Source organism: Mesorhizobium sp. M0317 (genome assembly GCF_040321555.1).
Taxonomy (GTDB): domain Bacteria; phylum Pseudomonadota; class Alphaproteobacteria; order Rhizobiales; family Rhizobiaceae; genus Mesorhizobium.
Window position 1 is genome coordinate 55,739 of the sequence record NZ_JAMYRV010000001.1, and the last position, 223,426, is coordinate 279,164.

A 223,426-nucleotide genomic window follows, 5' to 3' on the forward strand; every position below is an offset into this window, starting at 1 on the left:
GTGCTCGCCTGGTGGCTGCTTTCGATCACCGCCGCGGTCGGCTTCCTGATCGGCGCCGTGCTTTCGGGCGCCGCCGGTTTCATCGGCATGCACGTCTCGGTGCGCGCCAATGTGCGCACCGCGCAGGCGGCGTCCAACAGCCTCGCCGCCGGTCTCGACATCGCCTTCAAGTCGGGCGCCATCACCGGTATGCTGGTGGCCGGCCTCGCGCTGCTCGGCGTGTCGATTTACTACTATATCCTGACCGGCCCGATGGGCCTGCAGCCCAATGACCGCACCGTTATCGATGCGCTGGTTTCGCTCGGGTTCGGCGCATCGCTGATCTCGATCTTCGCCCGTCTGGGCGGCGGCATCTTCACCAAGGGCGCCGACGTCGGCGGCGATCTCGTAGGCAAGGTCGAAGCCGGTATTCCCGAAGACGATCCGCGCAACCCGGCCACCATCGCCGACAATGTCGGCGACAATGTCGGTGACTGCGCCGGCATGGCCGCCGACCTCTTCGAGACCTATGCGGTGACCGTCGTTGCCACCATGGTGCTGGCCGCCATCTTCTTCGGCGGAACCGCCGCTCTGGGTGCGGCGATGCTCTATCCGCTCGCTATCTGCGGTGCCTGCATCCTGACCTCGATCGTCGGCACCTTCTTCGTCAAGCTCGGTTCCAACGGCTCGATCATGGGCGCCCTCTACAAAGGCCTGATCGTCACCGGCCTGCTGTCGATCGTCGGTCTCGGCGTCGCTACCTCGGCAACCGTCGGCTGGGGCGAGATCGGCACCGTCGCCGGCATGACCATCATCGGCAAGAACCTGTTCATCTGCGGCCTGATCGGTCTCGTTGTGACCGGTCTCATCGTGGTGATCACCGAATACTATACCGGCACCAACAAGCGCCCGGTGAACTCCATCGCCCAGGCCTCGGTGACCGGTCACGGCACCAACGTCATCCAGGGACTTGCGGTGTCGCTCGAATCGACCGCACTGCCGGCAATCGTCATCGTCGGCGGCATCATTTCGACCTACCAGCTCGCCGGCCTGTTCGGCACGGCGATCGCGGTCACCACCATGCTCGGCCTTGCCGGCATGATCGTCGCCCTCGACGCCTTCGGCCCGGTCACCGACAATGCCGGCGGCATTGCCGAAATGGCCGGCCTGCCCAAGGAAGTGCGCCACTCCACCGACGCGCTCGACGCGGTCGGCAACACCACCAAGGCGGTGACCAAGGGCTATGCCATCGGTTCGGCCGGTCTTGGCGCGCTGGTGCTGTTTGCGGCCTATTCGAACGATTTGAAGTTCTTTGCCGCCAATGGCGACAAATATCCATACTTCCAGGGCATGGGCGATGTCTCCTTCGACCTCTCCAATCCCTATGTTGTCGCCGGCCTGATCTTTGGCGGCCTGATCCCGTACCTGTTCGGCGGCATCGCCATGACGGCGGTCGGCCGCGCGGCGGGCGCCATCGTCGAGGAGGTGCGCAAGCAGTTCCGCGAGGACCCGGGCATCATGGCCGGCACCTCCAAGCCGAACTATGCCCGCGCCGTCGACCTTCTGACCAAGGCGGCGATCCGGGAAATGATCATCCCCTCGCTGCTGCCGGTGCTGGCGCCGCTCGTCGTCTATTTCGGCGTGCAGCTGATCTCGGGCTCCAAGGCGTCCGCCTTTGCGGCGCTCGGCGCCTCGTTGCTCGGCGTCATCGTCAACGGCCTGTTCGTCGCCATCTCGATGACTTCGGGCGGCGGCGCCTGGGACAATGCCAAGAAGTCGTTCGAGGACGGTTTTGTCGACAAGGACGGCGTCAAGCACCTCAAGGGGTCCGAAGCGCACAAGGCTTCGGTCACCGGCGACACGGTTGGCGATCCCTACAAGGACACCGCCGGCCCGGCGGTCAACCCGGCAATCAAGATCACCAACATCGTGGCGCTTCTGCTGCTGGCCGTGCTCGCGCACGGCTAAGGCAACGCCACTGCTTCAGGAACAAACCCGCGGGAGCGATCCCGCGGGTTTTTGTTTGAGATTTACGCTGGTGGCAGTCAACCCTCATCCGGCTCGGTCCCGGCATGGCCGCGCTTGCTGTAGCGATCCAGCAATTCGCTCACGCCAGGTTCGCGCTCAGGCATCGGCGCCAGGCCACGCAGGCGCCGCAGCTTGGCAAGGAAGGCGCCTCGCTTATACTTGCGGCGGAAGGCGCGGGCGCGGGGATGGATGCCAAGAGCCGCCATCAGCCTGCGCCTGAGATAACTCGATGCCGCCAGGCGAATGGGTTCGCCCGCGCAGCCAAGGATTTTCACGCGCAAGGCGTCCGGCGTCTGCATGGCATCCAGAAGATCCTTCTGTTCCTGCGCATTGTCGCCGAGATAGGAACCCTTGCGTATGCCGGAATGAAGCTTGATCACCGTGAGGTGCGGCATCGTCGCGATCACCGCGCCCTTTCGCCATGCCCGAAACAGCCAGTCCTGCGAGCTTTCGCAAAAGCACTGGCTGGCGGGTCGCCAAGGTCCGAGCAGGCTGAACGAAGCGCGGCGAAACATGTGTGCCGAGCCAAATCCTTCCGTCGTGACGGGGTCGTAAAAACCATCCTTGCCGATCCCGAAGATCGAATTGACAGGATTGCCGGCCGCCGACGGCGGCTGGATGACGGCGCCGCGCGCCAGCACCACGTCGGCGCCTGTGGCGTCGATCCAGCCGGTCATCGCCGCCAAATGGTCGGGAAACCACAGATCGTCGTGGTTGAGCAAGGCGACGAAGCGGCCACGGGCCCTGGCAAAGCCGATGTTATTGGGACCGGACTGTTCGCCGAAATTGACGGGAAGATCGATGTAGACGATGCGGGTATCGTGAAATTCGGCGACAACGGCCGCCGTATCCGGCCTGCAATCGTCGCCGATGACCAAGGCTTCCCAGCCTTGCAACGTCTGGCGCATGACGCTGGTCAATGCCTGCCGCAGTGCTGCCGGCCGGTTGTGCGTCGCGATCACGATCGAAACCAGCGGTTCGCCGCCGGCCCGATCGCGCTGCGCCGATGCTTCCACGCTACACCAGTCTGTAGGGAATGTGGTCGGTGTCTGGCGGCAGGCGCCAATGGTCGGGCTGATCGTAGGCATAGGCCTTGTCGACGAGGTTGAGCAGCACCGCCGTCTCCGCTCCGAGCGAAACAACACCGTGCCATATTCCGGGTGGAATGATGACGACCGCCGGGCGCAACGGGCCGATAATCTTGTGCCAGACGGCGCCGAAGGTCGGCGAGGCCTTGCGTCCGTCAAACAGCGAAATGCGAACGCTGCCGACGCAGCAGAACAGCCGGTCGGTCGTCACCGCATGGGCATGCCAGCCCGTCACCGCGCCGGGATACAAGGTGCGTTGGAAGACCTGGCCGACCGGCTCCGAATCGAGCTCCCACTCCTCGCGAAAGATCTCGGTCAGATAGCCGGTGGAGGTTGCGACCGGCCTGATCTCCTTGACCCTCACGCCATCGATCGTCACCGGCTCGATGGGCATCCAGTCAGGCGTGACCACTTGGCTGTCAGCCGTTCCGGTCGCCATCCAGCCTGTCGGTTTTGTCCGGGTTTTTTCCGGCACGGATGCTCCTCCCAATTCAGCGTGATGCGCCATTGGCCAGCACGGTCTGATACGAATTTGACCTGTCGCTGGCAAGTACGCGTCAAGGTTTGCTGATAGGTTTCGACCTCACGGCACTTGATGTTTCCGACGGAATCGGAGGGCCGCATTGCCCAAAACATCGTTCCATCCTACCCAAGCCCGGACCGTCCGCCTGCTTTAATACCCCGGCCATTGGCCAGGACATTGCAATAAGCGCGGTGTCGGGCTCGCCTCTGCGGCGATTTTGGCCAGGGAAACGACATTCGGGCAGGGAAAAGACATGGACATTTTCTTGATGGCGGCTTCGCTTGCGCTGGCTGGAATTATTGCCGGCATCTACGTCTCGGGCGTAATCCACGATTTTCGCATCGATGATCTTACCGCCGGCCAGTACATGGCCATGCATCAGATGCGCGACCGGACGTTTACTCGGGTGATGCCGTTCGTCAGGCTGACGACGCTGGTGCTGATCGCGGCGATGGCGATGTTTGCGGTCGATGCCGGCCTGCCGCGCATCCTGACCATCGTCGCCGCGGCGCTGGTGGTGATCGACATTGGCTTCACCGTCAGCCGTCAGGTGCCGCTCAACAAACAGGTGCAGAGCTGGACGCCGGTGACCATCCCCGATGATTGGGCGCAGACGCGCGACAGCTGGGCGGCCAACCACAATTTGCGCCTTGTGCTTGGACTGGCCGAATACGCCTGCCTGTTTGCCGCGGTCATCCTGACGCTCAGCCGGTGATTCAGTTTTTACGGAACGCCGCGGCATGGGTCGGCACTTCTGCCGGCCGCCGCCGTTGAAAACAGGAGTATTGCCATGCTGCATCACGCTTCATTCAACGCCCGCGATCCGCAGGCCGTCGCCAGCGTCCTTGCCGAAATGCTTGTCGCCACCGCGGTTCGTGCGCCGTCGCCGCCATTTCCTGAGGGCGCATGGTTTGTCTGCCTCGGCGACCATTTCGGCTCGCTGATCGAAATCCTGCCGTGCGGCACGGTTCTGGACCAGCAAGCGCCGCTCGGCATCGGCTTCGACCCGAACATGCGCCTGCGCTCCGGCTCGCATGTGCTGCTCAGCACGCCCAATTCGACCGAAACCATCCAGGGCATTGCCGCCCGCATGGGCTGGCATAGCGAGCTGATCGATGCCCGCCTGTTCAAGGTGCTCAAGGTCTGGGTCGAGGACGAAACCCTGGTCGAATTCCTGACGCCCGTGGTCGCACCGCTGTACCGCGCGACATTCGCCTGGGGCGGCATGGCGACACTCGACGCCAAGCTGCGCGAGCTGGAGAGCCAGATGGCGGCAGCGCTTGCCGCCAAGGCGGCGAACCAGTCGGGCCGCAAGGATGAGCAACTGGCCGATACGATGAGTCCGTGAGCCCCGACGCCTTCCGATGAGAGCTCCTGGACGGCCGCCGAGGTCAACCGTCGCCGGTGTTGTCGCCGGCTTCCGCCTTCAGCCAGTTGATGAACGATCTGGCAGGCTCCCAGGCGGAGATGGACGGGTGGACGACGACGTAGTGGTTCCAGTTCGTCGGTATGTCCGTCGTCAGGAGGCGGACGAGCCTGCCGGTGCGCAAATCGCTCTCGACCAGCGACTTCCTCGCGATGGCGACGCCCAGTCCGCTGGCCGCCGCTTCGACCGCCAGCAAGGTGCCGTTCAGATTCATGCCGTCGCCAACCGTATCCAGCGGCAGATTGTTTCTCTCGAACCAGTGGCGCCAATTGGCGCCGCTCTCGTCATTTTCGGCCGTCGTGTCGAGGATGCGAAACAGTCGCAGCACATCGTGCTGGTCTCTGACCGGGCCGTTGGCGGCGAGATAGTCGGGACTGACGACAGGAAAGATCGCATCTGCCATCAGCCATTCGGTCTCGACGGCCGGATAGTGTCCGCCGCCGAACCGCAATGCGATGTCGACTGTTCGCTGCGAAAGGTCGACGACTGCAAGATCCGCATTGATGTCGATCTCTGTTTCGGGATGCTTTTTGCGAAACCTGTGCAGACGCGGGGCCAGCCAGCGCACGGCATGCGAAGGAATGGCGGTGACCCTCAGCCTCGTGCGCTCGTTGCGCGCGACACTCGCGATCGTGCTCTGGATTTCCAGCAGTGCGCGTCGCACGCCCGCGGACAATCGTTCGCCTTCAAGCGTTAGTTCGACGCGGCGGACATGGCGGGTGAACAGAAGCACGCCGAGATCGGCTTCGAGATCGGCGATGCGGTGGCTGAGCGCGCTTGGCGTAACATTCAGCTCATCGCCGGCGCGCTTGAAGCTGCCCAGCCGGGCAATGACCTCGAAAGCACGAATGGATTCCAGTTGTGGAAGCCGTCTTGTCATTTGCCGTTACCCGATCCTGCCCATGGGTTCCTTAGCATGAATGAACAAAGCTCATCCATAGCTTCGTAAATAGTCTTTTGTCCAAGTGCGCAAATCATTGTAGCCATCCAGTGCCCCCCGATTGCCGCCGTCGGATGAGAGGCCGTTCATGGAACGAGCCTCGACTACGAACGACAGTGAAATGAAGACAATCGCTTGGGAGTACCCCATGACTATTCGACCCCCCGAGTTTGCGCATGCGCGCTTTTCGACCGCAATGTGGCCGCGAGCGGAATGGCGAAACGTCTATTGCGACCTGTTGCGCCGGATGGTGACCGACATGGATTTTAACGTCACGGAGGAAAAGCTCTCCATCGACGCGACCATCCTGCGGCTGCCGGGCGTCGGCATTGCCGATTCGAGGACCACCGCCTTCCGCACCATCCGTTCCCGCGCCATGGCCAAGGGGACCGATGACTACATTTTCTTCATGTGTCTGGAGGGCGCTGCCGCCTTCTCGCATCTCGGTCGCGAGGCCAGCATCGAGGCCGGCCAGGCAATCCTTCTGTCCTCCTCTGATCCGCATGTGATCGAGCGGGCGATGTCGCATCATCTCTTCATCACCATCCCCAAGGCAGCGCTCGGGCCCATGGCTGCGAATGCGGATGCCGCCCTGATGACGCCGATGTCATGCGTGGGCGAAAAGTTCTTGCTGCTGACCAGCTATGTCCGTCTGCTGATGCAGGAGCCGAACCTGGCCGCGTCCGAATTGCGCTGGCTTGCCGCCAAGCACATACAGGACCTTGTCGCGGTCGTGGTCGGGGCAACGCAGGACGCCACTGAGGTCGCCGCAGGCCGCGGCATACGCGCCGCGCGGCTGCGCGCCATCAAAGCCGATATCGAAAGCAATCTGGCTTCCGGCGATGTCGGGTCCGACGCGCTGGCCGGGCGCCACCACGTCAGCGCGCGCTATATCAGAAAGCTGTTCGAGGGTGAGGGTACCTCGCTGTCGCAGTTCGTGCTTGGCCGGCGGCTGGCGCTGGTTTGCAGCAAGCTATCCGACCTGCGCCTGGCACACCGCACCATCGGCGCCATCGCCTTCGACGCCGGCTTCGGCGATCTCTCGACCTTCAACCACGCCTTCCGCCGGCATTTCGGCATGACGCCTTCGGAAGCGCGGCAGAGTGCGGCTGTGCACCGCGCCTCGCTGGAGCCCGGCGGCCGAACAGGCCACGCGCGGCAAAGCGCGACGGGTGTTGCGGCCGCATGACCTCAAAACAAAAGCCCGCAGGATCGCTCCCGCGGGCTTTTGGTCGCCTGAGATGGTGTCGCTTCGGGGGAAGCAAAAATCTGAGGAAGGTGGTCGCTTCTTAGGCGCCGCCGCCAGGAATGGGGGGCGCCAGCTTGCTGGCGCCTTTGATGATCTGGCTGAGGAAGTTCTGGTCCTTGCCGCCGGTCGGCGTGGTGCGCGAGATGAAGTCGAAAATCTTGCCGTCCTTCAGACCGTAATTGGCAATCTGGGTGACGCGCCCGTCCTCGCCAAAATAGACCGCGAGCACTTTCTGGTCGACCAGGCGCGGCTTGTCGAAAGCGACATAGCGCTTGCGCGTCTGCGAAATGTAATAGAACGCCTCATTGTCGAAGGTCGCTTTCGTCGATGGCGTACCGAGCGCCAGAAGCACCTGTTCGCGGCTGGAGCCCACCGGCACCGAATCGACCGCCTGCTGGTCGATAACATAGCCCTGCGTCAGCGTCTCGCTAGGGTTAAGGTCGCCGAACATCTTGGACGAATTGCAGCCCGACAGCGCGGAAGCCACCAGCACCAGCGAAACCGCGGCGGTGGCCCCAGGCAGAAAAGTCGACTTGAATTTCAGCGCGCGCAACAACAACTCCATTAGCTGGCCGCAACTTGCGCTGGGCGGCAAAACCGGTAAACCAGCTTGCTTGCCGATGCAACAAGGCCCATTCAAACAATCGGTCCCCAGGAGACCACCCTCAATGTTCCAGCGCCTTTTTGGCCGCGAACGCAACGCCAACCGCGCTATCACCGAGGCGCTTTACGCACAAATCGTGGCGGCGGCGCGGCAGACCGTGTTTTATTCCCACTGGAATGTGCCGGATACGCCGCTCGGCCGTTTCGAGATGCTGTCGCTGCATATGTTCCTGTTTCAGCACCGGCTCCGCGGCGAAGAGGGCGTCGCGCATGAGGTCGCGCAGGTGCTGATCGACGAGTTCTTTCTCGATGTCGAGCATTCGCTGCGGGAACTGGGCGTTGGCGATGTCGGCGTGCCCAAGCGCATGAAGAGGCTGGCCAAAATGTTCTACGGCCGTACCGCCGCCTATGACGACGCGCTGGAACGCAGCGACCGCGACGCGCTTGCTGCCGCCCTGGCGCGCAATGTCAGACCCGATGCCGGCGCCTGGCCGCAAGCCCTGCCGCTGGCTTCCTATGTAATCGATGCCGCAAGGCAGCTTGAAGCACAGCCGTCCGAATCGATCGTTTCCGGTGCCGTGGCGTTTCCGGTCGCGAAAGCGGAGTGAGGAGGGGAGACCAAGATGAAACATGTGGACACGCCTAGCCCGGTCTCATTCGCGGCCAATGTCGGCCGCCTGCCGCACAAAGGTTTGCAGGTGGTGATCGACGCCGACGCCGCGCAGCGCGCAATGCTTGCGCGCGAGCACGAGCTGCTTTCGGTCGAAAACTACCGTGCTGAGCTTTTGGTGGCGCCGTGGAAGCGCAATGGCGTCAAGGTCAGCGGCCGCGTCGAGGCTGATATCACCCAGGCCTGCATCGTCACCCTTGAGCCGGTCGCGGCCCATATCGACGAAGAGGTCGAGGCGCTGTTCCTGCCCGAACAATCCAAACTCGGACGGCAAGGTTTCGAAGGCGGTGGCGAAATCCTGCTCGACGCCGAAGGGCCGGACAGCCCGGAAACTTTCTCCGGCGACACGATCGACGTCGGCGCGCTCGCCGAACAGTTCTTCGGGCTGGCGATCGATCCCTATCCGCGCAAGGCAGGCGCCTCGCTCGATGCCGCCGGCCCGAACGAGCCCGTCGAGAATGAATTCCAGCAAAAGCTGCGATCCTTGCTTGGAAAATCCTAAAACACGAAGCGATCGGAGAAAAGCCGGTTGTGCGGCAGCCCAAAACCGCTATTTTCGCCGAACCTTCGCGAGCCCGCGAATTTCGCGAGTTTCGTATTTCTTTCGCGGGCCATGTGCCCTGGCCCAAGCTAGTGAGATAAAGACCGCGTGATCAGGATTTCCATCGATGCCATGGGTGGCGATCACGGGCCAAACGTGGTCATCCCGGCACTCATGACGGTCGCCGTCAGGCGTCCCGACATCCGCTTCGTCATCTATGGGCGCGAGGAATTGGTGCGCCCCGAACTCGCCAAATTCCCCAAACTGGCCGAGGTCAGCGAGTTCCACCATTGCGAAGTCGCGGTCAGGATGGATGACAAGCCGAGCCAGGCGCTGCGCCACGGCCGCTGGAAGTCGTCGATGTGGAAGGCTGTCGAAGCAGTCAAGAGTGGCAGCGCGCAGGCCTGCATTTCGGCCGGCAATACCGGCGCGCTGATGGCGATGTCGAAATTCTGCCTGCGCACGATGGCGACCATCGACCGTCCGGCGATCGCGGCGATCTGGCCGACGATGCGCGGCGAGAGCGTGGTGCTGGATGTCGGCGCCACCATCGGCGCCGATGCGCACCAGCTGATCGACTTTGCCATTCTCGGCACCGGCATGGCGCGCTCGGTGTTCGGCATCGACCGGCCGAAAGTCGGCCTGCTCAATGTCGGCGTCGAGGAGATCAAGGGACAGGAAGAGGTCAAGGAAGCCGGGCGCATGCTGCGCGAGGCCAACATGGCCTCGATGAATTATCATGGCTTCGTCGAGGGTGACGACATCGGCAAGGGCACGGTCGACGTGGTCGTCACCGAGGGCTTTGCCGGCAACATCGCGCTCAAGACGGCAGAAGGCACTGTGCGCCAGATCTCAGGCTATCTGCGCGCCGCGATGAACCGCACGCTGATGGCCAGGATCGGCTATGTCTTCGCCAAGGGCGCTTTTGACCGCCTGCGCGAAAAGCTCGATCCAGGCCGCTCCAATGGCGGTGTTTTCCTGGGTCTGAACGGCATCGTGGTAAAGAGCCATGGCGGCGCCGATTCGGACGGTTTCGCGGCGGCCATCGAGCTTGGCTACGACATGGTGCGCAACAATCTGATCGACCGCATCGAGGCCGATCTCGACCTGTTCCATGCGCGCAACCCGCATGCCCAGGCAAGCAGGAAATCCGACGCCACCGTCGACGAAAAGGAATAGGAAAGAGCTTTGATCAGATCAGTCGTGCGCGGCACCGGTGCTGCGCTGCCCCGCCGCATCATGAAGAATGCCGATTTCGAAGGCATGGTCGAGACCTCGGACGAGTGGATCGCCCAGCGAACCGGCATCCGCCAGCGCCATATCGCCGCCGATGACGAGACGACGGCATCCCTGGGCGAGGCGGCGGCGCGCGCAGCGCTCGACAATGCTGGTCTTTCGCCTGCCGACATCGACCTGATCGTGCTGGCGACCTCGACGCCCAACAACACCTTTCCGGCGACCGCCGTCGAGATCCAGAACCGGCTCGGCATGCATCACGGCTTTGCCTTCGACCTGCAGGCGGTGTGCTCGGGCTTCGTCTATGCGGTGACCACCGCCGACCTCTACATCAGAGGCGGCCTCGCCAAGCGCGTGCTGGTGATCGGCGCGGAGACCTTTTCGCGCATCCTCGACTGGAGCGACCGCTCGACCTGCGTCTTGTTCGGCGACGGCGCCGGCGCGCTGGTGCTGGAAGCGGATGAGGGCACCGGCGGCATTGCCGACCGTGGCGTGCTGGCGATGAGCCTGCGCTCCGACGGCGCCCACAAGGACAAGCTTTTCGTCGATGGCGGTCCCTCGACCACCGGCACGGTCGGCCATCTCAGGATGGAAGGCCGCGAAGTGTTCAAGCACGCCGTCGGCATGATCACCGATGTCATCGAGGCGACGTTTTCGCAGGCCGGCATAACCGCCGACGACCTCGACTGGTTCGTGCCGCATCAGGCCAATAAACGCATTATTGACGCTTCGGCCAAGAAGCTCGGGATTGCTGAGCAAAAGGTGGTGGTCACCGTCGATTTGCACGGTAACACCTCGGCTGCTTCCGTGCCGCTGGCGCTTTCGGTGGCCCTCGCCGACGGTCGCATCAAGAAGGGTGATCTCGTGCTCCTGGAAGCGATGGGCGGAGGCTTCACCTGGGGCGCGGTTCTCGTTCGCTGGTAAGTGCCGAACGGTCCGGTTTCGGTCCTTGACCTTGCCGGATCAATTACTTAGGCTCTGCCTTTACCTGTATCGATTTATGTTTTTTGAACTGATGGGACGGTCGCATGGGGGGAAAGACACTTACGCGCGCCGACCTTGCCGAAGCTGTTTACCGTAAGGTCGGCTTGTCACGCACTGAATCGGCAGAACTCGTCGAAGCGGTGCTGGACGAAATCTGTGAAGCCATCGTACGCGGCGAGACGGTGAAGCTGTCGTCCTTCGCCACCTTCCACGTCCGTTCCAAGAACGAACGCATCGGCCGCAATCCCAAGACCGGCGAGGAAGTGCCGATCCTGCCGCGCCGGGTGATGACCTTCAAGTCGTCGAACGTGCTGAAAAGCCGTATCCTGCGCTCGCACCAGAACAGCAAGGCCAAGGGCGGCAAATAGGTTCTGCCGCAGGCTTCGGTTGAAAACGCCGGGCCGTTTTGACGCCGGGCTTGAATATTGTTTCATAAACCGCTGAAATGATACCCGATTCGGCAGACTGGGCCGGATCGCCGTCCAGCGTGAGGATTTCGCCCATGGACAAGAGCCCCGACGCTTTCCGCACCATCAGCGAGGTCGCGGAGGATCTCGATCTGCCGCAGCACGTGCTGCGCTTCTGGGAAACCCGTTTCAACCAGATCAAGCCGATGAAGCGCGGCGGCGGCCGCCGCTACTACCGGCCACAGGATGTCGAACTGATCAAGGGCATCCGCCACATGCTCTACGACCAGGGTTACACGATCAAGGGCGTGCAGAAACTGCTGCGCGAGAACGGCAACCATTTCCTGGTCGCCATCGGCAATGGCGACATGGCTGCCGTCGAAGCGATCTCGCAGCGCAGGCAGGCCGATCAGGTGCCGCTGACGCCAGCCGCCCAGCCGCGCGGCATGGATGACGAGATGCTGGTCGGTCAGCCCAAGGTAAAACCCAGCCGCCGCTTTTTCGGCCTGGGCAAGACCGAGGAGGAAGGTCCGGTCCAGCCCGGCGCATCGAAACTGTCGCGCGACAACCGGGCCTTGCTGCAGGAGGCGCTGTTTGACCTCCTGGAGTGCAAGCGCCTGCTCGACCAGGTGCGCTAACCTTTCCGCTGCCCTCGGGCAAGCAGACCGGAACCGGTTCTGCGGCCATGCGTTTGGCCTTCTCTCAAAAGAAGGAAAAACAATCATGGTATCGCTTTCGACCCTCTCCGATCTCGATCTCGAAAAGCAGGTCGCGACCCTTTCCAAAGAGCTCGCCGCGTTGCGCAAAGTCGTGGCCAAACGCGGCGGTGCTTACTACGAGGACGGGCGCGATGCCGCTTCGGACTATTATGGGCAGCTTGCCGACCTTGTCAGCGATGCGCTGCCGGCGATCAGGAAGCAGGGCAGGGCGATCGAAAAGACGGCGCGCGATCGTCCGGCAACAGCCGCTGCTGTTGGGTTGGTCGTGGTAGGCCTTCTCGCCAGCTTGTTGCTCAGCCGGCGCTAAAACAATTCACGAAAACAAAAAGAAAATGGCGGCCGTCCCGCGGACGACCGCCATTTCCCTGATCTGCGGCCGATTACTTGGCGAGCTTGATCTTGGCCTGCGGCGAAACCTGCGCGGTCTGGCTGCACTTGCCATAGACAGTGCCATTCTTGTCCGTGGCGTCGGTATAGGTGCCTTTGCACTCGATCGAGAGCACCAGGCAATGACCGGAGCCCTTGCAAACCGCGCCGCCGGCGCCCGTGGGATGCGTGCCGTTGGCGAAAGCCGAGGTCGGAACGGAAGCCGAACCGAAGGCCGAGACGATGAGGGCCGCGGCGAGCGTGATGCGCTTGAAGTTGGTCATTTGAGCATTTCCTTCTCTGGATCGAGGATCGCCACCATGGCGTCCTTCTGTGTTGGGATCGCCTTCTCGGCGTCCATGCCGGTTAGTGCGGCCTCCAAAGCAAAGGTTCATGCGTGGTTCGAATTTTCTTCGCGTTGTTTCGCGACGTCGATTTTTAGCCTTCGCCAACGGACGGCGCCTGGCGGGGCCGGCATCGATCATGCATTTTCGCGTGAAGGCCGCTGACGTAGCGGCGCGGCATCCCATGCGAAGGTCACACCGTGGCGTGCCCAAATGGCCGGCCAAGACCGAGTCCGCGCCCGGCTCTTGTCAGGTGGCGGCAGCAGTCATTGCCGCCACTTGGCACCGCGCTTTCTGCCACTCCCGGCTGCGACTATAACGCCAGTCCAAAGGTACCGGCGGAGGAGACGGGCGTGGTCGCAAATTACATCGACGAGTTCATCATGTTCTGCGCTGGGCTGTGGATGACAGGCGTTGGTTTTGGGCTGCTCCAAAGTCCTTTTCAGGCCCAGAAAGGTCAGCAGCAATGGTGGCTGCAGGTCGCGAAGCATTTCAAATGGATGGGACCGCTTTTGATTTTGATCGCAATAGTGCTCGCGTTCGCGGCGCCGTCCTAGCGGGTTCCGACAGCATTGAGAGACCCGTGGTGTCCTGCAACTGGCAACCGCTGTGTTGTCGGCCTTGCGCCTGATACGTTCGTTGGGGTGCGCTGTGGTTGCTCGCGTTCTGGAGCATCGGCGCCATCGAATCCTGCCTTCAGCTTTTCCACGTGTCGCCTGGCAAAAACCAACGGGAAGGCGGCCTTGGCGAGGACTCCAGGGCCAGCCTTCCCGTTGGGCAAGTCGGCCGTGTCAGGCCTTCTTGGCCTCCACCTTGTTGTGGTGGTGGTGGTGGTGGTGATGGTGATGGCGGTGATGCTTGTTGTGATGATGATGATGGTGGTGATGCTTCTTGTGCAGCGGTGCTGCGTCGGCGCTGCTGGCGCCGATGAGCGGCAGAGAGACAGCCAGGGCAAAAGCCAGCCCGAGAGCCGACAGGAGGGACTTCTTCATGACTTAGTTTCCTTTTCTGCGCGGGCTGAATTTGGCCGTCACCGAGCAAGATCGGTGCCGGTGAACCCCGCAGTCATGACTATCGCCTCCGAACTTTTCGACAGTTTTTCCGGACTGTAGAATTTTGTTTCTGGATTGTGTCTGGCGGCTTCGTCGGCAACTTACATCGGCGGAATGACGCCGTTGGTGCCGACAACGACCCGGCCCGCGGTCAGCTTGCCGTCGCTGCCGCGCTCGGCGTTGACGAACACCACAGCGCCAGGCTTGAGGTCGGCGGGCGTCGCCGGCGCGAAGGTCACCACCGGCGTCGTCTGCGGGATCGCGATCTGCTTTTTCTGGCCATTGTCGTAGGTCAGCATCACCGTGCGATCTGCAATCTCGGTGACATCGGCGACCGTGCCGTTGGTCATCCGGCTGTTGGGCTCGAGATCCCACGGGCGGTCGCCTTCGCCGGCGCCCTTCAGCGCGGCCGGGAAGATCACCACCTCAAGCGCGCCGCTGCCGCCATCGGCCTTCGAAACAGAGGCAATGCCGAGGAAATCGCCTTGCTTGATATCCCCGGCATCCGCCTTGGCGACGCCGGAAATCTTCCACCCTTCAGCCAGCGCGATGGCGTCGGTAGCGCCTTCGCGGGTCTTCACCGTCAGCGTCGCTCCGGCAAAGGCGGTCACCGTGCCGCGAATGCGCACGGCCTCGGCGGCTTGCGCCGCGACCATGCTCGCGCCAGCGAGGCCTGAAATCGTGGCGAGCACGATGGCTGATGTCTTGAATGTCATGGATCTGATCCTCTTGGGAAAAGCTGGCCCGATGCGGCTGCCAGCAACATCAGGTTAACGCGCGAGCGGCGCAAAACCGCTGAACACTTCGGCGTGCGGCCCTTCAAAAGAACTTGATTGGGAGATCGGGGCGGAGATCCTATATGTGCCCTGGCGCCTGCGGTTTTGACGCTGGTTCACGATGCTGTGACGGTCGGTTTGGGCCTTGGCAAATCGCCGTCAAGCGGGCATTGTCCCGGCTCTCAGGCAACACCCTATCATTTGATCCAAAACTCTTTAGCCCCATGGAGTTGCCAATGCCCCAAACTGCAAAACACGAACCCTTCTCCAGGCTGGCGGCCGATGTTGCGGCCGACGTTGCGCTCGAGCACCCCGGCCTCAAAGCCATCCGGGAGACAAAGGGATACAGTATTGAAGAGCTTTCCCTGACCTGCGGTCTGTCGACCAGCGAGATTGCCGACATAGAGAGCGGCAAGGACACCGATCCGACGAAACTTCGCCGGATCGCCGCAGCATTGCAATTGCCGGAAACGGCCCTGATCGATGCCCCGGCGCCCACGGCGCCTGTGGAAAACCGGTCCGTTTCATAAACAACGGCCAAGCGTCGTTCAACAAGCCCGCCATGGTTTGCCCTGGCGGGCTTGTTGCATTCGCCCAACGGCGAATGTCACTTCTTGCTCGGATCGTCCGCCGGGTTGACGTAGGTGATCGCGAACGGCCCCTCGCCATGAACCTGGACGATCGTAGCGCTTGTCGTCCAGGCGTAATGGTTCATTCCCTGTGGGGCTACGCCGAAGCCGCCGGCGGTCAGTTCGATGCCCTTGGTCTCGTCGAGCTTGTCGCCCATGCCGATATGAAAATTGCCGGAAATCACCGTCACATATTCCGAGGTGGGATGGTTGTGCGCGGCAATCCTGTAGCCGGCCGGCAGCTTCAACCGCAGCACGTAGATGCCATCCTTCGAGGGGTCCCCGGCGATGACAGCCATGTCCGCGCCGGCGGGCAGCACAGCAGGAGCAGGGCCCCATTTGATGGCGTCCGCGTTCATCGGCATGTCGTCGGCAAGCAGCGGCGCCGTCCCGATAAGCAGCAGCGCCAGAGCCGAGGCGAGCTTGAGCATGATGATCTCTCCGGTTGGTCGTGGGAGCACAGCATCAGCGCCGGCCCTGATCCATTGCGACCTACCAATGCAGCAGCCCGAACACATCTCCCGCACGGGGGATGCGCCTTGTGTTGCCGACATGCGGCGCGACCCGCCTGGCCTAGTATCGCTGCAGCCGTCGAGGGGCGGGGAGGTTGCAGCCGACCGAGCGTGAAGCTATCCAGTGTGAACGCTAACCGTTTTCGAATGGGACGATGCCGAGATGAGCCTTGAGACCGTGCGCGCCTTCCTGGCTGCCCATGCGCCCGATGTCGAAGTGCTCGTCACCGAAGCGAGTTCCGCGACGGTGGCGCTGGCGGCTGAGGCGCATGGCGTGGAGCCGGCGCAGATCGCCAAGACCATCTGCCTGCGCGTCGGCGGTGAGACCATGCTGATCGTGGCCGGCGGCATGTCGAGGCTCGACAACCGCAAATTCAAGGACCGCTTCGGCGGCAAGCCGCGCATGCTTGACGCCGACGAGGTTGTCGCGATTACCAGCCATCCCGTCGGCGGCGTCTGCCCATTCGGCCTGCCGGCGCCGCTGCCGGTCTATTGCGACGTCTCGCTGCGCGCCTTCGATGAAGTCGTGCCCGCGGCCGGCGCCACCAACGCCGCGGTGCGGCTGAGCCCTGAGCGCATGGCACAGATTGTCGATGCCGAATGGGTCGATGTGTGCCAGTAGTAATCGTCGGCTGATTTCAGCAGGAGATTTCTGGGAGCAAAACGACTGCGAGCGCAGCTAGTAGAAGATTGAACGACCCATTATACGTGGCGGAATGAACGACGTTTTTGGTTACATCGCCTATGGTGAGAACGAGCTTTACCATCGCGGCGCGCTACTCAGCGCCCTCAAGCTTTTGCACCATTGCCCGACCGCCAGAATAGTCGTCGCAACGGACAGGACTGACCTATTTCGCGCTTATCCTGTTGAGACAATGCTCATAACGGCCGAACAGAAAGACCAGTGGTCTTTCGGCGGAAGCTACCATTTCGGTATCAAGGCCGGGGCTATGCGTGAGCTTTTGCAGCGAGCAGATCGGCTCCTTTTCATGGACACCGACATGTACCCGGTGGGTGACCCGTCGAAGGGCTTCCGCTCGATCTCTGCGACCCATTCCACTATGCGCCTGTGCGAAGGGCCGCATCGCATCTATCAGAACGCGCTGCCGGGCAAGAACATCAGCGTCGGCGGCCAGGTCCTGACCGGCCAGGAACCGATGTGGAACAGCGGCATCGTCGGGATCCACCGGGACAACCTCACAGCCATGGTGGACGCCTTCGCCGCTATCAAGGCCGTTCATAAGGTGACCGACACTTGGGCGCCCGAGCAGTTCTGCCTCGGGGTAGCCCTTTCTCAAAACGGCCGAACCATAAGCCCTCATAGCCTGCCGATCCGACACTACAATACCCGAGGCAAAAAGCAGTTCGCTGAGCCGCGTGTTCATGCGTTCTTTAACGCGTACGGCATGGCGCCAGTCGGCCAGCAGGTTGCAAAGGCCAGTCGATATCGTCTATGGCGGACTCCCGCGGATCTCTTGCTCCAGAAGCTTAAGAGGTCACTGTGACGGGCTGGCTGCGCATGAGGAATCTGTTTCGATCCAAGCTGCCCCCAAGCGTGACCGTTGGACGTCACACCTATGGGGTGAGCCGGAAGAAGGTGCTTGGAGCGTCTGCCGCCACTCCGTTGGCCCTTGGGGCGTTCTGTTCGGTCGCCGGCAACGTGAGCTTTGAATGTTCCGGGGGAAGCCACGTGCCTTGGGCTGCAACCACTTTTCCGATCCACAGCCGCATGATGAACGCGACCGATCTCAATTCGCACGGCGGCAAACCCGTCGGCATTACCATCGCCAATGATGTCTGGATCGGCCGCCAAGCGCTGATCATGCCAGGCGTCCACATCGCGGATGGCGCTATTGTTGCGGCCGGCGCCATTGTCACCAGGGATGTGCCGCCATACGCGATCGTCGGCGGGGTCCCGGCCAAGCTTATCCGGTATCGCTTTTCACAGGATGTTATTGCGAAATTGCTGGCGATCCGGTGGTGGGAATGGAGCGACGAGAAGATCAAGCAGGAGGCTGCTTTTCTCACAGGTCCCATCGAACTCTTTATCGAGCGGCACGCCAGCATGACGGCTTAAGAATGCATCTTGTTTGCGGGAAGTCGAAAAGACGGTAGCCACCTTGGGGGAAGCGGCCAACTATTTGTTTGGTCGGAGTGGCCGGATTCGAACCGACGACCCCTTGACCCCCAGTCAAGTGCGCTACCGGGCTGCGCTACACTCCGGACCGCGCAAAGCCATATATTTTCAAGGGTTATGGTGCAAGCGCTAAAACGGCGCGTTGGACCGGAAAAATCGCGAGGCATCCGGCCTTGTCGGCGCAACGCCAAGACGGTATGGCTCGCCCAATACCGATAAGAAGGATTGCGCGTGGCAAATTCCTGTTTTTTTCTAGCGGCCGACGCCAACTATTTCCCATATGCATGCTTGGCGGCGCGCAGAATTCTGGACGTTTCGGGAGACGCAACGCCAGGCTTCATCCTGCATTTCGGCGCACGCGATGCCGATATGCGTGTTGCTGAACGCCTGCTGAAGAATTGCCTTCGCATAATGGACGTATCGGCGTTGTTTGCGCAGGCCGGTCATACTTTCCGGCCAAGCAATGTCGGCACTTTTGTTCGGCTTTTCGCCGACCAACTGCCTCAGTTCGCGGACTATGACCGCATCGCCCATGTTGATTGTGATGTCCTCTTCAATCGGGATATAGGTGACCTGGTGGGCCAGACACTTCATGCCCCATTGTTGGCCGCCCATGACGATTATATGTACTTCCGCCCAGGCTACCGGCACAAATTGTCGATGCAGCCGGGAGCGCCTTACTTCAATGCCGGTATCATCGTCTTCAACATGCCGCTGGTGCGTGAACAGGGACTTTTGCACCGCGCCAGAGATGTCGCCGTTGCCGGGCAGATGAACGATCAGAACGCGCTGAACATCGTCTTCGAGGGCAAGTGGCAGACGATGCATCCGAACTGGAATTTGATGTCCAACGATACGAAGGAATTTCGGTTCGCCCAAGCCTATGCCCGGCATTTCGCCGGCGGCAAGCCGTGGGGGAGCCAGGTCGACGTGGAACTTGAGGCGCTTGCCGTCTGGCGCGGTCTGGCAAGGGATACGCCTTGGCTCCAGCCCTTCCGGCAGCGCATTCCCTTCGAGCGAGGCGTCATGAGGCGATTCGCTCGCAGATTCGACGGCATCATGGGGATGTTGCCTGCCAAGGATCGGTATCGGCGGCGGGCAAGGTATGATGGAAGCAAGGTGCATAGGATTTATGCCGAGCATGCCCTTGCCGGTGCGATGGCCGTGCAGTTTCCTGAAATACTCGGCGGTTTCGCTTGAGATATTCGCGACTTTGATCCGTAAGGCGCAGGGCAGGAGAATTAGACTGTGTCGCAAAAGCCATGCTTCTTTTTCGCCGCCGATCAAAGGTATTTTCCGTACACCTGCTTGGCGGCGCGCCGTGTGTTGGATTTGTCCGGCGCCGTCGACGGCTTTATTTTGCACACCGGCGTCATTCCCAGTGACGACCGGTCTGCCGGTGAGCGTTTGCTCGAGGGGAGGATCGGCATCATCGACGTAACGAAGTTCATGGAGGCGACGAACTTCAATCGTGGAACGCATCCCACGCTTGCGACCTACATCAGGCTGTTCGCCGATCAATTGCCTCAATTCGAGCCATACGACCGCATCGCCTATTCAGACGCCGATGTGCTTTTCAACCGATCGATAGCAGATCTCTGCAACACCCCGCTCAACGCTCCGCTGCTGGCCGCACACGACGAGCAGACCTATTTCGACGTAAAGTATCGACAGCATTTGCCGATGCAGCCAGGGGCGCCGAAGTTCAATGCCGGCGTGCTGGTGTTCAACATGCCGCTGGTCAGGCAGGAGGGGCTTCTGGAGCGTACCCGGCAGTTGGCCTCCGAGCAGGTTTACGGGATGGATCAAGGTGCGTTGAACGTGGCTTTCGAGGGCAGGTGGCAGACGATGCACCCGTTCTGGAACGTGATGACCAACTACAGCAGCCAGATCCCGTTCAGCAGGTCCTATGCGCGGCACTTCGCCTGGGGCAAACCTTGGGAGCCTCGCCCGGTCGGTGTCGAGGTCGACGCTATGGCCATCTATCGCGATCTGGCGAAAGGCACGCCCTGGGCCGGCCGTTTCAGCAGCAGCTGGCCGATCAAGAGAGGCATACTGAAAAACCTCGGCCGCAAGTTCGACGCCATCAGCGGGATTTTGCTCAACGACGAGAAGCGCAAGCGACGGGCGCGGTTCGACGCCGAAAAGGTTAGCGCCATCTTTGCCGATCACGCCGACAAATCGATGCTGGCAGTGCGGTATCCCGAGCGGGTGACCGGTATCGCGAGATAGACGAAATCGTCGGTCGCAATTCGTTCTGAAGGCGAAGTCATCCGAACTCGGCGGCTTTCCCATCGGTTTAGCTTGCCGCCACCGCCCGCAACCCGCGCTGATGCCTGTTTTCCAGCGCGATCGCGCCCCAGATCAGGCCGAGCAGCAGGTAGACATGGCGCCAGTGGTCGATGTCGATGAAGGTGCCGAGCCCGATATTGCCGATGAAAGCGACGTAGGCGCAGAGCAGATAGGGCTGCCACGGCCGGTCGCGCAAAAGGATGCGGAAGCCGGCCGCGATCGTCCACAGCGTCAGCGACAGAAATGAGACGAAGCCGAGCCAGCCATAATCCATCAGCGTCTTCAGCCAGATGTCGTGCGTGTCTTCGCCGAAAATGGTGCCGAACACCAGCGGGCCGATGCCGAGCGGATGTTCGAGCGCCATCTCGAAGCCGATCGTGTAGCGGGCAAAGCGGCCAAGGCGCGCCGTGTCGTAGCTCTGTTCGAACTGGGCGCGGCTGGAAAACATCTCGCCGACGCCGGGCAGCTGCAGGATGACGATCATGGCGACCACCAGCAGGGTGACGGCGGCTATGCTCATGATGATGACGCGCAGCCGGAACTTGCCGCTGTTGCTTTGCAGGAACAGGGCGCCGGTGAGCAGGATGGCCGAGACGGCGAACATGCCCCAGGCGCCGCGCGAGAAGGAGAAGAAAATGCCGGCGGTGATGATCAGCAGCGGCACCGCCAGAAGCGGCATGCGCGCGATCGAGCCGGTCAACAGGAGATAGAGCAGATAGATGCCGGGCAGCACCAGGAATGGTCCGAACACGTTCGGATCCTGGAAGGCGCCCTGGGCGCGGTCGTATCTGGTGAAGATTTCAGCGCCCGGGAAAGCGTGGAAATAGCCGGCAATGCCGAGCAGCGAGGTCACCACCGCGGAGACGACATAGGCGATGAAGATCAGCCGGTAGAGGCCGGGCTGCACCGCCGTCACAGACGAGAAGAACACCGCGGTGAACGCGAGAAAAAGCGAGACGGCGAGATAGAGCGGTGTGTTGGCGAGATCGGCCATCTGCGTCATGGCAATCATGCCGCCGATGTTCATCGTGATCAGCAGCACGAGCAGCGGCACGGCCGCGCGCGATATGCGCAGGCCAAACAGCCCCCACACCCCGATCAGCCCGAGCATGAAAAGATCGTAGGGCGCCGGTTCGTCGATGACGAAGCCCGACAGGAAGACGCCGAAAAACACCGCGCCCGAGGATATCAGCGCGATCAGCTTGGCATTGACCGCAGCCTGCGGCACATCATGGGAAATCGCGCTCAATAGGCGTTTTCCGTGTTGAGCAGCCGCAGCGGCGTCATGAGCAGGATGCGCAGATCGAACAGCATCGACCAGTTCTCGATGTAATAGAGGTCGTATTCCGTGCGCATGCGGATCTTCTCATTGGTGTCCATCTCGCCGCGCCAGCCATTGATCTGCGCCCAGCCGGTGACGCCGGGCTTGACCTTGTGGCGGGCGAAATAGCCGTCGACCACCTCGTTGTAGAGAAGGTTGTGCGACTGCGCGGCAATCGCATGCGGGCGCGGACCGACCAGCGACAGAGTGCCGAACAGCGAGTTGAAGAACTGCGGCAGCTCGTCGATCGAGCTCTTGCGAATGAAGCGGCCGACGCGGGTGACGCGCGGATCGTTCTTGGTCACCGTCTGCTTGGCGGTCGGGTCCGAGCGATCGGTATACATGGAGCGGAATTTGTAGACTTCGACGATCTCGTTGTTGAAGCCGTGCCGCTTCTGCTTGAACAGCACCGGACCCTTGCTGTCGAGCTTGATGGCGATGGCAGTCGCCAGCATCACCGGTGAAAACAGGATGATGCCGATCAGCGAGAAGACGATGTCGAAGGCGCGCTTGGCGACCGAATCCCAGTCGTTGATCGGCCTGTCGAAGATGTCGAGCATCGGCACCGAGCCGATGTAGGAATAGGCGCGCGGGCGAAACTGCAAAGCGTTCGAATGCGCCGAGAGCCGGATGTCGACCGGCAGCACCCAGAGCTTCTTCAGCAGTTGCAGCACGCGCGTTTCGGCAGTCAGCGGCAGCGACACGATCAGCATGTCGATGCGCGCGATGCGGGCGAATTCCATCAGCTCCGAAATGGTGCCGAGCTTGGGATAGCCGGCCACGATCGGCGGCGAGCGCTTGTCGCCGCGGTCATCGAAGATGCCGCAGATGCGGATGTCGTTGTCTGGCTGCTTCTCGACCGAGCGGATCAGCATCTCGGCCGCCTTGCCGCCGCCGACGATGACGGCGCGGCGTTCCATGCGGCCGTTGCGCGCCCAGCGCCGGATCAGCTTCGACATCACCAGCCTGAGGCCGAACAGCAGAAGCAGGCCGACGACAAACCAGGTGCCGAACAGCAGACGCGAATAATCCTCCGACATTTTCATGATGAAGGCCGTCAGCGCCATCAGCGCGAAGGTGCCGGCCCAGACCATCAGCACGCGACCGAGATTGGAGATCGGTCGCATCAAGGCGGAGATCTGGTAGCAATCGCTGACGTCGAGCAGCACCACAGCCACGAATGACGCCGCGGCAATGGTCAGCGGATATTGCCAGGCGAGATAGTTGAAGAAGCCGACAAAATGGAAGTAGAGCGCGAGCCCCGACAGGAACAGCAAGCCGAATTCGACGATGCGCAGTACGCCGCTGACCATGACCGGCGACATCGTATCGCGCCGGTATTGCGAGGCGACCTGGCGGGCAACACTGTTCATGCCGCCGGGCGTGGGGCTCTCGGCAGGACTGCCGAATTTGCGCACCGCATCGGCCGAAAAGCGGCGCGTGGGGTCGGTCTCGTTCATCGGGTTTCCCACAAGGTTCCGCCATGACGATAGCAGAAAGAGAGCTAAAAAAACCTTGAGAACAACTTGTGGTTTTGGACGGTCGTCTATCTGTTGAGCGCGGCGAAATAGGCCCTTTCGATTTCGGCGGCCATCACATCGGCGCCGAATCGCGCCCTGAGCCTGGCGGTGTCGGGCATGACGCGCCGGTATGCGTCGAGATCGCGCAGCGCTTCACCCACCTTGTCGCCGAGTTGGCGCGGATCGGGACGGATCAGGGCAGGGGATCCCTCACCGAAGATTTCGGGAATGCCGCCGACGGCCGTGGCGATCATCGGCCTGCCTGCGGCCAGCGTCTCCAGCACGATATAGGGCATGGCTTCCGCGCGCGACGGCACAACCACGAGGTCGGCCAGTGCAAAGGCCTCCCTGGCTGGCATAGGCGGCAAGAAGCGGACCTGTTTTTCGAGGCCCAGCCGTTTCACCTGCGCATGGTAGCGCGGCAGGTCGTCGCCATCGCCGACCATGACCGCGGTCAAGCGGCGCTCAAGCTGGGACCCGGCCAGCACCAGCGCGTCGATGAAAATGTCAGGTCCTTTGAGGTCGCGCATCATGCCGATGTAGAGCAGGTCGGCTGCGTCGGGCTGTGCGACCACCGGTTCGAACTCGGCGGCGCGCAGGCCGTTATAGACCAGCGTGTTCGGGATAGGCGGTTCGCCGACCTTCTTGCGATAGGTGCGCCGCTCATAGTCGGAGACGAACAGCAGGCAGTCGGTGAAGCGCGCCATGAAGCGCTCGAGCGCGAAGAACAGCTTTCCGGTGGTCGTCGTTTCGTCGTAGTGGAGGGAGCCGCCATGCGGCGAATAAAGGCGGGCTACGCGAGACCTTGATACCCGCAACAATGAGCCGAACAGACGGGCATAGGCGCCACCTTTGGCGCCGTGCCCGTGCAACACGTCCGGCCGCAATTCCTTGATGATTCGATAGGTAAGCCAAGCGGAGGCGAGGTCGCCCGGTCCGACATGGCGCTGCATCGGCGTGCGATGGATACCGAGCGCCAGGCTGTCCTTCATCTGGTCGAACAGGCGTTCCTCGTATTGGCCGCCGGTGGTCGAATCGCAGACGATGCCGACAGCATGTCCGGCGGCGAGCTGGGCCTCCGTCAGGTCGCGCACATGCCGGAAGATCCCGCCGACGGGTGAGCGAAAGCAGTGGACGATCCTGAGCTGGTCCGCCACGTTGATGTCAGAACAGGCGTTCGCGAACGTAGACCGTGTCGCCCGGCAGCAGCGGATCGGAGGTAACCACCCGGCCTGTCATCACCTTGCCGTTGATGTCGCGGGTGATGTCGACGCTTTCCTGGTTGGCGCGCGGCGAGAAACCGCCAGCAATCGCGATGGCCTTCTGCACGGTGAGGCCCGGCACGTAGGAATACTGGCCGGCGGCACCCACTTCGCCCATGACGAAGATCGGCCGGTAGCGATCGATCTCGACCGACACGTCGGGGTCGCGCAGATAGCCTTGGCGCAGTTTGTCGGCGAGCGCTTTTTCCAGCTGCTGGGCCGTGTGGCCGCGCGCCGGCACCGCGCCGACCAGCGGGAAGGACATGTAGCCGGACTGGTCGACACTGTAGGTGTTGGTCAGACCGTCCTGTTCGAACACCGTGACGCGGACACGGTCGCCGGCGCCGAGCCGATACGGCTGGTCGAGTACCTCGTGGAAGGCCGCCGGCGTCGGCCGGTAGCTGGAGCAACCGGCGAGCATCGACACGGCCAGCAGAGCGCGAAACAGACCAGCAGCGCTTTTCATGATCGGACACACACCTTCGTCGCTATGGCCGCCAGGACACGGCGGCAAACCTTAAGGATCTGGTTTCGTTATCATCCTGTTAGGGTTAATGGCCGGTAAAGGGACGCGGCCGATTTGGCGGCAATCGACAAAAAGCCGTATAGTTTTGCTGGCTTTGTTTACCGGATGTCAGCAAACCCTAACAGCTGCTTGCCGCGATCTTAACGGCTGAGTTACCATAGTTGTTTACGCTACCATCTAGCCTCATGTTCCGGAGCAGGAATGCATGTCCGACCAGTCCGCGGCCGCAGATGTCGATGTCGACCTGAGACAGCTCTTCGCCAGCCTGGCGCGGAACTGGCTGCGCATTCTTGTGATCACGATTCTCGTCACTGGTCTCGCCTTCGCGTTCGCGTGGCTTGCCACGCCGCATTACAAGGCGACGACGCAGCTGAAAATCCAGTTGAGCGAATCGGCCTATACGCGGCCTGCCGGTACCAATGAAGACGACAAACCTGTGCTCGATGCGGAAGGTGTAGCAACTGAGGTTCAGGTCATTTCCTCGTCCGACATTCTCAATAAGGTGGCTGGCAATCTGCACCTGGGCGACAAGCCCGAGTTCAACGATGCGCTCGGCATGTCGCCGGTAGCCCGACTTCTTGTCATTGCCGGACTGAAAAGTGATCCGGCAGAGATTCCGCTCGAAGAGCGCGTGCTGACTAAAATGCGCGACAAGCTAAACGTCTATGGCGTGGAGAAGACGCGTGCCATCGCCGTCGAATTTTCCTCGGAAGACCGCCAGCTTGCCGCCGATATTCCGAATGCCATCGCCAAGGCCTACATGGCCTATCAGGCGGATGCCAAGACCACGTCGAACGCGGCCGCGACCGCCTTCCTCGGGCCGGAGATCGAGGAGCTGCAGAAGCAGGTCAGGGATGCAGAGGCCAAGGTCGCGGCCTTCCGCTCCGCTCAGTCGGACCTGTTGATGGCTGGCAACAATTCGGTGCTGGCGACACAGCAATTGTCCGAACTATCGAGCGAGCTGTCGCGTGTGCGCGCCAGCCGCGCCTCGGCTGAGGCAACGGCCGAAAGGGTGCGCCAGGCCCTGCAGAATGGCGGTTCGCTGGACGCTGTACCCGAAGTGCTGTCTTCCGATCTGATCCAGCGGCTGCGCGAGCGTCAGATCGAGCTCAGAACCAACATCGCCGATCTTTCCACCACTTTGCTCGACAACCATCCGCGCCTGCGGGCGATGAGGTCGCAGCTAGCCGATCTCGACGGTCAGATCCGCAACGAGGCGCAAAAGATCATGCGCGGGTTGCTGACGCAGGCGCAGACCGCCCAGGCGCGCGAAAACCAGCTGGTATCGGACGTCAACAAGCTGAAAGCGGCGTCGTCGCGCGCCGGCGAGGAGCAAGTCCAGCTGGATGCGCTGCAGCGTGAGGCGAACGTCCGGCGCCAGCAGCTTGAATCCTATATGGCGAGCTTCCGCGAAGTGTCCTCGCGCAAGAATTACCTGCCGGTCGATGCCAGCGTGTTTTCCGAGGCGCGCGTGCCGTCGGAACCCTATTTCCCCAAGCTCGTGCCGATCGTCGGCGCCGCCTTCGTCGGCTCGCTGGTTCTGATGTCGGTCATCACGCTGCTGCAGGAGCTGTTTTCGGGCCGCGCCATGCGTCCGGCCCCAGGGGCGCGCTTCGAGCGTATCGAGCAGGTTGCGATGCCGGCAATGTCGGCGCCGGTAGGCGACCCGGAACCGGCTCCTGAGGTCGTGGAAGTGGACGATCAGCCGACGACCATGGAGTCTGAACTGGCGCCAAAGCCCGAGCCGGCTCCTGCAGTGCAGGAGGACGCAGCGATCGCCGGTTCCGAACCGCAAGCCGAACCTGAACCTGTCCGCTCCAGCCTTGGCGAGATCGATGTCGAGAAGGCGGCGGAGAAGCTGATCGCCAGCGGTGCTGCGCGCGCCATCTTCGTCTCGCCCGAAGGCGATGAGGCCGCGGCCTCGGCAGTGCTGGTAGCGCGCGAAGTCTCCGACGCTGGCCTGCGCGTGCTGCTGCTCGATCTCACGGCGTCAGGTGCCGCCTCGCGGCCGATGCTGGACAGCGGACTTTTCCCCGGCATCACCAATCTGCTGGCTTCGGAAGCGCAGTTCAGCGACGTCATCCACGCCGACCTCTATTCGGACTGCCACGTCGTTCCCGTCGGCACCGCCGATCCGGTGCGCGCCATGCGCGCCGCCGACCGGCTGCCGATCATCATGCAGTCGCTGACCACCGCCTATGATCTGGTCATCGTCGAATGCGGACCGGCCGATGCGCAAGGCATCAGCCGACTGGTCGGCGACAGCACCGAGGTCTTCATGTCCATGCTGCAGGCGGACGATGAGGTGGCGCAGGCCGCCGTCGAGCTGATCGAAAGCGGCTATCCCGACCTCACTCTGGTGACGCCGATCGGCCACGAGACGCCGGGTAACCCCGTGCCGGGACGACGTAGCGCCGCCTGAGACATCAGACAATTCGACTTAGGCCGCGCTACTACGGATCGGCTCGTCCATCGCCCGCCGGCTCCCGAAAAACCAAGCTTGTCAGTCGGCGCCGGGATCTACCCCAACTCCAGGGTTGTCACGCCAAATATTCGGCGCGAGTCGACCTTCGGAGGCGGGCCCTTGTACATGCGCGTGGTGGTGAAGGTCGGCCTGAAACCAATTGCTGAAAGCGCCGTGGTGAAATCGAAATTTTCGGCAGGAACGTCGATATGCAGGTCGCCACCTTCGCATGCGGCAGCCAGACTGCCCATGAGCTGCATGGCCGTCTCGGTGTCGTCGGCAAACAGCGGGCCGATCTTGTAACCCGAACGGCAGGGACGAGCCACGGCGTAGCCTATGGTGCCGAGTGAACTGATCGCGGCGAACCCGCAATGCGGCGGCTGCGCCCAGCGGTGCAGGAAGGCTCGTCGAGGCGCGGGGAAACAGCGGGCGTCATAGGCGATGATGTCGGGCACGAGTTGCGTGGTTATCATGCGCACCCCTTCGCTTTGGACGGGCGGGGTCGCGATACGGCCGCTGAAGCGGATGGTTTCGTACGCCGAGCTGAATCCCGTGCGGCGATAATTCGCCAGCTGCGCGGCGACCCCGTCGAGGCCGACCGTTCGGCCGGCCAGCCTGGCCATGCCCGCATTCCAGACTGCTTTGCCATGGCCTTTGCCGCGCATGTCTGGTCGGCAGATGTAGAGACCGATGAAACCGAAGTTGCCGCCATAGGCGACAGCCGAGATGGCGGCGGTCATCTCGTTGTCGACAAAAGCGCCGATGAACCCTTCAGGATCGGTTGGCCGGAACGCGGCGGCATCGTCAAGGCCAGGGTTCCAGCCTTCAGCCGCCGCCCAGTCGATGAGAACGGTCAGTTCCGGCGGAGACAATGCGCGGACGGTAGGCTTCATAGCGTTCACTCCGCCGCGATCACCCCCGGCGAGAAGGATTTCAGCACGCCGCGATAGGGCTTGGCCAGCGGACTGGCATAGGCGCCGCGCTTCGAGGTCGACAGGCCCAATGCGATCAGCGCCTCGGCCTGTTTGAGGGCGGCGCCGACGCCGTCGATGACGGGCAGGTCGAACTCTTGCTGCAACCGGTGTGCCAGGTCGGCCATGCCGGCGCAGCCGAGCACGATGGCCTCGGCGCGGTCTTCCGCTATGGCGCGGGCGATCTCGGCGCGCAGTTTCTCGACCGCGCCGGAAGCAGCGTCTTCGAGCGAGAGTACGGGAATGTCGGCGGCGCGCACGCGCGCGCGCCCGGCCATGCCGTAGCGCTGCACCAGCCCCTCGACAGGGACAAGCGAGCGTTCGGTGGTCGTCACCACTGTGAAGCGCTGGGCAATGTAGGAGGCGACACCGAGTGCGGCCTCGCAGATGCCGATGACCGGAATGGAGGCCATGGCGCGTGCCGCATCCAGGCCGGTATCGTCGAAGCAGGCGATGATGGCGGCCTGAGCCCCGGCACGTTCGCCGGCGGCGATCTCCATCAAGAGGCCGGGCACGGCCAATGCCTCGTCATAATAGCCCTCGATCGAGGCCGGGCCCATCGAGGAGGTGACCGCGATCACCTCGGTCCCGGCGCCGGCAACGCCGCGCGCCGCCGCCGCGACCGTCTCGGTCATGCTCGCCGTTGTGTTGGGGTTCACCACCAGTATCTGCACAATCAAACCCTGGCCCGCCTGCGGCCAACATAGAGGATGGCGCCCAGTGTGGCCAGGATCACCAGGAAGGAGAACACGGTGGTCACCGTGCCCAGCGCGTAGAGCACCGGCGTCGTGACATTGGTGGTCATGCCGTAGATCTCGAGCGGCAGCGTGTTGAAGGTGCCCGACGTCATCAGCGTGCGGGCGAACTCGTCATAGGACAGCGTGAAGCCGAACAGGCCGACGCCGATCAGGCTCGGCGCGATCATCGGCAGCACGACATGGGCGAAGGTCTGCCAGGAGTTGGCGCCCAGGTCACGCGCGGCTTCCTCATAGGCGGGCGAGAAGCGGTTGAAGACGGCGAACATGATGAGCACGCCGAAGGGCAAGGTCCAGGTCAGGTGCGCGCCGAAGGCCGATGTGTACCAGGCTGGGCGGAAGCCGACCTGCTGGAAGACGACGCCGATGCCGAGCGAAATGATGATCGAGGGTACTACGAGGCTGGCGACCGCCAGGTAGAACAAAGCGGTGGCGCCGCGAAATTTTTGCCGGAAAGCGAGCCCTGCCAGCAGCGACACGACGACGGTGACGATCATCACCATGAGGCCGAGCACGAGCGAGCGCTTGAAGCTGCCGCCGAAATCGCCGACCGCCTGGCGCTCGAACAGATTGGCGAACCAGTGCAGCGACACGCCATTGAGCGGGAAGGTGAGGCCGCCGGTCTCGCCTTGGAAAGAAAGGATCAGGATCGCCGACAGCGGGCCGTAGAGGAACAGCACGAACAGAGTGAAGAAGACCGCAAGCACATAGAATTCGAGGGTGCGTTTTTCGTGGCTCACCTCAAAGCTCCTTGCGGATGTCGACGATGCGCAGGATGCCCGCGACCATCAACAGTACCAACACCAGCAACACTACGGCATTGGCGGCGGCTGCGGGATACTGCAGCAGCGACATCTGGTTCTTCATCATCAGTGCGACCGACGCGCTCTGGCCGCCCGACATCACCTGCACAGTGGAGAAATCGGCCATCACCAGCGTGACGACGAAGATGGTGCCGATCGCCATGCCGGGCTTGGCCAGCGGGATGACGACGTTCCACAAGACCTGCCAGCCGGACGCGCCGGCATCGCGCGCGGCCTCGACCAGCGAGCGGTCGATGCGCATCAACGTGTTGAAGATCGGCGTTACCATGAACAGCGTGTAGAGATGCACCATGGCCAGCACCACGGCGAATTCCGAATAGAGCAGCCATTCGATGGGTTTTGGCACCAGCCCCAATTGCACCAGCGTCGAGTTGATCAACCCGTTACGGCCAAGCACCGGGATCCACGAGATCATGCGGATGATGTTGGAGGTCAGGAACGGCACCGTGCAGACAAGGAACAGCACCATCTGCATGGCGATGGTACGGATATGGAAGGCGAGGAAATAGGCGACCCAGAAGCCGATGAACAAGGTCAGCGCCCAGACGATGGCAGCGAATTTGATGGTGTTGAGATAGGTCTTCCAGGTGACCCATGATCCCAGCACGTCGGAATAGTTCGTCGTCAGGAAATCCGGATACATGGCGGCGAAGTCATAATCCCAGAAGGAGACGACGACGATCATGATGATTGGCAAGAGCAGGAACGCACCGAGGATGAGCGCCAGCGGCGCCGATTGGAGGTAGGGCGTGACGGCACTGATGGAGAAGCGCCGGCGTCTGGCGGGCTTGGCTGCTGCGATGGCGGGGCGTTCGAGAACCACGGTCATGCGGAACACCTTCGCACCGGGATGAGAAGATTTCCTTGGCTGTGATCGTTCGCGCCCCCCTCTGTCCTACCGGACATCTCCCCCTCAAGGGGGGAGATCGGCACCTTCTGCCTCGACGCCTCTTTCCATGAAGTTGAAGATTGGCGAAAACCAAAGCGATATCCAATCTCCCCCCTTGAGGGGGAGATGTCCGGCAGGACAGAGGGGGGCGCGAAGGAATGAGGCATGTCCCGTTGACCCGCTAGCTTACGCCGCGATGAACTCGTTCCAGCGCTTCACCATGTAGCGGTCCTCGTCCATGACCGAGTTCCAGCAGGCGACCTTGCCCATGCGCTCTTCGAACGAGCCGCCGTCGCGCACGGCGCCGGCCTTTTCCATGACGGTGCCGTCCGGCGCCTTGATCTCGCCCTTGGCCGGCTTGCCTTCGATCCAGTAGCCCCATTCGTCGTCGGACATGAACTTCTTGGCCGAGACCATATTGGCGGAATAGTAGCCCTGGCGGTTGAGATAGCCGCCGACCCAGCCCGACGTATACCAGTTGATGTATTCGTAGGCCGCGTCGAGTTCGGCGCCCTTGAGATGGGCGGCAAGGCCAAGGCCGCCGCCCCATGAGCGGTAGCCCTCCTTGAGCGGCTGGAAGCGGCAGGCGATGCCTTTGGAGCGCACGGCGGCGACGGCCGGCGACCACATCGACTGGATGACCACTTCGCCCGATGCCATCAGGTTGACGCTCTCGTCGAACGACTTCCAGAAGGCGCGGAACTGGCCGGCCTGCTTGGCCTTGATGAGGAAGTCGATCGTCTTGTCGATCTCTTCCTTGGTCATGTTGCCCTTGTCGGCATATTTGATGCTGCCTGTGGCCTCCATGATCATGGCCGCATCCATGATACCGATGGACGGGATGTTGAGGATCGCGGTCTTGCCCTTGAAGGCCGGGTCCATGATGTCGGCCCAGGTGGTGATGTCGCGGCCGACGAGGTCGGGCCGGATGCCTAGCGTATCGGCGTTGTAGATCGTCGGCACCATGGTGAACCACTTGGTCGGCGCCTTGGCGAAGGTCTTTGAGTCCTGCGCTTCGACATAGCCGACCGTGTGCGGCGCGGTGCCCTGGGCAATGATGCTGTCGGGCGTCAGCTTGCCGGTTTTGAACAACGGCACCAGCTCGTCGTAATATTTCAGCTTGCTGACATCCATCGGCTGCAGCACGCCGCTCGGGAACACCTTCTTGCAGATCCAGTATTCGATGTCGGCGATGTCATAGCTGTCGGGCTGGGTCACGGCGCGCTGGGCGGCCGCGTCGGAATCGGTCGCCGTCATTTCCAGCGTGATGCCGAGGTCTGCCTTGCACTTGTCGGCGATGGCGTTCAGGTTCGACACGCCGGTGCCGAACTGGCGCAGCGTGATGTTGGACTGCGCCCAGATGGTTGGGAAGCCGGTGATGACGCCCGAGCCGGCGGCGAGGCCGACGGCGGCGGCACCCGTCTTGAGCAACGAACGGCGCGATATGCCAGTCTTTGTTTTTATAGTGTTTGTCATGCCTATTCCCCTGTTTTGTTTTGCTTCGTTGAACTCATGAATGAAGGCGGCCGAGGACGATGGCGTCCTCGGAATCCCAGGCGAGCGGTACGGCGTCGCCAAGGGCGACGGGTTTGGCGAAGAAGTCGGAATCGTCGATGATAACGGTGAAATCGTCGATGCCGCCGCCGGTGACCGACAGCTTCACCGTGGCGCCGCGATATTCGATGTTGGAGACGATGCCGGTGAAGCCGAGGCCGGGAGAGGGTGCTTCGCCGATGCGCACATGGTCGGTGCGGATGGCGATGTCGATCGGCGTGCCCACCTCCTGGCCCGCCTCCAGGCCTTGCCCGCGGGCGGCGAGCGAGGCGCCACCATTGACGTCGAAGACGACCATGCCGTCGCGCGCGCCGGTGACCCGGCCGGAGATGACATTGTGGTCGCCCATGAAGCGCGCGACGAAGGCGGTGGCCGGCCTTTCGAACACATCTCGTGGCGGCGCAGCCTGTTCGATGCGGCCGTCATTCATCACCACGATCAGGTCCGCCAATGCCATGGCCTCCTCCTGACTGTGGGTGACGTGGACGAAAGTGATGCCAAGCGAGGTCTGCAATTTCTTCAGCTCGGCGCGCATGCGTATCTTCAGGAACGGGTCGAGTGCCGACAGCGGCTCGTCGAGCAGCAGCGCCTCGGGATCGGTGATCAGAGCGCGGGCGAGTGCAACACGCTGCTGCTGGCCGCCGGAAAGCTGCGCCGGCCGGCGCGTCGCATAGGCCTCCATCTGCATCAGCTTGAGCATGTCGAGCGCCTTGGCACGGCGCTGCTCCTTGTCGACGCCCTTCATCTTCAGGCTGAAGGCGACATTGTCGACAAGGTCGAGATGCGGAAACAGCGCATAGGACTGGAACATCATCGCCGTGCCACGCTTTGCCGGCGGCAGGTCGGTGACGACAATGTTGCCGAGGCGGACATCGCCCGACGAAATGCTTTCGTGGCCGGCGATCATGCGCAGCGTCGAGGTCTTGCCGCAGCCGGAGGGGCCAAGCAGGCAGCAATAGGTGCCTGCCGGTATCTTCAGGCTGATGGCCTCGACGGCAGTCGTCGTCCCGTACACTTTCGAAACGGACACGATGTCGATCTCGGCGGCTTTGGACATTCAGGCTTCCCCGTTTGGTCGCATTAACCAATGCATTATGCGTGCCAATCGGCGGCAATCGGCCCAAGCGTTTGAATTGTCAGTGAAATCGGGGTTCTTGCCCACTGCCTAGCCGGTAGGCTATCTTGTGCATTGCACAAATTATGGGCGATTGTGCGCGATCTGCACAAGAATAGTATGCAATCTTTTTTGGCTTCGTGTCCACTTTGCCTCTCGTGCGCAGGCGACGAGTTGCGCTAGAAGAGGCTGGGAACCATCATCGCCATGAACATTGCCGATCAGATCCATTCCGCCGACAGCGCCAACCAGGATCGCGCCCAGGCGATTCGCGACAATCTGCGGGACGCCATCGTCGACCGTCGGCTGACGCCCGGCACCAAGCTGTCGGAAGGCGAGGTCGGCACGCTGTTCGACGTCTCGCGCACCGTCGCGCGCGCGGCGCTGCAGATGCTGTCCTTCGAGGGGCTGGTGCGTACCGAGCGCAACCGTGGCGCCTTCGTCGCCAACCCTTCGCCCGAGGAAGCGCGCCAGGTGTTCGCATCGCGCCGGCTGATCGAGCCGGGCATAGCCATTGCCGCCTGTGGGCGGGTCACAGCCACCGATATCGCTGCGTTCCGCGCGCAGCTCGACGAGGAAGGCCGCTTCATCGCCGAGCGCGGCCCAACCGCCCGGCGCTCCGAAATCAAGGCGTCGGGCGATTTCCATCTGCTGCTCGCCTCCGTCGCCGGCAATGCCATCCTGCAGCGCTTCATGGAGGAGCTGGTGGCGCGTTCGTCTCTGGTGATCGCCCTTTACGGACGATCCGGCGTGTCGGCCTGCGGGCACAGTGAGCACACGGAAATGGTCGGCGCGCTGGAGAGCGGCGATTGCGGGTTGGTGAGCCGGCTGATGCTGCACCATATCGACCACATCGAGGCGGATCTCGACCTGCGGGTCAGGGCCGGCCCGGCGCTCCGCGAAGCGCTGAATTTCTGAACGCTAGTTTTCGTCGTCCGTGGGAGCGGGCGCTGCCTGTCCGGCGGCCTTGCGGCGCAGCATCTTGGTCAGCTTCCAGACCGTCGGGTTGTTCTTGATGAAGGCTTTCGCCCGTGCGCCCTGCCGCAGCGCCGACGACAGGGCGCGTCCCTTCAGCGTCAGGGGCGCCAGCACCTCGAAATGCTGGGTCTCGATATCGCACCAGAGCCGCTTGTAGGGCTCGTCGCCGACCGAGAAATCATAGACATCGAAGCCTGTTTGGCAGGCTTCCTCGATGATGTCGAAGAAAAGGAAATCGCCGGGGCTGGTGTGGCCGAGATCGTCCTCGGCGATGGCGCCGAATTCGCAGATCAGGCGTTTGCCCGAGCGGCTCGAGCCGGTGATTGCGCGCAGCTTGCCGGCCACTTCGAGCCCATGCAGCACAAAGGCCGGTTTCTCCTCGGCCAGCGCGCCGGCGAAGAGGGCACGGAAGAAAGCCCGCACCTCCGGCTCGCCGAAGACATTGGCGATGCCCATCTTGGCGAAGCGGAACTCCTTCATCTCGAAGAAAGCGTCGAGCAGCCGGTTCACGTCTTCGGGTGTCTGCGCCTCGATGCGGCGATGAACGCCGACCGCCTCGAACTTGCGTGTCTGCGAACGGTGCTTCTTGCGCTTGCGCTTGCCGCCCACACGCGACAGCAGCGCATCGAAACCACCGTCGAGATTGACGGCGAGCGACAGGTTTGGGCTCGGAAAGTTGGAGAACGCCGCCAGCGGATTGGCAAAGCCATCGAGGTCGGGCAGAAGCCTTTCCAAGGCAACGAGATCGATGTCGGGACGCGCCTTGCCGATCGCCGTCACCAGCCTGCGGATCCCCCCGGCATCGGCCTTTGCCAGCCATGCCGGATCGGCAGCGGCGAAATTGCCGTTGGCATGGCGCCCGCCCATGAAGCGGGCGACGCGGAATGGACCAGTTCGCGTGATTTCCAGTGCCAGTGCAAAGACCGGCCTGTCCTCGATTGTCAGCGTGGCAATGACGGCATCGGGATTGGCCTGCGCCGTCCAGGCACGAACCCAGGCCGCGCTTTGCGCCGGCGCAAACAGCGCCGAACGGCAGAATTCGCCGTAAGAGGCGAGCGCGGCAGCATCTGCGATCGACACCGACAGACTGGTCTGGTCGGCAGCCGGCGTGCGCGCAGACGCCTTGCTTGCGGCGAGCCGATTGCCGTCAAATGACGCGGTGGCGTCAACCATACCTCAATCCTTAAGGCGTATTCGTCGCGATCAGGAGTTCGCGTCGGCGCGTTCCGTGCTTGGATCGAGCCTAGGCGCAAAAGGTGAATGAATGATCGACGGTGGTGAGGCAGTTCGGAAACTGGCGCTTAATATCGCCCGCTTTACCGGCCTTGCACCGCTGGCCAAGCCGTTTGTCGGCGGCATTGGCGCCATCCTCATGTTGCATCGGGTCACCGCCACGCCGGAGAAGCCGGACGGCGTTAACCGCCACCTCAACATCGCCCCGCGATTCCTCGACGCTCTCGTCGCCGACATGAAGGCGAGGGGCTATGCCTTCGTCACCCTCGACGAGGCGATCGAGCGCATCAAGGCCGGCGGCAAGGACGGCCAGTTCGCCACCATCACCGCCGACGACGCCTATCGCGACAACATGACCGAAGCGCTGCCAGTGCTGGAAAAGCACGACGCGCCGATCACCATCTATGTCGCGCCGGGTCTGATCGACGGCAGCGCCGATTTATGGTGGGACGTGGTCGAGGATATCGTCAACGCGCGGGAGCGTTTGACGCTGGCGACGCCGAAGGGGCCGGTGACCATCGACTGCTCGACCCACGGCAAGAAACTCCACGCCAATGCGCGTCTACATGCCTATCTGACGCTCGAGGTGCGCGAGGAGGATCAGCGCGCTGTGCTGCGCGATCTGGCGCGCTCGAACGGCATCGACCTCGATGGCTTGCGCCCAAGCACGCTGATGACCTGGGACGATATCCGCGCCGTGGCCGGGCACAGGCTGGTGACGATCGGCGCGCATACGGTCAACCACCGCAATCTGAAGCGGCTCGACGAAGCCGATGCGCGCCATGAAATCGTCGACGTCAGGCGCCAGCTGCAGGCGCAGCTCGGCGAAGACCCCCGTCATCTCGCTTACCCCTATGGTTACGCCAGCGCTGTCGGCTGCCGCGAAGTGGGCCTTGCCCGCGACGCCGGCTACGCCTCGGCGGTGACCACGCGCCACGGCGTGCTGCACGCCGAGCACGCCGGCTTCCTGCACGCGCTGCCGCGCATTTCGGTCAACGGCCGCTACCAGAGCGTCGCCCATATCCGCACCATGTTGTCGGGCGTGACGACGCCGCTGGCCAATGCCGGCAAAATGGTCGTCACCATCTGACCTGGGTTGGGCTTCAGCCTTTCGGCGGCGGCTCCAGGATCAGCCATTTGATGATGCCCATCGCAGGCAGCACCCAGAACAGGCCACTGAACAGGAAGAACAGGAAATGCACCAGCGGGCTGGATTGCGACAGCTGCGCGACCGCTATGATCGACGCGACCAGGGCATAGATGATGACCAGCGCCACCAGCAGGACAGTTCCGATCAGCTTTTTCAGGCGGATGGGCATGAGCGTTCTCGTTGATCGCCTCCGCTTAGGCCCAACCGGGGGCGCGTGCAACCCGTGACTTGCGGCGCGACGGCGTGCCGCGGCGTCCGGTCTTGTCAGCCGGGTTGCGATGGTTCACCAATCCGCCACGTCAACCTGCCGGGACCAACCCATGGCCGCCATATCAGCCGCCGCGCCTTACATTGACCGCGATCGCGATCTGCAAAACCGGGCTCTGCTGCGCGGCTGGCTTTATGTCGTGCTTCTGGTGCTGTTTGCGCTGGTGCTGGTCGGCGGCGCCACCAGGCTCACCAATTCCGGCCTGTCGATCACGCAGTGGAAGCCGATCCACGGCGTGATACCGCCGCTCAACGACGCCGAGTGGCAGGAGGAGTTCCAGCTCTACCAGAAGATTCCGCAATATGCCGAGCTCAACAAGGGCATGAGCCTGGACGCCTTCAAATCGATCTTCTGGTGGGAATGGGCGCACCGCATCCTGGCGCGCAGTGTCGGCCTGGTCTTCGGCCTGCCGTTGCTGGTCTTGTGGGCGACGCGCCGCATCGAGCGCGGCCTTGGGCCAAAGCTGGTCGGTATTCTGCTGCTTGGTGGCCTGCAAGGCGCCATCGGCTGGTGGATGGTGGCCTCCGGCCTGGTCGACCGCGTCTCCGTCAGCCAGTACCGGCTGGCGACGCATTTGACGCTTGCCGCCCTGATCTTCACTGCCACCATGGTGGTCGCGCGCGGGCTGGCGCCGCATTCGGAGCCTGCCGCCGGCCGGTCGACGCAAAGACTGGCCGGTTTCATCGTGCTGCTGGCGCTGGTCCAGATCTATCTCGGCGGGCTGGTCGCAGGGCTCGACGCCGGCCTGAGCTACAACACCTGGCCGCTGATGGACGGCAAGATCATCCCCGGCGAGCTGCTGCTGCTCGAACCGGCCTGGCGCAATTTCTTCGAGAACCCGAAGACGGTGCAGTTCGTCCACCGGCTCGGCGCCTATACGGTCTTTGCCATCGCGCTCTGGCATATGATAGCGACGCGCCGGCGGCTGCCGGGCACGACACACGCACGCCGCGCAACGCTGCTGTTTCTGCTGGTGCTGGTGCAGGCCTCGATCGGCATCGGCACGCTGCTGATGCAGGTGCCGCTGCACATGGCGCTGACCCATCAGGCCTTCGCGCTTGTCCTGCTGGGATTTGCCGCCGCCCACTGGCGCGGCAACAAGGGCGCCTATCCACTGCCAACGCGGCCGCCCATGAACGCAGGTACATCGTCTACGGTGTCTTGGCCGTCGCAATAATCTGTTTCGCGAACGAACTGCCTCGCTACGTCTAACGCGCGAGGCTGCGCCGGTCAGAAGCTGAGCCGCACCTTTCGGATCACTCCCGCAACCGACAGCTCGCGGTTCTCGTCGACCGCATTCTCGTCCTCATGATGCCATGCGGCCGACAGGCAGCCATAGGCGATGGCATGGTCGAGAATGGCAGCCGGCGTCTGGCCGAGTGTCCCGGCGAAGATCTCGGCCATATGCGCGATGCGCTCGGGATCGAGGCAGAGGTCGTCGCGCCCCAGTGGGTTGTAGAACAGATTGGCGGCGTCGAAGCCGGGATCGCCGAGCACGCCCTTCGGGTCGATCGCCAGCCAGCCGCGCGCACCGTGCAAAATGTTGTCGTGATGCAGGTCGCCATGCAGCGGCTTGACCGCATGCGGGGCATCGAGCAGCCGGTCCGCGATTTCGGCGGCCTCGATATAGAGGCTGTGCTCTCCGGCGTCGCGATCGGCTCCGGCCTTTTTGAACAGGCTGGCAAACCGTGTCCGCAGCGGCTGCAGGTCCGGCGGGGCAGGGTGTCTTGAGGGCGAGAACAGTCTCCCCATCAACTCGGCCGCGATTGCGGTCGCGGCGTTGTCGCCTTCCTTGGCCAGAACTTCGGAAAGCAGGGTGTCACCGGCATATTCCAGCAGCATGCGGTGGCCGTCCCGGCCAAGCAGCCGCACCGCGCCTTCGCCGCGCCGCCATGCGAGATAGTGCTCGCCGCGCAACTCGTCCTCGACATCGTCGAATGGTTTGAGCGCCTTGACGATGGCCGGCGAGCCGTCCTCACGCCGCACCTTCCAGATGCGGCTCGAAAACGTCTCGGCAATGAGCTCGGGCGCGCTGATCTTCCAACGCTTTGGAAATGCAGGCGCGTCCATTCAGAGCGTGATGCCGAAAAGTGTTAAGCGGTTTTCGGGCGACAGAATGCTCTCTCCAACTGAATTAAAGGCCGAGCATCAGATCCATGTTCTGAACGGCAGCACCCGAGGCGCCCTTTCCGAGATTGTCATAGACCGCAATCAGCAGCGCCTGCGCCCGGTCGTCATTGGCAAAGACATAGACCTTCATGCGGTTGGTGCCGTTATAGACCTCGGGATTGATCTCGGGCAGGCGCTCCACGTGCTCGTAAGGAGCTACCTCGACCACGCCGCCCTTGATGGCGGCAAAATGGTCGGCGATTGCCGCGTGCAGTTCGGCGCCGGCCGGCACATGGTCGAGCCCGCCGAGCTGCAGCGGCACCACTGTGATCATGCCTTGGGCGAAATTGCCGACCGCCGGCTGCATGATCGGATCGTGCGACAGCTTCGCATAGGTGCGCAGCTCCGGCACATGCTTGTGCTGCAGGGTCAGCCCATAGACCTGGAATTCAGAGGCATCCTCGCCCTTGGCGACATAGTCCTCGATCATCGGCCGGCCGCCGCCCGAATAGCCCGAAATGCCATTGACCGTGATCGGGAAATCCGCCGGCAGCAGACCGGCAGCGACCAGCGGCCGCAGCGTCGCGATCGGCCCTTGCGGCCAGCAGCCGGGATTGGCGACGCGTTTCGCATTGGCGATGATCCTGGCCTGATCCTTGTCCAGCTCGGCAAAACCGTATTCCCAGCCCTCGGCGACGCGATGCGCCGTGGAGGCGTCGATCACCTTGGTGGTGTCGTTGGCAATCAGCGACACGCTTTCCTTGGCAGCCGCATCCGGCAGGCACAAGATGGCGACATCGGCGGCATTGAGGAACTCGGCGCGCGCCGCCGTTTCCTTGCGGCGCTCGGCCGGGATCGAGATGATCTCGAGGTCGCCGCGCTCGGCCAGCAGCGCCCGGATCTGCAGGCCGGTGGTGCCGTGTTCGCCATCGATGAAGATTTTCGGTTTCATGTGCCCGTCAATTCCCTGCTAATTCAGGCCTATATGCCCTGGCCATGGTTTGCCGCGCCATGGTTCCCGCTGTTCAGCTCTTCCGCCCGCGCTTTTCGCTCGGCCACCAGGCCGAGATAGTGCATGGCCACCATCGAGCCGGCGATCGCCGTTATATCGGCGTGATCATAGGCCGGCGCAACCTCGACGACGTCGGCGCCGACAATATCGACCTGGCCGAGCTGGCGCAGCGTCGACAGGATTTTCGCCGAGGACGGTCCGCCGGCAACCGGCGTGCCGGTGCCGGGCGCAAAGGCCGGGTCGAGGCAGTCGATGTCGAAGGTGAGATAGGTCTTCCTGCCGCCGGTGCGGTCGACGATCGCATAGGCGATGTCGGAAGCCCGCATCTCCTCGATCTCGTGACCGTAAAGGATCTTGATGCCGAACGTATCGGGGGCATGCGTGCGGATGCCGATCTGGATCGAGCGGTCGGGGTCGATGATGCCTTCATTGACGGCGCGGCCGACGAACGAACCATGGTCGATGCGCTTGCCATCGTCAGGCCAGGTGTCCTGGTGCGCATCGAACTGCACAAGCGCCAGCGGCCCGTGGATGGCGGCATGTGCCTTGAGCAGCGGCCAGGTGACGAAATGATCGCCGCCGAGCGACAACAGGAAGGCACCCGATTTCAGGATCTTCGCCGCCTCGCGCTCGATCGTGCCTGGTGTCTTCTGGTGATTGCCCGAATCGAGCAGGCAATCGCCATAGTCGATGACGGCGAGATGCTCGAACAGGTCGCGCGAGAACGGATATTGCGGGTCGTTGTCGAGGATCGCCGAGGCGCGGCGGATCGCCTGCGGCCCGAAGCGCGCGCCCGGCCGGTTGGTGACGGCGGCATCGAACGGAATGCCCCACACGACGGCGTCCGCGCCCTTTGCATCCTTTGTGTATTTGCGCCGCATGAACGACAGCGCGCCGGCATAGGTCGGCTCGAAGGAAGGCCCCGTCTTGGAGCGGGCGGTGAACGCGTTGTCGATGGTCTGGTTCGCCATTACGGGTCCTTCTTTGTTCATCGGGCTGCCACAACTATAGAACCGGCACGCAAGATGCCAGTCACAGCTTGGCGAAGGACTTGTATAGCCAAGGCGCAAGGCCCGGCGGCTTCCTCTCCGGCGGCTGCGGCGATGAACTGGCGGTGCAGGCCGGCATGCCGGCCGAGACCACGGTTTCTGGGCCGAACGCGGCGCCACCATCATCCAGACCGACGAACCGAAGGCTGCGATTGGCTGGCTGGGGGCCAATGGGTTTCGGGTGCCTTATGTGGATGAAGCGAAGCCGGCCGAGCCGCGAATACGGCGAGTATCAATTAGAAATCGTACGTCGGCGCCATCACCTCACCCGGCGCTGCGCGCCGACCTCCCCATCGAGGGGAGGTAGGGCGTTGGCGCTTTAGATTCCGACAGTCGTAGCGATTGCGAGGCATGCAAGGCTGCCGCGACCTCCTACCTCCCCTCGATGGGGAGGTCGCGCCGAAGGCGCGGGTGGGGTGACAGCGCCGCCCGCAAAATCTTCACGCCGCTTTCGCTACGCCATCCAACTCCCTTAGCACATCGGCCGACAGCTCCAGTTCCGCCGCCGCCAGGTTCTCTCTCAAATGCCCGACCGACGACGTCCCCGGGATCAGCAGGATGTTCGGCGAGCGGCGCAGCAGCCAGGCGAGCGCGACCTGCAAGGGTGTGGCGCCGAGCCGCGCGGCCACATCCGACAAGGTCGACGACTGCAGCGGGCTGAAGCCGCCGAGCGGGAAGAACGGCGTGTAGGCGATGCCGGCGCGCGCCAGTTCATCGATCAACGCGTCGTCGTCGCGATGCGCCAGATTGTACTGGTTCTGCACGCAGACGATCTCGGCGATCCCACGGCCTTCCTCGACCTGCGCTGGGGTGACGTTGCTCAGGCCGATATGGCGCACCAGGCCCTTGCGCTGCAATTCGGCAAGCGCGGTCAATTGCGCCCCGATCAAGCCCTCGGCCGGACCCATCACCCCGAACATGATGCGCAGATTGACGACATCCAGCACCTCAAGGCCGAGATTCCTGAGATTGTCGTGCACGGCCTGCTCAAGTTCCTTGGCGGAATAGGCAGGCAGCCATGAGCCGTCGCTGCCGCGCCGCGCCCCGATCTTGGTGACGATGACGAGGTCTTGCGGATAGGGCGCCAGCGCTTCGCGGATCAGCTGGTTGGTTACATGCGGGCCATAGTAGTCGCTGGTGTCGATGTGGTTGACCCCGGAGGCCACCGCTTCGCGCAGCACTGCAATGGCCGCGTCATGATCCTTCGGCGGACCGAAAACGTGCGGGCCGGCAAGTTGCATGGCGCCGTAGCCGAGCCGTTTCACGGTGTGGCTGCCGAGGGTGAATGTGCCGGATTTTTGGATGGTGGACATGGTCGGTCTCCTTTGAGGAGGCGAAGATAGACGCTGCTCAACCTCGGGATAATAAGGTACAATCCGTACAGCTTGTGCGGAATGGCGAACAATGATGGACCTTGGCGATCTGAACGCTTTCGTGACGGTGGCGCGTGCCGGCGGTTTTCGCGAAGGGGCTCGCGCCGGCGGCGGCAGCGCGTCGGGCCTGAGCGAAGCGGTGCGCCGCCTGGAGACGCAGCTCGGCGTCAGGCTGTTCAACCGCACCACACGCAGCGTTGTTCCAACCGACGCAGGCCTCAGCCTCTTGGGAAGGCTTGGCCCAGCGCTGTCGGAGGTGGAGGCGGCCCTCGACGTGGTTAATGGCTTTCGCGACAGGCCGGCCGGTTCGCTGCGCCTCAACGTCCCGGTCAGCGCCGCGCGGCTGATATTGCCCGACATCGTTCCGGGCTTCCTCGCCGCCTATCCCGGCATTCGGCTGGAGGTCATCGCCGATGAGAACTTCGTCGACGTGCTGGCGGCCGGCTGCGACGCCGGCATCCGCTATGACGAGCGACTGGAGCAGGACATGATCGCGGTGCCGATCGGACCGCGCGTCCAGCGCTTCGCCACTGGCGCCAGCCCCGCCTATCTCGATCGCCATGGGCGGCCGCAGCACCCGAGCGATCTGCTTGGCCATGCTTGTCTGCGCGGCCGTTTTGCCAGTGGTTTGATGCTGCCGTGGGAATTCGAGCGCGACGGCGAGGTGGTGCGGGTCGACACGACGGGGCCGTTGATCGTGCGCATCGGCGGGGCGAGCGATCTTGCCGTCCATGCGGCGATTGCCGGCAGCGGCATCGTCGCTCTCTTTGAAGGGTGGCTTCGCCCTCACTTCGAAAGCGGTGACCTGGAGCCCGTGCTCGAACCGTGGTGGCAGAGCTTTCCCGGGCCATTTCTGTACTATCCCGGACGGCGTCTGGTTCCGGCGCCGCTACGGGCGTTTGTCGATTATATCAAGGCCGGCAAGTTCTGAGACTTGAACCGAGGCCGGCGCCATCACCCCACCCGGCGCTTCGCGCCGACCTCCCCATCGAGGAGAGGTAGGGCGTCGCGCTCTTATGGTCGGGTTTTGGTGTCAGCCGAACCCCCGTGGATTGTTCAGGGCGGCAAAACTGCCGTGACCCCTACCTCCCCTCGATGGGGAGGTCGCGCCGAAGACGCGGGCGGGGTGACTGCCGTGACCCAAACAAAAAAGCCGCCCGGAGGCGGCCTTTCGATGTCTGGAACGTCGCAGCGCTTAGCGCTTCGAGAACTGGAAGGAACGACGGGCCTTCGCCTTGCCGTACTTCTTGCGCTCGACGACGCGGCTGTCGCGGGTCAGGAAGCCGCCCTTCTTGAGCACGGCGCGCAGTGCCGGCTCGTAGTAGGTCAGCGCCTTGGAAATGCCGTGACGAACGGCACCGGCCTGGCCGGAGAGGCCGCCGCCGATGACGGTGGCGACGATGTCGTACTGGCCGGCGCGGTTGGAAGCGATGATCGGCTGGTTGAGGATCATCTGCAGGACCGGACGCGCGAAATAGGTCGCGAATTCCTTGTCGTTGACGACGATCTTGCCCGAACCCGGCTTCACCCAGACGCGGGCGATGGCGTTCTTGCGCTTGCCGGTGGCATAGGCGCGGCCCGACTTGTCGAGCTTCTGGACATGGACGGGTGCTGCCGGCTGGGTGTTGGTGTTGCCGGTGGCGGCGCCCAATTCTGCGAGCGAGGAAAGCTCAGCCATCTTATGCAACCTTCTTGTTCTTGGCGTTCAGCGCGCCGACGTCGAGGGTGACGGGCTGCTGGGCGACATGCGGATGTTCCGTGCCTGCATAGACGCGGAGGTTCTTCATCTGGCGACGGCCGAGCGGCCCGCGCGGGATCATGCGTTCGACGGCCTTCTCGACGACACGCTCGGGGAAACGGCCCTCGAGCAGCTGGCGCGCGGTGCGCTCCTTGATGCCGCCGGGGTGACCGGTGTGCCAGTAATAGACCTTGTCGGTGAACTTCTTGCCGGTGAACACCACCTTGTCGGCATTGATGACGATGACGTTATCGCCGTCGTCGACATGCGGGGTGAAGGTGGGCTTGTGCTTGCCGCGAAGATGATTGGCGATGACAGTGGCGAGACGGCCGACGACGAGACCCTCGGCGTCGATCAGCACCCACTTCTTCACCACATCCGCAGGCTTCTGCGAAAAGGTTGCCATGGATTTCTGCTTTCGATTTTGACCTTCCGAAGAAGGCGTTTCTTGTTGCTTGGATTGGCGACAAAGCACTTGCCCGCCGCCAATAACAAAACGGCGGCCTTGGCGGGCCGCTGCTTCGTGACGGCTTATAGGCGAGGGGAGTGGGCACGTCAAGGCGCAGGAAACGCACGTCTGCTCGCAAAAACAAAGGTTTGACCAAAAGGTATTATTTTACCACATCGGCGGCGCGCTTCGGCGGGATCGAATAGGTGCCGGTCGCATGCGCTACCGTGTGTCCCCTCGGTCCGCCGACGATGTCGATATCGAACACCATCAGGCTCTTGCCCAGCTTCAGGATGCGGCAATGGCCGTCGATCGGCCCGGCTTCGGCCTTGCGGACGAAATTGATGTTGAGGTTGACGGTAACCGAAAGCGCATCCGGCCCGGCATGGCTGAGCACGCAGACATAGCCGCCAATGTCGGCCAGCGTGAACAGCGAGGGCCCGGACACCGTGCCGCCGGGCCGCAAATGCCGCTCGTCGGCATTGAGCCGCACCGTGCAGCCGCCCGGAAACACATCGAGCGCCTCATACGACGTGAACTCGTCGTTGAGCTGCGGGTAGACGCTGGCCATCAGCGCATTGACTTCAGCCGCCGTCAGCACCGGCTTGAGATTATCCTGGGCGGGCATGTCGGTCTCTCGTTCTATGCCGGGCCTGTATGAACGCAATGATGCGCTTCTGGCAACACCTCTGGCGCAAGCGATGGGTGTTGATGAAACTCGATCCGATATTAGATAGTCTGGCGGCGCCCGGCGGAATCGCGGAGACCCTTGTCATGGCCGAAATCCTTTCGATCAAACCTGTTGCCATAGACGGGCCGGTCATCGCCGGGCTGGACAAGGGCGTGCTGCGCCTGACGCTCGCCAATCCGCCCGCCAATGCCTTGTCGCTTTCCGTCATGGCGGCATTGAGCGCCGAGCTCGACCGTGCCAAGGCCAACAAATCGGTCCGCGTCATCGTCTTGGCGGCCGCCGGGAAAGTCTTCTGCGCCGGTCACGATCTCAAGGAAATGACCGCGCGCCGCGCCGACGCCGACAAGGGCAAGGGGTTTTTCGAGCAGACATTTTCGGCTTGCGCGGCGTTGATGCAGCAGATCGTGCGCCATCCGCTCCCGATCATCGCCGAAGTCGATGGCCTAGCCACCGCTGCGGGGCTGCAACTGGTTTGCAGTTGCGACCTCGCCATTGCCTCGCATGAAGCGACCTTCTGCACGCCGGGCGTCAATATCGGCCTGTTTTGTTCGACGCCGATGGTGGCGCTGTCACGCAACGTGTCTCACAAGCACGCCATGGAAATGCTGCTCACCGGCGAGACCATCGATGCCGCAACCGCCAAGGAATTCGGCCTGGTCAACCGCGTCGTGCCGCGCGAATACCTGAATCAGATCGTCACCAAATACGCGCAAACCATTGCCTCCAAATCATCTCTGGTGGTCAAGACCGGCAAGGAAGCCTTTTACGCGCAGGCCGAGATGGGGTTGGCGGACGCGTATGCCTATACCGGCCGCGTCATGGTCGAGAACATGCTGGCCCGCGACGCCGAGGAAGGCATCGGCGCCTTTATAGGCAAGCGTAAACCGGAATGGACGGACGAATAGGCTTTTCGATCCATGGAACCGCGCATCTCCATCATCACCATCGCCACCGACGATCTCGAGCGCGCCGTGCGCTTTTACGAGGGCATGGGCATGAAGCGCCACGCCGGCATCACCGATGGCGTCGCCTTCTTCCAGATGGGCGGCGCCATTCTCGGCCTGTTCCCGCGGCCAAGCGCCGAGGAGGATTCAGGCATTGCCTTCGCCGCAGCACCGTCGGCGGTCTACCTCGCCTACAACACCCGCTCCGATGCCGAGGTTGACGAGGTCTTGGCCGCAGCCGAGAACGCCGGCGGCACAATCGTCAAGCCGGCCGGCCGTGCCTTCTGGGGCGGCTGGTACGGCTATTTCGCCGATGCCGACGGCCATGTCTGGGAAGTGGCGCACAATCCGGCCTTCCCGATCGCGGATGACGGCACCATCTCGCTGCCGGATTGAGCGTCCGCATGGGCTATCGCAAGCAACTGACCCGGCTTAAGGCGCCTTATCTCAAACGCATCCTGATTGACCCCGAGCGCGTGGAAGATTGGGAAAAATATCCCTGGAACCTGCCGCTGTTCCGCGGCCGCGAATTCGAGCTCGAATTCACCACGCCGATCACCATCATTGTCGGCGAAAACGGCACCGGCAAATCGACGCTGCTGGAAGCGATCGGCGCGGTGGCCGGTTACGACGAAGCCGGCGGCGGCAAGGGCTACATGCCCGTCGACCACTCCGGCGCCATCGACGAGAGTGGTGCAGCGCTTGCCGACACGTTGCGCGGCCACTGGCTGCCGAAGGTCACAGCGGGTTGGTTCTTCCGCGCCGAATCTTTTTACACGGTTGCCCGCTATCTCGATCAGGCGGCGCTGGAATCTGGCGGGGCGCCGCCGGATTTCCTGTCCTGGTCGCATGGTGAAGGGTTCATCCGCTTCTTCGAGGAGCGCTGCCGCCGGCAAGGTATCTACATCCTCGACGAGCCCGAAAGCGCGCTGTCGCCATCGCGGCAGATCGAGCTGCTGAAGATGCTGCGGCGCATGGACCGGTCCGGCACGGCTCAAGTGATCATGGCGACGCACTCGCCGCTGCTGATGGCCTGTCCGGGCGCGCGGCTGTTCCGCATCAGCCGCTTCGGCCTCGACCCCACAGATTTCACCGATACCGATCATTTTCGCATGATGCGCGACTTCTGCACGGACCCGCAGTCCTTTATGGAGGAAGCACTGAGGGAGACCGACGAGTGAATCACGATAGCTACGACAATGCCTATATCGGCGGCATCCTCAATTCTGTGAAGACCATCGCCATGGTCGGCGCGTCGGCCAACGATGTCAGGCCGAGCTTTTTCGTGCTGAAATATCTGCTGGCCAAGGGCTTTTCGGTGTTTCCGATCAATCCGGGGCAGGCCGGCAAGGAAATCCTCGGCCGCATGACCTATGCCAGCCTTGCCGATCTGCCGGAGCCGGTCGACATGGTCGACATCTTTCGCGCCTCTGCATCGGTGCCCGGCATTGTAGATGAGGTGCTGAAGCTCGACCCCTTGCCGAAGGTGATCTGGATGCAGCTTGGCGTGCGCGACGACGAGGCGGCCGCGCGTGCCGAGGCGGCCGGTATCAAGGTGGTGATGAACCGCTGCCCGAAGATCGAATATGGCAAGCTGTCGGGCGAGATCGGCTGGACCGGCGTCAACTCCGGTGTGCTGTCGTCGAAGAAGCCGCTGATGCGGTCGGGATTCCAGAGTTTCGGTGTGCGCCAGAAGTAAGGCAGTGAATGGTGAATGGTGAATAGAAGGATTTTCCTGGAAGCCGGGTAAAGCCGCATATGAGCGGCTTGCAATCAAGGTGGGACTGGCCGACTTTGCGACCACCATTTATCGCTCACCATTCATCATTTCACCATTCACACGTTTACCGCTCAGGGAGGTTTTCGATGACCCGCACGCCCGGTTTCAACACGCTCGCCGTCCATGCCGGCGCCAAGCCCGACCCGGCAACGGGCGCACGCGCCACGCCGATCTACCAGACGACCTCCTTTGTGTTCGACGATGCCGACCATGCCGCCTCGCTGTTCGGGCTGAAGGCCTTCGGCAACATCTACACCCGCATCATGAACCCGACCCAGGCGGTGCTGGAAGAGCGGATCGCGGCGCTCGAAGGCGGCACGGCTGCACTTGCCGTTGCTTCCGGCCATGCCGCACAGGTGATCGTGTTCCACAATCTCATGCGGCCTGGCGATAATTTCGTCGCCGCCACAAGGCTTTACGGTGGTTCGATCAATCAGTTCGGCCATGCCTTCAAGAATTTCGGCTGGGAGGTGCGTTGGGCCGACACCAACGACATCTCCACTTTCGAAAGCCAGATCGATGGCAAGACCAAGGCGATCTTCATCGAGAGCCTGGCCAATCCCGGCGGCACCTTCGTCGACATCGAGAAGATCGGCGACATCGCCCGCAAGCACGGCTTGCCGCTCATCGTCGACAACACGCTGGCCTCGCCCTATCTGGTGCGGCCGATCGAGCATGGCGCCGACATCGTCGTCCATTCGCTGACCAAGTTCATCGGCGGCCACGGCAATTCGATCGGCGGCGCCATCGTCGATGGCGGCACGTTCGACTGGTCGAAATCCGGCAAATATCCGATGCTGTCGGAGCCGCGCCCCGAATATGGCGGCCTTGTCCTGCACGAAACCTTCGGCAATTTCGCTTTCGCCATCGCCGCGCGCGTGCTTGGCCTGCGTGACATCGGCCCGGCGATTTCGCCGTTCAATGCCTTCCTGATCCTGACCGGGCTGGAGACCTTGCCGCTCAGAATGCAGCGCCATTGCGACAATGCGGTCACCGTCGCCGGCTGGCTGTCCAACCACCCCAAGGTCGCCTGGGTCAACTATCCCGGCCTGCCCAGCGACAAGAACAACGCGCTGCAGAAGAAATACTCGCCGCAAGGCGCCGGTGCTGTCTTCACCTTCGGCCTCAAGGGCGGCTACGAGGCCGGCATCAAGTTCGTCGAGGCGCTCGAACTGTTCTCGCACCTCGCCAATGTCGGCGACACCAAGTCGCTGGTCATCCATCCGGCATCGACCACGCATCGCCAGCTTTCCGACGAGCAGAAGGTCAAGGCGGGTGCGGGACCGGACACGGTCCGGCTTTCCGTCGGCATCGAGGATGTCAACGACATCGTCGCCGACCTGGAACAGGCTTTGGCCAAGGTTTGATTTTTTGAGTGAGTAGTGAGTAGTGAGTAGTAGTCGGTATTCACTAGTTAGCAGTGATTAGTGATTAGCCACCCGCTCGAGGGAGCGCTTTCCACTCACTACTCACTACTCACTACTCACTAACCTGTTGGAGGCAAACCCTGTCCGCGCATTACCTGACAATATCGACCGACAGCGTCGACGCCGAACATGGCGCCCCGGCGCCGGATCGTCTGATTGCGGGCGATCCGAAGTTCCGCACCTGGAATGTCGAGGAGCGCGATGGCCGCCTCTATGCCGGCATCTGGGAAGCGACGCCGGGCAAATGGCGCATCGAATATGACGAATGGGAGTTCTGCCACATCCTTTCCGGCGTCTCGGTGGTTGCCGAGGACGGCGGCGAGGCCCGCACGGTGCGCGCCGGCGACAGTTTCGTGCTCAGGCCAGGCTTCAGGGGCAGCTGGGAAGTGGTTGAAACGACCCGCAAGGAGTATGTGATCAAGCTCTGATCACGCGGCGCGCTTGGACTTCACAAAAGCCGATCGATGTCAGTGTCGGAAAAGCCGTATCCGCTCATCATCTCCCTGTGCCAGGGACTGCCAAGCAAATCACTGAGACATAAGTCGACGCGCTGGAGCAGGGTGGCACTGCCTTTGGCGAGAGCGAAAGCGCCGGGCGCTGGCTGTTTTTCGACTGCCGGGACGTCGATGACGTCGAGAGGCGCGTCGGGTCGCCGGCTCAGATAGCCGCGATGCGCGAGCGCTACACTCGCATAGGCATGCACCACGCCGGCCGCGACGGCGTTTGCTGCTTCGGCCTGAGTGGCAAATATCCTTAGCCGTTCGGGCTGAATAGCGTTTTGCAGGGCCGTCCGGTGCTGGATCTGGCCCGATATGACGCCGATCAGCGCCGTCCGATCATTGGCTACGGACCGATAGCCATCGAAGGCCCGGGGATTGTCTTTCGCGACCAGCAATCCATCCGCCAGCATCCAGATCGGCCTTGTGAAGTCGACCAGCTTCCGGCGGTCGTCGGAAATGAACAGGCCGGTGGTTATGTCCCACCGATGTTCGGCAAGCCCAGGCAGCAGTTCGGCAAACTCGGTCTCGATGGGCAAAAGTTCCAGCCCGAGCGTCAGGCAGACCCTCGTGGCCAGTTGGGCATCGCTGCCGCCCAGACGTCCCGATCCGTCGATAAAGCAGAAGGGTGGTTCCTGTAGAAAGGCGAATCTCATTTTCTCGGGCATGCGTCGGCTCCGCCGTCCTCACAAGCTCACAATGAGCTTTTCCAGCCCATGGAAATGATAGGTGTCGCGGAAGCGCGGCTCCTCCGCAAGATGGAGTTGCGGCTGCCGCTCGAACAGGGTTTTCAGCGACACCTGCAACTCCAGCCGCGCCAGCGGCGCACCGATGCAGAAATGGATACCGGCGCCGAACGAGACATTCTTCTGGTCTAGTCGGCCGGGCCGGAAGGCGCCAGGTTCGGCAAGGGCAAGCGGATCATGATTGGCCATGCCGAGCAGCAGGCCGATCGTCTCGCCCGGCTGTACGACAACCCCGGATGTCACCTTGACCTCCTGATAGGCGTAGCGGGTGAACATGTGCAGCGGCGCGTCGAAGCGCAGGCACTCCTCGACCGTCGCAGCGGTTGCTTCCGGCGAGGTGAAGAAACGGCCGGGGTCGCCGCCTTGCGCCAGCAACGTGCGCACGGCGTTGCCGGTTTGATGGACGGTCGCCTCGTGGCCGGCATTGAGCAACAGGATGGCGGACGAGACCAACTCGTCTTCCGACAGCTTCTGGCCATCCTCCTGCGCCGCGATCAGCAGCGACAGCAGGTCGTCGCCAGGCTTCTTGCGCCGCTCGGTGACATAGCCGCGCAAAAAGTCGGAAAAATCGCGCGCGGCGCGATTGGCCGCTTCCTCGGTCTCGCGCGTCCGGCCATGCATGTACATGGCCACCATCCGGTGCGACCAGTCGAGCAGTTGCGGCCCCATTTCGACCGGCACACCGAGCATTTCGGCAATGATGGTGATCGGCAAAGGTGCGGCGAAGCTGGGCAATAGATCGACCTGGCGCGGTTCGAAACGGTCGATCAGCTCATTGGCCAGCGCCTCCACGCGCGGCCGCAGCCGCTCGACCTGGCGCGAGACGAAGGCGCGGTTGACCAGGGTTCTGAGCCTGGTGTGCACCGGCGGCTCCAGCTCCAGCATCGAATTGCTCTCGATGCCGTCGAAAGCGGCCAAATGCGAGCGATCCTCGCCGATGCCGCGGCTGTCGGGAATGCCGGCCGGGTTCTGGCGACCGAAGCGGCGGTCGCGCAACAGCCGGTTGACGTCGTCGAAGCCGCCAAAGCACCAAAAGCCGAATTCCTCCCAGAAGAAGGCATTCGATGCGCCATGCAGGACGGCATAGGCGTCGTAGGGGTTCTGGAAAAACGCCGGTTCGTGCGGATCGAGCCGCAGGCGGCGCGTGGCTGGATCAAAGGCGAGGTAGGGCGGCATGGATGTGGTCATGCCAGACCATTACCGCGGCTTGCCGGCTTGGTGCCAGACCGGATGTTGGCACCCGACGGCCCTATGGATTGAGCCAACCGAGGCGGACCTCGGCGAAGTACCGAAGTCTAATCCTCGCAATGCCTGGCAATATGCACGCGGCGCCAGCTGGTCGAGCCTTCCTGCACCACCACCCGGCGCGCCATCCTCTGGTATGACGGCGCTATCTGGGTGACGTGCCGCCGCTCGGGCCGCACCAGCACTTCATGGGCGACGCTCTCATATTCGGCCGGCAGCACAACCCGGCGGGTGCGCTCCGGTTCAACCACCACTGTTTCGGCCACACGCGCGTAGCGGGCCTTGCGCCACACCTTGCACAGCACCTTGCGGCCGTGGATGACGCGCCATTCCCAGGCATAGCCGCCATCGTCGACCTGGACCGTGCGGTAAACGGTGCGGGTTCTCGCCGGTACGATGTCATAGGTGACTCGGGGCGGCGCGATCTGCTCGACGCGCTCCATGGTGCCATAGATCGGCGGATCATAGTCGACCAACTGCCCGCCGGGACTGACCATGACGTCTTCATAGACGGTGTCATAGAGCGCCGGCCTGTGCACCGGCTCATAGCATTCGGCGGCCCGGCCGCCGGCAACCGCATCGGACACCATGCCGAGACCGGCAAGGCCGGAGATGGCGAGGCAAGCAGTTTTCCTGATCATGGCACTCCCCTGTTTGAACCCGAAACGTGAGGTTCAATGTTGAATTGTAGGGGAAGGTTCTCCGGGGGAAAGCGGTTTCGCCGCATTTCGTTAAGCGACGCGGTTAAGGAATTGCTACACCGCAAAAACGCCGCTGGCCGCGTTCGGACTTTCCCTTGCGCGGAAACCTTGATTCGACTTAACCAGATGGCTAGGAGAGGCGGCCTTGCGCTAGGGTGAGCCGGCATCCTATTTACATTCTAACCATCAAGAACCGATTCTGCCCGATTTCCCGGCGCCGGAATCCCCATCTCCAAAAAGGGTAGTCCATGAAGAACCCCGTCGAAACCTACATGAACCTCGTTCCGATGGTGGTCGAGCAGACCAATCGCGGCGAGCGGGCCTACGACATTTTCTCGCGCCTGCTGAAAGAGCGCATCATTTTCATCACCGGCCCGGTCGAAGACGGTATGGCGACGCTGGTTTGTGCACAGCTTTTGTTCCTCGAGGCCGAGAACCCGAAGAAAGAGATCAATCTCTACATCAACTCGCCGGGCGGCGTGGTGACCTCGGGCATGGCGATCTACGACACCATGCAGTTCATCAAGCCGGCAGTGTCGACGCTGTGCATCGGCCAGGCGGCGTCGATGGGCTCGCTGCTTCTGACCGCCGGCCACAAGGACATGCGTTTTGCCACGCCGAACGCCCGTATCATGGTTCACCAGCCTTCCGGCGGTTTCCAGGGCCAGGCCTCCGACATCGAGCGGCACGCGCAGGACATCATCAAGCTGAAGCGCCGCCTCAACGAGGTCTACGTCAAACACACCGGCAAGAGCTACGAAGACATTGAAAAGACGCTTGACCGCGACCATTTCATGACCGCCGACGAAGCCAAGGATTTCGGCCTCATCGACAAGGTCATTTCGTCGCGCGAGCCGGTCGAAGGCGCTGTGGCATAAGCGCTGCATGGCAGTTGGATGGCGGGATAACGCGCTTTTGCTGGGATTTGCGGCATTTCGGCCACAATTGGCTGTTCCCTCGGTGGATGGGATTGCCTACGTTAAGGCTATGTTGATTTTCGACGGCTTAGCTTTGTGCAGGGTTGGCGCGAATCATTGCGACGTTTTCTGATTTGTGTTTCGTACGGAATGCGTTGCGGGAGCCGGGACACTGGCGGCGGCGAATTCCCGCGATAGATAGAATATGCGCCCTTTCAGCCAGACCATCGGCGGGCGGCCATGAAAGGACAGGAAAATGAGCAAAGTCGGCAACAACAGCGGTGATTCGAAGAACACGCTTTATTGCTCGTTTTGCGGCAAAAGCCAGCATGAGGTGCGCAAGCTGATCGCCGGCCCAACGGTGTTCATCTGCGACGAGTGCGTCGAGCTGTGCATGGACATCATCCGCGAGGAGAACAAGACCTCGATGGTGAAGTCGCGCGAGGGCGTGCCGACCCCGCAGGAGATCCTGAAGGTTCTCGACGACTATGTCATCGGCCAGCCCTACGCCAAGCGCGTGCTGTCGGTGGCTGTCCACAACCACTACAAGCGCCTGGCGCATGCCGGCAAGAACAACGACGTCGAATTGGCGAAGTCCAACATCCTGCTGATCGGCCCGACCGGCTGCGGCAAGACGCTGCTTGCCCAGACGCTGGCCCGCATCATCGACGTGCCCTTCACCATGGCCGACGCGACGACGCTGACCGAAGCCGGTTACGTCGGCGAGGACGTCGAAAACATCATCCTGAAGCTGCTGCAGTCGGCCGACTACAATGTCGAGCGCGCCCAGCGCGGCATCGTCTACATCGATGAAATCGACAAGATCTCGCGCAAGTCCGACAACCCATCGATCACCCGCGACGTGTCGGGCGAGGGTGTGCAGCAGGCGCTTCTGAAGATCATGGAAGGCACCGTTGCCTCCGTTCCGCCGCAGGGCGGCCGCAAGCATCCGCAGCAGGAGTTCCTGCAGGTCGACACCGCCAACATCCTGTTCATCTGCGGCGGCGCCTTCGCCGGGCTGGACAAGATCATCTCGGATCGCGGCAGGAAGACTTCCATCGGCTTCGGCGCCATCGTGGCTTCGCCCGAGGATCGTCGCACCGGCGACGTGTTCCGCCTGGTCGAGCCCGAGGATCTCTTGAAGTTCGGCCTCATCCCCGAGTTTGTCGGCCGTCTGCCGGTCCTGGCGACGCTGGAAGACCTCGACGAGCCGGCGCTGATCCAGATCCTGACCGAGCCGAAAAACGCGCTGGTCAAGCAGTATCAGCGGCTGTTCGAGATGGAGAGTGTCGACCTGACCTTCCATGAGAATGCGCTGTCGGCGATCGCCAAGCGCGCCATCGAGCGCAAGACCGGCGCCCGTGGCCTCCGCTCGATCATGGAAGCGATCCTGCTCGACACCATGTTCGAACTGCCCGCCCTGGAAGGCGTGCGCGAAGTGGTGATTTCGGAAGAAGTGGTGACCGGCAGCGCCCGGCCGCTCTACATCTATTCCGAGCAGAAGGAAAAGAAGGGCAACGTCAGCGCCTGATCTGGCATCTGGCCTAACCTTTTTATGGAACGGCGCCCGCGGGGCGCCGTTTTGCTGTGGTGAGGTACCGATCCTTGTGACGGAGTGGATGAACGAACGTGTCGACCCTTGATCTTTGCCCCTCGTGCATCCAACTAACATCGGAAGGCCGTGGTGCCGAATTCTGTGCTGTAAAACTCCCGTCACAAACGGTGGTAGGCGGAACGATCCCCGGTCGTTAATATGAGATTCGCGGTTGGCTCGATTAGCGGCCGCGACATGAAAGGTTGGACAATGGCCAAAATATCCAAGGCTCCCAGCGACGGCGTCTTCGCAGTCCTCCCACTGCGCGACATCGTGGTGTTCCCGCACATGATCGTTCCGCTCTTTGTCGGGCGTGAAAAGTCGATCAAGGCGCTGGAAGAGGTTATGGGTCAGGAAAAGCAGATCCTGCTTGCCACCCAGATGAATGCCGCCGATGACGATCCCGAGCCCGATGCGATCTTCGACATCGGCACGCTCGCCAATGTGCTGCAATTGCTGAAGCTGCCCGACGGCACCGTCAAGGTGCTGGTCGAAGGCGCTTCGCGTGCCAAGATCGTCTCGTTCACCGACCGTCCGGACTTCCACGAAGCTACCGCCACGGCGCTGGTCGAGCCGGAGGAGGAAGAGGTCGAGGTCGAGGCGCTCGCCCGTTCGGTCGTCACCGACTTCGAAAACTACGTCAAGCTGAACAAGAAGATCTCGCCTGAAGTGGTGGGCGCCGCCAGCCAGATCGACGACTATTCCAAGCTCGCCGATACGGTTGCCTCGCACCTCGCCATCAAGATCCCCGAGAAGCAGGAGATGCTGGCCACGCTGTCCGTCAAGGAACGGCTGGAAAAGGCGATGGGCTTCATGGAAGCCGAAATCTCCGTCCTGCAGGTGGAGAAGCGCATCCGCTCGCGCGTCAAGCGCCAGATGGAGAAGACGCAGCGCGAATATTACCTCAACGAGCAGATGAAGGCGATCCAGAAGGAGCTCGGCGAAGGCGAGGACGGCCGCGACGAGGCCGCCGAGATCGAGGCGCGCATCAAGAAGACCAAGCTCTCCAAGGAGGCCCGCGAAAAGGCGGAAGCCGAGTTGAAGAAGCTGCGGACGATGTCGCCGATGTCGGCGGAATCGACCGTGGTGCGCAATTATCTCGACTGGATCCTGTCGATCCCGTGGGGCAAGAACTCCAAGGTCAAGCAGGACCTGGCGTTTGCGCAGAACGTGCTCGACACCGATCATTTCGGCCTCGACAAGGTCAAGGACCGCATCGTCGAGTATCTCGCCGTGCAAAGCCGCCAGAAGAAGCTGAAGGGGCCAATCCTGTGCCTCGTCGGCCCTCCCGGCGTCGGCAAGACCTCGCTCGGCAAATCGATCGCCAAGGCGACCGGCCGCGAATTCATCCGCATGGCGCTTGGCGGCGTGCGTGACGAGGCCGAGATCCGTGGTCACCGCCGCACCTATATCGGTTCGATGCCCGGCAAGGTCATCCAGTCGATGAAGAAGGCCAAGAAGTCCAACCCGCTCTTCCTGCTCGACGAGATCGACAAGATGGGCCAGGACTTCCGCGGCGATCCGTCATCGGCCTTGCTCGAGGTGCTCGATCCCGAGCAGAACTCGACGTTCATGGACCATTACCTCGAGGTCGAATACGATCTGTCGAGCGTGATGTTCGTGACGACGGCGAACACGCTGAACATCCCTGCGCCCCTGATGGACCGCATGGAGATCATCCGTATCGCCGGCTACACCGAGGACGAGAAGATCGAGATCGCCAAGCGTCACCTGATGCCCAAGGTGATCCGCGACCATGCCCTGCAGCCGAAGGAATTCTCCGTCGGCGAGGACGCGATCCGCGGCATCATCCAGACCTACACCCGTGAAGCGGGCGTCAGAAGCCTGGAGCGCGAGCTGATGAAACTCGGGCGCAAGGCGGTGACCGAGATCCTGAAGACGAAGAAGAAGACGGTGAGCATCACGGCGGCGAACCTCGCCGATTACCTCGGTGTTCCGCGCTTCCGCTTCGGCCAGGTCGAGGCTGACGATCAGGTCGGTGTCGTCACCGGTCTTGCCTGGACGGAAGTCGGCGGCGAGCTGCTGACGGTCGAAGGCGTCATGATGCCCGGCAAGGGCCGCATGACGGTGACCGGCAATCTGCGCGACGTGATGAAGGAATCGATCTCGGCGGCGGCCTCTTATGTCCGCTCGCGGGCCATCGATTTCGGCATCGAGCCGCCGCTGTTCGACAAGCGTGACATCCACGTCCACTTGCCCGAAGGCGCCACGCCGAAGGACGGTCCGTCTGCAGGTGCTGCCATGGCGACAGCCATCGTGTCTGTCATGACTGGTATTCCGGTCCGGGCCGATGTGGCGATGACTGGCGAGATAACGCTTCGCGGCCGCATCTTGCCGATCGGCGGCCTCAAGGAGAAGCTGCTCGCCGCATTGCGCGGCGGCATCAAGAAGGTGCTGATCCCGGAAGACAACGCCAAGGATCTGGCGGAGATACCGGACAATGTGAAGAACGGTATGGAGATCATTCCGGTCTCACGTGTCGGCGAGGTTCTGAGGCACGCGCTGGTGCGCATGCCGGAGCCGATCGAGTGGGTCGAGCCGGTCAATCCGCCGGCTTCCACCGATACCGTTGACGATGCTGGAAAGTCGCTTGCACATTAGAAACTACTAAAGTTGCAGTGCACAAAGAGAGAGCCGGGCCTTGAGCCCGGCTTTTTCATGTGAAAAACCCACCTTTTCCGGGCTTTTTTCAACTTATTTCCGGCTTTTTGACTTGGGTTTGCGAGCGCTTCTTTCTAAAGTCCCTCTCCTGCCGGATGAGTCGAAAGTTCCGGTTTTCTCATGGAAGGGAATTTTTATGAACAAGAACGAACTGGTTTCCGCTGTCGCTGAATCCGCGAGCATTTCGAAGGGTGACGCACAGTCGGCGGTTGAGGCGGTGTTCTCCGTCATCACTGGCGAACTGAAGAAGGGCGGCGATGTACGGCTCGTCGGCTTCGGAAATTTCACCGTCTCCAAGCGTGCGGCATCGACTGGCCGCAACCCGCAGACTGGCGCGGAAGTGAAGATTCCGGCGCGTACCGTGCCGAAGTTCTCGGCCGGCAAAGGCCTCAAGGACGCGGTCAACTAAAAATTTTTTCAGAGAATGTTGGAAAGCCGGGTTCGCCCGGCTTTTCTTTTGCCTCGATCGCGGCAAGCCGTCAGCCCGCTGAGGCGAGCCTTCAGCCCACCGGCGCATCCGCGCGCATCAGGCCTTCCTGCTTGAGGTCCGCCCACAGCGCCGCGGGCAGCTTGGCATCGAGCAGGGCGCGGTTGCTTTCGACTTCGCTCGGCCGCTGGCCGCCGGGGATGACCGACACCACGGAGGGGTGCAGCAGCGGAAACTGCAGCGCCGCCTCGATCAGCCTGACGCCATGGCGCTGGCAGACGGCCTCGATGCGCCCGACGCGATCCATGATGTCCCTTGGCGCCTCGGAGTAATTGTAATAGGCGCCTGGCTTCGGCCCGGTCGCCAGGATGCCGGAATTGTAAGGACCGCCGAGAACGATGCCGATGCCGCGTTGCTCGCAGAGCGGCAGGAAGGTGGCAAGCGCTTCCTGTTCCAGCAGCGTGTAGCGCCCGGCCAGCAGGAACAGGTCGAAGTCGCCACGCTCCGCCAGCGTCTGGCAAACCTCCCATTCGTTGATGCCGCCGCCGAAGGCCTTGATCACGCCCTGGTCGCGCAGCGCAACCAGTCCGTTGTAGCCCGAGGCCATGAATTCCTCGATGCGCTGGTCTGACGCCTCCTTGCTGCCATGGGTGAAGATGTCGAGGTCATGGACGAAAAGGATGTCGATGCGGTCGACGCCAAGCCGTTCCAGCGACGCCTCGAACGAGCGCATGACGCCGTCATAGCTGTAGTCGTAGACCTCCTTGCGCGTCGGTGTGTCGAAGAACTTGCCGATGCCGGTTCGTTCCTCCGGCGGGCAGGCGCGCAACAGGCGACCGACCTTGCTCGACAGCACATAATCGTCGCGCTTCCTGCCGCGCAGGAAGGCATTGAGCCGTGTTTCGGCAAGGCCCAGGCCATAGAGCGGCGCGGTGTCGTAGTAACGGCAGCCGGTCGCCCACGCCGCCTCCAGCGTCGCGTTGGCATCCGCGTCGGGGACGGCGCGGTAAAGGTTGCCGAGCGGCGCGCTGCCGAAGCCAAGCTCGGTGAAGTCGAGGCCGCCATTGCCGATGCGGTCGAAATGCCGTGTCTTCATGTCGTGCTGATTTCCTGGATTGATTGTCTGACCTGACACTATCACGCCGCTGGCTCAGCAAAAGCCGCCATGGCCGTTGGACAGGCATTTTCCCGATGATAGCATGAACAAAAACAAGCCTTTTCCGAAAGCGCGCAACCGGAAATCACCGGCCACAAACCCGGCCCGACAGATGGGACTCTCATGGCGAATGCCGGCTCGGATATGTTTTCGACCGCCCTGCAAGAGCTGGGCGCCGTACTGGCGCGCGTCGACGAAGCCGGCATCGACATCGCCTGCGAAACCCTGGCCCGCGCGCAAAAGATCGGCGTCTATGGCTGCGGCCGCGAAGCGTTGCAGCTCAAGGGTTTCGCCATGCGCCTCTATCACCTTGGGCTTGAGGTGTCGGTGGTCGGCGACATGAACACGCCACCGCTTGGCGCAGCCGATGTCTTCCTGGTCAGTTCCGGCCCGGGCGAGACGACGACGGTGCTCACCTTGATGCAAGTCGCCCGCCAGGCCGGCGCCACCGTGCTTTTGCTCACCGCCGAGGCAGGCAGCAGTGCGGTCGCGCTTGCCGACTTCACCTTGCTGATCCCGGCGCAGACCATGGCGCGTGACCAAGGGCCGCAAAAGACATCGCTGCTGCCGATGGGCTCGGTCTTCGAAGGGGCGCTGTTCCTGCTGTTCGAGGTCATGGTGCTGAAGCTCAAGGCGCTGACCGGCCAGTCGTCCGAGGCCATGCGCGCCCGCCACACCAACATGGAATAGATCATGCGCTACGAACTGATGCTGCCGCACCAGATCCGCAAGACGATCGCCGAGAACTGGCCGGTCGCTCTCCCGCTCGGCGTGCTCGAATATCACGGCGAGCACATGGCCGTCGGCATGGACACGCTGGCCGTCGTCAAGACGCTGGAGCTCTACGAGAAGGAGGCCGACGTCGTCATCCTGCCGGCTTTCTACTACGGTGCGGCGAGCTATGTGGTGGCAGCACCCGAAGGCAACGGCTCGGTGCAGGTCGGCGGCAACCAGCTGGCGCCGTTCGCCGAAGAATTGTTCTACAGCCTGCTGCGCATCGGCTTTCGTAACATCAACGCCATCATCCACCACCAGACCGAGAACTTTGCCGCCGGCATGCCGACCGATCTCGCCTTCAAGGCCGCCGGCCGCCAGGCGATCTTCCGCTTCCTCGAGAAGCAGCGCGGCGAGGGCTGGTGGGGCTCAGACGAGATGGCCGATTATTATTCCGGGCACGCCGCCGGCGAGAATTTCTTCAACTGGGTGCAGGTGCACCCGCTAATGTCGGCTGCCATGAACGGGAAGTATCCGTTCGATCACGCCGGTGTTGGCGAGACATCATTGATGCTGGCACTGTGTCCGGAAGCGGTCGATGCCGGGCGTTTTGGCGAGAATACCGCGTGGTATACGGCCAGTGCGCCGGAGGCCTCGGCGGAGCTGGGGCGAAAGGGTGTGGCGATGATCATGGATCACCTGAGGGCGATATTGGGGCGCTAGCAGACAAAGTCGCTCTGTAGCGATCCTTCACACCCCCCTCTGTCCTGCCGGACATCTCCCCCGCAAGGGGGGAGATCAGATGTCATTTCCGCTTTCGCCAATCACCTACGTCGCAAGAAAAGCGATGCAGCCAAAGCTGCCGATCTCCCTCCTTGCGGGGGAGATGGCCGGCAGGCCAGAGGGGGGTGCTGTCCCGCCGAGGTCAACAGTAGAGGGGCACGCCGCCTCTCGCCTACTTCACCGCCCCCGCCGTCATGCCCATGATCAGATAGCGTTCAAGCGCAATCCCGATGACCGCCAGCGGTGCGATCGCGGCGGTGGCAAGCGCCGCCATCGACCACCAGTTGATGCCTTGCGAGCCGGTCTGGCTCGCCACCATCACCGGAATGGTCTTGGCGTCGGTCGACGTCAGGAGTGCCGCAAAAAAGTACTCGTTCCAGCACAGCACCATCGCCAGGATGAAGGCGGCGACCATGCCCGGCAGCGCAATCGGCATGACGATGCGGAAAAAGGCGCCCCAGATCGACAGGCCGTCGACCAGCGCTGCCTCCTCCAGTTCGACAGGGATCGAATTGAACTGGTCGCGCATGATCCAGATGACGATCGGCAGCACCATGAGCGTGTAGAGCAGGATCAGGCCGATGCGTGTGTCGAGCAGGCCGACCTCGCGGTAGAGCACCAGGAAGGGCAGGGCGAGCACCACCGGCGGCAGGATCAGCTGCGACAGGAAGAAGAAGGAGATGTCCTCGTTCTTGAACCAGGCGAACTGATAGCGGTACCGGGTCAGCCCATAGGCGGCGAGGCTGCCGATGACGATGGCGAGGCTCGATGCGCCGACCGAGGTGATGACCGAATTCATGAAGCGCTTGAAAAACTCCTCCCGCACCGTCGAGGTCTGGAAGATCGAATCCGGCGACAGGCCGAGCGAGCGCCAGCCCTTCCAGTCCGGTTGGAAGTCGACGAACGGGATGAGGTGTCCTTGCGTGACGTCGACCGCAGTCTTGAACGAGGTGGTGATCGTCCAGTAGATCGGGAACAGGCAGATGAAGGCCCAGAACGCCAGCGCGCCATAGATGAAGATGCGATTGGCCAGAAAACCTAGCGGTGAGCGGATTTCCGAGGCAGTATAGTCGGTGGTCTGGACGCTCATTGTGCCTCGTCAGTTCACGTTGCGCACGAAGCGATTGGCCAATTTCAACAGCCAGGTCACGAACACGACGATGATGACGAGATAGGCCATCGCCAGCATGGTGCCGTAGCCGACATTCGAGCGGTCGCGGTATTCGCGGTAGATGAAGCTCGACACCGAATCCGTGGCGCCGCCAGGCCCGCCGGAGGTCACGGTGATGATGATGTCGGCAAGCTTCAGCTTGAAGATGATGCGCAGGATCACCGCCGTCACCGACACCGGCAGCATCAGCGGGAAGGTGACCTGCCAAAAAGTCTGCCATGGCGTGGCGCCGTCGACGCGCGCTGCCTCCAGCACGTCGCGCGACATCGCCTGCAGGCCGGCAAGCAGCATGATCATCATGAACGGGATGAAGGTCCAGGCGTCGAGCACCATGATCGAGATGCGGGCGGTGATCGGGTTGGAGAAGAAGGCGGGGTTCTCCCAGCCGAGATGGCGCGCCAGCGTCGCCGCCGGCCCGAAACGGTATTCCATCAGCGATTTGCCGATCATCCAGGATACCGCGACCGGCGACAGCATCAGCGGCATCAGGAAGACGACTCGGAAGAATTTGCGCGCCCGGATCTGCGCGTTGAGCAGCAGCGCCAGGCCGAAAGCGATGACATATTCGACCAGCACGGCGAGCACATAAAGCACCATGTTGAACAGCGCGTTGCGGTAGTAGGGATCGGCCAGCATCTGCCAGAAATTGTCGAGCCCGTTGAACTTGCGGCCGGAAAAGGACGACAGGTTCCAGTCGGTCAGCGCGATATAGAAGCCGAACAGCGTCGGGAAGATCACCATGGCGATGGTGAACAGCAGCGCCGGCAGCAGGAACAGCGCGCGCTGGCCGTCCTCGCCGCGCGTCAGCACCTGGCCGATGCCGAGCGCCACGCCCCACAGAACATAGGCGTAGACGATCGGACGCCAGGTCTCGAAGCCGAGCGTGGTGATCTCGTTCTTGTAGAGGATCTCAAACGCGATCACCGCCAGCAGGCCAAGCGTGGCGGCCGCCATCAGGGCAAAACCCGCCCGCTTGCGGGCCGGCGAGATCAGATCGGCTGGGCCGGCGTTGGCCGGCCATGCATTGGTGGTCTGGTCTGCCACGCGTCCCCGTCCGTTTAAAAAATCAAGCCTGCGACCGGCCCGAGCCGGTCAGGTCCGGCGGCTTGCACCGCCGGACCTGTTGTCACGATAGGATCAGCCTACACGCCGAGCGAGGCCTTGTAGAGCTTGATCTGGTTTTCGCGGCCGATCTGGTCGGTCAGCTTCTCCCAGGCCGCGGCAATGGCGTCGGCGCCTTCCTGCGCCTTCATCTTGCCGGCGAATGTGTTGGCCAGAATGTCCTCGGCAGCCGAATAATACTGGAAGATGCCGGGGATGCGCGGCTCGATCGCCGCGTTCGGATGGTTGTAGCTGTCGGCTTCCGACTTCAGATACGAGGTGATGAACGCCTCGTCGTAGCCTGCCGCCACCCATTCGGGAATGTCGAAATGCGAGTTGCGGTAGGGCTGGAAGCCGGACGGATACATCGCCGTCCAGATCGACAGGTCCTTGCCGCCGAGATGAGCGGCGGCCGACCATGCCGCTTTTTTCTTCTTTTCGTCCGTATCGACGCGGGCCATGACGTAGACGCCCCAGCCGAGATAGGCGCAGTTCGGCGCATAGTTCGGGCCGCTGGCGAGTTTGTCCCAAGCGCCGGTCTTGGCATTGTAGACGTCGTCGGACCCCGGCAGGATCGAGAAGCCGGTGACGTCGCCGATGACCGAGCTATCGTTGGTCTTGACGTTGGAGCCGACGTCGCCCCACCAGGTGACCATCGAACCGGTGCCGGCCAGGAACTGCTGGAAGGCTGTCGTGTTCGGGTCGGCGTTGATCTGGTCGGCGGGCTCCGACGGCAGCGCGTCGATGACGTCCTGGATGGCGCGCACCCAGGCCGGATTGTTGATGCGCGGCTTCATCGTGTCGGCATCGAACAGCCAGGCCTTGTCGTCGGGATGCTTGGCATAGGCGGTGGCGCGGCTGCCGAGGAAGTAGAAGCCGAAACCGCCCCAGGCCTTGGGCGCATCGAGATAGCCGAAGACGTCCTGGTCCTTGAACTTCTTGCCCTTGAGGAATTTTGTGACGGCCTGGACTTCCTGCCAGGTCTTCGGCACACCCCATTCGGTGGTCGCGCCGCCGTCCTTCCACGCCTTGGCGAGGTCGGCATCGGCAAAAACGTCGGTGCGGTAATTGAAGTTGTGCGCATCGCCATCGACGGTGATCCGGTACTGCTTGCCGTCCCAGGTGCCGACCGGCGGCTGCAGATAGGCCACGACATCCTTCATGTCGATCTGCTCTTTGACCCAGTCGGGCATCTCGGACGTCAGGCCCTTGCCGCAGACATCGCCTTCGAAGGGCGCGCCCATCTCGATGATGTCGAAGTCGACGGTGCCGGTTGCGATCGACTGCTGCAGGCGGGCATTGTAGTCGGCCTGCGCCAGGTCGATCCAGCTGATCTTGGCGCCGGTATAGGCCTCCCACGGCTTCAGGAAGCCGCGGAACAGCACATTGTGCAGGTTCTGGTTGTTGAGGCCCATGAAGGTGAGCTCGACGCCGGCGAATTCGCCTTCCTTGACGTTGGCCTTGGTGGCTTCCAGGCAGAGTTCGCCGACCTTCTGGAAATCGGCATCCGTCGGCTGACCCTTGCCGACGCCGGGGATCTGAAGAATTTTGGAGCGTAGCTCGCTGGCGGCTTCAGCCGGGCGGGTGAAAGCGCCGAGCCCAGCGCCCGATGCGGCGGCGATCGCGGCCATCGAGGCCGCGCCCTTGAGTATGTCACGCCGGGTGGCACCCGCGCGGACGAGTTTTTCGTACAGACCGACTCTCATCTATTCCTCCCAGAACAACAGTCGTGAATTAAATGCCAATCCCTCCGACGCCGAAACGTCGGCGGTTCTCCTTTATCATACGGGGACGTGGGACCCCACCCTGCGTCGCCTGGAGCTCCGATTTTCGGATAAAAATCCGACTGCCGGATTGGCAACAGCTAATATTTGCGTAATCGATTACCTTGTCAACACGAATGGCTTTTTATCGATAACATACCGACTTGCCCTTGCCGTTGGCAATGGCTAGCTTCACCGCGAGAAAAGGGGGGACGATGGCTCAAGTCGCGATCAGCAATGTGGCCAAGGCGTTCGGAACCGTCAAGGTCCTGCACGAGGTCAGCGTCGATATCGCCGATGGCCAGTTCGTGGTGTTGGTAGGCCCGTCGGGCTGCGGCAAGTCCACGCTGCTCAGGATGGTGGCCGGGCTGGAGACCGTCTCCGGCGGCACGATCGCCATTGGCGAGCGCATCGTCAACAATCTGCCGCCGGCCAAGCGCGACATCGCCATGGTGTTCCAGAACTACGCGCTCTATCCGCACAAGACGGTGGAGCAGAACATGGCGTTTGCGCTGAAGCTGCGCAAGACCGATCCGGCCGTGGTCGCCGAGCGGGTCAAGCGCGCCGCCGACATTCTCGACCTCAATCCGTACCTGAAACGTTATCCGCGCCAGCTCTCCGGTGGCCAGCGCCAGCGCGTCGCCATGGGCCGCGCCATCGTGCGCAATCCGCAGGTCTTCCTGTTCGACGAGCCGCTCTCCAATCTCGACGCCAAGCTGCGCGTGCAGATGCGCACCGAGATCAAGGAACTGCACCAGCGGCTGAAGACCACCACCATCTACGTCACCCACGACCAGATCGAGGCCATGACCATGGCCGACAAGATCGTCGTCATGCGCGATGGCCGTATCGAGCAGGTCGGCGCGCCATTGGAATTGTTCGACCGGCCGGCCAATCTGTTTGTCGCCGGCTTCATCGGCTCGCCGTCGATGAACCTGCTCAAAGGCGTGGTGCGCAAGGGCGACAAGGTCGAGATAGCAGGCACGCTGTTCCCGATTGCTGCCGGCAGCGCCGCCAAGGAGGGCCAGGCCGTGGTCTATGGCGTGCGGCCCGAGCATCTCGAAATCCATCCCGACGGCGTGCCGGCAAAGATCTCGGTGGTCGAACCCACGGGTTCCGAAACGCTGGTCTTCGTGCGCTTCGGCGACAGCGGCGAGATGGTGGCGCTGTTTCGCGAGCGCCACGACTTCAAGCCCGGCGACACGCTCAATCTCAAGCCGCGCCTCGACCAGGTCCATCTCTTCGACGCCGAGACCGGCAACCGGCTCTGATTTCCAATCGACTTTGACCAAACCTGTTTGACGAGGACTGCCATGCTCAAAGGGATCAACCCATTGCTCAATGCCGATGTGCTCCAGGCGCTCAGGGCAATGGGACACGGCGACGATCTGATCATCGCCGACACCAATTTCCCCGCCGATTCGGTGGCAAAGCAGACCGTGCTCGGCAAGCTGCTGCACATCGACGCCTCGGCGGCCGATGTGGTCAAGGCGGTGCTGTCGCTCTATCCGCTGGACACTTTCGTCGACGATGCGGCCGCGCGCATGGAGATCGTCGGCAAGCCGGACGAGATCCCGCCGGTGCAAAAAGAGGTGCAAAAGGAGATCGACAAGGCCGAGGGCAAGGCCTGGCCGATGATCTCGGTCGAGCGCTACGCCTTCTACGAGCGCGCCAAGAAAGCCTATTGCGTCATCCAGACCGGCGAGCGCCGCTTCTATGGCTGCTTCGCCTTTCGCAAGGGCGTCGTGCCGCCGGACGCCGAGTAGGGCCATGGCGTCGGGCAAACCTGTCGTCATTCTGGGCGTTTTCGTCGCCGACACCGCTTACCGGGCCAATCGACAGCCGCGCATGGGTGAAACCATTCTTGGTAATTCCTTCAAGCTGGGACCTGGCGGCAAGGGCTCGAACCAGGCGGTGGCGGCAGGCAAGCTCGGCGCCGACATCACTTTCCTGACCCGGCTTGGCGTCGATGCTTTCGCCGACATGGCCAAGGCGACCTGGGCAGAGGCGGGCGTGAAATCCGCCGTCATCGACACGCCGCAAAGCTATACCGGCGCGGCCTATATCTTCATCGAGGAGACGACCGGCAACAACGCCATCATCGTCAGCCCGGGTGCGGCGATGCTGATCTCGTCTGAAGACATCGAGGCCAATGCCGGCCTGATCCGTGGAGCCGGCGTCTTCGTCACCCAGCTCGAACAGCCGATCGACGCGGCACTGCGCGCACTCGAGATCGCGCGCGGGGCAGGGGTGACCACCATTCTCAATCCGGCGCCGGCGGCCAAGCTGCCGGACCGCATCTACACGCTGTGCGACTATGTGACCCCCAACGAAACCGAGGCCGAGGAACTGACCGGCATCAAGGTTTCTTCGATCGACGACGCTCGCCGCGCCGCCGACAGCCTGCTCAAAAAAGGCGTCGGCTCGGTCATCATCACGCTCGGCGAAAAAGGCGCGCTGCTGCACACGGCCGCTCGGTCCGAACATGTCCCGGTGGTCAATGCCGGCGCAGTGGTCGAAACTACCGGTGCGGGCGATGCCTTCAATGGCGGCCTGGCCGCCGCACTCGCCAAAGGCGTGGAGCCGCTGCAAGCCGTCCGCTTCGCCTGCGCCGTCGCCGGCATTTCGGTGACAAGGCCGGGTACGGCGCCATCCATGCCGACGCTGCATGAGGTCGAGGCGCTGCTGGCCGAGGGGTGAGGTCGTTGCGGGAGAGATCGAGTTCAGATCCGACCGGATCTGAATTGCCTCATGCAAGACCATGATTCTAGACGATTATGTCACATTTCTCCTGAGGAGAAATGGCGCGAGTGACGGGGCTCGAACCCGCGACCTCCGGCGTGACAGGCCGGCGAAAACGCCTGATTAATCAACGACTGATTCAATTCCTTACGCTCTCGAATTTGCGGGAAAAAGCGCGAAATTGAAACATGCTTATCAGAACTCCTCGTCGTAATCCGCGAGTCATTAACTTCCGATCCTCAGCTTATCGACGACGCGTCCGGGGGGTGCACGATCCTTCTGACGACGACGGGCACTGCGCGCGCGTATTTGTAGCAAGCCGCCACGCTGAAGCTACACAACCGCCGGGCATGTTACTGCCTCGGATCATTAATTTTTCGCTAGCGTTTGATTAAGCCCCTTAGGGCCGGACGTCTTGGCGTTTTGTAATGCACGGCAATAGCCGGGCGGGCGCCGGTCGCCTCCGTCATGTCGCCGCTGCGCCGCGTCAGGCTTCTTTCTCACCAAGCCCGAAAAGTGTTTTCGAGAACTCCCATATCGTCTCCGCGCAAGGTTTCGCACCAATGCAGCGAGAGCTTGGGGCGAGGAGCCCGGCATTGATCGCCAGGGCTCCTGAGAGAACGGTGGACTCGGCGTCAGAGTCTCGTCGGTGGCCTTTTTCCAAGTGCCAGATTGAGGAGCGACACAGCTTTCTCTCGGCCAAGTTTGGAAGCCCATGTGTTCATCGTGCAAAAGCGCGAAATCTCGTAATGCTCGAGGGCTTGGGCAACAGCTAGAAGGCCGGCATCTAGTGCAGGCGCGCCCTTGTATTCTTCCATGATCTCGGCGCCTTCATCCGTGATGCCGACGATAGCCGCGCAGGTCTTTGCCTGTGGCTTCTTGCCGATCTCTTCGAGAACCTCTGGGGCCTATTAGCTGCCGTTCAGCATTCGATACGCCCCGAAATCGCGGTCACGCGTCTGGTGCCACCGTCGCCCATTGCTCGCCCAAATTGCAGATCCTTAGCGGGAGAGCGCTTCTGCTCTCACCACTCGCAGGCACGAGATATTTCGGTGTTGGGCGTGATGCACCTTTTTTCTCCGCCGATCAAAAATGGTGGGGCGGGAGATTCGCTCCCTTTTCGCGCCCCCTAAAAGCAGACGCTTGATTCGTTGACCGACCCTTGGGCGAAATTGTCTGTCCGCAAGCCAAGTATGTTCCGGAAACCAACAAGACCATCAGCGTCGAGTCGAGAATATCATGGCCGACAAGGATGCCTGTCATCCCTCCAGCAACGTATATAATGACGGTGACCACCATTATGGTGGCGCCAAAACGTTCCAGCGGATCAGCACTGATGCGCAGGACTCTTGTCGCATTCCGGATCGTCACGACGAATATTGCAGCCAATGTCAGCGCACCTGCGAGTCCGGCCTGCACCAAAGCCGTAAGGAAGCCGTTGTGAAAGTGGTTGAAGCCTTCGGTGGCGCCAAAGCGCTGTTTGAACCCCTGCCTTGAAAGCATCCGGCCGGCGGCCATTCCGTGACCAAAAACGGGCGCTTGGCGAAAGGCATCGAGCCCGACGTCCCACAACCCGACCCGCAACCCGAGCGGCGTGGTATAATCGCCGTTGACGGCGAGGGCATTCCAGTCCTCGAACAGGACATGTGTGCGATCGGCGACAATCGGAGACGTAATTGCCGTGATGATCAATGTCGATGCGCCGGCAATCACCAGCAACTGCTTCATGTCTGATCGGAAGACCCTTTCGCGATGGGTCACAAGCACCGCTACCAGCGCGATGAGCAAGGCCACCCAGACCATGCGCGAGCCCGAGTAGAGTGTCGCCACCACACCGGCAAGCGCGGCGGCCGTGAGCGGCTTCCACGCTTTCTCGACCCCAGACAGAGCACCTGTAAGACACATCATCACGGCCAGGCAGGTGACCGTGGCAAACACGATGGGGTTTCCGGCCCCACCTTCGGGTCTCAGCATCCCAATCCAGTGGTATTGGACGATGGCCAGCACCAGTGCCCCGACACATGCTGCGGCGCTGGCACGAACGGCAGTGCGTGCGAGGCTCTCCTTGTCCATGATGCTCCACGTCGAATAGGAAATCGGGAACAACAGCAAGGTCATCAGGGGCAAGAAATGAGTGGCATCGGCCCGCAGCGTCCCGTTTACGATCGACGCCAGGATCTGGGCGGCGCAATAGGCATAGATGGCAGTGGTCATGGCAAGCATAGGCCGATCAATGTTAAGGCGCCGCCGGCCGGCCGCCAGCAGCGCCAATGACCAGAGCGCGCCGCCATGGAAGACGAAGCTCACCACCGAACCGAATACCGGCGGCGAAAAGAAGCAGGCGATCGAGAAATACTGGTTGACCTGGTCAGTCGTGAAATGGCGACGGAGCGATTTAAACAGGGTTCAATGCCTTTGCTTCGTTGGCTTCCAGGTCGCCTGAGGGTCGGTTCGAACGACCCTGGCGCACGTCGGTTCGCCCTCTCCCTCCCGTATAGCTGCTCGCTTTCGCGTCTGATAGTGCCGAACGTCTCGTCCCTTCCGACGGCATGAGCGGGCACCGCAAAGACTAAACCGCCCGGGCTCACCACCCATCACGCTGCGATCGCGTTTGAAAATCCCTTGGTCGCTCCCCGCCAGGACTGGAACATCAACACGTCCCAGAGTAGATATTGGTTGTTTTGGTGCCCGGAGAGGTGTTCGAACCAGGCACGCCGGATCGCTTCAGGCCGGAAGAATCCGTCTTCGCGCAGCCGGCGCTCGTCGAGCAACTCCTCGGCCCATTCGCGCAAAGCGCCGCGCAACCAGGAATCAATGGGCACGCCGAAGCCCATCTTGGGGCGTTCGACAAGCTCTTTTGGAAGATGCCTGTAAAGCAGCTGTCGCAGAGGCCACTTGGTCTGGCCGCCGGCGCGCAGAATTGAGAGCGGTAGCGACAGCACGAAGCTTATGAGTCGATGGTCGAGAAACGGTACACGTGTTTCAAGACTGACGGCCATGGCGGCGCGATCGACCTTCACCAGTATGTCGTCGGGTAGATAGCTCATAAGATCGATGTACATCATCCGCTCGACGCTACCGGGCAAATCCGGCAACGGTTCCAGGCCGGTCAGCATTGTTGGCGGCTCGACCGCATCCGAGATGATCTCGGTCGGGTCCCAGTGCGAGCACAGGCGACGGTAGACCTCGTCCATGGTCCGCAGCGAAAGCACAGACGCGGCTTTGTGGATCATGTCGCCGACGCGTTCGCGGCGCAGGCGTTGCGGGAGGAGCGGCATGATCCCGCCCGCGAGGTTGTTGTAGAGGCCGGCCGACGGCAATGTCGCCAGGCTAGCAGACGCGCGGCGCAGACCGACCGGAATTCGGGACAACTTGTTCCAGAACGCATCGGCGAGCGCGTAGCGGTTGTAGCCTGAGAACAACTCGTCGCCGCCGTCACCCGACAACGCCACGGCAACGCTGCCACGTGCCAGTTTCGAGACGAGGAAAGTCGGGATTTGCGAGGAGTCGGAGAAAGGCTCGCTATAGATGCCCGACAGTTGCGGCACCACGTCGAGCGCGTCGCGCTGGTTGAGATAGAGCTCTGTATGATCGGTGCCGAGATGGCGCGCCACTTGCTTGGCATGGTGCGCCTCGTTGTAGCCGACGTCCTCGAAGCCGATTGTGAAGGTGCGCACCGGCCGCGCACTGATCGACTGCATGACTGCCACGACCGCGGAAGAATCGATGCCGCCAGATAGGAAGGCGCCAAGCGGCACGTCGGCGATCATCTGCCCTTCAAGTGAGCGGCGCAGATGACGCTCGACCTCGTCGACCACCTCTTCAGAGCTGCCCAGGAAAGGCTCGCGCCGGCCTTGCGCTGCGACGTCGCTGGCGCGCCAGTAATTTTCGACGCGCGGCTCATTCATAGGATCGGAGAGGACGAGTAAGTGGCCGGGTCTCAGTTTCCGTATGCTCTGATAGATGCTGTAGGGCGCGGGGATGTAGTTGTGGCGCATCATCAGCGCCAACGCATTGCGGTCTATCTCCGGGCGCCAGTCCGGCAGAGGTTGAAAGGCGCTGAGTTCCGAGGCAAACGCGAAGGCCTTGCCGACACGGCCGTAGTAGAGCGGCTTTTCACCCACGCGATCGCGACCGAGAACCAGAGTTCTTTCACGCCGGTCCCAGACGCCAAAAGCAAACATACCGGCGGCCAGTTCGAGTGCTTTTTTGGTCCCTAGCTCTTCGATGGCGACCAGGAGGACCTCGGTATCGGAATGTCCACGCCACGCGTGTACACCAAATTGCTGGTCAAGGTGCGCCCGCATCTCGCCGTGATTGTAGATCTCGCCATTGAAGACAATGACATAGCGGCCTGTGTGAGAGATCATTGGCTGGGCGCCAGCCGAGGACAGGTCGATGATGGCAAGGCGGCGCTGGCTGAGCGCGACGCCCGCCTCGGCGTCGCTCCAGACCCCGTCGCCGTCGGGTCCACGATGTCGGATGTGGTCGGCCATCCGACGCACAGTATGGCCGCCGCCGCTCGTCGCAGCCGCTCCACCCACAATGCCGACGATACCGCACATCCGCCGTTACAGCTCCATCATCGGCTTGCCCAAGTTATCCGCGCGTCACCAGACTGGGAAGAAGTCCGTGGCTATAAATCTATCCGCTCGAAACACCATTCACCACAGCCGGTGCCGAAAAGGCCAACTCCCGGCAGCACATTGAAACGCCGATCCGTGCGAAACCCAAGATTTTCCACAGTCCGCTCCAACTCGCTGGCTAACGCGGATTGATAGGGATAGCCGCCAAGCCAGTCGTCGACATCCGCCAGAAATTCCATGCCTCGGCGCGCGCGGTAGTTCCTTACAAACGATATCGGGTCCCGGTGGCGCAGGGTCCTTGCGACCATATAAGCCGAGACAAAGACCGCCTTGATCGGCGGCCGTACCCATCGATGCGAGGCGTAGAACCTCTTTTCGACCGTCCATAGTCCACACAGCGGCGTCTTAAGATAGATCGCAATACCCAGTCGCCCAGAGCGGCCGACCAAGCCAGCCGCATTGGCGATCGCTGTCCACATATCTCCGGTATGGTGGAGGACCCCCCATGAATAGACGACATCGAACGTGCCGGTGGGCAGCGAGGATCTGTCAAGGATATCGGCCCGCTCAACGGTCCAATCGGCATCGTGTGCAAACCGGGACAGGACGGCCCTGGTCGTCTCCACGCAATCCGCGTCATAATCGAGTGCTGTGACTTTCGCCGCGCCGAGCCGGAGTGCGGCCGCTGAATGCAGCCCCGAGCCGCAGCCGATGTCCAGAAAAGTCATGCCGTTGAGGTCACCCGCCAGTCGACCAAGATCCTCACACGCCCGGTCCAGATGTTCGGCCTCGAAACGCGCGGCAAGCTCGGACCAGTTGCGGCCGAAATCATAGCGCGCGTTCATTTGTCGCCCACCTGTCGTCCTTTTTGCGTGGCACCGCCTCTGCGGATCATACCCGATAGTACTCCCGATACCATTCGCAAAGCGGAGAACTCCGACCTCTATTGGAATCCGGCCTGGATCCCGTCGCCTCCTCGAGCGAACTGACATCGACGAAAGTTGCCGGCACGTCACCCGGCTGCAGCGGCATGGGATTGCGGTTCGCCTTTAGTCGGAGCGCGTTCTCCAGCACCGCGATCAGCCGTTCAGCTGAACTGGCGAACTGCCGTCGATATTGTGGATTCTGAACGGCGCGTTGCTGATCGCCGGATCCGGCGACGCTTTCCCACTGCGGGTTGGGTGTCGCGGGCTGACGCATGGCGCGGACGATGCCTTCGACAATATCGCCGACATAAGTGAAATCGCGCTGCATGTTGCCATGGTTGAAGAAGTCGATCGGCTCGCCATCGACGATGGCCTCAGCGAAGATGAGCAGGGCCATGTCTGGCCGTCCCCACGGACCATAGACGGTGGAGAAGCGTAATCCTGTCGTGGGCAGTGCAAACAGATGGCTGTATGTATGGGCCATCAGCTCGTTTGCCTTCTTGATGGCGGCGTAGAGGCTGAGCGAATGGTCAGCCGAATCGGGCACGCAAACGGCATGCGCGTGCTGCGGCCGTAGATCGAGCTCGATGACGCATAGACAAGATGGTTCACCGAGGCGTGCCATCCCAGGCCGATAACAGCAATGCGTTCGGACATAGGCAGGTTTCCTCAGGTAGTGAGTCGACGTCCTTGTATGGTAGGCGTTACGTCAATTCAACGACACGCTGTTGCCAAGGGGCAAGTCTCCGCTCGAAAGCAACTCTGAGGCACTTTTGGCGAAGCATCTGCTCGATGTTGTGGATAACATGCGCCATGATTGGGTTTTGCGTGTCAAAAATCTACAAGGGTCGAATGGGTCGCGAGCAATCACCCCAAGAAATGACTGCATGAAACGAATCGTCGTCATCGTCAGCGAACCAACGTCCCTCGCAAGCACCAGGGGACACTTGCTTCTTGCGCTGCGCGATTCCGGGTACGAAGTTCATGCCATGGCGCCGGTCGACGCCATGACCATTCGTTGGCTGGCCGAGAACGGCGTCCACTTTCATCCATTGCCAATGGAACGAGCCGGGATTGCTCCGTTCGGCGATACGGTGTTGGCTTTTCGTCTCCACAACCGGCTAAGAAAACTCAAGCCTCAGGTGGTGTTGACCTGTGCAATCAAGCCGATCGTCTACGGCATGCCGGCTGCGTTGCTTGCCGGGATCCAGCGACGGCACGCACTTGTCACCGGCCTCGGCTACGCCTTCACGGACCGGCACAAGTCACCACGCTGGAGGATGGTAAACGCAGTGGCTCGGCTCCTCTATGCCGCAAGCCTTCGGGTTGCCACCACGGTCACCTTCCAGAACGACGATGACCGCAACGACTTCCGTCGCCTTGGGCTGCTCGGGCGGACCCAAGCTAATGTCGTCAACGGTTCGGGAGTCGATCTAGACCGATTCAAAGTCGCGCCACTACCCGATCAGCCGCGATTTCTGATGATTGCACGCCTGCTGCGTGACAAAGGCCTCGCCGAATATCTGGGTGCGGCGACGCTGGTTAGGGCTGTCAGACCTGACGCCCGTTTCCACCTCGTCGGAGATATGGATCCAAACCCCTCGGGGTTTCCATTATCGGAGGTTGAGGAGGCAGTCGCCGGCGGAGCCGTCCGTTATCACGGACCGGTCGAGGACGTCCGTCACATCATCGCGGATACGCGTATCTTCGTGCTTCCGTCGTATCGCGAGGGGACGTCGCGATCGGTTCTGGAGGCCATGGCGATGGGGCGCCCGGTGATCACAACGGATGCGCCGGGTTGCCGGGCGCCAATCGTGCCCGGGGTCAACGGGCTGCTGGTTCCGGTTGGTGCCACCACATCGTTGGCTGAAGCCATGATCCGCTTGATAGACAACCCCGACGAAGCCGTATCCATGGGCAAGAACAGCCGATCGATTGCCGAACAGCGCTATGATATTCAGAAAGTTACAGCTGACATGATGGGCATCATCGAAGGGGGAGACCGAGCCGCAGGATGACATTCACAGGCAACCCATCGTCGAATCGGTACGAGTTCGGAGCCAATTGGGCGTCGTTCGTCGACAAACACTACTCGACTGAACGTCGGCAGGTGGCGGCCGACAAGCTTCTGTCCTTCCTCGGCAAGCAGAGCCTGGAAGGAATGGATTTTCTCGATATCGGCAGCGGCAGCGGGCTACACTCGCTTGCCGCCTTCGACGCAAAGGCGGATCGGATACATTCCTTCGACTTTGATCCGCTTTCGGTAAGTACCACCGGCAGGCTTCGCAAATTGGCCGGGGACCCGCCGAACTGGGCCGTCGAACGAGGTGACGTTCTCGATGCCGACTATCTTGAGGCGCTGGGCACTTGGAGCTTGGTCTATTCATGGGGCGTGCTCCATCACACTGGCGCCATGTGGCAAGCAATTGAGAATGCTGCACGAAGGGTAGGGCCTGGCGGCCTTTTCTTCATCGCTCTCTATTCGTCGAATGTCGTAACGCCTTCCGCGCAATTCTGGCTCAATGTGAAACGTCGGTACAATGCCGCCAACCCTCGTCAAAGGCGATGGATCGAATGCTGGTACATCTGGCGTTTCGGCCTTGGCAGAAATCCACTTCGGCTGCCAATGCTCCTGAAGCAGATTCGCGAGAAGAAAAAAGGTCGCGGCATGAGTTACATGACCGACGTCCGCGACTGGCTGGGAGGGTGGCCGATGGAGTTCGCCGACGACCAGGCCGTGATCGACTTCTTGAAGCAACGGTTCGATTTCGAAATCGTCAGGATATCCACCGGTGAAGCCTGCACGGAATTTCTCTTCCAGAACCCTGGCAAGGTGCAATCCAAACCGAACTGACGTGGCGGCCTTGCTGCACCGGCGGCGCCAGCCCGATCAGGCACGTTGCCGAACCCGTCCACGCGATGCATTCAAGCGATCTGTCCGCCGGTTGTCGTCGAGATATGCGGCTGGCGGTGTTCAAGGGTTACGATCTCGTCGCAACTTTCAACTGTCGTGAGACGGTGTGCGATGATCAATATTGTCAGATCGGTGGGCAGTTCTCGGATCGCCTCCATGACTGCCGCCTCGGTCTCCATGTCGAGAGCGCTCGTCGCCTCGTCGAAGACGAGCACAGATGCCTGTTTGTACAAAGCCCTCGCGATGCCTATTCGCTGGCGTTGACCTCCCGACAGGCGGACGCCGCGCTCGCCAACACGCGTCTCGTAGCCCTGCGGCAAGCTTTCTATGAAGTCCGCCAACGCGGCCTGCTGCGCCGCGCTGCGGACGCGCTCGTGGTCGGTCCTGGCAGGGTCGATGCCGAAGGCGATATTGTCTGCGATGGACGCATCCGCCAGGAATATGCTTTGTGGCACATGTGCGATCTGTCTTTGCCAGGCACGTCGCGAAGCGCCGTCCAACGTCTGCCCGTCGATCTCGATCGCTCCGCTGGTCGGTTCCAGCAAACCCATGATCAGATCGACCGTCGTGCTCTTGCCGCTGCCGGTCTTGCCTACGAAGCCGACCTTGGTCCCCTTCGGGATTTTGAGATTGAAGCCTTCGAGTATCGGCGGCTGGTCGGAGGCGTAACGAAACGACACGTCCTTGAGTATGATCGCTTGTTCGAATGGCAGGCGCCTGGCTGGAGGCTCGTTCCATTCGGGGCCAAGTGGTGCTTCCAGCGCCTGGAGCACAACTTCGGCGCCGGCAAGATTGCTGAGAATCAACGCCCAATTGCCGTATACAAGCTGCATCGATGGCAGCAGACGCTGGGCTCCCAGCACGAATGTTCCAAGTATTGGCAGTACCTCGCCGGCATTGTTGGATCGGATGATGAGGAAATAGGCGAGGGCCGCGATGATCACCATACCCGCGGCTTCAATCGCGAAACGCGGAGCGCTGGCTGCAAGCGCGTTCGTTGCGTTGGCGCGTTGCAGGCGCAGGTCGAGTTCGCTGTAGCGGGAAAGAAAATATGGCTGTGTGTCGTTGATAATGACATCGCGGATACCGCCCAGCCCCTCCTGTACAGAACGAATGCCTTCGGCCTGCGCGCTAGCGATGATCCGCGCATTCTGCTTGAGGTGTTTTCGGATCACAAGCGACATGGCGAGATACACCGCACCAAAGCCCGCGAAGATAACGAAGGTGATGATCGAACTTAGTATGAAAAGCGCTGCGACGACGAAGACACCGATGATTATGCCGCTGATTGATTGCAACAGTGGCAGCATCACGCCAGCGGTGATTGCTTGTACCTGTCGTAGCGCCGCCAACACCGAACTGGAGTTGCGCGAAACGTGGTAGTTGTAGGGCTGGCGCAGCACTCGGTCATAGACGGTCACGCCCACCTCATGTCCCAGCGAGAAGACGTATGAATTCGTGGCCCAGGTGAGGAGTATACGCACGGCACCGGCCACGATGGCCACTACGGAAAACAAAACCGTGAGCCCGAGCAGGCTGTCAGAAGAGCCGGTCAGCCGAAAGCCTGCAAGCTGACGCGCCAGAAACGACTGTCCGCCAACCGTCTCAGGATTGGCGATGCGCGCAAGAAACGGCAGCAAGGCACCAAGCGTGGCCGCTTCCGCCAGAGCACCGAACACCATCAGGACAAGGAGGCCGAAAAACTGCCTTTGCCGCCGCTGCGATACCTGCCGCCACAAGCGCCGCATTGTGTCGAAAGTGCTGCCCGAGTCTCGGTTTCCGCTCAACGCCAAATCGATGTCCGTATTCAGAGGGCCCAATGCACACGTCCAGCGGGCCACGACAAGCCACAACCGACGTCGATTGGCAATTTATCACAGAAGCGCCGAAGGTGGTCCGTCCACAAATTTCCTCGCAGTGGACTAGAAGCCACGGCCGCGACGAGGTGATAGTCTTCGCCCATGAATGATGCCTTTGAGATTCGGTATCAAAAGTTGCGGCCAAGCTTAACTGCTGCATTGCTGTGCTCATTCGGCTTCTTCTCGGCAGGGGTTGGGGCGGCTTTCCTGCTGTTTGTCTCGGCCTATCCGCTCGGATTGATCAGCGCTTACCCGGCACCACCTGCCGAGGCAACCGAAGGGCCGCTGGGATTCCAGCAGAAGGTGGTGGATGTCGATGACCTCTACCGCGCTACGGACGAACCCATGCAGGCCTATCTCGAGCGCCTGACAAAGGCTGTCGCGGGTGGAATGGTGCATTATTGGACGGAAGGCGACAGCTGGGCGGCGACCGACACGTCCTACACGCGCATCAGCGTTTTTGACAACTACCTGCTCTGGATGCTCAGCTTCCGGCCGCAATATCGCGAAACGCTGCAAAATTATGAGTTTGTAACGCCCCGCAAAGGGCTTGCCCGGGGGTATGGGTTCTGTTCCCAGGTGTCCAAAATCGTCTATTCCATCCTTGCCGATCAAGGCATCGAGGCGACGATCTACAGTGTCCCCCAACACACCGTGGTAGTGTCGAACGGCAATATTCTGGATTCCGACTACGGCGTCTTTGTTCCTCGCTCGCTTGAGGACGTGCAGAGGGAGCCGTCAATCATCGACACCTACTACGCGCAATTCGCGCCGATGTTGCCCCTGCTGAAGACGGCTTATGGTGGGGCTTGGCAACCGGCTGGCACCATAGAGGACTTCGACGGCGTGCGTGCATACGAGGCAAAGTTCGAGCGGCTCAAATGGGCACCGCCACTCGCCCTCCTGGCAACCGGAATGGTGCTTGCCACGTTCGGGATGATGCTGCGGCATCGTGAAGGACGCAGCCCGTCTGCTGCGCGGCAGGCTGGAGCTGATCTTGCCGGCTCGTGACCTTTTGTGGATTGTATGCGCAATACGACTTCTTCTTGCCGGCTCTGGACGCTATGTGGAAGCGGGAACGGGCGAGAACAGGCGGAGGGGTGAGCGACGCTGCAAGAAGACCTTGCGTTGACTAATGCTGAAAGCCGACAGCGCGTTGCCGCGCCTTCCACCGCGCGCCTGAGAAGGACCCGTCGCAACGTGCTCTTCATTATCGGGACGCTCGATCTCGGAGGCACGGAAAGCCAACTGGTGCTGCTTGCCAAGGAGTTGAAGGCGCGGGGCTGGCAGGTCGAGGTCTTTGCCCTCTCGTCGGGCGGTGTTCTTGCGGAAACGCTGAATCGTGCCGGTATCCGAATATCCTACGGGCTTCATCGCCCCAATCCCTTGCCCGCATCACTGACAGCGGCGGGGGCGGAAGAAAAATCGAGCGTTGCCCCCAAGACGCGGCCGAGCGTCAAGGCAATGCTGGTGCTCGGCGCCGCGATCACTTTGCTCGTTGGTCGCATCATTTTGACCCGGCCACGCGTGGTTCACGCCTTTTTGCCATTGACCAACTTTCTGGGCGCGTTGGCAGGTCGGTTTGCGCTGGCCCCACTCGTCATCACCTCCAGGCGCGGTCTCGGCAACCACCAGGAGCGATGGCCGCGGCTGAAGCGCATGGATCGAATCGCCAATCGGTTTTCACATGTGGTGGTCGCTAACTCGCATGCGGTCGCGGCCGACATGGCGGCCCGGGATGGCTATGATCTCGCCCGCGTGCGCGTGATTGCCAATGGTCTCGATCTGAGCCGTTTCGATGGTATCAGCCATCGCCGTGATGAGATCAGGCGCAGCCTTGGTCTTGAACCTGACGATGTCGGGGTCGTCATCGTCGCCAATCTTATTCCCTATAAGGGACACAAAGATCTTATCGACGCTTTCGCAAGCGCAAGCCAAAGTCGGCCGGAGCTGAGGTTGTTCATCGCCGGACAAGATCGAGGCATTGGGCAGGCGCTGATGGAGCAAGCCCAGCGGCTTGGCGTCGGATCGACAGTTCGGCTGCTCGGGGCTCAGGACGACGTACCAGGCCTGCTTGCCGGCATGGACATCGGCGTGATCGCCTCCCACGAGGAAGGCTTTTGCAACGCCCTGATGGAAAAACTCACCGCAGGCCTCCCAGTGGTGGCCACCAATGTCGGTGGAAATCCGGAGGCAGTTTGGGGCATGCCGGGTTGTGTGCTGGTGAAGCCTCGTGACCCTGCCGATCTGGCCCGCGGACTGCTTGCCGTTCTCGAGCGGTTGCCCGAGCAGACAGTGGACCGAAAATTTCGTCAGCGGGCGATGCGCGAACGCTACTCCATAAGGGCTATGGTGGACGCTTATGAAACCCTCTACCTGGCGGGCAAGTGAATGAGCGGGATTGCTCACTTCCAAGGCCCGGTGGATTCGGCGCCTACGCCGCGCAGCATCCTGCCATGTGTCGCCGCCGGGCTGTGTGCATTTGCCATAGTTATCTATCAGTCGTGGTTCATGCCCTATTTTCTGCCGTTCTTTTCGGGCCGGGACGAGTTCGCCAGACTGGTTTTCCATGCCCTCTACGGCAGCGTGTTGATTGTTTCGATTGCCGTTCTTGCAATCCGTCGGGACGTGCGTGGCGCGATCCTCCTGCTCGCGATCGCCGGGGCGATGGCGGTTGCCCCGGTTGCGCTTCATCCACTTGGCATCGTCGCAAAGTGTTACCTGATTACCCTTTTCCTTGGCGGCGGGGCGATTGTCCTCATGCTCGCCTCATCGCCCGCAATGGTGCTGCGTCTATGTGCGTCGGTGACGGCGCTCAATGCGGTGGTCTGCTTCCTCGACCTTCTTTTTGCCAACGGCTTCACCAGTACGCTTGGCAGAGCCGCCGGCCTGGCGATCAATCCGAATGTGGCAGCCGCCGGCCTGCTTCTTGGCGCCGCGGCGAGCTATCGCGCCGTCGCGCCAAAATGGCGTGCCACTTTCCTTGTTCTCGTAAGCGCCGCTCTGCTCGTCACGCTTTCCCGCTCGAACATTCTTGCAGCCTGTGGCACCGTGGCGGTGCCGTTTGCCGTTGATATTTGGCAGCAATTTCGGGGTCACCGTCGTTTAAGGCTCGATCCAAGGGGCTGGGGTCGCCCGCTCGCCGTCGCATTAATACTGCTGGGGACAATCGGTGTCGCGCTCGCGACAAATGTTTATTTCCGCGTTTCCGTCGGCAACTCCTTCGCCGGGATGATCTCGGTTGGAAAGGCGCTCGATGAGGCGGCGGATGCTGTCGATCCGTCACATGATGAGGTTGCGTCGTCCGCCTTAGACTCGGTTGCGCCGTCGTCTCAACAAGCTCTGGCTGAATCAAGTTCGGCTGCGACGATTGACCAGCCGACGGCAGAACCTTCGATCAGATCAGACCCTCCGCAAGCCGATCCTGCGCGAGCCACTGCCTCATCTGCGCCTCCGTTCAGCGGCCTGCCTTCGTCCGCGACAGGCCAATCCACAAACGCTGCCAAGATCCAGGCGCTAGGCGAACGTCTCGTGGACGAGGGCAAGAGAAATTCGATCTCGGCAAGAGCACTCTTTCTGGAGCGAGGCCTGCTCGCGTACAGAGAAGGCGGCTTCTTCGGTCGCGGCCTTGAGGTGGCGCAGGCTCTCGCGCCTCACAACACCCTTGTCCTTTTCGCAATTGCTTTTGGGCACATCGGCTGGTTGATCCCGATCGGCCTGGTCGCTTCCGCTTTCTGGTATGTCCGCAGCGCCGGCGATCTGGCCCTTGGTGTCGCACTCGTGGGGGTCATGCTGACATCGCATGACCTCTTGCTGACGCCCTCTCTCTTTCTTCCGGGCGCGCTGGGAATTGGTGGGATGCTTGCCGAGCGGCGGGGATTTACTGAAACACATTCCTCAGCAAAAAAAGGCGAGCATCGCAGCTTTGCTTTTGGAGCTAATGCAGGCGTGGTGGCCTTTGCGGCTGGCTGCATTGCGATATTGCTCACCACACCGTCGCTTGTTACCGGACGGCTGCAGAACGAGACCATGTTTACCGCAAGAGGCGGGTACGAGACGCTGCTACCACGCTCGCAATTTCCTGGCCTTTTCCAATTTGACAACCTTGTCCTCGATCCCCTGTTGAAGGCTTCAGACCTGCGTGAAGAAGGGACCCCGCTCCACCAAGTTGAATGGGCGCCGAACGCATGGCCAGCTGTTGGCCCGGGCGAATATACTTTTCGCCGGCGGGACGCGGTGCTGTTTTCGGCCACGGATTCGAGCGACCCTCGCCAAAACGGACGAACCTACGCAGTCGCCGTTCCGCTCTCAGTCAGCGCGCTGTGCCTTGCTCTCCTGGGCACAATCATCGCTTGGTCGATTGTGTCGACGTCTGCCTTGACGCCACGGATAAGTCGTCGCGAAGCCTCTCTATGACTTTCGGAACAACAAGGCGTGCCCCGTAGATGGAGAAGTGGTTCTCATCCAGGTAAAGGCTATGCCCTGCGTCGTCCGTCACATCACAGCCATTTGCCGAACAGATGGTTTCGCCGGGATCAAGCAGGTGAAAGCTGGAATGGCTGGCGAAAGCCATGAATGCCTGGTCGAAGGCGACGTTCTCCACCCGGGTGGGAACCGGGCAGGGCAAGGAAAGGTAAGTCGGTCTCAAATGGCAGACCACATTGGCGTCCGGCGTGTGCCCGATCAGGATCACCGGGCCGCGAAAAGCGGCATAGAGTTTCGCTAAGTCCCCAAGCATGGTCGCATACAGTTTTGCCAGGTCGGGCATCTCGACAGGCGCACCATCCACTTTCCGTTCGAGAAGAGTGCGATATCCGGGCCAGCGCTGCGCTTGGACAATGGCGAGAATGTCACCGGCCTTCAACCAGCGAGCCGCCTGGTCGGTAGCATTCCGGCAGTGCCGCGTGACCGCGCCGTTTGTTCTGGTCTGGAACTCTGCTCCGAAATAGCAATTGCCGGCATCGGCCAGCAGGAAATGGAATTCTTGACCGCCGAGTTCTTGAAGCGCCCGCGTGTATTGGTCGATGTGCGAATCGCCGACCACGAGTATCTTCTTTGGACTTTGAAGGTTGCCGAACTGGCAGAAATCCGAGCAGGCCAACGAGCCGGTGATCGCCTTCAGGGCTGCGCTGTTGGCAAGTTCGTTCCCCGCGACGGAATGAAGACGCCAAGGCATTCCGCCCGACATCGCGTAACTGACCACGGAACATGAGACCAGGCCAGTCAAGGCAAGTCCAAGAGAGGGGAGGAAGCCATGGCCACCGCGAAAAGGCTGCTCGACGAAATGAAACATCGACATGGCCATGACGAGGGCCAGAAGCCCGACGAAGAGCGCTTCGGTCGGAAGCAGGGGGCGAAGCAAACCGTATTCGCAAAACACGATCAGGGGCCAATGAACGAGGTAGAGCGAGTAGCTGATGCGACCAAGATAGCCGACTGCGCGATTGCGCAAGGCGAAACCTCCCAATCGCGAACGGTTCGCAGACAACACCATCGCGGCGCCGGTGGCAGGGGCAAGCACGTTCCAGGCGGGCGCGCCCGAACGGCTGTCGAAAGAGAACACTGCAAACGCTATGAGGGCCAAGCCCAGCCAGGCCAGCAGCTCGTGGACAAGGACAGGTCGCGGCTTGGGAAGCCAGACCAGCGCCGCGCCACAGGCGAACTCGAACACGCGAAATGGCGTGTTGTAAAACACGGTTGCACGGCCGTCGGCGATCCAGTCGGCCGCCGGGGTCCCTGCAAACGGCCAAAACGATCCGTCCTGGAATGCGACAATGAGCCAGAAACTGAGAATGGCAATTGTGATGATCGACCAAACCATTCGTCCTGGGAATGCGGCAAGCAAAACTGAAAGCAGCATCGGCCAGACGAGATAGAACTGCCACTCCACACTGAGTGACCATGTATGAAGGAGCGGTTTCATCCGCGCGGCGAGATCAAAGTAGCCGGACTGGCGCCAGAAAAAGATGTTCGAAACGCCGTAACTCGATGCCATCAGCGATTTCGCGAAGGTCTCCAGATGTTGAGGCGTAAGCAGAAGAAACGCGGCGATGCAGGACAGGGAGAATGTCGCGAAAAATGCCGGCAGCAGGCGGCGAGCCCGGCGCGAATAGAAATGCGCCAGACTGAAACGCCCTGCCTCCACATCGGTGGCCACAATGCGGGTGATCAAAAAGCCGCTGATTACGAAAAACACATCGACGCCGACAAAGCCGCCGGAGAAACCTGCGAATCTCAGGTGGAAAAACAAAACAGCCAGCACCGCGACCGCTCTAAGCCCGTCTATGTCCGTGCGGTGACCGTCCCCAGCCGCTGCCGCACATGACGGGCTGCCGAACTGTCCTCCAACCCGCAACGCGCGGCTGTCTTCCGAACAGGCCATTCCAGCCGTGGTCGAGAGCGGAGCCTGGCCGCTTCGCATCCCGTTCAATTGCTCTTGCCAGCCGTTTGAGACGGCGTGGTGTTGGCAGCCGACAACCGGTTTTGCTCCTGGCCTTTCAGGGCCGGATAGAGACCCATCATTCGCGCGACGGCTTCGTCTGTCTCGGGCTTCAGGTTTCTGCGTATATGCGAACCATCTCGGTAGATGAACTCGCCATTGACGTAGGTTGCGCAGTGTCTGTCTGGACACATCCCTTTGAGCGGATCGACGAAGACGACGTTATTGTCATGAACGAGCGATGCGAGCGCGGACACCATAGGCGACCAGATCCGGAAGACTTGCTCGCTATTCATCTCGGTCGAACAACGCCTTAGCATACCGCTTTCGAGCATCGCTGCGCATGAAGTCAGGTCCAGGCCGGGACCAGGCACTTGGCCAATGATTGCGACGCGCCGATCCGCCCTTTCGACTTCCTGGATGAGGCTACGCAGGCCATCGCGCAACAACAGGACTTTGCTGGTCTGCCTCTCACCATTGTCAGCAAGGACATTGGTGTCGGCAAGGCTTGTCCAGGCTGCGGAGAGCACCACGAGGTAGATGTCATTGCGTTGTTTCAGCATGGCGACCACGGCCTTTCGCGACGATGAGCAGCTTTCCCGATATCCGGCCAAATCCGGAAAGTCGCGGTGGACACCTTCTCCAAAGGCGGCCGGACAGGCGCGGTAAAGAAAGAAAGCCGTGTTTTCTCTTTTACCTGCGCTGTCTAACAGCGGCGCAAGATGCTCGGCATGGCTGTCGCCCCAGAGCACGGCGTGGCGCGCCGCTTTGTCCCAAGGCGCACCGAACGCGCAAAAGGTACTGCCCAACTCAGCGATGCTGACCATCTGCGGGCATGACCAGTCCCACATCACATCGAGGCTGCGCATTGCCTCGACTTGCTTCGAGATCCTGCTGGTGAAACCACGGGCTTCGAACACGGCATTGGCACTCAGGCAAACCATTGCCACCGCGGCGGCACCAGCGAGAAGCACGCTGGATGGCGGCGCCCGCAGGCGGCGAACGGGTTCCTCGATGAACCGCCAGGACAGATACGCCACCAGCCAGGCAACCGCTAAAAGCACGCACGATTCAACCGCCGAGGGCATTGCGGTGCCAATATAATGGCGGAAGAACACGAGGATCGGCCAATGCCAGAGATACAGGCTGTAGGAGATTCTGCCCGTCGATCGCAACGGCGCGCTCGCAAGCACGGCCGAAATCGTCGACTGCGACCGCGGCCAGACGACCAGAGCAGCCCCGATCACAGGACCGAGCGCGAAAACGCCTGGAAACGGTTGGCTCGGCGAGAGAAAAAGGATGCTTGCGACTACAAGACCAAGGCCGCTCAGCTCAAACCATTTGGACGTACGCCCGCGGCCTTTCGGTGGCGCAAAGACGAGCAGGCCGCCGATAGTCAACTCCCAGGCTCGGCTGAAGGGAACATAGAATGCCTGCTTCGGATCGGCCTCCACCAGATTGACGGCGATCGAGAAGCTGACCAGCGCAACAATGCAGATCAGCGCGACGACGGGGAGCTGGCGGCCGCGTGACAGCCGGTTGGCAATCAGAAGCAACAGCGGCCATACGAGATAGAACTGCTCTTCGACGCCGAGCGACCAGAGATGAAGCAGCGGCAGCAGCGCCGCCTCGCGATCGAAATAGCCGGTATTCCAAAGGAAATAATAGTTTCCCAATCCGAACGTGGAATATGCCGCACTGCGTCCCAGACCTTCATAGTCGCCCGGCAGCAACAGAAACCAGCCGGCAACGAGTGAGAAGCAGATCATCACCAGCATCGCCGGCAATATTCGACGCATGCGTCTGCCGTAGAATTCCACAAGGGACAGTCCGCCGCCTTCAGCCATTAAAAGGCGCGTGATCAGGTAACCGGAGATAACAAGGAAGACATCAACGCCAGCAAAGCCGCCCCGAAAACCGGGCACGTCAAAATGGAAAAAAACCACTGCGACCACTGCGATAGCGCGCAACCCGTCAATATCTGGGCGATAGTCGGACTTCAAAGCTCCCCCCGAACAGTCCCTTGGCCTCTTAGCCTAATTGCGCGATATGAGTCGATGGCCTGAGTTATGCAGTGGCGGCACTCGCTGTTGGAGGTTCAAGTTGCATTGCGAGAGACGTGGAGATACCCCCACAATTTGTTTCGGCCAGAACGACGGAAATCTCCACATTGGTGGGGATGTGCCAGAATCAGCTATGGTCTGGTGACCAAAGGACGGAGAACTGGCAGGATTTCGGGTGGGTGTTTGTTCGCTGATGATATCGAGGGCGACGAAAACTCGCCAGCCTTGATATGAAAGTGGTTGTTTGCCCCATCCTCGACTGTATAGATGATGCTCCCGTGGGAGGACGTGGCAACCTTGGACAACCATAGCGCGGACTTGGTCGAATTTGGCCAGCACTCACATGTGCTGGTTACTGGCGGAGCAGGCTTCGTAGGGTCGGCGCTTGTCGATCTTTTGCTCGCCCGCCATTGCACCGTAACCGTCATCGACGATCTCTCGAACGGGCTGCTGCCCAATCTGCCCACCGGCAATTCCCGGCTGACGATCCGCACTTTCCGGGTTGGCGATCCGGCATACGGCGCGGCGGTCCACAATGAGGTCGGGTTGGCCGATGCAGTCTTCCACCTGGCGAGTCCGATCGGCGTTCAGCTTGCCCACATGGAGCGTTTTGCCGTCACCAGCCGCATTCTCGAATCAGGCTGTGCGATCGTGGAGGCGTGCAGAGTACACCGACGTCCGCTGCTTTACACGTCGAGTTCAGAAGTCTACGGCTCCGGCCGGGACAGGCCAATCACGGAATCCGATCCGGTGACGACGGACCTGCGACCGAGATGGGGCTACGCAGCTGCCAAGGCCGCGATCGAACATTTAGTGGCCGGACTGTTTTTTGAATTCGGAATCCCGACCTGGATCGTTCGACCATTCAACATGGCCGGACCGCGCCAGCGCTCGGCGACCGGCCTCGTCCTGCCGGTGTTCGTCGATGCAGCGCTGCGTGGTGAACCACTCGTAGTCCATGACGATGGAGAGCAAAGGCGGGCGTTCCTGCACGTTGCCGACGCCGCCGAAGGTCTGCTGCTGGCAATGCAGTGCCCGTCATTGCGTGGCCGGCCAGTCAACTTGGGCGGAAGCGAAGCGATTCAGATTGGAAATCTTGCAAGAATGGTGGTTGAGGCCACCGCGACGACCGCGCCCATTATCATGAAACCATCCAGCACGGTGTTTGGTGATCGGTTCGCCGTAACATACGACCGAGTACCTGACACCAGCCTGTTAACAACCATGACCGGATGGCGACCCGTGCGAAGCACGAGGCAGATGGTCCTCGACTGCATAGAGCACATGCGTACCGAACGAGTGGTTGCTTGACGTCTGGCTCCTTGGTCCCGTTCATCGGGGCCCTGCTCATCGCGGTTCCCGGCGTCTGGCTGTTTGCGCGTCTTGCGCGGCGTATCGGAGCCGTCTCCAAGGTCACGAAAGATCGATGGCACACATCAGGCGAGGTTCCCCGGCTCGCGGGGCCCGCCATGCTGATCGCGATGTCACCATGGCTCCCCGTTGAACATACTCTCCTGCTATCAGCCTTCTGTTTGATCGGGGCGCTCGATGACCTCCGATCTCTTTCTGCCGGTGCCAAGGCAGCAGCGTTGGCCGCCGCAGCTGTTTTGGCCGGTATCATTACGCATCTGTGGTGGGTTCCGATCATCATTTGGATCGCTTGCAACGCCGTCAATATGCTTGACCATGCCGATGGTCTTGCAGCGAGCGCAATCGCGGCCGCCTTCCTCGGGCTGGGCGGCGCTCTCGGTATGGCGGGCGTCGGAGCATGCCTGGGATTTCTATTGTTCAACTATCCGCCGGCACGCGTTTTCATGGGCGATAGCGGCAGCCTTCTCCTCGGAGCGGCAATCGTGCTACTCGCGTCGCAAAGAGGGTTTGACGCTTCCCTGGCGTGGATTGCCGTGCCGCTGATTGACGCCGTCTTCGTAATCAGTCGCCGCTTGCTGCAGGGGCGAAAACCTTGGATCGGCGGCACAGATCATCTTGGTCACACCTTGCTCCGCCTGGGCGTGAACCGCCGGGTTTTGCCCGCCCTATATGCAGCGACGGCACTGACGATCGGGCTTATGTTCTCGGTCTGGGCAAACACATAGGCACTTGAATGCGTTGGGTCGAAGCTTCGGACACACGCCAGCGGCGTGTCGGCTTGCCGTGACTTCAGCCTAAAAGCTGACAGTCCGCTCGCGGCCCCAACTTGTTCTTGGGTTGCTATGACCCATCTGGCGGAAGATGCAACGGCAGAGCTTTATCTTGTCGGGGTAGCGCGCGTTGATTTAAAAATATGTGCGCTGGATCGCTTTGGCGACAACCGCGTTGCGATGGTCTCACACGCGCCTGAACATCGGTTTGTCAACACCGGGAGCATTGGGCTTCACGTCGTCCAGGTTGGGCCTGCTGAAGGCAGGCCGGTCATGCTCCTGCACGGCTTTCCCGACTTCTGGATCGGCTGGAGACGGCAGATCGATGCGCTCGCTACCGCCGGTTCCGGGTCATCGTTCCCGACCAGAGGGGCTACAACACCAGTGACAAGCCGAAAGCCATCCGTGAATACACGCTCCCCAAGCTCGTCGGCGATGTCGTTGCCATCGCCGACGCGCTCGGCATCGGAAGGTTTCACCTCCTCGGTCATGACTGGGGCGGTATCGTCGCCTGGGCGGCAGGCGCAAAGCTGCCGCACCGCCTGGAAAGGCTCGTCATCCTGAACGCGCCCCATCCCGAGGTGCTGCTTGCCCATTCCTTGCGATCTCCGACCCAGTTCCTGCGGAGCAGCTATGCGGCCTTCTTCCAGTTCCCCTTGCTGCCGGAGGCTTTTCTGGGGGCGGGGCGCTCGGCTCTGCTGGCACGGGCGCTCATCAAATCCAGCCGAACAGATGCCTTCACGGCGGAGGAAATCGCAGAGTATCGGCAGGCCTGGGAACGGCCGGGGGCGCTGACAGGCATGCTCAACTGGTATCGGGCGCTGCGCTTCCGCCCAAGCCTGAAGGAGCGGATCACGACGCCGACCCTTGTACTGTGGGGGATGCAGGACCAAGCTCTGGAATATGGCCTGGCCGAGCGCAGTCTGGCCCTTTGCAACGATCGGGGCCTGCAGACGTTCGAGAAGGCGACGCATTGGGTACAGCGCGAAGAGGCCAGCGCGGTGAATGCCGCGCTTCTGGCGTTCCTGGACGGCTGAGATGCCGCTCCGTTCTGCAGGTGGCCTGACTCGCCGTGATCTCCTGACCGTGCTCGCTGCCGCGGTCACAACCCACCACCTTACCTCCTCTGCTGATGCAGCATTGGCAGAGGCCTCAACGGAGCATCCGATGCCACACGTCGTCCTTCTCGGGGATTCGATCTTTGACAACGCTGCCTATGTCGCGCACGGGCCCGACGTAGTGCGGCAGCTGCGGGAGCGGTTGCCGGAGGGGTGGCGTGCAACGCTAAACGCCGTCGACGGCGCCGTCACAAGCGGCGTCGAGCGGCAGCTTGAACGGCTCCCCCAGGATGCTAGCCATCTTGTCGTCAGCGTCGGTGGCAATGATGCTCTTCGTCATGCAGGGATTCTGGAGCAGGGGGCCTGTTCGGTGGCCGAGGTTCTGGACAGGATCAGCGATATCCGGGAGGAATTCGAGCACGACTACTGTACGATGCTCGAGGGGGCGCTGGGCCAAAACCTACCCACCGCTGTCTGCACGATCTACGAGGCGCGCTTTCCCGACCCACAGCGTCGTAGACTTGCCGCAACTGCCCTGACGGTCCTCAATGACGTCATCACCCGGGCGGCGTTCTCGCGCGGTTTGCCGCTCGTCGACCTGCGCTTGGTATCGAATGAGGACGCGGACTTCGCCAATCCTATCGAACCGTCAGTGCAAGGCGGCGCGAAGATCGCGGCAGCCATCGCGGCACTTGTAGTCGAGCACGATTCAGCCGGACGTCGGTTGGTGGTCTTCGTCGGCTAAACGGCGTAATCCCGCCCGATCGTCTGCACTCCCGATGGTCGGTCGGACTGAAAGCAACAATTCAGACGGCCAGCACGATCTTGCCTTGAATACTGCCGTCGGCGGCACGCTCATGTGCGCGCGATGCCTCGGCCAGCGGGAATGTGCTGTCGATGACGACACGCACAAGGCCGTCGTCGAGCAGGCGGGCGGCTTTTGCCAACTGCGCGCCATTGGATCGAACCTGTGTGGATGAGACCGTGATCCCCAGCCTCTCTGTCTCTTCATGACCAGCGAAGCCCAGTGGGTTGACCAGGAACAGCGCGCCGCCCGGCTTCAGAACATGGAAGAAGCGCTCCATGTCCGCGCCGCCCACCGCGTCGAGGACAAGGTCGACGTCTCGGACGACATCTTCCGCCGCGGTTGTCTTGTAGTCGATGAATTGATCCACGCCGAGATCGCGCATCAGCGCCTCGTTCTTGGCCGATGCCACCGCGATGACGCGCGCGCCCCGCCATTTCGCCAACTGGACGGCCAGATGCCCGACACCGCCTCCGGCACCATTGATGAGCACCGTCTTGCCGTCGAGGGGCACCGGCTCATGCGGTAAGGGCTGGAACGGATTCGGCTCGTCGTGGCCAAGTTCGATCAAGAACTGCCATGCCGTCAGAAGCGACATCGGCGCACCAGCCGCATGAATATGGTCGATGCCGGCTGGTTTCAACGCAACATGCGATGCCGGCACACTGACATAATGCGCGTAGGCATTGCTACCCGTCATCAAGTTATCGGGGAAGCGAACCATTGCGTAGACCTCGTCACCGATGCTGAACTCAGCGACGTCAGCGCCAACCGCTTCAATGACGCCCGACACGTCCGTGCCGAGAATCAGTGGGAAGGACGCGTTGGGTCGCCATTCTGGCGGCAGTGCGCGATAGCCATCCCGCAGATACCAGTCGGGCGGATTAAGCCCGGCCGCCTGGGCTCGGACAAGCACCTCGCCGGGCTTCACACCCGGCCTAGGCGCGTCTTCGTACACCAGCATCTCGGGACCACCGAATGCGTGCAGACGGACTGCCTTCATCTTATCGCTCATTGGTGAAATCTCCGCTCATCCATGTCATTGGAGCGAATCTAGCGGCATGACCGCCGGTTGATAATCGGTGCCGATGGCGGTTAAGTAATGCCATGGCGGAACATATCACTTTGGATCGGCTCACTGGCATCATCGCCTTCGCGCGTGCGGGATCGCTGGGCAGCTACACGGCAGCGGCGCGCGCGCTGTCGATTTCCCCGTCGGCGGTCAGCAAGAGCGTCCAGCGGCTCGAGCGGCATTTAGGAGTGTCGCTGTTTACCCGTACAACGCGCTCGCTCACCTTCACGCCCGAAGGGCGCGACCTGCATGAGCGCGCGCTGCGTCTGCTACGCGAGGCGGAGGAAATAGAGCAGGCGGCAATGACCGCGCGCTCCGAACCATCGGGCACGTTGCGCGTGGCCGCGTCGCTGCCGATCGGACTGCATCTGATCGCTCCGGCTTTACCGGCTTTCCGTCGGCTCCATCCGAACCTGATCGTCGATCTCAGGCTGGGTGACCAGATGGTGGACATGATCGAGGAAGGGATCGACGTCGCCATACGCATCGGTGATCTGGCTGACACCCGGCTACTATCACGCAAGATCGCACCCCATCGGCTTTGCTGCTTCGCCTCGCCAGCCTATCTCGAGGAACGCGGCACACCGACCCATCCCGATCACCTGGAGGGGCACGACACCGTCAACCTTCGATATCAGAGCACAGGCCAGGCCTTTCGCTGGCCCTTCCGGATTGGCGACCGTGAAATCGAGATCGTGCCCAATTCCGGTGTGGTCGCCGATGCCAGCGATGCCGTGCTCATCATGCTGGCAGCCGGCGGTGGGATAGGCATAGGCGCCTCCTTCATGGCGGCTCCCTATGTGAAGCGCGGCGAACTGGTCCCAGTGCTGTCCACGTTCGCGGTCGAGCGAAACAATGTCACCGTGCTCTGGCCGGCAAGCCGACGCGCCAACCCCGCCGTGCGCGCCTTTCTGACCATGCTCGACGCCGCTTTCACTCTGCGAATGGCAGCTTCAAGCATCGACTGATCTGGCGCGGAAGGGTCGCTAAAGGGCGAAAGCGGTCAATCCTGCTGATTGGCTGAACGGCAGCTATTCCGGGCACAACGTCCAAAAGCTGCTATTCCGTTTCGGCCCCACTACAGGCCGCCCCTCCACGTCGAATAGCATTAGACTAGTTGATCGGCTACAACGACCTAGATTGCTAGCAACGGGGAGGGCACATGTCGGCGAGTGCTTACGCATTGACTGGCTTCATCTCGTGGGCGCTGGCCCTGCTGATCGTGATGGAAGTTATCCGGAGCTACCTGGTGATCTCTGGGCAAGTCCCGGCAAACGGCTTTACGCCAGATAACGGAGCCCTCTCCCCGTTTATGCGGAGGTTAGCCCGTGCCCACGCCAACTGCATTGAAGGGCTTCCAATCTTCGGAGGTCTGCTCGGAGTCGCGATCATCATTTCAAAGACAGATGTCACGGATCCCTTGGCCTCCACGATGTTAGGCGCACGTATAGTGCAGTCGGTGATCCACCTCGTCTCAACCAGCCAACTCGCGGTCAGTCTCAGGTTCACCGCGTTCGCTGTGCAAATGGTGATTGGTGCGTATTGGTGCTGGTTGCTGTTGATCTGAAGAGTGGCGGAGCCCCGACGCAAAAGTGGGCCACCTCGATTCCGGGAGCCTTGGCAAACCCACTCCGGATCGTGACCCGAAAGACTGTCCCTTTTGACAGGCGAGCGAACCGCAAAACTGGCAGTGGCAAAACCGCCGTTGAGGCATGATATTGCTGTTGGATTTTGGGGCTACTCCCCAGCTTCGGAGAAGGATCGGCGTTCAGAGAGCAATTTGCACGCCTGGGCGCTGCGGCGCTCCCCAGCTTTTGGCCACACGCACGCCCTGCAAACGCTCGGGCTCAAGAGCGCCTGGCAGCGGAGCAGAGAATTGTTGGACTTTGTGAGTGTTAGAGGGAGAGGAACTGAGATTCAACCTTCTCCACCTGCACTTGTTCCTTGCACGCTGGCCTCAGCAGCACCTAATCCTGCCATCCAACCTGGAGGAGCAAGCCAGTGCTACCGAGCTGTGTAGACACGGATCGGCTCGCGCTGTAGCCATAGGCCTCCGCCCGTCGGGGTTCACCGGCGCCGGGGTGGGGGGCCGGCCTAGGGGGGGCCCAGCAACGCGCACGTCAGCCTGGCTATCTTTCGAGTCGCCGGGTCCGGTGACCGCCAGATCGTCAGGCTGGATTATACCCGACAAATCTTGATAGTCTGCCGTTCTGGGGGTCGCACGATGAACGAGGTTGAAAAGCTGGCCGTCGAGGTTGTCGCGACCGGCCTTGGCTGGCCCGAGGGCCCGACGGTGCTGCCCGATGGCCGAATTGTCATCGTCGAAAGCTATCGCAGCCAGCTGACGGCCATAGATCGCGACGGAAGTGCTCGCCAGTTCGCGTATGTTGCCGGAGCGCCCAACGCCTGCGTTCTCGGATCGGATGACCTGCTCTATGTCTGCCAGAACGGCGGCACGACCGGACCTTGGCGGGCCGCGGACATGACGACGCCATCGATCCAGCGGGTTGCCGAAGGCGGAAAGCCGGAAATCCTGCTGAGCGAAGTCGCGGGCATTCGGCTCAATGGGCCAAACGATCTTGTATTTGCTGCTGACGGCCGGCTCATCTTCAGCGATCCCGGCACATACAACCCGGGGAATCCGGACCCAAGCTACATCTTTGCCGTCAACCCCGACGGCAGTGCGTACCTTGCTCTCGGCTTCGACAAGCCGACCTTCCCCAATGGTGTGGCGATCGAAGCCGACGGCTCGATCATTTGGGGGGAGTCCTATACGGGGCGCGTCAAGCGGCAGCGTCCGGATGGTTGCGTCGAAGACCTGGGCCGCTTGCCTGGGCCCAATCCGATTCCGGACGGGCTGAAGGTCGGAGCCGATGGCCGCCTTTATGTCACGGATATTGCCGCCAACGGCATTCACGTTCTGAAGCCCAACGGCACAGCGGAAGGTTTCTTCGTCTGCGGCAAGGCAACGACCAACTGCGTCTTCTCGGGCGAGATGCTTTGGGTGACAAATGCCGGCGTGCTGGCGACCGGCAGCGATCCCTCCTTTGAGGGAACACTCTCCTGCGTGCGTGTTCCGGGAGGCGGTGGACCGACGCATCATGGTCGCATCGGCGGAAAGCAACCGTGAGTAGCTCCTCGTCCGCCTCAAACACAGGCGATGACCCCGGCGCCGGCGGTGCGGCATCGTCTGCTTCGATGGCGGCGTTGAAGCGCCTGTACAGCGTGGCCGCGGTCCGCATCGCCGCGCGGCGGACTTTGCCACGCCCGGTGTTCGACTTCGCCGATGGCGGTGCCGAGGATGAGCGAACGCTGCGCCGGAACGAGCAAGCTTTCAACGAGGTTGCCATTCTGCCGCGACCACTCAACGGTGCAACGACGCGAGACCTTTCCCTTGACCTCTTCGGCGCGAAACTTGCCATCCCGCTGGGCATCGCGCCAACCGGCCTGGCTGGGCTGTTCTGGCCCGACGGCGAGCGCGCAGCCGCCCGAGCCGCAGCGGCCGCAGGGACATTCTACTGCGCCAGCCACGGATCGGTCTGCACGCTGGAGGACATAGCAGCCACCGGAAGTAGCCCACGGTGGATGCAGGTGTTCGTCTATACCGATCGCGGCTTCACCCGAGAAATGGTGGATCGGGCGCGTGCCTCAAGCTACGACGCGCTGGTGCTCACCATTGATAACCAGATGCTTGGCAACCGTGAACGCGACATCCGCAACGGTTTTGCCATCCCGCCGCGCTTCGGTGTGGCCGGAACCCTCGCGACCGCCACCAAGGCGGCGTGGCTTCTTCGTATGCGCACCCGACTCCCGAAACTGACCTTCGGCAACTACGCGCGCCCCGGAGATACGGCGACGGTCGGTGCATTGGCGGGCCGGATGGCCGCAATGCTCGATCCCGGACTCTCCTGGGCCGATGTCGACTGGCTGCGCACTGTCTGGTCCGGACCGTTGTTGCTGAAAGGCGTCCTGCATCCCAGCGAAGCCGCCGAGGCTGTAGCCCGAGGAATCGACGGCATCATCGTATCCAATCATGGGGGACGTCAGCTTGACGGCGCCGCCGCATCCCTGGACGCGTTGACGGCAGTTGTCGCGGCTGTCGCCGGCCGCGTACCAGTGCTTATCGACGGCGGCATCAGGCGAGGCTCTGACGTCGTCAAGGCCCTGGCGCTCGGCGCCTCGTGCTGTCTGATCGGGCGGCCGCAGTTGTGGGGGCTCGCGGTCGCCGGCGAGGAGGGGGTACGCCACGTGCTCGAACTCTACCGCAAGGAAATCGACCGCGTCATGGGACTGATGGGCGCGCGGAGCCTGCGCGACCTCGGGCCGGACTGTATTTCGTTCGTTCAGGGAATGGGGCCGCTACATGATTGAAGACCCACCACTGCTCACCATCAAGCGGCGTTTCGAACGGCCCGCAGCAGAAATCATCAGTGCTTTTGCGGGCGTGCCGGTTAGCCAGGTCGTAGACGCGATGGGGGGACGCGGCGCCTTGCATTATGCGATCAAGCCACTGTCGCCAGCTACTGCGACGATGGTCGGCGTCGCCGTGACCTGTCACTGCGGTCCCGCCGACAACCTCGCCCTGTTTGGAGCACTGGATGCGGCAGCAAGTGGCGATGTCATCGTCGCGGCCACCGACAGCTTTGCCGGTACCGCGGTAACTGGCGATCTCGTGCTCGGCATGGCGCGCAACAAGGGGGTCGCCGGCTTCATCACTGACGGCCTGGTGCGCGACGTTGTCGGGATCGAGGCGGTCGGGTTGCCGGTTTACTGTGCCGGGGTCATTGCGAATTCGCCTGCGCGAAATGGTCCAGGCACGGTCGGATTCCCGGTGGTGCTGGGAGGAGTGACTATCTCGCCGGGAGACATACTGGTCGGCGACCGCGACGGTGTCGCCGTGGTGCCTCGCCTGGAGGCTGAGACTGTGCTGGCCCGGCTCTCCGCCATCAGGGCGGCTGAGAAAACTCTTGATGGCCTGGTGCGGCAAGGTCTCGAGATGCCCGACTTCGCCAAGGTCGTCCTCAAATCGAACAGGGCGCGCTTCGTTGACTGAGATGTGAGCTTCTCTAGCTGCGGGACATGTGAAGCGCAACACGATTTCGTCCTTCCGATTTGGCACGAAACAGAGCCAAATCGGCGGCATTGACGAAATCGTTTGGCGTCTCGTTCTCGGTGGGCACCGCTGTTGCGACGCCGACGCTGATGGTCACGCGATCCGGGCCGTGGGGTATGTTCAACTCTCGCACGCTCTGGACGAGCCGCTCGGCGATCGCACTGGATTGTTCCAGTATGGTGTCGACCAGCACGATGACGAACTCTTCGCCTCCGTACCGCGCAGCGAGATCGGTGGAGCGGCCGGAACCGCTCTGGATTACGCGGGCGATTTGCTTCAGCACATCGTCGCCGGCCATATGGCCATAGGTATCGTTGTATCGTTTGAAGTTATCGGCATCGATCATCAACAGCGACAGTGGGGACTGTGCGCGAAAAGCACGTTTCCATTCAGCCGCCAGATATTCGTCAAAATAGCGCCTGTTACCGAGACCTGTCAGGCCATCGATCCGCGTCAGACGTTCAAGCTCTAGATTTGCACTGATCAGCTGTCGCTGGCTTTCCCTCAGCGCTCGGTGTGCCGAGTCTCGCTGGACGTGATCCAGATAGGCCCGCGTGTGATATCGAATGCGTGCAATCAACTCGATACGATCCGGCAGTTTGACGAGATAGTCGTTCGCGCCCGCAGCGAAGGCTTCGCCCTTGGTGGCTGGATCTTCCTTGCTCGACAGCACAATGACTGGAACCGCGCGTGTCGACGCATGCTTCCTGTATTCTCGCACCAGATGTAGCCCATCCACCCCGGGCATGACGAGATCCTGCAGGATGACGGTTGGCTTTACCTCATCCGCGACCGTCATCGCTCTCAACGGGTCGGTGCAGAAGTGTAAGGAAATATCGGGCTCGTTGGCTAGGGCGCGCCTGACCGCCTCGCAAACCATGATCTGATCATCGATGAGCAGAACCATGGATGAATAGTTATCTGCGAGTGGCGGGACCAACTCTGGTTCTTGCGTCATCGGAAGGGGCCTTTCACGTGGAGCGCTCGCAGGCTTCGATTATACGTGAGCCGATCGCACCCAAAGGAAGAATATCAACAGCCGCGCCGATGTCGGCGGCGGCCTTCGGCATGCCATAGACGGCACTGGTTGCTCTATCCTGCGCGATTGTGAGATGTCCCTTGTCACGGAGCTGTCTCAGCCCGCGCGCACCATCCCTGCCCATGCCTGTGAGCAGAACACCAATCACCGAGCCAGGCCACCATTGCGCCGCACTTTCGAAGAACACATCTACCGACGGCCGATAAACATTGTCCTTGGGGCTGGGCGTATAGCCAAGTTGCTGAGCTGACTTGAAAACCAGATGATCCGCAGAACTGGCAACGAGAACGGTGCCCGCTTGTGGACTATCCCTTTCCCCCGCCGGACGGATCGGGAGACGCGTATGCTGCCCTAGCCAATCAACAAGGCCTGGAACGAACTGAGCATCGAGATGCTGGACGAGCACAATCGCGCCGCGAAAATCAACGGGAAACGCGCTCAGGACTGCGGCAACGGCAGCCGGCCCGCCCGCAGAGGCGCCGATTGCTATCACGTGTCGAGTTGACGGCTCAGCCGCACGTGACATCCGCCTTTTTGCCTGGGTAGGCGCATCGCCGATCAACTTGCCTATCGTTCGGATCTTGTTCGTCAAAAGCCGGGCGGATTGCGAGGACGCGTTGCCTTCGATGCCCACTGACGGAATATCGACTGCGTCAAGCGCGCCATGACCCATTGCTTCGTAGACGCCGGTGAGGTTGGCTTCGATACTGGCGGTCACCAGCAAGATTGAGCACGGGGTTTCCGCCATGATTCTGCGGGTCGCTTCCACGCCGTCCATCTCTGGCATCGCTAGATCCATGAGTATCAGATCCGGCAGATCACGTCTGCAGACCTCGACCGCCTCACGCCCATTAGTCGCGATCCACGCGACCTGATGTTCGCCGGTCAACAGAACCAGTCGACGCAGAAGTTCAACCGCCATCGGCATGTCGTTAACTACGCCGATTCTCATTCGCTGGCTTCCAATCTCGATCTCATTCAGCCGCCTCGCCAATCATGTCCACGACGGCATGGATCAGCGCCTCGTCCTGAAAACTACTCTTGGTCAGATAATAGTCCGCACCTGCGTCGAGCCCGCGCGCGCGATCTTCTTCCCGATCCTTGTATGAAACGATCATAATGGGTGTGTTCTTGAGATCAGCGTCCTTTCTGATCAAACTCACCAGCTCGATGCCATCCATGCGAGGCATGTCGATGTCGGTGACGACGAGATCGAAAGGACCAGACCGGACGGCATTCCACCCGTCCATGCCGTCTACCGCCACTTCGACCTCATAACCGTAATTGCCGAGCATCTTGCGCTGGAGTTCGCGAACCGTCAGTGAATCGTCAATCACGAGCACGCGCTTGCGCCTGCTCGCTTCGGGACCGCCCGCGGCGCGCCGAAGAGCTCGAAATCCGCTGGACGATGCAAGCTTTTCCACCGATCGGATCAGATCGTCGACGTCGAAGATCAGAACAGGCGAACCGTCTTCCATCAGGGCCGCTGCGCTGATGTCCTTGATCTTGGCAAACCGTGGATCGAGAGGTCTGATCACTAACTCGCGTTCCCCGAGAAAACGGTCAACGATCAGGCCGTACGCATCGCCCCGACCCGCATCCACGACGACGACCGATAGTTCGTTCGGTTCCGATCCGGGCTCACCTCGATCGAGCACCTCGCGAGCGGTGACCAGCCCGATCTGTCGATCGTTCAATCGAAAATGCGGCCGGCCCTGCAGGACGTTGATCTCCGTCCGCTGCAGTTTCAAAGTCTTGGAAATGGCAGCGAGTGGAAAAGCATAGGGCTCTCCATCGACATCGACGAGCAGCGTGCGCAGGACCGACAATGTCAGCGGCAATTGCAGTTGAAATCGGGTTCCGTGGCCAAATTCTGAGGAGACGCTTGCGACTCCCCGGACTTCCTTCGTCATGGCTTGCACTGCATCGAGCCCCACACCGCGACCTGAGACGTCGGTAAGGCCCGCTTTCATGGAAAAGCCTGGCAGAAACAGAAATGCGAGCAATTCGCTTTCGCTGAGTGTTTCAGCACTTTCCCTGGTTGCAAGTTGCCGGGCGACGACGGTCTCGCGCAGCTTCGAGAGCTCTATCCCCCTGCCGTCGTCCACCACGGCTATCTGCAGCAGCCCGGCATTGTGCCTCGCTTCGAGCCTGATGAGCCCCTCTTCGGGTTTGCCCATCGCGAGGCGCTCCTCAGGCGGTTCAAGCCCATGGTCTACAGCGTTGCGCAGAAGGTGCCCCAAAGGGGCATCGAGCTGCTCGAGGATATCGCGGTCGATGCCGGTCGAGCCGCCTACGATCTCCAGTCGCACCCGCTTGCCAAGGGTACGACCGAGGTCGCGGATCATTCTCGCATAGTGTCGCACGCCGTCCTCAAAAGGCCGCATCCGGCTCGCCAACGTTTCGTCGTACAATCTGTTGGCAAGATCGGTCGCTTTCCGATCCACTGAATCCAACTCATCGAAACGCTCCGCCAGGAACGCTTGGCTCAACCGAAGCTTTCGCTGCGCTTCAGCCAGCGCCTCCACCACCGCCGCATCGTTTGAAACCGGCGGCAGCACTGCATGAAGATTGTCGAATGCACTTGCGAGGTCCGATTGAAGTCGCTTCAGCCGTAGCAGCCCGTCAGCGAATGGCCTGAGCCGCCGAGCTTCCATCAGCGACTCGCCAGCCAGCCCGAGCAATCGGTTCAGGCTGTCTGCCGTCACCCGAACCATTCTATCAGAGCTGATGCTGCCGTGGGCTTGCGGCACCGCCCCAACGAGGAGGTTCGCTGAAGAGGTCGTCGCCAGTTGCTCCTGGGCATGATCTGGAGTTGCGAAATCAGCTGCAGAATCTTGGGGCCCGGGCTTTGCCTGGGGGAGGGACAACCCCTCGAACTTCGCGAGAAAGGTTTCGGCTTCTGAGTTGGCGCTTTCGCTCGATGATCCCGATGCGATCAATTTCAAAAGGTCAGAACCTTGCAGAAGCGCGTCTATATGCTCCCGTCGCACCCTCAGATGCCCGCGTTGCGCTGCGACCAGGCAGTCTTCCATCGCATTTGCAACTTTGACTGCGGGCATCAGGTCGATGATGCGGGCAGCTCCTTTCAGGGAATGCGCGGCACGCATGCATGCTTCCAGGGCGTCGGCGGCGATAGGATCGCGTTCGAGTGCCAGAAGTCCAGAGGTCAGAGCCCGTGACTGCGTCTCCAGTTCGGCCTGGAAGAGGCTGAGCATCGAAACCTGGCTGAAGTCTTCATCTGTCATGCGATGCTCCGATCCAGCATCGTGAGCAGTTGTCGTGGATCGAGACAGCCAACGGCTCGTCCTTGCCATGGCAGCACGGCAACCGTAGCGGCAGACAGTGCCTTCCCAATCATGGCCGGAACAGCGAGAGTGTCGCGTTCCTGGTACCGATGTAAGCCGTGGATCTCATCAACCATAAAAGCAACCCGCTTGTCGCGCTCGCCTACCACGACAAGGCGGCGAAATACCTTGGTTCGTGTGCCTTGTTCCCCTTCCTTGCGCTCGTCTATCCCGAGCAATTCGGCCAGGGAAAGGCAAATGAGCAATTCACCACGGACATTCGCAATGCCGAGCAGTGCACTGTTCCTGCGATGTGGAAGTGAATGAACGCGACGAGATTCAGCCACTTCATGAAAAATACCGACTGGAAGTGCCAGCCATTCCTCCCCCAAACGGAAGAGAACGGCCGTCTGCAGCGCGTCGCTGTCTGCCGAATCGATCCCTGCACGACCAGCGTTGTCAGGCCATTCGTCGCGAGATGCCGAGGGAGCTGCACGGTCGAGGAGGCGTCGTGCGATCTTCTTGTAGGTCGGGCAATTGCGGCAGTGGAGATGCTGCTCTAGTAGCGGACATGACTTGTCACCCCGTACGCCTATTTGCCGCCAGCAGTCGTTGATTTCGATCTGCTCCACCGGCTGAGCGATCCTTGTCGAAGCCGCCATCAACTGCCGCTCCTTTTCTGGACCCGACCCAGCCGGCCGGCCAGCGCCTCGGCGCCGTTATGGTCGCCTTGCTTGCTAAGCAGCAAGGCCAGATGGACAAGAGCTTCTCGATGATTTGGCGCGAGATAGAGCGCCTTGCGATAACTTTGCGCGGCTTCGGGTGCAGAACCATCCGCATCCTGGACGAGGCCCAGCAGGTAGAAGATTTCTGCGGAAGGACCGAACTCCTTGAGATGCGCCAGGGCGACCTCCTGTGCCTCCTTTACGCGTCCTGCATTGGCGATCCGTTCAACCGCGATGAGGCTTTCCGAGGCGCGTGCAAGCGGCTTGGCCGGAGCCTGCCCGCGGCCTTCATTGCCAATTGTCGGTCGGAACGGACGAAGAGGCTCGCTCTTGTTGACCTTAGGGCTTGGCGTCCGCACCGGGACGGCGGCCGAAACCTTCGGCGCCGTGGTCTTGACGGGCTCCGATTTCAGAAAGGCGAAGGCCAATGGCCATTCAGCGGAAAGAAAGCCATGCACCCTTGGAAGAGCTGCTTCCGCCGGACCGACCAGAAGAAGTCCGTCTTTGGCCAGCAGGTCCTTCAGGCAGATCAATGCGCGATCCTGCAGCTCTCGATTGAAATAGATCAGCAAATTGCGGCAAAGCAGGATGTCATAGACCTCTTGCCCGAAAGGCGCGTGAGAACCGAACAAGTTTCCTACCATGAACCGAACCTGTTTCAGCACCCCAGCAACAGGCCGCAACCCGCCCTCGGCCGCTTCGAAATAGCGATCCTTGAATTCTAAATGGCTGCCGCGAAACGAATTGCGGCCATAGATGGCGTGTTCAGCCGTCGCGATATTGCGGCTGCTGACGTCCACGCCATCGATCTTGAACTCATGCGCCTCAAAGCCGGCATCGAACATGGCCATGGCGACCGAGTAAGCCTCTTCGCCGGTTGAACATGGCAGGCTCAGGATTCTTATCGACTGAGCAGGCTTGTGCGCGCGCGCATGCCGCGCCAGCATCGTGAACGCTTCTCGGTCGCGAAAGAACCAGGTCTCTGGGATCACCACCGCATTGATCAGCTCCTGCAGCTCCTGCGAGGAACCGGCCAAGTGTTGCCTATAGGCCTGAGGGTTGGTTATCCGGCATGCTTCCATCCGTTCTCTGACCGCCTGACGAACCACTGTCGGACCAACGCTGGCACTGTCCAGTCCAATGGTTTCCGTCAGGAGCTTTTCTATTGCTCCGGTCATTGATCACCTATTGCCGCCTGGCGGAGCAAAGCGGTACGAATCTCTTCCGAAAGCAGCGCTTCCACTTTGACCCACTGAATGATCTCCAAACCATCGGAAGCCACCGGCCCAAGATAGGGCGGGGTTCCTGGTTCCAGTCCGAACGGCGCGAAATCGGCCGGGTCTCGCTCGATCGTATCCGTCACCCGTTCCGCGATCAGCCCCAGCAGGCGTCGCTCGCCATCATCCGCCGGATAGCGCGTCACAACGATCCGGGTGCTCAACAGGCGCTCCGATGGTCGGCCAAGCGCAAGAAGGGTGACATCGATCAGGGGGATGGGTATTCCGTTATAGCTGACCAAACCCACCACACCAGTTGGCGCACCCGGAAGAACTTTCACGTCGATATAGGGCAGCACCTCTTCAATTTTGTGGACATCGATCAAGTAGCGATCCGGACCCATGCTGAAGGCGAGGAATAGCATTGTCACCTCCTACTGCCGGCTCGCTATGCTCGTAGCTTGAACCTCGATATGCTACTTCGCATGCCGCCTGAGACTTGATTGAGCTCGTCGATCGCGAGCGTCGATTGCTGAAGGGACTCGACTGTTTGCTGAGCTGCCTCGCTTAGCTGGGTTAGCGTGTCGCTGATCTGCCCCGCGCCGGTCGCCTGTGCTTGCATGCCTTCATTGGCGACTTCGAAACGTGGCACCAGCCCCTGAACCTGCTGAATGATCTCGAAGAGTTGCCCGCCGACCTGCTGGATGTCCTGCATACCCCGACGGACCTGCTCGGAAAACTTGTCCATGCCCATCACCCCGGCCGCGACTGCCGACTGGATGTCCTTGACCATTTGCTCGATATCGTAGGTGGAGACAGCTGTCTGGTCCGCGAGCCTTCGGATTTCCGTCGCCACCACTGCAAAACCCCGGCCATATTGGCCTGCCTTCTCCGCCTCGATGGAAGCGTTGAGCGACAACAGGTTCGTCTGATCGGCCACTTTGGTGATGGTCGTCACCACCTGATTGATGCTGCCGGCTTTCTCGCTCAGGATCGCCAGTTTGGAATTGATCGCGCCAGCCGCTTCCATGACCTGCTGCATGGTTTCTTCCATACGGGTCAGCCCCGCTTGCCCCCCGCCAGCCACGGCAGCGGTTTGTTCGGCAACTGTGGAGACCTCGTTCATCGTGCGGACCAGTTCGTTTGATGTGGCGGAGATTTCCTTGGCTGTCGCTCGGATTTCTGTTGTGGTCGCTGCGATTTCAGTCGCAGTTGCCTGCTGTTGCTTGGAGGTGGCGGCGATCTCAGTTATCGACGTGCCGACCTGTATGCTGGACCTTTGAACCTGACCAATGAGGGTTGTGAGATCGTCCGCCATTGCGTTGAAGCCGTCGGCAAGCACGCTGAATTCGTCTCGGCGCCTCAGATCGAGCCGTTCGCTGAAGTCGCCTTGCCGCATCAATTGAACCGCGTCGACCAAACGGGTGAGCGGACCTGTAATGGCGCGAAACAGCTGGTAACCCAAAAGAAGGGCTAGCCCGAGGGCTATCAACAAACCAACGCTCAAACCGACTTCGGCCGTTCTGACGATCGAGCTGATCCGCTGCGTCGCGCTGTTTGCCTCGCCTCTGTGATCCTCAACCATGGCCTGCAGAGCGGACTGCAATTTTACAAAGATCGGCTCTACTTCGTTCTTGATAGCTGGGCTTTCATTGGGAGTTTCACCTTTCGACAAGGCAGCCCGGCTTGTTTCCAGCACAGCAGTTTCAGCCAGACGGAATTGGTTGGCGAGTTGTTTGACGGCTGCATAATTCTGCTTGTCGATATCGGAGACGATCGTTGCCTCATAGTCGTCCATCGACCGCTGCACCTGGTTGCGATTGGTCGTGATCGCGTTTTCAACCGTGCTTCTGTCTGACGGGTTGTCCTGAAGGGCATATTCCTGAAGCAGACTATGGGCCGCCATCTGGCCCGTCATGATCTCGGTACTGTGATAAAGGTCCGGAAGGATGCCCTTCTCGACCTCAGTCGCCTCCTCCCCCGCCTGAAGAAACCAGGCGTACGCGATGAGGGCTATCACGGACATGACCACCAGAACGGCTGCGAAACTGACGAGGATGCGGTGGCGTATTGTCAGACTCTTCATGGAACCGGTTCACCAATGGGGGGCATCGTGGGCTGCGCGACAAGCGCTCGTTCCGACATATTCGAAAAGGTGCGTCGAAAAGCGGTAGTCTGATGCTGAATGGTTTCTTTTCCGTTCCATAGCTAATGATGGCGAGGCGGCTCGCCAATCGGCGCCGCCAGAAGCGGTGGTCAAAGGACGACTGCCGTCCACGCACATCAGCCCGAGATCGGCTGGATGGCACGCCGCGTCAGGAGGAGCGTGGACGAGCTGCTTGAGGCCACGGATTGAATGACTGCTTAGGCCAGGTCGAGGCAAGAAAGCCGACGTCCTGCTTGCTGCCCCTAAGCTGCCAGGCGGGAACGCGCCTCATATCAGCCGTCCAGCATGATCGTCGCACTGAAAGCGGATCGCCGAAACCACATGTCGCAAACTGGCCAGCGCGTAGATTGGCGCCGAGTACGGGTTCGACATGCGCAGGTGACGATAACTAAATGGCAAGCGCCCCCGCCTGAGGCCCCTCAGGACTAAAATGATCTTGAGACAGTTTCAAATGCGCATCCTCAAGCGGCGGCCGCCAACCGCACAAGGATGAGCACAACGTGACGAGCGCTCTGGAGCGTAGAGGGGACTAACCCGACAATCCCTTCCTTTGCGACATTGCGGCGGGGAAAAAGATTACGAGATGGAGCAGGCGTATTGCCAAAGGGGTCCAGCAGCGAGAGTTCGCGTTTTCCGCCTCGGCTGTGAACCCGCTTCCATTCGCTGATCTTGCTCAGGTCGAGGTCTACTTGCCATCGAGGGCTCATGTCCCAGCTCATAAGCAGGCGGTTGGGTAGGTCTCGGCCAGCACACGGCCCGGTGGCACTCCTGGGGTCCACACCGCAGGTTCAAACTGACCACCGACCCAGGGTTCGAAGACGTTCCCGATCGGAACACCGAGCAGATTGTGCTCGCTCTCCCTCAAGTTACTGAAATCTTCGTGAAGACATTGAAGGCGTCGCAAAGGACGCCTCGACAACGACGGAGTCGCTTTAAGGGCCCGGCCACCGGATGCTTAGACATCGTTGACAAGGGTGCTACGGGATCATAACGTACCTGATTGGTATAACAGGTATGCCACATGATCGGAGTTCTGATCAAGCAGCGGAAGCTTTCGGACGAGGTGGCAGCGCACCTCGAACGGATGATCCGAGAGGGAGAGTTGGCCGAAGCCGACCGTCTCCCATCTGAACGGGAACTCATGCGGCAGTTCGGGGTAGGGCGGCCTTCCATCCGTGAGGCGCTGCTGCATCTGAGCAAAATGGGCCTTGTCGAGGTAAAATCGGGGGAGCGTGCCCGCGTCACTCGACCCACTCCTCAATTCGTGATTGACGCCCTTTCAGGGCCGGCTCGGCACATGATTTCGGCGCCGGGAGGGGTTCACGACTTCCAGAGCGCGCGCTTGTTTTTCGAGGTCGGTCTTGCCCGCAACGCCGCCGTGCATGCTACCCCGGAAGACATTGAGAGCCTCAAGGAGGCGCTCGAACTCAACCGTCAATCAATCGGCGACCTGGCGCGCTTCGAGCGCACGGACGTAGACTTCCATTACGTGCTGGCGGTAATCACCCGCAATCGGATCTTTACAGCTATTCACGCGGCGTTGGCTGAATGGTTGCTCGAACAGCGTCGCACCACATTGGCCAAGGGTGAAGACCGCAAGGCTTACCAGGCTCATCGCGAAATCTTCGAGGCCGTCGCCGCGCGCGATCCAGACGCGTCAGAGGCGGCCATGCGCAGCCATCTCGAATATGTGGCCAAGCGGTATCTGCAACTTGCGAGGCCCAAGTGATGACCGGATTTGTCGTCTGGGTCGATTTCCGCCTGAGGCCTGGTGCCCGGGACAAATTCCGAGAACTTGTCGACGCCAATGCGACCGCCTCGATGCGCACCGAGGCCGGCTGTCGCCGCTTTGACGTGACGGAGGCGCGCGGCGAACCGGATCGGGTCCTGCTCTATGAGATTTACGATAGCGAGGCCGCATTCGAGGACCACTGCCGCACCGCTCATTTCGACGAATTCAATACGCAGAGCGCGCCGCTCGTCGTGACCAAGTTGGTGACGACCTGCGACCTCGTTCTTGAAGCCACGCATTGAAGCGAACATAGGCGGATTGGCCCATTGGGGCGAACGGGAGGAAGTGCATGTCGGAGCCAAGTCTCAGGGCGTTAGCTTCTCACAAGCGGGTCAAGCTCGGTACGCTCGTCGCCGAGTTCGCCACGCCGGGAATCGGTCACATCCTGAAGTCCGCAGGCTGCGATTTCGTCTTTTTCGACATGGAGCATTCGGGATTTAGCTTGGAAACGCTGAAGAGTGCGATCCGTTATTTCGAGGCGGCCGATCTGCCGGTCATGGTGCGTGTGCCGTCGCAGGACTACCATTTCCTCGCCCGCGCCATGGACATGGGCGCCGAAGGCCTGATCGCGCCGATGGTGAGCAGCGTGGAACAGGCGCAGCACATCATCAACTCCATGAAATACCACCCTGCCGGCGCCCGCGGCGTGGCGCTGCAGATCGCTCATGACCGTTACCGTCCGGGCTCGGTCGCTGACAAATTCGAGGCCGCCAACAAGCGCTCGACGTTCATCTGCCTGATCGAGACCGCCGACGGCGTCAAGAACATTGACGGCATCGCGGGACTGGACGGGGTCGATTGTCTGTGGGTCGGACATTTCGATCTGTCCGTCTCGCTCGGCATTCCTGGCGACTTCGCCCACCCCACTTTCACTGCTGCAATGGCCAAAATCGTTGCCGCCGCCAAGAAGCACAACAAATCGCTTGGACGCTTGGTGCCCAACGTCGCCCAGGGACACGAGTTCTACGCACAGGGCTTCGATTTCATTTGTTATTCAGGCGACGTTTGGGTCCTGCACGACGCGATCGCCGACGCGGTTTCCAAGATCCGGGCCGGGTGCCAATAGGAACGGAGGAGACGATGGACAGCGTGAAATTCAGGGTGGCGCTTTCCGGTGATTTCCGCAGGCCGGACGGCTCGCCGACCTACCCAGATTTCGATCTGGAGCCGCTGCGCAATGCGACAGGTGTCGAGATGGTGTTCCTGGAGTCAAACAGTCCGCTTCGCGGCGACCAACTTGAGAATTTCGATGCGCTGATCCTCCTCGCCCATCGTTTCGATGCCACGAGTGTCCCCAGGAGCGGCCGCCTGGCCGTCGTTGCCCGCTTCGGGGTCGGCTACGACACTGTCGACGTTGAGGCATGCACCGCAGCCGGTATTGCCTTGGTCATCACGCCCGATGGCGTGCGACGGCCCGTCGCCGTATCCGTCATCACCTTCATGCTGGCGCTGACCGGCAAGCTGCTGACAAAGGACGCGCTCACCCGCAAAGGGTCTGTTGGTTTTGAGAAGCGCTCCGAACATATGGGGGTCGGCCTCGTCGGGCGTACGCTTGGGTCGCTGGGCATCGGCAACATCGGTGCCGAGGTCTTCCGCTTGGCGAAGCCCTTTGACATGCAATTCATTGCCCATGACCCGTTTGCCGACAAGGGGGTCGCTGCCGACCTGGGCGTCGAGCTGGTCGGGCTGGAGGATCTGTTTCGCCGCGCCGACGTGCTGTCGGTGAGTTGCCCCCTGTCGCCCCAGACCCACCACATCGTCAATGCTGAGCGGATCGCCCTGATGAAGCCGACAGCTTACCTGATCAACACCGCGCGCGGCCCGATCGTCGACCAGAAAGCGCTGACGCAAGCGCTGCAGGAGCGCCGCATCGCCGGCGCCGGTCTCGACGTGCTGGAACAAGAGCCTCCCGAGGCAGACGATGCGATCCTCAAATTCGACAATGTCATCCTGGCGCCGCACGCGCTTTGCTGGACCGACCAGTGCTTTGCCGGCAACGGTGCCGCGGACGTCAAAGCGGTAATGGAGGTGCAGCGTGGTCGCGAGCCGCGCGGCGTGGTCAATCGCGAGGTGCTTTCGAGCGAGCTGTGGAAGACCAGGCTGTCTGGGCTCGCCGCCCGCTTTGGAACCTAGGAGGACACTGATTTTCGGCGCGCCGCCGCGGCCTCTTTGCGGCGACCTTACGGGAGGAAATGCTTGACCGCTGCGCCGGCGGACGAGTGAAGCAAAAGGAAAATGGGAGGACCAAGCACTATGAACGATCGTGAAAAACGTGACTTTCAGGCAGGCCTCGAAGCAGAGGTCGACGCCTTCATGCGCGGCGAAACCACCCGCCGAACTTTCATCACCCGCTTCGGTCAGATGACCGGTATGTTGGCCGTGTCCGGCCCGCTGCTGGGGACAATGACCGATTGGGCGCTGGCGCAGCAAACATTGGAATTGGCGGACGCCACGTCGCCGCTCGGCCAGGCGCAGGCCGCAGCCCTGAAAGCATCGAAGGAAGGGCCTGCGGACGGTTCCGCCTTTCGCGCGGCGGAGGCGGCCAAGGCGCATTCGGGCGTCACCCTCAACATGACCTACGAGGCTGGCCTGCAGGCACTCGACCCGCGCAATTTCAGTGGGCCGATGTGGGAGCAGCTTACCGGGATGAAGTCGAATGTCGTCGAGCTGTCGAACCCGGACCAGTACTCCAAGGCGGTCGCCGAGCACATCGCCGGCTCAGGTGCCTATGACGTCCTCGACATCTCGCCGGCCTGGACGCCGTCGCTTGCCGATGGCGGCGTCATCGCCCCTCTAGACGACTACATCGCCAAATACATGAACCCGGCAGACCTCGAGGACTATCATCCCCTGTACAAGGCGCTGCCGACCTACAAGGGCAAGATCTGGGGGTTCTTCGACGACGGCGACATGTTCGCTCTCTACTACCGCAAGGACATTTTCGAGGATCCTAAAATGGTGGAGGCTTACCAGGCGAAGTTCAACGCCAAGCTTGGACCGCCCAAGACATGGGAAGAATATGCCCAGATCGCCCAGTTCATCACCGACCAGATGGCGCCAAAGGTCTATGGCGCGGGACATTTCCGCAAGGCGGGCAGCCCCGGCAATCAGTTCGACTTTCTGCAGCAGTACCGGGCCAACGGCGGAAAACTCTTCGGCGACGACATGAAGGCAGGTTTGGTTTCGGATGCCGGCATCAAGACGCTGACAAACATGCTCGCCGCAAACAAGGCCTCGATCCCCGGCAACAACGAGCTCGACGCCGTCTCCTTGTGGGCGGCTTTCCTGACCGGCAAAGTCGCGATGATCTATTCCTGGCCTCCTAGCGGCCGTATGGCGGCGAACTATTCGCAGTCGGCCACGGCAATCAACTTCATTCCGCAGTCCCAGATCGCCGGCAAGGTCGGCTATGCCGTGGTTCCGGGAAATCCGGAACATGCCACCGGCTACAACAAGGCACTGTCGGCCGACTCGCCCAACCCTGAGGCGGCGTATCTGTTCATGCAGTGGGTATGCTCGCCACCCGTCTCGCTGGCACGTTGCATGCTGCCCTACGCGTTACGCGACCCGTACCGCATCTCGCACTTCAAGTCCGAGCTCTACGGCGCGCTCTTCCCGAGTGCCAAGGAGTACCTTGCCAACCTCAACAACTCGGCAAACGTCGGTCTGCTCGACCCGATCATGCCAGGCGCGCAGGACTACTTCTTGAGCATCGATCGCATGTGCACGGCGGTGTGGGCTGGTGCGGATCCGAAGGCGTCGCTTGAAACGGCGGCCGCCGAGTGGAACGAGACGACCGACCGACTGGGTGTGGATTCGCAGAAGGGCTTCTACACCGAGTTCTTGAAACTGCCTGGCGCCACCGCCGACAACACGGTGGAAAAACTTGGCATGGCGGTCACCCTCTGAAGGGAGGCGGACTCTCTGGAGCAATTGGTGTTGCGGGCGCTTGGCTCGCAACACCTCCCCGCTAAGCGGCGATAGGATACGCCTATGCAGCCCACCGCCACGATCCGTCATTTGAAGGCCGCCGGCGCACCGCCCCGGCTGTCTGCCTTTGCCCAATGGGCAGACCGTCATTTCAAGTGGCTGCTGGTCGCCCCCGCTGTGCTGCTGATATTGGCACTGTCGATCTATCCGCTTCTGTTCTCGCTGGTGGTATCCTTCATCAACTACGACTTCCAGGTGCCGGGCCACGCCTTTGTCGGATTGAAAAACTTCGAGCGGGTCGTGTTCGATCCCGTAGCACGTTGGTCGCTGTTGCTGACAGCATCGCTGTCGGGCATCAGCGTCGCTATAGAATTCGTTCTCGGCCTCCTGGTGGCGCTGACAATGGTGCGCAGCTTTCCGGGCCGCGGTGTGATCATGTCGATCCTGATCGTGCCGCTGTTCATCAGCCCGGTCATCGTCGGCCAAGCCTGGACGCTGCTCTTACAGCGGCCTTTTGGACCGACCAACTATGTCCTGACGCAACTATTGGGGCAGGAGGTTACGATCGGCTGGATGACGGAGCGCCCGTGGCTCTACGTCTCGCTGATCATCGCCGATGTCTGGCAGTGGACGCCGTTCATGTTCGTCATCCTGCTCGCCGGGCTGACCGCAATCCCACCCAATCTCTATGAGGCGGCAGAACTCGACGGCGTCAACGCCTGGCAGGTTTTTTGGGCGATCACGCTCCCGCATCTCGGGTCGATGATGCTGCTGGCGCTGACCTTCCGTCTGCTCGACGCAATCCGTATGTTCGATACCATTTTCATCATGACAGGGGGTGGCCCAGGAACACAAACCTACACGGCCTCCTATTATCTTTATACCATAGGCTTCACGCAGTTTCATCTGTCGCAGGCAACAGCAGGAAGTTGGCTGTTCCTGATCTTTACGGCGCTCATCGTGACGTTGCTGGTGCGTCGGCTCTTGAAGGTGGAACCGGTCTGATGGCCGCCGTCGCGCCCGCCCGCCGCAGGAAACGCCGGTCGTTGCCGATCGGCCGAATTCTGCTGCTGGGGTTCTTCCTGGTGTTCGTGCTGTGGCCGCTCTACTGGATGTTCAACACCTCCATCAAGCCGAGCGACGACTACCTCACCGTACCGCCTGTCTGGTTCCCCGCCGCTCCGACGCTTGTCCACTACAAAGCTGCGCTGTTCGCCTATCGTGGTCTCGACGGGCTCATCAACAGCCTGATTATTTCGCTTTCGGCCACGGTGCTTTCGGCGCTGCTCGGCACGCTGATGGCCTATAGCCTGGCGCGCTACGACACCGGCGGCAAGCATCTGTCTTTCTGGGTGCTGTCGCAGCGCTTTTTGCCGCCGATCGGGATCGTGCTGCCGGTGTTCCTGATCTATCGCCAGGTCGGGCTCTACGACACTCATGTCGGCCTGATCATCGCCTATACGGTCTTCACGCTGCCGGTCTCGGTGTGGATGATGTTCGCCTATTTCCGCGGCATGCCGAAGTCGATGGAGGAGGCGGCCCTCGTCGATGGCTGCACGAGATGGGAGGCGTTCTGGCGCGTTGCCGTGCCGCTGGCAGCACCGGGCATCGTCGCGGCGGCTGTCTTCGCCTTCATTGCATGCTGGACGGAGTTCTTCTTCGCTCTGATCTTGACCAGCCGAACTGCCTTTACGCTGCCAACGGTCTTCCGCGCCTTCATCGGCTTCCAGGGCGCGCAATATGGCGAAGCCGCGGCCCTTGCCATCGTCTCCCTTGTGCCATCGATCGCCCTTGGGGTCCTTGCTCAACGTCATCTGGTGCGCGGGCTGACGCTCGGCGCCGTTCGCGGTTAGGAAAGCTCCCGCATGGCCGAAGTCAAAATTACCGGCTTGCACAAGCGCTACGGCGCGTTCCATGCCGTGCGCGGCATTGACCTCCACATCCGCGACGGCGAGTTCACGGTCCTGGTTGGGCCCTCCGGTTGCGGCAAGAGCACTCTGCTGAGGACCATCGCAGGACTGGAGGAGAGCTCACAAGGCACGATCGAGATTGGCGGCGAGGTGGTTAATGATTTCCGGCCGCGCGATCGCGACGTGGCAATGGTGTTTCAAGATTATGCGCTCTATCCGCATATGAGCGTGGCCAAGAACATTGGCTTTGGCCTCAAGGCTCGCAAGATGCCGAAGCCAGAGGTCGAGGTGCGCGTCGCCGAGGCGGCACGCATGCTTGGCATCACTCCCTTGCTGGGGCGTTTTCCGCGCCAATTATCCGGTGGCCAGCGCCAGCGCGTCGCCATCGGCCGCGCCATAGTCCGCAACCCCCGCATCTTTCTATTCGACGAGCCGCTGTCCAACCTCGACGCACAGCTTCGCGACGAAATGCGCGGCGAAATCAAACGCCTTCACCAGGACATTGCGACAACGATGATCTACGTCACCCATGACCAGATCGAAGCGATGACGTTGGCTGACCGTATCGTGCTGATGCGCGACGGGTTGATAGAGCAGCAGGGCGCGCCACTCGAGTTGTTCGAGCACCCGGCCTCCACGTTCGTCGCTGGGTTCCTGGGTTCGCCGCGGATGAGCTTCCTGCCAGGCACCCTTGCCTTGGACGCAGGCGCCGCTGCCATCCGGCTCGCAGATGCACTGCTACCCTTAGCGCCCGGCAGGGGGCTGAAGGGCGTCGCGGACGGACAGCAGGTGCTGCTCGGGTTAAGGCCAGAACACCTCACTCGTGCGCACACTGCCATGCCAGAGCAGGGCACGTTTCGCTATGAGGCAACGATCGACCTGCTGCAGCCGACCGGCTCGCGCAGCTACGCGACATTCCGACTGGCCGGCGCGCCGGTGATGGCTGAGCTGCAGGCGCACGATGTCAGCCGTCCGGGCGAGAAGCTTGCGATCGACATCAACATGAACCGGGCCTCGATCTTCGACGCCACGACGGAGCGCGCAATTTGACCTCGACAGCTTCCCTGGCAGTCCGCTTGTGTGGCACCGAACAGCTCGAGGCACCGCTGCGCACACTGCGCGCCGGATCCTTGTCGGTCGCGTTCGACAATGGCGCCTTGCGTTACATCCGCATCGGGACGATCGAGGTCTTGCGCGGAATCTCGTTTCTTGTACGGGACGAAAACTGGGGAACATGTACCACCGTTCTCGATGATCTGCGGATCGACGAGAGGCCGGATGCGTTCGCCATTGAATACCGTGCAACATGTGCCGCAACATCCGGCCGCCTGATTTACCGGGCGCGCGTCTCAGGCAGTGGCGATGGTGCGCTGTCGTTTGTGGCGGAGGCAGAGCCCGAGACTGACCTTTTGACGAATCGGACCGGCTTCGTGGTCCTTCATCCGATCGAGGGCTTAGCCGGCAAGCCGATAAAGGTGCTGCATGAGGATGGTCACGACGAGCTATCGTTCTTTCCGGACCACATCGATCCAAAATGTCCGTTCACCGACATCCGGGCGTTATCGCACGAGATCGCGCCTGGGATCTGGGCGACATGCACCATGGAGGGTGATGCCTTTGAGATGGAGGACCAACGCAATTGGTCTGACGCCTCCTATAAAACATATGTCCGCCCTCTGCGTCGCCCGTGGCCTTACAGACTGCCCAGGGGCCAGAAATTCACGCAGGCCGTCCGGCTTCACGTGTCAGGAACGCTCCCTGCCGGGACGTCTGAAAATCGCAATCCACTCATCAACCTGACGATCGGCGGACTCGTCGGCCGAGTGCCCCGCACTGGCGTCGGCGTCGCCGCCGACGAGGCAAAGCACGCGCTCGAAACCCCCGAGCTCCTACGACGAATGGCTCCGCAGTGGATGGTCTGCCAGGTCGATCTCCGGATCGCACACGGCCAGGATGAACTAGAAAGCTACGCCGCGCTCGCACGGCTGACCGGCGCTGGCGTGGTCCTCGAGATTATCACCAAGGGCACGCGCGATCCATTCGGCGAATTGGCGCCGGTCGCGGATGCTGTCCACTCACTCGGCCTCAAACTAGAAGCTGTCTCCGTCTTTCCGGCGCAGGACATGACATCCGTACAGCCGGGAGCACCGTGGCCGACTATGCCCAGCTTCCACGAAAGCTACTCCGCCGCTCGCCGGGCTTTCCCGGGCATCGCGCTGGGCGGCGGCATGGCCGCTTACTTCACCGAACTCAACCGCAAGCGTCCGCCAGCCGAGGCGCTCGACTACGTGACCTTCACCACCTGTCCAAGCGTGCACGCCGCAGATGATGTCTCGGTGATGGAGACACTTCAGGCAATCCCCCATCTAATCCGCTCCGCGCATGCTTTCATGGGGGAACGCTTGCCACTGCGTATCGGTCCCATCCAGCTCGGCTGCCGTGAGAACCCATACGGAAAATCCACTGCGCCGAATGAAGCGAACGCTCGCGTCTGTCTATCGCGCATTGATCCTCGTCAGCGCGGGCTGTTCAATGCGGCTTGGACTGTCGGATATTTCGCGGCCTGCGCTCGCGAAGGAATCGATGCCGTCGCGTTCGGTGACTTCGCCGGCCCCTTTGGCCAAATCCATAGGAAGTCTGATTTCGTGCAGCCATGGTATGACCAGCAGGATGGCCCAACGGTCTATCCCGCTTTCCATGTCTTGGCTGGTCTCTCAAAGCTCGGCGGAGCCACCTTGCTGTCCGTAGGAACTTCCGGCTGTGACGGCGTCGTGACGATCGCGGCTGAAAAAGATCGCCGCGTGACCCTGTGGGTCGCTAACCTTACCGCCAAGACGCAATCTGTGCGGCTTTCTGATTCGCCGAGCAGCGCCCGCATTGCTCTTCTCGGCGCCGAGCAGTTCGAGCGGGCGGCAACCGATCCCGACTTCATGGAAAGTTCCGCAAGACCGCTGGATGATCAAAGCATCTCGCTTGGCGCCTACGCCGTCGCGCGAGTCGACCTCGATCGATCGTCTTAGGCCTAGCCGATGTTCGCTGTTTGGCCAAACCCCCGTCAAAGATGAGGGTGGTAGTTCCATACTTTAAGGCAGCGCTTGGAATCCATCTCGCTTATACGTTGTACTATCGCGACGGCGACCAGGCTCGCTAGGTTCCGCCTGCCGAGACGCCAAGTTTTGAGGCCGCTCGCGCCGAAGCGATCCGTTGCGGAATCGGCCTGTTGGCTGATCTGGGCGATGACGATATGACCGGATGGTTAGTGCGCATGCGCGATCAGGCAGGCAACGAGCTTTGCACGATCAACGTCTGCGAGGCCGAAGCCGCACCGTAAACGGAAACAAGCCGGTTAGGCAGCACCGCTCACGTCTGTGTCGATACGCCAGCCCTTATTCAATTAGATCGTCGCCAGTCGGAACTTTTGTGATGTTGAGCCCTTGTCCATTGAACAGTGGAGGTACCAATGGCTAACCTGGGAAAATTGGCGATCGCGATGCTCGGCGTCTTGGCATACCAAAATCGCGACAAGATCGGCGACATGATCCGTGGAGCGGGTGATCGCAACCCAAATGATCCGCAAGGCGGGATTCTGGATCAGCTTTCAAAAGGCGTTTCGGGGACCGCGCTTGGCGATATTCTCGACCGGTTCAGAGGGGCAGGCGCCGGATCGAAGGTCGATTCGTGGGTAGGCACCGGGCCGAACGAGCCGATCCAGCCGAGCGATGTGGAAGCAGCCATAGACGAAGACACCCTGACTTCCCTCTCGATGCAGACCGGCCTTTCGCGCGAGGAGCTCATAAGCCGGATCACGCGAGATTTGCCTGAGGCCGTCAGCAAAATGACGCCTACTGGTGAATTGCCCGTTGAGGCGCCGAAAAGCTCCGGTGAGACGACCTTGCTCGACGACGTGCCATCGCACAGGACGCAAGCGAATTCAGGCGGTCAAAGCGATATCTAAGGTGACGGCTATCCATCTGGGAGAGATACTAAATCGTACTGGCGTGCGAGTTGGCATGATCGGGCAGGGCGGTCACGGTGGTGATACAGCAAACGTACTTGCCGAGTTGGATCTATTGGCCGCGCTACTCGATTCCCGCTGGCGCATTCCAGGCACATCAATTCGTTTTGGACTGGATGCGCTCGTAGGTCTGGTCCCCGTACTCGGAGATGCGGCGACGGGCATTGTCTCGGCCTACATCGTCTTGCGAGCTCGAAACGTCGGTGCCGGAAATGGGTTGGTCGCCCGCATGCTAGGCAACGTGCTGCTGGATACGCTCGTAGGAAGTGTCCCAATTCTCGGCTCGATCTTCGACGTCTATTTTAAGGCGAACAATCGCAACATCACTCTGCTGCGCCGCCACATCAACAAGTGAGGCGGATAACCAATCGTCGCGATGCAATTCTTCTAAAAGGCTCGGAACCGACAGGGGCGCTGGGGCTTGAGTCGCGATTCCTGGAGTCGCGAGCATATGACCAGTGCCATTGACCGGCTTTCGTTCATCGAGTTCCAATCGCCCACACTGGTCGAGAAAGCTCCCGAAGGCGGAGATTGGCTTCACGAGATCAAATATGACGGCTACAGGACGCAGCTGGTCGTTGAAGGCGGAAAGGCGCGAGCATTCACGCGTCGCGGCTACGATTGGTTACACCGTTACAAGAGGATTGTTCAGGCCGCGGCAAGCTTGCCGGTCAAATCCGCTATCATCGATGGTGAAGCTGTCGTCCTGGGCGACACCGGCCTGCCGGACTATCAAGCCCTGGAACGTGAGCTGGGCAACCCAAGTTCGCTGCGGATGACTCTCTACGCTTTCGACCTCCTGTACCTCGATGGCCGTGATCTACGTGAACACAGCGCCTTATCCCTCAGAAGGTCTGTCGGCTTGCCTTCAAATTCCGGAGATCCCATCAGGATGCCGCGGAATTGTTCCAGTGGCTCACCTACGGCCACGCCGTTACCGCCGATTTTAAACTCACGAATCGTCTCTTCGTGGGGGCCGACACGTTTCTTGACAACGGAAATCGCGCGTCTCAACTGACCTGCGTTCTCGAAGAAGCGCAGAAGCATGATGGAATCGCAGAGATAGGTCATATCGACCGGCGCTGCCGTTTGCCCAAACAGCCCGTGATTGGCCAACAGCAGGATCGTCGCCACTGCCTTCTGATTGAGATAGGTGAGGATCTCGTGCATCTGAAGCACCAGATGCTGTTCTTCGGACATGGCATTGAGATAGCCGGTTAGGCTGTCGATCACGACGATCCGCACATTGGATTCTTCGACGGCCGCTTGGATGCGCGAAGATAATTCGCCTGGTGAAAGCTCAGCCGGATTGACACATTCAAGCATCAGCGTGCCGTCCTCGGCAAACGGCTCCAGGTGCATGCCGAGCCCGGCGGCGCGCGCCAAGAAGATGCGCTTTGTCTCGTCAAACAACAGCACCAGCACACGCTCGCCACGCTCGAGTGCGGCATAGCAATAGGTGCAGGCAATGGTAGACTTGCCAACGCCAGACGGCCCCATCAGCATCGTGCTGGTACCACGGGCCAGCCCGCCGCCAAGCAGGGTGTCGATCCGGTTGTTGCTCATGGCCGGCGTATCATGCTCGGCCACCTCATGCTCGGCTGCAACGAGCCGCGGATAGGCGATAACGCCGCCTGGGCGAATGACGAAATCGTGAAAGCCGCCCCGGATCTGCACGCCGCGCATTTTGATCACGCGTAGCCGCCGGCGCTCTCCACCATAGACGGGCGACAGCTGCTCCATCCGTATGACGCCGTGACTGATCGAATGCAAATTGAGGTCATCCTGCTCAGCCGTCAGGTCGTCGAGCATAAGCACCGTCACATTGTTGAGCATGAAGAAGCTCTTCAATGCCAACACCTGGCGCCGATACCGCAATGACCCTTGCGATAAAAGTCGAATTTCAGAGAGCGAATCGAACACCACGCGATCGGGTCTGACACGTCCGATCTCGGCCATGGCAGACTGCACGGTTTCGCCGAGTTCCAATTCCGAGGAATGGATCAATGTCTGTAGCTGCGCCGGATCGAAACTGAGCTCCGGCGGCACAAGTTCAAGAATTTGCACCCCCTTCAGGTCCCAGCCGTGACGGCCAGCAACCGAGAGCAGTTCGCGCTTGCTTTCTGACAAAGTGATGTAAAGGCATGTCTCGCCTTTTTTGGCGCCCTCGATCAAAAACTGGAGGCCAAGAGTGGTTTTTCCAGAACCTGGTTTCCCTTCGATGAGATGGGAGCGGTTCCTGGCGTAGCCGCCACGAAGAATGTAGTCGAGCCCGCTAACTCCAGTTGCGATCGCTGAGGCGTCGTCTCTGTCCAACTAATCCCCCAATGTAATTTCGAGAACCAGATAACGACGGGCACCTTTGGCGGTTCCACGTCTCTCGGTGAGCGCTCTTGTCGTGAGACTCACGAAAAGGTGACAGGAAACGCGGCAAAAAAGGGCGCCGTACTCTCGGAGTCCTTTTTCAAGTTCAGTTTGGAACCGGCGACCTACCAGCCTTGCCGGCCATACCAGTCATCGATGTCGCGCTGAGCGCGGTCCTTCTCAATGCCGTAGCGCTCCTGAATCTTGCCTTCCAACTGATCGCGGTTACCGGCAATACGGTCCAGATCATCGTCTGTGAGTTTGCCCCACTGTTCCTTGACCTTGCCCTTTACCTGCTTCCAATTGCCTTCGATACGGTTCCAGTCCATGGCACCTATCCTTGTTTGTTTCGGACTGAGAAAAACGCCGTCAGGCTAGCGGAGTTCCCGTCAAGTTTGAGCAGATCGACCGATCGAAGCGTGGCGAGGTAGGCGGCCCCGAAGCAACCCGCTCTGGAACGCGATGATGGCTTGCCGCGCCGGCCGTGTTCTCCACCGTCTTGGCCACAGTCGCTCGCGAGACCAGCTTCGTTGGACAAACACCGACAGGGATAGCGTGAAGCCAACTATGCTGCGTTCCTCATCCAAGCCTGGCGTCAGATACTAATTCTTTCTGTTGGGAGCCATGTTCCCTGCGGCTTTTGCCCTGAAGCGCCTTACCCGGCTGCGTGTGCCGCAGCTCTCATCCGAGCACCACCGCCTGCGGCCGCCACGCGAGGTGTCGATGAAAAGCCAACCGCAGTTCGGCCCGGTGCACTCGCGCACGCGGCGGCGGTCATTCCTGGACACCAAAAACTCGGCTGTCTCAAAGGCCACGCGGTGGCCGATCGTGTTCAGACTGGCTGCGTCGGTCCACTGCCAAGCGAGGCGGTCGCCGGACGGGAAAAGCGAGCGCTTCGGCAGGGCTAGGGCGACTGCATCGCGCACGATTTGCAAGGCATCGTCCGGCACCCGGGCGCCTGCCGCCTCGGCCTGGAGAGCCGCGTGAACGGCCTCGCGCAAAATCTTGGCCTTTTCCAATGCCGCCTCCGCAAGGAGCGGGCGGGCGGAAGCCTCCACGAGCAGTGCTCGCGCCTCATCGACGTCGATCAAATCGGCACGTCCAGCCCAGACGACCAGGTCGGCATAGGTCTGCAAGAGGTCTGGCCCCCATACATCGCGTCGCGCGTCGACCGTGTTGACGAAGTCCAGGCAGGCGTGACCGCCAACCATGCGCATGTCGACGATAGTCTTCGCAAAATCCATCCCGGAAACATCGGTTGGCGGAACCGTATTGGCAAGAGGCCGTTGTAACGAAATAAATGTCTTTTGGCCGTTACGAACCAACAACGCCCAGCGAAGGCTGCTTCCGATGAACCGCAACACAGCGACATTTCTGGTTTTGTGTGTGATCTGGGGCACCACGTGGATCGGTATCAAGGCAGGGATCGCCACCGTGCCGCCTCTGATGTTCGCAGGCACGCGTTTTACAGTAGCCGGCTTGCTGATCCTCAGTGCGACGCGCCTAAGGGGCGCTGCTCTACCAAGGGTGGCGAAAAGGAGTTGGCCGCGCCTTTTCGTTGTTACGTTGTTCATGATTCCGCTTTGCTATGGCCCACTCTTTTGGGGCATGCTCTACATCGATACGGGCACCGCGGCTGTTCTTGAGCTTTCGCTGACCCCCGTCACGCTGCTTGGGTTTGCGTTGCTTCTGGGGGACGAACGCTATGACGGCCGCAGGCTTTTTGCCATTTTGCTCGGTGCGGCCGGTCTGTGCATCCTGTTCGGGCCCGAGGCCTATGCTAGTTGGACACACGCAGACCAGCAGGGCAGGGGGCTCCGGCTGCTGGCGATGACAGCGGTGGCGTCGGCAGCTGTAATCTATGCATGGGGTTCGGTGCTCGCGCGGCCGCTTCTTGAGGTATATTCATCGGACTTCATCGCCGGCTTCACCACCCTTTTCGGGGGCGCATTCCTAATTCTCATCTCACTCGTTGTGGAGCCAGGCGCGGCCGCGGCTCTAAAAGGCGATTGGGGCTGGCCGGCCTGGGCCGGGTGGCTGTTCCTCGTGCTGTTTGGTTCGTTCATAGGCTACACACTCTTTATCCGGCTCCTGCACGAAATCGGCGCCTCGCGCGCCGGAGCATTTGCCTTCGTCTCACCCGTCATTGCCGTCGTGCTTGGCATCATCACCTACGGCGAGGAGGTTAGCCTGATCGACATCATGGGCATGGCTATCATGCTCTTCGCAGCGTTTCTTGCGCTACGCGAGCGCAAACAGGAAACATCATCCGCTTCCCCGCCGTTGATTCCACGCTCCGCGCGGGCTGATGGCAGAACATGAAAGACGGCGCGCGCATCCAGCCGCCAATCAGCCTTGAGATGGAAAAGCACAAGGTTCTCGTCTATGCGAAAAGAGGGCTCTCCCGGCAGCGTATCCCGCCTACCACCGGCGGCGAGGAAAGCTCCAGCTCATATGACAACACTAGTCGGCGAGGGATTTGCCGAGTTGCTGTAAAGATTGCAGGCGGGATTTGATGGAAAAATCGCGAGGCTGCAATCAGCGACCTATTCGTTCCGATCGCGATGCAGGCTATCCGCCAACGCGTCGACAAAGTGTCAGCCGCATCGCTTCAGTTCCGCCACCTGAACGCCGAGACGGAATGCCTGACCATCGGCATAAGAACGTGCATAGCTTTCTGCTTCGAACGGAAACGTCAGGGTGCTGCCGTAGGCGGTGATGCGGACCGTCCACTTCTTGTCGCGAACGAGTTCGACTGAATTGTCGGGCGACGTCATGATTTCCTCCGGCACCAGCAAGGCGAAGGCACGGATAACGTCGCAAAGGTCGTTTGAATGCAAACAATCCGACACGCTCATGTCGCTTGTTCTATACGCCCAGACTTTCTCTCGATTAGAGCAGCGCCACGGCTGCAATGTCGGTGGCGTTAAGTCCCCTAGCTGCCAAGACCTTTCCCATCGCGTTGGTCCCCTTGCGGCGTCACGCAGCGACCTTTCTGAACCCAACCGCCGAGATTGTCAGCCCGCAGTGTCCCGAGAGAATAGCCGGCAAGCCGCACGGTGCGAATGGCAACTCTGCGACGACTGCTTCAACAACTTTCGCGACTGGCTCATGTGAACGTCGACCACTGGGCGCTCACACTGGCTTCTGCGACCAGCCAGCTGCGATGAATTCATCACGGCTGATCACCTTTCAGGATTCTCGAGCATGTGGCGCACCAACTTGAACTCGATCGGCCCAAGAGGAATTTTCCCCGGTGCTGCAAATACGGTGGTATCGAGCTCCATCTCGAGGTCGCGATATGTCAGTGGTCTGCGCTTCTGCGCCAATTTCGTGACGGTAGCCCAATCGCGAGCCTTCGCAGGTGCTCGAGGAGCTATTGCGGCGCAGTGGTCTGATGAAGCGTTCGTCGACCCCGGGCTGCAACAGCCTGTGCTGACCTTCAGCACCTGGGGACATCAAGGCGACACAGGGCAGGGAATTGGTCCGGGCATCCCGCTTCAGCCGGCCGCTCCCGTCGGCAGCTCATTGTCTGGCCGACAGTCCAGCACAATTCCCACGGCCTTTTCGCGGCAAGACCTAGCGCGTCATCGATCGAGCGGGCCAGCTTGCTGCCGAAACCATCCACCTGCAGAATGTGGCCTCGGAGCAGGTAGAACTCCGCATCCTGCGAGGGAGATGCATCGGCCGCGGCTCCGTCGAACTCAGCGAGGGAAACGGAAGTCAGCTCTTCGCAGTTCAACTTCGAGAGCAGACGTTCCTGGATTGGCCTTGGCACATTTGTGAACGGTCGATTCCAATGGCTGTCAAAGAGTACGGCGCGACATTGAGGCGCCAGCGAACCAGCTCGAAACCGGTCGAGCTAGTATCCGGGCCGGGTCAATCCGAGACAATTTCGTAGTGAAGAAGCTGGGCTTCGTCGAGTGCCGACTTCACTCCAGGCGAGATGACGCCGGAGCCGAAGAGGATAATATCTTCACGGCGTACGAATACTTCATGGCCGAGTCCCATGGACACAAATGTGCCCGAAGAGCTTCGTTCGAGAAGCCGAGCTCTGCCATTCAATATGGTGAAGGCGGCGTGGCGCCTCGATACCCAGGGCCGCTCGACGATGATATCGCATTCCGCCGATCTGCCGATTGTCACGGATTCGCCGTTTCGACAGGATCGCAGCTGATCTCTGTAGCGGATGACCAGATGAATCTGCCGCGGCAGGACCGAGCGTCTATCTGTAGTGGCGCCATGGCTGGTGATCTGCGTACCGGGGGCCCCATCGTCGCTCCACAGGGTATAGACATCGAAGAACTCTTGCTTCCCCTTCAAGGCCATTTTGTCGAGGAGCCGCAGGCCCTTGCGGCTTCTCGGGGAAAGGGCTTCGCAGAAGCTCTGGCTGATCAGCACCTCTCCGGGGTTCGCCGTGGTGGACAACCTTGCGGTGACATTGACAACATCACCGAATATCGCGCCCCGCGCGCGAATGACCGCCCCGAAATGCAATCCGATACGGGCGCTCAACGGCCCTTTGGTCAGTTGATGGGTAATTTGGCAGACGGCCCTCAGCGCCATTTCCGGGCTCTCGAAGAGGCTGAGTATGTCATCGCCTTTCGAGTAAATGAAATCACCACGGTGCTTGGCGACAATCTCGCGCATCGTGTCCAGGCAATCCGAGACCTGCTGTAGAGCGGCATCGTCTCCGATCCGCTCATAGAGCGGCGTGCTGCCCACGAAATCAGCTAAGAGGACTGCGGCAAGAAGCGTTTCCTGGTCCATCGATCTCGTGTCCGACCCAAAAAGTCAGCGTGCGTGTATAACACACGAGGTTGCCTGCGACATATCTGCTCGTGCGCCTGGGGCCGGGGCGATGCCTCAGGTGATCGTCGCGGACGGACGGGCGTATGCCATTCGTCGGCTTCGTGCCGACATCCAGAACCCTCTTCGCCCCAATCGTTCGCGACTTCGGTGCTATGAGTGGACTTGGTCTTTTAGGCTGACCGAGTTGCAACGGGCGACGGCCTTCTCATGCACCATCAACCACGACCCGATCTCGGCCCCTCCGACTTCGCACGGAATAGTGCCAGATCGGCGGCTTTGACGAGATCATTCGGGCTCTCGTTCGTATTTGGGACCGGTGGCGACGCCAACGCCGTGCTTTGCGATAAGATCACGGATCCATTGATCAGATTTCAGGTATATTCTCTTTGAAGATCACCTGAAGTCGTGGTTGATGCGGTTCATAGTTCAGGTGCCTGACAGAGTGGCTTAAAATGTTGAGCGCTTCCCGCGCCTCGACGCGCGGATTTTGATCTATGACCGCATCGAGCGTCCCATCCAACAAAAGTTCCTTGGTGCCGTCTGTCACCTCGTGGCCGAGAAAGAGAATGTCTTTGGCGCGTCCACGCTCCTTCAGCGCCCGAGCGATGCCGGTGTTGCCGGCGCCGACATTGTAGATCGCGGCAAGATCGGGGTGCCGGTCCAGAAGCGCTGATGCTTCCGAATAAGCCTTCTCTCGGTCATCCAGCATTTCGCGCATCTCGACGATCTCGAGATTGGGCGACTCCTCGGTCAAGATGTGCCGGAATCCCATCTCGCGTTCCTCATGGCCGCGATAGGACAGCGAGCCGGCGAACAGCGCCACCTTGCTTGGGCGTTCCGATCCCATGAAGCGGTTGAGCAGATAGCCGGCCAGCCGCCCCGCGGCGCGGTTGTCGATGCCGATATAGGCCACTCTCGGAACATGCAGGATGTCGGAGGCGATGGTCACCACCTTGACGTCATTGGCTGACAGCGAGCGGATCGCCTCGCGCACCGTTGGATGATCGAGCGCGATCACGCCGACGCCTTGTGTCTGTCCACGCAATTCTTGCAGCAGGCGGGCGAGCCGGTCGGGGTTGAAGCCCTCTATGGTGGCGATGTGGACGTCGAGATCGGGGCGCGCCAAGGCCTGCGCTTCGATGTGTCGATGCAGCATCTTGATGAAGGAATTGGTGCCGGCCGGCAGAGCGAAGTCGAGACGGATGACCTCTCCGGGTGAGGGCCTGGGCGGCGCTCCGTTCGGGCCCTCCGCGATGTAGCCGAGGCGCTGCGCCATTTCGAGCACGATCTCACGCGTGCGCGCCCGCACACCGGGCCTGTTGTTCAGCACGCGGTCGACGGTGGCGGCGGAAACGCCGGCTTCCCGGGCTATGTCAGTCAAGGTGGAACGCACCGTCATCTCCTCATGCATAAGATCGCAGAATGCCGCTAGCCCGTCCGACGCCACAGCTGCCAGCCATCAGCGATTCTGATGGAAAATGATGTATCCAGCCTTAGCCGATGCGCAAGGAGGTTGGGCTAAATCGCGTCGCCCGGCGTGATAGTCCCGTGCCAGAAAGGCAGATTTCCCATCAAATCGAGGCATTGAGCCCGTGTGTCGACCTTTGCATGACGTATTTTCTCCGCGGTTGCGGTGTTACGATGTATTTTGAGTATTTATGATGTTGACAGCCTTCCGATGCTGCCGTCAATATCCCTCAAGGGCTCGTGGAGGAAACATCGGCCCTGAGGGAGGAATTCCAATGTCTGATTTGATCCGCATATCGCGACGCGGCTTGTTGGCGTCCGGAGGAAAGGCGGCGGCGTTCGTGGCTGCGGCCGGTATCGCACCGCAATTCATCCGTCCCGGCCGTGCCGTTGCGGCCGACGCGCTGGCGCCAGGCATGGTAGGCGGCCCCACCGGTTTCGAGGGCGCCGAGCGCTATCAATATGGCGCCGACACGCCGGAAGGCCGTGCCGTTGAGGCGGCCAAGGCCTTGAAGGGAGCAGGCAAGGCACCGGCCAAGATCGTGCTTGGCCTGTCGGATGGCTCGATTGGCCAACTCACACAGCCTTTCCCGGCGGGTGCGCCGTCGATCAAGGAGCTGTGGGAAAAGGAAACCGGCATCCAGATCGAGATCGTCGGCCTGCCGAACGGCCAGGAATTCACGAAGACGATGCAGGACATCTCCACCAAGGGTGGGGCCTATGACATCTACTCGACGGAATGGAACCGCCTCGGCGACCTTGCCGAGACCGGCGGCATCGCCAAGCTCGACGACTTCGTCGCCCAGTACAAGCCCGAATGGGACGATCCCAAGACCGGCTATGTCGACGGCGCCAAAGGCGTGTCGCTGCTCAACAAATATCGCGGGTCCAACTATGGCGTGTCGCTGGACGGCGACTTCCAGACCTGGGTCTACCGCACCGACCTGTTCGGCGACGCCGCCGAGCAGAAGGCGTTCAAGGACAAATTCGGCTACGATCTGGCGCCGCCGAAGACCTGGAAGCAGCACAGTGACATCGCGGGCTTCTTCCAGCGGCCCGACAAGGGCCTGTTCGGCTCCACCGACCTGCGCAACCAGGGTTGGGGCTACACCAACTGGTATCAGCGCTATGTCTCGATGGCATCGCCCAACCAGTTCCTGTTCGGCGACGACGGCAAGCCGCTGATCAATTCCGAGCACGGCATTGCCGCCACCAACGAATATGTCGGCTCGCTCGTTCATCACTCGCCGGACGCGATCTCCTGGGGCTGGCCGGAGCAGTATGGAAATTTCGCCAAGGGCGGCGCGGCGATGACCTGCGCCTTCTCGAACCTGCCGAAATTCCTCGACAATGCCGGCAACAAGGATTCCGCCGTCACCGGCAAGATCGGCTCGATGCTGCCGCCCGGCCGCGAAGTCGACGGCAAGCTGATCAGCCGTTCCGTGCTGTGGTTCTCGCTGACCGGCATGGTCTCGTCTCAGTCGAAAAACCAGGAGGTCGCCTACCTCTTGCTGCAGTGGCTGGGCTCCGCCCGCATCTATGCCTGGATGAGCGCCAATCCGGGCGGCTATCTCGATCCGTTCCGGCTCTCGGATTTCTCCGATCCGCTGGTGCGCCAGACCTACCACGCCTACCACATCGACGTGGTGCGCGAGACCGTCGCCCGCACGGTGCCGACGATCAACTATCCCGGCGCCACCGCCTTCCACAACGCATTGGACGAAAACCTGATGGCGTCGCTGACCAAAGCCAAGACAGCGGAACAGGCGATGGCCGACACGGAAGCGGAGTGGAAGAAGATCGCCCGCCGCATCGGCGAGGACAAATTGCTCGAAGCCATCAGGACGAACAAGGAGGCCTGGCCGACTGTTCTCGACCCGATCAGCTGATCCGTCTCCCTGGATCAGCGCTGGAGGGGAAGAGCATCTGTTCCTCCCCGCCGCAGTCAACGCCACCAGCAAAGCAGCCAGATGAAGCGTTCCGTCCCCTTCGAGATATTCCGCTACGCCGCGATCTTCGCGGCGATGGCGGTGACGCTGGTGCCGATCCTGTGGATGGTGTCGATGGCCTTCAAGCCGATCGCCGAATGGTCGGCGACCGGCGCCGACCTGACATGGTGGCCGAAGAACCCGACGCTCGGCAATTTCCAGTTCGTCTTCGGTGAATCCAACAACAATCTGATCGTGGCGCTCGACCGCACCGCGCTGAAGCCGATCCTGTCGTCGCTGCTGTCGGCGGTGTTCGGCACGGCGATCGCAATGTCGGCGGGCACGGCTGCGGCCTACGGGCTGTCGCGTTTCGGCTCGGGCCAGAACCTGCCGCTGGCGCTGATCCAGCTCAGGCTGTTTCCGCCAATGGCGGTGATGATCCCGGTCATGATCATGTGGGCCTTCCTGAACTTCACCGACAGCTGGTTTGGCCTGGCGCTGATCTACGGCATCGTCACCCTGCCATTCGCTTTCTGGCTCATGAAGACCTTCTTCGACGACATGCCGCGCGAGATCGAGGAAGCGGCGCTTGTCGAAGGTTGTTCGCGGCTGCGCGTCTTCACCCGCATCACGCTGCCGATGATGCGCGCACCGCTGGCCAGCGCCGCCCTCTTCGTCTTCATCCTCAACTGGTCGGACTATCTGATCGCGCTGCTCCTGACGACGCGCGAATGGGTGACGATCCCCGTCTACATGGCCTCGCTGTCCTCCTCGATGACCGGTCAACTCTATGGCGCCAAGGCCGCGCTCGGTCTTATCGCCGCGGTGCCGCCGGTCATCATGGGCATTGCCATCCAGCGCCATCTGGTGCGCGGCCTGACGTTCGGCGCGCTCAAGCAATGAGCGCGGTGACCGTGACTGTCTCGAAGGACGCAAAGGCCGCGCTTGGCAAGCCCGCGCTGCGGGACGAGGGAGCGCGGCTCGGATTCCGGCTGACGCTGCCGGCGCAGATCCTGGTGCTCTTCATCTCCGTCTTCCCGCTGCTGATGCAGCTCTACATCAGCGTCACCGACTGGTCGCCGCTATCCGGCCTGGGCTGGTGGAACGCATGGGAGATGTGGAACAGCTTCGCCAACTACACCGACCTTGCCGCCGATGCGCGCTTCTGGAGCGCGCTGAGGCGCACGGCCATCGTCATGGTCTTGTGCGTGCCTGTCGAATTCCTGCTTGGCCTGGCATTGGCGACGCTGTTCGCGGACGATTTTCCGGGCAAGCGGATCTTCTATTCGATCCTGCTGATGCCGATGATGGTGGTTCCGGCGGTGGCCGGCTACATATTCTTCATGCTGTTCCAGTCGGGCGGACCGCTGAACGACATCCTGTCGGCACTCAGCGGGTCACGCGTCACCATCGCCTGGCTGTCGGACCCGACGCTGGCGCTGATCGCGGTGATGATCGCCGACATCTGGCAATGGACGCCGCTGATGTTCCTGATCCTGCTTGCGGGCCTGGTCGGCGTGCCGCAGGACCAGATCAAGGCGGCGAGCCTGCTCGGCGCCAATCCGTGGCAGCGCTTCGTCACCATCGTGCTGCCGAAGATGAAGACGATCATCATCATCGCGCTGGCGATCCGTGTCATCGAGAACTTCAAGATCTTCGACACGCTCTACATCATGACCGGCGGCGGCCCCGGCGTCGCCACGGAGACGATCTCCGTCTACATCTACAAGGTCACGACGCAGGACCTGATCTGGGGCTATGTGGCGGCGATCGCGCTGGCCATCCTGGTCGTGCTTTCGATCGTTGCCGTATTTGCCATGAAGCGCATGGCGCGCGCAAGGCTGGTGCCGGCATGAGCGCGATCCAGCTGCGCAACCTGGTCAAGACCTTTGGCGAGTTCACGGCGCTGAAGACCATGGACCTCGACATCGCCGATGGCGAGTTCATGGCGCTCCTCGGGCCTTCGGGCTGCGGCAAGTCGACGACGATGAACATGATCGCCGGCATGGAGGAGCCGACCAGCGGCAAGATCCTGTTCGGCGAGCGCGACATGGCCGGCGTGCCGATGGGCCGGCGCGGCGTCGGCTTCGTTTTCCAGAACTATGCCATCTTCACCCACATGACGGTGCGCCAGAACCTTGGCTACGGGCCGCGGATGCGTGGTGCGGCGAAAGCCGAGATCGACCGCCGCGTCGGCGCCACCGCCGAGCTGCTGCAGTTGACGCCGCTGCTCGACCGCAAGGCCGACCGGCTCTCGGTCAACATCCTGCAGCGGGTGGCAATCGGACGCTCGGCGATCATGGAGCCGGCCATCTTCCTGCTCGACGAGCCGCTGTCCAATGTCGACGCCGCCTTCCGGGCGGTAATGCGGACCGAGCTCAAGCAGCTGCAGCGCCAGTTCAGGCAGACGATGGTCTACGTCACCCATGACCAGCTCGAGGCCATGACCATGGCCGACCGCATTGCCGTCATGGATCACGGCGTGCTGCAGCAGGTGGGAACGCCGCTGGAAGTCTACAACAATCCAGCCAATGTCTTCGTCGCCCGCTTCATCGGCGCTCCGGGCATGAACCTGCTGCAGGGAAGGCCGGCGGAGAGCGACCGGGGCCTGGTGGTCGATCTCGGGCCACTGGGGGTCACGCCGACGCTGCCGGATGCGCTGGCCGCCACCTTGCGCGGATCGCGCTCTGAGGTGCTTTACGGCTTCCGGCCCGAACAGGTGTCGCTGGTGCAGAGCGGGCAGGGCCTCGCCATGCCGGTGAGCTTCGTCGAGCGGATCGGCGCGAGGACCATCGTCCATCTCGGCGATGGCGAGACCGCCGTGAAGGCGGTGTTCGACAATGCTGTCGGACTGTCGATCGGCGAGCTTGCCGTCGTCGCCCCCGTGGCATCGTCCGTGCGTGTCTTCGATGCCCGCAGCGGCATTGCGATGAAGGCAGGTTGACATGGCCGATATCGTCTTTCGCAATGTCAGCAAGCGTTACGGCACGACGCTCGCCGTCGACGACGCCTCGTTCACCGTCAATGACAACGAATTCTTCTGCTTCTTCGGGCCGCCGCTGTCGGGCAAATCGACAATCCTGCGCCTGGTGCTCGGGCTGGAGACGCCTGACGCCGGAGAGATCCTGATCGGCGGCAAACCGGTCAACACCGTCTCGCCGGCCGAGCGCAATGTCGCCATGGTGTTCCAGAACCTGGCGCTGTTCCCCCATATGAGCGCGCGCGAAAATGTGCGTTTCCCGCTGGTCGAGCGCAAGGTCGCCGAGGCCCAGATCGAAACGCGTGTCGCCGATGTGGCCGCCAAGCTCCACATCGGCCATATTCTGCACAATCCGCCGGCGCAGCTTTCCGGTGGCGAGCGGCAACGCGTGGCGATAGCCCGCGCCCTGGTGCGCGACCCGAACGCCTATCTGATGGACGACCCGATCTCTGCGCTCGATGCGCGGCTGCGCGAGGAAACGCGCGTCGAGCTCAAGCGCATCCAGCGCGAACTCGGCAAGACGCTGATCTACGTCACCCATGACCAGGAAGAGGCGATGTCGATCGCCGACCGCATCGCGATTCTGGAGAATGGCAGGATCCGACAGATCGGCGCCCCGTCCGAGATCTACGACCGCCCGGCGAACACCTATGTGGCGCGACTGCTTGGTTCGCCGATGATGAACATCCTCAAATCCGTTCGCGGCGACGGTGGCATCGAGGCCGCAGAAGGCACGGTCAGCATCGCCGATCGCGCTGCTCCGGCCGACGCGATCGAAATCGGGCTGAGGCCGGAGGACATCCAGGTCCGGCCCTGGGTCGACGGGGGCGTTGGCCGCCCGGCACGCGTGTTCGAGGTCGAGCCGCTTGGCGGCTACACGGTGGTAACGCTCGCCGCCGGAGAGGCGCGGCTGAAGGCGCTGCTGCGCGGCCAGCCCGACATCAGGCCGGATGCGGTGGTAGCGATTTCCTGCGAGCCGGCCCGGGTGCATTATTTCGGGCAGGACGGAGGCGCGTTGGCGAGATGATCGCGGCTGCGAAAACAGAATTGCGGGAGGAAGACATGGCGAGCGAAGGCTTCGAGCCGGACGTGAAGGTCCGCACGAAAGAATACCGTATCGGCTGCATCGGCGCCGGCATGATCATGGCCGAGTGCCATCTGGCAGCCTATCGCGAAGCGGGGTTCAACGTGATGGCGATCGCCTCGCGGACCCGTTCCAATGCGCAGAAGGTCGCCACGCGTTGGGACATCCCGACCGTGCACGACACGCCGGAACAGCTGATCGAGGATTCTGAGGTCGAGATCGTCGACCTTGCCTTTCCGCCCGACCAGCAGCCGGCGCTGATCCGCCATGCGCTGAAGCAGCCTCACATCAAGGCGATCCTGGCGCAGAAGCCACTGGCGCTGTCGGTCGATGAAGCCGTGAAGCTGCGCGACGAAGCATCAAAGTCCGGCAAGATCCTCTCGGTCAACCAGAACATGCGCTACGACCAGTCGATGCGCGTTCTGAAGCAGATCATCGACAGCGGCGCGCTGGGCGACATCGTCTTCGCGCAGATCGACATGCATGCCATCCCGCACTGGCAGACTTTCCTTCAGGACTACGACCGGCTGACGCTCGCCAATATGAGCGTGCATCATCTCGACGTGCTGCGCTTTCTGTTCGGCGATCCCTCGGAAATCACCACGCTGACACGCAAGGACCCGCGCACGACATTCGAGCATAGCGACGGCATCACCGTCTCGACGCTGCGCTTTCCCTCCGGCGTGCTCGCCGTGTCGCTGGAGGATGTCTGGTCCGGACCGCGCCAGGAGGGCTATCTGGACGACCAGCACATCAACTGGCGCGTCGACGGCACCAAGGGTGTCGCCAAAGGCACGATCGGCTGGCCGAAAGGCGTGGCCTCGACGCTGACCTATGCCTCGACCGAGACGACCGGCGGCGAATGGGTCAGCCCGAGCTGGGACACGATGTGGTTCCCGCATGCCTTCATCGGCGTGATGGAGCAATTGCAGCATGCGGTGAAGACAGGCGCGCCGCCGGCGCTCTCCGTCGCCGACAACGTCAAGACAATGGCACTGGTCGAGGCCGGCTATCGCTCGATGGCGCAAGGCCGCACCGTCAAGCTTTCCGAAATCTCGATAAAATCAGCCAACTGAATCGCTTACAGGGAGGAATTCACATCATGATGCAGGCAGGTATTTTCACGGGCTATTTCCCGTACGGCCTCGAAGAGACGGCAAAGAAGATCCGCGGGCTCGGTTTCAACACGGTGCAGCTCGACCTGCATTTTAGGGATATGGATCTGTCGGCCGGGCAGATCACTCAGGAAAAGGCCAAGCAGGTGCGCGACGTCTTCCGCGACAACAACCTGCCGATCTGCTGCGTGTCGGGCTACACCAACATCATCCATCCCGACAAATCCGAGCGCGACAAGCGCGTCGGCTATCTCAAGGAGATCATCCGCAACGCCCGCAGCTTCGGCTCGCCCTACGTGATCTCCGAGACCGGTACCTACAACACCGAATCCGACTGGGTGCATCACCCGAAGAACAAGACCGAGGAAGGATTCGAGGAATGCCGCAAGGTGATCGCCGAGCTTGCCCAGACCGCCTATGACCATGGCGCGGTCTTCCTCCTCGAGACCTACGTCAACAACGTCGTTGGCTCGGTCGAGGAGACGGTGAAGATGTTCGCCCACGTCGACCATCCCGGCCTCGGCCTGCTGATGGATCCGACCAACTATTTCGAAACCCACAACATCGACAGGATGGACCAGATCCTGAACCAGGTGTTCGATACGCTGACCGACAAGATCAAGATCGCGCATGCCAAGGACGTCAAGCGTTCGGGCAGCGACAAGTCGGAAAAGCATGCCGACATCGGCGATGAGGATGCGATGGAGAGCCACACCTTCCGCGGCGTCGGCGAGATCGAGCTGCCGGCGCCCGGGCTGGGATCGCTGAATTACGATCTCTATCTGCAGCGGCTGGCGGAAAAGCACCCAAACATCCCGGTCATCATCGAGCATCTCTCGGAAGACGACGTGCCGCGCGCGAAGAAATTCCTCGACGGGAAGTTCCGCGCCAACGGCCTGTGAGCGCCGGTTGCGCCGCCGGCGCATGGCGGCGCAACTCCAACCAAGGGAGGAATGAATGTTGAAATTCGCATTGAAAGTGGCTGCCGCGGCAACGCTGGTGGCCGGGGTCTCCTTGAGCCTGCCGGCATTCGCGCAGGACGGCCAGAAGACCTTCTATCTGCTGTCGCATGGTGGCCCTTCGGACGCGTTCTGGATCGACTGGAATGCCGGCGCGACCAAGGCCTGCGACCAGCTCAAGGTGACCTGCAAGATCTCGTTCAGCGGCGGCGACATGGCGGCGCAGAAGGAGGCTTTCAACTCGGCGCTCGCCGCCAAGCCGGACGGCATCGCCACCACCTCGGCTCAGCCCGGCCTGTGGACGGAGGAGGTGAAGGCCGCCAAGGCCGCCGGCATACCGATCGTGTTCTTCAACACCGACGATCCGGCGACCGGGCGGCAGGCCTATGTCGGGGCCGACCTCAGGGAAGCGGGCGTCATCTGGGCCAAGTATCTCGTCGACCACAAGATGGTGAAGCAGGGCGACAAGGTGTTCCTGCCGGTCGAAGTGCCAGGCGCCAGCTACCAGCAGCTGGAGACCGAGGGCATCGCCAGCGTCTTCGATCCGCTCGGCATCAAGTACGACGTGGTCGATTGCGGCACCGACCCGGCCGGCATCATCGCCAAGATGACCGACTACATGGTCGCCAACAATCCGCCGGCAATCATTGCACTCGGCGATTCCGTGGCAGCAAGCATCAAACGCGTCTTCGACGGGGCCGGTGTGTCGGCCGGCAAGGTCCCGGTCGTCGGCTGGGGCAACTCAAAGGAGACGGCCGAGGCGGTCAAGTCCGGCTTCGTCAATGCTGCGGCCTGGCAGTACCCGTCGGCGCAGGGCTTCATGCCGGTGGCGCTGCTCGGGCTTGCGGCCTCTGGCGAGCCGATCGGCTACGACATTCACACATTCAGCCTCTACGACGCCTCGAGCGTCGAGCCGATCCTGAAACTCTACAACAAGTGACGACAATCGGCGCCCGCCCCCCAATGGCGGGCGCCGGCCGAAACCCCTGGTGCTGGCAGATATGGCCATCACAGCAGACGACGACACGCAGCGAGCGAAGGGCAGGTCTGCGCTGCTGCGTTCGCCGCAATTCTCCTCGCTCATCATCCTCATCGTGCTGCTCGTGGTGTTCGCCATCGCCGACGGCAACTTCCTGTCGCCGCTCAACATATCCAACATGATGGCGTTCCTGCCCGAGCTCGGCATCATCGCTCTCGGCATGACGCTGCTGCTGACGGCGGGCGAGTTCGATCTGTCGGTCGGCGCCGTGTTCGGCCTTGCGCCCGTCGTGGTGATGCTGCTGGTGCAGAATGGCGGTATCGACATCGGCGTCGCCCTCCTGGCCGGGCTTGTGCTGTGCATCGCGATCGGCGCCATCAACGGGCTGATCGTCACCAAGATCGGCATTTCCTCGTTCCTGGTCACGCTGTCGATGCTGCTCGTCGTGCGCGGCGCGGCGCTCTACATCACGCAGGGATTCCCCCTGAAGTCGTGGGACCAGCCCGGCTTCTTCGTCACGCTGCTTGCCGGCAGCTTCAATGTAGGCTCGTTCCGGTTCTACACCTCGCTCTGGTGGTTCATCGGCCTGTCGCTGCTGGCGATTTACATCCTGCGCTACGCGAAGCTCGGCAACTGGATCAGCGCCATCGGCAGCAACCGCAACGCAGCGGTGGCGCGCGGCGTGCCGGCCGACGCGGTCAAGATCTGGCTGTTCATCCTGACCTCGGTGGTGGCCGGGCTGGCCGGCATGATCAGCGCGTTCCGGATTTCGGCCGCCTCGCCGGTGGCCGGCACCGGCTACGAACTCGAAGTGATCGCCATGGTGGTGGTCGGCGGCACGGCGCTCACTGGCGGGCGCGGCACCATCCTCGGCACCATCGTCGGCGCGCTGATGCTGCGCGCCATCCGCAACGGCATCGTGCTGATCGGCGTGCCGGGCTTGGCATACAACATCTTCGTCGGCGTCATCATCCTCGCCATGCTCATCCTGCACGCTTTGCTGCAGAAGAACGCCGCAAGGAGCTGACGATGGAAGTGCTGCGTCTGCAAGACCTGCAAAAGTCCTTCGGCAACGTGCGTGCGCTGAAGAACGCCTCGTTCACCCTCAACGAAGGCGAGGTGGTTGCCCTGCTCGGCGACAATGGCGCCGGGAAATCGACGCTGATCAAAGCGATCTCCGGCGTCTTCACGGCCGACCACGGCGACATCTTCGTGCGCGGCGAGAAGGCATCGATCCGCTCGACGCGCGACGCGATGGACCTCGGCATCGAGACCATCCATCAGGACACATCGCTCGCGCCGGACCTCAGCATCGCGCGCAATCTTTTCCTGGGCCGGGAGCCGGTCAATTTCGGTTGGCTCGGCGTGTTCGCGCCGCTCGATCTCGCCAAGCTTCGCAACGCCGCCTCGGCGCTGCTGAAGCGGGTCGGCATTTCGAAAAAGCTCGATGCAGATGCGCTGGTGAGCACCCTCTCGGGCGGTGAGCGGCAATCGATCGCGATCTCGCGCGCCATGCAGTTCGCCGCCAAGGTGATCATACTCGACGAGCCGACCAACAATCTTGGCGTCGAGGAAACCCACGGCGTGCTGCGCTTCGTCAAGGAGGTGCGCGACGCCGGCCACTCGGTGCTGCTCATCACCCACAACATCCACCACGTGTTCCAGGTCGCCGACCGCATCATCGTCATGCGCCGCGGCGAAATCGTCGCGGAACAGACGGTCGCCGACACCGACCTGTTGACGGTGGAAAGCCTCATCACCGGCGCCGACATGTCGGCCTTGCTCAAGGAGGCGAGGGCAAAGTGAAGGACGTCGCATGGTAGAGCTTTACGGCAAGACGCTGTCGCGAAGGCAGGTGGCCGAGCGGTCCGGCATGCTGTCGCAGTTTGCCGGCGTGCGGCTGATGACGCTCGGCGACGGCGTGGAGCGCGGCATCCGGATGCTCGAGTTCCGCACCGGCTCCGGCCTGCGCTTCACGGCGCTGGTCGACCGGGCGCTCGATATCGCCGATTGCGACTTCCGGGGCCAGGCGATCGGCTGGCATTCGCCGAGCGGCTTTCGCCACCCCGGACTGCACGAGCATGAAGGGGAGGACGGTTTCGCCTTTGGCCGGTCGTTCTCGGGGCTGCTCGTCACCTGCGGCCTCGACCATATACTGGGCCGGCAAGACGTGCCGGCCGAAAGCTACAATTATCCGGGGCGCAAGCGGGTATTGCACTCGCTGCATGGCCGCATCGGCACCGTGCCGGCGCGGCTGACCGGCTACGGCGAGGCCTGGGACGGCGACCGCTGCGTGCTGTGGGCGGAAGGCATTGTCCAGCAGGCAACCGTGTTCGGCGAGGATCTCCATTTGCTGCGCCGCATCGAGGCCGATGTCGGCGGCACCGAGATCCGGCTGTCGGACCGCGTCGTCAATCATGGTTTCAGCCGCACGCCGCACATGTATTTCTATCACGTCAACGTCAGCCATCCCCTGCTCGACGAGGGTTCGCGTTACCTGGCGCCGATCCGGGATGTCGTCTGGGCGGCGCACGCCGGCGAACGCTACGAGGCGCAGAAAGTCGGCTACCGAACCGTGCCGGCGCCGCAGCTGGGATTCAGCGAGCAGGTCTGGGAGCACGAGCTTGGCGCCGATGCGGCGGGCGAGGTGCCGGTGGCCGTCGTCAATGACCACCTGGGCCTCGGCTTCGAGGTCGTTACCCGCAAGGATCAGCTGCCCTGCACCTATCAGTGGCAGAACTTCCAGGCAGGCCTATATGCGTTGGGAATCGAACCCTCGACGCATCATGTTCTCGGCAATCTCGCCGCGCGCGAACGGGGCGAGATGATCTGGCTGGACCATGGCGAAAGCCGCTCCTATCACGCCGTGTTCCGGGTGCTCGACGGTGCCGGCCAGATCGCCCAAGCGGAAGCGAGGATAGCGTCGATCGCCCGGCAGCCGCAACAGGACTACCCTGCGCTGTCGGGCGCTTTTGCGAGACTGCAGGCGGGACCGGCTTGAAACGCACGATCGGTTGCCGCGGCGGGCGAGAAGTGCGCCGGAATACGGAAGCAGGCGCGGCCCGGCCGGCCCCAGGCGGCCCTTGCGGAGCGCAGGCGGGAAAGCGGAGATGACGATGACGGCAAGCAGGAAGCGTGACTACAGCCTGGTCGGTGAAAGCACCAAGCGCGCCATCGAGACCGGATTGGCTTCGGCCGAATGGTATCACACCGATGTCCCGCGCAAGGCGATCAAGGAGTTGATGCAACGCTCCGACGGGCCGGCGATCCGCGACACGATCATCTGGGTCGCGGCGATCCTGGTGTCGGCCGCCGGCATCGTATGGTTCTGGGGCACGTGGTGGGTGGTGCCGTTCCTGTTCGTCTATGGCGTGCTTTACGGCTCGTCGAGCGACTCGCGCTGGCACGAATGCGGCCACGGCACCGCGTTCCGGACGCGCTGGATGAACGATGTCGTCTACCAGATCTCAAGCTTCATGCTGATGCGCAACCCAGTGCAATGGCGCTGGAGCCATGCCCGCCATCACACCGATACCATCATCGTCGGCCGCGATGCCGAAATCGCCGTCATGCGCCCCCCAGATCTGCTGCGGGCGGCGCTCGCCTTCACCGGTATTCTCGATTTCCGCTATTCGCTGCCGACGCTGGTGCGCCAGGCGTTCGGCAAGCTGTCCGATGAAGAGAAGAGCTATATCCCCGAGATGGAGCAGCACAAGGCGGTGATCGCTGCGCGCTGGCATGTCGCCATCTATGCGGCGACAGTCGGGCTGGCGTTGTTCACGTGGTCACTGCTGCCGCTGGTGCTGATCGGCCTGCCGCGCCTCTATGGCAGCTGGCACATGGTGCTGACAGGGTTGCTGCAGCATATCGGCCTGGCCGACAATGTCGTCGACCACCGGCTGAACACGCGCACCGTCTACATGAACCCGGTCAGCCGCTTCATCTACTGGAACATGAATTACCATGTCGAACACCATATGTTCCCGATGGTGCCCTATCATGCGCTGCCAAGACTGCACGAGCTGATCAAGCACGACCTGCCGGTGCCGAACCCGTCGATGTGGCATGCCTATCGCGAGGTCTGGCCGGTGCTGCTTCGACAGCTGAAATATGAGGATTTTTATCTCGAGCGGAAATTGCCGCCGACAGCCAGACCCTATCGCGGCGAATTTCACCAGGTGGATATGTCGGCGGCCGCTGAATAGCGATAGCGAATTTTGCCGGAGCCGGAGATGGCTGACTGGATGAAGCGTGCGCGGTGGACGACATCTCGAAAGAGGATGTCGTCTGCTTCGATCCTCGCGGCCGCAGCTTCGCGGTTTGCCGCTCGCCCAATGACGAGTTCTTCGCCACCGACGGATATTGTACGCATGAGAAGGCGCATGCGGCCGAAGGGCTGGTGATCGACGACGTCATCGAATGCCTTGAAGCATATTGGCCGCTTCAACTGCGGCCGGCCAGGCCAAGGGCGCGCCGGGTCTGCGTCAATCTCGCGATCTATCCGGTGAGAATCGAGGCCGGCAAGGTGATGCTCCAGATCTGACGCTTGGTAACCGGTCCGGCACCGCGTTTAGCAAAGCAGAGTGACGTTTTCATAGCCGAAAGAGACGGACCGTGGCCGATCATGCGCCATGAAGGCTAAGCCAGCTGACCATGCTGCGCGTGCTGGTCATTGACGTGGCCGAGGGGCGCCGAGCGGGCAGGGGTCGATCGTCTCGGTACCGCTGGAGCTGTGCTGAACCCTATATCGCGATGCGGCCCCCAGCCTGTTCACCGTGCGGGCTAGAATTTCTTCGAGATCGGCACCGCCGGCGGTTTTCTTAGTTGGGCTTTCCGCCTCTGATCGACGAGGTCCTGATTCACTGCTGCTTCTGCTGATCAGCTTTGAGGTGCTGATTGTGCGGTTTGATCTGGCAGCGTTGATACTGGGCGCCACCGCGATCGAAGCGGATGGACAGCGCCTACCGCAGCGGCAAAACGACCGCTGAGCAAGATCAGTGTGAGGGAAGGAGATGGAATTTATTGGTGCGCAGCAAGCGCGGCAAAGCTGCGCAGCTGATCGTGGCTGGAAAGCGTCGCTACAAAGGCGGTGCGTTTGTCAGTTTGGAAGCCGACACGCGTCCGGCAGGCGACGGCGATCTCGCTGGCTGACTGCGGCGCGGGATTATTGTTGAACGACGGCAGGAAGTAGGCTCGGTCCGCAGTGCGTCCAGGACTCGCGTTCGAGTGGATTATGGTTCGGGGTGACGATAGCCGATCTGCGCAGCCCCGAACCTCCAGCGCTTTCCGCATGTTGGGCAGGGGTAGAATTGTCACTTTCACGCTCGATCTGCTCCGCGTGTGCGTCAGGATGATGCTACACTCAAACTCTCGAAGGTTCATGATCCTCTTCGGTAGCGACGGATTCATGCCGTAAGCGAGCCGCCCCGGGAAACTGATTTCAATTCCTTCGCAGCCGCGGTCAACGAGGCGCGGTCATTCCCGGCGGCTTTGATGAGCTCCATCACCTGCTCAGGCGTGATGCCGTTCTGCTGGGCAAAATGCTCGACTTCGTTGCGTTCGTTGGACGAGACCCGGTTCCTGTCGCCAAAATCACGCTCGCTTTTGTTGTCCGTCATCATCTTCTCCTTCAACCTCAATTCGTCGGCCCGAACCGCCCGCTGGAGCAAAACTTCCGAAACCGCCGAACGCGGAGGCTGATCGAGCCTCGCTAGGGCTGCTGCAAGTAGACGAAAGCTCCAACTGGCGAAAGCTGGAGGGTTGTCGAATGCCGGGGTGAGGTCGGCGCACGCCGTGGCATCGCGTCGGCGACCTTCACCACCCGCCCAGAACACGGACGGGAGCAGCCTCGGAATGATTTGCCCGACCGCCAGGCAATGAAGATGGAACTACGCGACACCGAGTTCCTCGTCCTGTGGCATCAGCAGACGCTCTCGTGGATGTCTTACCCGGCATTCTCGCCGGAATGATCGAAGTGGATGGCGAGGCGAAAGGCGAGCGCTCGCTCGGCGATCATATTGACAAGATGGCTTTCGCCGATCGACAGCGCCGGAAGGGCCTCTTTCAACGCCTCGAGAGCATGCCGTGTCGACAAAAGACCCCGCCGCTTGCGGCTGCTCACATATTGATCGATCGGGCACTCCAGTGGCATCTGCCTGCCTCCGTTTCGGACAGGATCTCGTAGCGTGGCTGCGGAGCGACAGCATTCACATTGGTTAAGAGATGGCGGCGAACGCCATCATGCATGCCGCCAACAGACGGCGGTGGGGCTGATTTACGCCGGGTTGGAGCGCTATCCTAGGGTAAGCATGGCGCGACCGTCGCGCCGGGTTCGGACATTTCGATGCTACTGCTCCGGTACCGCGGAGGTTTGTGGATGGTTGCGTGCCGCCTCGGCGATTTCCGGAATGAACTTCGTCGCGGTGCAGCTTCGGTTTACATTGGCGCGGGCGGTAAATACCTCTTGCCCGCAGACTTGCGAAGCGAGCGCGATCGGCACATGCACCGCTAGTGGTAACTCGGTCTCAGCCACTCCTAGATGTCTTGCAACCTGTTGCTTCACCTCCGGCCGGCCGAGCGAGACGTCAACGCCGACATCATCCTTGGCGGTCGGCGACGATCCTTGCGCCGGCAGACGATCGTGCTTGCCTGTTTGCGATGAGTCGCCGGATTGTTGAGCCGGCTGACTTGTCTGCGGAGATGCCTGGGCGCCCAAAATCAGCGAGGCCCCCAGCCCCAAAAAAGCCCGGAGCCCCAAAGACACAATCCGAAGTCCGAATGTGCTCATTGTCATGTTCCTCACCGTGGGTTCAAACTTGGCGCCGCTCAGAGGTCGGTGTTGCTTCGGCCTCTTTCGAAGACAGGGATGTCTTCTTCGTCCTCATCATTGTCACCGGTTGGTATGTCCTCGGCGTAGCTGCGGGTCAGTTCCTCGGTTTCGCTTAAGCCGTCCATCGTCTCATTGGCGCCTGCCCCTTCATCATGACGACCGGTAATTTCGCTGCGGGGCCTTGCGCCGATCGACTGGTCGACATCGTCGGCTCCCACGAAACCTGGCTCAGCGCCGTGCCTGTCTTCGTGGCCCACGGGGCTGTCCAACACGGCGGCATCCTCCGGGCGAATGGGTTCATCATTGGCGAAGTCACTTCGTCTCGAATGCGAGGTCTCGTTTTGCTTTGGCATGTCAGGTCTCCTGTTCGTTTGGCAACTTCGACGACGCTGGTGCTTGCACGCCGGACTACCTGAGCGACGCACCTTTAGAGTTCCTGCATCGACCACCGCTTAAAGGTTGCAGCGTCCCTGAGGGCGGAGGCAGTGTTGGCCACAGACTCCACAGCGCCGCGAAGAACCAACGTCGTGGCCAGATCCACTCAGCCCTGAGAACCGCTCTTGCTCAGTTGCTGGGCATGTTTGAAATGCTTCCGGATCACCGGCGCGGTCTTTTTCGCATGAGCCGCCAGATGTTTTGCCTGACCGTTTTCTGCATAGGAGGTCATCAGCGTCAGGGCTTCCTGGTGCGCTGCCACCTGGGCGTCGATATAGGCGTTATCGAACGCCCCGCTGCTGTCGTTGCTCAACGCTTCCAATTGGGCAGCATGCTTGCTTGTCATCTCCGGCGCCACTGCGACGTCGTCCTTCTTTGCCGCCGCAATGAGCCGCTTGGAAGAAGTCGTGTGGTCCTTGATCAGCATGCGAGCGAATTCCTTCACTCGTGATGTCTTCGATTTCCGCAGCGCCAACTCACTCGACTGGATCTCGAACATGTCTGAACTCGCAGCTGCTTTGACAAATTCCTGCGGGGACGTCGTCGCGGTCTGAGCCATTGCCCCCGGGCTGATGAGACCGATGGCGATCGCAGCCAAAAGCGCTTTGACGAAATGCATGTTGTGCTCCTGCAATATTGCTTAACTGGCCCAACACGGCCGAGCTGCCGTTGTTCCCCTTGTTGTGACAATAAATACGGGGCGGCAGGCGTAGACCCCGGATGGCTCCGGCTCAGGGCTTTGATCATAGATCCGGCCGTAGCCAAGACCGGTGACTGCGTGGAGCTCAGCGCGGCGGTCGGCTTGGTGGGCAGCACGTTGTGCGACATTCAAATCTCCGAAAGAAATCGTCGGCCATCGTCGCGATGCTTCAGGCAGACCAGTGCGATTTTGTAGGGTTGCGCGGACGGGATTCTGATTCCGCCCGCCGGTCGGGTTCGTCAAGAGGAGCTAATATAGCATTGTATGTCAGATCGGCGGTATTAGCCGCTTACTGGTCGTCGCATGGTCCATCTCTGAATCTTGTTGCACCGCACAATATTATTGACGATAGGGTGCTTAGGCAAGGATATTGAATGACAAGTAGAGGAATTACGTCCGAGTCAAAGTAAAATTTTATTATATCTGACTCTTGCTAATTACCAACTAATGACCCAAGACGCATCTTTCGCGGGCCGTTAGCTTGTTTTTAAACTCTAGTGCGTCACTATCGGGTCCGTAAATGCCCAAAAATGTCCCATCCTTTGAAGGGCAACAAGGAGGCGTACTATGGCAAGAATTTTTGAAATTCTTATGGGCAGTCTGACTGCCGGATCTGTTCTCGCAATTCTTTGCATGCCAGCGACAGCAGCTGGAATTAGTGTCGGAGGCGTCGGCGGGGTATCCGTCGGCAGCGGAGGCGCCAGCGCTAATGTGGGCGGCAACAGCGGCGCTACGGCTAGCGTGTCCCTAGGCGGTTCTGGGGCAAATGCCGCAGCCTCCGTCGGCGACACTGGCGGAGCGACTGCTTCCATCGGAACCGGCAGCGCCAATGTCGGTGTCGTCACCGGGGTTGGTACCGACGTAAATGTCGGCGTTGGAACCAATCCAGCCGCCAACCCCAGCAACCCGACCGCTTCGAGCAACTCGAATCTGGCTAGCGTTGTCGGCGATATGTCGAACGCCCAGGTCACTCGGATGAAGAAGCGCTGCGTCGAAGTGCTTAGCAACGAAGACACCTATGATCGTGACCTGCGCCGGCTCTGCCTGCTGATCTCGCGCCGCTAAGTCGGCAGCGTGTACGCGGCCATTCTCGGTGCTATCGTGCACCGCGATGCCGCTTGGCTGACTGACCGAGGCCGCGCTATATCGCGCCCGGCGGGCGTATTCAGTTCAGCGAGCCTCTGCCGGGGGGAAGCCAAGACCATCTTTCACTTGCTCGACAAGGCCGGACTTGAAGGCAAGGTGTCGAAGCGCAAGGACAGCAAATACCGTCGACCAACTGGCTGAAGGCCAAGTGCTTTGCGAACGACGAGTTCGATCTGCTCGGCGTCGAGCGTGAAGCGGGCAAGCCGGCGTTCGCTGAGGATGACACAAATCGCCGTGCCTAAGAAAGATCAGGAGCGCGCCACCTACGCCTGGATGTACGGCGCCCAAGCGCGCAAGGATGGCAAGGAGCGTGAGGTGCCATTACTGGCAGGAACATGCCGACGGGTGGCTGCAGGGTTTTGACGGTGTGCCGATGGCTGGTTTTGGATAGACCAAGACCGTCAACGACGAGATGGAAGCCGAGGTCGACGAAGCCGCCGTCGAGCGGCCCGACGAATAGCCATTTTGCCATGTGCCGTATGTTCGTTTTTGATTGAAGAAAGGGTTTCGTTGGGCCTATAAAGATTGCGTTTACCATTGCCTTTTTGGGAGGATGCGATGGTTGCAACGCCCATAGATATCGCTCAAGCGGCCACTGCGACTACGGCCACCTTGCTGAAGTGGCAGAAGTCCATGGAGGAACGCGCCACGTTTCGCCAGAACATGGATCAATCGCGCAGGGCGATCCAAGCCTCACGCGATCTGCTGAAGCGCCTTCGTCAACGTCATCGCGACGACGATAGCGGCGCGGATGCGCTAAAGGATTAGCCGCCAGGGCAGATGTGAGACGGAGGTCCGAGAACGGATTGGGGCCACGTGCGGCACCTAATGTCGCGATGGTGATGGCCGATGATGTGCTTGAACAGGAGATTGCCCATCTCCTGCATTGCCGTCATATCCGGGTAAGCCGCTAAAACGGAGCCTTCACCACCGACGCTGCCGAGCAGGGGGATCAACACGAAGCTGTCATCCCGAAACTTGCTTATGGTGGTGATCGTGAAATCGTAGTCGGGATAGGCCTCATCAAGCAGGGCCCTGATCTCGGCGAGGAATTCAGGCGTCTCGAACTGTGCGCCGATCGGCGGCACCACAATCATGTCTTTGCATACTTGCATCTCGCGGCTTCCCAAGCCGTCTCATCGTGAGCGGCTGTTCCGCCAAGGTCAAATCACGTCTTCCCTGCCGATGATCTGGAGCCAGCAAAGTTATTCACACGTCGACAAGATGGTTAGAATTGTCGCGGTTCGGTTAAGACCTCGATCATGAGGCGTGGCGCATCGTGTTGTTGGGTCTACATATTGCCTTCCTGACCCTACCCGGTAGCTCAAGCCCGTTGCCGTAATTGGCAACGGGTTTTTTTACGTCTTCATCTGGCACAGTTGATCTAATGGTATGGAACCGCGACGACAACCAAGCAATTCTGCCTTAAGCGGTCGATTCCTCGGATGTAGCCGTGCCTACGAAAACCCGCTGTTGCGCGCGCGGCGGGGTTTCTTGGCATCAAGACGCTACCCCGCCCTCAGGCCCGTTGCTTAATTGCGGCGGCCTTTACAGGTCCGGCGCCGCTATCTACTGCTGAATAGGTGGAGTCACGAGACCCGGAAAGGGCAACACGTTGCCGCCCGTCCCCCGCCGGCGGCGCAGTTCAATCTCGCGATAGACCAGGATGCCCATCACCATTTCCGCGCTGGCGATTTCCGATCTCGATGGCAACGACTTGAGCAATTGGTGCAGTTGTCGCGTTTCCATGGTCGCAATGTGGGCGGCAATGGCTTCGATGCTATCGCCCAAATTCGCCAGTAACCCTGCGGACATCTGCATCGCGCTACTCTACAGCCGGGAAAACGTGTTGAGATGCAGACGCGACCTTTGGCCTTCTGCAAAGGCCAAAGCATAGGATTCGAGCTTGAATGATCGGGTGAGTTCCTGGTCTTCCTCGACCACGCGAACAAACCACTCGCCACAGGCTTCGCCAACTTCGACACAAGGGCGTGCTTTGCGAAGGAATTATATCAGCCAGGGCGTTGCCTCCCAGCAATCAGGCCAAACGGGATTGTAACGTCGTAAGCGGTCTTCAACAAGAAGAGTTTGGGCAGCAATACGAAACTGAGGTGTGGGCCACAAATGGCCGGCGCCATGGGTTGGGGAACCTGGGTGGGCACCGGCCAAGAGCGGACAGGTCCGCCGCGATGCATACATCGTCGATTGGTGCCGCAGTGGTAATGGTGTGATCGCGGAAGCTACGCTTTAGCCTTAGCCGCCGGCCTTGCCTTGCCCGTTACAGTTGCCGTGGGCTGCGGTGCCTTCCTACCCAGACCGATCGACTTCGCCATGGCAGACCGTGAGGCCGCATAGTTGGGAGCGACCATCGGATAAGTGGATGGCAAGTTCCACTTTGTTCGATACGCGTCAGAAGTGAGACCGAAATCCACGCGCAGATGTCGCCGAAGGGTTTTGAACCGCTTACCATCTTCAAGACAGATGATGTAATCGGGAAATACTGACTTCTTCGGATTTACCGCAGGCACTGGTTCTTCGGTCGCGGCAGCCACGCGATGGCCAATCCCAGACAGCGACGCGTGCACTGAGGCTATCAGGTCCGCCAAACCCGCGACCGGCACGGGATTGTTGCTGACGTACGCCGATACCACATCCGCCGTGAGTTCTACCAGTTCAGGGGCGTGGTCGGGGGCGTCGGTCATGGTGTGAGTCCTCGAATTTGAGAACGATCTATTATAGCTGCTGCCGCAGCTGCGCAACTCGAGGCCCGATGATGGGCCGCTTCCCTCGTAAGCACCAATCCTGTTGAGCCTGTGTTTGCCGATGGAGGAAAGGACCATCCGAAGCAGTGCCAGACTTATCACAGGTTAAGTCGGTCCGGTGTTTATGATATAAGGTCGGGCATCATTCGCGTTCTGCTGGCCGCGGGTGACTGAGAGACCATAGCGCTCCCGCCCAAACGGAGAGCCGACATGCTTTATCAAAGCCCATTAACCGCCAAGTTCCATCGTGCCTTCACCCTGACGTCAGGTGAGCGTCAAGCTCTCGACGCGGTAAGAATAAGGATCGTTGCGATTGGCGCAAACCAGAACTTGGTTCGGGAAGGCGACCAGCCGTCCCGGTGCATAATGGTCCTGGCTGGCTTAGCCAGCACCTCGAAGGTAACAGGAGACGGGAAGCGTCAGGTCACTGCTTATCATGTGCCTGGCGACATGCCCGATCTGTTGAGCCTGCACCTCGATCTGTTGGATAGCGACGTTCGAACGGTGAGCGCTTGCAGTGTTGGCTTCATAGATCACTCGGCTATACGGCTGCTCTGCGAACGCCACCCCAGGCTGGCGGCAAATCTTTGGCGAACGACACTGGTTGATGCATCGATTTTCCGCGAATGGGTGGTTAATGTCGGGAAGCGCCAAGCGCTTGGCCGAGTGGCCCACCTTCTCTGTGAAATCATGCTACGTATGGAAGACGCCGGACTCGCGTCCGATCAAACCTGCGCTTTTGCTGTGACTCAAGCTGACCTTGGCGAGGCGACAGGGCTGTCGGCAGTCCACATCAACCGCACGCTCAAGTCTCTTCGGGAGAAGCGCCTTACATCACTTGTGAATGGCCAATTGACCATCCATGATTGGGAAGGACTAGCCTTTCTTGCTGAGTTCCGGCACGATTACCTGCACTCAGCAAGGACCAATAAAACGGCCGAGTTCATGTCAATGCACTGATTGCTCCAGGGGAAAATCGCCAGAAATGCGGATTGGCTCCAAGGGTAGCCGGACCACTTGTTGGCCTTCGCTGACCATCAGCGGTGCGATCGCCCCCCAAACATGTTTTGCCATGGTGGCGCGGCGGAAATGATCAGCAGGTTGATACCAAGCCTGTCTGGCTTGCTTCTTTTTGATGCGGCAGGCGGGGCCGCCTTGCCCCAGGCCAAACGCAGGCCCCAAACGAAACCGGCCTCACTTGGTGCACGCTCCTTTTACCGCGCGGTCAATGCTTTGATGGCGCGTCGAAGCGTTAGCGCAAGGGGTTCACTTGCGCGCAGAGTGCATTCGAATGCTTACCGGCCCACACGGGCGTTGACTATCCGTATGGCCGTCTGGGTCGTGGAGGTTAACTGGGACGGGACACCTGCTCTCCTTGCCAGCCTTCGGAACGTTTCCTCGCAGCGTGCGCAGGAGGAACGTCGACGTCAATCCCAGAAGCTCGGAGCAATTGGCCGCCTCGCAGCCGGCATAGTTCACGATATCAAAAATCTGATAGCAGCGTTCGACTCGGGCCTGCGGCTCCTGCAAAAGCAACTCGCCGAAAATCCCGGCGATCCGAAATCAGCCATCCTGATCGACGAACTGCTCAAACGAACACAGAACGGCGGGGCACTTACGCAGCAATTGCTTGCGTTTTCTCGGCGCCAGTCGCTTACGCCCGAAGGCATTGATCTGAACGGACGGATCGAACAGCTTTCGATGCTGCTGGAACGAACGCTCGGGAGTGCAATCAAAATTGAACGCAACTTGGACGCGGCGCTTGGCCCTGTTCTGGCCGACCCCAACCAGCTCGATGTCGCCATGCTCAATCTGGATGAACGCCAAGGACGCCATGGCCGGCGTGGGAACGCTCACAATCGAGACTAGCGATGTCCCTGACGACATCGACGACGTGCATTCACTGGCGGGTTCGTGCGTTCGTATGACCGTGCGCGATGCCGGTTGCGGCATGAACAAGGAGATTCTGGCGCAGGTCTTCGAGCCGTTCTTCACCACCAAACCCGATGGACGCGGGACTGGACTTGGACTTAGCCAGGTTTATGGCTTCGTCCAACAATCCGGCGGGCACATTCGGATAGAGAGCGAAGCTGGTGAAGGAACAAGCGTCCACCTTTTTCTGCCGCGTGTGCAGAAGCAGTAACCAGGCTCTGCCGGGATCGCTTTGCATTGGGTATGGCGGAAGTGACGTGGCCAGTCCGCCAAAGCAATCCCGTAGAGCGACATAATGGGTGGTTAGCGGCCGCTTTAGAGATCGGGTGCAGAGGGTACACGGGCTTTTCCCCCTTTATCCTTTTTTCTCCCGGCCGCGCCACCGTCTATTATCGGCGGCTAGGCCGCTATCACCTTCTGAGCGGGTTAGCGATGGAGTGCCTTGGACGGTGAAAACGATTCCGGCATCCTCAAACGCTTTGCGGATGGCGGCGATGTTGTGGGGACGCGGTTTCCTGTTTCCGTTCTCAAAAGCGCTGATCACCATCTCGCTAAGATTGGCCTTGGCGGCAAGTCGCACACGCGGCCAGTTCAATAGGGCTCGTGCTGCTCTGACTTGATCTGCTGAGAGTAGGGTTCGGCTGTCCATAGCCAGTCGAACATTTAGTATCGCTAAACTGTTCCTCTTGACCTTCTGCGATTTCTAACGGTGTGAGGCCGGCCTGTCGCAAGCCGTCATCGATTATGGCTGCAACCTTTCGGACGGTTGTTACCTCGGCTCCAACAAGACGTGCTGCCTGCATTCTTGCTTGGAGATCAGCCAAGCGGGCAACCAGGGCTTGCGTCCTCTCGAGTTCAGGGTTCGTCATGTTCATTGTCCAGCTGAGTGGCAATTTGAATTTGTCCGGCTGAGTAGCGTTTGAATGCACACACTCGCCACCCAAGGGTGGCGAGCGTGGGTTCGTTCGAAATCTCAGTCGTAAACTTTCACGATCTTGCGGGTGCCCGGATCGACCAGGACCGTGCGGTTGTCGACCACCACGTAACGGTATTTGACGTTCGGGACCTCGTGGATCTCCACAGTTTCCGGCAGAGCTGTCCCGACGTTCAATTCCACGCCGGGAAGGTTCACCGAAGCCAAGGGCTGCTTCTTGACATACTCACGGATGACCGTGTCCTGTTCCGGCTGGATGATAATGTCGTCAGCGGCGGCGGAGCCGATCCCCGCCAAGAGCAACATGGCTGCGGCGGTGTTCACAAAGTGCATCTTCATATCTTCTCTCCTGCAAGGACCGGCACACGACGATCATCGTCCCGCACTGCCCGGCAACCAACTTTGAACCGGGGTAAACGTTCCCGCCTACGCACCTTTGTCTAATCCGATTGGTCTAAAGTCCGACCGTACAACGCAATGGTCTTACCTTTGGACTAGGCGGAACGGATTAGGGCTTCAGGTTGTTGGTTCTCCACAACGGGAGAGAACAAATGGATCAAAGTGTTGGCCAGGCGCGATGGTTGCTCGCACCGATTTTTGCAACAGCCGTTACCTTTCTGGTAATGGCGGTCGTCCTTAGCTGACATGTCTTGGATCGGCGCAGCCAAGTCCCTTCCTGCGCTGATAGGATTCGCGAGTTGCTTGAGCGGCTGGCGAATCCTCTATTTTACCGTGCGCTGGGCCTGCTCCTTCAGCAGGCGGGGCGCTTCGTTCAGCTCATGTAAGTTGGGAGGTTTACTATGCATCGGCGATCCTTTTTGACAGCGATGTTTGGCGTAGCAGGGGCAGCAGCCTTTGCAAGCGCGGTCCGGCCTATCAACGCATTGGCCGGTGTTCCAGCGGCCAAAAGCGGCATTCTCGAAGAACTCGACGCGCCAGACGCCTTCGACAACGAAGGTACTCACGCGGAAGTGGAGCCGGTCAACCATCGGCGCTACTACGACCAAGATTACGACCCAGACTACGACCCAGATTACTACCACCGGCGCCGCCGCCGCCGGCGGGGCTGGAGAAGAGTCTGCCGTAGTTACTGGCGACACGGGCGCCGTCGGGTCCGGTGCTATCGCCGACGGGGTCCTTCGGTCGTCTTGCGATTTTAGCTAGTCGGCTGCTTCTGCCCATGGCCCGTTCCGGCTGACGTGCTGAGAACGGGCCGGTACGATTCCTTTTTCGTGGCAAACGCAATCCATCTGAGGGCACTCATCAGCAGGGCCGATGGACCTGACTTACAGCTTGGTGGTGCCGCTGTGTGTGGTGCGCCAGGAGCGGTCTGACGATCCCTCTGTGCAGCGCTTCGGCTGCCGCCAGCCTGGGAAAGCTTTTCGGAACGTTTGGTTCTGGCCGTTAGGCCACGGGGCCAAGCTCAGCCATCAGGACACCCCGCAAGCGATGAGCAGCGGGGCCTGGTAAGGCCCGGCGACCTCCTTTTGACATACGGGGAGAAACCAAGAAGGGCGCCGAGCCTTACTGGCGCTGCTTTGAGGGAGACGACGCCGGACGAGATGAGAGTAGGCGATCATGCTAATTTCTGCGAACCATGCGAATGAGGGAAAGCCGTGTGCGATTCTTCGCTATCCAGCCACGAACCTCTGCCTTTCGGACATGGCGGTCCGTCGCTCGATCGATGATGAAGAACGCCTGATGTAGCTGCTCGACTTCGTAGAGCCCGACCCGGATCTCGAACCCTGTCTGGCGGGTGGCATCGAAGTCACCGGGACCGATGACAGGGAAGGCGACGACGATGGCGAAGCGGACGACGAGCGCGAAGCCAACGATGCCGAGTATGGCTTCATAGAGGGAGGGCAAGGCCTATAATTGTCCGGTCGAGAATGAATAGCCCGCTGCCTCACGGTGGCTGGCTTCAGTTTTTGTGTGGCACGATGTAGCGACTGCTCACCGCACCCGCCCCTGTGCCCCGCGTGACGACAATCGTGCTATACCCGGCTGGAACGGAACCTGTAGCGGAGGGGTCGATCGAACTGCATCGCCCGACGATCTCCCCGTTGGGAGCGCCCTCGAGCCTCACGGCTAACGCCAACTGGCATGTGTCAAGGGATCCGAACATGGCCGGTGATGTATCGAGTGGCTTGCAGACTCCCTGGGCGGGACTGCAAGAAAGCAAAATCATCACAGCTGCAGTTGCCGGATCCATTCGTGAAGCTCCGTTGTTCGACGAGCCTCAACGCGGAATAGCGAGCTTTGTTTCGCAGGGGCTAAAATATGAGTTTTCTGGTCTGGCACGGTGGCGGGCTTTTCATTGTCACAGCTTTCGCCTCTCAATTGTCCGGATCCCGAACGGTAAAACAGCCATCCGACGAGACACACCGAGAGGATCGCGATGGCCAGAAGGATGCCGCCGGCAATGTTCACCATCAACATGAAATCCATCGGACCTCTCCCTCTTATATGCCGACAGTCGGAAACTCGTGAAATCAACATGGGTGAACAGGTTGCGAACATGCTGCTACGGTTTTTGCAGAGCCACGAGATGAGACGAGACCGACCAGCACGACAGGGACTAGCTCTCGTCGCAACAAATTGACAGACAAGGACTGGACGGAGTCGAACGGCAAGGGCAGGGACGCCATCAAGCGAATTTCAAAACAGATGCCTTGGCCGACGGGTAATCGCTGAAAAGATCAAGGTATGCCCTGAGGTGACGTCACAAGGCAGTGTGCTTGGGTGTCGATCGGGCGGGCGGGTCGGAGAGGAACGGCAAATTCGGTGATGTCGCAATCGTCGGCATCACGAGCCCGCTGTATGGCGCTTAGAGCTTCGAACTCCCGCTTCGGCGCGGTGTCCATTTCGTTGCCGAAGCAAGTTCGTGACCGTGAAATCAGCTAACCGGCGCCGAAGGAGCGTCAGCATGGCGACGCCGCAGGCGAGACGCCGGGCCGCCGCCCCAAACGAGGGTGCCGTTTCAAGGCTGGTGATTTCGCCAGAGCACAGGGTGCGATTCTGACTACGCACAAGCCAGACGCTGTCATGGCGATGCTGGGTTGGCCGGGCGTAGCGGCTTCGAAGCCGCCGATTACAAGTATTCTCGCTCTGTGGCTGCCGATTCTGCGATTAAGGATTCGATGAATAGGCATGGGGGAGAAAGGCCGCTATTCTAAGCCTCATTCCCCCTCGATGCAGGAATAACGAGATCATGGAGTAGGAAAATCTCATGCTATGCGGCGGAGGTGCTTACACGGGCGAGATTCACACCCGCCCAACGACAAGGCGCCCATCCGCTGCCCGATGGACGGTGGATAGAGTTTTGGTGCCATGAGCCAAACCCACACATTACAACCGTCATCTATCCGCTTCCCGGTACAACCACGGCTGGTGCCGGCGATCAAGGCGGCGCGTTATCTCCACCTGACGCTGCGGGAATTCATGGAATTTCTGCCCGCGTTGCAGGATCAAGGCTTTCCCAAGGCCTGCCCAATCACCGGCAACTACGACATGGTTGCGATCGACGCCTGGCTCGATTAACGCTCGGGTCTTGCAGGATCAGGATCCGGCGCGCAGTCTAGCATTGACATTGCAAGAGCGAGGCTGGCGATCCTTGGGTAAGATCAAATTGAAGCACTACGTCATCCGTAAGGGCAAATACGGCTACTGGCTGCCGACGCCGAAGATGGTCGAAGCTGGCTTCAGATGCATTTCCTGTGGAATCGACGGGCCTGAGGCTTGGACGATAGCCCGGGAGTGGGAAGACCGCTGGCAGGAACTCCGCAAGGGCAGGGAGCCGTCGCGCCTGCGTGTATGGCCAAAGGATTCCATCGGAGACGCCTTTGCACGCTATCGCCGCATGGATGCATGGAAGCGCAAGCCACCGCGCACCCGCGAGGATCGGGAGCGCGGCTGGACCTTCATCGAGCCGTACTTCGCCGACCTGCCGCCAGCCGACATCACCCTCGAGCTGCTCGACGACTGGTATGGCCGTCTGCTGCGGGTCAAAGGTGTCGACATCGCCTACCGTGCCGTAAAGACGTGGCGTTCGCTCTATAATGTCATGGCCGGCATGAAGCTATGCCCGCCCGGCTCCGACCCATCGCAGGCGATCCGCCGCCAGACGCCACCACCGCGCCACCAGACCTGGACGGCAGGCGAGGCGGTGCGCATGGTCAAGGGCGCCTGGCGCGCCGGCTACCGCGGACTGGCCTGCATCATCGCCGTTGCGTGGGACACGAGCTTCTCACCCGTCGACGTGCGCACGCTCACACCGGCGCAGGCAATGCAGACAGCACAGGAATGGGGTTTTCTGATTGCACGCAGCAAGAGTGGCGAGGCGGCTGTCGGCACGCTGTCGTCACGCACGCAGCGCCTGGTGCTGGCCTATGTCGAATCACTAGGCGTCACCCTGCTTGACGATGCGCCGATCTTTCGCTCGCGCGGTTTCGCGCCGGGCCCGAAGGGCGGCCGGCCGCGCGCCGGCGTGCCTTACACGAAGGATTCTCTGGTCGACGACTTTGCCGATCTGCGCACGCTGGTGTTCGGGACATCGGAGAAGCGGCGGCTGATGGACATGCGGCGTTCCGGCGCGGTCGAGGCGAATGCCGGAGGCGCGTCGGTCGAGGCAATCTCGGCCAAGATGGGCAATTCGATCGACGGGAACAAGGGGCTGCAGAAGACCTATATGCCGGTCAATCTGGCCGCCGTCCGCTCAGCCGATGCCAGCCGCCGCAAGGGCAGAAAGCTGCTTGGCCTGGAACGGAACGAATACAGAAAGTTTAAACTCTCCGCAGAATGAGAGTTGAAACTTTTCAAGGGGCGGTAGCTAACCCCTTGAAATTAATGGCGCGAGTGACGGGGCTCGAACCCGCGACCTCCGGCGTGACAGGCCGGCACTCTAACCAACTGAGCTACACCCGCGCATTGGACGAGCACGTGTCAGCCGTGTTCGTCGTTGGGGCGGTGGATAAGGGGTTCGCCACCGGGTGTCAAGCGCAGCTGGACAGCATAAACGCAAACAGGAGAAGGTTTTTTGACGGGCGGCACTTTGCCCGCGAAAACCACTGTGCGGCTAAGCTCGCAGCTGTTCATTTGGCCTTGCGAAGCCGGTTGCGACCGCTTAAAGGTCCGGCCGGAGCGGGCGATTAGCTCAGTTGGTAGAGCGCTTCGTTTACACCGAAGATGTCGGCGGTTCGAGCCCGTCATCGCCCACCACTCAAGCTCTTGATAAATCGGTGCTTGCCCGGAGTTACGGTCTCATATCCGGTTGTACGCGTTGTCGGCATTCTGCTTCCTCGCCTTGTCGCGTTCGAAAGGGGTGACGCAGACCAAGTCGCTCTCGAACGCTTCACGCCAGACGTAGCCGTCGCGGCAGGTGCTGTCGCCGTAAGGTCCGCCGGTCGGCGAACGGTTGTTGCGGGCATTTGCATTCTGGGCCTGCACCTCGCCGTAGTCGGCAGGACTCACGCACACGCTGTCGCCGAAGATCGCCGATCGCCAGACGAATCCTTCCTTGCATCCTTTGGCCTCGATCGCTGCGGGCTCGATAGGCGACGGCAAAGGGGAGGGCCTCGGCCACAACGCCACCGTTGTCCCGCCGATGCCGAGCGCGATCATCGCGGCCAGCCCGTACAGCAGCCAGAGCCTCGGCCGCCGCGCCGCTGGCTTCGCAATCGCCGACGCAATCGCCGCCATATCGTCGTTGAAGCGCTCGTGGCGGACCTCCATGGCTTGACGCTTGGCCAGGTCCTGCAGATCGGGTGGCAAGGCGCTTTTCTTTGGCATGCTGGCGCCGTTGACGAGCACGGGGATGACGCGCACCCCAGCCTGGAGTGCCGTACGGATCTCCTTGCGCACGAAGTCGTCGGGGGACTCCAGCCGAACCTGGCCCTGCTCATCGGTAAGCGCGGCCCACTGCGGCCCCACGATCGCCAGCATGATTTTGCAGCTGGCCAAACTGCGGGCAAGCGCCACCTCAAAGTCATCGCCGGGGTTGAGCTTGTCGACGTCCATGAAGATGGATGCATCAGGAAGCGCGCGGTTCAGATTATCGTAGACGCGGCCCGCCACGCCGGAATCGGTCTGCCGTCGGTAGTTGATGAATACGTCGCCAAGCAAGGCCTGCCTCTTCCCACATGAACGAGAAGGCCCCAAAATAGCATGAGCGGTGACCTCGCAGCTAGTCTGGCGATAGACTGGCCATTACTGCGGGTGCAGTCCGTTTCATGTCTCGCCAGAGGACAAATGCACCGGCCCTTCGCGTCGCACGGTGGACTAAGTACAAGAGGCCATTACGGCGCGTCGCCAAAGCGGAATATACACAAATGTCTTCCGTCTGGACGGCAGCTGCAGAGCAAGTTCGACCCACGCCCGCGACGATCGGCTCCGCCACTTCTTCCTGTTTCGGCTCGCCGATGCGGGCAAGCGTGTACTTGTCGACGTTGTTCGCATACGGCTTCGATATCGGCGTAGGTGCCGTGTCACCGTGCCGCGATAAGGGTTCACAGCGGTCGAGTTGACGATAGCGTTCTCAGCGAAGATGTCGGCGGTTCGAGCCCGTCATCGCCCACCATATCCGGCCCGCATATCCCGAATGCCGGGCGCGGCCGCAATGAGCCGCACCCGCCGTTCTTTCCTGGCGCGCTAGTCTATCGCTTGACGTAGCAGTTCTTCTTCACGCGGCGGATGGGATCCTCGCCAAAGGCGTCGACGCTGCATGTGACGCCGTTCCTGAATACGCCCTGGACGTACTGGCCACGCGCCCCGTATCTCACCACTTTGCGGCCACGGAACTCGCAGAACCGCCCCTCCGAGGCGCAGGCCACCCATCTGCCGCGGCCCTGGCCGTAATCATTATCGCCGTAATTGTCATCATTGCCGTAATTGTCGTCGTCGTTGTCACCATAATCATTACCGCTATCGCGCCTCGCAATATAGCAGGCCTTGTCGCGGCCGGGCGCCGGGTCGCCGAAGACGCGATTCGAGCAAGGCACGGAACGACGATCGAAGAAGCGGGAGGTGGTCTGGCCGCGCGCGCCGTAGACCACTTCCGAGGGGTAGGGCAGGCGGCACGTGCCGCCTTCATCGGCGCATTTCTGCATGCGCTGGGCCGACGCGGTGGCGGGGAAAAGGATAGAAACTGACGAGGCCAGGCCGACCAGGCAAATGAATGTAAACGTCATCCGGATCAAAGCAGTGAAGGTTTTTGACATGATTTTGTCTCCCGTTCGATTCGACCAGCATGGTACAGCTGCCTTGTTAAATGCACGATGAATGAAAGCCCTCGCGGAGGCAGCACAATGATCGACCATCCACGGCGGCTGATGTTACAGCTGCTATTGGCATTGGCAATCTCTGGTATTGGGCGCTTCGCCTATGCGGGGAATGTGGGCGACGGCGTCGACCAGCCCGCCGCCAAGGCAGCCTTGCTCAAGGCCTATCCCGGCCTTTTCACCATTTCGGGCAATGTCCTGACCTGGACCGACGGCATCACCATGGTGTGGAACGACGGCAAGGCGCGCGACGCCGACGCGCTGCTTGAGAGCCCCGACATCGAAGACATGTTTCGCTACGTCTATCCCGGAGCAGCCGAGGGCGCGCTGGTCCCGGCGGAGGATTTCGATCCCGGCCGTATCCGCAATGAACCTTTCTTCGAGAAGCTCTACGGGGCAAGTGCCGCCGAGGTGGGCAAGCACATCGCCAACGTCAAATGGTTGCCGAAGCTCGGCAAGAAAACCGTGCAGGTGACCAAGGTGTTTGGCATCAACGACCGGCTGGGCAAGGTCTCCGCTGCGCTCGAGGCGATGCCCGCGGAGCTGAGCCGTTATGGGCTCAAGCCCGGCGGCGGCTTTGTCTGGCGGCCGATCGCCGGCACGAACCGGTTGAGCGTCCACTCCTTCGGGGCGGCCTTCGACGTCAATGTCGGCTTCTCCGACTACTGGTACAACAACAGGAACAAAACCAACCCCAAGGCCCCCATTCCGTTCAAGAACCGGATCCCGCTGGAAGTCGTGGAGTTGTTCGAGAAAAACGGCTTCATCTGGGGCGGGCGCTGGTATCACTACGACTCCATGCATTTCGAGTACCGGCCTGAATTGCTGCTGTATAAGAAATCCGGCTGATCACGGCGGCAGCAGCCGGAAATCCTTGCCTTCGGGCAGCAACTGGCCGCCGTCGACGACGATGGTCGTGCCGGTGATGTAACTGGCATCGTCCGAGGCCAGGAACAGGAAGGCATTGGCGACGTCGCGCGGGCTGCCGAGGCGTCCGAGCGGGATCGAATCCTCCATGTTCTTGATGTAGGCGGCGCCGCGATGCAGCTCGATCGCTTCGGTCAGGATGTTGCCGGGCTCTACGCCGTTGACGGTGATGCCGTAGCCGGAAAATTCCAGCGCCGCCGATCGGATGAAGCCGTTGATGCCGGCCTTGCTGGCGGCGTAGTGGCCATGTCCGGGGCTGGTGACGTGCGGACCGGTGATCGACGAGGTGTAGAGCATACGCCCGTAACCTTGCGCCTTCATCGGCGCCAGCGCCGCCAGCGTGGCATTGAAGGTGCCGCGCAGATTGACCGCCATCACCCGGTCCCAGTCGTCCGGGCTGGTGTTCTCGATGAGCTGCCAGGGATAGATACCGGCATTCTGCACGATGATGTCGAGACGAGTGTGGCGGCTCAATGCCAGGGCTACCGCGGCCTCAGCATCGGCCATTTGCGAGATGTCGGTGCGGACGAAGGCAGCGCCGAGCTCGTCCGCGGCCGCTTGACCGGCGTCGGCCTCGCTGTCGGCCAGGACCAGTCTTGCGCCTTCTTCGGCAAAGCGCTGCGCGATGCCCTTGCCGATGCCGCGCGCGCTGCCGACGATCAGCGCGACCTTGCTTTCGAGCCGTCCTGTCATGCCAGCCGTCTCCTATGCCAGTCTTTGGCGAATGGTTTGCTTGAAGGCGTCGAGCAGCACGGCGGCGAGCACCAAAAGGCCGTGGATGACCTGGGTGAAGTTGGCCGGCAGGCCCATCAGATTGATCGCCGTGTTGATGCAGGAGAGCAGCAGCACGCCGGCATAGACGCCGGGCAAGGTGCCGACACCGCCTTTCAGGCTGACGCCGCCGATGACGACGGCGGCAAAGGCGTTGAACAACAGCCCGGTGCCGAGATTGGCGGTGGCGCCCGAGGTGCGGATGGCGAGCAGCCAGCCGGCGAGGCCGGCAATGGCGCCGGCCAGCACGAAGGCGATGATCAAATTGCGGTTGACGCGGATGCCGGCGCGGAAGGTCGCGGTCTCGTTGCCGCCGATCATCACGAGGTGGCGGCCGAACGGCGTCTTGGCCATGATCAGCGAGAACAGGACGAAACAGGCGACGGCGATCCAGGCGGTCAGCGGCAGGCCCGCCAGCCGCTGGATGCCGAACCAGCGGATGGCCGGCGCCAGATCCTGTGCCGAGCGGCCGCCGGAAATCACCAGCACCAGGCCGCGCACCCAGATGTAGGACGCCAGCGTGATGATGAAGGCGCTCATCTTCACCTTGACCACGAGATAGCCGTTGAAGGCGCCGATGAGGCCGCCGACGGCGAGCGCAACCAGCAGCGAAACCGGAACCATCAGCCACTGCGGATTGAGCTGTATGCCCATGCCGATGCCCGACGAGCAGAACAGGATGCCGACCGCCATGGCGCTGAGTGCGGCCACCGATTCCACCGACAGGTCCATATGGCCGGCAATGATGACCAGCGACAGGCCGATCGACATCACGCCGAGAACGCTCGAGGCCTCGATGATGTTGGCGAAGATGCCGAGCTGGAAGTAGTTCGGGACGAAGATGGAAAAGACAACCAGCACAAAGATCAGCATGAACCAGACGAGGTTGTCGAGGACGAACTCCAGGGCTTTGCGGGTGCGCGGGTTCATGGGCTGATCCGGTTGGCGCCCCCCGAGAAAATCAGGCTGAGAAATCAACTCGATTTCGTCGGGTTCAGGCGCGGGTTTAGGTTCGCCACGGCGTCCTGGGTCGCGGCGTCGTGAATGGGCAGGCTCCGGGCCGCGATGGCCCGGAGCGCTTCGCTAGGCGACTATTCGACAGACTTGATCGTGTCCGTCGGCGGCTTCTGGTTGCCCCAGAAGGCCGGATTGTCGACGTTTTCCTTGGTGATGGCGGCGCCCGGGATCTTGATGTTGGGGCCCCAGCTCTCCTTGGTCACGGTCGACTTCAAGCCGAGCACGTCATACTCGCCAGGCTTGATTTCCTGCTTGCCGGCGATCTTGTCCATGAACATCGCCACGGCCGCGGCCTGCGCATAGAGCGGTTGCTCGACTTCGACATTGAGCCAGCCCTTGCGGATCAGGTCGAGACCGACCGGAGCGCCGTTCGAGCTCATCAGCATGACGTCGCCCGGTTTCTTGCCGGCGGCCTCGAGCGAGGCGACGGCAGCGACCGACAGATGCGCGGCATGGCTGAAGATCAGGTCGATGTCGGGGTTGGCGAGCATCTGGTCGGCAACGATGGTGCCGGCATTGCTGGCTTCCCACTGCATGGCCGGCAGCGAGATGATCTTGACGTCAGGAAACGCCTTCAACTTCTCCTCGAAACCCTTCTGGATGTCGAGCGTGTAGGGATCGCCGGGATCGCCGAGCACCTGCAGGATCTTGCCCTTCACCGAACCGTTCTTGGCGGTCAGAAGCTTTTGCGCCTGCTCGGCCGCGACGTAGCCGATCTCGACCGTGCCCGCCACCGAGGTGAAATCGGATGGGGTCGAGGTGATCTGGCGGTCGAACTCGACCACCGGGATGCCGGCTGCACGCGCCGCTTCGATGGACGGCTTCAGCGCGTTGAAATCGACGGCGGCCAGGATGATCGCCGCCGGCTTCAGCGCAATGACGTCGTTCATCTGCGATTGCTGCGCGTCGGTCTTGTTGTCGGCGTTGAGTGTTTTCACCTCATAGCCGACCTGCTTGAGGAACAGCTCCAGCGCGCTCACCGAGCCGGTCTGGAATTCATCGAGCAGGGTCGGGACCATATAATAGACGGTGCCCTTGGTCTGGGACATTGCCGGCGTGAGCGAGGCAAGAGCCAGTGCCAGGATACCGAAGACAAGAACAAGTATTCGCTTCATGTCGTTCGCTCCTCTTTTATACCGGACCCCTCTTTTGTCCCTCAACCTGCCGGTCCGGCACCGGCAAGCGTCTCACCGGTGATCATGTTGATCACCGCATCGGGACTTGTTTTGTTGCGTGCGACATCGCCGGCCACGACGCCTTGCCGGATCACCACGATCCGGTCGGCAACCTGGAAGGCCTGTTGCATGATGTGGGTGATGATCACGACGCCGATGCCCTGGTTGGCCACTTGGCGGATCATCTCGAGGCCGCGCCTGGTCTGCTCGACGCCGAGTGCCGCGAACGGCTCGTCCAGCAGCACCAGCTTGCCGCCCCAGTGCACGAAGCGGTTGAGCTCGATGGCTTGGCGCTGGCCGCCCGAGAGATGCTCGACATTGGTGCGCAGCGACGGAATGCGGGTGCCGGCACTGGCCAGCGCCTTGCCGACGACGGCCTCCATGGCGCGCTCGTCGAGGATGGGGACACCGAGAACCTTGCGGGTGATTTCGCGGCCCATGAAGAAATTGGCGACGACGTCGACATTGGTGCAGAGCGACAGGTCCTGGTAGACGGTCTCGATGCCGGCAGCCTTGGCCTCGGCCGGCGTCTTCGCCAGAAACTCCTTGCCCTCGAACAGCATGCGGCCGGAGCTCGGCTCGAGGCCGCCGGCAATGATCTTGACCAGCGTCGACTTGCCGGCGCCGTTGTCACCGAGCAGCGCCACGACTTCGCCCTTGCCGATCGAGAAGCTGATGCCCCTCAGCGCATGGATGGCGCCGTAATTCTTGGTGACGTTTTCGAGTACCAGCAGCGGTTCGGTCATGCCGCCACTCCCTTGCTGTGCATGAGGTCGGACCGGCGCTCGCGCTCGGCAATGAACATCTGGCCGAAGCGCGGCGACAGCACGCCCGAAACGGCCAATGCGGCAGCGCCGCGCAGCACCGAATGCTTGCCGCCGGTCGCCACCGTCACGCGCGGTGTCTTGCGGTCGCGCCGCGCCGAGACCGAATTGGGAAGCTGTCCCGCCGCGCCGACCAGCTTTTCGAGCAGGTCGGTGGGCGCAAGCCCGCCGAGGATGACGGTTTCCGGGTCGAACACATTCTCGATGGTGACGATGGCGTTGCGGAAGATCGGCGCGATCTCGGCCACCCAGGCGGCGTCGCTGATGTTGCGGCGGCGACGTGCTTCGAGCGAGAGATACCGTTCGAGGCAGCCGCTGTTGCCGCATGGGCAAGGCTCGCCGCCCGGAACGGCAGGGATGTGTCCGATTTCGCCGGCATTGCCCCAGGCGCCGCGCATCACCGCGCCGTCATGCACGATGACGCCGCCGAGGCCGACGCCGAAATAGAGGTAGTAGTATTCGGAATAACCGGAGCCGAGACCGTAAAGCCGTTCGCCCATGGCCGCCGCCGCCATGTCGGTTTCGAAGAAGGCCGGCAGCCCGGTCGACGCCGCCAGCCGTTCCGGCAGCGCGACATCCTTCCAGCCGGCCATGGTCGTCGGGCCGACGAAGCTCATCGACTCCACGCCGAACGGTCCAGGCAGCGCCATGCCGATGCCGAGCACGCGTCCGCCGGGCCGCAGCGCGGTCAGCTCGGGCACCATCGCGCCGATCAGCTCGAAGGCATGGTCGGGCGTCGCATGCGGCGCCTCGCGATGCATGCTCTCGATGACATCGCCGCTGAGATTGATGAGCGCCGCGTCGATCCCCAGCGGGGTGAGGTGGACGCCGACAGCATAGCCGCCCTCGGGGTTGATCCTGAGCGTCGCCGGCGGCAGTCCGCGTCCGCGCGGCTCTTCGCGCAGCGACAGCACATAGCCATGCTCTTCGAGTTCGCGAACGATGGTCGATACGGTCTGGACGGTGAGGCCGACCCGGTTGGCAATGTCGCCGCGAGCGATGGGACCGTGAAGGCGGATGGACTCCAGGACGATGCGCCGGTTGTAAGGCCGCCCGAACTCCTGATTGGTCCCCCGCAGTGCCATGTCCCGCGCCCCTTAGGAAGGCCAAGACTTGCACAGGCAATTTATTCAGTCAAATGGAATTCAAAAATAATTCGCGACGGTTCCCGGGCGCGGTGCAGGACCTGTCCCATTCGTCGCGCTGGCTGATTGCAGCCGGGCTGAAACCACCGCAATGGTGAATGACGTCAGGCGGGCGTGGGGCTCGCCGGCCAACAATCCAGCAGGAAAACCGATGATCGAATTGCCTTTTGCGCGCGATGAGTACCAGCGGCGGCTCAAGAAGATCCGCGCCGAGATGGCGGCGCGTGGGCTGGAACTGCTGGTAGTCAACGATGTCGCCAACCAGCATTACATCACCGGCTATGACGGCTGGTCGTTCTACACGCCGCAGGTCGTGCTGGTCCCGATCGAAAACGAGGCCGAGCCGGTCTGGATCGGCCGCGCCATGGATGCGGCAGGCGGCTTGCTGACGGCCTGGATGAAGCCGGAGAATGTGGTCGGCTTCCCCGAGGACCACGTGCAGCGCGCCGATCGCCATCCGATGGACTGGATAGCGGCCTGGATCGTCGCCAAGGGCTGGGGCGCGAGACATATCGGCATCGAGCTCGAAGCCTATTATTTCTCGCCGAAGGCGCATGCCCGGCTGGTCGCCGGCCTGCCCAATGCGAAATGGCACGACGCCGATCTCCTGGTGAACTGGATCCGCGCCGTGAAATCCGCTCCAGAAATTGCCTACCTGCGCAAGGCGTCGACCTTGGCTGAAGCAGCTGTTGCGCGGGCCTTCGAAGTCATTGCGCCAGGTGTGCGCGAGTGCGATGCGATTGCCGCGATCCAGGCGACGCAGATCGCCGGCAGCGCGGACTTCGCCGGCGACATCACGGCACTGCCGCCGACCATCCTCGGCGGCGAGAATGCATCGGCTCCGCACATCATGTGGAGCGACCGGCGGTTTGGAGAGGACGAGACGATTGCGCTCGAACTTGCCGGTGTCTGCCGCCGCTATGCCGCCGGCCTCGCCCGAACGATGCAGCTCGGCAAGACGCCGGCCCGTGTCGCCGACACCGCAAAGGCGGTGATCGAAGGCATGGATGCGGTGCTCGACGCGGTCAGGCCGGGGACCACAGCCGAAGCGGTCGAGGCCGCATGGCGCAAGGTTATCCAGCGCTACGGGCTGAAGAAGGAATCGCGCATCGGCTACTCCATTGGCGTCGCCTATCCCCCGGATTGGGGCGAGCACACGATCAGCCTGCGGCCCGGCGACAAGACCGCGCTGCAACCCGGCAATGTCGTGCACTCCATTCTTGGCATGTGGATGGATGGCTGGGGCATCGAGATCAGCGAGACCATTCTGGTGACCGAGACCGGCCATGAGACGCTAACCAAATTCCCGCGAGACATCCATGTCAAATCCTGACCGGCCCGCAGCACCGGGCGGTGCCGCGACCCCGCCATCGATGCCGGAATTCTCGATCGGATGGTCGAGATCCGCGGTCATCTGCACCGCCATCCCGAATTATCGAACCGCGAGATTGGCACGCGAGCTTATCTCAGGCCGATGCTGGCCGGGCAGGGGATATCAGATCCGCGACGTCGCCCGCTACGGCCTGGCCGTCGATATTGCTCCGGGAGGCCGTCAATCGCAATGTGGCGATAAGGGTGATGCATGCCCGTGGCCATGACGCCCATGCCTCGATGGGCTTCGCAGTGGCCGTGCATGGTCTCAGCCCAGGGACAGTTTTGTCGGCACGGGTCCGCGCTTGGTGCGACCTTGGATCCGGAACCAGCGGGCAGGGCGCGGAGAAGTTGGGCAGCAACCAGCCGCCTGGCTTGACCCTACAGATACTGCTCGACCTTCTTGCCGACGGTCAGGAAGCGCAGCGGGTCGATGGCCTCGCCATTGTGGCGGACCTCGTAGTGCAGGTGCGGGCCGGTCGAGCGGCCGCTGCTGCCGGTCTTGCCGATGATGTCGCCGGCCGCGAGTTTTTGGCCGACGGCAACGTCGATCTCGCTCAGATGGCCGTAGCGCGTGGCAAAGCCGTTGCCGTGATCGACCTCGACCATGCGGCCATATCCGCCGTTCCAGCCGGCCTTGGTGACGATTCCGGCCGCGGTGACCTTGGCCGCCATGCCGACCGGCGCGCGGAAATCCATGCCCGAGTGCAGGGCAGCGGTGCCGAGGATGGGGTCGGTGCGCACGCCGAACGGGCTGGTGACGGAGTGGCCCGGCGCCGGGTTGGCGAGCGGCAGCCGCCGCGCCTCTTTCTTCAACTGGTCGAGCGTATCCAGCGCCTCGTCCAGTTCCTTGACCTTGCTGTCGAACATCATCGAGCTGTCAAGCGGGATCAGCGGTCCGCCGACATCGCTTTCGTTTTTGCCGAAATCACTGTCGACCGGCAGACCGGCCGCTTCCAGCGCCTGGGTGATGGCATCGGCGTTCTTGTAGGCGTTGTCGGCCAGGGTTTCGATGCGGGTGAGTTGCTGGCTCTCGATAGCCTTCAGTGAATCATAGATCGATACGAACAATTTGTCGGCGCGGTCCGCAGCCGTTTCGCTGGGCAGCGGATCGGAACGTGTCGACCACAGCGAGAATGGCCTGGTGTCGCCCGAACCAAGGCTGGCGACCGAAAAGGCGAGTGGCTCGCCGCCAGTCAGTTCGGCATGTTCGTCGGGTTTTGTTGTCGCTGCGGCATCAGCGGTTGGCAGCGTCCCGACTTCGTTTTCGGCCCGCTCGAGAATCGAGCCGAGGCGGCCATGGCGCTGGCTGAGCTGGCTCTGCCGCTCGATCAATTCGCTGACCTTGGTTTCCATCAGTTTTTGGTCGAGAAGCTGTCGGCTGGTGATGCGGTCGACCTGCGCGCGCAATGCGGAAATGCGATCTTCATAGGCCTGCTGCATGCGCGCCTGCCGGGCCGTGGTGGCGCCGATCAGATCGTCGCGCAGTACGAGATAGGAGGTCGCCAAGAGATAGCCGATGGCGATCGCCGCCAGTGCCGAGCCGAGAAAGGCGACGAGCCACGGCCGGATGGTGAAATGCCGTATTTCATTGCCCCGCGCAATGATGACCGTATGCGGCTCCTTGCGCCTGCCGAAGACCGCTGACTGACCGGTTAGGTTCACGGGACCAAGCTTTCGTTACGACACCAACGAAGCCCGATTACACATTATTAGGGTTAACAAAGTTTTGCCGTCGCGGGGGCGCTAGTGACCAACGGTGTCAGCCAACCGCATATATGTCTTATGCCCCTAATGCACTGCGCGGCGTTGGCCAGATCGGTGGCGCCTCAGAGCGCGCGGACCGCCTCCAGCACTGCTTCGGCATGGCCTTTCACCCGGACCTTGCGCCAGATCCCGGCGATCCGCCCGTCCTTGCCGATCAGGAACGTCGCCCGCTCGACGCCCATATAGTTGCGGCCATACATCGTCTTCTCGACCCACAGATTGTAGGCCTCGATCACCTTGCGCTCCTCGTCGGCAACCAAGTCGACGGTGAGATCGTATTTGGTTTTGAACTTGTCGTGCTTCTTCACGCTGTCCGGCGACAGGCCGATCACCACGGCGCCGGCCTTTTCGAACTCCGGCTTCAGCTGCGAAAAGCTGATCGCCTCATTGGTACAACTTGTGGTGTCGTCCTGCGGATAGAAATAAAGTACAACGGGCTTCCCCCGCATCGAGGCAAGGCTGAGTGAGCCGCCGCCGTCGCGCGGAAGATCGAATTGCGGCGCAACGTCGCCAACGTCGAGATCAGCCATATCGATGCCCTTGTTTGAGGTTACGCGGCCCTAAATCAAAGAGATAGAGCATGATGTCGTCCGAAAACCGCCTCACACTTTTCGGCATCATGCTCTAGCCTGCGTCGTTATAGTGTCGGGCGGGGATTCGTCCACGATCGAATTCGCACAACGGAAAATTGCGTGGATCAGGAAGAACCGCAGCACGAGAAAATCCGGTTCAGGCGTGACGAGATCACCGACCTGGGGGCTTTCCCGTCCGCTTGCCGCGTGCCGCCGCTCGGCAAGGCACGGATCGGCCGCGGCTTTCGCATCCTTGCCCGGCTGTTTGCCGGCATTGGAGCCCTTGTGCTGCTGGCAGCGGCCGCCGTCTACGTCATCGGCGCCACCGGCATCGGCAACGAACGGCTGCGGTTGGAAGCCGAAACGGCGATCGAGAAACTGGCCGGTTTCGACGTCAAAGTCGCCGTCGGTCCTGCCAGCCTGACACTTGACGGATCGAGCTTCATTGCGCTGCAGGTCAAGGATGTCAGCGTCGAGACGGCCGACGGCAAGCCGATGGCCGATGCCGGGCGCGTCCGCTTCGGCATCCGGCTGATCCCGCTGCTTTCGGGCGAGGTTCGGCTGACCAGCGCCAGGATTTCCGACGCCCATATCGTCACCGCGGCAATGCCGTCGGGTGGTGACTGGACAGCGCGCCTGCGCAATCAAGACGGTCTCATCGATCCGGAAAAACTGGCCGCCGCCGTCTTCAGTGACGTCAATCGTGCACTCGATGCCGTGCGCGAGGATTCGATGCGCCGCATCGATCTCAAAAATGTCGCATTCGAGCTGCCCGAGGCCGGATCGGTCAAGCTGGTCATGATCGCCAACGCGACGGTGCTGCAGTCGGGCCCCGGCAGCGTGGAGTTCTCGTCCGAGGCGGATGTCGATGGCCGCGCGCTCACCGTCACGGCCACCGCCACCCGCGATACGAGCTCGATGCGCGTCACCGCCTTGAACGCCGCCATCGACATGGCGGATGTCGCGGAGACAACGCCGGCGGCCGGCGGGCGAACCGGCGCGATTGCTTTGAAGCTCACCGGATCCGAAGGCTCGGGCGAGACCGATTCGCGGCTGACGGGCTCGCTGTCGCTAACCGGCTCGGTGCTCGACCTCGGCACACGCGGGCTGTTGCCGGCCGATGTCGATGTCGACGCCGCCCTCGTCTCCGGCTCCAACAAGATCGATGTCGGCAGGCTGGTTCTAAAGACCGGGCGCTCGGCGTTCAATTTCGCCGGCTCGATCGGGCCAAAGCCGTCGACCGGCGCGGCCGGCGAGGAGCCTTCCTATCGTTACGACCTGACCAGCGACGGCTCGACGCTGGCGCCTTCGGAATCGCCCGAGCCGGCGCTGAATTTCTTCGCTCGCATCGCCGGCGTCTATCAGGTCAAGAGCCGCAAGCTTGTCGCCGACCAGATCGGCATCAGGTCGGGATCGGGGAGCGAAGTGCTGGGAACCGCTGCGGTTTCCTTCATCGACAACGGACCGCCGGGTATCTCGGTGTCGCTCAACGTCCACGACATGGCGGTCTCGCACGTCAAGCAATTGTGGCCCTGGTTCTCGGCCAAGAACGCGCGGCTGTGGGTGCTGCAGAACCTGTTTGGCGGCCGCGTCGTCGATGCCAGCCTGCAGTTCCAGGTCGTGCCGGGGCGTCTCGGCAACGGCGTGCCGCTTTCGGCCAACGAGGTGTTCGGCCGCTTCCAGGTCGAGGGCTCGCGTTTCGACACCGCCGGCCGCATTCCGCCGATACGCGATGCCGTCGGCGTCGTTTCCTTCCACGGCAACGATGTCGACGTCGCGCTGTCCTCCGGCAGCGTCTACATGCCGAGCGGCCGCACCGTGGCGGCAAGCAATGGCACACTGTCGGTAAAGGCGGCAAACCACCCGCCGGTGATCGGCGCGCTCGACATCGACGTCGCCGGCGAGGCGCCGGCCATCGCCGAACTTGCCTCCTACGAACCGATCAACGCCATGCGCCATGTCGGCATCTTGCCGGACGACCTGTCGGGCACGGTGACCGGCCACGTCAAGGCCGACATTCCGTTGCAATCCGGCGTCGACACGTCGAAGCTCGATTGGCTGGTATCGCTCGACTACAAGGACCTGTCGCTCGCCAAGTCGTTCGAAGGCCAGATGGTGACCGATGCTGACGGCTCGATCGAAGTCGGGCCCGGCAAGGCGGTGATCTCTGCCAAGGCGCGGCTGAACGGCATTCCAGCCGAGCTCGATCTGGTTGAGCCGCTCAGGGATGGCGGGCCGCCGCGCAGCCGCAAGGTGGCGCTTGTGCTCGACGACAAGACGCGCGCCATCGCCATGCCTGGCCTGTCGCCGCTGATTTCCGGCACCATCAAGGTGGCAATCGACAAGAGCGGCGAAGGCGGCAGCCAGAACGTCGACGTTGACCTGACGAGCGCCAGGCTGGACATTCCCTGGGCAGGCTGGAGCAAGGGGCCGGGCATTGCCGCCAATGCCACTTTTACCATGACCAAGTCCGGCGATACCACGACGCTGTCCGACTTCGACCTCGACGGAAAGAGCTTTTCGGTCGAAGGCAATGTCGTCGTGGTCAAGGGCGCGCTGTCGTCGGCCCGCTTCAGCAAAGTCGCCTTGAACCGGGGCGACGATGTCGCCGTGACGGTGAAGCGGTCAGGCAAGGGCTTTGCCGTCGACGTCAGCGGCAACGCGCTCGATGCCCGCTCGCTGATCAAGCAGTTCACCTCCGATGTCGACACCGCCACCAAAACCACCGGCACGGACGCGGTTTCGGTCAGCGCCGATGTCAATTCGCTAACCGGGTTCCATGACGAGGTCCTGTCCAATTTGAAGCTCGACTACAGTGCCGCCGGCTCCAGGGTGAACAGGCTCAAGGTCAGCGCCGCGGCAAGTTCCGGCGCCGCCATCACCATCAGCAATACGGCAGGCAATGGTGCTCGCGCGCTCACCATGAAGTCGGCCGACGCAGGCGCCATATTGCGCTTCCTCAACATCTACGAGCATATGGAAGGCGGGTCGATCACGCTGGCGCTCAGCGGCGCGGCCGACGGGCCGATGCGGGGACAGGTCGATTCGAGCAACTTCTTCATCGTCAATGAACCCAAGCTCGCCTCGATCGTCTCGACCACGCCAACCGGTGACAGCCGCAGCCTGAACGAAGCGGTCAAGGGCAAGATCGACACTTCGCGGGTAAAATTCGAGCGCGGCTTTACCGAGATCGACAAGGGCAGCGGCTATTTGAAGCTGGCCAATGGCGTGCTGCGCGGCCCGCGCATCGGCACCACCTTCCAGGGCACGCTCTACGACCAGAACAACAATATGGACATGACCGGCACCTTCATGCCGGCCTATGGCCTCAATCGCATCTTTGGCGAGTTGCCGCTGGTCGGCGCGCTGCTCGGCAATGGCCGCGACCGCGGGCTGATCGGCGTCACCTACCGGCTTAAGGGCAACGCCAACAAGCCGGTGCTGGACATCAACCCGCTATCGGTGATCGCGCCGGGCATTTTCCGCTCGATCTTCGAATATCGTTGAGGATCCCAGAAGACGGCTCAGACCGGCCGCACCAGAACGTGTTTTTTCTTGCCCACTGAAAGCTTTGCGACGTTTTCCGGACTCAAATCCTGAGGCGTCACCATCCGCCGGTCGTCCGAAACCGGCTGGTCGTTGAGGCGCACGGCGCCACCCTGTATGTGACGCCTTGCCTCGCCGTTGGACCCGGCAAGGCCCGCGGTGACCAGCAGCGACAGGATGCCGATGCCAGCTTCCAGCGCCGCGCCATCCACCTCGACGCTCGGCAGGGTTTCGGCCGTCACGCCTTCCTCGAACGTCTTGCGCGCGGTTTCCTCGGCGGCGAGCGCCGCCTCGCGGCCGTGCACGATGGCCGTGGTTTCGGTGGCCAGCACCTTCTTGGCCTCGTTGATCTCCGAGCCGCCAAGGGCTGCCAGCCGCGCGATCTCCGACAGCGGCAGCCGGGTGAAGATCTTCAGGAAGCGCTCGACGTCGGCATCCTCGGTGTTGCGCCAGTACTGCCAGAAATCATAGGGCGAGAAGAGATCGCCGTTCAGCCACACCGCGCCCTTGGCCGATTTGCCCATCTTGGCGCCCGACGATGTCGTCAGCAGCGGCGTGGTCAGCGCATAAAGCTGCGGCGTGCCCATGCGGTGGCCGAGATCGACGCCGTTGATGATGTTGCCCCACTGGTCCGAACCGCCCATCTGCAGCCGGCAGTCGTGGCGGCGGCTGAGCTCGACGAAATCATAGCCCTGCAGGATCATGTAGTTGAATTCGAGGAAGGACAGCGACTGTTCGCGCTCGAGCCGCAGCCTGACACTGTCGAAGGTCAGCATCCGGTTGACCGAAAAGTGGCGGCCGACATCGCGCAGGAACTCGACGTAGTTGAGCTTCATCAGCCAGTCGGCATTGTTGACCATGATGGCGTCATTGCCGGTGTCGCCGAAGCGCAGGATGCGGCCAAAAATTCGCTTGATGCCTTCGATGTTGGTGGCGATCGCCTCGGGCGTCAAAAGGCTGCGCTGGTCGTCACGGAAGGACGGGTCGCCGATCATCGAGGTGCCGCCGCCCATCAGTGCGATCGGCCGGTGGCCGGTCTCCTGCATCCAGTAGAGCATGGTCGCCGATATCAGATTGCCGATGTGCAGGCTGGTCGCCGTGGCGTCGTAGCCGACATAGGCGGTTACGGTTTCCTTCGCGAAAAGTTGATCCAGCCCGGTCTCATCCGAAATCTGGTGGATGAAGCCGCGCTCGCTCATGACGCGCAGGAAATCGGACTTGAAGGCGGGCATTGTTTCTTCCTGAAAGCGCCGGGTCCGAACGGCCCGGCATGGCCTGAACGCGGGCGTTTAGCATCCAAGCGCGTCAAGCAAAAGTGGTTTCCGATTTTGCGCCGGCATGGACAGCCTATTCTGCACTGCCGCGCATGCTTGCTTCATCCTGTCGGCTGGCGTAATGAGGCGCCGCGCCAACGGGTTCGATCCGCTGGAACGGCACCGCACGGCATCCACCGAATGCCATATCTTGTGACAGAGCCCGACGCGATATGCCGGACGCATTGATATCCATCGTCATTCCCTGCCGCAACGAGGCGGCGAACCTGCCGCTGCTGATCGACGAGATCGAGGCGGCGATGACCGGGCGCGACTTCGAAATCATCGTTGTCAATGACGGTTCGACTGACGACACCGCTTCGGTGCTTGCCGCTGAAGCCGCCACACGTCCGTTTCCGCTTCGGCAGCTTCGGCACGAAAAATCCGCCGGCCAGTCGCTTTCGGTGCGCTCGGGCGCCTGGGCGGCGCGCGGCTCGGTAATCGCCACCATCGACGGCGACGGCCAGAACGACCCGCAATATATCCCCGTGCTGGTCGATGCGCTGCGTCGGGCAGGGCCCGATTTCGGCGCCGCGCAGGGGCAGCGGTTGAAGCGCCGCGACAGCAAGATCAAGCAATTGGCATCGCGTTTCGCCAACTGGCTGCGCGGCGCGATCCTGCATGACGACACCCGCGACACTGGCTGCGGCTTGAAGGCGATCCACACCGATATCTTGCGCAAACTGCCGTTTTTCGACGGTACGCATCGTTTCGTTCCGGCGCTTGTCATCCAGGAAGGCTACCGCGTCGTCCGTTGCGACGTCGTCGACCGCTCCCGCCGCCACGGCAAGTCGAATTACGGCATCTTCGATCGCGGCCTGCAGGGCGCGCTCGATCTCGCCGGCGTCTGGTGGCTTCGGCGCCGGCGCCGCAGAATGCCAAAGGTAGAGGAAATCACGCATGGCTAACGTGTTTCAGGAATTGGCGACCTGGCTGCACCAGGTTTTCGTCAAGCAGTTCGACGCCTGGGTTCTGCTCGGCTTCGTTGCCCAGTTCTTCTTCACCATGCGCTTCTTGGTGCAGTGGATCGCTTCGGAAAAGGCCAAGCGCAGCGTCGTGCCGATCGCTTTCTGGTTCTTCTCGCTGTTCGGCGGCGGGCTGCTGCTCGTCTACGCCATCCAGCGTGAGGATCCGGTGTTCATCGCCGGCCAGGCCATGGGCATGGTGATCTACGTCAGAAATTTATGGCTCATCGCCAATGAGCGCAAGGCGGCGATGACCAAGGTCGACTGAGCCACCAGTCCCGCCAAATTCAGTCTGTCCGGTGTCGAAATGAGCAGGAACTACATCTTTCTCTTCCTGTTCAGCCTGATGATGACGTCGTCGGGACTGGCCTCTATGCCGCCGCTCGACCGCGACGAGCCGCGCTTCGTCCAGGCGACCAAGCAGATGACGGAGACCGGCGACTATGTCGACATCCGCTTCCAGGACGCGTCGCGCTACCAGAAGCCGATCGGCATCTACTGGCTGCAATCGGCCGCGGTGACGCTGAGCGGCGAGGGGGCACAGGCGCCGATCTGGATCTACCGGCTGGTCTCGGCGCTGGGCATCGCCATCGCCGTCGTCGCAATCGCCTGGACCGGGGCCAATCTGTTCGGCGCCAATGCCGGTCTTGCCGCCGGCCTCGTCATGGCGGCGATTTTCGCCACCGCCTTCGAAGGCCGTGACGCCAAGACCGACGCGATGCTGCTTGCCTGCTGCGTTCTGGCGCAAGGCGCGCTGGCGAAGATTTATCTGGCATCGCGCCGCAACGAGCCTGTCGCCGGCCATCTGCCGTGGATTTTCTGGGCTGCGCAGGGCGCAGCTATCCTCATCAAGGGGCCGATTGCACCGCTGCTGTCGGCGCTGACGGTGCTCACGCTGGTTGCTTTCGAGCGCGACTGCCGCTGGCTGGCGAGGCTGAAAGCCGGGCGTGGGCTGATTCTGGTGCTGTTGATCGTGCTGCCTTGGCTCGCCCTCATCACCTGGAAGAGCAACGGCGCCTTCCTGCAGCAGGCCGTCGGCAAGGATATGCTCGGCAAGGTCGCGCAAGGCGAGGAGTCGCACGGCGTTCCGCCGGGCTTCTACGTGCTGACCTATTGCCTGTTCATGTGGCCGTTCGGCCTTGTGGCGCTCGGCGCCGGACTGCAGGCGCTCAACCGATTGCGCGACGATCCGCGCCTGCGTTTCTGCCTCGCCTGGTACGTTCCGTTCTGGCTCGTCTTCGAATTGATCCCGACGAAACTGCCGCATTATGTGCTGCCGGCCTATCCCGGCATGGCCCTGCTCATCGGCTGGCTTTTGACGCTGACGCCGCAAGAGGCAAATGCGCCGCTCAGGCGCTGGCAGACATGGCTGTGGTGGGCGACCGCATTCGGCACCGTTCTGGTGACAGTCGGTCTCGCCGTGCTTTGCGTCGGTGCGCCGATCTATCTCATGAAGACATTGTTATGGTGGAGCGTTCCGGCCGCCGCGGCAGCATTGGGCGCCGGCTACCTCGCTGTTTCGCGCCAGGCGCTGGTGCCGCTGGTCCGCATCGGCGGGGCTGCGGTTTGCGCCGGTATAACCTACGCCCTGCTGTTCGGTGTCATCGTGCCGTCACTGAAACCGATTTGGATGAGCCGGGAAATCGAGGCTGCGGTTCGCGCCGATCGTCCCTGTGAGATGAGCGTGCTCGCCTCCGCGCAATATCACGAACCGAGCCTGGTATTTCTGGTGGGCACAAAGACGGTACTGACCGATGTCGACGGGGTTGCGCAACATCTGCTTGGCGATCCGGCCTGCGCGCTGGGCCTGGCGCCGGTCGGTGATGAAAAACGGCTGGATGACCTGCTGGCGGGGCAAGGCAAGAAGGCCAGCCGCGTCGCTGAAATCGACGGCATCAACTATTCGTCAGGTGATAAACTGTCGCTCGGCCTGTACCGTGTGGCGAACTGATACCTCTTCAATGATGGCGCCGAGCTCCGCATGTTGATGAAGTCGCCAAAGCCGGCGCGTGCCGCTTTGCCTGCCATGCTCCGGCAGTCTGTCGCTAATTTCCGTGATACTTTCGGGATTGTACGGCATCGCCTGGCGACGCGCCCGGCGCGCTACCCGAAAATCCTGTGGTCGGTCTGGGTCGTGGCCTGGCTTTTGCTGACGATCGCGGTGTCGCTCCGTTTCGACCATCTTGCAGGGACCATGGCGAGGCAGTGGGCTTCAGGCTCGACCAATGTCTTTCGCATCGCCGAGTTTTTTACCTTCTTCGGCCTCGGCGGCTGGTATCTTGTCCCGTCGGTACTGGTGCTGATTGCCGCGAATCTGACGGATTGGCGCAGCCTTTCCCGGCGCGCGCGGATGACCTTCTACAACTGGACCTGCTTTGCCTTCATGGTGCTGGGTTCGATCGGGCTCTCGGCCATGGTCGTCAACGCGCTGAAATATGGCGTGGGCAGAGCCAGGCCAATGAATTTCGACAAGCTCGGCGATCTGTCGCTGCATCCTTTTTCCATGGAGGCGCGCTTTGCCAGCTTCCCGTCCGGCCATGCCACGACCATGGGTGTCATTTTCGGCATTGCGCTGCTGTTGTTGCCCCAGCGCAGATGGGTGCTGCTGGCTGCAACCTTGTCGGTCGCATCGACCCGGATCTTTATCGGCGCGCACTATCCGAGCGACACTGTCGCCGGCTTCGGCCTTGGCTGTGCTGTTGCCATCGTCTGCGCGATGGTGCTTGGCCGGCTGGGATGTATCTTCCGCTACACGGCGTCGGGGTTGCCGGTGGCAAAAACTACGTTCCGCCTATTCCGTCGGGCTCGCAAACCAAACCAAAACGATGCGCCGAGACAGACGAATTTCGGCATTGGAGCAGCGCCGGCAAGCAACTGAATTGCTGACGCCTTTGGAACCATCTAAGACCACCCCAGCTAGCTGTCGATGCCACCCCAACTCCGCACCAGCCGAGCCATGTCAGGCGCGCCGGCGGCTTCCTTCTCCAGCCCTTCGGCGACACCGACGCGGTCGGCGACGGGCCGGTTCTGGCTGACTTTCCACTTGCCGCTGATTTCGGCGATCTCGATCTCAAGCCCGATGATGCCCTTGATCTGCGACTGGATGAAGGTCGGCGGCGCATCGGTCACCGCCCAGGGTGCCTCGCGGGCGCCTTCCTGTGACAGCGTCAACTCGGTGATCTGCTGTGCGATCCAGGCGGAATCCTCGATCACTCTGACGGTTCCTCGCACCTGGACAATGGCGTAGTTCCAGGTCGGCACGACCTTGCCGGTCTCGCGCTTGGTCTCGTACCAGGACGGCGTCACGTAGGCGTCGGCGCCCTGGAAGACGACCAGCACCGGCGATGTCGGATCGTCGGCCAGCTGACGCCATTGCGGGTTGGCCCTGGCCAGATGGGCGCGCAGCCGGCCATTCGGCCCAACCTCGGCATCAAGCAGGAAGGGAATGGCATTAGCGACCGGGCCATCGGCGCCGTTGGAGATCAGCAACCCCAGCGGATGCGTCCGGATCAGCCCGTGCAGGACGTCCGGCCGCGTTTCCTGGAAATGGGGAGGCTGGTACATGATCGGTCATGCTCTTCCGCTGGCTGAACCGGCATTGTGCACCGTTCAGCCGAGCCGCGCCACATGTCAGGCTGGCTTCACCGTTTGGATCAGCCGAAATGGCATTGTCGCGCCCATGATGGGCACGACTGTGCACGGCATCGGACCGGGAGTTTTTGTTTTGACGCAATTCCGGACGGAAAACCCGTTTACACTTTTCCTGGAATGCTCTTAGCGCAGCCGCTTCGGCCGCGGATCGGACAATTCGCCGGCCAGCCGCCGGTCGAGATAGTCGGCGCATTCCTCGAGCAGCAGATCGGCGTCTTTGGCGAAGAAGTGGTTGGCGCCTGGCAAGGTCTTCTGCGTGATGGTGATGCCCTTTTGCGTGTGCAGCTTGTCGACCAGGCCCTGCACATCCTTGGGCGGCGCCACTTTGTCGGCATCGCCATGGATGATCAGACCCGATGACGGGCAGGGCGCCAGGAACGAGAAATCATAGGTGTTTGGCTGCGGCGCGATCGAGATGAAGCCCTCGATCTCGGGCCGGCGCATCAGAAGCTGCATGCCGATCCAGGAGCCGAAGGAATAACCGGCCACCCAGCAGCTCTTGGAATCCGGATGCAGCGACTGCACCCAGTCGAGCGCTGCGGCGGCATCCGACAATTCGCCGGTGCCGTGGTCGAATTCGCCCTGGCTGCGGCCGATGCCGCGGAAGTTGAAGCGAAGCGTGGTGAAATCGCGCTTCTGGAACATGTAGAAGAGGTCATAGATGATCTTGTTGTTCATCGTGCCGCCGAATTGCGGGTGCGGATGCAACACGATGGCAATCGGCGCGCTCTTTTCCTTGGAAGGCTGGTAGCGGCCCTCCAGGCGGCCGGCCGGACCGGTGAAAATGACCTCAGGCATGAAATACTCCAAATGGCATACGAATGCGCGGCGCCCGGAACAATTCTTACTCCAGCCCCAGCCCTTCCGGGCCTTGACGCAGGGCAAGCGTCTTCTTAGAAGCTAGTTTAGAATTGTTCAAAACTGGATAGCCAGCCGTGACGGCCCGGCCATCCTCGCCGCAAGCCGCGTAAATAGGACGTCTTGCCTTGCAATTTCAAGGAAATAACGCGCTATCCTTGCGGAAAGGGTCTTGACGGGATCGATTGGGTGAAAATGGCCGCAGCACGCGCCTATCTCGACTACAATGCCAGCGCGCCGCTCATTGCCGAGGCGCGCGAGGCGATGATTGCCGCGCTCGATCTCGTCGCCAATCCGTCGTCGGTGCATGCCGAGGGGCGCGCGGCGCGGCGCCTGATCGACACTGCCCGGCGCGATGTGGCAGCACTTGTCGGCGCCAAGGCCGAGCATGTCGTCTTCACCTCCGGCGCGACGGAAGCCGCATCGACGCTGCTGACACCGGATTGGCGGATGGGCCGTGGCACGGTGCGCATGAGCCAGCTCTATGTCTGCGAGGCCGACCACCCTTGCCTGTTGAACGGCGGCCGCTTCCCGGCAACACAGGTTTCGCGGATCGGCGTCGACGCCGATGGCATTGCCGACCTCGCTCAGCTGACAGCCGCTCTGGCCGCGCATGACAAGGCCGAAGGCCTGCCGTTGGTCGCGATCCATGCCGCCAACAACGAGACCGGCGTCATCCAGCCGATCGAGGCAATCGCTGCAATCGTCAAGGCGGCGGGCGGCATTCTGGTGGTCGACGCGGTGCAGGCTGCGGGCCGTGGTCCCATCGATATGTCGGCGGCTTACGCCGACTATTTGATTCTGTCTTCGCACAAGATCGGCGGCCCCAAGGGTGTCGGCGCCGTCGTTGCGGCAGCCGATCTGATGATGCCGAAGCCGCTGATCAATGGCGGCGGCCAGGAAAAGGGCCATCGCGGCGGCACCGAAAACCTGGCGGCCATCGCCGGCTTTGGCGCCGCGGCGCGGCAGGCTTTGGCTGGACTGAACCATGTCGATACGCTCGCGCACCGGCGCGGCGAGGTCGAAACCATCATCAAAACACTGGTGCCGGACGCAGAAATCTTCGGAACCGGCGCGCCAAGGCTTGCCAATACGACATTCTTCGCTATTCCCGGCATCAAGGCCGAGACGGCGCAGATCGCTTTCGATCTGGCTGGCGTTGCGCTGTCGGCGGGATCGGCCTGTTCGTCGGGCAAGGTCGGGCCGAGCCATGTGTTGAAAGCCATGGGTTACGGCGACAGCCTGGGCGCTTTGCGCGTGTCCATCGGCCACGCAACGAGTGCCGGGGATATCGAACTGTTCCGTGCTGCGCTGGCCGGTATTGCCCAGCGCCGGGCGGGCAGGGAACAAGCCGCCTGAGGCGGCGACAAAGAATTCAGGCCTCGCGGCCTGGTAGAGCCGTGCGTTTGCAAGTGGCCGGGTGAATTCCCGGCCGAGACGCACTATATGAAACTTACGCCGCCTTCGGCGCCTCATGGGCAGCCCTCGGCGATGCCATAGTTTGAAAACTGTCGGGCCTTGACCCCGGCGTGGATGGAGAACGCTTATGCCTGCTGTGCAGGACACGATCGATCGGGTCCGAAAGATCGACGTCGACCAGTACAAATACGGATTCCAGACAGAGATCGCGATGGACAAGGCCCCCAAGGGCCTGAGCGAAGACATTATTCGCTTCATCTCGGCCAAGAAGGATGAACCGTCCTGGATGCTGGAATGGCGTCTGGAAGCCTATCGGCGCTGGCTGACGCTGGAAGAGCCGACCTGGGCGCGCGTCCATTATCCGAAGATCGATTTTCAGGACCTCTATTACTACGCGGCGCCCAAGAGCACGCCCGGCCCGACCTCGCTGAGCGACGTCGATCCCGAGCTGTTGAAGGTCTACGAGAAGCTCGGCATTCCGCTGCGGGAACAAGAAATCCTCGCCGGCGTGCAGAAGACCGACGTCTCCGATCTCGAGGAGCCCAGCGACAACGTCTACAAATCGGGCCGTGTCGCGGTCGACGCGGTGTTCGATTCCGTTTCCGTCGTCACCACGTTCAAGAAGGAGCTGGCGCAGGCCGGCGTCATCTTCTGCTCGATCTCGGAGGCCATCCGCGAGCATCCGGAGCTGGTCCAGAAATATCTCGGCTCGGTCGTGCCGACCTCCGACAATTTCTACGCCACGCTGAATTCGGCTGTCTTCACCGATGGCTCGTTCGTCTTCGTGCCCAAGGGCGTGCGCTGCCCGATGGAGCTGTCGACCTATTTCCGCATGAACGAGAAGAACACAGGCCAGTTCGAGCGCACGCTGATCATCGCCGAGGAGGGGGCTTACGTCTCCTATCTCGAAGGCTGCACGGCGCCGCAGCGCGACGAGAACCAGCTGCATGCCGCCGTCGTCGAACTGGTGGCGCTCGACGATGCCGAGATCAAATATTCGACGGTGCAGAACTGGTACCCCGGCGATGCCGAGGGCAAGGGCGGCATCTACAATTTCGTCACCAAGCGCGGCGACTGCCGCGGCCACCGTTCGAAGATCTCGTGGACGCAGGTCGAGACCGGTTCGGCGATCACCTGGAAATATCCGAGCTGTATCCTGCGCGGCGACGATTCCTCCGGCGAGTTCTATTCGATCGCCGTGTCGAACGGCTACCAGCAGGTCGACAGCGGCACCAAGATGATCCATCTCGGCAAGAACACGTCGAGCCGCATCATCTCCAAGGGCATCGCCGCCGGCTTCTCGCAGAACACCTATCGCGGCCAGGTTTCGGCGCACCGCAAGGCAACCAACGCCCGCAACTTCACCAATTGCGATAGTCTCCTGATCGGCGACCAGTGCGGCGCCCACACCGTGCCCTACATGGAAGCCAAGAACTCGACGGCGCAGTTCGAGCATGAGGCGACGACGTCGAAGATTTCCGAGGACCAGAAGTTCTACGTCATGCAGCGCGGCATCCCGGAAGAGGAGGCGATCGCGCTGATCGTCAACGGCTTCGTCAAGGATGTTATCCAGCAGCTGCCGATGGAGTTCGCGGTCGAAGCGCAGAAGCTTATCGGCATCAGCCTCGAGGGCTCGGTCGGCTGACCGGACAATATATATCCAGGAAAGAAAAAATGCTTGAGATCAAGAATCTGCATGCCCGCATCGTCGATGACGGCACCGAGATCATCCGCGGCCTGAACCTGACGGTGAAAAACGGCGAGGTCGCCGCCATCATGGGCCCGAACGGCTCGGGCAAATCGACGCTGTCCTACATCCTCGCCGGCCGCGAGGACTATGAGGTCACCGAAGGCGACATCCTCTATAACGGCCAGTCGATCCTCGAAATGGACCCGGCCGAGCGCGCCACCGCGGGCATCTTCCTCGCCTTCCAGTATCCGATGGAGATACCGGGTGTCGCGACCATGGAATTCCTGAAGGTGGCGATGAACGAGCAGCGCAAGGCGCGCGGCGAGGAGCCGCTAAAAATTCCGGAATTTTTGAAGCGGGTGAAAGAGGCGGCAGCCTCGCTCAACATGGACATGGCAATGCTCAAGCGGCCGCTCAATGTCGGCTTTTCCGGCGGCGAGAAGAAGCGGGCCGAGATCCTGCAGATGAAGCTGCTGGAGCCAAAGCTCTGCGTGCTCGACGAGACCGATTCCGGCCTCGACATCGATGCGCTGAAGATCGTCTCGGACGGCGTCAACGCGCTGCGTTCGCCCGCCCGTGCCATCATCGTCATCACCCACTACCAGCGCCTGCTCGAGCACATCGTGCCCGATAGCGTGCACGTCCTATACAAGGGCCAGGTGATCAAGTCCGGCGACAAGTCGCTGGCGCTCGATCTCGAAGCCAATGGCTATGCCGGCGTGATCGGCGAAGCCGCGTGAGATGCCAGGTCATTTTGTACCAAAAGACAGGGCCAAGCTTATGAACATGCATTCGACACCCCAGCGCACCCAGGCTGAAACGGCGTTGATCGACGCTTTCGGCGAGCGGCTGTCGCTGCTGCCGGGCGACGGTGCGGTGATGCTGAAGCGCGACGACGCCATCGAGGCGATCAAGCACGGCCTGCCGACGCGGCGCATCGAATCCTGGCATTACACTGACCTGCGCCGGCTGTTGACCGCGGTGCCGGCGTTCGATCCGACAGCCGCCGCCAAGGGGCTGGCGCCCATCGTCGAAGGCTCCGCCGTGCTGGCGGTTCTGAACGGCGTCTCCGGCGCGAAATTCCCCGCGATCGAGGGCGTGACGATCCAGCGCCTGTCGGAAAAGCTGACCGACGGCTCGATTGCACCCGGCCTCGACCCCTATGGCAGCGATGACGCCATCGGTGCGCTGAACACCGCCTTTGTCGCTGACGGCTATTTCGTCGACATTGCGGATGGCACAGCACTGGAAAAGCCGATCGAATTGCAGAACCTGCAGGCCGGCGGCCAGACCCATGTGCGCTTTCCCGTGCGTGTCGGCGCCGGCGCCAAGGCTGCGATCGTCGAGCGTCAGGCGGGCGAGGGCGCGGCTCTGGCCAGCTCCGTCAGCCAGCTGGTGTTGGGCGAGGGCGCCGAGGTGACCTGGCTGATCATCCAGGAACAGCCGGAGACGGCCACCCATCTGGCGCAGTTCAAGGCGCATCTCGGCAAGAATTCGAAACTGACACTGTTTTTCATGAATGCCGGCGGCAAGCTTGTGCGCCAGGAGATCGTGGTGAAGACCACGGGCGAAGGCGCCGACTTCAAATTGCGCGGCATCAACCTGCTCGCCGGCGACACCCACACCGACGTGACCATGGTGCTCGACCATGCCGTGCCGCATACGACGTCGACGGAAGTAATCCGCAATGTCGTGACCGGCAAGGCGCGCGGCGTCTTCCAGGGCCGCATCAACGTCCACCAATACGCGCAGAAGACCAACGCCAAGATGGCCTGCAACACGCTGCTTTTGTCGGATGATGGCGAGTTCTCGACCAAGCCGGAGCTGGAAATCTTCGCCGACGACGTCATCTGTGGCCATGGCGCGACCGTCACCGAGATCGACCACAACCATCTGTTCTACCTGATGGCTCGCGGCATCGACGAGAAGAGCGCCCGCGGCCTGCTGGTCAAGGCGTTCGTCGCCGAAGTGATCGAGGAACTGGACGACAAAACCATCGTCGAGGCCCTGGAAACAAGGCTCGACGACTGGTTTGTGGCGCACGGGTAAGCGCCTCTTTCCCTTCTCCCCTTGTGGGGTCCGAAGGACGGGCGAGGCAAGTGACTCGCCCCGGGCGATGGCCGAGCGAAGCTCGGTCGGATGAGGGGTGCGTGACGAAGCGAGGCGGTGCCTCAAGAGAGCTTGTAATGGACCAGAAGATCGAAACCACCCCATACGACGTCGAGGCGATCCGCCGCGACTTCCCGATCCTGTCGCGCGAAGTCTACGGCAAACCGCTGGTCTATCTCGACAATGGCGCATCGGCGCAGAAGCCGCAGGTGGTGCTGGATACGATCCAGCACGCCTATTCCCAGGAATACGCCAACGTCCATCGCGGCCTGCATTTCCTGTCCAATGCCGCAACCGACGCCTATGAGAAGGCGCGCGAGGCGGTGCGTCGCTTCCTCAACGCGCCAAGCACCGACAACATCGTCTTCACCTCGAACACGACAGCCGCCATCAACACCGTCGCTTACGGCTATGGCATGCCCAATATCGGCGCGGGCGACGAGATCGTGCTGTCGATCATGGAGCACCACTCCAACATCGTGCCGTGGCATTTCATCCGGGAACGGCAGGGCGCCAAGCTGGTCTGGGTGCCGGTCGACGATCTCGGCATCTTCCACATCGAGGAATTCGAAAAGCGCCTGACCGACAAGACCAAGCTCGTCGCCATCACGCATATGTCGAACGCGCTGGGCACGGTAACGCCGATCAAGGAAATCGTGCGCATCGCGCATTCGCGTGGAATTCCCGTACTTGTCGACGGCAGCCAGAGCGCCGTGCACATGCCGATCGACGTGCAGGACCTCGACTGCGATTTCTTCGTCTTCACCGGCCACAAGGTTTACGGGCCGTCCGGCATCGGCGTGCTTTACGGCAAGAAGGATATTCTCTCGGCCATGCGCCCCTTCATGGGCGGAGGCGAAATGATCGAGGAGGTGACTGAAGACATCGTCACCTACAACGAGCCGCCGCACCGCTTCGAGGCCGGCACGCCGCCGATCGTGCAGGCGATTGGCCTGGGTGCAGCATTGGAATACATGGAAAAGGTTGGCCGCGAGCGCATTGCCGCCCATGAGGCCGATCTCAAGACCTATGCGCATGAACGGCTGCGCGCCATCAACTCGCTGCGCATCTTCGGCGACGCGCCGGACAAGGGCGCCATAATTTCCTTCGAATTGCAGGGCATTCATGCCCATGACGTGTCGATGGTGATAGACAGGCAGGGTGTTGCCGTCCGCGCGGGCACCCATTGCGCCCAGCCGCTGTTGAAACGCTTTGGCGTAACCTCCACATGCAGGGCATCGTTCGGCATGTATAATAACAGGGCCGAAGTCGACGCTTTGGCCGATGCGCTGGAAAAAGCGCGCAAGTTCTTCGGGTGACAGGTTCTTTGGATGACGACCATGGATGATGCGAGCCACACCACCGCGCCGGAAGCAGCCATCAATCCGCTGGTTTCCGCCTCGGCCATTCCCGCCGACGAGCTGGCGCGGCTGACCGACGACATCGTCTCGGCGCTGAAGACGGTCTATGACCCGGAAATACCGGCCGACATCTATGAGCTCGGCCTCATCTACAAGATCGACATCGAGGACAACCGCGCGGTCAAGATCGACATGACGCTGACCGCGCCCGGCTGTCCGGTGGCCGGCGAAATGCCCGGCTGGGTGGAAAACGCCGTCGGCGCCGTCGAAGGCGTCTCCGGCGTCGAGGTCAACATGACCTTCGACCCGCCCTGGTCGCCCGACCGCATGTCGGAAGAGGCGCAGGTGGCGGTGGGCTGGTACTAGGTTGACTGAGGTTGGTGCACTTGCACCAGTGGTAAAACTTCACCATTTTAGGTGAGGAATCATTCGGCAGGCCTTGAACCTGCATGGGATGGAAGAGGAAAGAGAATGGGACGCTTCGCCGTCATCACGATGACCGAAAAGGCAGCCGACCGGGTGCGCGAGATCGTCGCCACGCGCGACAATGCGCATGGCATTCGCCTCGGCATCAAGAAGGGCGGCTGCGCCGGCATGGAATACACGGTCGACCTGGTGACCGAGCCCAACACCAAGGACGACCATATCGAACGCGACGGCGCGCATGTCTATGTCGCGCCCGAGGCTGCCCTTTTCCTGTTCGGCACCGAGATGGATTTCGAGCAGACCACGCTGCGCACCGGCTTCACCTTCCACAACCCGAACCAGAGTTCGGCCTGCGGCTGCGGCGAATCCGTCGAACTGAAGCCCGCCGACCTGAAGGCGCTGGCTGAGGCGCGCGCTTCGGCCTGATCTTCCTTATCCCCGTTCACGGGGAGGTGAGGAATGGTCCGCGCAGCGGGCGAAAAGCCAATTGCTTGGCTTTTCGAATGACGAACGGCCCGAAGGGCCGGGTGAGGGGCAGTGCTAACCATCGCAAGTCGCGCTCCGAGCCCTCACTTCACCCACATCTTCGTCCGCTTGTGCCAGTCGGCGATCGATTCCTCGGGATAGACGTCGAACGCCTTGTCCTTTTTGCCGATCACCGGCTCGACCCAACTCGCCTTGTATTTCAACATCAGATGCACCTTCTCCGGCGGCTTCGGCAACTCGCTGTCGATTGCCGAGGCGAAGGGGTGGACCAGGTCCGGCCATGTCGGATCGTAGAGCCAGAGCGCCGAACCGCACTTCTTGCAGAAATTGCGCTCGCCCGTCGAAATCTCACACTTTGGATGCTCGTCGTCCGCGATCTCGGCCTGGTAGACGCCGAGATTGCGCTTGCCCTTGATTTTCAGCGTCTTGTAATCGGCGCCGAGATTGATGGCGAAGCCGCCGCCGCCCTGCTGCTTGCGGCAGATCGAGCAGTAGCACAGCATGAACGGCACCGGCGTGTTGCTCTCCACCTCGAAATGGACGGCATCGCAGCGGCAGGATCCCTTGAGCAGCAGCGGCATGACAAGACTCCGACGGATGGCTCTCAACTTGCCAGCATGGTTTTTGATTGCAGCCATGGCAAGCCCGGTGACATGATTGCGGCATGGACAATGAACGCATCGAAGAACTGTTCGAAGGCCTCGGCCCGGTCAGTATCCAAAAACTGTTCGGCGGCAAGGGTATCTATTTCGACGGCGTCATCGTCGCCATCGTGCTGCGCGGCGAATTGCTGCTCAAGGCTGACGCGCAAAGCGCGCCCGACTTCGAAGCCGCCGGCTGCAAGCAATGGACCTATACCGGCACCCGCCACGGCAAGCTGGTCGCGATGCCGTACTGGAGCATTCCCGACGACGCGTTTGATGATCCTGACGAGATGAGGGTGTGGGCGCGCCGGGCGTATGAGGCGGGACGAAGGGCGGGGAAGTGAACCGGGACCGCCGCGTTTCTTCCCACCCCCCTCTGTCCTGCCGGACATCTCCCCCGCAAGGGGGGAGATCAGTTGTCACATTGGCCTTCGCCAATCACCAACGTTGAAAATGGGAGCCTGCGGCTAAGCTGTTAATCTCCCTCCTTGCGGGGGAGATGGCCGGCAGGCCAGGGGGGGTGCTGTCCCGCCGACGTAGGCGATCCTACAGCGCCTTCGCAATCCTCGCCGCCAACCGCGCATTGTTCTCGACCAGCGCGATGTTGGTCTTCAAGCTCCGGCCGCCGGTCAGTTCGAGGATTTTGCCCAACAGGAACGGCGTCACCGCCTTTCCGGTCACATTCTGCACTTCCGCCGCCTTCTGCGCGGCCTCGATATAGCCGGCCATCTCGTCGGCCGGGATTTCATCGTCCTGCGGCACCGGGTTGGCGATCAGCATGCCGCCGACCAGGCCAAGTGCCGCCCTGGTCTTGTAGAAATGCGCGATCTCTTCCGGTCTGTGCAGGGTCAGCGGCGCGCGGAACGGCGAATGCCGCGACCAGAAGGCCGGCATCGTCTCGCAGCCATGGCCAATCACCGGCACGCCGCGCGTCTCCAGCACTTCCAGCGTCTTTTCGATGTCGAGGATCGCCTTGGCGCCGGCCGAGACGACGATGACCGGCGTGCGCGCCAACTCGTCGAGATCGGCCGAGATGTCGAAGCTTTTTTCCGCGCCCTTGTGGACGCCGCCAATGCCGCCGGTGGCGAACACCTTTATCCCGACCATGTCGGCCGCGATCATGGTGGCGGCGACCGTGGTGCCGCCGGTGCGGCCTTGCGCGACTGCAAAGCCGAGATCGGCGCGCGACAGCTTCATGGCATCGCCGGTCATGGCCAGCGACTCGCGCTCGCCGTCGGACAGTCCGATCTTGATGCGGCCGGCGACCACGGCGATCGTCGCCGGCACCGCGCCATTGTCCAGGATGATCTTTTCGACATTGGCGGCCATGGCGCCATTGTCGGGGTAAGGCATGCCATGGGTGATGATGGTGCTTTCCAGCGCCACGACGGGGCGGCCAGCGGCGAGCGCCTCGGCCACGGGCGCGTGGAGGTCGATGAAGGGGCGGGCGCTTTGCGGTGTCATGATGGTCTCCGATCCGGAGATCCGCGCGTCCGCTTGGACGTCGCGCTCCGGCAATGGCAATTGGCCGCCCTCATGCCATTTCCTGCGCGTCGGGCACAAGAGCCAGTGCCTCGGTGAAGGTCGCGGCGGTGAAGGCCGGCACGGCATCCGAACTTTCGATGGCGAGCGTCGCCGCGGCAACGCCTTCGCGGAGGGCCTGGCGCAATGCCAGGCCGCGCAGCAGGGCAGCGATGGTGGCGCCGGCCAGCGCGTCGCCGGCGCCGGTGACGTCGGCGACTTTTCTCGGCGCCGGCGGCAGGATAGAGAAGGCGCCGGCTTCGTCGAATCCCAGCACCGGGCCGTCGCCCGCCGTCACCACGCCACTGGTGAGGCCGCTGCAGCGCAGTCCGTCGACGGTCTCGCGCTCGGTGGCATTGGCATCGACGCCGGCCAGCACCATGGCCTCGCGCCGGTTCATGAAGACCTGCGCGAGTTCCTTCAGCACCGGTATCAGCCGCACCACCTTGGCCGGCGAAATGGCGATGGCGAACACCGGCTTGCCGGCGGCGAGCCCCACCAGCCGCTCCAGCGCCGTTGATGGCAGATTGGCGTCGCAGAGCACCGCATCGGCCTCGGCGACCACCTCGCGCACCTTGGAGCGGCGGATCTGCTTGGGGAACGCCAAATCGTAGAGCGCCATATCGGCAAAGCCGGTGATCAGCTCGCCGTCGCGATCGATCAGCGCCGTGTAGCTCGGCGTCGTGCGGTCGAGGAAAACCGCCGACAGGTCGGCAATGCCGGAGTCGGCGATGGCGCGCGCAACCGTCTCGGCCGAGGCATCGCCGCCGCGCACCGACAAAAGCGAGGCCGAGACGCCGCGCCGCACCAGGCTGCGCAGCGCGTTGAAGACGCCGCCGCCGACATCCTCGCGCATCGTGCCGGGGTTGGACGCCGCGGGCACGTACGTGCCCGACACCTGGCCGCGGCGATCGATATGGGCGCCGCCCACCGCCAGTATCTTTGCTGATTTCACCATGCCGGCGATATGACCTTTGTTATTCGAGCCACACAAGCGCTACGCTGTGCGGCGGAGCTTCGCAGGCGAGCCGGCGATTCGGCCGATCGAAACAGCCGGCGCGTCTGGCCCAATGCGGAACGCGTCCGAAAACCAAGGGATGTATCCCCTTGAAACATGTAAAGGCTCACGCTATATAATTCAGTATGAGCAACAAACTTCCCACCCTTCGCCAGTTCCAAGAGCGCTTCACGACAGAAGACGCCTGCCTTGAACACCTCATGGTGACACGGTACGGCGAGCGTCATTCATGCGCCAAATGCCATCGCGTAGCTAAGTTCCACCGCGTGAAGGCTCGCCGCTGCTATGAGTGCGACTTCTGTGGTGCGCAGGTCTACCCGACCGCCGGCACGCCATTCGAAGCTACGCGCACCTCATTGCGCGACTGGTTTACCGTCATGTTCCTGTTTACGTCATCCCGCAACGGCGTGTCCGCGAAGGAAGTCCAGCGCACGATTGGCGTGACCTACAAGACCGCGTGGCGCATGTGCAATCTCATTCGCCAGTACATGGGCTATGTCGACGGCGACAACACGCTTGGCGGCAAGGATGGCGGCATTGTAGAGGCTGACGAAATGTATTTCGGTGGCGTCGATAAGCGCGGCGAGGATGACAAGGCGATTATCTTTGGTGCCATTGAGCGCGGTGGCGATGTGGTGACGCAGGTCATTCCTAGCCGCAAGGCTCGCCATATCATGCCAGCCATATTGAAGTGGGTTAAGCAGGGTTCGCGCGTTGCGACCGACGAATTGTTTCATACGGCGAACTGATGGAAAACGGCTACATGCGCGGCACCGTCAACCATAGTGCTGGCGAGTACGTGAACGGGCAAGTCCACACCAACAACATCGAAGCTTTCTGGTCGCATGTCAGGCGTTCGATGAGCGGGACTTACGTTTCGGTTTCGAAGAAGTGGTTGCAGACCTACCTTTGGGAGTTCGAGTACCGGCAGAACCTTCGTCGGGAACCCCACTTGATGATTGATCTCTTGCTGCAATCGTTCCCGCGCCCTGTTGGGAAGTGAGCGCTGGCTTGGTTGCCATCGCCTTTAGAAGGCGGTCGAAACGTTTGTTATGGTCGGGTTGGGTCATCCTGTAGCAGTGATCCTTTGTGCCTCTGTATCTCGTGGAGCCTCAAGAGACTGACGGGCTTCAGAGCTAATCTGTGGAGGGATATCATACAGCAGATAGTCAATTAGCGCACTGGCACAAGCGTCCACCACTCCGCGTGCGCGATTGAATTGCATTCGTGCAAAAGGCCCTAGGTCCGGATGCGCCTGAGCGGCCTGCCACTCGGCAAATGCCAAATTGCAGGCATCGTAAAAATCATTCCAAGCGGAATTAAATTTCTGGTCGCTCATGAATTTATCAGAGAGAAGTTCCGATCCATGGAAAGCCTTCCTCTTGTCATCTTGCGTTTTATCAAAGTCGCCAATTATGCGGCGGACTCGTGTTATCTCTTCAGCCGCCCTTATTTTTTCTTTGGCGATCAGTTCGGCGAGGATGTCTCGTTGCCGCTGCGCAGGGGAGTTCAGCGCCGCTCCCAAACTGGTGATCTTGGCTTGGTCTTCTTTCCAAATAAAATAGGGGGCCGTTAGAAGCCTCAAAATCACGCCTCCCCCTACTGCGAGGATGATGAACCAAGCAACATATCCCTGAATGGCTTCTGTCACTGCCTTACCCGCGACCACAAGGATTGCGGGAACTAGAACGCCAGCGACGATAGAGAGCTTGTCCGTGAACAAGACTGAACCGGCGAAGGCTCGATGCAAGCATTTCCCCAAATAGCCCATCACCGGACAATGACCGGAATCCTTCCGGTTGTGGAGTCATCACTTCTCCCGCAAGATGAATGCTTGTGCGTTCCGGGGGGATTGCGATGCGTTTTCTATTCCTTGCGCTGTTCATGGTGCTAGCCACCCACGTAAGCGCGCAGGAAACCCAAGGGGTGGCCGCTGAAGCCCCAAGCCAGCAAGAAGGCAAAGACGGGAAGACAAACGGCACTCAGGCCAATGCCGGCGAACCTTCTATCCCTGTACGCATCGTCGAAAGTCCAGAAGAGACCCAGCGTACCAGGGATCGCGAAGCCACAAGCGACAAGCACGATGCCGACGATTTGAAAGCCCAGAAGGAAGCCGCCAATGCTGCCGATAGAAGCGCTACAGCCAGTGAGTGGCAGGTAGTAACGGCATGGTGGCAGGTTGGCGTAGGGATCGCCGGCATTATTGCCATTCTGGTCACTATCGGCTTCACCATCCGCGCCACCAATGCCGCCGTTCGTTCTGCTGACTTGGCCGACAAGGCCATCGCTGACACTCGCGAAATGGGCGAACTCCAGACCCGTGCGTATCTTGCCGTCACCGGCGGAACGGTTGTTTATAACGGCGGCATCGACCCGCAGGTCTTCATAAGGGTGCGAAATGCCGGAAACTCTCCGGCCTTCAACGTCACTGCCCATTTCCAGAGAAGTAGCGCCGTGGTCTTTGATGAAAAACCGACCGGCGGCCATGTCGAAGGAGCCGTGACCGAATTCCCAATTGCCAAGATCATACAGCCGGGTAGTGAGGGCGAGTATTTTCTTGGCGCATTTGGAAAAACTGACGAATCTGGCCCCGGAATCCGAAGCCCCGGATTCAATGTGGACGGTCTTCTGGGGTATCAAACCGTTTTCGATATCAAAACGGGAAACGTCGATATGGGCTCGACATTCCTGTTCTTGCACGGGCCGAGCAGGGCAAAAATCGCTAAGGCAGTCCAAGAGGGGCAAGGAATTGCGACTTCCTATGCAACTCATGCCGCAGTTCAGTTCGGGATGGATCGTTGATTACCGCCGCATAAAGCGGTCCGCCAGCGAGAAAGAGCGCCGCGAAAAGCAGGCAGCCAAGCCAGCATAGGCGCATAGCCCCTAGCGCTAAACCTACACATAGGCGCACCCTCCGAATCGGAGAGGGCGGCAGGAGTCTTTTCCTAGCAAAATAATTACATGTTCGCACGGGATACATCCGAAAACCAAACCAAGAGACAAAAAAAGAACAAATCCGGATAAAGATGGTTTTTCAGTTATTTGACCCCTCTTGCCAAACGAGAACAAAAGTAGTACAAAATGGGCAGGGATTACGGATTGTCCGGCCTTCATTGACGACCAAGGGGTGATGTATCATGGCTCAGAATTCTTTGCGGCTTGTAGAGGACAAAGCGGTGGACAAATCAAAGGCTCTGGACGCGGCGCTGTCGCAAATCGAGCGCGCCTTCGGCAAGGGCTCGATCATGCGGCTGGGCGCCAACGAGCAGGTCGTCGAGATTGAAACCGTGCCGACCGGATCGCTTGGCCTCGACATCGCGCTTGGCGTCGGTGGCCTGCCGCGCGGCCGCATTGTCGAGATCTACGGGCCGGAAAGCTCGGGCAAGACGACGCTGGCGCTGCACACGGTGGCGGAAGCCCAGAAGAAGGGCGGCATCTGTGCCTTCGTCGATGCCGAGCACGCGCTCGACCCGGTCTATGCCCGCAAGCTCGGCGTCGATCTGGAAAACCTCTTGATCTCGCAGCCGGACACCGGCGAGCAGGCGCTGGAAATCTGCGACACGCTGGTGCGTTCCGGCGCCATCGACGTTCTGGTCGTCGATTCGGTGGCCGCCCTGACGCCGCGCGCTGAAATCGAGGGCGAGATGGGCGATTCGCTGCCCGGTCTCCAGGCTCGTCTGATGAGCCAGGCGCTGCGCAAGCTGACTGCCTCGATCTCGCGCTCCAACACCATGGTCATCTTCATCAACCAGATCCGCATGAAGATCGGCGTCATGTTCGGTTCGCCGGAAACCACGACCGGCGGCAACGCGCTGAAATTCTACGCTTCGGTGCGCCTCGACATCCGCCGCATCGGCTCGGTCAAGGACCGCGACGAGGTCGTCGGCAACCAGACCCGCGTCAAGGTGGTCAAGAACAAGCTGGCGCCGCCCTTCAAGGTGGTCGAGTTCGACATCATGTATGGCGAGGGCGTCTCCAAGACCGGCGAACTGGTCGATCTCGGCGTCAAGGCCGGCGTGGTCGAGAAGTCCGGCGCCTGGTTCTCCTACAATTCGCAGCGTCTCGGCCAAGGTCGCGAAAACGCCAAACTGTTCCTGCGCGACAATCCCGACACGGCGCGTGAGATCGAACTTGCGCTGCGGCAGAATGCCGGGCTGATCGCCGAGAAATTTCTTGAAAATGGTGGCCCCGAGCGCGGCGAAAGCGACGACGGCTTCGAGGAAGAATCCGGCGCCATGTAGGGCACGGCCAGAGTTCGGCCATAAATCCAGTCCATTATCCGATGCTTAAGTAACCGAGTTCTTTAGTATTGCGTTTCAAACCGCCGGCCTTCGCGCCGGCGGTTTTCGTTTTTGGGCAGCGTGAAGCCGGCTTGGCAGTTGCCGGATTGGCCCAATTCCGTGTTTCTGGACAGGGTGGGGCGTGCCCGCTAAAAGGCCAAGTCAATCTTCTAAAAAGCAGAGACCAGTGTCCGCCGGCCGTGCCGGCGGTTTTCGCGAAAAGGCAGCACTCATGAGTGGCGTGAACGAGATCCGGTCGACATTCCTCGACTATTTCCGCAAGGAGGGCCACGAGGTCGTGGCCTCGAGCCCGCTGGTGCCGCGCAACGACCCGACGCTGATGTTCACCAATGCCGGCATGGTGCAGTTCAAGAACGTCTTCACCGGCCTGGAGAAGCGGTCCTATTCGCGCGCCACCACTGCGCAGAAAAGCGTGCGCGCCGGCGGCAAGCACAACGACCTCGACAATGTCGGCTACACCGCGCGCCATCTGACCTTCTTCGAAATGCTCGGCAATTTCTCCTTCGGCGACTATTTCAAGGAGCGCGCCATCGAACTGGCCTGGAACCTGATCACCAAGGAGTTCGGGCTGAACAAGGACAAGCTGCTGGTCACCGTCTATCACACCGATGACGAGGCGGCCGGCTTCTGGAAGAAGATCGCCGGTTTCTCCGATGACCGCATCATCCGCATCCCGACCTCCGACAATTTCTGGGCTATGGGCGACACCGGACCGTGCGGGCCGTGCTCGGAAATCTTCATCGACCGTGGCGAGCACATCTGGGGCGGCCCTCCCGGCAGCCCGGAGGAGGACGGCGACCGCTTCCTTGAATTCTGGAACCTGGTGTTCATGCAATATGAGCAGGTCACCAAGGATGAGCGCATCGACCTGCCGCGGCCGTCGATCGACACCGGCATGGGCCTGGAGCGCATGGCCTCCATCCTGCAAGGGGTGGAGAGCGTCTTCGAGACCGACCTGTTCCGTCATCTGATCGATGCGGCCTCGTCAGCGCTCGGGCAGGGACCCGACAAGGAGACGGTCGCCTCCTTCCGCGTCATTGCCGATCATCTGCGCTCGTCCTCTTTCCTGGTTGCCGACGGCGTGCTGCCGTCGAACGAAGGCCGCGGCTATGTGCTGCGCCGCATCATGCGCCGCGCCATGCGCCATGCGCAGTTGCTCGGCGCCAAGGAGCCGTTGATGTGGAAGGTGGTGCCGGCGCTAGTGCGTGAGATGGGCCAGGCCTATCCCGAACTGCTGCGCGGCGAACAGCTGATTACCGAGACGCTGAAGCTCGAGGAGACCAGGTTCCGCAAGACGCTGGTGCGCGGCCTCGGCCTGCTCTCGGAGGCGACGGATACGCTGCACGCCGGCGATATGCTGGATGGCGAGACGGCGTTCAAGCTCTATGACACGTACGGCTTCCCGCTCGATCTGACGCAGGACGCACTGCGCCAGCGCAACATCTCGGTCGACCTTGCCGGCTTCACCCATGCGATGGAGCAGCAGAAGGCCGAAGCGCGCAAGCATTGGGCTGGCTCCGGCGACGCGGCCACCGAGACCATCTGGTTTTCTGTACGCGAGAAGGCCGGCGCCACCGAATTCCTCGGCTACGAGACCGAACAGGCGGAAGGCCTCATCCAGGCCCTGGTCAAGGACGGCAAGACAGTCGATAGCGCCGGCAAGGGCGACGCGGTGGCGGTGGTCGTCAACCAGACGCCGTTCTATGGCGAGTCGGGCGGCCAGATGGGCGACACCGGCATCATCTCCGGCGAAGGTTTCTCGATCGAGGTTTCCGACACGCAGAAAAAGGCCGACGGCCTGTTCGTGCATCTGGGCAAGGTGACGAACGGCACGGTCAAGCCAGGTGCAGCCGTCGAGCTGAAAGTTGACCATGCGCGCCGCACCCGGCTGCGTGCCAACCATTCGGCAACGCATCTGATCCATGAGGCGCTGCGCGAGGTGCTGGGCACCCATGTCGCGCAGAAAGGTTCGCTGGTCGCGCCCGAGCGCCTGCGCTTCGACATCTCGCACAACAAGCCGATCTCGGCCGAAGATCTCGAAGAGGTCGAGCGCATGGCCAACGAAATCGTCGTCCAGAACAGCCCGGTGACGACGCGGCTGATGTCGGTCGACGACGCCATCGCCGAAGGCGCCATGGCGCTATTCGGCGAAAAATACGGCGACGAGGTGCGTGTCGTCTCGATGGGCACCGGCGTGCATGGCGCCAAGGCCAATAGACCCTATTCCGTCGAACTTTGTGGCGGCACCCATGTCCGGGCGACCGGCGATATCGGCCTGGTCCGTGTCGTCTCCGACAGCGCAGTCGCCGCCGGCGTGCGCCGCATCGAGGCGCTGACCGGCGAAGCCGCACGAAAATATCTCGACGAGCAGGACAGACGCCTGAAGGCGACGGCCGCTGTGCTGAAGATCTCGCCGGCCGACGTGCCGGCGCGTGTCGAGACGCTGCTCGAGGAGCGCAAGAAGCTCGAGAAGGAGCTGAGCGAAGCGCGCAAGAAACTGGCGCTGGGCGGTGGTGCCGCGGCCGATGCTCCGGCCACCACCGAAACCGTCGCCGGTATCGGCTTCCTCGGCAAAGCGGTTTCCGGCGTGTCGCCGAAGGATTTGAAGCCGCTGGCCGATGCCGGCAAGACTTCGCTCGGCTCAGGCGTCGTCGTCTTCGTCGGTGCGGGCGAAGACAACAAGGCAAGCGTCGTGGTCGCCGTGACGGACGATCTCGTCGGCCGCTTCAGCGCTGTCGATCTTGTGCGCGTTGCCTCGGCCGCATTGGGCGGGCAGGGCGGTGGCGGACGGCCCGACATGGCGCAAGCCGGCGGCCCGGACGCCTCCAAGGCCAATGATGCGATCGCCGCGGTGAGGGCGGCGCTGGAGGCGGCCTGAAAGCCACCCTATGCCTGATCTGGTTTTGTGTGCGGCTTTCCGGCCTTCGCCGCCGTGCTTGCCATTCTGTGGCTGATAGTGGCAAGCCGGCAATCAGCTCTTAGACGGTCCGTCTAGCTAGTTCTTTTCGCCGCCTTCAGGGGGCGCGTCATTCTGCTGGAATCGCCCCAGGTGGACAGCCAGATCAGCACGTCCGCGGCCATCGAAATCAGCGACCGTAAAAAGTTCAGCGCCGGGCCGGGCGATTTCAGCTGCTCTTCGGCGTGATGAAGATGGGCGAGCTCTTCCTCGCGGATCGCCAGGATGATGCCGTGCAAGTCGTGGTCGCGGTTGGCGAGAAAAAACAGCTGATCATCCAGATGGCGGTGCACCGCCGCTTCAACAGCCGCCGTGCAGGCCCAGATGCCTTGCGGACCAATCAGGGCGGTCACAGCAGCCAGCCACCCCAGCTCCAGAATTGCATCACCCGGCACGGTCGCGCCCCGCGCCGGCATGGCGGCACGGAAGGCGGCGCAATGCGTGCGCTCGTGCCCGAGCATCTCCGACAAGGATGGCACGCAATCCGGCCAGAAGCGCCTGGCGACAAGAATCTGCGCCGAATAGATCCTGATCGCACCGAACTCACCGGCGTGGTTGACCCTGACAATTCTGGCGATGGTGAGCGCGTCCTGGCGAGATGGGTCAGCCATGGCCCGAACCCATATCAGCCCGCCGCCAGGCTCGGACGTTTTGCGATGCCGTCCCACCAGGCCTGGATGTCGGCGAACGCCGCAAGCAGCTTTTGCCCGTCGGCGACCTTGACGAAATAGGCGATGATGGATGCCGCATGCAGGTCGACCAGCGTCAGCTGGTCGCCGAGCAGCCACGGCCCGGGAGGCTTGAGTGCGGTGAGCACCCGCAGCACCGTTTCCGCCTGGCGCAGCCCGTTGGCGACCAGTGCCTCGTCTGGCGCTTCCTTCTCAAGCCGCTCGACGGCGACGTCCCAGACCATCGATCTGTAGGCATAGGCGTCGAGCATGCCGATGATCTGGTTCATCGTTGCGCGGGTGCGGGCGTCTTTTGGCTGCAGTGCCGGGCCGTCGAACGCCTCGTCGACATAGCGGGCGATTGCGCTGGTTTCGAACAGGCGAAACCCGCCGTGCTCGAAGGCCGGAATGCGGCCGAAAGGGTGATGCTCGAAGTACCAGGCGGGAGTGCCCTCGGCGGCAAAGACATCGACCGGCACAAGGTCGTAGTCGATGCCTTTTTCCGCCAGCACGAGGCGGACGATGCGCACATAGACGCTGTAGTCCGCCCCGTAGACGACCGGCTTGGCCATGGCTGCCGGCTTACGCCATCGCCTTCTGCAAATTCTCGTCGATCTTGTCGAGGAAGCCGGTGGTCGACAGCCATGGTTGGTCGGGACCGATCAAGAGCGACAGGTCCTTGGTCATGAAGCCGCTCTCAACCGTCTGGATGCAGACCTTCTCCAGCGTGTCGGCAAATCGCTTCAACTCGGCATTATCGTCGAGCTTGGCGCGGTGGGCGAGGCCGCGCGTCCAGGCGAAGATCGAGGCGATCGAATTGGTCGAGGTTTCCTCGCCCTTCTGGTGCTGGCGATAGTGGCGCGTCACGGTGCCGTGCGCGGCCTCCGCTTCCACCGTCTTGCCGTCCGGCGTCATCAGCACGGAGGTCATCAGGCCAAGCGAGCCAAAACCTTGCGCCACCGTGTCGGACTGGACGTCGCCGTCATAATTCTTGCAGGCCCAGACGTAGCCGCCAGACCATTTCAGGGCGGAGGCCACCATGTCGTCGATCAGCCGGTGCTCGTACCACAGCTTCTTCGCCTTGAACTCGGCCTCGAATTCAGCCTCGTAGACCTCCTGGAAAATGTCCTTGAAGCGGCCATCATAGGCTTTGAGGATGGTGTTCTTGGTCGAGAGATAAACCGGATAATTGCGCAGCAGGCCGTAATTCAGCGAGGCGCGGGCGAATTCGCGGATGGAGTCGTCGAGATTGTACATCGCCATGGCAACACCGGCGCCGGGTGCGTCGTACACGTCGTGCTCGATCACCTTGCCGTCCTCGCCGACGAACTTGATGGTCAGCTTGCCCTTGCCGGGGAAGCGGAAGTCGGTGGCGCGATACTGGTCGCCGAAGGCATGACGGCCGACGATGATCGGCTTGGTCCATCCCGGCACGAGACGCGGCACGTTCTTCATGATGATCGGTTCGCGGAAAATGGTACCGCCGAGAATGTTACGGATGGTGCCGTTGGGCGACTTCCACATCTTCTTCAGCTTGAATTCCTCGACGCGCTGCTCGTCGGGCGTGATCGTCGCGCATTTCACACCGACGCCCCATTTCTTGATGGCATTGGCCGAATCGATGGTCACCTGGTCGTTGGTGGCGTCGCGGTGCTCGACGCCGAGGTCGTAATATTCGAGCTTCAGGTCGAGATAAGGGTGGATCAGCTTGTCCTTGATGAACTGCCAGATGATGCGGGTCATCTCGTCGCCGTCGAGCTCGACGACCGGGTTCGCCACCTTGATCTTCGCCATGAAAAGAATGCCTCGCTTTTGGGGAACAAAACGGCCTCGCCCGCATGGCTTCGGCCGGGTATGCGGAGCGTATATCAAAGCCTATTTGGCCGCGCAAACGACGATCCGTGCAGAATGGGTCGTCCGACCGGTGTTTTGCAAAAGCTTCATTTTGCCAAGCGGATGTGGCAGGGAACGCTGAAATGCCGCAAACCGCAGTTCATTGAGATCATGTCCGCCGTCAATCATCCTGAAAACGAATCCGCCGCCGGGCCGGCGATCATCCTGGTCGAGCCGCAGCTCGGCGAGAATATCGGCATGGTCGCGCGCGCCATGGCCAATTTCGGCCTTGCCGAACTGAGACTGGTCAACCCGCGTGACGGCTGGCCGAGCGAGAAGGCGCGCGCCGCCGCCAGCCGCGCCGACCATGTCATCGATGCCGTAACAGTGTTCGGCGATTTGGCGTCCGCCGTCGCCGACCTCAACTTCGTCTTCGCCACCACGGCGCGGGAGCGCGACGGCTTCAAACCCGTGCGTGGTCCGGTCGAGGCGGGCAGGGCGCTGAGGGCACGTCAGATAGCCGGCCTGCGCACCGGCATCTTGTTCGGCCGCGAGCGTTTTGGGCTCTACAATGACGAGGTCGGGCTGGCCGACGAGATCGTCACCTTCCCGGTCGATCCCGGCTTTTCGTCGCTCAACATCGCCCAGGCCGTGCTGTTGATGTCCTATGAATGGATGAAATCCGGCCTGGAGGATGAGACGGCGACCAATTTCTCCAGCCCTGAAATGAAGCCGGCAAGCAAGGAAGAGTTGCACGGGCTGTTTGCCTATCTCGAAGGCGCGCTCGAAGCGCGCGGTTATTTCCGCCCGGCGCCCAAGAAACCCAAGATGGTCGACAATCTGCGCGCCGTCTTGACGCGCGCCGGTTTCGCCGAGCCGGAACTGAAAGTGCTGCGTGGCATCATCTCGTCGCTCGACCGGTTTTCGCCGGCCATGCCGCGCGGTGACGGCTCGCCGGGAGACGATCCAAGGCGTTTGCCGGCCGCTGCGCGAAAACGCCAGGCAGACAAAGAAGATTAGAAATCGCTAAGCTTCGAACGGCTGAAGTAACCGAATTTTATTTGCCTCTCGTCCATTGTTGTCAAAACGGTGGGGTGGCAAATGTTCACGTCCAAAATCGGCCGTATGCGCTTCTTCTTCTATTCGCTCGGCGTAGCCCTGCTCGAGGCCGTTCTTGCTGCGCTGTGCATCGTTGGCACGATCGGCTTTGAGGGGCTGGTCAACTCGGCGCCCGGTCCATCGCGGCAAGGCATGGCAGGCGCGGTTCTGATCGTTTCCCTCCTGGCTGTGGTCATGCGTGCCAACATCGCCTGGCGACGCAGCCGCGACGCCAACGGCAAAGCCTGGATCCTGTGGTCCTACATCGTGTTCTGCGCCATCTACGCCTTTCTGCAGGCAGGCACGCTGCTGGTCATCGATTTCAACAATCCGGAAAGCACGTCCAGCGGTTTGAACCTGCTTGCGCTGTCGATCTTTGGCCTTTGGTGCACGATTCTGGTGGCTAAGCCGGTGGCGGGCATCAATATCGACGAACTGACATCGGTTTTCGATTTCGATGGCGATACGCCCATGCCTGCGGCATCCGGCCGGACGGCCAGCAGCACGACACAGTCTTCCATGCGCAACGCCACACCGGCCACGCGCTCGGTGCCGTCCGCCCAGCCTCTGGGCCGTCCGCGGCCCGCCGGCTTCGGCAAGCGCGGGCTCTAGAGCAACCGAGGCAAGGTCGTCTTCGCCGGCTTTGCATAGAACTTGCTGACATTCGCCACTTCAAGACCATGATGGTTGCAGATAGAAGAACGGCATTGGCCAATGACCGCCAAGCCTTCTGATCCAGCCTCTTTCATGGTCCGATATCAATGAGCCACCGTCCGATCCTGATGTTCGATTCCGGCGTTGGCGGATTGACCGTGCTGCGCGAAGCGCGCGTGCTGATGCCTGACCGGCGCTTCGTCTACGTCGCCGATGACAAGGCCTTTCCCTACGGCGCCTGGGAAGAGCCGGCGCTGCAGGCCCATATAGTCGAGCTCTTCGCCAAGCTGCTCGACCGTTTTGATCCGGAAATTTCGGTCGTCGCCTGCAATACCGCTTCGACGCTGGTGATCGATGCGTTGCGGGAAAAGTTCCCGGGCCATCCCTTTGTCGGCACGGTGCCGGCAATCAAGCCGGCTGCCGAGCGCACCCGGTCCGGGCTGGTCTCGGTGCTGGCGACGCCGGGCACGGTGAAGCGCCAGTACACGCGCGACCTGATCGGCAAATGGGCGCAGAAATGCCATGTCCGGCTGGTCGGCAGCAACAATCTCGCCGGACTGGCCGAGGCCTACATGCGCGAGGGCTTTGTCGACGAGGAGGCCGTGCGTGCCGAGATCGCACCGTGTTTTGTCCAGCATGACGATTTGCGCACGGACATCGTCGTGCTCGCCTGCACGCACTATCCGTTCCTGGCCAATCGCATGCGCAAGACGGCGCCCTGGCCGGTCGACTGGATCGACCCGGCCGAGGCGATTGCGCGGCGCGCTCTGTCGCTGCTTCCGGCTGTCGACGGGCCATTGCCGCAAAGCGAGCCCGACATCGCCGTCTTTACCTCGGGAAAGGCGGACTTCGCAATCAGCCGGCTGATGCAGGGTTTTGGATTGAGCGCACGCTAATGCATGTCGCCCAAAAGTGCGCAGCGGTTTTGGGACAACGACATGCATAAAAACAAAAAAACTAAAGCGCGTCGCCGACGCGCTTTAGACAGGTTCGAAGACAATGACGCGCCGCTCCGGATCGGCCGAAACAAGCCTTAGCGTCAGGCCATCGCCCTGCCTGAACCCCGAGGCCTTCACATTCGCAACGACAGGCATGTCCGAGAGCTGAACGCGCACACGCTGATCACCGACGTCGGTGACGACGGCCTTGAATGTTTCACCCATGCGCCCCCTCAGCATCACCGACTCGGCAAGGTCGATGGCCGCGTGGTTGATCTGCGAGGCGCGGGCGCCTGCGCCGCCCATCACCTTCGGCAGTCTGGAAAACGCCTCGGTAACGGCTTGCGGCACCGGCTGGCCGTTGGCGATGGCCAGCACGCAGCGCACGACGTAGCGATCGGCCAGCCGCCTCAGGGGCGCGGTGGCGTGGGCATAGGTCGCGGCCATCGCCTCGTGCCAGGGGACAACGCCTTCCTCATAGGGTTGGTAGGACGCACCGGAGCCGGCGCGGCGGATTTCCAGCATCAGCGCTGCCTGTTGCCTGTTGGTCGGATCGAGGGTTCGCTGATAGTCGGGCAGGCTGGTCGAAGGAGGCCAGGACAGGCCTAAGGCCCGTGCCGCGCTGCGCAGTCTTTGTACTTTGGAAGCATCGGGCGGCGCCATCACCCGGAACAAGCCGGTCCGGTGTGCCAGCATGGCGTCGGCAATCGCCATGTTGGCGGCCAGCGAAAGTGCTGCGTTGTCTTGCTCGGATTGCAGCAGCGGTCTGAACGCAAGCTGGAACGTGCCATCGGCAAGCTGTTCCACCTCCTGCTCGGGCGGGTCGACGCGCGAAGCGCCGCGACGGTCTTCGGCCGCCGCCATGCGCCGCGCGATTTCGGCGAAGCCGACTGGGACGTCGGCGGCCTGCACGCTGTCATAGGCGAGCTTGGCGCGGCTTTGAATGATTGCCCGCTCCGCGCCATCCAGCCTTACCGCTCCGTCGACGGCGATCCGGACCGTGAAGATGACAGCCGGACGCGGACCGCCGGGCAGCAAGCTCGCGGCGCCCTCGGCAATGACCCGGGGATAGAGCCCGGCCTTGCCGTCCGGCAAATACAGGGTTTCGCCCCGCGCCCAGGCTTCGCGATCCACCGCGTCGCCGTCCGCGACGAACCAGGCTACGTCGGCAATCGCATAGTGCAACAGAAGGTCGCTACCGCTCGCTTCGATCGAAAACGCTTGGTCAAGATCGGTGGAAGCCGCGGGATCGAGCGTCACGAAGGGCATCGCCGTGCGGTCGGCATGCTGGTCGGGCACGCGCCTGGCCGCCGTCTGTGCCATGGCCATTACATCAGGGGGAAATCCCTCCGGCACATGGAACTCGGTGCGGATTTTCGCGAGGCCGGTGGCGAGTGCCTGCGAGGGATCGTTCAACGATTTCATGGCGCCGTCCTACACCGGCGTTGCGGGCACGGGAAGGTGGTTTGCCGGCAGTGCCGGCCGACCATGGGCAGGCATGAGCGCGGAACGGAAGTTGACCGCCAGCGCTGGAACCGTCGCCGGAGCGCAACGTTTCTTCCTCTGGCAGCAAAGGAGAAGCCGATATGCCTGCAACCTCAAAAGCACAGCAAAAGGCCGCGGGCGCAGCCCTGTCGGCCAAGCGCGGCGAGACCAGGAAGAGCGAACTTCAAGGCGCGTCGAAGTCGATGTACAATTCGATGAGCGAAAAGCAGCTCGAGGAATTCGCAGAGACCAAGCGCAAAGGCCTGCCGGAGAAGAAATCGGCAGACTGAAACCTTGAACCGAGTCGATAAACAAAGCCCGTGGCCGAAACCACGGGCTTCTCGATTCAGGCCAAGCCCGAAACTCCTGTCGTCACCAGCAGCGCTTCACCTTGTAGCGGATGACCTTCTTGTGGCCATGCCGCCAGATGACCTTCTTCACCACGACATGGCAGGTCTGACGATGCTTGTGGCCCTGCCAGTGCTTGGCCATCGCTGGCTCGGGCACCGCGATCGACATCGTCCCGGCCATGACGGCTGCACCGACCAACGAGAGGAAAAACTTCTTCATGCGACTTCGGGCTCCTTTGGCTCCAGTCCATTCCTAAATGCCGTCGGCGCAACAACCTCCCGCGGCATCCGGCACGGCACTCAACGCCAAAGACGTGATATGGTTGCCGGGCCCAGCGCCAGCGACGCGCTTGACTCTGCTCAAATCTCCGTTTATCGAGCGCACCAACACCGGGCCGCAATGCCCGGTTGTTTCTTTTGCATGGCAGACCCGGGAAAGCAGGTTTATCGTTTCCTGGGTTTTGTCTAGACTGACGTGTCCCGTGGGTTTTCCGCCGCGTTGCGTGGGAAAACCCTGTCAGGCCTCGAAAACGGAGGCCAGAGGAGGGCGCGTTTCCTTCACCCGGACCATGAGGCTCCGGGTGGTTTGTTTTGAAAGGGAATGCGATGAGCAAGCGCGAATCCGCGAAGTACAAGATCGACCGCCGTCTCGGCGAAAACATCTGGGGCCGCCCGAAGTCCCCGGTCAACAAGCGTGAATACGGCCCCGGCCAGCACGGCCAGCGCCGCAAGGGCAAGCTTTCCGATTTCGGCCTGCAGCTGCGCGCCAAGCAGAAGCTGAAGGGTCACTATGGTGATGTCTCCGAAAAGCAGTTCCGCAAGGTCTATGAAGAGGCTGATCGCCGCAAGGGCGACACCTCCGAGAACCTGATCGGCCTGCTCGAGTCGCGTCTCGACGCGGTCGTCTACCGCTCCAAGTTCGTGCCGACCATTTTCGCGGCTCGCCAGTTCGTCAACCACGGCCACGTCAACGTCAACGGCAAGCGCGTCAACATCGGCTCGTACCGTTGCAAGCCGGGCGACGTCGTCGAAGTGCGCGAAAAGTCGAAGCAGCTGGTCATCGTGCTGGAAGCGGTCGGCCTCGCCGAGCGCGACGTGCCGGACTATATCGAAGTCGATCACAACAAGATGGTCGCGACCTTCTCGCGCATCCCCGGCCTGGCCGACGTTCCGTTCGCCGTGCAGATGGAGCCGAACCTGGTCGTCGAATTCTATTCGCGCTGATCGATCGCTTTTCTGCGATACCGGAAAGGGCCGCCCGTCGAGGCGGCCTTTTCTTTGTCGGCCATGTCCGCTAATCCGGCACTCTCGGCTATGGAAAGCGACAAGCCATGAATATGCTGGCAGACATCGAAAAAGTTGAACCGATTGCTGAAGGCGGCTTCCATCCGCTGTTTGCCGACGTGCCGTCATCGGTCGAGTTCAACAAACTGCGTAAGCGGCTGTTGCGGTTAACCCGTCAGGCGGTCGAGGATTTCGCCATGGCGAGGCCCGGCGACCGCTGGCTGGTGGCCTTGTCCGGCGGCAAAGATTCCTACGGCCTGCTCGCCGTGCTGCTCGATCTCAAATGGCGCGGCCTTTTGCCGGTCGAGCTGCTCGCCTGCAATCTCGACCAGGGCCAGCCGAACTTTCCGAAGCACATTTTGCCCGATTACCTCAATGCGCATGGCATCGCCCATCGCATCGAGTATCAGGACACCTATTCGGTGGTCACCGACAAGCTGCCTCAGGGCAGCACCTATTGTTCGCTGTGCTCGCGGCTGCGGCGCGGCCATCTCTATCGCATCGCGCGCGAGGAGGGCTGTTCGGCGCTGGTGCTCGGCCACCACCGCGAGGACATTCTCGAAACCTTCTTCATGAATCTGTTCCATGGCGGCCGCCTTGCCGCCATGCCGCCAAAGCTGCTCAACGACGACGGCGACGTCATGGTGCTGCGGCCGCTGAGCTACTGCGCCGAGGTCGATCTGGAAAAATTCGCCGCCGCTATGAAATTCCCGATCATTCCCTGCGATCTCTGCGGCAGCCAGGAAGGCCTGCAGCGCAACGCCATGAAGGCGATGCTGGACGATATGGAAAAGCGCATGCCGGGCCGCAAGGACACGATGCTTCGCGCGCTGTCCAACACCAGGCCGTCGCATCTGCTCGATAGAAAGCTGTTCGACTTTGCCGCCCTCAATGGCAGCCTCAGCACAGGACAAGACATTTCCGATGATATTTGACGACCAAGCGATCGACTGGCTGGCCGAGCTTCTCGCCGATGCAGCCAGGGCCGAAATCATGCCACGCTTTCGCCGGCTGGGCGAGGGCGACATCAGACAGAAGACCTCGGCTGCCGACCTGGTGACCGAGGCCGACATCAACGCCGAGCGGCTGATCACGGCCAGGCTGCGCGAGCGCTATCCCACGGCGATGATCGTCGGCGAGGAAGCCTGTTCCGACAATCCGGCGCTGCTTCAGGGGCTCGGTGATGCCGACCTCGCCTTCGTCGTCGACCCGGTCGACGGCACCTTCAACTTCGCCTCCGGCGTGCCGCTCTTCGGCGTCATGCTGAGCGTCGTCGTCAAGGGCGAAACCGTCGCCGGTATCATCCATGACCCCGTAGGCCGGGACTGGCTGATCGGCGCCAAGGGCGCCGGCAGCCATATCCGCCATGCGCATGGCGCGCTGGAGACGGTGCACGTCGCCGATGCCGTGCCGATCTCACAGATGACCGGCTCCGTCTCCTGGCAATATCTGGCGGAACCGCAACGCTCGCTCCTGGCGCGCAACCAGACCAAGACCCTGTCGCAGTTCGGCTATCGCTGCGCGGCACATGAATACCGTCTTCTGGCCAGCGGCCATGCCCATTTCGTCGTCTACAACAAACTGATGCCATGGGACCATCTGGTCGGTGTGCTGATCCACGCCGAGGCCGGCGGCTACACCGCGCGGATCGACGGCAGCGCCTATCTGCCCTCGCATATCGACGGCGGCATTCTTGTCGCCCCGGACAAGGAAAGCTGGCAGGAGTTGCGCAGGGAACTCTGGGCGCAATAGGTCCAACTGCTGGTAGGGCTTTCGTCAAGTATATTGGCTCTGTTATAGTGTCCAATCTCTCGCGAAGTCGCGAAATGAAACATCGGTCCGCAATTGTTGCAACGGCGCTTGCACTTGCCTTGGCCGCCGCTGGCGCTACTGAGGCAAGATCGCAGGAACGCGCGTGCGGCAGTCGCGATCCCGTCGATACCATAGACGAGATGTTTTCCGCGATCTTTGCCTTGGCAGCCGCCGCCTGGAAGTGCTGGCATGACCCTGACGCTGAGTTTCTCAATTCGCAAAAACGGCACGCTGATGGGCAAACCGCGCGCCACCTTTTCGCATATGGGAGACGATGCTGCGCTCAACCGGGTCTTCGTCACGTCCGTGCTCGAAGCGCTCGACAAGGCTCTGCCGATGCCGCTGTCGGACAGCATGGGTGGCGCCATCGCAGGGCGCCCGCTGTTCCCTCGTTTCACGGCAGTGATTGGCGGCGCATCCTGAAACGCGTCGCATAAAGGTGGATGCGGTTTTGAGACCAACAATCTCAAGGCGCGTCGCTCAATGCAGGTCGGTGACGTGCCCTGAAACGGGTGGGTTGTGCGGCTGGAACATCTTGCCGCGCTCGGCGATCAGGATCATCAGCAGGGCCGCAACCGAGACGCTGCAGAACCCTGCGGCCAGCGGCGTCACCGTGCCGTTGAAGGCCTGGCCGATCAGCGTACCGAGAATGCCGCCGAGAAATGTCTGCATGAAGCCCAGGATGGACGACGCCGTGCCCGCCAATTGCCCGAGCGGCTCCATTGCGAGCGCGTTGAAATTCGCGCCGAGCCCGCCGAAAGGCAGCATCGCAGAGGCAAAGAAGGTGATGAACAGCCAGAGCGGCATGTCCATTTCCAGCGAGACGACCAGCCAGGCAAGGCTGATGCACAGGAACAGAAGCAGCGCGCCTTGCGACAGCCGGCGCATGCCGACCCGTCCGACCAGCCGCGAGTTGAGGTAGTTCGAGAAGGCCAGCACGCCCGCAACGCCGGCGAAGATGACCGGGAATAGCTCGCCGACGTGGAAGATGTCGATATAGATCTGCTGCGCGGAGATGATGAAGCCGAACATGGCGGCGAAGATGAAGGTGCTGGCGAAAGCATAGCAGAGCGTGAGGCGGTTTGTGAGCACGATGCGGAAGCCGTCGATCACCGAAGAGACAGTCAACGGCCGGCGATGTTCGGGATGCAGAGTCTCCGGCAGGCGCAGCAGCGACCACGCCGACACGATCAGCGCCCCGACCGCCATGGTGACGAAGATCCAGTGCCAGGTTGCGAACAGCATGATGACCTGGCCGATCCCGGGCGCGATCACCGGGATGGCCATGAACACCATGAAGATCAGCGACATCACCTCGGCCATGCGCCGGCCGTCGAACGTATCGCGCACAATCGAGACGGCGATGACGCGTGTGGCGGCAGCACCGATGCCTTGCACAAGCCGGCACAGCAACAGGATGGCGAAGGACGGGGCGATGGCCGCGGCCGCGGCCGCCACGACATAGATCGCCAGCCCGGCGACCAATGGCGCGCGGCGTCCGAACCGGTCCGAAATCGGCCCGAAGAAAAGCTGTCCGCCGCCGAAGCCGAGCATATAGGCGGTGATCACATATTGGCGGTGGTTTTCATTTTCGACGCCGAGCGTGGCGCCGATTTGCTGCAGTGCCGGCAGCATGATGTCGATGGCCAGCGAGTTCAACGCCATCAGTGCCGCGCACAGCGCGATGAATTCCCAGCGCGGAATAGGCAATTTGCGTGCCTGTTGCGGCGCTTTTGCTGGCTGGTCCACGGCGGGTCCGATCTTCAAAACGAATATGCGCCGGCATGCCGGCGCATAAGTTCGTCCTCACTCCGATAGGGGGAGGTAACATTTTGCCGGGGCGGGGCTGCCCCGTCTCAACTCAGAATCAGGCTGTCGCTTTGACGCTGACGCCCTTGTCGACGAGCAACGTCTGCAGCTCGCCCGCCTGGAACATTTCGCGGATGATGTCGCAGCCGCCGACGAATTCGCCCTTGACGTAAAGCTGCGGGATCGTCGGCCAGTTCGAATATTCCTTGATGCCCTGGCGCAGTTCGGCCGAGGTCAGCACGTCGACGCCCTTGTAGTCGGCGCCGATGTAATCGAGGATCTGGACGACCTGGCCGGAAAAGCCGCACTGCGGAAAACCGGGCGTGCCCTTCATGAAAAGGACGACGTCGTTGCCCTTCACTTCGCTGTCGATGTAGTCGTTGATGCCGCTCATGAGATATCCTTTCACGCCTGTGGGAGTCAGGCTCGAAGCATAGCCATCAAATAAACCCATAGATGGGCCGAAACAAGATGTTTGCGCCGCCGTCGCGGAAATGGCGCAAAGGATCGCCTGTCTTGGGCCAAGCATCCGAGCCGATTGCAACCTTCGGAACATGATGAAAAGACGATATGGCGCCGCCCTTCCGATCGCCATCCTGCTGGCGGCGATTGCCGTTGTCTGGTGGCCGAGACGCCCGGAGCCGCCGCCGCTGGTCATTGGCGGGACCTGCCCGCGCCTTGCCGGAATGTCGCCTTCGAGGCGGTGACCTATGTCGTTTGCGAGATCGATCTTCGCGCCGACAGCATCGGTGTTTTCCACGCCGGCGCCGATGGCAAGCCTTTTGGTTCGCTCGAAGCCTTCGACAAGGCGGTTGCGGGCGAGGGGAGGCCGGTGCTGCTCGCCATGAATGGCGGCATGTATCACGAGGATTTGTCGCCGGTCGGGCTCCTGGTCGAGGACGGCAGCGAAAAGTCACGGCTCAATCTTGCCGACGGCGAAGGCAATTTCTTCCTGAAACCGAACGGCGTTTTTCTGGTGGGCAAGGACGGCAAGGCGGCTGTCATGGAAAGCAACGCCTATGCGGTCACCAAACGCGATGTTGCCTTCGCCACGCAGTCCGGCCCGATGCTGGTGATCGATGGCAAGATTCACCCACGCTTCGAGCCGAACGGAACCTCGCGCTACATCCGCAACGGCGTCGGCGTGCGCGATGAAAACACCGTTTTGCTGGCGATCTCGCGGTCTGAGGTCAGTTTCGGCAGCTTTGCGCGGCTGTTTCGCGACGCGCTACAATGCCGCAACGCGCTGTTCCTCGACGGCGCGGTCTCCGCGCTGTCGGATGGAAAAGAATGATCGTCGGCGGAAAATACCCGGCGGGCCCGATCATCTCAGTGTCGGCGAAGCCGATCACGTCAGTGTCGGCGAAGCAGCCGCAGAAACAGTAGGCCAGTCTGGCTTCAGTCCGGCACGCTGGTCTGCACGGCCAGCGCGTGCAGCACGCCGCCCATATTGCCCTTCAGCGCATCATAGACCATTTGGTGCTGCTGGACGCGGCTCTTTCCGCGGAAGCTTTCGGCCACCACTTCGGCTGCATAGTGATCGCCGTCACCGGCGAGGTCGCGGATCGTCACCTTGGCGTCCGGAATGCCGTCCTTGATCAGTTTTTCGATGTCGTGGGCATCCATTGCCATGGGAAAATCCTGTTCTGGGCGGCTAGGCACGAGTGACTCGGACGGCAGCCTAAAGCCTTTCTGGTCCGGGTTGAAGCCGTTCTGTCGGCGACGCAGTGTCTAAGGGCCATCCTGCCGGGGGTGAACCACACCATCTTCGGTAATGTCGTCGCGGGTCGAGAACCCCCGGCCAAGGCTGAACACCAGGACATAGAGCGGGATGTTGAGCGCCAGGTTGATAATCGGGAGATAGCTGGTCATCTGCCACAAGGGCGAAAAGAATGGTTGGCCATAGCCGTCGCAGATCAGCGATGACCCGTATTCCCACAGCGCGCCGGTAATGACCGCAATGGCAAAGAGCTTGATGCAGGTGGCGACATGCCTTGCGCGCGCCGGGTTCGGCAAAAGGCGGCTCCACAGCACCAGGCAGACGATGGGGATCGCATAGATCAGACTTTGCAAGGCCAGCATCTGCAGTGTGCCATTGGCCGCCTCAATGAACTGGTCACGCCTTTCCAGCAGCGGACAGACCTCGCTCGAGGTCGTCGACAGCAGGAAAAAGACGAACGGCCCGAGGAACCAGAAGAAGAACAGCGACGGCCAGAAGACGACTGCGATCAGCGTCCGGGCTGCCAGGCTGGTCAAATGGACTTGTCCATGAAGTTCGGGAACCAGCCTTCGTGGGCGGCGGTCAATTCGCTGACCGGGATCGCCCTGGCATCGCCGAGCTTCAGTTCGTTTCCACCGGTCGAGCCGATCCATGGCGCAAAGATGCCGAGCTTGCTCTGTTCCTCGCGGATGGCGTCCCATTCCTTGCTCTGCGGATCGACGGACAGCGTCAGCAGGTAGCGGCCCTGGTCTTCGCCGAACCAGACCGGGATCGGGTCGGTGCCGGCGAGCCCCGGAATGGTGGCGCCGATGCCGGACGCCATCGCCATTTCGGCCAGGGCTATCGCCAAGCCGCCATCGGAAAGGTCATGCGCCGCGGTCACGACGCCCGACGCGATCAGCGCGCGCACATGGTCGCCGACGCGCTTTTCATGCGCGAGGTCGACGGATGGCGGCGGCCCGTCGGTACGGCCATGGATGTCCCTGAAATAGGCGGACTGGCCGAGATGGCTGCCCCAGCTTGCGGGTGCGCCGACCAGCAGGATCATCTGGCCCTCGGCGGCAAAGCCGATACGGGTCATCTTCGACCAGTCGGCAATCAGCCCGACGCCGCCGATGGTCGGCGTCGGCAGGATGCCCTGGCCGTTGGTTTCATTGTAGAGCGAGACATTGCCCGACACGATCGGGAAGCCGAGCGCGCGGCAGGCATCGCCAATGCCTTTCACCGCGCCGACCAATTGGCCCATGATCTCAGGCCTTTCCGGATTGCCGAAATTGAGGTTGTCCGTCGCCGCCAGCGGCAGCGCGCCGGTGGCGGTAAGGTTGCGCCAGCATTCGGCCACAGCCTGCTTGCCGCCTTCATACGGGTCGGCCTCGCAATAGCGCGGCGTCACGTCGGAGGAGAAGGCGAGCGCCTTGGTCGGATGGCCTTCGACGCGCACAACGCCGGCGTCGCCGCCCGGAAGCTGCAGCGAATTGCCCTGGATCAGCGTGTCGTACTGCTCCCACACCCACCGGCGCGACGACAGGTCCGGCCCGCCGAGCAGTTTCAACAGCGCATCGGCGACATCGGCCTTCGGAGCATCGCCGGCGGCAAGCGCTGCAGGCTTCTTCGGCTCGACCCAGGGGCGGTCATATTCCGGCGCCTTGTCGCCAAGGTCCTTGATCGGCAGGTTGGCGACCTCGTCACCCTGGTGAATGACGCGGAAGCGCAGATCGTCGGTGGTCTTGCCGACAATGGCGAAGTCGAGGCCCCATTTGTGGAAGATCGCCTCGGCTTCCTTTTCCTTTTCGGGGCGCAGCACCATCAGCATGCGCTCCTGGCTCTCCGACAGCATCATCTCATAGGCGCTCATGCGCTCTTCGCGCACCGGCACCTGGTCGAGGTGAAGCTCGATGCCGAGGTCGCCCTTGGCGCCCATCTCGACCGCCGAACAGGTGAGGCCGGCCGCACCCATGTCCTGGATGGCGATGACGGCGCCGGACGCCATCAGCTCAAGGCAGGCTTCGAGCAGGCATTTTTCGGTGAAGGGATCGCCGACCTGCACGGTCGGGCGCTTCTCGTCGATCTTGTCGTCGAACTCGGCCGAGGCCATGGTGGCGCCGCCGACGCCGTCGCGGCCGGTCTTGGCGCCGAGATAGACGACCGGCAGGCCGACGCCCTTGGCTTCCGACAGGAAGATCGCATCGGTCTTGGCGAGGCCCGCGGCAAAGGCATTGACCAGGATGTTGCCGTTGTAGCGGGCGTCGAAATTGACCTCGCCGCCGACCGTCGGCACGCCGAACGCATTGCCGTAGCCGCCAACGCCGGAAACCACACCGCTGACCAGGTGCCTGGTCTTGGGATGGTCGGGTGCGCCGAAGCGCAGCGCATTCATCGCCGCAATCGGCCGCGCGCCCATGGTGAAGACATCGCGCAATATGCCGCCGACGCCGGTCGCCGCACCCTGGTAGGGCTCGATGTAGGAGGGATGGTTGTGGCTCTCCATCTTGAAGACGACGCAGTCGCCATCGCCGATATCGACCACGCCGGCATTCTCGCCCGGACCCTGGATGACCTGAGGCCCGGTGGTCGGTAGCGTGCGCAGCCATTTCTTCGAGGATTTGTAGGAGCAGTGCTCATTCCACATCGCCGAGAAGATGCCGAGTTCGGTAAAGCTCGGTTCGCGCCCGACCAGGTCGAGGATGCGCTGGTATTCGTCGGGCTTCAGCCCATGCGCGGCGATGAGTTCCGGGGTGATCGGCACGGAATTGGAAATGGTCATGGGCGGCGATTGATGTCCATGGAAGAGGGGAATTTGAGTCCCCTCATATCGCAAGCTTTGGCGTGATACACCCCATTGGATGACGAAAAACGCCGGAAAACCACAGGGCGACGATGGTAGCGGGGAGCCGCTGGGGAACGCTATGGCATCCCGGCCGTTAGGCCTCAAAGCAATCAGGAGATTTCGACATGGCCACCAAGCAAGGCAAGAAAGACAATCGCCTCTCCGACAAGGAGGCCATGCATATTGCCGAGACCACCGACGTTTCGCCCAAGCAGGCCAAGGACCTGGCCGAGAAGCACGGCAAGGACAAGGGCGCGAAGGAAGCCAAAAACTTCAAGGCAGAGGGCTGAACCTAAGATCGGTACGCAGGGGCACGGTTTAGCGCCAACGATTCAGGACGAACTGTCGTAGCCGGCGCGGCCTTCCTCCAGCAGCCGCCGGATCACCGCGACGCCGCCGGTGATGTCCTCGCGCCGCCTTGGCTGCGAGACGCCGAAACGCACGCCGTGAAAAACCTGCTCGGAACGCCCCGCCTTGAACTCGTCCTCGTCGTCGAGGAGCACGCCATTTTCGAGGCATGCGCTCCTGAACGTGCCGGACAGCCAGGGATCGGGCAGCGTCAGCCAGACGAAGGGCACGCTGCCGTGTGACTTGAAGGCGAAACCGGCCAGTGTCTCGCGCACGATGGCGATCCGGGTGGCAATTTCGGCAATGCTGCGTTTGCGGATATCGCCAGCCTGCCCTGACAGCACCAGCCGCGCATTCACCTCCGCCAGCAGGAACGGCATCCCGCCGGTCATCATCTTGTGGGCGACTCGGATGCGATGGCGATAGGCGGGCGGGCAGGAGAGCCAGCCGCCGCGAACACCTGCCGCGACCGATTTCGACAGACCGCCGGCGACAATGGTGCGCTCGGGTGCATATTCGGCGATGAGCGGCGTCGGATCTTCGGTCAGGCTGCCATAGAGATCGTCCTCGATGACGATGACATTGTACGCGCGCGCGACACGAGCGATCGCCTCGCGGCGCGAAACCGACAGGATCGCCAGCGTCGGGTTCTGCACCGTCGGCATCAGGAAGATCATCTTCGGGTGCTTTTGCGCGCAGACGCGTTCGAAATCCTCGGGATCGAGGCCTTCTTCGTCCGATGCCACCAGTGCTATGCGCCGCCCGATCAGCCCGGCGCTGCGGGCGATCTGCGAATAGGTGAGGTGCTCGAAGGCGACATAGTCGCCCGGTGTGGTCAGTGCCGCAATCGCCGCCATCACCGCGGCATGTGTGCCAAGCGTGGGAACGATGGTGTCGGCCGCCGGACGGAACGAATTGCGCGACAGCCAGCGGGCGCCGGCCTCGAACCAGCGCTCCGGAAAATCCCTGGTGTAGCTCGAAATCTCGTGCGGGTGATCCTGCACCGTGCGCGAGAGCATGTCAGCGACAATGGCGCCCTGGCCGATGTCGGGCGCGGCAGTGCTGTCGAAACGCAGCTTGCCGGGCGGTGCATCGACATAGCGCGTGCCTTGCACGGCCGGCTCGGCGAATTCGGGTGACGCCGCTTCCGATTGCTGCGCCAGCACATAGGTCCCGCGACCGACTTCGCCGCTCACCAGGCCGCGCTCGCGCAGCAGCTGATAGGCTCGGCCGATCGTGCCGACCGTCGTGCCGATATCATAGGCGAGATCGCGCTGCGGCGGCAATTTTGCCCCGGCATCGATGACGCCCTTGTCGATGTCCGACTCGATGCTGTCGGCAAGGCGCTGGTAAAGCGGGCCGGAACCGATGGTGAGGTCAGGGAGCCAATTTGTCATGGTGACAATTCTGTATATTGCACCAGATCGGGTGTCAATGCATATCAGAACCGTACCAAGATGGGTACAATTTGCAAGGTTGGCAGAAAGACAATGGATACAATCGAGACAATCCGCTGCGCGGGCATTAAATTGGTCGGGCCGGCCAGCCGGCGAGGCTTTGTCGGCCGGATCGTGCACGTGGTCAGATCGCTGGCGCGATGGATCGACGTGCTGATCGAGCGCCGTCGCGGCCGCCTGGCTTTGCTCGAAATGACCGACGAGCAGCTCAGGGACATCGGTGTGTCGCGTGACGACGCTCACCGCGAAGGCATCAGGCGATTCTGGGACTAACTTGTAGTCTGGTCAGCGGCGTGTGCCCGGAGCCCTGAGGCGTGAGACGCCCTTGTCGGCAAGCACGGCGAGGATGCACAGCACCAGGAAAACACCGGTGACGGCCAGCGCCGCAAGGGCGACGTTGGCCGCGCCGTTTTTCGCAACGTCGAGGAACGGGTAGGGCACTTCGCCTGCGATCGGTGCGCGCGCCAGCGCATAGGCGAGATAGGCGATCGGATAGGCCATCCACCACGAAATGTCGCTCCAGCGTGTCCTGCCGTCAGCGCCTGCAACAAGCCACCACAGCACGAACAGCACCGGCGTCACATAGTGCAGCAGCACGTCACAGAGCAGGAACAGCCCCTGCGGCTGCCAGAGCTGCGCCAGAACTGTCGCGTAGACGATGAAGACCAGGGCGATGGAAGCCGCCACGCCCGCCCGCATCCGCGGCCCGGCAAAGGCCGGCAGCCAGGCGTAGCCCGAAGGCGACAGCAGCGAGACATGGACCAGCACTGCACCGATGTTGGTCAGGATGGTGAAGAAGCTGAACAGAAAGACGATGGAGCCGAGAAAACTGCGGCCGGCTTCCATCGATGCCGGGATGGTGATGCACGCTTGCAGGACAAGCCCGGCCAGACCGATGATCAATCCCGCAAACTGCAGGAAGCGGCCCATGGCGTCAGGCGGCCGCGTTGCAGGAGGGGTTGCCCGTTTGCCAGCGCGCAATGTCGGATCCGATGCGCGCGCCGAGCGGATCGTCCATCAGCGGACCGAACACGTCGACGCGGCTGGAATTGCCTTGCGCCTGGACGACCAGCAGCGGCTTGCCGCCATAATGCTTGGCCGGCACCAGCAGGAAGCGGGGCGTGCCGCTGAACGAATTCAGCTCATTGGCCATCTGATAGGATTTGAAGGCGGGATCCTTGCTGGCGATCCAGCATTTGTGGGCCGATATCGCTACCTGTTCCATGGCCAGCAGCGAAGCGCTCTTGCCCGTGGGGACCGGCGCGCTCTTCGGGCTGGACTGGCAGGACGCCAACGCCAAGCCGGCAGCAGCCAGGGGACCTAGGCGAACAATCGTCAGTCTCATGGTCAACCGCCCCCGCGTTTTGAAAGGAATTCGAAGAGATATCAGGCGGCGATGCCGAGTGCGCCTTCGAACAGCGCCCGGCCGTCACTGCCGCCATGCGCGGCCTCGATCAGGTTTTCCGGATGCGGCATCAGGCCGAGCACATTGCCCTTCTCGCTGATGATGCCGGCAATGTCGTTGATCGAGCCATTGGGATTGGTGCCTTCGGCATAGCGGAACACAACCTGTCCTTCGCCCTCGAGGCGCGCAAGCGTGTCGGCATCGGCGAAATAATTGCCGTCATGATGCGCAACCGGCGTGCGGATGATTTGGCCCGGCTGATAGCGGCGGGTGAACATGGTGTTGGCGTTGGCGATCTGCAGCTTCACCTCACGGCAAACGAATTTCAGCGAAGCATTGCGCATCAGCGCGCCGGGCAGCAGGCCGGCCTCGACCAGAATCTGGAACCCGTTGCAGACGCCAATGACCATGACGCCCTTGGCGGCCTTTTCAGCGACTGCCCGCATTACCGGCATCCGCGCGGCAATCGCGCCGCAGCGCAGATAATCGCCGAAGGAGAAGCCGCCGGGAATGGCGATCAGGTCGACATCGGGGATTTCGGTGTCGGTCTGCCAGACGGTCGCCGGCGCCTGCCCGGAAATCTTGGTCAGCGCCGCAATCATGTCGCGGTCGCGGTTGAGGCCGGGGAGAAGAACGACAGCTGATTTCATATCAAGCGATCTCCACCGCGTAATTCTCGATCACCGTATTCGCCAGCAGCTTGTCGCACATGGCTTTCAGATCGGCTTCAGCCTTGGCCTTGTCGGTCTCTGAGAGCTCGAGGTCGAAGACCTTGCCCTGCCGCACCTGGCCGACGCCGCCGAACCCCAGTCCGGACAGAGCGTGCTCTATGGCTTTTCCCTGCGGGTCGAGCACGCCGTTCTTGAGGGTGACGGTGATGCGGGCCTTGATCATGCTGGACAGGTTCCTGTTCGAAGACTTAGCAATTCCAGGAAAAGTGTGAAGCGGTTTTCCGTCCGGAATTGCGTCAAGAAATGAAGACTTAGTGCGGCTTGCCTTTGAGGCCGTCGGTCGAGGCGACGAGCACCGGGCCGGTCGGGCGCGGCGGCTCGTTCTCGTTCATGATGCCAAGGCGGCGGGCAACTTCCTGATAGGCTTCGACGAGGCCGCCCATATCGCGGCGGAAACGGTCCTTGTCGAGCTTGTCCTGCGTTGCCACGTCCCACAGCCGGCACGAATCCGGCGAGATCTCGTCGGCAACGACGATGCGCATCATGTCGCCCTCGAACAGGCGGCCGCATTCGATCTTGAAATCCACGAGTTGGATGCCGACACCCATGAACAGGCCGGAGAGGAAGTCGTTGACGCGGATGGCCAGCGCCATGACGTCGTCGATCTCCTGCGGGCTTGCCCAGCCGAAAGCGGTGATGTGCTCTTCCGACACCATCGGATCGTCGAGCGCATCGGCCTTATAATAGAATTCGATGATCGAGCGCGGCAGAACGGTGCCTTCCTCGATGCCGAGGCGCTTGGACAGCGAGCCGGCGGCGACATTGCGCACCACCACTTCGAGCGGAATGATCTCGACTTCCTTGATCAACTGCTCGCGCATGTTGAGCCGGCGGATGAAGTGGGTCGGAATGCCCATGCGGTTCAGATGGTTGAAGATGTACTCGGAAATGCGGTTGTTGAGCACACCCTTGCCGTCGATGACCTCATGTTTCTTCTTGTTGAATGCGGTCGCATCATCCTTGAAGAACTGGATAAGTGTGCCCGGTTCCGGTCCCTCATAGAGGATCTTGGCCTTGCCTTCATAAATGCGGCGGCGATTTTTCATCTGATTTTTCTCTGGATTTGCGGGCAGGCGGCAAGCGACCAGTTCCTGTCCGTCTGCCTAAATTGGTGCGGCGACGGGTGGGGTTCAATGCCGGGTCTATCCCAATCACAGCGTTTGCTCAATCGGCAAATCCTTTCCATCGACCGCTTTCAGGAATGAAATGCCGCAGCGCAGCAAGCGATGTAGCATATTGACCGGCCCGCGCCCTTTTGGTTTGTGCTGCGGCAGCACACATATCCATCACCAACGCGAATCGATTTCATCGGAGGGAAGCCATGAGCAGCATGAAAGACCGCGAAGAGGGTTTTGAGCGCAAATTCGCCTTCGACGAAGAACTTCGCTTCAAGGCTTCGGCACGCCGCAACAAGGCGCTTGGCCTGTGGGCAGCCGAAAAGCTGGGCAAGTCCGGCACTGACGCCGACGCCTATGCCAAGGAAGTTGTGGTTTCCGACATCGAGGAAGCTGGCGATCACGACGTATTCCGCAAGATCCGCAAGGATTTCGACGCCGCCGGCGTCGACCAGTCGGATCACCAGATCCGCCGCACCATGGACGAACTGATGGCGCAGGCGATCGAGCAGATCAAGAACACCTAGAGCGAGTAGCGCTGGACCAATCGACCGCCCGGTCCAGCCGGGCGGTTTTTCTTTGCCTTTTCAGCCTTTTCCGGCTGAAACTGTGCGTAGGCCTGTTACAAGGCTCTACCCAACGAGGAAAGCACCCATGTCCCTGAAGTCACGCCTGGCGGCGGATGAAACGCTGTTCACCGCCTGGTCCGGCGTTCCGGACGCTTTGACGGTCGAAATCATCGCCAAGCAGGGTTTTGACGCCGTCACCCTCGATATGCAGCATGGCGGACACCACGAAGACTCGGTCTTGCGCGGCCTGGTGCCGGTGCTGGCCGCCAACAAGCCGGCGCTGGTGCGCATTCCGGTGGGCCGCTTCGACATGGCCAGCCGCGCCCTCGATTTCGGTGCCGAGGCGGTGATTGCACCGATGGTGAATTCGGTGGCCGATGCAAAACTCTTTGCCGCGGCGATGAAATATCCGCCGATGGGCGAGCGCTCCTGGGGCCCGACCTATGCTTTTCCGCGCCATGGCAAAGGCGACCACGCCGAATGGCTGCGCGACACCAATCAACGCACCATGGCCTTTGCTATGGTCGAAACGCGCGCCGCACTCGATGCGCTGGACGGCATCCTCGACACGCCGGGCATTGACGGCATCTTCCTCGGCCCATCGGATTTCTCCATCGCCTGGTCGAATGGCGCCACCGTCAATTCGACGCTGGAAAGCATGATGGAAACCGTCACCTCCATCGCCGAGCGGACGCGCAAGGCGGGCAAGCATGCGGCAATCTACGTCGTTGAGCCGGCGATTGCCGGCCGCGTCGTGGCGATGGGCTACCGGCTGCTGGCGATGGGCTCGGACCATGCGCTGATTTCGCTCGGCGCAAAGACACTCATCAAAAGCATGAACGATTCGATCAAGGGCTGAGGCGTGGTGCCTTGCCCGGTCAGGCCTTGAGGTCGGTCAGGAACTTGGCGAAGGTCATCGACCCTTCCGGCCACGGGCCGAAGCCGGCATCCTCATTGAGGTGACCGGCTTCGCCGGCATCGATGAACAGCGAACCCCAGGCAGCGGCAATGTCCTCGGCAACCTCGAAGGCGCAGAACGGATCGTTGCGGCTGGCGATGACGATGGACGGGAAGGGCAGCGGTTCGCGCGCATAGGGACCAAAGGTCATCAGGTGACGCGGCCTTATCTCCGGGTTGGCGACGTCGGGCGGCGCGACAAAAAACGCGCCGGCGACCGGCTTGCTGAACTGCGGAATTGCCTGCACCGCGGCCGCCACACCGAGCGAATGGGCAACGATCACCACCGGCCGCTCGGCCTCGTTGACAGCGTTCGCCACGCTCGTCGTCCAGTCCTCGCGCACCGGCTTCGACCACTCCGCCTGTTCGACCCGACGCGCTGTCGACAGTTTCGACTGCCAGCGTGTCTGCCAGTGTTCAGGGCCGGAATTGGTGTAGCCCGGCACGATCAGAATATCTGCGTCTTTGACTTTCATGGCGCTGAGATAGCGAGCGGCCGTGTCTCCTGCAACCCGCGCTGACGCATGCGGTGCATCACAATTGTGAACAACCTGTTCGATTCTTTCCATCTTGTGTGAACGATCAGGATCGACGATTTGAGGCAGGAAGAGATGGACGACAGAATAGACTGGTGGCGCGGCCTGGGATAACGCGCTGAACGGAGAGTTTTATGAGCGAACTGCCTTTTGCGGCGACGACCCCCGTCAGCGTGTCACGCGTGGGCCTGAAGGCGCGCGACGCCGAAGGACTTGCCGATTACTACCGGGCTGTTGTCGGCCTGCAGGAATTGAGCCGCGCCGATGGCGCCATCACGCTGGGCGCTGCCGAGCGCCCGCTGCTGGTGATCGAGCCTGACGCAGCGGCCAAGCCCGACGATCCGCGCAGCGCCGGCCTGTTCCACACCGCTTTCCTGCTGCCCAGCCGCGCCGATCTCGGCCGCTGGATAAACCACGCCGCCGCCAACAAGATCCGCATCGAGGGCGCCTCCGACCATCTGGTCAGCGAGGCTCTCTACCTGACCGACCCCGAAGGCAACGGCATTGAAATCTATAGGGACCGTCTGCCGCAGGAGTGGAAGTGGAACGGCGACAAGATCGCCATGGCGACCGAGCGGCTGAACCTGGCTGCCGTGGTTGGCAGCGTGCCGGCCGGTGACGCCGGCTGGCAGGGCGCGCCGCAAAACAGCATTGTCGGCCATGTCCATCTGCGCGTCGGCCGGCCGGAAGATGCCGAGGCCTGGTGGCACGACGAATTTGGCTTCGACACGGTCGCTAAGTATGGAGGGCAGGCGGTGTTCCTGTCGTCGGGAGGCTACCACCATCATATCGGTGGCAATTCGTGGCACAGCGCCGGTGCCGGCCGCCGCGATCCGTCCCGCTCGGGTCTGACCTGGGTCGAGATGCGCTCGGACAAGACAACCGCTGAAACCACTCGGGAAGATCCGTGGGGCACGGTTATCCGCACCGTGCCGGGCGCCGGCTGAGCGCCCGCTCGGTTCTTACAAGGAATTGGCGGCGTAGCCCGTCAGCAGCCCATGCGCCCAGCTGTCGAAGCCGGTGGCTGTCGCGCGGGTGGACGCCTCGGTCCAGTCATAATTGACCACGTGATGGCTGAACGACCATTGTCCGTCCTTGCGCGTAGCGAGGGCGTAGCGGGCATGCGGACTGCCGGTCACGGTCAGGCCGGGGAATGCCTGGACGCCGACGCTGCCCGGGTTGAGGATTGTCCGGTTGTCTGACAAGCGCACAACGCGCGGCGTATGTGTATGGCCGCACAAGATCAGCCCGGCGCCGGCGCTGCCCAGCTTGTGCCTGATCTGCTTTTCATTGGAGGGGTGGAAGTGGCTGCCTCCGTCTTCCTCGAGCAGGAACACGTCGTCGTCACTGGGGCTGCCATGGCAAAGCAGGATGTCCGGGGCAGGCGACAGGGTGACCGGCAAGGCCGAGAGCCAGGTCAGGGATGTCTCAGAGAGGCGTTGGTGGGTGAAAGCATCGACGTCTTCCAACCCGGAAGCAGGCGGCTCGACCAGCACACGGTCGTGATTGCCGCGCACGGTCGGCCAATTCTGCGCCATCAGATATTGCGCGGTTTCTTCAGGCCATAGCGGCCCGGAAAGACAATCGCCCAGATTGACGATTATGTCGGGAGAAGCGTCTTTGATCTGCGCATGAACCGCCTCAAGCGCGCGCAGATTCCCATGGATGTCGGAAAGGGCAGCCAGCCGCATGGAAGATCCTATCCGAAAACCCGCTTGAAGATCGTATCGACATGCTTGGTGTGATAGCCCAGGTCGAATTTCTCGCGGATCTCGGCTTCGGGCAGCGCTGCGGTGACTTCCTTGTCGGCCAACAATTCCTCAAGGAAATCAGCGCCATGTTCCCATACCTTCATGGCGTTGCGCTGCACCAGGCGGTAGGCATCCTCGCGGCTGACGCCGGCTTGCGTCAGCGCCAAAAGCACGCGCTGCGAATGCACAAGGCCACGGAACTTGTTCATGTTCTTCAGCATGTTGTCGGGATAGACCAGCAATTTGTCGATGACGCCGGTCAACCGCGACAGCGCGAAATCGAGTGTTACCGTGGCGTCCGGGCCGATCATTCGCTCGACCGAGGAATGCGAAATGTCGCGCTCGTGCCAGAGCGCGACATTCTCCATCGCCGGCAAGGCCATGGACCGCACCATGCGGGCAAGGCCGGTGAGGTTTTCGGTCAGCACCGGGTTACGCTTGTGCGGCATTGCCGACGAGCCCTTCTGGCCCGGCGAAAAATACTCTTCCGCTTCCAGCACCTCGGTGCGCTGCAGATGGCGGATCTCGGTCGCCAGCCGCTCGACCGACGAGGCGATGACGCCGAGCGTGGCAAAGAACATGGCATGGCGGTCGCGAGGGATGACCTGCGTCGACACCGGCTCCGGCTTCAGCCCAAGCTTTTTCGCCACATGTTCTTCGACATAGGGATCGATGTTGGCGAAGGTGCCGATCGCGCCCGATATGGCGCAGGTGGCAATATCCTCTCGCGCGTGCACCAGCCGCTCGCGGCAGCGTGAGAACTCGGCATAGGCCTGCGCCAGCTTGACGCCGAACGTGGTCGGCTCGGCGTGGATGCCGTGGCTGCGGCCGATGGTGACGGTGTCCTTGTGCTCGAAGGCCCGGCGCTTCAGCGCGGCGAGCAGGCCGTCGAGGTCGGCCAGCAAAATATCGCTGGCGCGGCTGAGCTGCACCGCAAGGCAGGTGTCGAGAACATCCGATGAGGTCATGCCCTGGTGGATGAAACGCGCATCCGGCCCGACGAATTCGGCGAGATGGGTGAGGAAGGCGATTACGTCGTGCTTGGTCACGGCCTCGATCTCGTCGATCTTGCCGACGTCAAATTTTGCCGCATTGCCCCTTTCCCAGATGGTCTTGGCGGCTTCCCTGGGGATGACGCCGAGCTCAGCCAACGCATCGCAGGCATGGGCCTCGATTTCGAACCAGATGCGGAAGCGGGTTTCCGGCGACCAGATGGCGACCATTTCCGGCCGGGAATAGCGAGGGATCATCCGTCAGTCCTGATATGTCGGTGGTTAAGTGCGCCTCCTATCAGAGGCGGACCGAATGCTCAACGCTGCCGGCGTGCAAACCACACGCTGGCGGCGGCAAGCGCGATGAATCCGAGCGGAAAATAGAGCCTGATACCCAGCACCACGAACTGGTAGAGCGCCGTCAGCGAGGTGAAGACCAGTTCGAACGCCCACCGGGCGGTGAAGGCCTCCGCGTGCCATTCGGCGTAATAGGAGCGGTATTGCAGCGCAAACAACCCGCCGGTGAAGGCGAGCGTCGTGGCAAGCAGACAGACGAAGGCGGCGGCGAACGCCACCTCCCAGTGCCGGTCCAGCGAGACCAGCCGCGCCGCGAACAACCCGACGGGAAAGGCCAATGCCGCGCCGGTCGCAAACAGCAGGGCGACGAAGCGGATCTTTTCCGGGGTCTCCCAATTGTCGAGCCAAAGGCCGGTCAGCGCGCTGGCGCCCATGGCCATCGCCCACAGCAAGGCGCCGACAAGCGCCGTGCCCGTCGCTGGTACGGCGCGGCTGACGCGATTTCCGCGCGCTTGCGCCAACTGGATTGATCGAGCGATGTCACAGGCGTCCGGTCACGGCGATCCAGCGAAAATCCGGTCCTTCGAAGCCGTATTGGCGCACTGCGATCAGCACCGCATAGGCGCTGATGCTGTCCATCGAGAACGTCTGCACCGCGCCGATCCTGTAGCCGTTCGGGCAGCCACGGCTTTTCGGGATCGATTTATCCTCATGCAGCAGATGGGTCCGGCCGCCATCCCTGGCCTCGATCCGCAGCAGGCGAAAACCGTTGACCTCGCCCTGGCTCTGGCAGCTTTCGGTGTCATTCATGCCGATCTCGTCCAGCCGGAATTCCAGCGGCGGGTCGACCGGCGAAAAGATCGGCCGTGGGTTCACCACCATGCGGAACGGGTCGGCCGACAATTCGGTCACCGGGTTGAAGCCGACGGTGATGCCGCGGTTTGCGGTGAGTTCGGCCTGCACAACGACGGCTTCGCCCTTCTGCCTGGCCTGCTGACGGGCCGTATCGAGCGAGGCGGTCTCATCCTCCAGCCGGACCCGGATTGGCGTGCCCTTCAGGAACGTGTCGTCGGCGGTGTTGATGTAGTAGCGATTGGCATAGGGAAAGCCCGAACCGTCTGCCACACCGTATTCCTCGAAGGCGAAGACGCCGCCATCCTTGCTGAAGCCGAGGATTTCAAGCTCGGCGACATCGCCCGCTCGGGCGGCCATGGCGGATGCCAGATGGACCAGCAGGCAAACGCCAATCAGGACGAGATTTCGCATCGGGGTTCCGCTCCGCCTGCCGTGGTTCGATCGTTCCCTATCACGAGACAGTCAAAACATCGTGCTATTCGAAAGGCGATGCATCCAATTCCGCCTCTGTTTGTTATCGTCGATCGTTTTCAAAAGGAGAACACCCCATGACTGAGGCCAGCAAGATTCGCGAGCATATGGAAGTGGTCGGCGCCGACGGCGTTCACATCGGCACCGTCGACAGGGTCGATGGCGAGCGGATCAAGTTGACCAAGGCCGACAGCGGCGAGGGCGCCCATCAGGGGCATCACCACTACATTCCCTTGAGCCTGCTTGCCGAGGTCGAGGGCCAGAAAGTCTGGCTGTCGGCGAATTCGGATGTCGCGGTCAGCTTCGAGGAAGAGGAGTCCGACGCGACCTGACTGAAAGTCAGCGCGACGACCACACCGGAAACAGATCGCCATCGGCCGGCGTCGCGGCATGGATGCCGCGGCTGATGGCGCGCGCCATGGTGGCGCCGGCGGCGGCAAAGAAATCGATGGCATCGTCGGCGCTGAGTTCTATGCCGCTCTTCCCCGTCGCCAGCGCGAACACCAGATCGCCGTCAGCCGGCGTGTGCACGGGCCAGATGGCGCGCACGAAGCCGTCATGCGCTGAAATGGCCAGCCGCTTGGCTGCCGCCTTGGTCAGCACGGCGTCGGTGGCGATGACGGCGATGGTGGTGTTGCCACCGACCTCGGCTTGTCCACCGACACGCTTGTCGCGGTGTTTCAATAGGATCCGCCTGGCGTCGTCCGGCATCGGCGAGGGATAGCCGAGGCCT

Annotated in this window: 224 protein-coding genes, 3 tRNA genes and 5 pseudogenes (2 of these 232 cut by a window edge); 124 read left to right on the plus strand and 108 right to left on the minus strand. The window is 61.7% G+C overall.

All coding sequences use genetic code 11. The features are described 5' to 3' along the window. Positions 1–1,947: the 3' portion of a sodium-translocating pyrophosphatase gene (locus NKI88_RS00285; RefSeq protein ID WP_352653480.1), read on the plus strand. Its footprint begins 195 nt before the window's first position; 1,947 of the gene's 2,142 nt are visible here — the last part of the coding sequence; its start codon lies beyond the left edge, outside the window; it ends in the stop codon at positions 1,945–1,947. Positions 1,948–2,024: 77 nt separating this feature from the next. On the opposite strand, the gene NKI88_RS00290 is transcribed toward NKI88_RS00285, so the two are convergent. Beyond that, complete coding sequence (locus NKI88_RS00290; RefSeq protein ID WP_352653481.1) at positions 2,025–3,023, minus strand: glycosyltransferase family 2 protein; 999 nt, start codon at positions 3,021–3,023, stop codon at positions 2,025–2,027. Position 3,024: 1 nt separating this feature from the next. Further along, the gene (locus tag NKI88_RS00295) at positions 3,025–3,570 is read right to left on the minus strand and encodes a dTDP-4-dehydrorhamnose 3,5-epimerase family protein (protein ID WP_245265717.1); all 546 of its coding nucleotides are present in this window, start codon (positions 3,568–3,570) and stop codon (positions 3,025–3,027) included. 301 nt (positions 3,571–3,871) lie between these two features. On the opposite strand from NKI88_RS00295, the gene NKI88_RS00300 reads away from it, so the two are divergent. Beyond that, positions 3,872–4,333, plus strand: a complete 462-nt coding sequence (locus NKI88_RS00300) for an anthrone oxygenase family protein (protein WP_023669364.1) — start codon at positions 3,872–3,874, stop codon at positions 4,331–4,333. Positions 4,334–4,408: 75 nt separating this feature from the next. Continuing rightward, positions 4,409–4,966, plus strand: a complete 558-nt coding sequence (locus tag NKI88_RS00305; protein ID WP_352653482.1) for a hypothetical protein — start codon at positions 4,409–4,411, stop codon at positions 4,964–4,966. Positions 4,967–5,009: 43 nt separating this feature from the next. Here NKI88_RS00305 and NKI88_RS00310 read toward each other — a convergent pair whose 3' ends face one another. After that, positions 5,010–5,924 carry a LysR substrate-binding domain-containing protein gene (locus tag NKI88_RS00310; RefSeq protein ID WP_023730859.1) on the minus strand — a complete coding sequence of 305 codons (915 nt, stop codon included), beginning with the start codon at positions 5,922–5,924 and terminating at the stop codon, positions 5,010–5,012. Between the two features lie 208 nt (positions 5,925–6,132). Between NKI88_RS00310 and NKI88_RS00315 the strand changes: the two genes are divergently transcribed. Continuing rightward, the gene (locus NKI88_RS00315; protein WP_352653483.1) at positions 6,133–7,173 is read left to right on the plus strand and encodes a helix-turn-helix domain-containing protein; all 1,041 of its coding nucleotides are present in this window, start codon (positions 6,133–6,135) and stop codon (positions 7,171–7,173) included. A gap of 100 nt (positions 7,174–7,273) precedes the next feature. Here the strand turns inward: NKI88_RS00315 and NKI88_RS00320 are convergent, their stop codons facing one another. After that, entirely contained in the window at positions 7,274–7,786 is a 513-nt protein-coding gene (locus NKI88_RS00320; protein ID WP_023669368.1) for an outer membrane protein assembly factor BamE, read from the minus strand. Positions 7,787–7,901: 115 nt separating this feature from the next. Here NKI88_RS00320 and NKI88_RS00325 point away from each other — a divergent pair, with 115 nt between their 5' ends. The 7 genes from NKI88_RS00325 to NKI88_RS00355 all read left to right on the plus strand — a co-directional run bounded on the left by NKI88_RS00325 (position 7,902) and on the right by NKI88_RS00355 (position 12,700). Beyond that, the gene (locus tag NKI88_RS00325) at positions 7,902–8,444 is read left to right on the plus strand and encodes a ubiquinol-cytochrome C chaperone family protein (protein ID WP_023669369.1); all 543 of its coding nucleotides are present in this window, start codon (positions 7,902–7,904) and stop codon (positions 8,442–8,444) included. A 15-nt stretch (positions 8,445–8,459) separates the two neighbouring features. Further along, on the plus strand, positions 8,460–9,008 hold the full coding sequence (locus NKI88_RS00330; protein ID WP_023715400.1) for a YceD family protein: 549 nt from the start codon (positions 8,460–8,462) through the stop codon (positions 9,006–9,008). Positions 9,009–9,155: 147 nt separating this feature from the next. After that, positions 9,156–10,226: a phosphate acyltransferase PlsX gene (gene plsX / locus NKI88_RS00335; RefSeq protein ID WP_023700539.1), complete on the plus strand. Its 1,071-nt coding sequence runs from the start codon at positions 9,156–9,158 to the stop codon at positions 10,224–10,226. Between the two features lie 9 nt (positions 10,227–10,235). After that, on the plus strand, positions 10,236–11,207 hold the full coding sequence (locus tag NKI88_RS00340; protein WP_023693272.1) for a beta-ketoacyl-ACP synthase III: 972 nt from the start codon (positions 10,236–10,238) through the stop codon (positions 11,205–11,207). Positions 11,208–11,311: 104 nt separating this feature from the next. After that, positions 11,312–11,635, plus strand: coding sequence for an integration host factor subunit alpha (locus NKI88_RS00345; protein ID WP_006201891.1), 324 nt, complete (start codon positions 11,312–11,314; stop codon positions 11,633–11,635). Positions 11,636–11,769: 134 nt separating this feature from the next. Then, positions 11,770–12,312: a MerR family transcriptional regulator gene (locus NKI88_RS00350; protein WP_023669374.1), complete on the plus strand. Its 543-nt coding sequence runs from the start codon at positions 11,770–11,772 to the stop codon at positions 12,310–12,312. Between the two features lie 85 nt (positions 12,313–12,397). Then, positions 12,398–12,700, plus strand: coding sequence for a hypothetical protein (locus NKI88_RS00355; RefSeq protein ID WP_023669375.1), 303 nt, complete (start codon positions 12,398–12,400; stop codon positions 12,698–12,700). A gap of 73 nt (positions 12,701–12,773) precedes the next feature. Here NKI88_RS00355 and NKI88_RS00360 read toward each other — a convergent pair whose 3' ends face one another. Next, positions 12,774–13,043 (minus strand): hypothetical protein, encoded by a 270-nt coding sequence (locus NKI88_RS00360; protein WP_352653484.1) that lies wholly within the window; start codon positions 13,041–13,043, stop codon positions 12,774–12,776. Between the two features lie 413 nt (positions 13,044–13,456). On the opposite strand from NKI88_RS00360, the gene NKI88_RS00365 reads away from it, so the two are divergent. After that, positions 13,457–13,660: a hypothetical protein gene (locus NKI88_RS00365; RefSeq protein ID WP_352653485.1), complete on the plus strand. Its 204-nt coding sequence runs from the start codon at positions 13,457–13,459 to the stop codon at positions 13,658–13,660. A 234-nt stretch (positions 13,661–13,894) separates the two neighbouring features. Here NKI88_RS00365 and NKI88_RS00370 read toward each other — a convergent pair whose 3' ends face one another. Beyond that, a complete protein-coding gene (locus NKI88_RS00370) occupies positions 13,895–14,095 on the minus strand; it encodes a hypothetical protein (protein WP_032934513.1) in 201 nt (66 codons plus the stop codon). A gap of 161 nt (positions 14,096–14,256) precedes the next feature. Continuing rightward, positions 14,257–14,871 (minus strand): hypothetical protein, encoded by a 615-nt coding sequence (locus NKI88_RS00375; protein ID WP_023753640.1) that lies wholly within the window; start codon positions 14,869–14,871, stop codon positions 14,257–14,259. A gap of 296 nt (positions 14,872–15,167) precedes the next feature. Between NKI88_RS00375 and NKI88_RS00380 the strand changes: the two genes are divergently transcribed. Then, the gene (locus NKI88_RS00380) at positions 15,168–15,461 is read left to right on the plus strand and encodes a helix-turn-helix domain-containing protein (protein WP_023682373.1); all 294 of its coding nucleotides are present in this window, start codon (positions 15,168–15,170) and stop codon (positions 15,459–15,461) included. 77 nt (positions 15,462–15,538) lie between these two features. Here the strand turns inward: NKI88_RS00380 and NKI88_RS00385 are convergent, their stop codons facing one another. Further along, the gene (locus NKI88_RS00385) at positions 15,539–15,991 is read right to left on the minus strand and encodes a cupin domain-containing protein (protein ID WP_352653486.1); all 453 of its coding nucleotides are present in this window, start codon (positions 15,989–15,991) and stop codon (positions 15,539–15,541) included. Between the two features lie 244 nt (positions 15,992–16,235). Between NKI88_RS00385 and NKI88_RS00390 the strand changes: the two genes are divergently transcribed. The 3 genes from NKI88_RS00390 to NKI88_RS31800 all read left to right on the plus strand — a co-directional run bounded on the left by NKI88_RS00390 (position 16,236) and on the right by NKI88_RS31800 (position 18,149). Further along, positions 16,236–16,694 carry a YbaK/EbsC family protein gene (locus NKI88_RS00390; RefSeq protein ID WP_023705057.1) on the plus strand — a complete coding sequence of 153 codons (459 nt, stop codon included), beginning with the start codon at positions 16,236–16,238 and terminating at the stop codon, positions 16,692–16,694. Between the two features lie 94 nt (positions 16,695–16,788). Then, positions 16,789–17,577 (plus strand): hypothetical protein, encoded by a 789-nt coding sequence (locus NKI88_RS00395; RefSeq protein WP_352653487.1) that lies wholly within the window; start codon positions 16,789–16,791, stop codon positions 17,575–17,577. Beyond that, the gene (locus tag NKI88_RS31800; RefSeq protein ID WP_488377244.1) at positions 17,574–18,149 is read left to right on the plus strand and encodes a CatB-related O-acetyltransferase; all 576 of its coding nucleotides are present in this window, start codon (positions 17,574–17,576) and stop codon (positions 18,147–18,149) included. Before NKI88_RS00395 ends, NKI88_RS31800 begins: the two co-directional genes overlap by 4 nt. 69 nt (positions 18,150–18,218) lie before the next feature. Here NKI88_RS31800 and NKI88_RS00405 read toward each other — a convergent pair. Continuing rightward, positions 18,219–18,295: transfer RNA gene (locus NKI88_RS00405), tRNA-Pro, on the minus strand. Between the two features lie 145 nt (positions 18,296–18,440). On the opposite strand from NKI88_RS00405, the gene NKI88_RS00410 reads away from it, so the two are divergent. Then, positions 18,441–19,409 carry a glycosyltransferase family 8 protein gene (locus NKI88_RS00410; protein WP_352653488.1) on the plus strand — a complete coding sequence of 323 codons (969 nt, stop codon included), beginning with the start codon at positions 18,441–18,443 and terminating at the stop codon, positions 19,407–19,409. Between the two features lie 48 nt (positions 19,410–19,457). Further along, entirely contained in the window at positions 19,458–20,441 is a 984-nt protein-coding gene (locus NKI88_RS00415) for a glycosyltransferase family 8 protein (protein ID WP_352653489.1), read from the plus strand. Positions 20,442–20,508: 67 nt separating this feature from the next. Here the strand turns inward: NKI88_RS00415 and NKI88_RS00420 are convergent, their stop codons facing one another. The 4 genes from NKI88_RS00420 to NKI88_RS00435 form a co-directional block, all read right to left on the minus strand. Further along, positions 20,509–21,750 (minus strand): O-antigen ligase family protein, encoded by a 1,242-nt coding sequence (locus tag NKI88_RS00420; protein ID WP_352653490.1) that lies wholly within the window; start codon positions 21,748–21,750, stop codon positions 20,509–20,511. Continuing rightward, the gene (locus tag NKI88_RS00425; RefSeq protein WP_023708658.1) at positions 21,747–23,282 is read right to left on the minus strand and encodes an undecaprenyl-phosphate glucose phosphotransferase; all 1,536 of its coding nucleotides are present in this window, start codon (positions 23,280–23,282) and stop codon (positions 21,747–21,749) included. Before NKI88_RS00425 ends, NKI88_RS00420 begins: the two co-directional genes overlap by 4 nt. Before the next feature lie 86 nt (positions 23,283–23,368). Beyond that, positions 23,369–24,499 carry a glycosyltransferase gene (locus NKI88_RS00430; RefSeq protein WP_352653491.1) on the minus strand — a complete coding sequence of 377 codons (1,131 nt, stop codon included), beginning with the start codon at positions 24,497–24,499 and terminating at the stop codon, positions 23,369–23,371. Between the two features lie 7 nt (positions 24,500–24,506). Next, positions 24,507–25,070, minus strand: a complete 564-nt coding sequence (locus NKI88_RS00435) for a polysaccharide biosynthesis/export family protein (RefSeq protein WP_023669390.1) — start codon at positions 25,068–25,070, stop codon at positions 24,507–24,509. 265 nt (positions 25,071–25,335) lie between these two features. On the opposite strand from NKI88_RS00435, the gene NKI88_RS00440 reads away from it, so the two are divergent. Further along, entirely contained in the window at positions 25,336–27,552 is a 2,217-nt protein-coding gene (locus NKI88_RS00440) for a GumC family protein (RefSeq protein ID WP_352653492.1), read from the plus strand. Between the two features lie 98 nt (positions 27,553–27,650). Here NKI88_RS00440 and NKI88_RS00445 read toward each other — a convergent pair whose 3' ends face one another. The 6 genes from NKI88_RS00445 to NKI88_RS00470 all read right to left on the minus strand — a co-directional run bounded on the left by NKI88_RS00445 (position 27,651) and on the right by NKI88_RS00470 (position 33,644). Further along, a complete protein-coding gene (locus NKI88_RS00445; protein WP_352653635.1) occupies positions 27,651–28,487 on the minus strand; it encodes a GNAT family N-acetyltransferase in 837 nt (278 codons plus the stop codon). A gap of 5 nt (positions 28,488–28,492) precedes the next feature. Continuing rightward, positions 28,493–29,239, minus strand: a complete 747-nt coding sequence (locus NKI88_RS00450; RefSeq protein WP_352653636.1) for an aspartate/glutamate racemase family protein — start codon at positions 29,237–29,239, stop codon at positions 28,493–28,495. A gap of 2 nt (positions 29,240–29,241) precedes the next feature. Next, positions 29,242–30,060, minus strand: coding sequence for an ABC transporter permease (locus NKI88_RS00455; protein WP_023669394.1), 819 nt, complete (start codon positions 30,058–30,060; stop codon positions 29,242–29,244). A 1-nt stretch (position 30,061) separates the two neighbouring features. Continuing rightward, on the minus strand, positions 30,062–30,973 hold the full coding sequence (locus NKI88_RS00460; protein ID WP_352653493.1) for an ABC transporter permease: 912 nt from the start codon (positions 30,971–30,973) through the stop codon (positions 30,062–30,064). Positions 30,974–31,219: 246 nt separating this feature from the next. Beyond that, positions 31,220–32,509 (minus strand): ABC transporter substrate-binding protein, encoded by a 1,290-nt coding sequence (locus NKI88_RS00465; protein WP_352653494.1) that lies wholly within the window; start codon positions 32,507–32,509, stop codon positions 31,220–31,222. A 34-nt stretch (positions 32,510–32,543) separates the two neighbouring features. Then, positions 32,544–33,644: an ABC transporter ATP-binding protein gene (locus NKI88_RS00470; RefSeq protein WP_352653495.1), complete on the minus strand. Its 1,101-nt coding sequence runs from the start codon at positions 33,642–33,644 to the stop codon at positions 32,544–32,546. A 264-nt stretch (positions 33,645–33,908) separates the two neighbouring features. On the opposite strand from NKI88_RS00470, the gene NKI88_RS00475 reads away from it, so the two are divergent. Further along, positions 33,909–34,619: a GntR family transcriptional regulator gene (locus tag NKI88_RS00475; protein ID WP_023669398.1), complete on the plus strand. Its 711-nt coding sequence runs from the start codon at positions 33,909–33,911 to the stop codon at positions 34,617–34,619. Between the two features lie 3 nt (positions 34,620–34,622). Here the strand turns inward: NKI88_RS00475 and NKI88_RS00480 are convergent, their stop codons facing one another. Continuing rightward, a complete protein-coding gene (locus NKI88_RS00480; RefSeq protein ID WP_352653496.1) occupies positions 34,623–35,852 on the minus strand; it encodes a GNAT family N-acetyltransferase in 1,230 nt (409 codons plus the stop codon). A 91-nt stretch (positions 35,853–35,943) separates the two neighbouring features. Here NKI88_RS00480 and NKI88_RS00485 point away from each other — a divergent pair, with 91 nt between their 5' ends. Beyond that, entirely contained in the window at positions 35,944–37,002 is a 1,059-nt protein-coding gene (locus NKI88_RS00485; protein ID WP_352653497.1) for a polysaccharide deacetylase family protein, read from the plus strand. A 13-nt stretch (positions 37,003–37,015) separates the two neighbouring features. Here NKI88_RS00485 and NKI88_RS00490 read toward each other — a convergent pair whose 3' ends face one another. After that, complete coding sequence (locus NKI88_RS00490; RefSeq protein WP_352653498.1) at positions 37,016–37,231, minus strand: DUF2842 domain-containing protein; 216 nt, start codon at positions 37,229–37,231, stop codon at positions 37,016–37,018. A 151-nt stretch (positions 37,232–37,382) separates the two neighbouring features. Between NKI88_RS00490 and NKI88_RS00495 the strand changes: the two genes are divergently transcribed. Then, positions 37,383–38,507 carry a COX15/CtaA family protein gene (locus NKI88_RS00495; RefSeq protein ID WP_352653499.1) on the plus strand — a complete coding sequence of 375 codons (1,125 nt, stop codon included), beginning with the start codon at positions 37,383–37,385 and terminating at the stop codon, positions 38,505–38,507. Between the two features lie 53 nt (positions 38,508–38,560). Here NKI88_RS00495 and NKI88_RS00500 read toward each other — a convergent pair whose 3' ends face one another. The 3 genes from NKI88_RS00500 to speB form a co-directional block, all read right to left on the minus strand. Beyond that, on the minus strand, positions 38,561–39,400 hold the full coding sequence (locus tag NKI88_RS00500) for an aminoglycoside phosphotransferase family protein (protein ID WP_352653500.1): 840 nt from the start codon (positions 39,398–39,400) through the stop codon (positions 38,561–38,563). Between the two features lie 64 nt (positions 39,401–39,464). Then, on the minus strand, positions 39,465–40,391 hold the full coding sequence (gene argC, locus NKI88_RS00505; protein ID WP_023682318.1) for an N-acetyl-gamma-glutamyl-phosphate reductase: 927 nt from the start codon (positions 40,389–40,391) through the stop codon (positions 39,465–39,467). Positions 40,392–40,420: 29 nt separating this feature from the next. After that, positions 40,421–41,422 (minus strand): agmatinase, encoded by a 1,002-nt coding sequence (gene speB, locus NKI88_RS00510; RefSeq protein ID WP_023669405.1) that lies wholly within the window; start codon positions 41,420–41,422, stop codon positions 40,421–40,423. A gap of 98 nt (positions 41,423–41,520) precedes the next feature. Here speB and NKI88_RS00515 point away from each other — a divergent pair. Further along, positions 41,521–41,740, plus strand: a pseudogene (locus NKI88_RS00515) (glycerophosphodiester phosphodiesterase family protein); the annotation flags it as partial. A gap of 200 nt (positions 41,741–41,940) precedes the next feature. Here the strand turns inward: NKI88_RS00515 and NKI88_RS00520 are convergent. Continuing rightward, entirely contained in the window at positions 41,941–42,813 is an 873-nt protein-coding gene (locus tag NKI88_RS00520) for an aldo/keto reductase family oxidoreductase (RefSeq protein WP_352653501.1), read from the minus strand. A 91-nt stretch (positions 42,814–42,904) separates the two neighbouring features. Between NKI88_RS00520 and NKI88_RS00525 the strand changes: the two genes are divergently transcribed. Then, positions 42,905–43,804 (plus strand): LysR family transcriptional regulator, encoded by a 900-nt coding sequence (locus NKI88_RS00525; RefSeq protein ID WP_352653502.1) that lies wholly within the window; start codon positions 42,905–42,907, stop codon positions 43,802–43,804. Positions 43,805–44,068: 264 nt separating this feature from the next. On the opposite strand, the gene rpsI is transcribed toward NKI88_RS00525, so the two are convergent. The 3 genes from rpsI to NKI88_RS00540 form a co-directional block, all read right to left on the minus strand. Further along, the gene (gene rpsI / locus NKI88_RS00530) at positions 44,069–44,551 is read right to left on the minus strand and encodes a 30S ribosomal protein S9 (protein ID WP_023669408.1); all 483 of its coding nucleotides are present in this window, start codon (positions 44,549–44,551) and stop codon (positions 44,069–44,071) included. A gap of 1 nt (position 44,552) precedes the next feature. Next, complete coding sequence (rplM, locus tag NKI88_RS00535) at positions 44,553–45,017, minus strand: 50S ribosomal protein L13 (protein ID WP_023669409.1); 465 nt, start codon at positions 45,015–45,017, stop codon at positions 44,553–44,555. Between the two features lie 205 nt (positions 45,018–45,222). Next, positions 45,223–45,687 carry a PaaI family thioesterase gene (locus NKI88_RS00540; protein WP_352653503.1) on the minus strand — a complete coding sequence of 155 codons (465 nt, stop codon included), beginning with the start codon at positions 45,685–45,687 and terminating at the stop codon, positions 45,223–45,225. Between the two features lie 146 nt (positions 45,688–45,833). Here NKI88_RS00540 and NKI88_RS00545 point away from each other — a divergent pair, with 146 nt between their 5' ends. The 6 genes from NKI88_RS00545 (at position 45,834) to NKI88_RS00570 (ending at position 50,329) form a co-directional block, all read left to right on the plus strand. Continuing rightward, a complete protein-coding gene (locus NKI88_RS00545) occupies positions 45,834–46,655 on the plus strand; it encodes an enoyl-CoA hydratase (protein ID WP_023689473.1) in 822 nt (273 codons plus the stop codon). A 12-nt stretch (positions 46,656–46,667) separates the two neighbouring features. Next, the gene (locus NKI88_RS00550) at positions 46,668–47,090 is read left to right on the plus strand and encodes a VOC family protein (protein WP_352653504.1); all 423 of its coding nucleotides are present in this window, start codon (positions 46,668–46,670) and stop codon (positions 47,088–47,090) included. Positions 47,091–47,098: 8 nt separating this feature from the next. After that, on the plus strand, positions 47,099–47,875 hold the full coding sequence (locus NKI88_RS00555) for an AAA family ATPase (RefSeq protein WP_023682312.1): 777 nt from the start codon (positions 47,099–47,101) through the stop codon (positions 47,873–47,875). Then, positions 47,872–48,393: a CoA-binding protein gene (locus NKI88_RS00560; RefSeq protein WP_023711525.1), complete on the plus strand. Its 522-nt coding sequence runs from the start codon at positions 47,872–47,874 to the stop codon at positions 48,391–48,393. Before NKI88_RS00555 ends, NKI88_RS00560 begins: the two co-directional genes overlap by 4 nt. A gap of 167 nt (positions 48,394–48,560) precedes the next feature. After that, positions 48,561–49,841, plus strand: a complete 1,281-nt coding sequence (locus NKI88_RS00565) for an O-acetylhomoserine aminocarboxypropyltransferase (RefSeq protein ID WP_023742820.1) — start codon at positions 48,561–48,563, stop codon at positions 49,839–49,841. Between the two features lie 140 nt (positions 49,842–49,981). Next, positions 49,982–50,329, plus strand: coding sequence for a cupin domain-containing protein (locus NKI88_RS00570; protein ID WP_023823245.1), 348 nt, complete (start codon positions 49,982–49,984; stop codon positions 50,327–50,329). A 20-nt stretch (positions 50,330–50,349) separates the two neighbouring features. On the opposite strand, the gene NKI88_RS00575 is transcribed toward NKI88_RS00570, so the two are convergent. The 3 genes from NKI88_RS00575 to NKI88_RS00585 all read right to left on the minus strand — a co-directional run bounded on the left by NKI88_RS00575 (position 50,350) and on the right by NKI88_RS00585 (position 53,030). After that, complete coding sequence (locus NKI88_RS00575; RefSeq protein WP_352653505.1) at positions 50,350–51,066, minus strand: transporter substrate-binding domain-containing protein; 717 nt, start codon at positions 51,064–51,066, stop codon at positions 50,350–50,352. Positions 51,067–51,084: 18 nt separating this feature from the next. After that, positions 51,085–52,332, minus strand: coding sequence for a cytochrome P450 (locus NKI88_RS00580; RefSeq protein ID WP_352653506.1), 1,248 nt, complete (start codon positions 52,330–52,332; stop codon positions 51,085–51,087). A 107-nt stretch (positions 52,333–52,439) separates the two neighbouring features. Beyond that, positions 52,440–53,030, minus strand: coding sequence for a hypothetical protein (locus NKI88_RS00585; protein ID WP_023689466.1), 591 nt, complete (start codon positions 53,028–53,030; stop codon positions 52,440–52,442). 308 nt (positions 53,031–53,338) lie between these two features. Between NKI88_RS00585 and clpP the strand changes: the two genes are divergently transcribed. The 4 genes from clpP (at position 53,339) to NKI88_RS00605 (ending at position 58,692) form a co-directional block, all read left to right on the plus strand. Further along, positions 53,339–53,968, plus strand: a complete 630-nt coding sequence (gene clpP, locus NKI88_RS00590; RefSeq protein ID WP_023669420.1) for an ATP-dependent Clp endopeptidase proteolytic subunit ClpP — start codon at positions 53,339–53,341, stop codon at positions 53,966–53,968. 295 nt (positions 53,969–54,263) lie between these two features. After that, complete coding sequence (gene clpX, locus NKI88_RS00595) at positions 54,264–55,538, plus strand: ATP-dependent Clp protease ATP-binding subunit ClpX (protein WP_023682305.1); 1,275 nt, start codon at positions 54,264–54,266, stop codon at positions 55,536–55,538. A gap of 273 nt (positions 55,539–55,811) precedes the next feature. After that, positions 55,812–58,223 (plus strand): endopeptidase La, encoded by a 2,412-nt coding sequence (lon, locus tag NKI88_RS00600; protein WP_023682304.1) that lies wholly within the window; start codon positions 55,812–55,814, stop codon positions 58,221–58,223. Positions 58,224–58,419: 196 nt separating this feature from the next. Beyond that, entirely contained in the window at positions 58,420–58,692 is a 273-nt protein-coding gene (locus tag NKI88_RS00605) for an HU family DNA-binding protein (RefSeq protein ID WP_023669423.1), read from the plus strand. A 91-nt stretch (positions 58,693–58,783) separates the two neighbouring features. Here the strand turns inward: NKI88_RS00605 and NKI88_RS00610 are convergent, their stop codons facing one another. Continuing rightward, positions 58,784–59,806, minus strand: coding sequence for an aldo/keto reductase (locus NKI88_RS00610; RefSeq protein ID WP_023669424.1), 1,023 nt, complete (start codon positions 59,804–59,806; stop codon positions 58,784–58,786). A gap of 183 nt (positions 59,807–59,989) precedes the next feature. Between NKI88_RS00610 and NKI88_RS00615 the strand changes: the two genes are divergently transcribed. Next, a complete protein-coding gene (locus NKI88_RS00615) occupies positions 59,990–60,556 on the plus strand; it encodes an SIS domain-containing protein (RefSeq protein ID WP_023821099.1) in 567 nt (188 codons plus the stop codon). Positions 60,557–60,559: 3 nt separating this feature from the next. Next, complete coding sequence (locus NKI88_RS00620) at positions 60,560–61,303, plus strand: creatininase family protein (protein WP_352653507.1); 744 nt, start codon at positions 60,560–60,562, stop codon at positions 61,301–61,303. A 232-nt stretch (positions 61,304–61,535) separates the two neighbouring features. On the opposite strand, the gene NKI88_RS00625 is transcribed toward NKI88_RS00620, so the two are convergent. The 3 genes from NKI88_RS00625 to NKI88_RS00635 form a co-directional block, all read right to left on the minus strand. Beyond that, positions 61,536–62,453, minus strand: coding sequence for a carbohydrate ABC transporter permease (locus NKI88_RS00625; RefSeq protein WP_023739336.1), 918 nt, complete (start codon positions 62,451–62,453; stop codon positions 61,536–61,538). Between the two features lie 9 nt (positions 62,454–62,462). After that, positions 62,463–63,578, minus strand: coding sequence for a carbohydrate ABC transporter permease (locus NKI88_RS00630; RefSeq protein WP_352625287.1), 1,116 nt, complete (start codon positions 63,576–63,578; stop codon positions 62,463–62,465). A gap of 98 nt (positions 63,579–63,676) precedes the next feature. Continuing rightward, on the minus strand, positions 63,677–65,341 hold the full coding sequence (locus tag NKI88_RS00635; protein WP_023705031.1) for an ABC transporter substrate-binding protein: 1,665 nt from the start codon (positions 65,339–65,341) through the stop codon (positions 63,677–63,679). Between the two features lie 272 nt (positions 65,342–65,613). Here NKI88_RS00635 and NKI88_RS00640 point away from each other — a divergent pair, with 272 nt between their 5' ends. Genes NKI88_RS00640 through rbsK form a run of 3 tightly spaced genes read left to right on the plus strand, consistent with a single transcriptional unit; the run spans position 65,614 to position 68,098 of the window. After that, positions 65,614–66,669, plus strand: coding sequence for an ABC transporter ATP-binding protein (locus NKI88_RS00640; RefSeq protein ID WP_023697414.1), 1,056 nt, complete (start codon positions 65,614–65,616; stop codon positions 66,667–66,669). Between the two features lie 42 nt (positions 66,670–66,711). Next, positions 66,712–67,164, plus strand: a complete 453-nt coding sequence (locus tag NKI88_RS00645; RefSeq protein WP_023669431.1) for an RbsD/FucU family protein — start codon at positions 66,712–66,714, stop codon at positions 67,162–67,164. 4 nt (positions 67,165–67,168) lie between these two features. After that, on the plus strand, positions 67,169–68,098 hold the full coding sequence (gene rbsK, locus NKI88_RS00650) for a ribokinase (RefSeq protein ID WP_352653508.1): 930 nt from the start codon (positions 67,169–67,171) through the stop codon (positions 68,096–68,098). Positions 68,099–68,775: 677 nt separating this feature from the next. On the opposite strand, the gene NKI88_RS00655 is transcribed toward rbsK, so the two are convergent. From NKI88_RS00655 to NKI88_RS00675, 5 genes are all read right to left on the minus strand, one after another. Then, positions 68,776–69,027, minus strand: a complete 252-nt coding sequence (locus tag NKI88_RS00655; RefSeq protein ID WP_502909417.1) for a YciE/YciF ferroxidase family protein — start codon at positions 69,025–69,027, stop codon at positions 68,776–68,778. Between the two features lie 199 nt (positions 69,028–69,226). Continuing rightward, complete coding sequence (locus NKI88_RS00660; RefSeq protein WP_352653509.1) at positions 69,227–70,447, minus strand: O-antigen ligase family protein; 1,221 nt, start codon at positions 70,445–70,447, stop codon at positions 69,227–69,229. 287 nt (positions 70,448–70,734) lie between these two features. Then, positions 70,735–72,705, minus strand: a complete 1,971-nt coding sequence (asnB, locus tag NKI88_RS00665) for an asparagine synthase (glutamine-hydrolyzing) (protein WP_352653510.1) — start codon at positions 72,703–72,705, stop codon at positions 70,735–70,737. Between the two features lie 71 nt (positions 72,706–72,776). Then, positions 72,777–73,571 (minus strand): class I SAM-dependent methyltransferase, encoded by a 795-nt coding sequence (locus tag NKI88_RS00670; protein WP_352653511.1) that lies wholly within the window; start codon positions 73,569–73,571, stop codon positions 72,777–72,779. 46 nt (positions 73,572–73,617) lie between these two features. Beyond that, positions 73,618–74,199: an NAD-dependent epimerase/dehydratase family protein gene (locus NKI88_RS00675; RefSeq protein WP_352653512.1), complete on the minus strand. Its 582-nt coding sequence runs from the start codon at positions 74,197–74,199 to the stop codon at positions 73,618–73,620. A 340-nt stretch (positions 74,200–74,539) separates the two neighbouring features. On the opposite strand from NKI88_RS00675, the gene NKI88_RS00680 reads away from it, so the two are divergent. Further along, the gene (locus NKI88_RS00680) at positions 74,540–75,670 is read left to right on the plus strand and encodes a glycosyltransferase family 4 protein (protein WP_352653513.1); all 1,131 of its coding nucleotides are present in this window, start codon (positions 74,540–74,542) and stop codon (positions 75,668–75,670) included. After that, positions 75,667–76,506 carry a class I SAM-dependent methyltransferase gene (locus NKI88_RS00685; RefSeq protein WP_023713500.1) on the plus strand — a complete coding sequence of 280 codons (840 nt, stop codon included), beginning with the start codon at positions 75,667–75,669 and terminating at the stop codon, positions 76,504–76,506. Before NKI88_RS00680 ends, NKI88_RS00685 begins: the two co-directional genes overlap by 4 nt. 71 nt (positions 76,507–76,577) lie before the next feature. Here NKI88_RS00685 and NKI88_RS00690 read toward each other — a convergent pair whose 3' ends face one another. After that, positions 76,578–78,386 carry an ABC transporter ATP-binding protein gene (locus NKI88_RS00690; protein ID WP_352653514.1) on the minus strand — a complete coding sequence of 603 codons (1,809 nt, stop codon included), beginning with the start codon at positions 78,384–78,386 and terminating at the stop codon, positions 76,578–76,580. Positions 78,387–78,527: 141 nt separating this feature from the next. Between NKI88_RS00690 and NKI88_RS00695 the strand changes: the two genes are divergently transcribed. From NKI88_RS00695 to NKI88_RS00705, 3 genes are all read left to right on the plus strand, one after another. Then, positions 78,528–79,436, plus strand: a complete 909-nt coding sequence (locus tag NKI88_RS00695; RefSeq protein ID WP_352653515.1) for a hypothetical protein — start codon at positions 78,528–78,530, stop codon at positions 79,434–79,436. A 117-nt stretch (positions 79,437–79,553) separates the two neighbouring features. Beyond that, positions 79,554–80,816, plus strand: coding sequence for a glycosyltransferase (locus NKI88_RS00700; RefSeq protein WP_352653516.1), 1,263 nt, complete (start codon positions 79,554–79,556; stop codon positions 80,814–80,816). Next, positions 80,817–82,841: a hypothetical protein gene (locus tag NKI88_RS00705; protein ID WP_352653517.1), complete on the plus strand. Its 2,025-nt coding sequence runs from the start codon at positions 80,817–80,819 to the stop codon at positions 82,839–82,841. On the opposite strand, the gene NKI88_RS00710 is transcribed toward NKI88_RS00705, so the two are convergent. Both NKI88_RS00710 and NKI88_RS00715 read right to left on the minus strand, forming a co-directional pair. Then, positions 82,771–84,846, minus strand: a complete 2,076-nt coding sequence (locus tag NKI88_RS00710) for an acyltransferase family protein (protein WP_352653637.1) — start codon at positions 84,844–84,846, stop codon at positions 82,771–82,773. The genes NKI88_RS00705 and NKI88_RS00710 overlap by 71 nt on opposite strands. Before the next feature lie 5 nt (positions 84,847–84,851). Continuing rightward, a complete protein-coding gene (locus NKI88_RS00715; RefSeq protein ID WP_352653518.1) occupies positions 84,852–86,867 on the minus strand; it encodes an acyltransferase family protein in 2,016 nt (671 codons plus the stop codon). Positions 86,868–87,224: 357 nt separating this feature from the next. Between NKI88_RS00715 and NKI88_RS00720 the strand changes: the two genes are divergently transcribed. The 4 genes from NKI88_RS00720 (at position 87,225) to NKI88_RS00735 (ending at position 90,871) form a co-directional block, all read left to right on the plus strand. Continuing rightward, entirely contained in the window at positions 87,225–88,238 is a 1,014-nt protein-coding gene (locus NKI88_RS00720; protein WP_196815225.1) for an NAD-dependent epimerase/dehydratase family protein, read from the plus strand. Positions 88,239–88,396: 158 nt separating this feature from the next. After that, on the plus strand, positions 88,397–89,023 hold the full coding sequence (locus NKI88_RS00725; RefSeq protein ID WP_352653519.1) for an MraY family glycosyltransferase: 627 nt from the start codon (positions 88,397–88,399) through the stop codon (positions 89,021–89,023). 398 nt (positions 89,024–89,421) lie between these two features. Beyond that, positions 89,422–90,105, plus strand: coding sequence for an alpha/beta fold hydrolase (locus NKI88_RS00730; protein ID WP_352653638.1), 684 nt, complete (start codon positions 89,422–89,424; stop codon positions 90,103–90,105). Positions 90,106–90,235: 130 nt separating this feature from the next. Then, entirely contained in the window at positions 90,236–90,871 is a 636-nt protein-coding gene (locus tag NKI88_RS00735; RefSeq protein ID WP_352653520.1) for an SGNH/GDSL hydrolase family protein, read from the plus strand. A 61-nt stretch (positions 90,872–90,932) separates the two neighbouring features. Here NKI88_RS00735 and NKI88_RS00740 read toward each other — a convergent pair whose 3' ends face one another. Next, entirely contained in the window at positions 90,933–91,946 is a 1,014-nt protein-coding gene (locus tag NKI88_RS00740) for an NADP-dependent oxidoreductase (RefSeq protein WP_352653521.1), read from the minus strand. A 92-nt stretch (positions 91,947–92,038) separates the two neighbouring features. Between NKI88_RS00740 and NKI88_RS00745 the strand changes: the two genes are divergently transcribed. The 5 genes from NKI88_RS00745 to NKI88_RS00765 all read left to right on the plus strand — a co-directional run bounded on the left by NKI88_RS00745 (position 92,039) and on the right by NKI88_RS00765 (position 97,056). Continuing rightward, complete coding sequence (locus NKI88_RS00745) at positions 92,039–92,971, plus strand: LysR family transcriptional regulator (protein ID WP_023742812.1); 933 nt, start codon at positions 92,039–92,041, stop codon at positions 92,969–92,971. A gap of 194 nt (positions 92,972–93,165) precedes the next feature. Then, positions 93,166–93,570: an MAPEG family protein gene (locus NKI88_RS00750; RefSeq protein WP_023682292.1), complete on the plus strand. Its 405-nt coding sequence runs from the start codon at positions 93,166–93,168 to the stop codon at positions 93,568–93,570. Between the two features lie 657 nt (positions 93,571–94,227). Further along, positions 94,228–95,133 carry an SMP-30/gluconolactonase/LRE family protein gene (locus NKI88_RS00755; RefSeq protein WP_023713489.1) on the plus strand — a complete coding sequence of 302 codons (906 nt, stop codon included), beginning with the start codon at positions 94,228–94,230 and terminating at the stop codon, positions 95,131–95,133. Between the two features lie 68 nt (positions 95,134–95,201). Continuing rightward, complete coding sequence (locus NKI88_RS00760; protein ID WP_352653522.1) at positions 95,202–96,374, plus strand: alpha-hydroxy acid oxidase; 1,173 nt, start codon at positions 95,202–95,204, stop codon at positions 96,372–96,374. Beyond that, positions 96,367–97,056, plus strand: coding sequence for an RraA family protein (locus tag NKI88_RS00765; protein WP_023682289.1), 690 nt, complete (start codon positions 96,367–96,369; stop codon positions 97,054–97,056). Before NKI88_RS00760 ends, NKI88_RS00765 begins: the two co-directional genes overlap by 8 nt. Positions 97,057–97,069: 13 nt before the next feature. Here the strand turns inward: NKI88_RS00765 and NKI88_RS00770 are convergent, their stop codons facing one another. From NKI88_RS00770 to NKI88_RS00800, 7 genes are all read right to left on the minus strand, one after another. After that, positions 97,070–98,023 (minus strand): response regulator, encoded by a 954-nt coding sequence (locus tag NKI88_RS00770; protein ID WP_023669440.1) that lies wholly within the window; start codon positions 98,021–98,023, stop codon positions 97,070–97,072. 64 nt (positions 98,024–98,087) lie between these two features. After that, the gene (locus NKI88_RS00775) at positions 98,088–99,107 is read right to left on the minus strand and encodes a chemotaxis response regulator protein-glutamate methylesterase (protein WP_352653523.1); all 1,020 of its coding nucleotides are present in this window, start codon (positions 99,105–99,107) and stop codon (positions 98,088–98,090) included. A gap of 22 nt (positions 99,108–99,129) precedes the next feature. After that, entirely contained in the window at positions 99,130–101,403 is a 2,274-nt protein-coding gene (locus NKI88_RS00780) for a hybrid sensor histidine kinase/response regulator (protein WP_352653524.1), read from the minus strand. Then, a complete protein-coding gene (locus NKI88_RS00785) occupies positions 101,400–102,104 on the minus strand; it encodes a chemotaxis protein CheW (RefSeq protein ID WP_081726787.1) in 705 nt (234 codons plus the stop codon). The genes NKI88_RS00780 and NKI88_RS00785 overlap by 4 nt, the downstream gene beginning before the upstream one ends. Continuing rightward, positions 102,104–103,345, minus strand: coding sequence for a CheR family methyltransferase (locus NKI88_RS00790; RefSeq protein WP_352653525.1), 1,242 nt, complete (start codon positions 103,343–103,345; stop codon positions 102,104–102,106). Before NKI88_RS00790 ends, NKI88_RS00785 begins: the two co-directional genes overlap by 1 nt. After that, the gene (locus tag NKI88_RS00795; RefSeq protein WP_023700505.1) at positions 103,342–103,809 is read right to left on the minus strand and encodes a chemotaxis protein CheW; all 468 of its coding nucleotides are present in this window, start codon (positions 103,807–103,809) and stop codon (positions 103,342–103,344) included. Before NKI88_RS00795 ends, NKI88_RS00790 begins: the two co-directional genes overlap by 4 nt. A gap of 23 nt (positions 103,810–103,832) precedes the next feature. Beyond that, positions 103,833–105,470, minus strand: a complete 1,638-nt coding sequence (locus NKI88_RS00800) for a methyl-accepting chemotaxis protein (protein ID WP_023689447.1) — start codon at positions 105,468–105,470, stop codon at positions 103,833–103,835. 1,102 nt (positions 105,471–106,572) lie between these two features. Here NKI88_RS00800 and nanR point away from each other — a divergent pair. The 13 genes and pseudogenes from nanR to NKI88_RS00860 all read left to right on the plus strand — a co-directional run. Then, on the plus strand, positions 106,573–107,280 hold the full coding sequence (nanR, locus tag NKI88_RS00805; protein WP_023734096.1) for a transcriptional regulator NanR: 708 nt from the start codon (positions 106,573–106,575) through the stop codon (positions 107,278–107,280). Beyond that, positions 107,280–107,585: a putative quinol monooxygenase gene (locus NKI88_RS00810; protein WP_023734095.1), complete on the plus strand. Its 306-nt coding sequence runs from the start codon at positions 107,280–107,282 to the stop codon at positions 107,583–107,585. Before nanR ends, NKI88_RS00810 begins: the two co-directional genes overlap by 1 nt. A gap of 47 nt (positions 107,586–107,632) precedes the next feature. Next, on the plus strand, positions 107,633–108,409 hold the full coding sequence (locus NKI88_RS00815) for an HpcH/HpaI aldolase family protein (protein WP_084023759.1): 777 nt from the start codon (positions 107,633–107,635) through the stop codon (positions 108,407–108,409). 14 nt (positions 108,410–108,423) lie between these two features. Continuing rightward, entirely contained in the window at positions 108,424–109,476 is a 1,053-nt protein-coding gene (locus NKI88_RS00820; protein ID WP_023734093.1) for an NAD(P)-dependent oxidoreductase, read from the plus strand. A 120-nt stretch (positions 109,477–109,596) separates the two neighbouring features. Next, entirely contained in the window at positions 109,597–111,252 is a 1,656-nt protein-coding gene (locus NKI88_RS00825) for an extracellular solute-binding protein (protein WP_023734092.1), read from the plus strand. A gap of 84 nt (positions 111,253–111,336) precedes the next feature. Continuing rightward, positions 111,337–112,278, plus strand: a complete 942-nt coding sequence (locus NKI88_RS00830) for a carbohydrate ABC transporter permease (RefSeq protein WP_023669455.1) — start codon at positions 111,337–111,339, stop codon at positions 112,276–112,278. Then, the gene (locus tag NKI88_RS00835) at positions 112,278–113,126 is read left to right on the plus strand and encodes a carbohydrate ABC transporter permease (RefSeq protein ID WP_023827582.1); all 849 of its coding nucleotides are present in this window, start codon (positions 112,278–112,280) and stop codon (positions 113,124–113,126) included. The genes NKI88_RS00830 and NKI88_RS00835 overlap by 1 nt, the downstream gene beginning before the upstream one ends. Before the next feature lie 12 nt (positions 113,127–113,138). After that, positions 113,139–114,233, plus strand: coding sequence for an ABC transporter ATP-binding protein (locus NKI88_RS00840; RefSeq protein ID WP_352653526.1), 1,095 nt, complete (start codon positions 113,139–113,141; stop codon positions 114,231–114,233). After that, complete coding sequence (locus NKI88_RS00845; protein ID WP_352653527.1) at positions 114,230–116,203, plus strand: D-apionate lactonase family protein; 1,974 nt, start codon at positions 114,230–114,232, stop codon at positions 116,201–116,203. The genes NKI88_RS00840 and NKI88_RS00845 overlap by 4 nt, the downstream gene beginning before the upstream one ends. Before the next feature lie 155 nt (positions 116,204–116,358). Then, positions 116,359–116,514: pseudogene (locus NKI88_RS31805) on the plus strand (DUF6894 family protein); the annotation flags it as partial. 129 nt (positions 116,515–116,643) lie between these two features. Further along, the gene (locus NKI88_RS00850; RefSeq protein ID WP_352625261.1) at positions 116,644–117,138 is read left to right on the plus strand and encodes a YidB family protein; all 495 of its coding nucleotides are present in this window, start codon (positions 116,644–116,646) and stop codon (positions 117,136–117,138) included. A 55-nt stretch (positions 117,139–117,193) separates the two neighbouring features. Next, positions 117,194–117,553: a DUF4112 domain-containing protein gene (locus tag NKI88_RS00855; protein ID WP_032911339.1), complete on the plus strand. Its 360-nt coding sequence runs from the start codon at positions 117,194–117,196 to the stop codon at positions 117,551–117,553. 96 nt (positions 117,554–117,649) lie between these two features. After that, positions 117,650–117,976: pseudogene (locus NKI88_RS00860) on the plus strand (ATP-dependent DNA ligase); the annotation flags it as partial. Between the two features lie 5 nt (positions 117,977–117,981). Here the strand turns inward: NKI88_RS00860 and NKI88_RS00865 are convergent. The 3 genes from NKI88_RS00865 to NKI88_RS00875 all read right to left on the minus strand — a co-directional run bounded on the left by NKI88_RS00865 (position 117,982) and on the right by NKI88_RS00875 (position 120,926). Next, on the minus strand, positions 117,982–119,514 hold the full coding sequence (locus NKI88_RS00865; RefSeq protein WP_352653528.1) for an ATPase domain-containing protein: 1,533 nt from the start codon (positions 119,512–119,514) through the stop codon (positions 117,982–117,984). A 173-nt stretch (positions 119,515–119,687) separates the two neighbouring features. Then, a complete protein-coding gene (locus NKI88_RS00870; protein WP_023819378.1) occupies positions 119,688–119,891 on the minus strand; it encodes a CsbD family protein in 204 nt (67 codons plus the stop codon). Positions 119,892–120,164: 273 nt separating this feature from the next. Continuing rightward, the gene (locus tag NKI88_RS00875; RefSeq protein WP_352653529.1) at positions 120,165–120,926 is read right to left on the minus strand and encodes a CGNR zinc finger domain-containing protein; all 762 of its coding nucleotides are present in this window, start codon (positions 120,924–120,926) and stop codon (positions 120,165–120,167) included. Here NKI88_RS00875 and NKI88_RS00880 point away from each other — a divergent pair. After that, positions 120,913–121,884 carry a DMT family transporter gene (locus tag NKI88_RS00880; RefSeq protein ID WP_352653530.1) on the plus strand — a complete coding sequence of 324 codons (972 nt, stop codon included), beginning with the start codon at positions 120,913–120,915 and terminating at the stop codon, positions 121,882–121,884. The genes NKI88_RS00875 and NKI88_RS00880 overlap by 14 nt on opposite strands. A 275-nt stretch (positions 121,885–122,159) precedes the next feature. Here the strand turns inward: NKI88_RS00880 and NKI88_RS00885 are convergent, their stop codons facing one another. The 3 genes from NKI88_RS00885 to NKI88_RS00895 all read right to left on the minus strand — a co-directional run bounded on the left by NKI88_RS00885 (position 122,160) and on the right by NKI88_RS00895 (position 125,767). Beyond that, positions 122,160–122,420: a hypothetical protein gene (locus tag NKI88_RS00885; protein ID WP_245260004.1), complete on the minus strand. Its 261-nt coding sequence runs from the start codon at positions 122,418–122,420 to the stop codon at positions 122,160–122,162. 1,021 nt (positions 122,421–123,441) lie between these two features. Continuing rightward, on the minus strand, positions 123,442–124,332 hold the full coding sequence (locus NKI88_RS00890; RefSeq protein ID WP_352653531.1) for an adenylate/guanylate cyclase domain-containing protein: 891 nt from the start codon (positions 124,330–124,332) through the stop codon (positions 123,442–123,444). Positions 124,333–124,738: 406 nt separating this feature from the next. Then, complete coding sequence (locus tag NKI88_RS00895) at positions 124,739–125,767, minus strand: LacI family DNA-binding transcriptional regulator (RefSeq protein WP_023697399.1); 1,029 nt, start codon at positions 125,765–125,767, stop codon at positions 124,739–124,741. A 349-nt stretch (positions 125,768–126,116) separates the two neighbouring features. Here NKI88_RS00895 and NKI88_RS00900 point away from each other — a divergent pair, with 349 nt between their 5' ends. The 14 genes and pseudogenes from NKI88_RS00900 (at position 126,117) to NKI88_RS00965 (ending at position 140,037) form a co-directional block, all read left to right on the plus strand. Next, entirely contained in the window at positions 126,117–127,730 is a 1,614-nt protein-coding gene (locus NKI88_RS00900; RefSeq protein WP_023682259.1) for an extracellular solute-binding protein, read from the plus strand. 81 nt (positions 127,731–127,811) lie between these two features. Continuing rightward, complete coding sequence (locus NKI88_RS00905) at positions 127,812–128,672, plus strand: carbohydrate ABC transporter permease (protein ID WP_023740297.1); 861 nt, start codon at positions 127,812–127,814, stop codon at positions 128,670–128,672. Beyond that, a complete protein-coding gene (locus NKI88_RS00910; RefSeq protein ID WP_352653532.1) occupies positions 128,669–129,625 on the plus strand; it encodes a carbohydrate ABC transporter permease in 957 nt (318 codons plus the stop codon). Before NKI88_RS00905 ends, NKI88_RS00910 begins: the two co-directional genes overlap by 4 nt. Then, positions 129,622–130,713: an ABC transporter ATP-binding protein gene (locus tag NKI88_RS00915; protein ID WP_352653533.1), complete on the plus strand. Its 1,092-nt coding sequence runs from the start codon at positions 129,622–129,624 to the stop codon at positions 130,711–130,713. The genes NKI88_RS00910 and NKI88_RS00915 overlap by 4 nt, the downstream gene beginning before the upstream one ends. A 1-nt stretch (position 130,714) precedes the next feature. Next, positions 130,715–131,776, plus strand: a complete 1,062-nt coding sequence (locus tag NKI88_RS00920) for an ABC transporter ATP-binding protein (RefSeq protein WP_352653534.1) — start codon at positions 130,715–130,717, stop codon at positions 131,774–131,776. 35 nt (positions 131,777–131,811) lie between these two features. Then, complete coding sequence (locus tag NKI88_RS00925; protein ID WP_352653535.1) at positions 131,812–132,909, plus strand: Gfo/Idh/MocA family protein; 1,098 nt, start codon at positions 131,812–131,814, stop codon at positions 132,907–132,909. A 26-nt stretch (positions 132,910–132,935) separates the two neighbouring features. Further along, on the plus strand, positions 132,936–133,850 hold the full coding sequence (locus NKI88_RS00930) for a sugar phosphate isomerase/epimerase family protein (protein ID WP_352653536.1): 915 nt from the start codon (positions 132,936–132,938) through the stop codon (positions 133,848–133,850). Between the two features lie 55 nt (positions 133,851–133,905). Beyond that, positions 133,906–134,847: a sugar ABC transporter substrate-binding protein gene (locus NKI88_RS00935; RefSeq protein WP_023689426.1), complete on the plus strand. Its 942-nt coding sequence runs from the start codon at positions 133,906–133,908 to the stop codon at positions 134,845–134,847. A 61-nt stretch (positions 134,848–134,908) separates the two neighbouring features. Further along, a complete protein-coding gene (locus tag NKI88_RS00940; protein ID WP_050586906.1) occupies positions 134,909–135,913 on the plus strand; it encodes an ABC transporter permease in 1,005 nt (334 codons plus the stop codon). After that, positions 135,910–136,692, plus strand: coding sequence for an ATP-binding cassette domain-containing protein (locus NKI88_RS00945; protein WP_352653639.1), 783 nt, complete (start codon positions 135,910–135,912; stop codon positions 136,690–136,692). The genes NKI88_RS00940 and NKI88_RS00945 overlap by 4 nt, the downstream gene beginning before the upstream one ends. A gap of 10 nt (positions 136,693–136,702) precedes the next feature. Next, on the plus strand, positions 136,703–137,887 hold the full coding sequence (locus tag NKI88_RS00950) for an aldose 1-epimerase family protein (protein ID WP_352653537.1): 1,185 nt from the start codon (positions 136,703–136,705) through the stop codon (positions 137,885–137,887). A 109-nt stretch (positions 137,888–137,996) separates the two neighbouring features. Further along, the gene (locus tag NKI88_RS00955) at positions 137,997–139,091 is read left to right on the plus strand and encodes a fatty acid desaturase family protein (RefSeq protein WP_023739476.1); all 1,095 of its coding nucleotides are present in this window, start codon (positions 137,997–137,999) and stop codon (positions 139,089–139,091) included. A 27-nt stretch (positions 139,092–139,118) separates the two neighbouring features. Then, positions 139,119–139,429, plus strand: a pseudogene (locus tag NKI88_RS00960) (Rieske 2Fe-2S domain-containing protein). A gap of 407 nt (positions 139,430–139,836) precedes the next feature. Continuing rightward, the gene (locus NKI88_RS00965; RefSeq protein ID WP_156929821.1) at positions 139,837–140,037 is read left to right on the plus strand and encodes a hypothetical protein; all 201 of its coding nucleotides are present in this window, start codon (positions 139,837–139,839) and stop codon (positions 140,035–140,037) included. Between the two features lie 254 nt (positions 140,038–140,291). Here NKI88_RS00965 and NKI88_RS00970 read toward each other — a convergent pair whose 3' ends face one another. The 5 genes from NKI88_RS00970 to NKI88_RS00990 all read right to left on the minus strand — a co-directional run bounded on the left by NKI88_RS00970 (position 140,292) and on the right by NKI88_RS00990 (position 142,769). Beyond that, positions 140,292–140,504, minus strand: a complete 213-nt coding sequence (locus tag NKI88_RS00970; protein WP_023739473.1) for a DUF3606 domain-containing protein — start codon at positions 140,502–140,504, stop codon at positions 140,292–140,294. Positions 140,505–140,830: 326 nt separating this feature from the next. Beyond that, positions 140,831–141,037, minus strand: a complete 207-nt coding sequence (locus tag NKI88_RS00975) for a hypothetical protein (RefSeq protein WP_352653538.1) — start codon at positions 141,035–141,037, stop codon at positions 140,831–140,833. Positions 141,038–141,232: 195 nt separating this feature from the next. Continuing rightward, entirely contained in the window at positions 141,233–141,673 is a 441-nt protein-coding gene (locus NKI88_RS00980) for a hypothetical protein (protein ID WP_352653539.1), read from the minus strand. Between the two features lie 38 nt (positions 141,674–141,711). Next, positions 141,712–142,068 carry a hypothetical protein gene (locus NKI88_RS00985; protein ID WP_023739471.1) on the minus strand — a complete coding sequence of 119 codons (357 nt, stop codon included), beginning with the start codon at positions 142,066–142,068 and terminating at the stop codon, positions 141,712–141,714. Positions 142,069–142,256: 188 nt separating this feature from the next. Continuing rightward, positions 142,257–142,769, minus strand: a complete 513-nt coding sequence (locus NKI88_RS00990; protein ID WP_352653540.1) for a DUF4142 domain-containing protein — start codon at positions 142,767–142,769, stop codon at positions 142,257–142,259. A 648-nt stretch (positions 142,770–143,417) separates the two neighbouring features. On the opposite strand from NKI88_RS00990, the gene NKI88_RS00995 reads away from it, so the two are divergent. After that, positions 143,418–143,915 (plus strand): hypothetical protein, encoded by a 498-nt coding sequence (locus NKI88_RS00995; RefSeq protein WP_352653541.1) that lies wholly within the window; start codon positions 143,418–143,420, stop codon positions 143,913–143,915. A 639-nt stretch (positions 143,916–144,554) separates the two neighbouring features. Then, entirely contained in the window at positions 144,555–144,764 is a 210-nt protein-coding gene (locus tag NKI88_RS01005; protein ID WP_023708908.1) for a hypothetical protein, read from the plus strand. Here NKI88_RS01005 and NKI88_RS01010 read toward each other — a convergent pair. From NKI88_RS01010 to NKI88_RS01020, 3 genes are all read right to left on the minus strand, one after another. After that, positions 144,761–145,126, minus strand: coding sequence for a hypothetical protein (locus tag NKI88_RS01010; RefSeq protein ID WP_352653542.1), 366 nt, complete (start codon positions 145,124–145,126; stop codon positions 144,761–144,763). The genes NKI88_RS01005 and NKI88_RS01010 overlap by 4 nt on opposite strands. A gap of 439 nt (positions 145,127–145,565) precedes the next feature. Continuing rightward, positions 145,566–145,817, minus strand: a complete 252-nt coding sequence (locus NKI88_RS01015; protein ID WP_023739468.1) for a hypothetical protein — start codon at positions 145,815–145,817, stop codon at positions 145,566–145,568. Between the two features lie 419 nt (positions 145,818–146,236). After that, a complete protein-coding gene (locus NKI88_RS01020; RefSeq protein WP_352653543.1) occupies positions 146,237–146,698 on the minus strand; it encodes a Ros/MucR family transcriptional regulator in 462 nt (153 codons plus the stop codon). Between the two features lie 270 nt (positions 146,699–146,968). Here NKI88_RS01020 and NKI88_RS01025 point away from each other — a divergent pair, with 270 nt between their 5' ends. The 3 genes from NKI88_RS01025 (at position 146,969) to NKI88_RS01035 (ending at position 148,901) form a co-directional block, all read left to right on the plus strand. After that, positions 146,969–147,718 (plus strand): Crp/Fnr family transcriptional regulator, encoded by a 750-nt coding sequence (locus NKI88_RS01025; protein WP_023708903.1) that lies wholly within the window; start codon positions 146,969–146,971, stop codon positions 147,716–147,718. Positions 147,719–148,084: 366 nt separating this feature from the next. Further along, on the plus strand, positions 148,085–148,627 hold the full coding sequence (locus tag NKI88_RS01030; RefSeq protein ID WP_352653544.1) for a nitrogen regulation protein NR(II): 543 nt from the start codon (positions 148,085–148,087) through the stop codon (positions 148,625–148,627). After that, positions 148,575–148,901, plus strand: coding sequence for a sensor histidine kinase (locus NKI88_RS01035; RefSeq protein ID WP_196814989.1), 327 nt, complete (start codon positions 148,575–148,577; stop codon positions 148,899–148,901). Before NKI88_RS01030 ends, NKI88_RS01035 begins: the two co-directional genes overlap by 53 nt. Positions 148,902–149,045: 144 nt before the next feature. On the opposite strand, the gene NKI88_RS01040 is transcribed toward NKI88_RS01035, so the two are convergent. From NKI88_RS01040 to NKI88_RS01055, 4 genes are all read right to left on the minus strand, one after another. Beyond that, positions 149,046–149,339, minus strand: a complete 294-nt coding sequence (locus NKI88_RS01040) for a helix-turn-helix domain-containing protein (protein WP_352653545.1) — start codon at positions 149,337–149,339, stop codon at positions 149,046–149,048. A gap of 324 nt (positions 149,340–149,663) precedes the next feature. Beyond that, positions 149,664–149,963 (minus strand): DUF1236 domain-containing protein, encoded by a 300-nt coding sequence (locus NKI88_RS01045; RefSeq protein WP_023669226.1) that lies wholly within the window; start codon positions 149,961–149,963, stop codon positions 149,664–149,666. A gap of 1,242 nt (positions 149,964–151,205) precedes the next feature. Further along, on the minus strand, positions 151,206–151,490 hold the full coding sequence (locus NKI88_RS01050; RefSeq protein ID WP_352511305.1) for a hypothetical protein: 285 nt from the start codon (positions 151,488–151,490) through the stop codon (positions 151,206–151,208). Positions 151,491–151,811: 321 nt separating this feature from the next. After that, positions 151,812–152,072: a hypothetical protein gene (locus tag NKI88_RS01055; RefSeq protein WP_023745949.1), complete on the minus strand. Its 261-nt coding sequence runs from the start codon at positions 152,070–152,072 to the stop codon at positions 151,812–151,814. An 882-nt stretch (positions 152,073–152,954) separates the two neighbouring features. Between NKI88_RS01055 and NKI88_RS01060 the strand changes: the two genes are divergently transcribed. Continuing rightward, positions 152,955–153,164 (plus strand): hypothetical protein, encoded by a 210-nt coding sequence (locus NKI88_RS01060; RefSeq protein ID WP_156937233.1) that lies wholly within the window; start codon positions 152,955–152,957, stop codon positions 153,162–153,164. A 73-nt stretch (positions 153,165–153,237) separates the two neighbouring features. Then, positions 153,238–154,425: a site-specific integrase gene (locus NKI88_RS01065; protein WP_352653546.1), complete on the plus strand. Its 1,188-nt coding sequence runs from the start codon at positions 153,238–153,240 to the stop codon at positions 154,423–154,425. A gap of 45 nt (positions 154,426–154,470) precedes the next feature. Here the strand turns inward: NKI88_RS01065 and NKI88_RS01070 are convergent. Beyond that, positions 154,471–154,547: transfer RNA gene (locus NKI88_RS01070), tRNA-Asp, on the minus strand. A gap of 218 nt (positions 154,548–154,765) precedes the next feature. On the opposite strand from NKI88_RS01070, the gene NKI88_RS01075 reads away from it, so the two are divergent. Continuing rightward, positions 154,766–154,841 (plus strand) — tRNA-Val (locus NKI88_RS01075). A 42-nt stretch (positions 154,842–154,883) separates the two neighbouring features. On the opposite strand, the gene NKI88_RS01080 is transcribed toward NKI88_RS01075, so the two are convergent. Beyond that, the gene (locus NKI88_RS01080) at positions 154,884–155,744 is read right to left on the minus strand and encodes a toll/interleukin-1 receptor domain-containing protein (RefSeq protein WP_023739412.1); all 861 of its coding nucleotides are present in this window, start codon (positions 155,742–155,744) and stop codon (positions 154,884–154,886) included. A gap of 530 nt (positions 155,745–156,274) precedes the next feature. Continuing rightward, on the minus strand, positions 156,275–156,838 hold the full coding sequence (locus NKI88_RS01085) for a hypothetical protein (protein ID WP_031203220.1): 564 nt from the start codon (positions 156,836–156,838) through the stop codon (positions 156,275–156,277). Positions 156,839–156,925: 87 nt separating this feature from the next. Between NKI88_RS01085 and NKI88_RS01090 the strand changes: the two genes are divergently transcribed. Further along, on the plus strand, positions 156,926–157,747 hold the full coding sequence (locus NKI88_RS01090; protein WP_352653547.1) for a M15 family metallopeptidase: 822 nt from the start codon (positions 156,926–156,928) through the stop codon (positions 157,745–157,747). On the opposite strand, the gene NKI88_RS01095 is transcribed toward NKI88_RS01090, so the two are convergent. From NKI88_RS01095 to NKI88_RS01115, 5 genes are all read right to left on the minus strand, one after another. Beyond that, positions 157,748–158,518 carry an SDR family oxidoreductase gene (locus NKI88_RS01095; protein WP_352653548.1) on the minus strand — a complete coding sequence of 257 codons (771 nt, stop codon included), beginning with the start codon at positions 158,516–158,518 and terminating at the stop codon, positions 157,748–157,750. 12 nt (positions 158,519–158,530) lie between these two features. Further along, positions 158,531–159,526: an ABC transporter permease gene (locus NKI88_RS01100; protein WP_023684844.1), complete on the minus strand. Its 996-nt coding sequence runs from the start codon at positions 159,524–159,526 to the stop codon at positions 158,531–158,533. Between the two features lie 161 nt (positions 159,527–159,687). Beyond that, entirely contained in the window at positions 159,688–160,728 is a 1,041-nt protein-coding gene (locus tag NKI88_RS01105; RefSeq protein WP_023684845.1) for a sugar ABC transporter substrate-binding protein, read from the minus strand. Positions 160,729–160,769: 41 nt separating this feature from the next. Continuing rightward, positions 160,770–161,534 (minus strand): ATP-binding cassette domain-containing protein, encoded by a 765-nt coding sequence (locus tag NKI88_RS01110; protein ID WP_023669142.1) that lies wholly within the window; start codon positions 161,532–161,534, stop codon positions 160,770–160,772. Continuing rightward, the gene (locus NKI88_RS01115) at positions 161,531–162,697 is read right to left on the minus strand and encodes an ROK family transcriptional regulator (RefSeq protein WP_352653549.1); all 1,167 of its coding nucleotides are present in this window, start codon (positions 162,695–162,697) and stop codon (positions 161,531–161,533) included. The genes NKI88_RS01110 and NKI88_RS01115 overlap by 4 nt, the downstream gene beginning before the upstream one ends. Before the next feature lie 211 nt (positions 162,698–162,908). Between NKI88_RS01115 and NKI88_RS01120 the strand changes: the two genes are divergently transcribed. Continuing rightward, positions 162,909–164,090, plus strand: a complete 1,182-nt coding sequence (locus NKI88_RS01120; protein WP_023743156.1) for a M24 family metallopeptidase — start codon at positions 162,909–162,911, stop codon at positions 164,088–164,090. Between the two features lie 419 nt (positions 164,091–164,509). On the opposite strand, the gene NKI88_RS01125 is transcribed toward NKI88_RS01120, so the two are convergent. Continuing rightward, entirely contained in the window at positions 164,510–165,793 is a 1,284-nt protein-coding gene (locus tag NKI88_RS01125; protein WP_352653550.1) for a peptidoglycan DD-metalloendopeptidase family protein, read from the minus strand. Positions 165,794–165,957: 164 nt separating this feature from the next. Further along, a complete protein-coding gene (locus tag NKI88_RS01130; protein ID WP_023697549.1) occupies positions 165,958–166,425 on the minus strand; it encodes a peroxiredoxin in 468 nt (155 codons plus the stop codon). A gap of 162 nt (positions 166,426–166,587) precedes the next feature. Between NKI88_RS01130 and NKI88_RS01135 the strand changes: the two genes are divergently transcribed. Continuing rightward, positions 166,588–169,974 carry a YhdP family protein gene (locus NKI88_RS01135; protein WP_352653551.1) on the plus strand — a complete coding sequence of 1,129 codons (3,387 nt, stop codon included), beginning with the start codon at positions 166,588–166,590 and terminating at the stop codon, positions 169,972–169,974. Between the two features lie 17 nt (positions 169,975–169,991). Here the strand turns inward: NKI88_RS01135 and tyrS are convergent, their stop codons facing one another. Then, entirely contained in the window at positions 169,992–171,245 is a 1,254-nt protein-coding gene (gene tyrS / locus NKI88_RS01140; RefSeq protein ID WP_352653552.1) for a tyrosine--tRNA ligase, read from the minus strand. Between the two features lie 254 nt (positions 171,246–171,499). Between tyrS and NKI88_RS01145 the strand changes: the two genes are divergently transcribed. Genes NKI88_RS01145 through NKI88_RS01160 form a run of 4 tightly spaced genes read left to right on the plus strand, consistent with a single transcriptional unit; the run spans position 171,500 to position 175,169 of the window. Continuing rightward, entirely contained in the window at positions 171,500–172,234 is a 735-nt protein-coding gene (locus NKI88_RS01145; protein ID WP_352653553.1) for a glycosyltransferase family 2 protein, read from the plus strand. Then, positions 172,227–172,559, plus strand: coding sequence for a lipid-A-disaccharide synthase N-terminal domain-containing protein (locus NKI88_RS01150; RefSeq protein ID WP_023669132.1), 333 nt, complete (start codon positions 172,227–172,229; stop codon positions 172,557–172,559). The genes NKI88_RS01145 and NKI88_RS01150 overlap by 8 nt, the downstream gene beginning before the upstream one ends. Before the next feature lie 39 nt (positions 172,560–172,598). Continuing rightward, complete coding sequence (locus NKI88_RS01155) at positions 172,599–174,242, plus strand: ArnT family glycosyltransferase (protein WP_352653554.1); 1,644 nt, start codon at positions 172,599–172,601, stop codon at positions 174,240–174,242. Between the two features lie 30 nt (positions 174,243–174,272). Next, positions 174,273–175,169 carry a phosphatase PAP2 family protein gene (locus NKI88_RS01160; protein WP_352653555.1) on the plus strand — a complete coding sequence of 299 codons (897 nt, stop codon included), beginning with the start codon at positions 174,273–174,275 and terminating at the stop codon, positions 175,167–175,169. Positions 175,170–175,207: 38 nt separating this feature from the next. On the opposite strand, the gene NKI88_RS01165 is transcribed toward NKI88_RS01160, so the two are convergent. Then, on the minus strand, positions 175,208–175,855 hold the full coding sequence (locus NKI88_RS01165) for an FMN-binding negative transcriptional regulator (RefSeq protein WP_023748557.1): 648 nt from the start codon (positions 175,853–175,855) through the stop codon (positions 175,208–175,210). Between NKI88_RS01165 and NKI88_RS01170 the strand changes: the two genes are divergently transcribed. Further along, positions 175,854–176,069, plus strand: coding sequence for a hypothetical protein (locus NKI88_RS01170; protein ID WP_352653556.1), 216 nt, complete (start codon positions 175,854–175,856; stop codon positions 176,067–176,069). The genes NKI88_RS01165 and NKI88_RS01170 overlap by 2 nt on opposite strands. Here the strand turns inward: NKI88_RS01170 and NKI88_RS01175 are convergent. Beyond that, positions 176,066–176,740 (minus strand): alpha/beta hydrolase, encoded by a 675-nt coding sequence (locus NKI88_RS01175; RefSeq protein ID WP_352653557.1) that lies wholly within the window; start codon positions 176,738–176,740, stop codon positions 176,066–176,068. The genes NKI88_RS01170 and NKI88_RS01175 overlap by 4 nt on opposite strands. A 255-nt stretch (positions 176,741–176,995) precedes the next feature. Here NKI88_RS01175 and NKI88_RS01180 point away from each other — a divergent pair, with 255 nt between their 5' ends. From NKI88_RS01180 to sufA, 7 genes are all read left to right on the plus strand, one after another. Then, positions 176,996–178,159 (plus strand): cysteine desulfurase family protein, encoded by a 1,164-nt coding sequence (locus tag NKI88_RS01180; protein WP_352653558.1) that lies wholly within the window; start codon positions 176,996–176,998, stop codon positions 178,157–178,159. Between the two features lie 187 nt (positions 178,160–178,346). After that, complete coding sequence (gene sufB / locus NKI88_RS01185) at positions 178,347–179,864, plus strand: Fe-S cluster assembly protein SufB (RefSeq protein ID WP_023706434.1); 1,518 nt, start codon at positions 178,347–178,349, stop codon at positions 179,862–179,864. A 29-nt stretch (positions 179,865–179,893) separates the two neighbouring features. After that, positions 179,894–180,649, plus strand: a complete 756-nt coding sequence (gene sufC, locus NKI88_RS01190; protein ID WP_352653559.1) for a Fe-S cluster assembly ATPase SufC — start codon at positions 179,894–179,896, stop codon at positions 180,647–180,649. Between the two features lie 40 nt (positions 180,650–180,689). Then, entirely contained in the window at positions 180,690–181,958 is a 1,269-nt protein-coding gene (sufD, locus tag NKI88_RS01195) for a Fe-S cluster assembly protein SufD (protein ID WP_352653560.1), read from the plus strand. 137 nt (positions 181,959–182,095) lie between these two features. Then, positions 182,096–183,337 (plus strand): cysteine desulfurase, encoded by a 1,242-nt coding sequence (locus NKI88_RS01200; protein ID WP_352653561.1) that lies wholly within the window; start codon positions 182,096–182,098, stop codon positions 183,335–183,337. Between the two features lie 21 nt (positions 183,338–183,358). Continuing rightward, positions 183,359–183,745, plus strand: a complete 387-nt coding sequence (locus NKI88_RS01205; protein ID WP_023709315.1) for an SUF system Fe-S cluster assembly protein — start codon at positions 183,359–183,361, stop codon at positions 183,743–183,745. Positions 183,746–183,850: 105 nt separating this feature from the next. After that, positions 183,851–184,231, plus strand: a complete 381-nt coding sequence (gene sufA / locus NKI88_RS01210; RefSeq protein ID WP_013532156.1) for a Fe-S cluster assembly scaffold SufA — start codon at positions 183,851–183,853, stop codon at positions 184,229–184,231. Between the two features lie 143 nt (positions 184,232–184,374). Here sufA and NKI88_RS01215 read toward each other — a convergent pair whose 3' ends face one another. After that, positions 184,375–184,872 (minus strand): GFA family protein, encoded by a 498-nt coding sequence (locus NKI88_RS01215; RefSeq protein WP_023706439.1) that lies wholly within the window; start codon positions 184,870–184,872, stop codon positions 184,375–184,377. Positions 184,873–184,955: 83 nt separating this feature from the next. Here NKI88_RS01215 and NKI88_RS01220 point away from each other — a divergent pair, with 83 nt between their 5' ends. Continuing rightward, entirely contained in the window at positions 184,956–185,279 is a 324-nt protein-coding gene (locus NKI88_RS01220; protein ID WP_352653562.1) for a TfoX/Sxy family protein, read from the plus strand. Positions 185,280–185,481: 202 nt separating this feature from the next. On the opposite strand, the gene NKI88_RS01225 is transcribed toward NKI88_RS01220, so the two are convergent. Then, complete coding sequence (locus NKI88_RS01225) at positions 185,482–186,399, minus strand: pseudouridine-5'-phosphate glycosidase (RefSeq protein WP_023726931.1); 918 nt, start codon at positions 186,397–186,399, stop codon at positions 185,482–185,484. Positions 186,400–186,469: 70 nt separating this feature from the next. After that, positions 186,470–187,414: a carbohydrate kinase family protein gene (locus NKI88_RS01230; RefSeq protein ID WP_023826169.1), complete on the minus strand. Its 945-nt coding sequence runs from the start codon at positions 187,412–187,414 to the stop codon at positions 186,470–186,472. Positions 187,415–187,599: 185 nt separating this feature from the next. Between NKI88_RS01230 and NKI88_RS01235 the strand changes: the two are divergent. After that, positions 187,600–188,477, plus strand: a pseudogene (locus NKI88_RS01235) (IS1595 family transposase). A gap of 63 nt (positions 188,478–188,540) precedes the next feature. Here NKI88_RS01235 and NKI88_RS01240 read toward each other — a convergent pair. Further along, positions 188,541–189,197 (minus strand): hypothetical protein, encoded by a 657-nt coding sequence (locus NKI88_RS01240; RefSeq protein WP_352653563.1) that lies wholly within the window; start codon positions 189,195–189,197, stop codon positions 188,541–188,543. Positions 189,198–189,331: 134 nt separating this feature from the next. On the opposite strand from NKI88_RS01240, the gene NKI88_RS01245 reads away from it, so the two are divergent. The 3 genes from NKI88_RS01245 (at position 189,332) to alaS (ending at position 194,653) form a co-directional block, all read left to right on the plus strand. Continuing rightward, positions 189,332–190,276: a DUF8453 domain-containing protein gene (locus NKI88_RS01245; RefSeq protein ID WP_352653564.1), complete on the plus strand. Its 945-nt coding sequence runs from the start codon at positions 189,332–189,334 to the stop codon at positions 190,274–190,276. 335 nt (positions 190,277–190,611) lie between these two features. Continuing rightward, complete coding sequence (recA, locus tag NKI88_RS01250) at positions 190,612–191,715, plus strand: recombinase RecA (RefSeq protein WP_023669117.1); 1,104 nt, start codon at positions 190,612–190,614, stop codon at positions 191,713–191,715. Between the two features lie 271 nt (positions 191,716–191,986). Further along, the gene (alaS, locus tag NKI88_RS01255) at positions 191,987–194,653 is read left to right on the plus strand and encodes an alanine--tRNA ligase (protein WP_352462414.1); all 2,667 of its coding nucleotides are present in this window, start codon (positions 191,987–191,989) and stop codon (positions 194,651–194,653) included. A gap of 113 nt (positions 194,654–194,766) precedes the next feature. Here the strand turns inward: alaS and NKI88_RS01260 are convergent, their stop codons facing one another. Genes NKI88_RS01260 through NKI88_RS01270 form a run of 3 tightly spaced genes read right to left on the minus strand, consistent with a single transcriptional unit; the run spans position 194,767 to position 197,193 of the window. After that, positions 194,767–195,342 (minus strand): demethoxyubiquinone hydroxylase family protein, encoded by a 576-nt coding sequence (locus tag NKI88_RS01260; protein WP_352653565.1) that lies wholly within the window; start codon positions 195,340–195,342, stop codon positions 194,767–194,769. Positions 195,343–195,356: 14 nt separating this feature from the next. Next, positions 195,357–195,971 carry a glutathione S-transferase family protein gene (locus NKI88_RS01265; protein ID WP_023726929.1) on the minus strand — a complete coding sequence of 205 codons (615 nt, stop codon included), beginning with the start codon at positions 195,969–195,971 and terminating at the stop codon, positions 195,357–195,359. 10 nt (positions 195,972–195,981) lie between these two features. Next, positions 195,982–197,193 carry an NADP-dependent isocitrate dehydrogenase gene (locus NKI88_RS01270; RefSeq protein ID WP_023669114.1) on the minus strand — a complete coding sequence of 404 codons (1,212 nt, stop codon included), beginning with the start codon at positions 197,191–197,193 and terminating at the stop codon, positions 195,982–195,984. Positions 197,194–197,403: 210 nt separating this feature from the next. Between NKI88_RS01270 and NKI88_RS01275 the strand changes: the two genes are divergently transcribed. The 3 genes from NKI88_RS01275 (at position 197,404) to murI (ending at position 199,880) form a co-directional block, all read left to right on the plus strand. Beyond that, positions 197,404–198,252: an RNA methyltransferase gene (locus NKI88_RS01275; RefSeq protein ID WP_352650353.1), complete on the plus strand. Its 849-nt coding sequence runs from the start codon at positions 197,404–197,406 to the stop codon at positions 198,250–198,252. An 81-nt stretch (positions 198,253–198,333) separates the two neighbouring features. Beyond that, complete coding sequence (locus tag NKI88_RS01280) at positions 198,334–198,942, plus strand: DUF805 domain-containing protein (RefSeq protein ID WP_352653566.1); 609 nt, start codon at positions 198,334–198,336, stop codon at positions 198,940–198,942. Between the two features lie 149 nt (positions 198,943–199,091). Next, a complete protein-coding gene (murI, locus tag NKI88_RS01285) occupies positions 199,092–199,880 on the plus strand; it encodes a glutamate racemase (protein WP_023684874.1) in 789 nt (262 codons plus the stop codon). An 84-nt stretch (positions 199,881–199,964) separates the two neighbouring features. Here murI and NKI88_RS01290 read toward each other — a convergent pair whose 3' ends face one another. Further along, entirely contained in the window at positions 199,965–201,347 is a 1,383-nt protein-coding gene (locus NKI88_RS01290) for an RNB domain-containing ribonuclease (RefSeq protein WP_352653567.1), read from the minus strand. 161 nt (positions 201,348–201,508) lie between these two features. On the opposite strand from NKI88_RS01290, the gene NKI88_RS01295 reads away from it, so the two are divergent. Then, positions 201,509–201,697 carry a DUF3008 family protein gene (locus NKI88_RS01295; protein WP_023684876.1) on the plus strand — a complete coding sequence of 63 codons (189 nt, stop codon included), beginning with the start codon at positions 201,509–201,511 and terminating at the stop codon, positions 201,695–201,697. An 82-nt stretch (positions 201,698–201,779) separates the two neighbouring features. Here NKI88_RS01295 and NKI88_RS01300 read toward each other — a convergent pair whose 3' ends face one another. Continuing rightward, positions 201,780–201,977 (minus strand): hypothetical protein, encoded by a 198-nt coding sequence (locus NKI88_RS01300; protein WP_352653568.1) that lies wholly within the window; start codon positions 201,975–201,977, stop codon positions 201,780–201,782. A 386-nt stretch (positions 201,978–202,363) separates the two neighbouring features. Between NKI88_RS01300 and rpsD the strand changes: the two genes are divergently transcribed. The 4 genes from rpsD (at position 202,364) to NKI88_RS01320 (ending at position 205,276) form a co-directional block, all read left to right on the plus strand. Continuing rightward, entirely contained in the window at positions 202,364–202,981 is a 618-nt protein-coding gene (gene rpsD / locus NKI88_RS01305) for a 30S ribosomal protein S4 (RefSeq protein ID WP_023669107.1), read from the plus strand. Between the two features lie 107 nt (positions 202,982–203,088). Beyond that, a complete protein-coding gene (gene ttcA, locus NKI88_RS01310) occupies positions 203,089–203,976 on the plus strand; it encodes a tRNA 2-thiocytidine(32) synthetase TtcA (RefSeq protein ID WP_352653569.1) in 888 nt (295 codons plus the stop codon). Then, positions 203,966–204,793, plus strand: coding sequence for an inositol monophosphatase family protein (locus NKI88_RS01315; RefSeq protein WP_023684879.1), 828 nt, complete (start codon positions 203,966–203,968; stop codon positions 204,791–204,793). Before ttcA ends, NKI88_RS01315 begins: the two co-directional genes overlap by 11 nt. A 249-nt stretch (positions 204,794–205,042) precedes the next feature. Next, positions 205,043–205,276 carry a UCP034077 family protein gene (locus tag NKI88_RS01320; protein WP_352624574.1) on the plus strand — a complete coding sequence of 78 codons (234 nt, stop codon included), beginning with the start codon at positions 205,043–205,045 and terminating at the stop codon, positions 205,274–205,276. Between the two features lie 57 nt (positions 205,277–205,333). Here the strand turns inward: NKI88_RS01320 and NKI88_RS01325 are convergent, their stop codons facing one another. Together NKI88_RS01325 and grxD are read right to left on the minus strand one after the other, a co-directional pair. Further along, positions 205,334–206,602, minus strand: a complete 1,269-nt coding sequence (locus tag NKI88_RS01325) for a multidrug effflux MFS transporter (protein WP_352653570.1) — start codon at positions 206,600–206,602, stop codon at positions 205,334–205,336. A gap of 118 nt (positions 206,603–206,720) precedes the next feature. Beyond that, a complete protein-coding gene (gene grxD, locus NKI88_RS01330) occupies positions 206,721–207,056 on the minus strand; it encodes a Grx4 family monothiol glutaredoxin (protein WP_023669102.1) in 336 nt (111 codons plus the stop codon). A 228-nt stretch (positions 207,057–207,284) separates the two neighbouring features. Here grxD and NKI88_RS01335 point away from each other — a divergent pair, with 228 nt between their 5' ends. Next, positions 207,285–207,956, plus strand: coding sequence for a phosphodiester glycosidase family protein (locus NKI88_RS01335; protein ID WP_352653571.1), 672 nt, complete (start codon positions 207,285–207,287; stop codon positions 207,954–207,956). Between the two features lie 104 nt (positions 207,957–208,060). On the opposite strand, the gene NKI88_RS01340 is transcribed toward NKI88_RS01335, so the two are convergent. The 3 genes from NKI88_RS01340 to purL all read right to left on the minus strand — a co-directional run bounded on the left by NKI88_RS01340 (position 208,061) and on the right by purL (position 211,146). Next, positions 208,061–208,294: a BolA/IbaG family iron-sulfur metabolism protein gene (locus NKI88_RS01340; RefSeq protein ID WP_352653572.1), complete on the minus strand. Its 234-nt coding sequence runs from the start codon at positions 208,292–208,294 to the stop codon at positions 208,061–208,063. A gap of 99 nt (positions 208,295–208,393) precedes the next feature. Further along, positions 208,394–208,918 (minus strand): hypothetical protein, encoded by a 525-nt coding sequence (locus NKI88_RS01345; RefSeq protein WP_023669100.1) that lies wholly within the window; start codon positions 208,916–208,918, stop codon positions 208,394–208,396. Next, positions 208,915–211,146: a phosphoribosylformylglycinamidine synthase subunit PurL gene (gene purL, locus NKI88_RS01350; RefSeq protein ID WP_023743135.1), complete on the minus strand. Its 2,232-nt coding sequence runs from the start codon at positions 211,144–211,146 to the stop codon at positions 208,915–208,917. The genes NKI88_RS01345 and purL overlap by 4 nt, the downstream gene beginning before the upstream one ends. A 188-nt stretch (positions 211,147–211,334) precedes the next feature. On the opposite strand from purL, the gene NKI88_RS01355 reads away from it, so the two are divergent. Then, a complete protein-coding gene (locus NKI88_RS01355) occupies positions 211,335–211,499 on the plus strand; it encodes a hypothetical protein (protein ID WP_023669098.1) in 165 nt (54 codons plus the stop codon). Between the two features lie 42 nt (positions 211,500–211,541). Here NKI88_RS01355 and NKI88_RS01360 read toward each other — a convergent pair whose 3' ends face one another. Continuing rightward, positions 211,542–212,954 (minus strand): aminotransferase-like domain-containing protein, encoded by a 1,413-nt coding sequence (locus NKI88_RS01360; protein WP_352653573.1) that lies wholly within the window; start codon positions 212,952–212,954, stop codon positions 211,542–211,544. Between the two features lie 93 nt (positions 212,955–213,047). On the opposite strand from NKI88_RS01360, the gene NKI88_RS01365 reads away from it, so the two are divergent. Next, a complete protein-coding gene (locus NKI88_RS01365) occupies positions 213,048–213,287 on the plus strand; it encodes a DUF1127 domain-containing protein (RefSeq protein WP_023684886.1) in 240 nt (79 codons plus the stop codon). 12 nt (positions 213,288–213,299) lie between these two features. On the opposite strand, the gene NKI88_RS01370 is transcribed toward NKI88_RS01365, so the two are convergent. The 5 genes from NKI88_RS01370 to purC all read right to left on the minus strand — a co-directional run bounded on the left by NKI88_RS01370 (position 213,300) and on the right by purC (position 216,196). Then, on the minus strand, positions 213,300–213,944 hold the full coding sequence (locus NKI88_RS01370) for a Pr6Pr family membrane protein (RefSeq protein WP_023684887.1): 645 nt from the start codon (positions 213,942–213,944) through the stop codon (positions 213,300–213,302). 4 nt (positions 213,945–213,948) lie between these two features. Continuing rightward, on the minus strand, positions 213,949–214,359 hold the full coding sequence (locus tag NKI88_RS01375; RefSeq protein ID WP_023669094.1) for a hypothetical protein: 411 nt from the start codon (positions 214,357–214,359) through the stop codon (positions 213,949–213,951). 41 nt (positions 214,360–214,400) lie between these two features. Next, positions 214,401–215,069, minus strand: coding sequence for a phosphoribosylformylglycinamidine synthase subunit PurQ (purQ, locus tag NKI88_RS01380; RefSeq protein ID WP_023684888.1), 669 nt, complete (start codon positions 215,067–215,069; stop codon positions 214,401–214,403). Position 215,070: 1 nt separating this feature from the next. Then, positions 215,071–215,313: a phosphoribosylformylglycinamidine synthase subunit PurS gene (gene purS / locus NKI88_RS01385; protein ID WP_023669092.1), complete on the minus strand. Its 243-nt coding sequence runs from the start codon at positions 215,311–215,313 to the stop codon at positions 215,071–215,073. Positions 215,314–215,401: 88 nt separating this feature from the next. Continuing rightward, positions 215,402–216,196: a phosphoribosylaminoimidazolesuccinocarboxamide synthase gene (purC, locus tag NKI88_RS01390; protein WP_013532127.1), complete on the minus strand. Its 795-nt coding sequence runs from the start codon at positions 216,194–216,196 to the stop codon at positions 215,402–215,404. Positions 216,197–216,471: 275 nt separating this feature from the next. On the opposite strand from purC, the gene NKI88_RS01395 reads away from it, so the two are divergent. Both NKI88_RS01395 and NKI88_RS01400 read left to right on the plus strand, forming a co-directional pair. Then, positions 216,472–216,792 carry a DUF1476 domain-containing protein gene (locus tag NKI88_RS01395; RefSeq protein ID WP_023669091.1) on the plus strand — a complete coding sequence of 107 codons (321 nt, stop codon included), beginning with the start codon at positions 216,472–216,474 and terminating at the stop codon, positions 216,790–216,792. Positions 216,793–216,919: 127 nt separating this feature from the next. Then, positions 216,920–217,693, plus strand: coding sequence for an HpcH/HpaI aldolase family protein (locus NKI88_RS01400; RefSeq protein WP_023690189.1), 774 nt, complete (start codon positions 216,920–216,922; stop codon positions 217,691–217,693). Between the two features lie 19 nt (positions 217,694–217,712). On the opposite strand, the gene NKI88_RS01405 is transcribed toward NKI88_RS01400, so the two are convergent. After that, on the minus strand, positions 217,713–218,267 hold the full coding sequence (locus NKI88_RS01405) for an RBBP9/YdeN family alpha/beta hydrolase (RefSeq protein ID WP_352653574.1): 555 nt from the start codon (positions 218,265–218,267) through the stop codon (positions 217,713–217,715). A gap of 194 nt (positions 218,268–218,461) precedes the next feature. Here NKI88_RS01405 and NKI88_RS01410 point away from each other — a divergent pair, with 194 nt between their 5' ends. Then, positions 218,462–219,274, plus strand: a complete 813-nt coding sequence (locus tag NKI88_RS01410) for a VOC family protein (protein WP_023724197.1) — start codon at positions 218,462–218,464, stop codon at positions 219,272–219,274. Positions 219,275–219,289: 15 nt separating this feature from the next. Here NKI88_RS01410 and NKI88_RS01415 read toward each other — a convergent pair whose 3' ends face one another. The 4 genes from NKI88_RS01415 to NKI88_RS01430 all read right to left on the minus strand — a co-directional run bounded on the left by NKI88_RS01415 (position 219,290) and on the right by NKI88_RS01430 (position 222,633). Beyond that, complete coding sequence (locus tag NKI88_RS01415; protein ID WP_023834163.1) at positions 219,290–220,018, minus strand: metallophosphoesterase family protein; 729 nt, start codon at positions 220,016–220,018, stop codon at positions 219,290–219,292. 8 nt (positions 220,019–220,026) lie between these two features. Next, the gene (gene purB / locus NKI88_RS01420; RefSeq protein ID WP_023834162.1) at positions 220,027–221,328 is read right to left on the minus strand and encodes an adenylosuccinate lyase; all 1,302 of its coding nucleotides are present in this window, start codon (positions 221,326–221,328) and stop codon (positions 220,027–220,029) included. Positions 221,329–221,387: 59 nt separating this feature from the next. Next, positions 221,388–221,807, minus strand: coding sequence for a hypothetical protein (locus NKI88_RS01425; protein ID WP_245261990.1), 420 nt, complete (start codon positions 221,805–221,807; stop codon positions 221,388–221,390). 100 nt (positions 221,808–221,907) lie between these two features. Continuing rightward, entirely contained in the window at positions 221,908–222,633 is a 726-nt protein-coding gene (locus NKI88_RS01430) for a DUF2259 domain-containing protein (protein ID WP_352653575.1), read from the minus strand. A gap of 137 nt (positions 222,634–222,770) precedes the next feature. On the opposite strand from NKI88_RS01430, the gene NKI88_RS01435 reads away from it, so the two are divergent. Next, positions 222,771–223,025 (plus strand): DUF2171 domain-containing protein, encoded by a 255-nt coding sequence (locus NKI88_RS01435; RefSeq protein ID WP_023684896.1) that lies wholly within the window; start codon positions 222,771–222,773, stop codon positions 223,023–223,025. 7 nt (positions 223,026–223,032) lie between these two features. Here the strand turns inward: NKI88_RS01435 and NKI88_RS01440 are convergent, their stop codons facing one another. Continuing rightward, on the minus strand, positions 223,033–223,426 hold the end of the coding sequence (locus NKI88_RS01440; protein WP_352653576.1) for a P1 family peptidase. The gene runs 626 nt beyond the window's last position; the window shows 394 of its 1,020 coding nt (coding positions 627–1,020); the start codon falls outside the window, past its right edge — the gene reads right to left on this strand; its stop codon occupies positions 223,033–223,035.

Excerpts from the sequence above, each read along its gene's own strand:
- NKI88_RS00300 (WP_023669364.1), top strand. The coding sequence starts at position 3,872 with ATGGACATTTTCTTGATGGCGGCTTCGCTTGCGCTGGCTGGAATTATT.
- NKI88_RS00305 (WP_352653482.1), top strand. The coding sequence starts at position 4,409 with ATGCTGCATCACGCTTCATTCAACGCCCGCGATCCGCAGGCCGTCGCC.
- NKI88_RS00310 (WP_023730859.1), bottom strand. The coding sequence starts at position 5,924 with ATGACAAGACGGCTTCCACAACTGGAATCCATTCGTGCTTTCGAGGTC.
- NKI88_RS00315 (WP_352653483.1), top strand. The coding sequence starts at position 6,133 with ATGACTATTCGACCCCCCGAGTTTGCGCATGCGCGCTTTTCGACCGCA.
- NKI88_RS00325 (WP_023669369.1), top strand. The coding sequence starts at position 7,902 with ATGTTCCAGCGCCTTTTTGGCCGCGAACGCAACGCCAACCGCGCTATC.
- NKI88_RS00330 (WP_023715400.1), top strand. The coding sequence starts at position 8,460 with ATGAAACATGTGGACACGCCTAGCCCGGTCTCATTCGCGGCCAATGTC.
- NKI88_RS00345 (WP_006201891.1), top strand. The coding sequence starts at position 11,312 with ATGGGGGGAAAGACACTTACGCGCGCCGACCTTGCCGAAGCTGTTTAC.
- NKI88_RS00350 (WP_023669374.1), top strand. The coding sequence starts at position 11,770 with ATGGACAAGAGCCCCGACGCTTTCCGCACCATCAGCGAGGTCGCGGAG.
- NKI88_RS00355 (WP_023669375.1), top strand. The coding sequence starts at position 12,398 with ATGGTATCGCTTTCGACCCTCTCCGATCTCGATCTCGAAAAGCAGGTC.
- NKI88_RS00360 (WP_352653484.1), bottom strand. The coding sequence starts at position 13,043 with ATGACCAACTTCAAGCGCATCACGCTCGCCGCGGCCCTCATCGTCTCG.
- NKI88_RS00370 (WP_032934513.1), bottom strand. The coding sequence starts at position 14,095 with ATGAAGAAGTCCCTCCTGTCGGCTCTCGGGCTGGCTTTTGCCCTGGCT.
- NKI88_RS00375 (WP_023753640.1), bottom strand. The coding sequence starts at position 14,871 with ATGACATTCAAGACATCAGCCATCGTGCTCGCCACGATTTCAGGCCTC.
- NKI88_RS00380 (WP_023682373.1), top strand. The coding sequence starts at position 15,168 with ATGCCCCAAACTGCAAAACACGAACCCTTCTCCAGGCTGGCGGCCGAT.
- NKI88_RS00385 (WP_352653486.1), bottom strand. The coding sequence starts at position 15,991 with ATGCTCAAGCTCGCCTCGGCTCTGGCGCTGCTGCTTATCGGGACGGCG.
- NKI88_RS00390 (WP_023705057.1), top strand. The coding sequence starts at position 16,236 with ATGAGCCTTGAGACCGTGCGCGCCTTCCTGGCTGCCCATGCGCCCGAT.
- NKI88_RS00395 (WP_352653487.1), top strand. The coding sequence starts at position 16,789 with ATGAACGACGTTTTTGGTTACATCGCCTATGGTGAGAACGAGCTTTAC.
- NKI88_RS00425 (WP_023708658.1), bottom strand. The coding sequence starts at position 23,282 with ATGAACGAGACCGACCCCACGCGCCGCTTTTCGGCCGATGCGGTGCGC.
- NKI88_RS00435 (WP_023669390.1), bottom strand. The coding sequence starts at position 25,070 with ATGAAAAGCGCTGCTGGTCTGTTTCGCGCTCTGCTGGCCGTGTCGATG.
- NKI88_RS00440 (WP_352653492.1), top strand. The coding sequence starts at position 25,336 with ATGTCCGACCAGTCCGCGGCCGCAGATGTCGATGTCGACCTGAGACAG.
- NKI88_RS00445 (WP_352653635.1), bottom strand. The coding sequence starts at position 28,487 with ATGAAGCCTACCGTCCGCGCATTGTCTCCGCCGGAACTGACCGTTCTC.
- NKI88_RS00460 (WP_352653493.1), bottom strand. The coding sequence starts at position 30,973 with ATGACCGTGGTTCTCGAACGCCCCGCCATCGCAGCAGCCAAGCCCGCC.
- NKI88_RS00465 (WP_352653494.1), bottom strand. The coding sequence starts at position 32,509 with ATGACAAACACTATAAAAACAAAGACTGGCATATCGCGCCGTTCGTTG.
- NKI88_RS00470 (WP_352653495.1), bottom strand. The coding sequence starts at position 33,644 with ATGTCCAAAGCCGCCGAGATCGACATCGTGTCCGTTTCGAAAGTGTAC.
- NKI88_RS00475 (WP_023669398.1), top strand. The coding sequence starts at position 33,909 with ATGAACATTGCCGATCAGATCCATTCCGCCGACAGCGCCAACCAGGAT.
- NKI88_RS00480 (WP_352653496.1), bottom strand. The coding sequence starts at position 35,852 with ATGGTTGACGCCACCGCGTCATTTGACGGCAATCGGCTCGCCGCAAGC.
- NKI88_RS00485 (WP_352653497.1), top strand. The coding sequence starts at position 35,944 with ATGATCGACGGTGGTGAGGCAGTTCGGAAACTGGCGCTTAATATCGCC.
- NKI88_RS00490 (WP_352653498.1), bottom strand. The coding sequence starts at position 37,231 with ATGCCCATCCGCCTGAAAAAGCTGATCGGAACTGTCCTGCTGGTGGCG.
- NKI88_RS00495 (WP_352653499.1), top strand. The coding sequence starts at position 37,383 with ATGGCCGCCATATCAGCCGCCGCGCCTTACATTGACCGCGATCGCGAT.
- NKI88_RS00500 (WP_352653500.1), bottom strand. The coding sequence starts at position 39,400 with ATGGACGCGCCTGCATTTCCAAAGCGTTGGAAGATCAGCGCGCCCGAG.
- argC (WP_023682318.1), bottom strand. The coding sequence starts at position 40,391 with ATGAAACCGAAAATCTTCATCGATGGCGAACACGGCACCACCGGCCTG.
- speB (WP_023669405.1), bottom strand. The coding sequence starts at position 41,422 with ATGGCGAACCAGACCATCGACAACGCGTTCACCGCCCGCTCCAAGACG.
- NKI88_RS00520 (WP_352653501.1), bottom strand. The coding sequence starts at position 42,813 with ATGTCCACCATCCAAAAATCCGGCACATTCACCCTCGGCAGCCACACC.
- NKI88_RS00525 (WP_352653502.1), top strand. The coding sequence starts at position 42,905 with ATGATGGACCTTGGCGATCTGAACGCTTTCGTGACGGTGGCGCGTGCC.
- rpsI (WP_023669408.1), bottom strand. The coding sequence starts at position 44,551 with ATGGCTGAGCTTTCCTCGCTCGCAGAATTGGGCGCCGCCACCGGCAAC.
- rplM (WP_023669409.1), bottom strand. The coding sequence starts at position 45,017 with ATGGCAACCTTTTCGCAGAAGCCTGCGGATGTGGTGAAGAAGTGGGTG.
- NKI88_RS00540 (WP_352653503.1), bottom strand. The coding sequence starts at position 45,687 with ATGCCCGCCCAGGATAATCTCAAGCCGGTGCTGACGGCGGCTGAAGTC.
- NKI88_RS00545 (WP_023689473.1), top strand. The coding sequence starts at position 45,834 with ATGGCCGAAATCCTTTCGATCAAACCTGTTGCCATAGACGGGCCGGTC.
- NKI88_RS00550 (WP_352653504.1), top strand. The coding sequence starts at position 46,668 with ATGGAACCGCGCATCTCCATCATCACCATCGCCACCGACGATCTCGAG.
- NKI88_RS00555 (WP_023682312.1), top strand. The coding sequence starts at position 47,099 with ATGGGCTATCGCAAGCAACTGACCCGGCTTAAGGCGCCTTATCTCAAA.
- NKI88_RS00565 (WP_023742820.1), top strand. The coding sequence starts at position 48,561 with ATGACCCGCACGCCCGGTTTCAACACGCTCGCCGTCCATGCCGGCGCC.
- NKI88_RS00575 (WP_352653505.1), bottom strand. The coding sequence starts at position 51,066 with ATGCCCGAGAAAATGAGATTCGCCTTTCTACAGGAACCACCCTTCTGC.
- NKI88_RS00580 (WP_352653506.1), bottom strand. The coding sequence starts at position 52,332 with ATGACCACATCCATGCCGCCCTACCTCGCCTTTGATCCAGCCACGCGC.
- NKI88_RS00585 (WP_023689466.1), bottom strand. The coding sequence starts at position 53,030 with ATGATCAGGAAAACTGCTTGCCTCGCCATCTCCGGCCTTGCCGGTCTC.
- clpP (WP_023669420.1), top strand. The coding sequence starts at position 53,339 with ATGAAGAACCCCGTCGAAACCTACATGAACCTCGTTCCGATGGTGGTC.
- clpX (WP_023682305.1), top strand. The coding sequence starts at position 54,264 with ATGAGCAAAGTCGGCAACAACAGCGGTGATTCGAAGAACACGCTTTAT.
- lon (WP_023682304.1), top strand. The coding sequence starts at position 55,812 with ATGGCCAAAATATCCAAGGCTCCCAGCGACGGCGTCTTCGCAGTCCTC.
- NKI88_RS00605 (WP_023669423.1), top strand. The coding sequence starts at position 58,420 with ATGAACAAGAACGAACTGGTTTCCGCTGTCGCTGAATCCGCGAGCATT.
- NKI88_RS00610 (WP_023669424.1), bottom strand. The coding sequence starts at position 59,806 with ATGAAGACACGGCATTTCGACCGCATCGGCAATGGCGGCCTCGACTTC.
- NKI88_RS00615 (WP_023821099.1), top strand. The coding sequence starts at position 59,990 with ATGGCGAATGCCGGCTCGGATATGTTTTCGACCGCCCTGCAAGAGCTG.
- NKI88_RS00620 (WP_352653507.1), top strand. The coding sequence starts at position 60,560 with ATGCGCTACGAACTGATGCTGCCGCACCAGATCCGCAAGACGATCGCC.
- NKI88_RS00625 (WP_023739336.1), bottom strand. The coding sequence starts at position 62,453 with ATGAGCGTCCAGACCACCGACTATACTGCCTCGGAAATCCGCTCACCG.
- NKI88_RS00635 (WP_023705031.1), bottom strand. The coding sequence starts at position 65,341 with ATGAGAGTCGGTCTGTACGAAAAACTCGTCCGCGCGGGTGCCACCCGG.
- NKI88_RS00640 (WP_023697414.1), top strand. The coding sequence starts at position 65,614 with ATGGCTCAAGTCGCGATCAGCAATGTGGCCAAGGCGTTCGGAACCGTC.
- NKI88_RS00645 (WP_023669431.1), top strand. The coding sequence starts at position 66,712 with ATGCTCAAAGGGATCAACCCATTGCTCAATGCCGATGTGCTCCAGGCG.
- rbsK (WP_352653508.1), top strand. The coding sequence starts at position 67,169 with ATGGCGTCGGGCAAACCTGTCGTCATTCTGGGCGTTTTCGTCGCCGAC.
- asnB (WP_352653510.1), bottom strand. The coding sequence starts at position 72,705 with ATGTGCGGTATCGTCGGCATTGTGGGTGGAGCGGCTGCGACGAGCGGC.
- NKI88_RS00670 (WP_352653511.1), bottom strand. The coding sequence starts at position 73,571 with ATGAACGCGCGCTATGATTTCGGCCGCAACTGGTCCGAGCTTGCCGCG.
- NKI88_RS00680 (WP_352653513.1), top strand. The coding sequence starts at position 74,540 with ATGAAACGAATCGTCGTCATCGTCAGCGAACCAACGTCCCTCGCAAGC.
- NKI88_RS00685 (WP_023713500.1), top strand. The coding sequence starts at position 75,667 with ATGACATTCACAGGCAACCCATCGTCGAATCGGTACGAGTTCGGAGCC.
- NKI88_RS00695 (WP_352653515.1), top strand. The coding sequence starts at position 78,528 with ATGAATGATGCCTTTGAGATTCGGTATCAAAAGTTGCGGCCAAGCTTA.
- NKI88_RS00705 (WP_352653517.1), top strand. The coding sequence starts at position 80,817 with ATGAGCGGGATTGCTCACTTCCAAGGCCCGGTGGATTCGGCGCCTACG.
- NKI88_RS00710 (WP_352653637.1), bottom strand. The coding sequence starts at position 84,846 with ATGCGAAGCGGCCAGGCTCCGCTCTCGACCACGGCTGGAATGGCCTGT.
- NKI88_RS00725 (WP_352653519.1), top strand. The coding sequence starts at position 88,397 with ATGCTGATCGCGATGTCACCATGGCTCCCCGTTGAACATACTCTCCTG.
- NKI88_RS00735 (WP_352653520.1), top strand. The coding sequence starts at position 90,236 with ATGCCACACGTCGTCCTTCTCGGGGATTCGATCTTTGACAACGCTGCC.
- NKI88_RS00740 (WP_352653521.1), bottom strand. The coding sequence starts at position 91,946 with ATGAGCGATAAGATGAAGGCAGTCCGTCTGCACGCATTCGGTGGTCCC.
- NKI88_RS00745 (WP_023742812.1), top strand. The coding sequence starts at position 92,039 with ATGGCGGAACATATCACTTTGGATCGGCTCACTGGCATCATCGCCTTC.
- NKI88_RS00750 (WP_023682292.1), top strand. The coding sequence starts at position 93,166 with ATGTCGGCGAGTGCTTACGCATTGACTGGCTTCATCTCGTGGGCGCTG.
- NKI88_RS00755 (WP_023713489.1), top strand. The coding sequence starts at position 94,228 with ATGAACGAGGTTGAAAAGCTGGCCGTCGAGGTTGTCGCGACCGGCCTT.
- NKI88_RS00760 (WP_352653522.1), top strand. The coding sequence starts at position 95,202 with ATGGCGGCGTTGAAGCGCCTGTACAGCGTGGCCGCGGTCCGCATCGCC.
- NKI88_RS00765 (WP_023682289.1), top strand. The coding sequence starts at position 96,367 with ATGATTGAAGACCCACCACTGCTCACCATCAAGCGGCGTTTCGAACGG.
- NKI88_RS00770 (WP_023669440.1), bottom strand. The coding sequence starts at position 98,023 with ATGGTTCTGCTCATCGATGATCAGATCATGGTTTGCGAGGCGGTCAGG.
- NKI88_RS00775 (WP_352653523.1), bottom strand. The coding sequence starts at position 99,107 with ATGAGAATCGGCGTAGTTAACGACATGCCGATGGCGGTTGAACTTCTG.
- NKI88_RS00780 (WP_352653524.1), bottom strand. The coding sequence starts at position 101,403 with ATGACAGATGAAGACTTCAGCCAGGTTTCGATGCTCAGCCTCTTCCAG.
- NKI88_RS00785 (WP_081726787.1), bottom strand. The coding sequence starts at position 102,104 with ATGGCGGCTTCGACAAGGATCGCTCAGCCGGTGGAGCAGATCGAAATC.
- NKI88_RS00790 (WP_352653525.1), bottom strand. The coding sequence starts at position 103,345 with ATGACCGGAGCAATAGAAAAGCTCCTGACGGAAACCATTGGACTGGAC.
- NKI88_RS00795 (WP_023700505.1), bottom strand. The coding sequence starts at position 103,809 with ATGCTATTCCTCGCCTTCAGCATGGGTCCGGATCGCTACTTGATCGAT.
- NKI88_RS00800 (WP_023689447.1), bottom strand. The coding sequence starts at position 105,470 with ATGAAGAGTCTGACAATACGCCACCGCATCCTCGTCAGTTTCGCAGCC.
- nanR (WP_023734096.1), top strand. The coding sequence starts at position 106,573 with ATGATCGGAGTTCTGATCAAGCAGCGGAAGCTTTCGGACGAGGTGGCA.
- NKI88_RS00810 (WP_023734095.1), top strand. The coding sequence starts at position 107,280 with ATGACCGGATTTGTCGTCTGGGTCGATTTCCGCCTGAGGCCTGGTGCC.
- NKI88_RS00815 (WP_084023759.1), top strand. The coding sequence starts at position 107,633 with ATGTCGGAGCCAAGTCTCAGGGCGTTAGCTTCTCACAAGCGGGTCAAG.
- NKI88_RS00820 (WP_023734093.1), top strand. The coding sequence starts at position 108,424 with ATGGACAGCGTGAAATTCAGGGTGGCGCTTTCCGGTGATTTCCGCAGG.
- NKI88_RS00825 (WP_023734092.1), top strand. The coding sequence starts at position 109,597 with ATGAACGATCGTGAAAAACGTGACTTTCAGGCAGGCCTCGAAGCAGAG.
- NKI88_RS00830 (WP_023669455.1), top strand. The coding sequence starts at position 111,337 with ATGCAGCCCACCGCCACGATCCGTCATTTGAAGGCCGCCGGCGCACCG.
- NKI88_RS00835 (WP_023827582.1), top strand. The coding sequence starts at position 112,278 with ATGGCCGCCGTCGCGCCCGCCCGCCGCAGGAAACGCCGGTCGTTGCCG.
- NKI88_RS00840 (WP_352653526.1), top strand. The coding sequence starts at position 113,139 with ATGGCCGAAGTCAAAATTACCGGCTTGCACAAGCGCTACGGCGCGTTC.
- NKI88_RS00850 (WP_352625261.1), top strand. The coding sequence starts at position 116,644 with ATGGCTAACCTGGGAAAATTGGCGATCGCGATGCTCGGCGTCTTGGCA.
- NKI88_RS00855 (WP_032911339.1), top strand. The coding sequence starts at position 117,194 with ATGATCGGGCAGGGCGGTCACGGTGGTGATACAGCAAACGTACTTGCC.
- NKI88_RS00870 (WP_023819378.1), bottom strand. The coding sequence starts at position 119,891 with ATGGACTGGAACCGTATCGAAGGCAATTGGAAGCAGGTAAAGGGCAAG.
- NKI88_RS00880 (WP_352653530.1), top strand. The coding sequence starts at position 120,913 with ATGAACCGCAACACAGCGACATTTCTGGTTTTGTGTGTGATCTGGGGC.
- NKI88_RS00885 (WP_245260004.1), bottom strand. The coding sequence starts at position 122,420 with ATGAGCGTGTCGGATTGTTTGCATTCAAACGACCTTTGCGACGTTATC.
- NKI88_RS00890 (WP_352653531.1), bottom strand. The coding sequence starts at position 124,332 with ATGGACCAGGAAACGCTTCTTGCCGCAGTCCTCTTAGCTGATTTCGTG.
- NKI88_RS00900 (WP_023682259.1), top strand. The coding sequence starts at position 126,117 with ATGTCTGATTTGATCCGCATATCGCGACGCGGCTTGTTGGCGTCCGGA.
- NKI88_RS00905 (WP_023740297.1), top strand. The coding sequence starts at position 127,812 with ATGAAGCGTTCCGTCCCCTTCGAGATATTCCGCTACGCCGCGATCTTC.
- NKI88_RS00910 (WP_352653532.1), top strand. The coding sequence starts at position 128,669 with ATGAGCGCGGTGACCGTGACTGTCTCGAAGGACGCAAAGGCCGCGCTT.
- NKI88_RS00915 (WP_352653533.1), top strand. The coding sequence starts at position 129,622 with ATGAGCGCGATCCAGCTGCGCAACCTGGTCAAGACCTTTGGCGAGTTC.
- NKI88_RS00920 (WP_352653534.1), top strand. The coding sequence starts at position 130,715 with ATGGCCGATATCGTCTTTCGCAATGTCAGCAAGCGTTACGGCACGACG.
- NKI88_RS00925 (WP_352653535.1), top strand. The coding sequence starts at position 131,812 with ATGGCGAGCGAAGGCTTCGAGCCGGACGTGAAGGTCCGCACGAAAGAA.
- NKI88_RS00930 (WP_352653536.1), top strand. The coding sequence starts at position 132,936 with ATGATGCAGGCAGGTATTTTCACGGGCTATTTCCCGTACGGCCTCGAA.
- NKI88_RS00935 (WP_023689426.1), top strand. The coding sequence starts at position 133,906 with ATGTTGAAATTCGCATTGAAAGTGGCTGCCGCGGCAACGCTGGTGGCC.
- NKI88_RS00940 (WP_050586906.1), top strand. The coding sequence starts at position 134,909 with ATGGCCATCACAGCAGACGACGACACGCAGCGAGCGAAGGGCAGGTCT.
- NKI88_RS00950 (WP_352653537.1), top strand. The coding sequence starts at position 136,703 with ATGGTAGAGCTTTACGGCAAGACGCTGTCGCGAAGGCAGGTGGCCGAG.
- NKI88_RS00955 (WP_023739476.1), top strand. The coding sequence starts at position 137,997 with ATGACGATGACGGCAAGCAGGAAGCGTGACTACAGCCTGGTCGGTGAA.
- NKI88_RS00965 (WP_156929821.1), top strand. The coding sequence starts at position 139,837 with ATGGACAGCGCCTACCGCAGCGGCAAAACGACCGCTGAGCAAGATCAG.
- NKI88_RS00970 (WP_023739473.1), bottom strand. The coding sequence starts at position 140,504 with ATGACGGACAACAAAAGCGAGCGTGATTTTGGCGACAGGAACCGGGTC.
- NKI88_RS00975 (WP_352653538.1), bottom strand. The coding sequence starts at position 141,037 with ATGCCACTGGAGTGCCCGATCGATCAATATGTGAGCAGCCGCAAGCGG.
- NKI88_RS00980 (WP_352653539.1), bottom strand. The coding sequence starts at position 141,673 with ATGAGCACATTCGGACTTCGGATTGTGTCTTTGGGGCTCCGGGCTTTT.
- NKI88_RS00985 (WP_023739471.1), bottom strand. The coding sequence starts at position 142,068 with ATGCCAAAGCAAAACGAGACCTCGCATTCGAGACGAAGTGACTTCGCC.
- NKI88_RS00990 (WP_352653540.1), bottom strand. The coding sequence starts at position 142,769 with ATGCATTTCGTCAAAGCGCTTTTGGCTGCGATCGCCATCGGTCTCATC.
- NKI88_RS00995 (WP_352653541.1), top strand. The coding sequence starts at position 143,418 with ATGGCAAGAATTTTTGAAATTCTTATGGGCAGTCTGACTGCCGGATCT.
- NKI88_RS01005 (WP_023708908.1), top strand. The coding sequence starts at position 144,555 with ATGGTTGCAACGCCCATAGATATCGCTCAAGCGGCCACTGCGACTACG.
- NKI88_RS01015 (WP_023739468.1), bottom strand. The coding sequence starts at position 145,817 with ATGCAGATGTCCGCAGGGTTACTGGCGAATTTGGGCGATAGCATCGAA.
- NKI88_RS01020 (WP_352653543.1), bottom strand. The coding sequence starts at position 146,698 with ATGACCGACGCCCCCGACCACGCCCCTGAACTGGTAGAACTCACGGCG.
- NKI88_RS01025 (WP_023708903.1), top strand. The coding sequence starts at position 146,969 with ATGCTTTATCAAAGCCCATTAACCGCCAAGTTCCATCGTGCCTTCACC.
- NKI88_RS01030 (WP_352653544.1), top strand. The coding sequence starts at position 148,085 with ATGGCCGTCTGGGTCGTGGAGGTTAACTGGGACGGGACACCTGCTCTC.
- NKI88_RS01035 (WP_196814989.1), top strand. The coding sequence starts at position 148,575 with ATGAACGCCAAGGACGCCATGGCCGGCGTGGGAACGCTCACAATCGAG.
- NKI88_RS01040 (WP_352653545.1), bottom strand. The coding sequence starts at position 149,339 with ATGGACAGCCGAACCCTACTCTCAGCAGATCAAGTCAGAGCAGCACGA.
- NKI88_RS01045 (WP_023669226.1), bottom strand. The coding sequence starts at position 149,963 with ATGAAGATGCACTTTGTGAACACCGCCGCAGCCATGTTGCTCTTGGCG.
- NKI88_RS01055 (WP_023745949.1), bottom strand. The coding sequence starts at position 152,072 with ATGGATTTCATGTTGATGGTGAACATTGCCGGCGGCATCCTTCTGGCC.
- NKI88_RS01060 (WP_156937233.1), top strand. The coding sequence starts at position 152,955 with ATGAGCCAAACCCACACATTACAACCGTCATCTATCCGCTTCCCGGTA.
- NKI88_RS01085 (WP_031203220.1), bottom strand. The coding sequence starts at position 156,838 with ATGTCAAAAACCTTCACTGCTTTGATCCGGATGACGTTTACATTCATT.
- NKI88_RS01090 (WP_352653547.1), top strand. The coding sequence starts at position 156,926 with ATGATCGACCATCCACGGCGGCTGATGTTACAGCTGCTATTGGCATTG.
- NKI88_RS01095 (WP_352653548.1), bottom strand. The coding sequence starts at position 158,518 with ATGACAGGACGGCTCGAAAGCAAGGTCGCGCTGATCGTCGGCAGCGCG.
- NKI88_RS01100 (WP_023684844.1), bottom strand. The coding sequence starts at position 159,526 with ATGAACCCGCGCACCCGCAAAGCCCTGGAGTTCGTCCTCGACAACCTC.
- NKI88_RS01105 (WP_023684845.1), bottom strand. The coding sequence starts at position 160,728 with ATGAAGCGAATACTTGTTCTTGTCTTCGGTATCCTGGCACTGGCTCTT.
- NKI88_RS01110 (WP_023669142.1), bottom strand. The coding sequence starts at position 161,534 with ATGACCGAACCGCTGCTGGTACTCGAAAACGTCACCAAGAATTACGGC.
- NKI88_RS01115 (WP_352653549.1), bottom strand. The coding sequence starts at position 162,697 with ATGGCACTGCGGGGGACCAATCAGGAGTTCGGGCGGCCTTACAACCGG.
- NKI88_RS01120 (WP_023743156.1), top strand. The coding sequence starts at position 162,909 with ATGATCGAATTGCCTTTTGCGCGCGATGAGTACCAGCGGCGGCTCAAG.
- NKI88_RS01130 (WP_023697549.1), bottom strand. The coding sequence starts at position 166,425 with ATGGCTGATCTCGACGTTGGCGACGTTGCGCCGCAATTCGATCTTCCG.
- tyrS (WP_352653552.1), bottom strand. The coding sequence starts at position 171,245 with ATGCCCGCCTTCAAGTCCGATTTCCTGCGCGTCATGAGCGAGCGCGGC.
- NKI88_RS01145 (WP_352653553.1), top strand. The coding sequence starts at position 171,500 with ATGCCGGACGCATTGATATCCATCGTCATTCCCTGCCGCAACGAGGCG.
- NKI88_RS01150 (WP_023669132.1), top strand. The coding sequence starts at position 172,227 with ATGGCTAACGTGTTTCAGGAATTGGCGACCTGGCTGCACCAGGTTTTC.
- NKI88_RS01155 (WP_352653554.1), top strand. The coding sequence starts at position 172,599 with ATGAGCAGGAACTACATCTTTCTCTTCCTGTTCAGCCTGATGATGACG.
- NKI88_RS01160 (WP_352653555.1), top strand. The coding sequence starts at position 174,273 with ATGTTGATGAAGTCGCCAAAGCCGGCGCGTGCCGCTTTGCCTGCCATG.
- NKI88_RS01170 (WP_352653556.1), top strand. The coding sequence starts at position 175,854 with ATGATCGGTCATGCTCTTCCGCTGGCTGAACCGGCATTGTGCACCGTT.
- NKI88_RS01165 (WP_023748557.1), bottom strand. The coding sequence starts at position 175,855 with ATGTACCAGCCTCCCCATTTCCAGGAAACGCGGCCGGACGTCCTGCAC.
- NKI88_RS01175 (WP_352653557.1), bottom strand. The coding sequence starts at position 176,740 with ATGCCTGAGGTCATTTTCACCGGTCCGGCCGGCCGCCTGGAGGGCCGC.
- NKI88_RS01180 (WP_352653558.1), top strand. The coding sequence starts at position 176,996 with ATGGCCGCAGCACGCGCCTATCTCGACTACAATGCCAGCGCGCCGCTC.
- sufB (WP_023706434.1), top strand. The coding sequence starts at position 178,347 with ATGCCTGCTGTGCAGGACACGATCGATCGGGTCCGAAAGATCGACGTC.
- sufC (WP_352653559.1), top strand. The coding sequence starts at position 179,894 with ATGCTTGAGATCAAGAATCTGCATGCCCGCATCGTCGATGACGGCACC.
- sufD (WP_352653560.1), top strand. The coding sequence starts at position 180,690 with ATGAACATGCATTCGACACCCCAGCGCACCCAGGCTGAAACGGCGTTG.
- NKI88_RS01200 (WP_352653561.1), top strand. The coding sequence starts at position 182,096 with ATGGACCAGAAGATCGAAACCACCCCATACGACGTCGAGGCGATCCGC.
- NKI88_RS01205 (WP_023709315.1), top strand. The coding sequence starts at position 183,359 with ATGGATGATGCGAGCCACACCACCGCGCCGGAAGCAGCCATCAATCCG.
- sufA (WP_013532156.1), top strand. The coding sequence starts at position 183,851 with ATGGGACGCTTCGCCGTCATCACGATGACCGAAAAGGCAGCCGACCGG.
- NKI88_RS01215 (WP_023706439.1), bottom strand. The coding sequence starts at position 184,872 with ATGCCGCTGCTGCTCAAGGGATCCTGCCGCTGCGATGCCGTCCATTTC.
- NKI88_RS01220 (WP_352653562.1), top strand. The coding sequence starts at position 184,956 with ATGGACAATGAACGCATCGAAGAACTGTTCGAAGGCCTCGGCCCGGTC.
- NKI88_RS01225 (WP_023726931.1), bottom strand. The coding sequence starts at position 186,399 with ATGACACCGCAAAGCGCCCGCCCCTTCATCGACCTCCACGCGCCCGTG.
- NKI88_RS01230 (WP_023826169.1), bottom strand. The coding sequence starts at position 187,414 with ATGGTGAAATCAGCAAAGATACTGGCGGTGGGCGGCGCCCATATCGAT.
- NKI88_RS01245 (WP_352653564.1), top strand. The coding sequence starts at position 189,332 with ATGCGTTTTCTATTCCTTGCGCTGTTCATGGTGCTAGCCACCCACGTA.
- recA (WP_023669117.1), top strand. The coding sequence starts at position 190,612 with ATGGCTCAGAATTCTTTGCGGCTTGTAGAGGACAAAGCGGTGGACAAA.
- alaS (WP_352462414.1), top strand. The coding sequence starts at position 191,987 with ATGAGTGGCGTGAACGAGATCCGGTCGACATTCCTCGACTATTTCCGC.
- NKI88_RS01260 (WP_352653565.1), bottom strand. The coding sequence starts at position 195,342 with ATGGCTGACCCATCTCGCCAGGACGCGCTCACCATCGCCAGAATTGTC.
- NKI88_RS01265 (WP_023726929.1), bottom strand. The coding sequence starts at position 195,971 with ATGGCCAAGCCGGTCGTCTACGGGGCGGACTACAGCGTCTATGTGCGC.
- NKI88_RS01270 (WP_023669114.1), bottom strand. The coding sequence starts at position 197,193 with ATGGCGAAGATCAAGGTGGCGAACCCGGTCGTCGAGCTCGACGGCGAC.
- NKI88_RS01275 (WP_352650353.1), top strand. The coding sequence starts at position 197,404 with ATGTCCGCCGTCAATCATCCTGAAAACGAATCCGCCGCCGGGCCGGCG.
- NKI88_RS01280 (WP_352653566.1), top strand. The coding sequence starts at position 198,334 with ATGTTCACGTCCAAAATCGGCCGTATGCGCTTCTTCTTCTATTCGCTC.
- murI (WP_023684874.1), top strand. The coding sequence starts at position 199,092 with ATGAGCCACCGTCCGATCCTGATGTTCGATTCCGGCGTTGGCGGATTG.
- NKI88_RS01290 (WP_352653567.1), bottom strand. The coding sequence starts at position 201,347 with ATGAAATCGTTGAACGATCCCTCGCAGGCACTCGCCACCGGCCTCGCG.
- NKI88_RS01295 (WP_023684876.1), top strand. The coding sequence starts at position 201,509 with ATGCCTGCAACCTCAAAAGCACAGCAAAAGGCCGCGGGCGCAGCCCTG.
- NKI88_RS01300 (WP_352653568.1), bottom strand. The coding sequence starts at position 201,977 with ATGAAGAAGTTTTTCCTCTCGTTGGTCGGTGCAGCCGTCATGGCCGGG.
- rpsD (WP_023669107.1), top strand. The coding sequence starts at position 202,364 with ATGAGCAAGCGCGAATCCGCGAAGTACAAGATCGACCGCCGTCTCGGC.
- ttcA (WP_352653569.1), top strand. The coding sequence starts at position 203,089 with ATGAATATGCTGGCAGACATCGAAAAAGTTGAACCGATTGCTGAAGGC.
- NKI88_RS01315 (WP_023684879.1), top strand. The coding sequence starts at position 203,966 with ATGATATTTGACGACCAAGCGATCGACTGGCTGGCCGAGCTTCTCGCC.
- NKI88_RS01320 (WP_352624574.1), top strand. The coding sequence starts at position 205,043 with ATGACCCTGACGCTGAGTTTCTCAATTCGCAAAAACGGCACGCTGATG.
- grxD (WP_023669102.1), bottom strand. The coding sequence starts at position 207,056 with ATGAGCGGCATCAACGACTACATCGACAGCGAAGTGAAGGGCAACGAC.
- NKI88_RS01340 (WP_352653572.1), bottom strand. The coding sequence starts at position 208,294 with ATGGCAATGGATGCCCACGACATCGAAAAACTGATCAAGGACGGCATT.
- purL (WP_023743135.1), bottom strand. The coding sequence starts at position 211,146 with ATGACCATTTCCAATTCCGTGCCGATCACCCCGGAACTCATCGCCGCG.
- NKI88_RS01355 (WP_023669098.1), top strand. The coding sequence starts at position 211,335 with ATGGCCACCAAGCAAGGCAAGAAAGACAATCGCCTCTCCGACAAGGAG.
- NKI88_RS01360 (WP_352653573.1), bottom strand. The coding sequence starts at position 212,954 with ATGACAAATTGGCTCCCTGACCTCACCATCGGTTCCGGCCCGCTTTAC.
- NKI88_RS01365 (WP_023684886.1), top strand. The coding sequence starts at position 213,048 with ATGGATACAATCGAGACAATCCGCTGCGCGGGCATTAAATTGGTCGGG.
- NKI88_RS01370 (WP_023684887.1), bottom strand. The coding sequence starts at position 213,944 with ATGGGCCGCTTCCTGCAGTTTGCGGGATTGATCATCGGTCTGGCCGGG.
- NKI88_RS01375 (WP_023669094.1), bottom strand. The coding sequence starts at position 214,359 with ATGAGACTGACGATTGTTCGCCTAGGTCCCCTGGCTGCTGCCGGCTTG.
- purQ (WP_023684888.1), bottom strand. The coding sequence starts at position 215,069 with ATGAAATCAGCTGTCGTTCTTCTCCCCGGCCTCAACCGCGACCGCGAC.
- purS (WP_023669092.1), bottom strand. The coding sequence starts at position 215,313 with ATGATCAAGGCCCGCATCACCGTCACCCTCAAGAACGGCGTGCTCGAC.
- purC (WP_013532127.1), bottom strand. The coding sequence starts at position 216,196 with ATGAAAAATCGCCGCCGCATTTATGAAGGCAAGGCCAAGATCCTCTAT.
- NKI88_RS01395 (WP_023669091.1), top strand. The coding sequence starts at position 216,472 with ATGAGCAGCATGAAAGACCGCGAAGAGGGTTTTGAGCGCAAATTCGCC.
- NKI88_RS01400 (WP_023690189.1), top strand. The coding sequence starts at position 216,920 with ATGTCCCTGAAGTCACGCCTGGCGGCGGATGAAACGCTGTTCACCGCC.
- NKI88_RS01405 (WP_352653574.1), bottom strand. The coding sequence starts at position 218,267 with ATGAAAGTCAAAGACGCAGATATTCTGATCGTGCCGGGCTACACCAAT.
- NKI88_RS01410 (WP_023724197.1), top strand. The coding sequence starts at position 218,462 with ATGAGCGAACTGCCTTTTGCGGCGACGACCCCCGTCAGCGTGTCACGC.
- NKI88_RS01415 (WP_023834163.1), bottom strand. The coding sequence starts at position 220,018 with ATGCGGCTGGCTGCCCTTTCCGACATCCATGGGAATCTGCGCGCGCTT.
- purB (WP_023834162.1), bottom strand. The coding sequence starts at position 221,328 with ATGATCCCTCGCTATTCCCGGCCGGAAATGGTCGCCATCTGGTCGCCG.
- NKI88_RS01425 (WP_245261990.1), bottom strand. The coding sequence starts at position 221,807 with ATGGCCATGGGCGCCAGCGCGCTGACCGGCCTTTGGCTCGACAATTGG.
- NKI88_RS01430 (WP_352653575.1), bottom strand. The coding sequence starts at position 222,633 with ATGCGAAATCTCGTCCTGATTGGCGTTTGCCTGCTGGTCCATCTGGCA.
- NKI88_RS01435 (WP_023684896.1), top strand. The coding sequence starts at position 222,771 with ATGACTGAGGCCAGCAAGATTCGCGAGCATATGGAAGTGGTCGGCGCC.